Here is a 179,383-nt window from a genome sequence, read left to right on the forward strand (position 1 = left end):
TCAGCTTTATCATAGTATACTGGTCGGCGGTAAAACTCTCAAATTCATCGAGAAAAACAGTTTTACCCCTGAAATAATCATTCAGATTTGCAACAGCAGCCGCTTCCTTTATATTATCCAGTTCGTCTTTGAAGCCGTATTCCTCCATAAGGCGCTGATATTCCAGAAAGATAGCAGCAACGTCTCTTGTTTTATCCATAAGGCGCTTATCCAGAAGCTGAGAGCGCTCCAGAAGATCCTGAGGACCGATACCCATACGCTTCATATCTCTTATGAGCGTTATGATCTCCTCGGCAAAGCCGCTCTGTGTACTCTGCCTGCGGAAGCTGCCAAGTGACTCAGGGCGTGCCAAGGCTGCTTCAACAGCCTGATACACCAGTATCATCTTCGCCATTTCATCGGCATATCCGCCTTTTCTGCCGGGGTCTCCATAAAGCTGAAAAAGCTGTCTTGCAAGCCCCGTAAAGCTGAGCGAGAACAGCTCGTTGAAGTTCTCAGCTCCGAGAAAGAAGTACAGCTTCTTATCAAAATCCTGCGAAAACTGCTCGGGAACAAGGATACAGAGCCTGTCAGCCTCCTGACATCTGTCCTTTATACGCCCGAACATACAGGTAGTCTTTCCGCTTCCTGCGGGACCTGTTATAAATTCGACCATAATATCTCCTGTAATATAAAATATGCATACCGCATAATGCGCGGTATGCATATATGTGTTATTGATCAGAAACCATTCTTATGTGCGCTCTTCATTATACCTGGGAAATCGAGATAAGCATAATTGCAGTTTACATAGCCCTTTATGCCGTCGATCTGTCCCTCATTTGTGAACTGCCACATATTGAAGTGCTTGTTGAAAGCAGGCTTTGATACGCCGTAATGAGCTACCCATACATCATACTTTGAATATACGGAAGCATCCACCCTTGTATTGAGGAAGTTTGCATAGCTCTTTACTCCCACATAATAGCCTTTTTTCTCAAGAGTTGAGCAGAAAGCATTGATGATATCTGTTATCTGCTGATTGCTGAGTGCTGCTATGGAAGAATCCTCCACTGCATAATAAACAGGGTATTCAAACTTGTGATCCTTTATAACCTCATAGCAGGCTTCTGCCTCAAGAACAGCGTCCTCGGGAGATGAAGCGTAGCTGTACCAGTAAACTCCGCAGTCGATCCCTGCCTTTTCGGCGCCTTCCATATTCGCTTCAAAGTACTTATCGGTCTGAGTTGCAAGATCACCGTAGCCTGCACGTACTACAGCGTAGTCAACACCTGAAGCCTTGACCTTGTCCCAGTCGATCTTGCCCTGCCATACGGAAACGTCTATTCCCTTTGCTACACCCTTATCAATATTTACAGGATAGATCTGAGCGCTTGAATCTGTCTCCGTACCGTCAGGTACGTATGTATCGGGAGATATAAGGTAAGGATAATTTATGTAGCAGTGATCAAGGTCAACATCTGTCGAAATGCCGTTTACCCTGCCTGTAGCGTGATACTGCCACATTCCGTAGCTATAGGAATAACCCGGTGCAGGAACATCCCAGTGAGCTACCCAGACTGCATATTTATCTAGCACCTCCTGGTAGATCTTGGTATTGAGCAGACTTGCAAAGGTATATACTCCTGCATAATAGCCCTTTGACTCGATGGTGGAACAGAAGGATTCTATTATTTCAGAAACTCTTGCAGTCGAGAAGTTCTTATGCTTTGGTTCCTCAATATCAAAGTAAACAGGATAATTGATGTCATAATCCTTTATTACCTCATAACAGGACTCTGCTTCATATCTTGCGGTCTCAATATCATCTGCATAGCTGTACCAGTAGATACCGATGTCCATTCCTACCTTAGTAGCTTCTTCGATATTGTACTTGAACCAGGTATCCACCTGATTAGGGTACTTATTTGCATTTCCGTAGCCTGCTCTGATGATAGCGTAGTCGATTCCGCTGTCCTTTACAGCCTGCCAGTCGATCTTACCCTGTGCATAGGAAACGTCTATTCCCTCTGCCTTCTTGTATATCATGCTCTTATCGCCTGAATGGAGCTTTACATACTTCTGATGTGCATCGTAAATATCAAAAACATTGAATGGATTACTCAGCGACGGAACAGAAACATTCTCAGACTGTGTTGCAGGCTCTACCATCGGACTTGCCCCCGCTCTGAGAATCTGTTCGGGAGAAGTCTCCTGATCTTCCTCTTTACTTTCCGATGAATATGTGCTATCATTATATATATTGGAGTCGGCTGCCGATGCAGACATCACAACCCCTGAGCTTATGACACCACAGGTGATCAATAAGGAAAGTAAAGTTTTGCAGATCTTCATAGCTTATCGAACTCCTTTTCATTAAGGTTGAAAAAAGAAAAAACACAAACGCCATTCTTTTAGTCAATTATACCATACTATTAATCATATTTCAACCTTTTTCTCACAAAAAAGTCAATTTATTATGAAATTTTGTAGATATTGAAGAATTTTACGAAATGTTTTTGTAACTTATGGATACAATTTTGTAATAATTAAGGAGCTTACATGAAAGAGTTTATAATTAATGAGAATGACAGCGGTCAGAGAGTGGACAAATTCATATCAAAGGCTCTTCCTGAGCTTCCCAAAAGTATGATGTACCGCCTCATAAGAAAAAAGGACATAAAAATAAACGGCAAACGCTGCGATATTTCGGACCGTGTCAACACAGGCGACAGGATCACAGTCTATGTAAAGGACGAAGTCTCTGCCGAAAAAAAGCACGATATGAGCTTTCTCAGCTGTACCGCAGACATAGATGTTGTCTATGAGGACGATAATATCATCATAGTCAGCAAGCCGGTCGGACTTGACTCCCATTCCAACGGAAGTCCTATGACAGACACCCTTATCGACAGGATAAAGCATTATCTTCATAATAAGAAGGAATACCAGCCCGATAGCGAGAGTTCCTTTGCCCCTGCCCTTTGCAGCAGGCTCGACAGAAACACCTGCGGTCTTGTCACCGCGGCAAAGACTGCCGCCGCGCTCCGTGATATAAACGAAGCTATAAGGAGCGGCAGGCTTCATAAGATCTATCACTGTGTCACAGTATCTCCTCCGCCGAAAAAAGAGGATATAATCACCGCCTATCATCAGAAAGACGAGTCAAGAAACCTCGTAAAGATCTCCGACTCGCCTGTTGAAGGCTATAAACCTATCAAAACAGGATACCGTGTCATCGCTTCCAACGGCAAGCTGTCTCTGGTAGAGATAACTCTGTATACAGGCAGAACTCATCAGATAAGAGCCCACATGGCACACATAGGCGCTCCGGTTCTCGGAGACGGCAAATACGGCAATATCGCAGCAAACAAGCGATACGGCATATTCCGCCAGGCGCTCTGTGCGTATGAACTTCGGTTCGACCTGCCTGAGAAGTCGGCGTTCAGCTACCTCAACAAACTGAAGATAACAGACAATACTCCTGAATTTGAAAAAAGGTTCTTCAGTTAGGCTGACCGACTCTGTGACGGAGGTTCTCCTCCTTGAGTTCGCGTCCCTCTGCGATAAGTGATTTCATTCTGTCAGCGTCCCCGTTTTTAAGAGCTTCGCTGTATTTCTGAAGATTTTCGATAAGTGTATCCAGCTCATATTGCAGGTTCTGCCTGTTCTGCATGAACAGATCCGTCCACATTTTCTCATTCATTGTAGCTATACGGGTCATATCCTGGAAGCTGCCTCCGCTGAATCCGCATTCAAGCCCCAACTCGGGGCTTTTTACATATGCACTGGACACTATATGCGCAAGCTGAGAGGTATAAGCTATCATCTTGTCATGGTTTTCGGGACTGGTCACAACGATCTTGCCCGCACCTATTTCCTTTGCAAGTCCGCTGAGCATGTCCACATCAGACTGTGCGCTGTCCTCAAAAGGAGCGACTATAAAGTTGGCTTTCACAAACAAGTCGGCGGTGCTGTTATAATAGCCGCCGAATTCCTTTCCCGCCATGGGGTGTATACCGAGATACCTGAGACCGTTAGCCTCTGCGATATCCTTCATACGCTGTGAGAAATCGCCTTTGATACCGCAAACATCGGTAATAACGGTGTTTTTATTGATCTTTGAAGCGTTTTCAGCAAAAAAGCGCTCAGTTCCCTCGGGGAAAAGTGAAATTACTATAAGATCATAGCCCTCATAGTTTCCGTCAAACACTTCATCAAGAGCGACATCCCTGAGAGCTGCATTTTCAATATCATGATTTATATCGCAGCCTGCCACAGTGTGATATGTGTATTTTTTCAGTGCCTTACAAAGTGACCCGCCTATAAGTCCGAGTCCGACAACAAGAATTTTCATTGAGATCAAACCTCCAGTTTCTTTTATCATTTAAAGTATAACGCTTTAAAAGCAAAAAGTCAATAGAAGACATACTTTTTCTACTAAATAATTATATCAATCTGTGACCTTACGGCATAAAATGGAATGAGAGCTTTCTCATATCCAACGAAAGGAATGATAATATGCCAAAGGTCTTTTTAAGTTCCTCCACTCAGGAGTGGAATCAGTATGCTACTGACGGCAATGAGGAGCTTTATATGAATCTCCTCGCAGATCGGATAGAACCATATCTTCGCTCCTGCGGTATAAGCTTTGTAAGAAATGATCCCATAAGGAATGTTACAGGTGCAATAGCAGACTCGAATGCAGGAAGCTATGATGTTCATCTTGCACTGCACTCAAACGCTGCGCCGGAATCTCTTGCAGGCAGGCTCAGAGGGATAGATATATACTACGCCCCCAAAAGTGACCAGAGCCGCCGACTTGCTGATATTATAGCAAATAATCTTAAAGCCGTGTACCCTCTGCCCGATAAGGTCAGAGCTGTCCCCACCTACTCTCTCGGAGAGGTGCTGCGCACAAAAGCTGTTGCAGTTCTCTGTGAGCTGGGTTATCATGACAACTACGCAGACGAGGCATGGCTGAAAAATAATCTTGAGAATATCGCTCGAAATATCGTGGACTCCCTCTGTGATTACTTCGGTATACCATTCGTCCAGGCAGGAGCGGTTCGCTGGGGCACTGTCACCACCGATGGAAGCGGACTGAATATACGGGATTATCCGGGGCTCTCGGGAAATATTATCGGCTCTGCTCCCGACGGAGCCACCGTTATGATAAACGGCGAGACAAACGGCTGGTACGTTATCAGCTATAACGGCATAAACGGATATGCCAGCAGCAGATATATCACATTATAAAAAAATACCGTACAGTTTTACTGTACGGTATTTCTGTTATTTTTCATCTTCGCTCTGCTGCTGTCTGCGTCTGCGGCGGTCCTTGTCGTTGACCTTGGGTACAGCGTATATAGGCTTCATAGGCTTAGCCTTGCTCTTGAAAACTATATAGGAATAAATACATACCATGATGTAGATCGCACAAAGCAGAAAGGACACCATAAGTGCTTTGTTGAACCAGCGTGACTTGGTGAACATCTTCGCAACATACATATTATATTTAGAAGCGGAACGCTCAACATTGCTTACCGCAACAAGCTCAACTGTACCCAGCTCTTCACCGGAATACTCAAGAGTGACCTTTCCGAGGGGCTCGCCCTTGGCTACAGGCGCCTGGAGAGTGTTCTTATACCATTCAACCTTATCTCGGCTGATAGTCGAAACGTCCACCTCATTATACCAGAGGAGAGTAAATTCTTCTTTTGGGATAGCCAGAACATAGTCATTCCCCTCTGCAAGCTCAACAGGAAGCTCGCCGACCTCGGCAGTATCAGCAAGTATGACCTGATAGGAGAAATTATCAAATGCCCAGTCGAACATTGCTATTGCATCTGTTATATGGTAAAAGGTATTGTCTCCGTCAGCATTATTCAGCGGTGACTTCATAAGAACTACCAGATACTTATTGCCGTCACGGCTCGCCATGGTCACTATGCTTCTCCCTGCACGCTCAAGATTAGAGGTCTTGATACCCTTGGCACCGCTGTAAGCGTAATCTCCCTGACTGTCCATCATAACATTGGAATTTGTCCATATCCATTTGTCCATTTCTGGGTGATTCTTGGGATTGGGAACCGTGGGGGTATATGTGAAAGCGGTCGCGATACTCTCAAAATAGGGCACTCCCAGAGCATAGACCGAAAGCTTCATCATATCATTTGCAGTTGTATACTGATCGGGATCATACATACCTGTGGCATTGGTAAAATGAGTGTCCTCCAACCCCAGTTCCGCAGCCTTCTCGTTCATCATTTCTACGAACTTTGCTGTGTTTTCTCCACCGATCTTGTATGCGATGGTCTCAGCTGCCTCCACTGATGAAGTCAACATCATGGCGTGAAGCAGATCTGTATAAGTGAGGACGTCTCCATCCTCTATCTCGGCAAATCTAAGATCATCGGGAAATTCAATATTGTAAAGATACTCATATACCGATTCGTCAACTGTGACCTCCTGCGAAAGATCTGTACAGTTCTCTATACAGACAACGGCGGTCATAATGTTCACCAGAGGTCCGGGCATTTGCTTGGTATCGGCATTTTTCTGGTGTATTACGGTGTTGGAGTCCAGGTTTATCATCACCGCAGACTCGCTCTTTATGGTCATTGAAAGTGGAAAGCTTACCGCCTCTGACCTCATACTGCATACAAACGGAAGTGCTATTACTGTTGCTGCAAGAGCAGATAATAACTTCTTCATACATTCTCCTCTATTTCACGCGGTCACCCGCTGTAATGTGCTTTTAACAAGCCTAATCTATATTATAGCAGATATTTTTCCGTTTTAAAAGGGGTTTCTGAAATTTTTTTTAAAATTCAGAAAAATTTTCTTACCCCCTTTACCTTTTCAGGAAAATATGCTACAATATAAATACAAAACGAAACGGCACAGAAAAATATAAGCCGTATAAAATTGAACAAAAGAACGGAGGTTTTTAATGTGATCTACGTTACAGGAGACACTCACGGAGATATTACTCGCTTTAAAAGCCCTGAGATCAGAAAACTCGGTCGGGGAGATACCCTCATTATCGCGGGAGATTTCGGCTTTTTCTGGGATAACTCCAAGCAGGAACGTGCGGCGCTGAAGAAGCTTGCGGACAAAAATTATACTATTGCCTTTCTTGATGGCTGTCACGAAAACTTCGACATACTTGAAAAATACCGTCCCCAGGAGTGGAATGGCGGTAAAGCGCGGGTCATCATGCCAAATGTAGTCCATCTCATGCGCGGGCAGGTCTACACTATCGAAAAGAAGAAGATCTTTACATTCGGCGGCGGTCATAGTCAGGACATTGAATTCAGACGGGATAATGACTGGTGGCCTCAGGAACAGCCTACACAGGCGGAAATAACCGAGGGCATTGCTCACCTCAGAGAAAACCATTACAATGTGGACTATATTATTACTCATGAGCCCCCTGCTTCACTGAAGGAATGCCTTGGAGTTGACGTTCTCGAAAGGCTGGAAATGCACGCGTTCTTTGAAGACGTCATCAAGGCCTGCAAATACGATAAATGGTTCTTCGGCAAATGTCACATCGACAAGCACATACCTATAAAGTTTTACGCAGTATTCAACAGCGTGATACCACTTAAATGAAACATAATATGAGCAGATCCCGCATAGTATTTACTATCAATTCAGAAGAGGTAGATACTATGAAAAAATTCAAACTGACGGATCTGCTCATTTTTATTGTGACCGCAGAGCTTGTTGGAGCGCTCTCTGCTCTGTTTTCGGGAGATTATTCCTCCTTCTACACCGACATAAAGCCTCCGCCGCTGCTTCCGCCTGCATGGGTATTCCCTGTTGTATGGGCTGTACTGTACGCACTTATGGGAATTTCCGCCTACATGATATGGCAGACCGATGACAGAAAAACGGGACGATCAGCTGCTCTCAAACTCTATTACATACAGCTTGCGGTAAATTTTTCCTGGAGTATTCTGTTCTTCCGTTTCAGGCTCCTGGGAATTGCTGCCGCAGTTGCAATAATATTACTGCTTCTTGTGGGAGTGATGATATTAGCGTTCAGAAACGTTAAAAAGACAGCTGCACGGCTCAATATCCCCTATTTTATATGGCTTATATTCGCTTCATACCTGGCGGCTGCGGTATATATCCTTAATTAGAGGATAATTATGTAAAATTAATATCCAGATATTTTGCATTGATTTAACGAATAACCTCTGGTATAATAAAATCATCCCAAGAGGGACAATCTCAGTACAGGAGGTATACATTATGTGCTGCAACAACATCTGGAAGATACTCTGCGAAATGTTCGGTATCTGCTGCAAGTAAAAAGAAAAGACTGCACGGCGATAATGTCGTGCAGTCTTTTTATATACCGAAAAAGCGCTCGGTATTCTCTTTAAGAGCCGCAATCAGCTCAGCCTCGTCTACGCCCATATTCCGCGCCAGCTCGGCTGCTACATATTTTATGTTCTGCGGCACATTTGTCCTGTCAAGCCCCTTGATGTTCCTGGGGGTCAGGTATGGAGCATCGGTCTCAGCCATTATCCTGTCAAGAGGGATATACCTGACTGCCTCACGAAGCGCTCCTCCGCGGCGTTCATCACATATCCAGCCTGTAACTCCGATATAGAAGCCCATATCAATGTACTTTTTCAGAGTGTCTTTATCTCCCGTAAAACAGTGAACTACAGCTCTGCTGCATATATCGCTGTGTTTTTTGAAACGTGCAATGAAATCATCAGTCGCTTCACGTTCATGGAGAAAAAGCGGTTTTCCCAGCTCTTCCGCGATCTTTATATGATGCTCAAAGCAGCGTATCTGATTCTCTCTGGTGGAAAACATCCTGTCATAGTCCAGTCCGCACTCGCCTACTGCAACTATCTTATCATTGTCCGAAACTATTTCTCGTATCCGCTGAAAATCTTCAGCTTTTGCACTGTCGGCGCTGTGAGGATGTATCCCGCAGGTCCCATAGCAGTCATGGGACTTCACAAAAATGTTTACACTCTCGCTGCTTTTCATATCAGAGCCTGTGAGAATACAGTCAACTCCCTCAGATGCAGCGTCATCAATTATCTTTTCGGGATCTCTGAACTGCTTGCAGAACAGATTCAGCCCGATGTCGTAATACTTTATCATACTAACCTCTTATAATGTAGCCTTTACAGCTTCTGTCAGCTTTTCGGCTGCTGCCTTTACATCCTCAGCACCGAATACAGCCGAAACTACTGCAATTCCGCTGTGTCCGCAGCCTTTGATCGCAGCAGCGTTTTCGGCATTTATTCCGCCGATGGCAACAGCAGGTATGCTGACCGAGCTGCATATCTCCTTCAGGAGCTCAGGCGTTATTCTTATAGCATTCTTCTTTGTTGGAGATGGGAAAACAGCTCCTACACCAAGATAATCTGCTCCCGAGCGCTCTGCAAGACAAGCCTGTTCTACCGTTTTGGCAGTAGATCCGATAATGAAGTCCCTGCCTGCAATACGGCGTATCTCCTCTACGGGAGCATCCTCGATACCGACATGAACGCCGTCTGCCCCGCATTTCAGAGCTGCTTCGTAATCATCATTGACAATAAACGGAACATTATATCTGTGGCATATATCAATAAGCTTCTTTGCCTCACTTATAAGCCCATCTTCATCAATGTTCTTCTCGCGGAGCTGAACGCAGGTTGCACCGCCGAGGATAGCCTGCTCTACTGCCTCCTCCAGACTTATACCGCGAAGACAGTTCCTGTCCGTAACGGCATAAAGGAGCAGATCTTTCCTTTCTATTTTCATTTGTATCACTTCTTTTCAAATTCTTTTATAAATCCAACAGGGTCACTGCACTTCATAAATCCGCTCATTACGCAGGCACCTGCTGCCCCTGCCTGTCTGACAAGCTCTATGTTATCGGGAGATATGCCCCCTATCGCATAGACAGGAATGTTCACACTGCTGCATACATCGCGAAGGAAATCAATACCACGGGGAGGAAGTCCCTTTTTGCAGTCAGTGACAAAAACATGACCTGCGGTGATATGATCCGCACCCAGGCTCTGAGCTTCCTCTGCGTCTGAGACAGAATGGCAGGAAGCGCCTATCAGTTCAAACTGCGCCTTTTCTTCTCTGCTCATCTCCCGAAGAATATGGAGCGGAAGATGTATAGCTTTCCAGCCCAGTTCTATGGCAGTTCTGTAATAATAATGCAGTATAAGCCTTGTTTTCGTACCTTGGAATATTGCGACAGCCTTCTTTGCAAGCTCCCGATACTCCTCCTCGCTCAGGTCCTTTTCGCGGAGGATAACATATTTCGGCTCAGCCTCTGCTATTTTACGTAGCTGCTCCGGAAAATCCCCTCTGCAAAGCAAACGTGAGGTCACGCAAATAATATCAGACATAGAGATAATCATTCAGCACAGGCTGAAGTCCTTCCTCAGACATATCCTTGTACATCTTATCAAAGCTGCGTCCGTCATTTATCTCGAACTGCTCATCGCCCTCGGCAGCTTCGCTCTCCTTGCCTGTGTACTTGCTCTCATGGTCGCCTATTCCCGTGGAAACACCTGCCGATACCTTAGTTGCAGCGATCTTTACGATACCGTTTCTGAAGCTCTCGCTCTCTCTTGAAGATACGGTTATTCCGCAGAACGGCAGGAATATCCTGTATGCGCAGAGTATCTGACAGAGCTGCTTTTCATGGACATCAAGAGGATTTATCTCGTCATTATTGATTATAGGACGAAGTCTCGGGCATGAAAGTGATATCTCAGCCTGAGGATATTTCCTCTGTAAATAGTAAACATGAAGCGCACTTGCCAGGGCATCCTTTCTGAAATCGGAAAGTCCCAGGAGTGCCGAACAGGCAATACCTCTCATTCCGCCCATAAGTGCACGTTCCTGAGCTTCAAATCTGTAAGGCCAAACACGCTTGTGTCCCATAAGATGCAGCTGCTCGTATCTGTCACTATCATAGGTTTCCTGAAATACGGTAACATAATCAGCTCCGCATTCGTGAAGGTATTTGTATTCATCGGTATTAAGCGGATAGACCTCTATTCCGACCATTCGGAAATACTTTCGTGCCAGCTTGCAGGCTTCGCCGATATACTCAACGCTGCTCTGTGCACGGCTCTCTCCTGTGAGGATAAGAATCTCCTCCATGCCGCTGTCGGCAATGACCTTCATCTCATGCTCTATCTGCTCCATATTGAGTTTCATTCGCTTTATATCATTATAACAGTTGAAGCCGCAATAAACGCAGTAGTTCTCGCAGTAGTTGGCGATATACAGAGGAGTGAACAGATATACGGTATTGCCGAAATGCTTCTGAGTCTCAAGCTTTGCACGCTGAGCCATTTTTTCAAGAAAAGGCTCTGCCGCAGGAGAAAGCAGCGCCTTGAAATCCTCAACAGTGCAGGTCTCATGGTTGAGAGCTGCGTTCACATCGCGGGCAGTGTACTGAGAGTAATCATAGTTCTTCATCTCAGTCATTACCTTGTCCATAATATCGGACTTTATGCGCTCCATGCCCTCCATGTACTCCATATGGTTTGTACGTGAAGCAGGATCGGTCTCAAGCATATGCTTCTTTTTAAGAGCAGCCTCGGAAAGCTTATCCGAGTCTACAAAATAGTGATTTTCCATTAAATTACCTTCTTTTATAATTCCAGTACAGCGATTATCTCATCGCCGTCTTTTTCCCCATTCGGCACAAAACCGAATGAGTTGTAAAGCTTTTCAGCTGCATGATTGCCAGGCTCATAAGAAAGCCAGCACCTCTCAGACTTTCCGCAGGGATATGTCCTTATGAAGTCAAGTGCCAGTTTCATTGCGGCTTTTCCGTATCCCCTGCCCTGATAGCGGCGGTCTATCATAAGGCGCCATATGTTGTAGCTTCCCACTGCAATTTCAGGGTAGTCCTCCCAGTATTCATCCACATCAAAGCCTATCATCAGAAATCCCACAGGTGTATCATCATCATAGATACCGAATGGAAAGGCATTACCGCCTCCCGTCATTGCACCATAGGCATCAACGATACTCATTTTATTGTCTGAGACAAATTTTCTCTGGCTATCATCGACTTTAAGCTCGATGATATCGTAGATATTGCCGCCGTTTACTTTTTCAAGATGTACCATCAGTCACGAAGGAAGCCTGTCAGTGTATCGGAGGGAGAAGCTCCTCTTGTGAGTACACGTCCCAGTCCGGAAAGATATGCCTTTCTGCCTGCTTCGATAGCCTGCTTGAAAGCCTCTGCCATAACAGGAAGGTCTCCCGCAGTGGCAAGTGCAGTATTTGACATAACAGCAGCAGCGCCCATTTCCATAGCCTCGCAAGCCTGTGAAGGTCTGCCTATTCCTGCGTCAACGATTATGGGCAGGTCTATCTCGTCAATGAGGATCTGTATGAAGTCCTTGGTAGCAAGTCCCTTGTTTGAGCCGATAGGCGAAGCAAGAGGCATTACCGAAGCTGCACCTGCGTTAACCAGATCACGGGCTGTATTCAGATCGGGATACATATATGGCATTACAATAAATCCCTCTTTCGCCAGTATCTCCGTAGCGCGTACTGTCTCCTGATTGTCGGGAAGAAGATACTTGGTATCGCGCATGATCTCTATCTTTACAAAATCTCCGCAGCCAAGCTCACGGGCAAGTCTTGCTATACGAACAGCCTCATCGGCATTTCTTGCTCCCGAAGTATTGGGAAGAAGTGTTACTCCCTCGGGAATATAGTCAAGGATATTCTCGTGCTCCTTGGAATTGGTACGGCGTACAGCAAGTGTGATTATCTCTGCACCAGCGTACTTTACAGCCGCTTCAATAAGGCTGAGGGAATACTTTCCCGAGCCGAGTATAAAACGTGAGGAGAACTCATGTCCTCCTATAATAAGCTTATCGTCCTTCATTAATGGTCTCTCCTTATATATCAAATTCGCCTGCAATTATCCTTATGACTGCATGAGCCTGATGACCTGCACAGATAAGGACCCGTGATGAAACGAGTCCCATTCCGTTCTCAACATCGCTTACACCGTCACCGCACAGATAAAAGCGCTTTGTTATCCTTTTTGTGGTTATAATATTTGATGGAGCTATCCCTGCCATACCTGAGCCTGATACAAGATACTTCTCGGGCAGATTCTCCAGCACGCAGTTAACCAGCATAGCCTTCTGATCGGCCCTGTCAAATGCCTCAACGATAATATCAGCATCTTTCAGCAGAACAGGAATGTTCTCCTCTGTGAGTTTAACATTATAGGAAGTGATACTGCAATAAGGCGCTATACGCTCAAGAGTATCCCTCATCGCGTCAGACTTTGGCTTGCCAAGCTGGTCGGGAAAGTACTGCTGGCGGTTCAGATTTGAGATGTCAACGCTGTCAAAATCAATGATATTAAGCTTCCCTACACCTGCTCTTGCGAGGGCTATAGCAATATTAGAGCCAAGTCCGCCAAGTCCGCATACCGCCACTGAAGCGATGTCCAGCTTCTTCTGCAGCTCAGCCCCATGTCTTTCCTCCAGCGCTCTGTACATTTCCTCTTTTGAAGGTATTGGCATATCAGCCGCCTCCCACAAAACGAACGACCTCTACATGGTCGCCGTCCTTGAGAATAGTTTCGTCATATTTTGCCTTTGGAACTATTTCTTCGTTTATCTCTACAGCAACTCTCTGACCGCTTATTTCCATATCAGAAAGCATTTCCGTTACAGTTTTTCCGTCTTTTTCAAGCAGTTCACCATTTATCTTTACCATTACGGCACCTCCTTAAAAAATTCAGGGAACCGCCTGCGCAGTTCCCTGAATGTGCATAACAATATCAGACTCCCTACGCTGGCATTAACCAAATCAGGTCGAAGGGTCGAAGGTAACACCTTCCTCTCAGCCTGTCCCGCAAGCTCCCCTGTAAACATTATTATATCACATATTTTTCCCTAAATCAAGTACCGAAGCAAAATTACTTCGTATATTATGGCAAATGAGCCATTAAAGGTGCAAAACAATGGATAATACTCCGTTTTCGACAGAAGCAGAGATAGTTCCGCCCATCTGTTCGACAAGAGTTCTTGCAATCGAAAGTCCCAGACCCGTTGAATTTCGTGCAGCTTCAACGGTATAGAACCTGTCAAAGAGCTTTTCGACCTGTACGGAAGTAAGCTGAGAAGCGCGATTTGAAAATATGGCAGTCCCATCGGCTGAAAGGCTGACAGAAAGGTCGCCGTCACTGTACTTGACTGCATTATTTATAAGATTGGAGAACACCCTGGCAAGGGCGGAGCGGTCAAGAAATCTAATGACCTTCCGGTCGGTTATATCGATCTCAGGTACTAATCCCTTTTCACTGAGTACAGGGTAATACCCGGCTATGCTCTCCTCAAGGACATCATTCACTGAGACCTGCTCCGGCTTTCCCTCAGGTTCAGATGTCATTATGACCGAGTATCGGAAAAGCTCCTCTGTTAGCTGCTTCATTGACTCCGTCCTGCCGCTGATTATCTCAAGGTAGCGTTCTGCCTCGGGAGACTTGTCCTCGCTTTTCAGCATATCAAGGTAACCACAAATAGCTGTAAGCGGTGTTCTGAGGTCATGGGAGATGTTGGTGACGGCGTTTTTCAGCTCCATATCCCCCTGTACAAAGCGGTGGTGCTCTTCACGGAGCAGCTTCAGTTCATCATTCAGCTCGGACACAAGCTTTCTCACCTGTTTATCCCTGCTTGAAACTGTAATAAGGTTATTTGTATCTGTTTTAAGGCAGTCCGACAAAGCCTCTGCGATCTCCTTTGCGGATCTGCGCAGAAGCCATAGCTTTACTGACAGGAATACTGACAAAACTGCCAGCAGAATTACCGGGACTACCATAGACAAACTCCTTTAACGAATACTCTTTTTTCTGAACATAATACGGCCTGCTGCTGTAAACAAAAGCATGAGTGCAACGCAGGCTGCTGCCCTGTAAGCGCCTATCTCTGACACTTCATCAGGAAAGCCTATGGCTGAGAACCACTGTCCCATGGGAAATGAGCTTGCAGCATATATAGATACTCTCTCAGCTGTGCCGCCAATATTCACGCCAATTGCAAGCATAATTGGTGCCGCTGACGAAAACAGGTGAAAGATAAGGATCTGTACTGCTATACAAACAGCTGTTTTGCTTATAAGCATACTGAAAAAGGTCACAAATGCAGCGTGTGCCATACTAAACAGAAATGTTTTTGCCGCTAAAGAAAGGAGCTCCGAAAGCTCAGCTCCAGTTATATGTACGGCAATAGCTGCCCCTGCAAGCCATGAAGCAGTCATAAGTACCTCGACAACAGCAACTGCTGTACAGGAAGCAAAAAATACCTGTGTTCTTGTATAGCCGCTGATGAACTTGTTCCTTATGGTCCTGTCAGAGTATTCGCGGCCAAGGAAAAGGGGCACGAATACCGATGTAAAGGCGATTATCCCCAATGAAAGTGCCTTTATCATAAGCATTGACTGCTCAGGTGAGCTTTCCGTGCCTGCTCCTGCGAGAGTTATGATAAAAGCGGCAGCAAGTCCGACGTATATTAGTTTATTTCTGAAAAGTCGCCATAAATAGGAATTTATAAGCTTAGTCAATCTGTTTACCTCATTTCAAATCTTTTTTTCTGAATATAGTTATACCTGCGGCTGTAACCAGCATGAATGTGACTGCATCCAAAAGGCAGAGACCTGTAAGATAAATATTGAGTTTTTTCTGCGGTATCTCGGAAGTATCTTTATAATCCGCAAGATAGTCATCAATATCATAGGTATGTAACACCTGATTTGCGGGCAGGATATAATTTAAGGCTTTATATACCTTTCTCTCGGTATTGCCCAGTATCTTACTGTGCTCATAGTATTCCCCTCTCTCACGCAGAGTACGGCTTTGTGAATCATTATCAAGCTTATCCTGGATAAGTGCAGATGAAACAAGCATGATGATTATAAATACTATCGACCATACTACTGAGCTTGCCCTCGATGGAATAAGCATAGAGAACAGAACAAACAGTGCATTGCTCACTATTATCAGTACAGCGATAAGGATTATCCTTCTCATAGTCACCCATCCGTCCATACCATGTATACCGAATTTCAGAAAAGGCAGACTTATGATCGCTAAATTTACAATGAACATAATAAGTCCCGTTACAGAGCATACTATGAGTTCTGTCAGGTAGACAGAAGCTCTCGGATGTCCCGAGATGATCTTGTTGCGTATAGTTCCATCGGAGTGTTCGCGGCTGATAAAAAGACTGTCTAAAACAGCAGCGGCAAAAATGTATACAAGTATGTAAAAGTACAGAGCAGCTTCAAAGACATATCCGTATATCTGCCCTGACTGCCTAAACTCTGCAGGCATATTTGCATCATCATAAATGCTATATACACAGAAAATAACTGACAGCACCATAAATATCCAGAACAGCTTTGACCTGAACATACGGCTGAATTCGGCTTTTAACAGGTTTTTCATACTTTCACCTCACTTCAGGTCAAGTCTGCGGAATGTAACAGCGCCTATAAGTGTTGTTACCAGCGTTATTGCGATGTTGTATATCACCATGAACTCCCAGTGATAAGGAAGGCTCCGTTCATCTGAAAACCTTAACGCCTGGCTCTGAAGCAGGCTGTCATAAAAGAATTCCTTTACTGCAAGCTCTGCACCGAAAAGGTCATCGCTGCCAACTCCGTAAACATAGCTGTATTTATCGAGAACAGCATACTTTTCGGCTGAAATGATCTCCGGACCTGCGTCCAGAAGCTCCATGCTGTGTTCCTCAAGTTCATTGATAATGGCAACGCAGGCGATAAAAAACACGATCGCCGCGATCATACACACCGTTACGGCAATTGTTCTGCTGCGGACTATCATTGTTATCATCAGCATAAATGCCGTGACAGCAATGGTTCCCAGTGCGCCGATAAGCTGGAGCTGCATCATTACAGAGAATGAATGATGAAGAGCTCCGAACAGAATATATGAAAAAGCATACGCGATAAAAAAGTAAAGATACTGGATGATTATCAGCGCCGCAGAGCAAACTGCAAGATCACAGATATATATTCCTGCTTTGGTGTTGCCTGCAATAAGCTTGTTCCTGATAGTCTCCTCTTCAAACTCGCTTCCTGCGTAAAATGCAACAAAAACCGCGGCTGTCAGCCCCATTGAGATAAGTCCGATATAGAGAGTTTTATCGGTAAAGATGTTACTAAAGTCTTCACTTTTAGTAGTAGCATACGTTAAGACATTGAAGCTTGAAGCCAGCACTACATTAAAAAGAACTACAAGCCAGAAAAGCTTTCCCGTAAAGCAGCGTGCAAACTCAGCTCTCAGAAGCTTGATCATTTCTGCCACCTCCAACAAGAGAGATAAAGAAGCCCTCAAGACTCTCGTCATGCTCGTTCATGGATATGACCTCACAGTTCTCCCCGGAAAGTGCATCGGAAAGCTTTGAGAAATTGAGCTTTGCAAAAATATCCGCTGAGGTCTCGGACAGGATCTTGTATTCAACGCCCATATTGTCCAGAACTCTTGCCATTGCCGCTGTGTCAGTCACCTCCATTCTGATACACTTGCGGCAGCTGTTGTCAAGCTCCTCTGCACTCATTTCATTTACCATTCTGCCGTGATCCACAAAGCCGTAATAGGTCGCCAGCTTTGACAGCTCGTCAAGGATATGGCTGGAGATCATGACAGTTATCTCCTTCTCGCGGTTGAGCCTGAGTATAAGCTCTCTTATCTCCACGATACCCTGAGGGTCAAGTCCGTTTATGGGCTCATCAAGTATGAGGAGATCGGGCTCTCCCACCAGTGCTACGGCTATGCCCAGACGCTGTTTCATGCCAAGTGAGAAGTTCTTTGCCTTCTTTTTGCCTGTATTTGCAAGTCCCACCAGCTTGAGAAGCTCATCGACACAGCTGTAATCGGGAAGTCCCAGCATCCTGCACTGATACTTCAGATTCTGCTGTGCGCTCATATCAAGATATATGGAGGGAGTTTCTACAACTGCCCCCATTCTTCTCCGTGACTTATTTATCCCACTGTTACCGTTCTTTACTCCGTATATCTCGTAATCACCCGAGGAAGGCTCCTGAAGTCCGCAGAGAATACGGAAGAATGTGGTCTTTCCAGCTCCGTTTCTTCCTACAAGTCCGTATATTGAGCCCTTGGGAACATTGAGGCTCAGTCCGTCAAGTGCCTTGAAGCTTTTGTAATTCTTTTTCAGATCATTTGTCTTTATAACGTATTCCATAAAATGTACCTCCTTGACTTTATGATACTATCCTATACCACAAAAGTAAAGAAAGCGGTAAAGAAAAGAGTAAAGATATAGTAAAGATCATGCCATTTTGAAGCCTATGCCCCATACAGCCTCTATGTAGTCCGTACCGTCGGCGGAGCGAAGCTTCTTTCGCAGGTTGCTGATATGCTGTTTCAGTGAGGTCTCCGTGCAGTCGGGAGTATCTGTGCTTATCCTGTCAAGCATGACCGACTTGGTTATGACCTGATCGGGATTGAGCATGAGAAGCTTCAGTATAGCGTATTCAGTCCTTGTAAGTCTTACTTCATCGCCGTTTACAGTTACATTATGGGTATCTGTGTTCAGCTTCAGCTCCTTGTATGTAAGCTCGGAGCGCGATGTTGTAAGCTGTCTGCTGCGGAGCTGTACCCTGATACGCGCCTTTAGCTCCTTCATGTCAAAAGGCTTTGTTATGTAATCTGCTGCCCCTCCGAGGAGGAGCTCCACCTTATTGTCAATATCTATCTTTGCGCTCACGATAATAACGGGAATCCCCTCTATCTTAGGCAGAAGCTCCTCTCCGCTGAGTCCTGGGAGCATAAGATCAAGAAGTATCAGGTCAGGCTTCTGCGAGGATAAAAGCATAAGCGCCTCAGTCCCGGAATAAGCCCTTGTAACTCTGTAGCCATCACGGGACAGAGCTTCCTCAAGCATATTTCCTATATGTATATCGTCGTCAATTACCATTATATTTTCGTTCATCGTATTATCTCCAGTCAGAATAAAGTAAGCTGCTCATATTTTTCGGGAAGCTCGTTCAGATAGCCGAAGCAGGCGTTAATATCATGTATAATGCCGTATTTGTTGCAGAATTCATTGAATACAGCCATAAGCCGACTATGATTCGGGCTGACTATCTCATAAGCATTGCCGAACTCTATACGGTATCTTTGCGACAAGCCTTCAAAATGCCTGTCAAGGGCAGAGTAAAAATACTCCCTGTTGCCGTCCCTGAGAGTGAGTCCTATGCCGAAGCAGACTATCCCCTTCACTCCCGCTTCGGCACAGTAGCCGAGAAGTCCTCTAAGGTTCTCCTCGCTATCATTTATATAAGGCAGAAACGGACTAAGCCAGACTACTGTGGGAACTCCGAGGCGCTTCATCTCCATAAGCACCTCAGCCCTTCTGCCTGTGGGACATACATTTGGCTCAATTATCCTGCAAAGCTCATCATCAAAGGTAGTCATTGTCATCTGCACTACTGCCTTCTGCTGCTGATTTATGGAGGCTATAAGTTCTGCGTCCCTGAGTATCAGATCGGACTTTGTGAGGACAGCAGCGCCGAACTGATACTGCTCAATAAGCTCAAGGCAGCGGCGTGTAAGCTTCAGTTCCGCCTCGGCAGGCATATAGGGATCGCTCATTGAGCCAGTACCTATCATGCACCTTTTCCGCTTTGAGCGGAGAGCCTTCTCAAGAAGCTGCGGCGCATTCTGCTTTACCTCTATGTCCTCAAAGGCGTGGGACATATTATAGCAAAGGCTTCGGCTGTCACAGTATATACAGCCGTGAGAGCAGCCCCTGTATATATTCATTCCGTTCTTTGAGGACAGTATCCCCTTTGCTTCAACAAAATGCATAGCTTCTCCTTTCCTAAAAACAAGTTATAAGAATTATACCACATTATTACGGAAATAGCAATGACTGCGGAGGAAAAGCGGCGGTCTGCTTATCTTTGCCGCTTATACTATAAAAGTCCAAAGCCTGCAACAGCTTTATCTTCACAAAAGCAAAAGACCTCCGCCGAATGATCGGCAGAGGTCTGCTGCTGAAATGAAATGCACTATATTATTTTTCAGGAAGTGAAGGTATTATATTCAGAAGGTAATTCTGTATGGCAAGGGCATCGTTTACGGTCATGCCGTCTCCTGAGCCTGAGCAATCTGCGTTCTCCCTGCCTTTGGCAGTGAGGTGTCCCTTTTCAGTACCGTTTACACCGAATTTATCAGGATTTGATATAGCCTGCATTATAAGTATAGCGTCAGCAAGCTCTACCTTTCCGTCACAGTTCACATCGCCATATGCGGGAGTGTTGCTCTGTTCTGACGAAACGGGCGCAGCTATCCAGCTCTGACCGCTTCCGCCAACGGTCTGCTCAAAAACATTTCCGTCGCTGCCGGATGCGGTCACGCAGGACTTATCCCCAGAGATCTTAGCTGTTAATCTGTATGAACCATCCCCGTTGTCCACAAATCTGAACTGCTGGTTTTCACCGTTTTTCAGCGTATAAAGCTCGATATTTGTACCGTCCTCTGTCTTTTTGGCGTGAACGTCAAGGGCAAATGCGTCTCCTTCGTCAAGCTGCGATACGAGGTAGAAATAACCGTTTCCTGCTGAAACTGTCTTGAACTGATTATCCTTTCCTGTATTTGCTGACTGTATCACATTGGCATTGTTTACAGCCGCACCGCCTTCAACTCCAAGGTAAAGACCGCTTGCCGCATTGCGGAATGTGTAGATCTGTCCGTCAATTATCCCGGAAGCAGGCTCACCGGTCATGATCGGCGCAGACGAGGTTGTAGTCACGGGCTGTGTTGTAGTCACAGCTTGTGTAGTCTCGGGCACTGTCACAATTGGCTCATCGGGAATGTTTGTCTTTACAGGTACATTGTTGAGCTTGATATCCGGTCTCTGCGGCAGTGGTGCGTCGCTTCCGAGATAGTAGCTCACATGTGGAGGCTGGTTATAGGAGGACTGCTGGCAGCAGTTCTGTGCACGATACTGCATATCGTGCATCAGAGTAGTCAGTAGTACCTTTGTAGTATCTGTGGTGCACCAGATACGGAGCTTGCTGTTGTCGTCAGTCCTCATGATAAGCTCCTCACGCCAGTCGCCGAAAAGGTCTGCTGTCATGCAGGGCACAGACTTTGAGCTGTTATTTGAGCCGCAGCCGTTTGCTGTAAATATACGGTCTATCTTATTTGCACCTGTCATCTTCGAGATCTTATTCCCGTCCAGTATCTCGCGTTCAAGATCGCCGTCCCAGTAGATAAAGAAGTTCTGCGCAGGCTTTGTGCCGCCTATTTTCTTTCCTGTTGAGTCATAGACGTTGCCGTCGGCAGCTCCCCAGAACTCCGCACCCTTGCTGCCTGCCCAGATATTGTCGGCAGCACAGCGTCCTGTGTCCTTGGTAAAGTTTATATGAAATATTCTCTTGCCTGTCTTTGCGTCATAGCAGGTCTCACCGTAGGGCTTGTCCTCATGGCACTGCCATACCTCAATCCCCTCACGGTCGGGTATAAGATCACCGACGTGCATTGCGTCACCGTGAAGGTCTCCCGATGTCCAGAGAAGCTTTCCGTTGTCGTCGATACAGCTTGCACCCGTGAATACCTCCTGCTTGCCGTCGTTGTCGCAGTCTGCAACCATTACGTTATGGTTGCCGCAGCCCCAGCCCGCAGCGGATCTGTTGTTTCCTGTATCGAATACCCATCTTTTCACCAGTTTCTTGTCCCTTACATCTATTGCGGACCAGGTCAGTCTGGTATAATAGCCTCTGCCGTAAATAGCGGAGGGGTGGACTCCGTCAAGATAAGCGATACCGCTGTTCATACGGTCAACGCGGTTGCCGTAATTGTCGCCCCAGTCGCTGACCTTGCCTCTTGGAACGGGGAAATCTATGGTATCAAGGGCAGCGCCTGTCTGACCGTCAAACAGCGTCATATACTCGGGACCGCTGAGTATATATCCCTTTGCATTGCGGTAGTCCTTGCTGCCGTCACCTATGACCTTCCCTCTGCCGTCTGTTGTGCCGTCAGCTGTCTTTGTGATAAGCTCTGCCTTTCCGTCGCAGTCAAAGTCCGCAACGCACATCTGTGTGTAGTGCTGACCCGCTCTGATATTCTTTCCCAGGTTTATACGCCACAGCTTTTTGCCCTCAAGAGTGTAGCAGTCAATAAGTACATCGTCGGTCTTGCCCTCCTGAGAATTGTCCTTGGCGTTTGAAGGATCCCATTTGAGAAAGATCTCATACTGTCCGTCTCCGTCGACATCTCCCACAACGCAGTCATTGGGCGAATACTGGCTTCCCGGGCGATCAAGCTTTATGTCGAAATAGTTATTTCCCGAAGTGAAACTGCACTTCTCAGACGAGGTCACCTTTCCTCCCTCAACGCAGTCCACACGGTACTTTGAGCCTGTACCTCCGCCGTTGTCCTGATAGCTTGTGGGATCGCCCTTCTTGCTGGTATAGATGAGCTTGTCATCGCGGTAAAGTCTGAACTCCGCATCATCTGCGTCATCGGCATTCCAGCGCCAGCTGACGAACATTCCGTTCCCGCTTTTTACGGCGTATATGCCTCTGTCAAGATACTCCATGACAGCCTTGCCGTTTCCGCCTGCGCCGTATGCCGCGTCCGCTGTCATCGGCACGCCGAATGAACTGACCGCCGAAGCAGCCATCGTCAGAGCTGCCGCAGCAGCCGTCAGTCTTTTTGAGTGTTCCATAATAGTATTCCTCCTTGTTTGTCTTAATATTCCCCTGTATCACTTCCGTTTTCGATAACAATATAATAACATCAGCCGTACAAAATAACAATGGACATTTTCAGCATAAAATTGTGTTTTTCTATCAATTTTATTTGACAACCCAAAAACTTTAACGTATAATTATAATAAGATAACTACTGCGGAAAGGAGGAACGGTATGCGTGTTTACATGATAGGCTGGCACTGGACGCACCCTGCCGATTTCAGGATAGACCGTCCAAACGGTGTCCACGGTATGCAGCTGATACTTGTGCAGTCCAAAGCCTGTATCTGTATGGGGGAAACTGAGTATTTTACGGAGGCAAATACTGCTTTCCTGACCTCAAGCTGCTTTCCCCACTCACTCCGAGCCGCTGGCGAGGAATATGCAGACGACTGGATAAGGTTTGAGCTGGAAGAAGGCGATAACGACTTTCTGGACAGTCTCGGAATGGAGTTCAATACCCCTATCAAGCTTCCCTCTGACACGGTCTCGGAGCTCATAAGGATATGCAGAGACATCTATGAATCGGACAACACCGAAAAAGACGCTGTAATACGCTGTCTCATGACTGCGATAATGCTTCAGCTTAAAAGCGCATATTCTCCCACACACAGAAACGTACAGACCCACTATGACAGCGAGCTGGACTCTATACGACAGCAGATTTACGACACTCCCGCTTTTGACTGGACTATACCTGTTATTGCGGAGAAGCTCAATTTGTCCGTCGCTCATTTCCAGAGACTGTACAAGCAGCGCTACGGAGTTTCATGCACAAAGGATATACTCACCAGCCGTATGGAGCTGGCAAAGCAGCTGTTAAGCAAAAACGATCTTACCGCTGTTGAGGTCTCGGAAAAATGCGGCTATACCGATTATTCGCATTTTTCAAGAGTCTTTCAGAAGTACGCCTGTGTTTCTCCTGCTAAATTCAGAAAAGACCACCTGAAAAAATAAAAAGCCGCACTTAGCCGTGATGCTTATATAGCAGGTTATTCGCAACTATTGAGGTAAGCTCTTTTCAAAAGGGCTTCCCTTGATATTACGGATAAAAATGCTATATGAGCAGTACGGATAAATGTGCGGCTTTGATTATTCTGCTTCTTCTGAAAGCTTGTAAAGGTCAAGAACTATATCCTTATCCCTGCAATGTATCGTCAGAGTAGAACCCTCTCTGATATTTACTAACGGAGCGCTCCAGACCATGCCGTCATTTTAGTGTCAGAGCTTTCCAGCTGTTCATCAGGAGGTACAATGCTTATATCAAGCCTTTCAAGCTGCTCCTCTTCAGAGGCGGAGGGATGGTATTTCCGACACTTCAGCTCCTTCAGCCACAGAAATTTAGCTATCTGACACAACCATGTATATACTGAGCAGTCGCCCTTGAAGCGGCTGAGAGACTTGATCGCCTGGCAGAAGGTCTCCTGTGTAAGCTCCTGAGCTGTATCAGGCTCACGGCAGATACTAAGAAGATAGGCGTAGACCTTCCTACCATATTGGGTGTAGTATTCTTCAATATCCCTGTTCAAAGCTCTCCCTCCTTCCCTTATATTCAGAAGCTTCTGTATGTTAGTACACTGAGAATACAAAATGTTACAAAAAAAGCTTCCCTTTTAGGGAAGCTTTCTTGAAGTGCGGATAACAGGAGTTGAACCTGCATGAACTTGCGTTCACATGGACCTGAACCATGCGCGTCTGCCAATTCCGCCATATCCGCATATATGCCTGATAAATTTTACACGGCTCAGACCAACCGAGGCGGACTGTATAACCAGTTGTTCCGCAGTACCTAAATATTTTACCACATTATGAGTTGTTTGTCAAGTGCTTTTTTGAAAAAAATCATATTTTTTCTTCAATATTTTTCTTATCCCGATTTGTGCACACTTTTTGTGATATTTTGTTGACCGGCAGCGTTATATATATAGTTCCTGACATACAAAAATTAAAATGCCGGGAAACAAGGAGGAAACAAAATGAAAAATAAAGCAGTATTACTTATGGCAGCGATGACACTTATCACAGGTTGCAGCTCTAAGACAGTCCCACAGAGCTCCCCCGTGACCGGCGAAATGCCATCAGCAAAAGAAAGATCCACATCAGCCGAAGTTTCAACACGGGATAAATCGAAGGAAATAGTGCTTACCATGGCTTGTATGACCGAGCCATGGGACAATATGAAGCAGTGGATCAACGAGTTCAACGCTGAGGATAATGGAGTCCGTATCGAGATAAAGTCCTTCGGCAGCATCAACGATGACGACGGAATACCTCACGGATTTACCGATGAAGAGCTTACTCAGATAGACTTTCAGGTCACTCAGGAACTTCTTAACTCTGATGATATTGACCTTGTGGGACCATTTTCTTTCGGAAACGGTGCAAAGTTTGAGATATTCAAGCGCAAAGGCGGTTTTGTTGACCTTTACAAACTCATGGAGAACGATCCCGAGGTCAATACCGATACTCTGAATAAACATATTCTTGAGCTATGTGAGAGTGATGGCAAGCTTTATTCCATACCAACTCATTACTGGGCAAAAACACTTATGGGAAAGTCTGAATATGTCGGGACAAAGCAAAACTGGACAATAGATGAATTCACAGACCGCTGGGAGGCGATGCCCGAAGGCTCTACTGTAAACGGATCCGTCAACGCGGAGAATATCTACTATGATGTACTTCGTGCAAATACGCCCTCTTTTGTCGATTACGCTGAATGCCAGGTACACTTTGATGATCCCGATTTCCGCAAGATGCTTGAATTCTGCAATACATTCCCAAGCAACAGCGGTCAGAAGGGTGAATATAATTATAACGGAGAGTCAATGGTCCACGTTGAATATGTAAACAGCTATCAGGCGGGACTGATAAGCGATATGGACTACAACACCTTTGAGAACAGCTCTGCCCGTCTCCGTGACGGAAGATATACACTGGTCGGTTTCCCCTCATCTGACGGAAGCGGTGCCTTTCTCTGCGGTACGGGAGATATAGCTATACGCTCCAATATTTCCGAGGAGAAGCAGCAGGCGGCATGGGAGTTTATCCGCGGATTCTATACCGAGGAGTTCCAGACAGATAACTACGCCTTTTGCGAAGAATTTCCAAACCCGGAAAGCGGTGAAACGATAGTGCAGTACACCTTTGAGGAGGGTTTTCCCATAAACAATGCAGCCCGCAGAAATATAGCTAAGAATTTCATTGACGAAAAGTACAAAAGTAACGTCACTGATATTACCGTTCAGGGCAATGAGGTCACACAGCTCAATGAACTAAAGCTTGAGCAGGCGGACTGCGACTTCATAGATGATTACATAGACTCCATAGACCGCTGGGAGTACTCCGAAACAGACAGTTCTCTCTTCTGGATAGTCGAGGAGGAGGTATTGAACTATCTCAGCGGTGGTCAGGATATTGACTCCACTATCAGCATGATACAGGACCGTGCCTCAATATGGCTCAGCGAGCAGGCATAACAGCATAAACATCGGCACAGAAATAACCGTTACTCTCATATATAGTAGTTTTTAACATAAAAAAAATAAGGGAAGCTCTTTTGAAGAAGTGCTTCCCTTTGATCTTTTTCTGAAGGCTCTGTTTTAGTTTTTCTTCCCGCAGTTGTGTCTCCCCTCGGTACGTGGGCTTTTCATTATGCTTTAACTTCGCAGCTATGGATAACCTTTGCAGGACAGGCTGCCATGCAGGCTCCGCAGTTGGTACACTTGCTATAGTCGATCGAAGCGTGAAAATTGTTTACCATTATAGCTTCGTTAGGACATTTCTTCTCGCATATCTTACAGCCGATACAACCGTTCTTACATACAAGCTTTGTCGCCTTGCCATTATCGCCCGACGAACAAAGAACGTCGATATGCTTTGAAACAGGCTTGATACTGATGAGCTGATTGGGACAGACTGCCGCGCACTGTCCGCAGGCTCCGCAGAGTGCAGGTATGACCTTTGCCACTCCGTTTACTACCTTGATAGCGTCGTGCTCACACTCATTGACACAGTCGCCAAGACCGATACAGCCGTATTTGCACATTCCGTTTCCGCCGTAAAAGCGCTTGACAGCCTTACAGGACTGGACTCCGTCAAACAGGAAAGCCTGTGAGGTAGCATTGCAGTCTCCGCTGCAATGTACTACGGCGGTCATGGGAACTACCTCCGCCGCTGCTGTACCAAGTATAGCTGCGATCTTGCCTGCCGCATCAGCTCCTCCGGGACGGCACAGATTTGTGGCTGCGCCCTTCTGGACAATTGCAGCAGCATAATCGGCACAGCCTGCAAATCCACAGGCTCCGCAGTTTGCCTGAGGCAGAGCCTCGCCTATCTTTTCAATTCTTTCGTCCACCTCAACATGGAAGACCTTTGCGGCTACTGTAAGGAGAACTCCTGCCAGTATTCCACAGCCTCCGAGAATGAGTGCAGGGATAAGATATGTAGTCATTTCCCCACCTCCTCAGTTAAAAAGTCCCGAGAAGCCCATAAAGCTTACGGAAACTATTGAAGCAGCGATAAGTGTTGCAGGAACTCCCTTGAAGGTCTCGGGAATATCTGCATATTCAAGCTTTTTGCGTACTCCCGAGAATATAACGAGAGCGATCATGAAGCCGAGTCCGCCGCCAAGCGCATTGACAATGGACTGTCCGAAGCTGAGTCCGTTGTCGATATTCAGCACTGTAACGCCGAGTACAGCACAGTTCGTGGTTATCAGCGGCAGATACACGCCCAGAGAGCTGTACAGTGAGGGAACGCATTTTTTCAGGAAGTTCTCCACCAGCTGAACGAACAGGGCTATTACAAGGATAAATACTACCGTGTCGAAATATTCAAGTCCGTTGGGCACAAGTATACCGTGATGGATAGGATATGTAACAACTGTTGCACATATCATTACAAAGGTAACTGCTATACCCATTCCCGTTGCGCTGTCAAGCTTCTTGGAAACACCCAGGAAAGGACAGATACCCATGAATTTTGAAAGTACGAAGTTATCTGTCAGCATTGCGGACAGAAGTATGACCATTATCGCTTTCACTGACAGTCACCTCCCTTTCCGCAGGCTTCCGCATTGGGACAGCCCTCACAGCTGATCTCCTTTGGAGGTTTCTTCTTTGAAAGCTTATTTACTGCTGCGATTATCATGCCGAGAGTGAAAAATCCTCCCGCAGGCATTATGAACAGCAGCATAGGATCATCGTGAAGTACAGGGATAGTCATCCCCATCCACTGACCTGCACCTATTATCTCTCTTATCGAGCCCATAAGGAACAGCGCTATGGTGAAGCCTATGCCCATACCTATTGCATCAAAGGCCGAGGCTATTACACCGTTCTTGCTGGCGAACATCTCTGCTCTTCCGAAGATGATGCAGTTTACGGTGATAAGCGTCAGGTATATGCCAAGGCTGTCATAGAGTGCTGGCACGAAGCCCTCCAGCAGAAAGCCGATCAGCGTTACGAAGCTGGCTATGATAACGATGAATGCGGGGATACGCACTTTGTCGGGAATGACCTTTCTAAGTGCGGAAATAACTATATTTGAGCCAAGAAGGACGAAAGTAGTCGCCAGTCCCATGCCTATACCGTTCATTGCCTGAGTGGTAACGGCAAGTGTTGGACACATACCCAGCAGCATTACGAGCGTGGGGTTTTCCTTGATTATGCCCTTTGTAAGCTCCTTGACAAGTGAATTCTTATTTTCAGCCACCGAGTATCGCCTCCTTGTTTTCATTATACGCATTGAGAGCAGTATCGACTGCGTGCTTCATTCCCTTTGATGAGAATGTGGCTCCGCTTATTGCATCAAATGACTCTGAGGGAGCTGTAAGTCCGTAGAACTGCTTTCGGAAATCAGCTTCGTCTCTTACCTTTGAGCCGAGACCCGGAGTCTCACCGAGAGAAACGAACTCTATACCCGAAACAGCCCCCTGCTCATCGATACCCACAAGGATATTTATACCCTCCTTGGAGTATCCGTCCGCACAGACCTGTATAACGGTCTTTTTGTCTGAAGTAACCGCAATAGACTCTACCTCGTCATATTTGCACTTTGTATTTACTATACGATATTCAGTCTTGCCGAATAATGCCTCGGCACTGGTGTAGAACTTCTGTGCTTTCTGATCTGCAATGCGGTCTTTTGTGAGCTCATAGGCAAATACAAGAAGCAGTGATGCGATAACACATATCACTGTGAGTACAAGAGTAGGCTTTACCTTATCCTTCATTTTTCTCAGCCTCCTTTGCACCAAGTACCTTTGTCCTTGTGAGCTGCTCGATATATGGTGTGAGAACGTTCATAAGGAGTATTGAGAATGAAACTCCCTCGGGATATGAGCCGAAGTGTCTTATAACAAAGGTTATGATACCGCAGCCGAGACCGAACACGATCTTTCCCTTTGTGGTTATGGGAGTTGTGGCGTAGTCAGTAGCCATGAAGAAAGCTCCCAGGAACACGCCGCCTGCCAGTATCTGATAAAGAGGATCCTCTCCTGCTATCCAGCTGAGGAGGAATAAGCTTCCGATAAATGAAACAGGTGCAGCAAGTGAGATTATCTTTCTTGCAGCGAGGTAAAGTCCGCCGATGAGAAGCGCAAGAGCCGATACCTCACCGAGACAGCCTCCTGTCTTTCCGAGGAACAGGTCCAGATAATCCGGTACGCTCTGCCCTATCTCGCTGAGCTTATCCGGGGTCATTCCCTTCAGTACGAGAGGAGTTGCCGCTGATACAGCATCCACCTTCTCACCGAGAGGCAGCACCCAATGGGTCATTGCCGCAGGGAAGCTGACCATGAGTACTATTCGGGCGGTTATGGCAGGATTTGCAAAGTTCTGTCCCAATCCTCCGAACAGCTGTTTTACGATAACGATAGCCACAAACGAGCCGATGACCGCCATCCAGTACGGAAGTGTCACGGGCAGGTTCATAGCAAGGATAAGTCCTGTTACAACTGCTGAAAGGTCTGTGATAGTGTTGTCGCGCTTCATCATGAGCCTGCATATATACTCAAAGAATATGCAGCTTCCGATACAGACCGCAGTCAGCGGAATAACACGAAGACCGAAGAAATATATCGCCGCTCCCCATGCAGGAAGAAGTGCAATTATTACATTCAGCATAATTGTTGAAGTTTTAACATAGTTTTCGTCGTGTGGTGACGGCGAAACGATAAGCTTGTTCATTGTCTCTCCGCCTCCTTACTTTCTTGGTATGAGCATCTTTGCAAGCTGATTGGTCTCTGCCAGCTTCCTATTGGCAGGACAGACATATGTACAGCTTCCGCAGTTCATACAGAGCAGCACCTTCAGCTGCTTGAGCTCCTCAACATTGCGTGTCTTATAGGCTCTGTCGATGTCAGCGGGCATCAGTCCCAGCGGACAGACCCTAACACATCGTCCGCAGCGTATGCAGTTAGAGGTTTTTCGCTCGTCATAGTGGTTTATTGCAAGTAAAGCGTTGGAGGTCTTTACAACAGGCATATCTATATCGGGAACGCACATTCCCATCATGGGGCCGCCTGCGATGAGCTTCTTTATGGAGTCAATATCAGCCTTGCAGAATTCAAGGAGCTCTCTGAAAGAAGTACCGATGACTGCTTGTATATTCTTCGGCTCACCAACAGCGTTTCCGTCAATGGTAAGTCTTCGGGTAACCAGCGGCATTCCCGTCTGCATATAGCGGTAAAGGAATGCAATGGTTGACACGTTGATAACGATGACTCCCGAATCGGCTGGAAGTGCCCCCTCGTTGACTATCCTTCCTGTTGAGTTATAGATGATGACCTTCTCCGCTCCCTGTGGATATGATGAGGGCAGAGTGATAATATCTATAGTGTCATCATTTTCAGCCATTGCCGTAAAGTTCTTGATAGCCTCAGGCTTATTGGCTTCAATTGCAAGCTTTGCGCACTTAATGCCAAGCTGAGCCTTCACCATGTTGATACCGTTAATGATGTCCTCGGGATTTTCCATCATCTCGCGGTAATCAGCTGTTATGTACGGCTCACACTCGGCTGCGTTGATTATAAGTGTATCTATTTCTGTCTTGGGATTGAGCTTTATATGTGTGGGGAAACCTGCACCGCCCAGACCGCAGGCACCGCTCTCACGGACCGCCTTGATAAAGCTCTCCTTGTCAGTGACAACAGGAGGTTTTACTTCGTCGGAAATAGTCTGCTGACCGTCGGTCTCTATCTCCACCATCTTACAGACTACACCCATAGCGTTGCGGTAGTCGGTTATAGCTGTTACCTTTCCGGATACTCCCGAATGAACAGGAGCACTGAAAGCTGCGTCCGTGTCCCCTATTTTCTGTCCGACTTTTACTTCGTCTCCTACTTTGACCATAGGCTGACATGGTGCGCCCATAGTCATTGACATTGGAATCCTTACCTTTGCAGGCACAGGAAACACAACAGTAGAGCTGTTTTCCGTATTCTTACGGTGTTTCAGCTTGATACCGTTCAGTTTTTTCATAAGATTCTCCTCAATATGGATTAGGGTCAGACCACGGATATAAGCGCTATCCATAGTCTACAGGCAAAAAGCCCATACAATTAATATTATATAATATTCCGCAAAAATATTCAAGAGGTTTTTACAAAAAATATACCGTATTGATAAATAAATATGTTACCAACAAATAAAAGGCACCCGAAGGTGCCTTTCAGTTATTATTTATTTCTGCGCTTTAAGGATACAGCGAATACCGCTGCGGAAACTCCGAGAAGAGCGATGACGCCTGTAGCATTGCGGTCACCTGTTTTCGGGGAATCTGTCTTTGTTGTAGTCCTGGCAGCTGTAGTAGTCGCCTTTGCTGTTGTAGTTGTTGTATTAGTTGAAGTCGCAGATGTTGTTGTTGTGGTCGTAGTCGTAGTAGTTGTTGTGGTAGTGGTAGTTGTGGTTGTCGTCGTCGTAGTTGTTGTGGTTGTCGTCGTCGTAGTTGTTGTCGTTGTCGTCGTCGTAGTTGTTGTTGTTGTCGTTGTCGTCGTCGTAGTAGTTGTTGTCGTCGTAGTAGTTGTTGTGGTTGTCGTTGTCGTAGTTGTTGTGGTCGTCGTAGTAGTTGTTGTGGTTGTCGTTGTCGTAGTTGTTGTGGTCGTCGTAGTGGTCGTTGTGGTCGTAGTGGTGGTTGTAGTAGTGGTTGTTGTGGTGGTGGTAGATGTTGTTGTCGTTGTAGTAGTTGTGGTTGTGGTCGTAGAAGTAGTAGATGTCGTGGTAGTTGTAGTAGTTGTTGTCGACGTAGTGGTTGTAGTTGTTGTCGTTGTAGTAGTCGACGTGGTTGTGGTTGTTGTTGTCGTCGTAGTAGGTGTTGTCGTTGTAGTTGTGGTCTCGGTAACCTCTGTGCTGCTCAGCATCTTAGGATTGAACGCCGAGTAACCAAACTGTATTCCGCCGTCGAAGGACTTGGCTATGGTCGCGCCTGCTACGTGTCCGCCCTCGTCGCCGCTTCCGTCCGCGTCGGGAGCCAGTGTTGAGCCCTGTATTGAACCGGTATACTTGAACTTAGTAGCGTCCTTCAGATTATAGAGCACAGGCATATTCTCGCCTGAATCGCGGAGAAATTCGCCCTTGTCATTATAAAGTCTCAGGTTCGTCAGAGGAAGCTGTACATCGTCTCCGGGGACATTGATAACCAGATATGAACCCTCGGGGATATAAACGTCCAGCTGGATATAGCCTTCATTGAACGTCTTTGCCTGCTTCTCGTCAAGATTTACGATATTCAGGTTTTCATCGTTACCTGTTATCGTCCAGCCCTTATCGTAATACTGGGCAACTCCCAGATTAGCATTGGGCTCAAGTTCCGAGAGATATTTACTTCTTTCGCGGAGCAGTTCAAACTCTTTGTCAAAGTCAATAAGCTGTCCCACATAAATCTCGCATTGACCTTCGTCAGCAAAATGCCTGATCTCGTCGCTGATGGTCCCCTCTGAACCAACAACGAAATTCTTTTCGTCAGGCTGGAAATTCTTAAGAGTATCGCCGCCGACCACTATCTGGGCAGCCTTGGTTCCCTCCTCAAGCTTTGCGCCGACTGAATAGGAAACAGGATCTCCAAGGTTTGCATTTCCGCCTGCCGCAAGTCTTCCCTCGCAGTCTGATCCGTGTGCCGCAAAGTCATCATGCAGGAAAACCGAGAATTGCGATGCCGCGCCGAGGAAATACTCATTCTCGTTGTCGATACCCAGGAGCTGAGCCCTGTTATCGTCGGTCACTGCCTGAATGCCGCTTTTATCAGGCTTGCTCCTATGTGTAACTATAGGTACTGCTCCCACAATACACAGTGAAGTAAACACACTTAGAAAACGCCTGAATCTGATCTTATCCATGCCAATTCCCCCTAAATATTTTATTTTTATAATTTTATCACAAATTCATATAAATTTCAATTTGCGATTTAAACAAAATTGACATTTATTATTAAAGTTATATTCACAATCATGTCATAAAAAAGGCGTCCCCCGTCATACGAGGAACGCTTGTAAACTAAAAAAAGCACCTGCGATCGCAAGTGCTTCTGGAGGCGCCACCCAGATTTGAACTGGGGATCAGGGTGTTGCAGACCCACGCCTTACCACTTGGCTATAGCGCCGTCTTTGGAGCGGATTACGAGGCTCGAACTCGCTACCTCCACCTTGGCAAGGTGGCGCTCTACCAGATGAGCTAAATCCGCATAATGGCGACCCCGAACAGATTCGAACTGTCGACCTCCTGCGTGACAGGCAGGCGTTCTAACCAACTGAACTACGAGGCCAAAGAATTGGTGGGGACTACAGGGCTCGAACCTGTGACCCTCTGCTTGTAAGGCAGATGCTCTCCCAGCTGAGCTAAACCCCCACTTTTTCTTCCGTTCATCGGTTATCAGTTCCGACGACTTTAATATTATACCACGGTATTTCTGATTTGTCAACCCTTTTTTTTAAAAAAACTTCAAAAAAATTTCTAAGCTGCGATATACGGCTATATACCGCAGCTTTTTTCATCAGATAATATAGAACCAGCTCTCCTCCGGATCAAGATCAGCCTTCTTGACCCGCTCTACAGGAGAATCAAAATTATATCTCAGCTCCTGATTTTTGATGCTGACCTTTGCACCTGCGGGTACAGAACGGGTTATAAATGCGTTACCGCCGATAACGGCGTCCTTGCCCACAACAGTTTCACCGCCGAGGATAGAAGCTCCCGAATAGATAGTTACGTTATCCTCAATGGTAGGATGGCGCTTCTTGTTCCTGAGAGACTGACCTCCCCTTGTGGAGAGCGCTCCAAGTGTAACGCCCTGATATACCTTGACATTGTCCCCTATCTCAGTGGTCTCGCCTATAACAATGCCTGTACCGTGGTCGATAAAAAAGTACCTGCCGATAGTAGCGCCGGGGTGAATGTCGATTCCGGTCTTGCTGTGAGCGTGCTCAGTCATGACACGTGGGATAAGCGGAACTCCCAGCAGGAAAAGCTCATGAGCGAGACGGTTTACCAGTATCGCATAGAGTCCAGGATAGGAGTAGATTATCTCGTCCTTATTATAAGCGGCAGGGTCGCCGTCATAGGCTGCCTGAACATCGGTCTCGATAAGCTCCCTTATCTTAGGCAGCTTATTCAGGAACTCAAATGTTATCCTCTCGGCATTGTCGGTTATCTCCTCGTCCCCAAGCATAACGTACTTATCATCATACCTAAGCACAATGGAGATCTGCTTGATAAGCTTGAAGATAACGTCCTCAAGTATCATGGAGACATTGTTCCTGACTGTATAGACCCTGTAGCTCTTGTTGCGGAAATATCCCGGGAAGATTATGCGTCTCAGAGACTCTATAATATTTACGATGACATCATTTTCAGGATGATCGTAGGCTTTTACCTCATCTATAGTCCTGTTGCCCTCATAGTCGGCAAGAATACTTTTGGTAAGGTCGTTTATATCATTTTCAAGCTTATGCATTGTCAATCACCTCTTATATAATTATGCAGTTTTTTCGCAATTATCACTTTACTATTATACCGCATTTTTCATATATAGTCAATATGTATTATATGATTGTTGTCTTTACCCCCAATGCCGACTTCTTGACATTCCCGTCTTTTCGCTGTATATTATATATAAGTAAAGGAGTGTTTCCTATGAACAGCAGTATCGACAGCTCTCTGACGGGAGAGTTCAGCAAAAGTATATGGTCAAAGTTCCGCAAAGGTATCGAAGAATACCGCCTTATTGAAAACGGAGACAAGATAGCAGTCTGTATATCGGGCGGCAAGGATTCAATGCTCATGGCAAAGTGCATACAACGGCTGCAAAAATACGGCAATATCGATTTTGAAAGCGAATACATAGTCATGGATCCGGGATATGCTCCCGAAAACCGCGAAAAGATACTTGCCAACGCGGAGATTCTTGGGCTTCCCGTTAAGCTTATGGAGACACGGATATTCGAGTCCACCGCAAAGGCTGAAAAGCACCCCTGCTTCTTATGCGCAAGGCTTCGCAGAGGCTGGCTCTATAAAACAGCTCAGGAGCTGGGCTGTAACAAAATAGCCCTCGGTCACCACTTTGACGACGTTATCGAGACTATCCTCATGGGTATGCTTTACGGGTCACAGGTCCAGACCATGATGCCGAAGCTGCACAGCGAAAACTATGAGGGTATTCAACTTATACGCCCTCTTTACCTTGTCCGCGAGAACGATATTATCCGCTGGAGCGCGTACAACGGACTAAGCTTCATACAGTGCGCCTGCCGCATAACCAGAAGCGAAGGCAGCTCCAAACGCGCTGAGATAAAACAGCTTCTCTGTCAGCTCCGTGAGACCAATCCTTCCGTTGACATGAATATTTTCAGAAGCGTGGAAAATGTAAATCTCCAGACCCTTATCTCCTATCACCTGGGCAGTGAGTACCACCATTTCCTTGATGACTTCGACAAGGGGCTGAGTATAAAGGGCACCAATAATTTTTCATAACTTCCACAGACTCACCTTCGGGTGAGTCTTTTTTGTTGTCGAAAAGCATAATCGGAGCACCGATTCTTTGGATATAATGCGGAATTATGGCGTCCGACAGCAAAATTTGTTGAACCTTCTCCCCGTTTGTGTTATAATATTTTTATATCTTGTCCCATGTATCATATGGGAATTAAATGGTGATTCTTTGATGCTGAAAAAACTCCGCGGCAGTATTCTGCTGCTGATCACTGCCGTCATCTGGGGCACAGCCTTTGTGGCTCAGAGCGAAGGCATGAATTATGTTGATCCCTTCACATACAATGCTGTCCGCACTCTTATCGGCGGATTTGTTCTTATACCTGTCATAGCACTTTTTCGCTGTACGCCGCTGCGGAAATATGATGACAAGCAGAAAAAGGCTCCTCTGAAAACTACAATAACAGGCGGTATCTGCTGCGGTATACTGCTATTCGTCGCCAGTTCCTTCCAGCAATCGGGAATAAAGCTGACTACCGCAGGCAAGGCAGGCTTTATAACCGCTCTATACGTGGTAATAGTTCCGCTTTTGGGCATTTTCTTCGGAAGAAAAACGACTCCCAAGACCTGGTTATGCGCCGCTATTGCCATTCTGGGCTTCTATCTCCTGTGCATAAGGGACGGCATAAGCATCTCAAAGGGAGACCTTCTGGTTCTGGTCTGTGCTCTGTTCTATGCTATGCACATCATGGTGATAGACAGGTTCAACGATGAAAACGCCGACAGTATGCTGATGTCCTGTATACAATTCTTTACAGCAGGGCTGCTGATGGCTGTTTGTATGTTTATCTTTGAGAAACCCACACTCAGCGGTATTTTTGCCGCAAAAACCACTATCCTCTACACGGGCATAATGTCATGCGGAGTCGCTTATACTCTCCAGATGATCGGTCAGAGGTATACTCCCCCGTCAACGGCTACCCTTATAATGAGCCTTGAATCCGTATTTGCCGCCCTTTCAGGCTGGCTCATACTCTCGGAAAAGCTCAGTACAAAAGAGTTCATTGGCTGTGCGCTGGTGTTTGCTGCGGTCATTTTCGCACAGCTCAATATAAAGACAAAATCAAAACAAACAAATGGAGAAGATGCGTATGAAAAAGAAGTATCTTAGCAAAATCATCTTTGCCCTTATCGTTGCAGCCTTCATTATCTGCTGCATGATCCAGGCGCCTGTGTCAGAGGCTGTCGGCTCACTGTGGTCGCTGCTGCCGCCTATCGTGGCTATCGGTCTGGCACTTATCACCAAAGAGGTATACTCCTCACTGTTCATCGGTATACTCACAGGCGGAGTCCTCTATTCCGCTGCAACCTCAGGCGGCTTCCCGGGAATGTTCAGGACTGTTGTCCAGGACGGTCTCATCGCAAACGTGGCTGACTCCTATAACGTGGGGATCCTTGTGTTCCTGGTAGTTCTGGGAATTATCGTTGTTCTCATGAACAAAGCAGGCGGAAGCCGCGCCTACGGCGAATGGGCTGCCGCACATATCAAGACCCGTGCAGGAGCAAGTCTGGCAACATTCCTGCTGGGCGTACTCATATTCGTGGACGACTACTTTAACTGTCTAACAGTAGGCTCTGTTATGCGCCCTGTAACGGACAAGCACAATATCTCGCGTTCAAAGCTCGCCTACCTGATCGACGCAACAGCCGCTCCTGTCTGTATCATAGCTCCCATATCCTCATGGGCAGCTGCTGTCAGCGGTACTGTGGACGGAGTAAACGGTATTCAGCTTTTTATCAGGACTATCCCCTACAATCTCTACGCTATACTCACCCTTATTATGGTAGTTTTCATAGCGCTGAGCGATACAGACTACGGTCCTATGAGAGTTCATGAGAACAATGCCAGGAACGGCGATCTGTTCACCACACGCAGCACAGTTTATGCCGAAGACGCAAAGCCCTCACACTCCAAGGGCAAGGTCATCGACCTTCTGCTTCCCGTTATTATCCTCATAGTTCTCTGCGTTATCGGAATGATATACACTGGAGGATTTTTCAGCGGAGCAAGCTTCATTGACTCATTCGCCGACTGCGATGCTTCATTCGGTCTGTCCGTAGGCTCTCTGGGAGCGCTCATTATCATAATACTGTACTATCTCTGCCGCAGAGTGCTCACCTTTAACGAGTGTATGGACTCTATCCCCGCCGGTTTCAAGCAGATGGTACCCGCTATACTTATCCTAACCTTCGCATGGACACTGAAGACCATGACAAGTCTCCTGGAGGCAGGTCCCTTTGTTTCGGGAATTGTAGAGAGCGCAACAGCTGTAAAGCTTCTGCTTCCTGTGCTTCTTTTCGCAGTAGCGATCGGACTTTCCTTCGCAACAGGTACCTCATGGGGAACCTTCGGTATTCTTATCCCTATCGTAACCAGTGTATTCAGCAAGCAGCTTGCCGATGTCGGCTCATCGGGAGAGATACCTTCAATGGTAATAATCTGTATATCCGCCTGTCTGGCAGGAGCAGTATGCGGAGACCACTGTTCGCCTATCTCAGATACGACAATCATGGCTTCAACAGGGGCACAGTGCGATCATGTAAACCATGTATCAACGCAGCTCCCCTACGCATTCACTGTTGCAGGTGTATGTGCAATCGGCTATCTTATCGCCGGTATCGTCCAGCATTTCTTCGAGATGTCTAACGCATTCCTCAACGTTATCGTAACAGGTCTGTCGATAGTGATCATGCTGGGCATACTTCTTGTAATAAAGAAAGCAGGCTCCCAGGAGCCCGCGGCAGTTCCTGCAAAAGCAGCCGCCAAGACTGTTAAAAAGGCTGAACCTGTAAAGAACAACACCGCAAAGCCTCACGGCTCCTCAAACAAGAAGAAAACAGGCAATAATAAGAAAAAGAAGAAAAGATAACAAAAGAGCCGCCCTGATGGGCGGCTTTCTTATTATACATTGTAGATTATCTCGGAATAGCAAGGGATAGGCCACTTTGCGGAAGGCATATTCAGCTCTATCTCATCAGCTATGCTTCTCATTATATCCATTTCAGCCAGAACTACATCGTGGAAGAACTCAGCCTGCTTCTGGATACCCTCAACAGCGTTTGCCTCGTTCACGCGCTGCTCAAGTCTCTCGATGGAATCATAGAAGCGGTCAGCAAGATCATTGAGCTTCTTGGCGATCTTCTCGTCAGTGTTGCAGGTAAAGCCGATCTGCTTCTTTGTTGCAATAGCATCACAGAGTGACTTAACGTGTTCCATTGTAGCGGGAAGAAGCTGTTTTCTTGCCATTTCGACCATTGTACGTGCTTCGATGCGGACTGTCTTGGAGTACTTCTCAAGATGGATCTCTTTTCTCGCTGTTACCTCGTTGAGGTTGTAGATCTCAAACTTGCGGAAGATACGAACATTCTTCTCGTCAGTGTAATGAGGCATACAGTCAACTGTGGAGGCATAGTTGGGAAGTCCTCTTCTCTCGGCTTCCTTTACCCACTCGGGTGAATAGCCGTCGCCGTTGAAGATTATCCTTCTGTGCTCCTTTATAACGCTCTTGAGGAGCTTTCTTACCTCGGCGTCAAAGTTGTCCTTGCCCTTGAAGGGTTCCAGTATCTCGGTGAACTGGCTCAGCTCCTCACAGACGATAGTGTTGAGAAGCACGTTGGGACAAGCGATATTATCGGAAGAACCGACCATTCTGAACTCAAAGCGGTTACCTGTGAAGGCAAAGGGTGATGTTCTGTTTCTGTCAGTGGAGTCTTTGGGGAATGAAGGAAGTGCGTCAACACCTATCTTGAAGGCTCTTGCCTCTGTCTTGTATACGGAATCGTCCTCGATAGCCTGTAATACAGCCTCAAGTTCTTCGCCCAGGAACATGGAAACGATAGCAGGAGGTGCCTCGTCAGCGCCGAGTCGGTGGTCGTTGCCTGCGGAAGCCGCAGAAAGTCTCATAAGATCGGCATACTCGTCAACGCCCTTGATAAGTGCGCAGAGTATGGTAAGGAACTGGAGATTGTCCATAGGTGTATCGCCGGGGTCAAGAAGGTTCTGACCGTCATTTGTGGACATGGACCAGTTATTATGCTTTCCTGAGCCGTTTACGCCCTCGAAGGGCTTCTCGTGGAGGAGACAAACAAGTCCGTGCTTGAGAGCCACCTTCTCCATGACCTCCATAGCCAGCTCATTCTGGTCTGTACCCAGATTTGAAGTAGTGAATATGGGAGCCATTTCGTGCTGTGCGGGAGCCACCTCGTTATGCTTGGTCTTTGAATATATGCCCAGCTTCCAGAGCTCCTCGTCAAGGTCTGCCATATAAGCAGCTATCCTCGGACGGAGATTTGCGAAGTACTGGTCGTCAAGATCCTGTCCCTTGGGAGGCTTCGCACCGAAAAGTGTTCTGCCCGTGAGGATAATATCCTCGCGCTGATCGTACATTTTCTTGTCGATAAGGAAATATTCCTGCTCGGCACCGACTGTGGAAGTAACTCTTGTAACTCTGTCGTTTCCGAAAAGCTTCAGGAAACGGACAGCAGTCTTGCTCAGTGCCTGCATTGAGCGGAGGAGAGGAGTTTTCTTGTCGAGAACTTCTCCTGTATATGAAACGAAAACTGTGGGGATATAGAGACTGCCTTCCTTTACGAAGCAGTATGAGGTAGGATCCCATGCAGTATATCCTCTTGCAGTGCTGGTCCTTCTGAGACCGCCTGACGGGAAGGAAGATGCGTCAGGCTCGCCCTTTACAAGAGCCTTGCCCGAAAACTCCATGATAGCCATGCCGTTGGGGGCGGGATTGATGAAGCAGTCATGCTTCTCGGCTGTAGAGCCTGTCATAGGCTGGAACCAGTGTGTGTAATGGGTAGCGCCTCGCTCTATCGCCCATTCCTTGATAGTATTGGCAACAACATCGGCTGTAGCCATATCAGCAAGAGGCTCGTTGTTCTGCATAGTCCTCTTGAGGGCTTTATAGACGTTTTTGGGGAGACGAGTCTTCATGACCTCCTCATTGAACACGTTACAGGCAAATATCTCGGGAATATTAACTGACATATACTTTCCTCCTCAGAGCATTCTCACTCTATATACAATACTCCATTATATTTAGAAATTATACCACTATTGCGTGGATTTGTCAATATCAGCAGCCCGTATGCTGCATACTTTTTATTGTTAGTACAAAATAAATATACCTCTTACACAAAAACGGTATATTTTGACAATATAAGGCTCTATTATGGCAAAAAATTACTGCCGTTCCTGTTAAGAACGGCAGTATATCCTGATCCCCTGAAAGGAATTCTATCGGACGAATTATGCGGACTCGACCTCTGTCTCCATGGTTTCCTTCTTCAGCTCCTTGCTGTTGAACTTCTCTGGAGTTGTAAAGGTCGGGACCATTTTATGAAGCGCATCCACAGCGATCTTCTCGTTGTTTCTGAGAGCGGCATTCCTCAGAAGATCAAGGCGGAAGGCAAAGGTAGCCTCGTCTATCTCTATCTGCTTGCCGATGAATATGAGCTTGTTGGAAGTCTTCTGGAGTCCCTCCTCGTTCATAAGGAGCTCCTCCTTTATCTTCTCGCCGGGACGAAGTCCTGTAAATCTTATCTCAACATCCTTGTAGGGCTCCTTGCCGTACATACGGATAAGGTTTTCAGCGAGAGTGACTATCTTTACAGGCTTGCCCATATCAAGAACGAATATCTCTCCGCCCTTTGCGATAGCAGCAGCCTCCATAACAAGGTTCACAGCCTCAGGTATGGTCATGAAGTACCTGATTATATCGGGATGTGTAACGGTAACAGGTCTTCCCTGCTCGATCTGCTTCTTGAACAGCGGGATAACAGAACCATTTGAACCGAGAACATTGCCGAATCTGGTGGTAACAAACTCTGTTCTGCCCTCATGCTGCTGAGCGAGGTACTGGACTATCATCTCGCAGCAGCGCTTTGAAGCTCCCATGACATTGGTGGGATTTACAGCCTTATCAGTTGAGATCATAACGAACTTTCCTACGTCATGATACTGTGCAAGAGTAGCTACATTGAAGGTGCCTATGATGTTGTTCTTTATGGCTTCCATAGGCGATACCTCCATCAGGGGAACGTGCTTATGAGCAGCGGCATGGAAGACAACATCAGGCTTGTAGGTGTCAAATATCTGATTCATACGGAAATAGTCCCTTACGGAAGCGATCAGGGTCACAAGCTTGAGCTCATCGCCGTACTCCATTTTCAACTCCTGCTCGATCTCGTAAGCATTATTCTCGTAAATATCAACTATGATTATCCTCTCGGGATCATACTTTGCGATCTGGCGGACAAGCTCCGAACCGATACTTCCGCCGCCGCCTGTGACCATGCAGACCTTGCCGCTGATAAAGTTCCTTATATCAGCATTATCGAAGGTAATGGGCTCGCGTCCGAGAAGATCCTCCACCCTGATATCGCGTATCTGGTGGATAATGGTCTTGTTCTTATCGTCAAAAACAAGATTGCCTATAAAAGGCACCACCTTTACGGGCACCTTGGTGTCCGAACAGATGTCAAGAATACGCTTTCTCTCGTCATCAAGACATGAGGGGATCGCAAAGAGTATCTGCTCTATCCTGCGCTCACGCACAAATCTGTGTATTTCGTTGGTAGTGCCGACTATCTCCACGCCGTCTATATCGGTGCCGACCTTATCCCTGTTGTCGTCGATTATACACACAGGATCGAATATAGTCACCTGCTTGTCCTCGGAATAGGGAGAATTCTGCGCATTATGTATCTCCTTGAGGATAGTCCTGCAAGCCTGTCCGCCGCCGATGATCATTGTACGCTTGCCGTTTACAGCCTTGGGCTTCACAAGGGTTATGAAAGCGCTCTTGAACAGGTATCTGAAAAGGCACACTCCCACAGTTATAACAGCGAGATGAACAAATGAGTAAAGAGGATAGAAGGTATTATCTATTATGTAAACTATAGACGCCGAAACGACTATACCTACTACCGCTCCGTAAATACAGGTGAGATAATCCCTGCTGTTGAAGTAACGCCACATCCTGCTGTAGGCGCCGGTGATAAGCAATCCGCCTGTGCAGCATATGGCACTGACTGCACCGGAAATAATAAGCCTGGATTCATCAATATCCTTACCCCAGAAAGAAAGAATGAAATTGGCGATCAATGCTGCAATACATACGATAAATACATCAGCGACTGCAAGAACGACCTTACGACATTTGAAGCTTCTGAACAAATCTTTCATAACGTATTCCCTCCAATTGGTCACAGTAAAAGCAGTGACCATTCACTGTACAAGATCATATTTGATTATATAAATAACACAAAATGTTTAATACAGTAAACCAATCTTTTTATAAATATATAAATCCCCATCTACGCTTATATAGTTTTATTATACTTTTTGTTGCATGAAAAAGCAATACAAAAAAAGAAATCCATAAAAATCATTGTCGAATTTCGTCATAATAGCCAAAGAAAGCTTAATTAATCAGTTTCAGTCTAACATTTTTGTCTTTTCACATTTTTATCACAAGTAAAAAGCCATGTATTATATACTATTCGTATATACAATAAAAATATATTTGCATATCTTTTATGTGCTGTCAGTTTTAAGGTTCATATGAACCTAACGATCTCTTCAACGCTCTTGTATTCACTGTGCATAGGAAGCGGCTTTGCCTCCTTTGAAGGATAGCCCATAGGCATTATCAGCACTGAACGCTCATTTTCCGGCAGTCCCAGTTCCTTCTCCAGCCTTGTATTGCTGAAATAATTCACCCAGCAGGTGCCTATTCCAAGCTCCCAGGCTTGCAGCATAACGTGAGATGCTGCAATACTCACGTCCTGTTCGCCCGTGTGGACGCCCTCTTCAAGGGGATTTTTCCAGTCCTCGGTCTTATCATAGGTAAAGACGAGCACTGTTTTCGCACCGAATATACATCTGCTGATCTCTCCCAGCTTTTTAAGCTTTTCCTCACTTTGTACTACATATATCCTCTGTGGCTGATAATTGCAGCCCGTAGGCGCAAGAACTGCCGCTCTCAGCAATATCTTCATATGTTCATCAGTTACGGGTCTGTCCTCAAAGTTCCTGACAGAGTATCTCTCTGCCGATAGTCTGATAAAGTCCATAAAAATCATCTCCTTGTGTCATATTATATCATCTGCGACTGTTTTTTTCAATATGAACAGCAATGGAACTTTATGGCAGACCAAATCAGTGACATTTGTCATTCAGAAAATGACGAATAACACCTTACCAAAATGCTGCGGAAATGTTATTATATAGTCACAGTAAACCACATCAAGCTAAAGAAAGGATGATGGATATGTTGAAAATATATATTATTATCGCTCTGTTTATAATAATCCCCTTTGCTCTGCCGTTTATCATAATCGCTATCGTCAGAGGAACAGGCAGGAATTCTTCATCGGGAGCTGCTGCTCCCCCTATGAGTCCTGTGAATATCCCGCCTATGTACACCAGACCCTATCCTCAGCTAAGAGCGCAGGCATCGCCTCTGCCTCAGCCTGCTCCGAAGTATGCTCCTCAGGTCCCCAGAAAGAAACACGATATGACAGTGTCAAATGTTCTGTTCCTTATCGGTACTTTATTCGTTGTCCTCTCTGGTCTTGCCTTCGGTGTTGCACAGTGGGTGCATACCTCACATTCGGGCAGAGTCGCCATTATCGCTGCGGCTGCCGCAGTAACATTTATCCTTAGCGCTGTAATCAAAAAGTTTCTCAATCTCTCAGGAACTGCGGTATCATTCTATATTCTCGGAACCGGCTTTATGTCTACGGCTCTTCTTACAGCAGGCTATTACAGCCTCATGGGCGGCTGGTTCAGCTTCCACGGCGGCGGCACCTTCGCTCTTCTGGCAGTTTCTACCGCTATGGCTGCTGCAATGATGTTCCTCGGCAATGGACTGTTCAGAAAGCTCCCGCTCTTCTACACTGCTCTTTCATGCACCGCTCTAACGATGCTCTTTATCGCCTTCCAGGCAGGAAGCACCATTGAAGGCACTGCACTTGTTCTTATTATTCTTCAGGCTCTGGTAACTGCTGTTATTTACGGCTCCAATAGTTCACGCAGCAGCAAATACGCTCTTCCATGCAGGCTCGTCGGCACAATCGCAGCTATTATCTACGGAGCTATCCCTTCAATGTATACGCTCTCAACTATCGCATATCCCACAGCACAGGGATACTTCATTTTTGCAGTTATTATCGCTCAGCTCATATTCTATGGCTTTTATAAGAAAATCGACGGACTTATCTACGGTGAATCGGCTGTAAGCCTCCTGCTGGCACTTATGATCGCACTGGATGTTTACAATGAATACGGCAGAAGATACTGCTGTCTCTGCTTCTTCGGCGCTGCATTTCTCCTCTATATCATACACCGTTTTGTCCCTAAATTCAGGCACATCTTCACAGAGAGCTTCACATTCGGCGCTGCCGTGACAGGTTCTGTTATTTGTCTGGCAAACGTTACGGAGTACGGATACATTCCCGAAATGCTTATTGCGATGCTTATGTCTGCTGTGATCGGAGCTTATGTTTTCAGCAAGAACAAGGGAATAAGCACAGCCGCAGGTATCACTGCTGTATTTCTCCCCTTGCTGATCTGCGGATCAGCTGCACGCATTGTCATCTCTGAAACAGGTCTGTCATCCATCTCAGCCAACACAATATGCTGGTGCTTCCTCGCTTTTATATTCACTTCTTCGGCTTTCATTTTAAAGGAAGTTACCGGAAAGGACGCCAAGGGGATCGAAGCTGCACGCTACACCGACCTTATTGCAGCAGGTGTGATACTTATCGCTGCTTCGGGCACCAACAGTCTCTATATTTTACCTGCCGCAGTTTGTCTTATCCACTTTGCTGTATCCAACAGGATGCGCTGTAACTTCACAGCACTTATGCCCGCATTAGCTCTTATTATCATCGCATATAAGGCTGTTTCGGAATATTCATCGGACGAGATAATAAAGCTTATCGTATTATCAGCCGTATTCCTTACTTATATGGGACTCTCAAGGCTCGTATATCCAAATGGAATACTCGTTAGCTCGGAAGAAAAAACTGCCGTTGATCCTCTGCTCTCCACAGGCTGGCTGGCTATCTTAATGATGAACGTTCCCTGCAGAAACTCCGCATTCTGTATGCTTATGGCTATGGCAATATATTCAGCCTGCTTCATCAAGAAGAAAACTCCGGATCACGTTTCATCTATTCTGCTTTCTGTCACAACTGCACTTACCGCTGCCGCACTTATCACACGCCCCTTCCTTATCCCTGATTCGGCTGAGATCTCAAGCAAGATAACCATCGCCATAGTTGCACTCACAGGTCTTGCCTGCCGCTTTATCTGGCACAAGTACACAGACGCCGCAAAGTATTCATCAAACGGCATATTCATCTTCTCATTTGCAGCTCTCCTCTTAGATGCTGTACACTTTGACAATGGTGCCAATACTATTTTTGTAATGGCTGTAATGATATTTGTACTCATTATATCCATCATGTCCAGATCAAAGACCTGGTTCATCACTTCATCAGCTTGTCTGCTGACGATAACCGTATATGCTACAAGAGAATACCTCATGGCTCTCAACTGGTGGATATACCTCTTCATTGCAGGCATGATACTCATCGGTCTTGCCGCAGTCAACGAATACTGCAAGAAAAACAATGAAACCCTTCGTTCGTCCGTCGCAAAGAGATTCAGCGGCTGGACCTGGTGATCCCTGTAACGCTCCGCAGCCTGCGGAGCGTTTTTTCTCAGCGCACCTCAAAGTATCACAAACGGGAACTTTAACTCCGCGCACTTGCTATTATCATATATTTATGTTATAATTCTTTTAAGGAGGTGTTATATGGCAAACACTATTGTTCCGGCTATACTTCTCTCACTCGGACTCTGCGGCATGATAGGTTCACTGACATGGGTCATCAGACGCGGAAATAAAAATACTCTCACAAGGCTTTTCATAAGCTGTCAGGTATCGATAGTCCTGTGGCTCATATCCGAACTTCTCATACTTTTTTCATACACCCGAATGCAGTACTGGATAAGCTACTCTATAGGCAATATGGGTATAAGCTGCTTCGGTCCTCTGTGGTTCATGCTCTCTGCGGAATACTCCGATGCAGGACCAAGAGTGAAGAAAACGCTCCGTCTTCTCCCACTTATTACTATAGCAGCAATTATCCTGACATTCACTAATCCATGGCACCATCTGTACTATTCTGTCTTTGAAGCAGGTCACGTTGAATACGGTCCGATGTTCTACGTTTTCCAGGTCATATATTATATATGTATAATCGCAGGTATAACTGTTATCTGCCTTAAACACACCAAACGCTCTGACCAGATCACCAAGCAGTCAATACTGCTGATACTGTCGGCAGCTATCCCCCTGGGTATCAATACACTTTCACTTGCAGGAATTTTCAAGTCAAAGGCTACTCTTACTCCCCTGTTCTTCGGTCTCTCAAGCCTGCTCATAATTATAGCTCTCGGAAGATACGGGCTTCTCAATATCAATAATATCGCTATCCGCGACACTATCAATAACATCAACAATGGTGTAATGATATTCGATATAAACAACAATGTCTCCTATAAAAACAAATATGCAGATTCGATCCCCTTCCTTTCGGGGGTGACTGATACTCAGCAGTTCATAAACACGCTCTCGGCTGCTTCAGGACAGACGGTGCCGGAGGATTTTTCCTCAGTTGAGATCAGAGTCGGTGACCAGTTCTACAACCTGAGACAGTCCTACTGCGAAAACCAGAGAGGCAACAGAGTCGCAAGCATCATCACAGTCAGTAATGTTACAGAGTACCATGATCTGGCTTCCGCGGAAAAGAAGCTCAGCCTCGAACAGGAGCGCAACCGCATAGCTCAGGAAATGCACGACTCGGCAGGACATACCTTCACAATGATAAGCTCGCTGGCAAAAATGCTCAGGTTTGAAGCCGAAAAGGACTCCCCTGATGTCGCCTCCATGCTCGGCAATATAACCGAGATAGACGGTCTTTCACGAAGCGGCGTAACCCAGCTCCGCTGTACCATAAACAATCTCAGGGATGACGAATTCATGACATCGGTCACCAAGGCTGTCCAGACCGTAATAACCGCTGTCCGCGGCGTAGAAACGGAGCTCTGCATACAGGGCGACGAGGACGAAAGATACAGCTTCTGTATCAGGGAAATGTACGACAACTGCCGCGAGACTGTCACCAACGCTCTGAGATACTCAGAGGCGAGCCGTATAGATATTATCCTCAAATTTCTCGATGACCGCCTTGAGATGTATATTCTCGACAACGGAAAGGGCTGTAAGAAAATATCCGAGCACAACGGTCTCCGCGGCATAAGAGAACGCACAGAGGCTCTCGGCGGCACCGTCAGATTTTCCTCGGTAAAGGGAGAAGGCTTCAATACAATGATAAAAATTCCGATAAAAGAGGTGCAGAAATGATCAATATTATACTTGCCGATGACGTTCAGATACTCCGCGCAGGTCTGAAGGCTGTGCTTGCAGGCGACAGCGAGCTGAATGTTGTGGGAGAGGCTTCAAACGGAAAGGAAGCCTATGAGATGAGCATAAGACTAAAGCCCGATGTGGTCCTCATGGATATGCGTATGCCCGACTATGACGGGGGCTACGGCACAAGAAAGATAAAGGACACCCTCCCCGATGTAAAGGTGCTGGTGCTCACTACTTTTGATGACAAGGAGACCGTTGACAAAGCAATTGCCAGCGGCGCTGACGGCTATATCCTCAAGGAAATGGACAACGATAAGATAATCAACTCCATAAAGGCTGTGGCAGGCGGTATAAACGTATTCTGCGACAACATCTTCCGCTCCATAAAAAAAGATGTTTATGTTCAGCAGGATGCTAAAAACTTTGACCTCACCGACCGTGAGATAGACTTTTTAAGGCTCATATGCGACGGTGCCGACAATAAGGAGATAGCTTCCAAGCTTTTCCTTGCCGAAGGTACCGTAAGGAACGGAATCTCACGCCTTCTGGAAAAACTTGGACTTAAAGACCGTACTCAGCTTGCAGTCTTCGCCATAAAGAACAACATAATTTAAACAAAAAACGGAGCTTTCAGGGCTCCGTTTTTTTATGTGACAGTGTTGCATTTCATCGCTAAAGGTGGTATAATACACATTGGTCCAACTAATTAAAAAGGAGTGCTTTATGAGTAAATTCAGAAAACAGCATATGTCAATAGACTGGCATGAGATAGTTGACAGCGAAAGCATGGAGCCTGCTATAAACGCCTCTCTCAAGGAAAAGGCGACTCTTGTGGGCAGAATAGGACTGATGATGCTATCTGTGGGCACCGCCGCCTGGCGTGTAAGAGCTTCTATGAACAAGCTTGCCCGAGCATTGGATATAACCTGCAATGCGGACATAGGTCTGCTGTCAATAGAATATACCTGTATCGGCAACGGTGAGACCTACACCAACGCCATTTCACTGAACAATACGGGCGTCAACACCGACAAGCTGAACGAGCTTGAAAACTTCGCCGACGGTTTCGCTGAGCGCGCAGGTAAATACTCCGTTCAGCAATTCCACATGATACTGGATAAATTCCAGGATATGAAGGGCAACTACAAGGCATGGAACCTGGGACTGGCTTCTGCTCTCGCCTGCTGCGCCTTCACCTTCCTTCTCGGCGGTGGTATCGTTGAGATGATATGTGCCTTCTTCGGTGCAGGCATCGGAAACTTCGTACGCAAGAAAATGCTTGAAAAACAGATAACCCTCTTTGCCAATGTGGCTGTGGGAGTTGCCTCTGCCTGCTGTACTTATGTGCTGTTCATCAAGCTGGCAGAGCTGATGCTGAATGTCTCCGATATACATCAGGCAGGATATATCTGCTCGATGCTGTTCGTTATTCCGGGATTTCCGCTCATTACAGGCGGTATGGACCTGGCAAAGCTGGATCTCCGCTCCGGAATAGAACGAGTCACCTATGCCCTGCTCATAATCCTTGTGGCTACGCTGACGGGCTGGGTAACTGCACTGATATTCAACTTTCACCCACAGGACTTTGAATCCTATCAGCTTGATCCCCTGCTCCGCTTCGCAATAACGATGATAACCAGCTTCTGCGGTGTTTACGGCTTCTCACTTATGTTCAACAGCACCCGTAAAATGGCAGCAACAGCAGGTCTTATCGGTATGATAGCCAATACGCTCCGCCTTGAGCTTATCGACATGGCAGAGATACACGTTGGTCTTGCCGCTTTCATAGGTGCCCTTACAGCAGGTCTCCTTGCTTCAGCTATACACCACTGGATAGGCTACCCGAGAATAACACTGACAGTTCCTTCTATCGTTATTATGGTGCCGGGAATGTTCATGTACAAGGGAATTTACTATATCGCTCTCAATGATATTGCAACAGGCGGACTCTGGCTCACAAAGGCAGTCCTTATCGTTGCCGCCCTTCCTCTGGGACTTATATTCGCAAGGATAATCACTGACAAGAACTTCCGCAAAAGCAGCTGATATGGAGGGTAACTCATGAAAAGACAGCTTGTCCTTTTGTCAGTCGCTGTGATGTGCGTTTTGTCAGGCTGTAACAAGGTGACCTTCACCGAGAATACCGCAGCTGTGACTACAGAGGCTGTGACCGTACCGACCACCGAAGCCGAAACGACAACAGCAGTACCAACAACAGCCGCTCCGACCGATGCAACCGAGACCGTAACGGATTATGCTGCATATGATACCTCTCTCCTCAGCTCTCCCGAGGATATTGGTCTTCACGATACCGACGGAGATGGTGTGAATTACATTTTCAGCTACGGCGGAGAGGAATTCTGTGCCCTGTGCGAGCCTGAAAACTGGCATATTACCGACTCCTGCAAGATAGTCGATGAAGATGACATACTCATGATATGTCAGGCGCTTATCGCTGTTCACCCTATACACAGCGCAGATATGCAGAGCTACAGGACTGCCGAGGATATGGCATTTGAGTGGCATCAGCATAACCTCGCTTACAGCTTGCTCCCTGACGGCTCTGAATGGAAAAGCAATGCCAGAGATGTTGACCTTGATTCTAAGGACGAGGGCAAGGGATTGCTTGACTTCCTCATGGACAGACTGGACAGCAATGAACAAACCGAATAACATGAAAAAGCCGCAGTTTTATCTGCGGCTTTTGTTTATATCAAAGGTTTTCGTTTTTAAGTGCATCTATGGGGTTATCCTTCTTTATTTTGCTCATGGAGAACATCATAGTGGAGAACACCACAAGGAATACGCTGAGTACTGCAACTGCAACTGCTACCCACGGAACAAAGAAGGATGTGTCTATACCTTCATTGATAGAGAGATAGATGAGATAGGTCACGCCCACTGATACGGGAAGTCCGTACAGAAGTGCCTTTGTTCCGTAAAGCAGGCACTCGTAGTTCAGCATTCTTCTCATGCCCTTTGCTGTCATTCCCACGGATTTCAGCATTGCGAACTCTCTGCGGCGGAGATTGATATTGGTGGTTATGGTATTGAATACATTTGCTGCGGCGATAAGTGAAATAAGTACGATAAATCCGTATGCGAATACTTTGATGATGACTATCATGCTGCGCTCTGACTCAATGCTCTCTGCGTAGTTCCAGAACTCTCCGTCGGGAATTCCGTTTTCCTTGAGTGTAGTTTTCAGTGCCTCATAGCCTGCCTTGGTATCGTCGGCATTTATAGCATATTCATACGAGTACATATCATTAGTATAATCTCCGAGGATCTCTTTTCTGAGACTGTATGGGTATATCACGGACACTCCATATGAGCTTACAAAATAAGGACGCTTATCCGTTACCTTTCCTATATGCATTGTAATATCTTCAAGGCACTCATCATATGGGACGTACTTTTTGTCAAGCTCATCCTCAATGTTTACATATATTGCGCTGTCTATATAATCACCACTATAATAATATCCTTCTATTTTCTTGTTTTTCAGGAGCGTTATGTCGAAATCATCTTTATTGAATACCTTTGTCCGCTCCATCCTTCCGCTCTTTTCATTAAAGAGAAGAGTATTGTCAACAAGTATTCCGAGGGGATGATCTTTATTCATGAACTCGCTTTCAGATAATCCTTCGCTTTTAAGAAGCTGTCTGAAAGTATCATCATCAACATAATAAAAATGCTGATCAATTAATCTGAATCCGTCATGATCAATTTGTTCATTTGTCTCGTCATACATACCACCATTTTTTTTGGTATAATCCTCTTGTATATTACTTTCATCAGTATACACTCTGAAGCCATAATCACTTAAATAGAAAGCTGAGTCGGTAATATGCTCGGTATTTTTAATACAGTGGAGTATCTCAAGAGGATCATCAGATGCGTCCTCAACGCCATCGGGCTCATATACATTAAGAATATAGTCCATTCCGAAAGAATTATTTGCGTCCTTTATTGCATCTACAAGATATGCCGTGAAGGAGTATGCCGAAATAAAGAGCACTATGCTCAGGAAAAGACTGATAATGGTCGCACGGTACTTCTTCTTGCTTCTCTTGAAATACTTGTGTGCAAGCACACCGGATACGCCAAAAAGCTTCTGGATTATCTTGGGAGTCTTTATGTGCTTCTTCTGCTTTATGTCCTTGCTCTGGCGGATAGCTTCTACTGCTGTTATCCTTGTGGCTCTGATAGATGGAATCCATGCAGAGATCATTATGGTCACAAATGCGATAACACAGGCTGCTGCGATAGCTATGGGCGATATACAGATACGCATTGGCTCGGGATAATGGTCTCCCACAAATGCAGAGAACCTGCTTCCGATTGCAAGGAAGGTCACCCACATACCCACTATTCCAAGAATTATACCCAGAGGGATACCGATAGCACCAAGGGAGATCGCTTCAAAGCGTACCATCTTACGGAGCTGCTTCTTGGTGGCTCCTATGGAGGAGAGAAGTCCGAACTGCCTCGTCCTGTCGGCTACTGAGATAGCAAACGCATTGTATATCAGCATTATGGAGCCGAACATGATGAGCCCGATAACTACGGCAGCAAGTCCGTATATCATGCTGTAGAAAGTCTTGTACCTTGATACACCGCTGAACATGAGAAGGTCGGAATGAGTCCTGCCCTCAAGATGATTTTCCTTCATGAAGTCATAGATATCCTTCATGTTGTTCATGCGGTAGTATACTGTGAACATAGTATCATCGGTGTACTCATCGGGAACTGTCAGTGCGGTATAGCCTGCACAGTATATGTCCTCAAAATCAGGGCGCTCATAAAAACCGACAACCGTATATTCTCTGGTCTCTCTTACATCGAGTTTTTCTACCGAGATCGCGTCGCCGTCCTCATCATCAAATCCCTGAAAAGGATTTTCCTGTGTAAGGATAATATTGCTTACAGCCTCATCGGGAATGTCTATATATTCGGGAATATCCGCAATTCCCTTGACTTTCTCGGGAGCAGGCTTTCTGTCGCCTATTTCGAGAGTGAGCTTGTCGCCCTCATGGAGCTCCACTTCACCGTTTGCGCTGAGATGTTCGGGAAGAAGTATCTCGCTGCTGTTCTCGGGCATACGTCCCGAGATCATGTGTATGGGGATTATTCCCGTCTCGTCTTCCTCATAACCCGAGATGTAGAGATAGGGCTTGTAGCTGTTAGTGCTGTCGATCTCAGCGTAACCGATATAGCTCAGGACTCCTGTGTCCTTGACCTTGTCGGAGCCTTCTATTATGTCGTATGTAGCCTTGTCTGTATACTGTTCAAGTCCGTGCCACTTTCCTTCGGTGTATTCGTAATACCCGATAGCAAAGTTCCTTGCAGAGGCAAAAGATGTAGTAACAGCACATATAAGCGCCGTGGAAAGCATGATACCTATTATAGTTACGATAGTACGCGCTTTGTTCTTCTTCAGAGACTGGAGCGTTACCTTGTTGAAGATCTTCATTTGCGGATCACCTCGTCGCGTGTTATCCTGCCGTCCTCTATGGCAAGGATACGGTCAGCCTGAAGGGCGATGTTCTCGTCATGGGTGATGATGATAAGTGTCTGGTTATACTTCTTGTTTGATGTCTTCAGCAGGTCTACGATCTCCTTGCTGTTCTTGCTGTCAAGATTTCCTGTAGGCTCGTCTGCGAGGACTACCGCAGGAGCGTTCATCAGCGCTCTGCCTATGGAAACTCTCTGCTGCTGACCGCCCGAGAGCTGATTGGGAAGATGGTCTTCGCGGCCCTTGAGCTTTAATATGTCAAGAAGCTCGTTCAGCCTCTCCTCATTTACCTTCTGACCGTCCATGAGTACAGGAAGGGTGATGTTTTCGGTGACATTGAGCACCGGGATAAGGTTGTAGAACTGATAGATGAGTCCCACCTGTCTGCGGCGGAAGATAGCAAGCTGTTCATCGTTCTGGGCATAGACGTCGCTGCCGTCCATGAACACCTTTCCGGAGGTGGGCTTGTCAACTCCTCCGAGGATATGGAGCAGTGTGGACTTTCCCGAACCCGAAGGACCGATTATCGCAACAAATTCTCCTTTATTCACTGAAAAGCTAACATTGTCAAGAGCGCGGACCTGGTTTTCACCGCTGCCGTATGTCTTGCAAAGATTTTCGACTCTTAATATTTCCATGAGTGTAACTTCCTTTCTGAGTTTATGTGTATATCTTACCACGTCAATATGACACAGCGGTGACTTAAAAATAACAAATCTGTCACCAAAGAAAAAGGCAGGTAATACCTGCCTTATACTGTACTTTCATAAATCCTTATAGTGAACATGGCACCGCCGCCGGGAGCATTTTCCGCTTTTATGGTACCATTCTGCTCTGTAACTATCATTCTCGCAAGTGCCAGACCAATTCCGAATCCGCCCTTGTCGCCCGAGGCTCTGCCCTTATAGAACCTCTCAAAGATGTGAGGCAGGTCATCGTCTGAGATACCGCTGCCGCTGTCGGTTATTATTATCTCGGAATAAAGGGGATTACAGTTTCCGCTTACGGTTATAGTGCCGCCGTCGGGAGTGTGCTCCATGCAGTTCTTGACTATATTACCGATAGCCTCACAGGTCCAGGAAATGTCACAGTCAAGCTCACCTTCGGCTGTAACGCCGAGCTCCTGACCGCGAAGCTCAATAGGTACACGTACAGGCATACACGCCTTGTCAAGAAGCTCCTGCATGGTCACCTTTTCCTTGTGGAATTTTATAGTGCCAGCATCAAGCTTTGACATTTTCAGCAGTGCGGTTATGAGCCAGTCTATACGCGAGAGAAGCCCGTAGAGCTTGTGAATGGTCTGCTCTCGCTTCTCCTCAGACATCTCCGGATCTGAGATCATGGATACAAGTATATTTATAGAGGTGAGCGGAGTCCTTATCTGGTGGGAGATGTCGGCAAGAAGGTCGGCAAGATAGACCTTGTCCTGCATGAGTCCCGACTGCTGCTCGCGGAGACGGATAGTCATCTTGTAGACCTCGCTCTGGAGCACTCCGATATCACCCTCGGAATAATTCTCGATACTGATGTTTTCCTCGCCGTGGAGTATCCTGTCTATATCGGTTGAAAGCTTTGTTATCCTCCTGTAGCGCAGAAAGGCTGAAACGAGATAGACGGCTATGAATGCACTGCCAAACAAGATCACGGGTATTAACAGCTTCCTGTCATAGAACAATGCGGCGATAAGTGCGGCTGCTGTTATGGCAGCCATTACGGCTGCGGTTCGCTTTATCTCGGTATTTCGCAAAAACTTCATATCAGTCCACCCTGTAGCCCAGACCTCTTACGGTCTTTATTATAGCAGGATCCGAGGGATCGTTCTCGATCTTCTCACGCAGACGCTTTATGTAAACCGTGAGGGTGTTATCGTTGACGAATTCACCTGCGATGTCCCAGATAGACTCAAGAAGCTTGGTCCTGGTCATTACTGCTCCCCTGTTGTTGATGAATACAAGGAGAAGCCTGTATTCCAGCGCCGACAGGAAAAGATCCTTGCCGTTCTTGCTGGCAGTTCCCTTTACAGTATCTACAAGTACGTCGCCAAGCTGAGTTACCGAACCTGTGCTGCCCGTAAGTCTCAGCACATTCTTGATACGAGACACCAGCTCACGGGGACGGAATGGCTTGGCGATATAGTCATCGGCTCCCAGATCAAAGCCCGTAACTGTGCTGAATTCATCGCCCGAAGCTGTGAGGAATATGACCGGCAGGCAGGTGTTTGCCTTTATGGCTGAGCAGACTGCAAAGCCGTTTCCCTCTGCCAGTGACACATCAAGGAGCACAAGGTCGAAGGTGTCGTTTTCCACCATTTCAAGAGCTTTTGTCTGTCCGTTGGCATTTTTTACGATAAAGCCCTCGCCTGTGAGAAATTCGGTGAGATTGGCTATTATTTCCTTATCATCTTCTACAAGCAGTATTCTGTTCATTTTGTTTCAGCTCCCTTGTTTTTATATTCTCTATAATACCACAAACTTACAGAAATTGCAACTGCCGCGAAAAAAAGCAGCTCCTGCGAGCTGCTTTTCTCTAATTGATGCTAACGAAAAATTTTACATCTGCCTTTGCTCCGGAAGTTGTGACCTCTTCCTCTGACGCAGACTCAGTTTCAGCCTGGTCAGCAGGCGAAACATAGATCACAGAGCCGTCTTCATCCTCGGGCATTGCTATATCTGTTCCGCATGAACAGAGCATGGATACCGAGGTGATCAGTGTTAATACAGACAGGATTTTCCTCATATCATTACCCCCATATTTCATATCGCTATCATAATAATCCACAATCCTTAAAGCAATCTTAAATTAGTCTTAAAGTTCAGACTTTTTCTTTATTTTTCAGAACGGGTGCAAAATTCACTGTCACTATGCCCAGAGCTACAAGTCCGAGAGCTGCTATAACATGGAGCGGTCCCGCAGCACTTCTCTCGGAAAGCAGCAGAAATGACAGTATAACGCCGAAAACAGGATTCATAAAGCCGAATACCGAGATCATGGACACGGGATTGTGCTTCAGCAGTGTTCCCCAAATGGAGAAGGCTGCAGCAGAAACTATGGCAAGATATACAAGCATTGCCATGCCGCGGAAGTTTATCTCGCCGATACGTCCGCCAAGAGCAAGTCCCAGAGCAGTCATGAAGGAGCCGCCTATGATGAACTGCCAGCCGCTTAGCATAACAGGATCCTCCTCGGAGGAAAAGCGCTTTATCAGAGCTGCTGAAAAAGCGTAAGACAGAGCCGACAAAAACACGAAGCCCTCACCTGTAAAGCTGAATCCGCCGCCGATACCGCTGAGATTTATGAGAACTACTCCCGAAAATCCGACAATACAGCCCAGCACCTTTCTGAAGGTCAGCTTCTCTGTACGGAATATCAGCGATGCCACAAGTATGGACAGAAACACATTTGAAGCTGTGATAACAGAGCTCTTCATGCCTGTGCTGCGGGCAAGTCCGATATAGAAGAAGGTGTATTGCAGTATAGTCTGAAAAAGTGACAGCAATGCCGCCTTCGGCAGTGACTTTCTTGTGGGGAAAAGAAGCTTTCGGGCTGTTATGCTTCCTATTACTATGGCAAGGACTCCCGCCAGTGTGAAACGCAGACCTGCATAGAGTATCTGGGAAGCCGTATCGTCAGAACCGATGGCGGAATAGCCGTACCCAAGCTTTATACAGGGAAAAGCGCTTCCCCACAGCAGACAGCACAGCATTGTAAGCGGAATCACTGCCGCTTTTTTAGTAAGTACAGAGCCCTCTTTCATATATTCTCCTCGTTTTCAAGTATTCCCAGTGATGCAGCCTCACGGGCAAGGCTGCGGCAGCCATCGTTCATGGTACCGAATCGCTTTACAGTGCAGACCGCTCTGCCGCATTTCTTCATGAGCTCAGATGCTTCTGCAAGTTTTTCCTCTGATATGGCTTCAAAAGCTTTCTCTGTCACTACCTCCGCCCCGAGAGCTGCTGCAACGGGATACTCAATGTCATTTTCGTGTATGACACCCACAGCGAAAGGGACTCCTCTGCGTCTGAGACGCCGGTACAGAGCGATACCGCTTCCGCCGCCGCCTATTATGAATATCTCCGGCTCACCGATAACAGGTGCAAGCTCGGGAGAGCCGTAAGCCTCGCAGAAGCTGCCCTCGGGAACGCCATAGAGCTTCCCGATATAGCCGCCGGAGAATATCTCCTCGGGGGTGCCTGTCCTGTCGGGAGCCGAGTCCCTGATGCAGAGTATCCTGTCGGAAACACGCTGCGCAAGCTCCAGCTCATGGAGGGAGAGTATCACGGCTATATTCTGCTCGGAAGCCAGTCTTTTCAGCAGGTCCATAAGCTCCAGCTTCGCCCTTATATCCAGGAATGTGGTGGGCTCGTCAAGAATGAGCACATCGGGTCTGCGGCAGATAGCCCCTGCCAGAAGCACCCTCTGGCGCTGACCGTCGCTTATCCTGTCAAAATCACGGTCCGCAAGCTCGGAGACTCCAACAAGCTCCATAGCCTGTGTGACAAGCTGGCGGTCTTCAGAGGAAAGCAGTCCGAGTCTGCCTGTATATGGATAGCGTCCCATTTCAACCACATCTATGCACCGCATATATTCGGTCTTTACCCTGCCCGTAAGAAGAACCGAGACCTTCCTTGCAAGCTGATTGCCGCTGAGTTCGCTGAGTTTTTTTCCGTCGATGTAAACTGTTCCCCCAAGGGGATCAAGCTGGCGGCAGAGAGTTTTCAGCACCGTGGACTTTCCCGCGCCGTTTGGTCCTATGAGGGTGAGTATCTCTCCACGCCGTGCTTCAATAGTGAGTCCGCCCACTATCACCTTTTTCCCGTAGCCTGCGGAAAGCTCTTCCGTGCGGAGTATCATGTCAGCCATTAACTCTCCCCCTCTCTCTGTGAAGCAGCATATACACCACAACAGGTGCGCCGAAAACTGCGGTAACAGTGCTGATACTCAGCTCTGTGGGAGCGAAAAGTGTCCTTGTTATAAGGTCGCAGAACAGACAGAACACCGAACCTCCCAGGAAACAGGCAGGCAGTATACGCACGGGCTTCGCTGTACCGAATATGCTTTTTATAACGTGGGGAACTGCTACTCCAACAAAGGAGACAGGTCCCGCAAAGGCGGTAACACAGGCAGAAAGAATACTTGAAAGCAGTATCAGTGCGGCGCGGAAAGCCTTTACCCTTACACCAGAATTCACTGCATAGCTCTCGCCCAGCTGATAGGCGTTCATTGGCTTTGACAGAAGAAATGACGCAATACAGGCAGGAAATACCACTGCTGCCGCTGTGAGGGCTTCTCCCCTGCCTATGCCCGAAAAGCTTCCCATAGACCAGTTGTGAAGGTTCACGATGTTGGAGTCGTCGGAGAAATTCACCACCAGCTCTGTGATTGAGGAGCAGATATAGCCTATCATGACTCCGCAGACGATGAGCACCGACATACGCTTTACCCTCCCCGAGATCATGAGGACTATGCCCATGGACAGCATAGCTCCCACAAAGGCGGCACCTATCATTCCGAAGGAGCTGACTGCAAAGCCCTGTGACAGGGACAGTACCATCAGCAGCGCCACCGTGAGCTTTGCTCCGGAGGATATTCCCAGTATATAGGGACCTGCAATAGGATTTGCGAAGAAGTTCTGGAGCAGAAATCCCGATACCGCCAGCGCTCCGCCAAGAATAGCCGCAGCCGCGGTTCGGGGCAGTCTCAGCTGAGTGATGATGTTATAGGCTATCTTGTCTGACTCAGGATCCGCAAGGGTGCTTCTCAGCCTTGAAAGAGTTATATCTGCACTTCCTGCGCATATATTCACCACAGCAAGGACTATGAGCAGCACAGCCAGCACTGTATATCCTGCTGCAAGGCGGAACCTCTGAGTCTTCATTTTCATCACTCCAATCTGTACATAAAATTCATTTTATCCTCGGCTTCACCTGTAAAAATAAGGTGAAACTCCGAAATTACATCAGCCGCTCCCGTGGTCTGCTGGAACATATTCTTCTCAGTACACCAGACATCGCCGTTCTTGACAGCCGTAAAATCGCTGAGCAGCGGATATTTTTCTGTCAGTTCGGATATGCTGTCCACATTGCCTGCAATATCAGAATTGTATATGAGCACATCTGCGTCCCAGGCTTTTTCGTAGAAGGTCTCGGGCTGTATGGTAATGGTGGAAAGGGCTTTGTCATCGGTATCAAGGTCGCTGTTGGAGAAGATATACTCTCCCCCCGCCATTCTCATCATCTCGGGAACATAGTCGGCAGGCTTGCGGACTACCACACCTCCCGATGAATTGATGTAGAAGAATGCGGCAGTTTTTCCGTTTTTCTCCTCTGCAAGTATATCACCAAGGAGAGCCGTCTTTTCATCAAAGAGCCGCTCTGCCTGCTCCTCACAGCCGAAAAGTATGCCGTAGAGCTTTATCCATTCCATTCTGCCGAGAGGGTCCTTCTCATAGCTGGAACGCTCCACAAGAACAGGTATGCCCAGGGCTTCTATCTGCTCCCTGACCTCGGGGCTGTGGTATATCATGGTGGACTCGATGGCAAGTCCGCAGCCCTCCTCCAGGAGAGCCTCATAATCGGGAGCGCTGTATTTGCCGATATAGCTTATATCCTCCCTGTCCATAGCGTCTTTGACGGAGGTGAGACACCAGTCCTCATATTTTGTAGAGGTCATAGAGACCTTGTCCAGAGCACCTGCTCCGTCGATAAGGTCCATAGCTGAAGAAGCCGCATTGTACACGCATTCAAGTGGCTGCTGTATGACTGCCGCGTCTGCATATCCCGACGGAGCTGTCTCTCCCTCGGGCACTACTATATATCTGTCATCTCCGATAGTTACGATAGTGCAGCCGTTTTCCACATACTCGGCTGTGAACTGCTTTGCGTACTCAAGATTAAGACTGTTTTCCGTGACTTCCGTGGTTGTTGCCACATTGACCTTTGCAGAACAGCCTGCAAAGAAAATGCAGGCTGCTGCCGATAAAAAGATACGTCTCAGCATTACTTTATAGAATCGGGATCAAAGATCAGTGTGTAGCTTATCTCGTGGGGAGTGCTCATGGCAGTGGTATCAGCGGATACCGCCATTCTGCCGCTCAGTGAAGCCACAGGAATGTCAAACACAGAGAACTCCTCTGTGCTTGTGGGGAGTATCTTTTCACCGTCCACTACCATATAATCGTATTTGTTGCTGCTCCAGATGATCTCAGCATAAGCCTGTCCGCTCTCAACAGTGAGCTTTGCAGGAGACTGCACGGAAGCCTTGCCCGAGCCGCCCTCAAGGGACACATCTATGGTGTATTCGCCGTCGGAAAGTTTAAGAGATTCGGGAGTTACGTCCTCAGCTCCCGCAATTACGCCCTTGGGCAGTGAATCTGCACGGAACACCAGCTTTCTGTCATACCACTGCTCTTTCTTTTTGCTGAATGCAGCGCAGTCGATCTCCTTGTCGAGAGCCTCCACGGGAACAGTAAATGCAACTACGTCCCCTTCCTCCTCGGCAGGGATAAATTCGGTCTCCTCAGCCTTTTCCGCATCTTCACCTGTTCCGAGGAAAAGGTATCCATAGCCGTTTCCACTCATGGTGAGCCTTGCGGTCATGGCTCCGTCGGCAACTTTGAGCTTGCAGGCGGTTATCTTGAACATGGTCGAGCTTGAGTCAACATCAATGTCATACTCGCCCTCGTTAACGCTGTCGGCATAGACTGCTTCCATGCCTTCATAGCCTACCTCCTGCTGTGGAGCTGTTACCTGCTCGGTAGTTGATCCGGCTGTAGTCTCGGCAGCAGCAGTTTCGGCTGCCGTTGTTTCTGCGGCAGTGGTCTCCTGAACCGCTGATGAGGAAGAGTAGCCCTTATCCGAGCATGAACTGAGAGAAACTGCGGATATGAGCAGTGCCGCAACAAAAATATAAGTCTTTTTCATATTATCACCTTTACAGAAGCAGCCGACACTCGGTCGGCTGCGGATCATTATCACTTTATAGAATCGATTGCTGCCTGTGCGTGGTCAACATAAATGCTGCGGATGTCCTCGTTCTCGCCGAGACCTCTCAGCACACACTCTACCTCATAGCCCTCTGCTTCAAATACAGACTTCCATGAGTCCTCCTCGTCACCTGCCATATCGTTGTTTGCGTGGTCGCCTGCAACTACCATGAGGGGCTCAAGAATGACCTTCTTATAGTTGCCTTCCTTCACCTTTGCAAGCACATCATCAAGTGAAGGAGTTGCTTCAACTGTGCCTACATAATAATTTGCGTAGCCGTCAGCTGTGAGAAGCTCCTGCATTTTAGTGTATACGCCGTTGGACTCAGCTTCTGTACCGTGTCCCATAAAGCAGATAGCGGTCTCGCCGTCGTCATATTCCTTGGTCCAGTCAGTGATAGCCTTCTCTACTCTTGCGAAGTCCTCATCTGTTGTGAGAAGAGGCTCGCCGATAACTACCTTATCAAAGGCGTCGGAATACTCGGCTACCTTAGCGGAAAGTTCATCGTACTCAAGACCGTTCATCAGATGTGTGGGCTGTACAACAAGGTTCTTTACCTCATTGTCAACAGCTCTCTGAAGAGCTGCGTCAAGGTCGTCGATGAGGATGCCGTCACGTCTGTTTACGTGGTCGATGATGATATTTGCTGTAAATCCGCGGCGAACTGAATAATCGGGGAATGCCTTCTCCAATGCGTCCTCGATAGCACCGATGGTAAGACGTCTGCTGTCATTGAAGCTTGTACCGAAGCTTACAACGAGAAGCTCATTATCGCCGATCTCGTCCTGATTGCGGACATTATCCAGTGAAGCGTCTCCTGTGTCGTAGTTCTCCTCGTCGTCCATTTCATCTTCCTCCGCTTCTGTAGTTACTTCCTCAGTAGCTTCCTCAGCCGTGGTCTCAGCCGCAGTTGCAGCCTCAGTTGCGGATTCGGACTTGCTGTCCTTTTTTTCGCTGCTGCACGAAGCGAAGCAGGCTGCTGTCAGTGTGATTGCAGAAATAGCTGCGATAAATTTTTTCATATTTTTCCTCCTGTTTTTTCAGGAGACAAAGGTCGTGCGCAAAAATGCCCTCCGCAGAGCAGAAGGCATGACAAAAAGGCTCTTTTCCGAGCTATGGTACGATCAATGCCTCGTGATCCGAGCTTTCAGCTCTGTACCGACAAACGGCAGGTCTCCTGACTTCCGCACAATAACACAGTTCTCCGCCTTCCCGCTTTACGCAGTGGCTGCACCCTCAGGCACATGGATAATGCTGTGCGGTCACAGTGACGAGATCGTGCAGGTCTTTCACCTGCTTCCCTTTTACCTTCCTGCACCGCTCACGCGATAGGAAGCACCGTTCACCTTAAATATTAAATATTCATGAATACCAGTACATTATATCACAGTTGCGTTCACTTTCCAATAGTTTCCCGAAAAATCGGAACTTTTGACAAAATCACTTCATTTTTGGCGGACAATTGTATGTATCTGACGTATTCAGCTATGCACACTATATGTAACGGTTTGCACACTTTTGTCCACGCTGTGCAAGTTGACTTTATGCACAAAAAACCTTATAATAAAATCAACAAATATATCTAAGGAGGAATGGATATGAAGCTTAAAAAGCTGTTTGCTGCTGCTCTCTCGGGGCTTGTTATGCTCTCATCTCAGGCAATGCTCCCCTCATCAGCTGCAAATAACCGCGTATCGGTACACGATCCTTCCATTATAAAGGATAACGGAACATACTACGTCTTCGGCTCTCACATTGAGGCTGCCAGATCAACGGATCTCATGAACTGGAGGCGCTTTTCCAACGGCTATGCCACAAGCAATAATGTGGAATTCGGCAACCTGTCCCAGAACCTGAAAAAGGCTTTCGCCTGGGCGGGCGAAGACCTTGAGGACTGCGAGGGCGGCTTCGCAGTATGGGCTCCCGATGTGGTCTGGGACGCTGACTATGTGAACAGCGACGGCTCAAAGGGCGCATACCTTATGTACTTCTGTACATCTTCCACCTATATGCGCTCGGTTATCGCCTATGCTGCCTCAAAGAATATCGAGGGTCCCTATACATTTGTGGATACGCTCATTTACTCGGGCTTTACCAATAATGACGCCTATGTTAAGAGCTCTACCAAGAACGTGAACAAGAAATACACCTCCACAAATATCGACGAGCTCATCGCCGCAGGAAAGGTAAGCTTCAACAACAGCTGGTTCAGGAACAATGACTTCAACAACCAGCTCTTCCCCAATGCCATTGACCCAACTATCTACTTTGATACCGATGGTAAGATGTATATGTGCTACGGTTCATGGTCGGGCGGTATCTTCACCCTGGAGATAGATCCCGCTACAGGTCAGTGCATTCACCCGAAAACAGGACAGACCTCCGACGGGCGCATGGTGGACAGCTATTTCGGCACCAAGATCTCAGGCGGCTACGGCAAGTCAGGCGAGGGTCCCTTTATTGAGTACAACGCCGACACAGGCTACTATTACCTGTGGGTAACATACGGCGGTCTTACCTCAAACGGCGGCTATAATATGCGCGTGTTCCGCTCAACTTCTCCTCTGGGTCCCTTCACCGATCCCGCAGGACGTCAGGCTGTACTGCCCACCAATCCGAACCTTGACGCTACTGGTCTCAAGGTAATGGGCAATTACAAATTCAGCTCACTCGACAAGGCTTATATGGCCTGCGGACATAATTCCGTTCTCCGTGATGATGACGGCAAGTGGTATCTTTTCTATCACGCAAGATTTGATGACGGCAATGAGTTCCACGAGGTCCGCGTACACTCAATGTATTTCAACGAAAAGGGCTGGCCGGTTGTTGCTCCCTTTGAGTATGCAAGGGACGAGATGTCACCAACAGGCTATAATACCGATGACATCGTCGGTGATTACGAGTTCATAGACCACGGCACAGCCACCGACGGAAAGATAATAAACTACAGCAATATAAAGCTCAATGCTGACGGAAGTATCAGCGGTGCGGCTACAGGAAAATGGTCTCAGGCGAAAGACACCTCCGCCGCTGAACTGACCATAGGCGGACAGGTCTACAACGGCTATTTCCTTGCTGCCAAGGACGAAAACGGCAAGAAGGTAATGTCCTTCACCGCAGTGGGTACCAATAACCACACTGTCTGGGGCGCTCAGACAAAGCAGTTCACAGGCACGTTACGCTCCGCAAATGCTGACTTTACCGACAGCGAGTCTCAGCTCATATACAAAGCCGAAACTGTTTCTGGTACAGGTGCGGAGACATATCTCAGCGGCACTTCACTTCTCAGCGGTACTTCATATTATATAGTGAACCAGAACAGCGGTATGGCTATCGACCTGCCCAACGGCAAGCTTGATGAAGGTACCAATATCCAGCAGTGGGAACGCAACGGAAGCTGGGCTCAGCAGTGGAGACTTATCTCCGTTGACAAGGACTATTGCAGGATAGTATCTGTGGGCGATGAGTCCATGTGTATCGCTGTAGCAGAGAACTCCGCCGCAGACGGCGTCAATATCGAGCTCCAGAAATACAGCTGCAAGCCCAATCAGCTGTTCAGGCTTGTAAAGAGCGGCATGGACTACGGCATAGTCTCCAAGTGCTCCGAGGACAAGGGCGGTCTGGACGTATACGAATGGTCAAAGGAGAACGGCGGCAACATCAACCAGTGGAACTACTGGGAAGGCGGCTGCCAGCTGTGGAGCCTTATACCCGTTCACCCCGCAGTTACTGACGGGAACTATACCCTCAGAAATGTCAGCAGCGGTCTGTATATGTTCAATATGAAGGGAAAAATAGTTCAGTTCAGCGCTCAGGGTATCAGTGTTCAGCCTGATATGTTCGGCAATATGCCTTTTACTCTTAACGATGAGATCTGGACCTTCACAAGGCTCAGCGACGGTACATACTCGATCAAGGATCAGCGCGGCAGAGCTCTTACCTCAAACGAGGGGCAGTATTATGAGCTGAAAGAGTTCGCAGGCGATGACTCCCAGAAGTTCAGAGTGATCTGCAACAGCGACGGAAGCTACTCCCTCACTCAGGATAATACCTGTGCGGATCTTCCCTATCCTACCGACCAGTCGGAAACAGAGTTCTGTGTGAACCTGTTCACGGGAAGTGACAGCCAGAAATTCATTCTTGAGCCCATTATCCCCGAAGAAAATGCTCGCGTAGTCGGCGACATAAACGGCGACGGACAGCTCAACGTGACCGATCTGGTGATACTGCAAAGATACCTGCTGAAAATAGATACTGTCATCGACAATGATGCTGCTGATCTTAACAGCGACGGAATCATCGACATATTTGACAATGTAAGACTGAGAAAGCTTATCATAAACAAGTGACCTCTTGGGCGCAGCCGGCTGTAATGCTTACCGACTGCGCCCAATTTTTGCCGATATACCAATTTGTAACCGCTTTTAACTTGACATTCTCTGTGAAAGTGTGTACAATATATATGTGTGCAGGCTTTTTATCCTGCTAAAGAGAAAAATTACGGAGGTTATTATGGATCCTAATCAGAAAAGACCACAGGGCAGACGTAAAAACGTCACATCCGGCGGCAGCGGAGCACATAGACGCGGCGAAGGCCTCGGAACAGGTCCCGTAGGTTCCGGCAGCTATTCAGGCGGTCAGACCGGCGGTGGCGGCGGTGCAAAGAGAGCTGCTGCAGGCGGCGGCGGTCTCGTAACACTGCTCATTATCGGCTTCTTCCTTTTCAAAATGTTCAGCGGAGGCGGCGGCGGCGGAGATCTTCTCGGCTCCCTCACAGGCGGAAGCGGCGGAGTTGATATAGGCTCTGTTCCATCAGGCTTCGGTTTCAGCACCGAGGATACTGCTTCGGGAAGCCTTACCAGCGATAACGCTGTTGACACAAGCGTTGCAACCGGCTCACGCGAAAAAAGAACAGTGATCAAGGGCAATAACCAGGACGTAGTAACCATTATGGTGTATATGTGCGGTACTGACCTTGAGTCCAAGTACGGCATGGCTTCCTCCGATATGGAGGAAATGAAAGCTGCTTCCTACGGCGATAACGTCAACGTCATCGTCTTCACAGGCGGCTGCTCCAAGTGGAAGGTCAGCGGTATCAGCAATAAGGTCAACCAGATCTACCAGATCAAGAACGGTCAGATCGGCAGGCTTGTTGAGGACGCAGGCAGCAAGGCTATGACAGACCCCAACAACCTTGCTTCATTCATTCAGTTCTGCGCTAAGAACTTCCCTGCTAACAGAAACGAGCTCATTCTCTGGGATCACGGCGGCGGATCCGTTACAGGCTACGGCTACGACGAAAAGAATAAGAGCAGCGGTTCTATGAGCCTGGCAGGTATCAAGCAGGCTCTCAAGAGCGGCGGCGTACAGTTCGATTTCATCGGCTTTGACGCCTGCCTCATGGCTACTGCCGAAACAGCACTCATGCTCGATGACTACGCTGACTACCTCATAGCTTCCGAGGAAACAGAGCCCGGTATCGGCTGGTACTACACAAGATGGCTCTCAGAACTGGGCAAGAACACTTCAATGCCCACTCTCGACATCGGCAAGAACATCGTTGACGATTTCGTTTCCGAGTGCGCCAAGAAGTGCAGAGGTCAGAAGACAACACTTTCAGTTATCGACCTTGCCGAGTTCTCAAATACAGTTCCTGCGAAGCTTTCGTCCTTTGCTAAGTCTGTAAGTACAAAGATCTCAAACGATGAGTACAAGGACATCTCAAATGCAAGATACGCTACCCGCGAATTCGCAGAGAGCTCACGCATCGACCAGGTCGACCTGGTAAATCTTGCAGAGAACGTTGGCACCACTGAGGGTAAGGCTCTTGCAGATGCCCTCAGAAATGCAGTAAAGTATAACCTCACTTCTTCAAATATGACAAACGCTTACGGCGTTTCTATCTACTTCCCCTATCAGCGTACATCCTACGTTGACAGCGCCTGCAATACATACGACAAGATCGGTATGGACTCTGAGTACTCCAAGTGTATCAAGCAGTTCGCTAAGCTTGAAACAGGCGGACAGATCGCAGCAGGCGGCACAGGCTCGGCTCTCGGTTCACTCTTCGGAATGGGCGGTTCTTCAAGTTCATCGGGCAGCTCTGACATGATCGGTTCTCTCCTTTCAAGCTTCCTCGGCGGCGGCGGCGGAAGGAGCATCGAGGGTCTTGACAGCTCCAACACCGCATTCATGGACGATACTGACGTCGAAGATACAGCAGAGTACCTCTCTACACACTACTTCGATGCTACAAACCTTGTCTGGGAGCAGAAGGACGGAAAGTACACCATGAAGCTGGAAGATGCTCAGTGGGAAATGGTACACAAGCTTGACCTCAATATGTTCTATGATGACGGCTCAGGCTATATAGACCTGGGTCTGGACAACCTCTTCACCTTCGATGATGATGGTGCTCTTGTAGCAGATACCGAGAAGAACTGGCTCTCAATCAACGGCAACGTTGTAGCTTACTATCATACAGATACAACTTACAACGGAACAGAGCAGATCATCAGAGGCTATGTTCCCGCTCTCCTCAACGGCGAAAGAGTCAACCTCATTATCGTCTTTGACGATCAGCACCCCGACGGATACATCGCAGGTGCTTCCTCAGACTATGTAAACGGCGAGACAGACGCTGTTGCAAAGAATCTGACAGAACTGACAGTCGGTGATACTCTCGACTTCATCTGCGACTACTATTCATACGATATGGAATATCAGGACAGCTACTTCATCGGCGATCAGGTAACTGTTTCAAATAACATGACCATCAGCAACACCGATGTAGGAAGCGGCGCCTGCCACATTCTCTATCGCTTCTCTGATATTTACAATCAGGACTACTGGTCAGAACCTATCGTTGTTGACTGAACACAAGGAGCAGCCTTCGGGCTGCTCCTTTAATATTGTCAAAATATAAAAATAAATACATGAAATTTATTTACACTTGACATTACTCCCCGTTTGTAGTATAATATTAATGCTGTCGAGGTGTGGCTCAGTTTGGTAGAGTACTACGTTCGGGACGTAGGGGCCGCAGGTTCAAATCCTGTCACCTCGACCATTTGCCGCTGTGGTGGAATTGGCAGACACAAGGGACTTAAAATCCCTCGGAGTAAAATCCGTACCGGTTCGACCCCGGTCAGCGGCACTGAAAAAAGGACTGTATGTGAATACAGTCCTTTTTGCTTTATCTGAATTTACGCAGTAAAAAAGCTCCCCAAAACGAGGAGCTTTTGATCTTACTTTATGCGCTGTGGTCTTGTCTTGGGAACAGATACCTCGTCTCCGAGAACTATTCTTGTGACAAGGACCAGATCATTGATCTTTGTTGCACCGCTGCAGTCGATGTCTGCCTCAACGATAGTGTCCTTGCCGTCAATAGCCTTGATAAGCTCCTTACGTGCAACAACAATGTCGAATGAGTCAACTGTAAGGTCATTGTTAAGATCACCGGGGATATAGATATCTTCCTCTTCAGCAGGAGCCTCGACGCCTTCAAGCGACTCGAAACCTGCGGAGACAGCTATATCAACACCGTCTATCTTGACAATATTCTTCGTTACCTGAGCAGAACCGCTTGAACCGTTTCTGCCCTCTACAATGAACTCTGCTCTCTCAGGATCAGCGATATCAAGTCCGTACTTTACAAATGCCGAAAGATGCTTTGTAACAGGAATAGTACCTTCCATAGTGCCGTCTTCGGAAAGCTTGTTGTCCTTGCGGACACTCCAGTACTCCTCAAAGAAGCCGTTAAATGGCCTTTTATAAAGATCATAAACGCCATCATCTATGCTTACTGTACCAAGGAGCTCGTATTCTTCACCTATCTCAAAGTTCTTCCAGCCGTCAACAACATAGTACTCAACAGTACCTGCATTGAGCCAACCGTATGCGCCTGCTATAACAGTGCCGTCTGATTCGATATCAGCCTTATAATCTACAGTCAGATCTTCACCCGCATACTCTCTTACGATAGATCTTGTATTATTTTCGTCAAGATAAGCAAGTCCTCTCATAAACGAAACGCGATAACAATCATTCCATTCACAGTTGAAGGTACCGCCGTCAAGTACATCCATCTTCATTGTACCGCCATCGCCAATAATCTCATCATTGTAGAGAGAGTAATAGTATCCGCCGCGTTCGTCGCCTGCAGTTTCGGTAAATGTAACCTGGTCAAGATTTTCCGGAACATAGGGTTCTTCATTGGGATCGGGCGTCTCAGTCTCGGGATCATGAACTATATAATAAATATCGTTCATCAGAATGTTTGCCTTACCCTTTGACTGGAAAACATCAACGCACAGCATTACTTCATAAAGATCACCTAATGGCATTCCTGCCTCTTCCCAGGCTTCAAAATGATCACTTACAGCTATTGTGCTTGAGAATGTGCTGTAATCCTCAGAGAGTTTCTCTCTGCGCACGCTCCAGTACTGGGTAGGTCCGAAGACCGATGTAGCCATTGAACAGAGAGCTGTTGGCTCCTGTATCTTATAGATGTCATATACAGCACCCTGAGATTCGATCGACGATACAGGCTCTTTATCCTGACAGGGCTTGTAATCGCCCCAGTCATCTACGATGTGATACTCAACAGATGCATCTGCTGTCCATCCATAGGCACCGATGTTATAGTTACCGTCACACTCTACATTTGCACGGTAAGACATATAAATATCAGAATCCGGGATGTAGTAGCTGCCAGCTCTATCGCATCTATGTCCTGTCATAAACAGGGCACCGTCCTTGACATCCCAATCGCACTTGAATGCTCCACGACTTCCTATGCTGAATTTGGTCACATCATCCTCATAGCCTTTCCAGGTCTCATAATCGTAGAGTCCTAAGCCGCCCACAACATTTGTCTTATCAGTGTTGATCTCCGTAAAAGGAGACAGCACATATCCGGCATTATCTTCTGCATGAGCAGACGCGATAATGCCTCCTGACATACACATGGAGGCTGACATAGCAATGGATACGATTCTTTTGAATAGCTTCTTCATTATAATTCCTCCTATCATGTTATTCAAAGCCTATTCGGCTTTATACACAAATTATATCACCGTATAAGGAATAATTCAAGTAAAATATTGTGCGTTTTCATCGTTTGCTATCTTTTTCTAACCAAAAATTGCTATTATATTGTCCCAGAGCTATTTTTGGTCAATAATTGCTAATTTTTACAATAGCTATAGTTTTTTGTTATATCTGCTTAACTAAATATATATCGGTTTTTCACTGATTTTTCAGAAATCCTCTTGACAATACTATTTTAATATAGTATAATTAGTCTCGGTTAACAACTTTATTCATTTAAAGCTTTACAGGTTTATAATTCAAAACTGTAAATCAAAAAGAAAGGTCTTGATATCAATGGGCTCACAAGCCGCAACATTCGTCATTCTCGGAATCTATGTCGCCATAATGGTCGGAATAGGACTCTATATGTCCCGCAGGACCAAGTCCACAGAGGACTTCATGCTGGGCGGCAGAAGCGTAGGTTCATGGCTCACCGCCTTCTCCTACGGAACAACTTACTTCTCAGCTGTTGTCTTTATCGGATATGCTGGACAGTTCGGCTGGATGTACGGTGCATCAGCTACCTGGGTGGGTATCGGCAACGCCATTATCGGAAGCCTTATCCCATTCTTTCTCATAGGCAAGCGCACCCGTCTTATGACCAATCACCTGGGCGCTAAGACAATGCCCGAATACTTCGAGCACAGATTCGATTCCACCAAGCTCAAGACAGCTTCCGCCCTCATCGTTTTCATCTTCCTTATCCCCTATACCGCTTCCGTTTATAACGGTCTCTCAAGACTTTTTGGCATGGTATTCGATCTTGGCGAAAACGGCGGTACATATATCATAATCGCTATGGCTGTCCTCTCGGCTATCTACGTTACACTGGGCGGCTACAAGGCTACTGCTCTCAATGACTTCTTCCAGGGCATCATCATGCTCATCGGTATCGGTACAGTAGTTGCACTTACAGTCCAGAAGAAGGACGGTCTCTCAGCTGCACTTGATGCACTTAACAGTATTTCCGACAGCAAGACCGAAACAGGCACTCTCGGTTCTCTCTTCGGACCCGATCCCATAAACCTCCTTGGCGTTGTTCTCCTTACCTCTCTCGGTACATGGGGACTTCCTCAGATGGTACAGAAGTTCTACGCTATCAAGGACGAGCAGGCTATCAAGAAGGGCGCTGTCATCTCCACATTCTTCGCTATCGTTGTAGCAGGAGGCTCATACTTCATGGGCGGATTTGTACGTCTCTACTGCACACTTGACGGCACTGACGGTTCGGGAAGAACTTTCATCGACACTGTAAACGGCAAGCCCGTATACGATACAATGGTGCCAGCTCTTATCCATCAGGCACTTCCTAACCTGCTCATAGGTCTGGTAGTTGTTCTGGTCCTCTCGGCTTCACTTTCTACCCTTTCTTCACTGGTGCTCACATCAAGCTCAACTCTTACAAATGACCTTATCAAGCCCCGTGTTAAGAACTTCGACGATAAGAAGCAGGTAACATTCATGCGTGTATTCATCGCCGTATTCCTTGTTATCTCCGTTATCATCGCCTGCAACAAGAATGCTTCTATCTCAACACTCATGTCCTATTCATGGGGAGCTCTCTCAGGCGCCTTCCTCGGTCCCTTCCTCTTTGGTCTCTTCATGAAGAAGGCTTCCAAGGCAGCCTGCTGGACAAGCTTCATTACCGGTGTCGGCATAAGCGTTGCACATATGCTTCTCTTCAGCCTTAACATTGAGGCTTTCAGCGGTATCAGACAGGCTGTTATCGACCTTAACTGCCCCCTCAACCTTCTCTCGCCTATCAATGCAGGAGCTTTCGCAATGATCGTTTCACTCATTATAGTGCCTATCGTGAGCAGCTTCACAAAGGCTCCCGAGAAGAAGATCGTTGACAATGCTTTCAGCAGTCTTTTAGCAAAATAAAAGCAAAACGGGAACGTATAAGCGTTCCCGTTTCCCATGTAAAAAAGCAGCTGTAAAACAGCTGCTTTTTTTATTCTCATTCGCCCTTGATGAACTGATTGAGTGTCTTGTCGTGGTGGCCTGTACCTGTGTATGCATAGAATGCAAGCACGTTGCTGGCGTCAACCGAGTCATACTTTCTGTTGCCGTCAACGTCGGCAGCAGCCTCCTGCGCAGGAGAAAGTCCTGTAGGCTTGCTTGTTGAATGATTTGCATAAGCCAGAAGGATCTGTGAAGCGTCAAAAGCGTTTATCTGTCCGTCGTTGTTGATGTCGCCCAGGAGTCTGTCGGAAGAATTCAGACGGAGTCCCTCGCTGTATTCAGCAGGATTTACCTCGATGATCTTTGAAGGATCATTAACATATCTGGGAATAACGCTTGAGAAATAAGCGCCCTGACTGTAGAAATTGATGTCATAGCTGCCTGCGGGAGCATTCTCCTTGAATACTGCATTGAAGCAGGCAAGAGGATAGGCATCGGAAGTATCACCTGTCAGCTGGAGAGGCTTTCTAGCGTCTGTCTCTGTGTAATTCACAGATACCATGTTGAGGTCCTCAAATGTTCTTATAAGGTTGACAAGATCAGCATCTGAATTTGCACCTGAGATCTTATAGGGGATATTTCCTGCCTTGGCAAAACCGCCTGTAGCGTCCTTGAGCTGGAGATCCTTGTTCTCACAGTTCCACTTTGCGAATATCTGACCTGCGATCTTCTCATCGTCCTTGATATAAGCAGATACAGGGATAGTAGCATTTACACCTGATATGCTGTTGTTGATGTAAACAGTACCGTACTTGAGTATCTCAACGCCTGTGCCTGCCTCAGCCTTGAAGTAGAATGAAGGCTTATAGTCATCAGCAGCATTGGCTGCAAGAGCAGATGTCATACCTGCAGCAAGTACAAGTGATGAAATAACAGAAATTAATTTTTTCATGATTGGTTACTCCTTTCAAAGCAGCTCTGCCATGCGAAGAACTATCTCCGCAACACGCTTGGCTGCAATCTTTTCAAATTCGTCAAATGACATTGCTCCCTCATCATCTGCATTATCGGAAATGCAGCGAACGCTCACATAAGGAAGCTCATTGAGATAGCAGCAGTGTCCTACTGCCGCACTCTCCATATCAACGGCATAGGGATCAAATCTCTCCTGGATAGAATTCTTCACCTCATTGCTGGAGATGAACGCTTCTCCCGAAACGATCCTGCCTCTGAAGGAATTCACGCCGAACTCGGCGCACACCTTTTCTGCTGTATCCATAAGCACTGCATCTGCCTTGAATATTGCGCAGTAGGGAGGGTAATCCTTGAGGAAATGGAGGTCCAGATCGTGAGGGAGCACCTCAGTGGAGATAACTATATCGCAGACCTTGACTGCACTGTTCATACCGCCTGCAATACCTGTGTTGATGACACAATCGGGGTGGAAATTATCTATCATGACCTGTGTACAAAGTGCTGCGTTCACCTTTGCGATACCACAGCAGGCATTGACAACAGTCTTGCCGTTTCTTTCGTTAATATAGAAATCGAAGCCCGAGATCCTCTTTATCTCAGCTTTGCCGAGTATTTCTCTTATATCAGCAAGTTCTGACGGCATTGCTCCGATTATAGCTATAGTCTTCATTGTTATCACTCCTGAACAAAAATTATATATTTATTATAACACACAATTATGAAAAAAGCAACACTAACGGGATAATAAATCTGTTTTGAAGCTATTCTGCGAAAAATATATTACATCTCACTCAGAAGTTCACATAAAAAAGACCGCTCCGATGATAATACAAACGGTGCGGTCTATCTTTTGCGTTTGAACCTCGGCAAGAGTCTTTTCTTGTAAAGCCTGTACATGACGTCAAGGTCGAGGTCATATACAAGGAAGATAAAGTTGCTTATACCAAGCATTATGTATGCCCCGTATCTGCCGAAGTCGCTGAATTCATCAAGCATCTCATCAAGTCCGAATATATATACTGTAACGTAAAAATAACCGATTATGCAGATATTGAACAGTATCAGCTTTACCGCCAGTCTTATGAGCCTCAGCGGTATCTTCTGTATATAGAACCTGACTATGGGATAATGCCCGAAGAACATTATGAATATCAGTGCGGCTTCCTTATCGAAGGTTATGATAAGAGAAAGCAGGCTTACTGCAAGATAGGTCAGGAATGCCCATGGGATATTGACCTCAACAGCTATTATCATAAGCAGTATGCCTGCTATTCCGGGAAGCAGCAGATAAAGCGCAGGGATAACTCCCGCCAGGAACATCGTCACAAGACAAAGTGCGGAAACTATTCCTCCCAGCGCTACTCTGTAGCTTATGTCTCTCATTATTTAAGTGCCTTGTCCTTTCCGTCGGCAGTTTTCTTTGCCTGCTGTATATTGTATACGATAGCAGAGAGAAGCTTATGGGGCAGGAAACGCGAGCCCCAAGTGCTGAGCTTCACTGTGAGTCCGGGGATCGCGAAGAACTTTCCCGTAACCGCCTTGTGGATAGCACACTCTGCGGCGTAATCAGCGGTTATGGGCTTCATTGAAAAGCTTACTCCCGCACGGTTATTGAAGTTGGTGGAAACGGGTCCGGGACAGAGAACTGTTATGGTAACATTTGACCTGTCTCTGCGGAGCTCCTCATATATAGCCAGTGAAAGACGGAGAACATAGTTCTTGGAGGCGTAGTACGTTGCCATAAGAGGCCCCGACATAAATCCTGCGGCAGAAGCCACGTTGAGTATAGTTCCGTGATCCTGCTTCTTGAAGTCGCGGAGGAAAAGCTTGGTCAGTATATGAAGTGCGGTGATATTGACGTTTATCATGTTGAGCTCGTCCTCAAGGTCTGTTTCATCAAACTTGCCGAAGATTCCGTAGCCTGCGTTGTTAACGAGCATATCAACTTCCTTGTCCTTGCAGAAGTTATATACCCTGAAGACCTCCTCACGCTTTGACAAATCGGCTGAGATTATCTCCGTGCCCTTACCCAGAGTTTTCTGCATTTCTCTGAGAGCTTCCTCGTTTCTTCCTGTGAGTATGAGCTCCCAGCCTCGTTTTGCAAGCTTTCTCGCAATGCTCTGTCCTATTCCCGATGTTGCTCCTGTAACTAATGCCTTCATTCATATCATTCCTTTCACTCTATTATTTTTGACAGCATTTTCCTGTCTCCGAGAGAGTCTATGCCGAACAGGAAAAGGGTCTGTTCATATTCATTCGGGTCAACATAAGCGGACATACCGCCGCTCATGACCGAGGGATCCAAAACTGTTATCTCGCTGTAATGCTGAAGCAGGAAGGGTACGAAGCAGTCTGCAAAGCTGTCCTTGATAACAAGGAGCTTTTTGTCCGTATTGGCAGAGGTGGTTATCCTCATTACGGGTACGGGCTCGCCCAGGTACATTGAGTACATATCCCCTGTTTCAAGCCTGCTTTTATCGAAGATCTTTCCCTCTGCATTGATGCCGTCCCTGCGGACAACTATACAGGAGGTCACCTCAGCGCCTTCGCGGTATTCAAAAACGTCCATAATATCAGCTCTCGGAGCCTTTGACATTGTCCTGTTATAGAGGTCGCCGCGGAAGTTATCGGTAACGTGCTCGATAGAGAATTTATCATAGGCAGTGGGGATTATTCCAAGCTTCTGTATCACTGTCTTGTATACACAGTATGCCCCATAGCTGGTCCATTTAGTATCGCTGCGGTAATAAATGTAGTTATCCTTCAGCATTTTCAGTATATTGTATGCGTCTATCTTTCTTATATCGCCGTCCAGCGCCTCATAGAGCTCACTGATCTGCTGGCTCTCGGAAGGACCTGTGATATGGCTTGGTAGCACATCTCCGTATACTCCCGCAGATGTAGGTATAGCCGCAAAATACACCATGCCGTCATAGTTTTCGGCAAAGTTCTCAAATATATCAGCTGAGGCAACAGGCTCAGCATCGCTGCTCTGCTCGGCGTTTATAAGCCTTTCCTCACTTACATAGACTCCGTTGACTATGCTCTCGGAAAGCTCCTTCTGAATGAGAGTGCTTCCCACGAGCCAGCTGCTCCTGCCTGCGAAGTGGTCTGTCATGCAGCGGTCAAGCTTTTCAGCCGTGCGTCCGTCATAGAACTCCCCTGCTTTTATTGTGGGAGCAGCTGCCAGCGGACGGTTCTCATCCACCGAATAGTCCTTCTTTTTGCCGAAGAAGGTACAAACGGAAAAAATTGCAATAAACACAATGGTGAGAAGTGCGGTTATCTTACTTATGATCCTGTTCATAGCTCCACCTTCCTTACAGCTTCATCAGAAGCATATCCGAGCTTCCGCTGTATGACATAAGAGCAGTACAAACAATGAGTACCGCCAGTATAAGAACAGGTGAGACCGCCATTATCGCAGTCCTTACCCTGTTCCTTTCCGAACGTGTCATGAGATTTCTGAACAGATCCGTGGAAGCGTACATGGTCACGAGCAGAAGCACTATATATGACTTGAAAAGGTAAAATCCCTGGGTATCTGCTATAGCTCCGTTACCGCCCACCATGGCAAAAAGGTAGCTCACCGAATATCCCGCGCTATCCGACGACAGGAAAACTCCTGCTATAATGACCGTCAGAAATGTATAGATGATCCCTGTAGGGTTCATTATCTTTTTTCTCAGGAACCTGCTCTCGATAATTACAGCCGTACCGATGATAACGCCCCAGATGATACCGTTAAGGTCAACGGTATACCAGAAGCCGAAGAGTCCCCAGCCTAAGACGAATACTGCCTCACGCATCCATCTTTTTCTGCATACGCTGTAAATCGGCTTGGTTATATAGCGCCTGAGCCACTGTGTGACCTGGGACTGCCAGCGGGCTGCAAAGTATCTGAGCCTTATGCTGAGCAGCGGATAGTTGAAGCTCTGGGGGAATTTCAGTCCATAGAGGTATGCAATTCCCGTACCCATATCCGCAAATCCCGAGAGCACAAAGTAAAGGCAGAGTATATATGCCGCTGCTCCCAGCCAGGCAGTAAGTGCTGATATTTCCTTTACGGATGTGCTGAAGGCAGCTGTGTAAAGCATATAAAGGTTGTCCGCAGCTATGACCTTTTTGGCAAGTCCCTTCACGAATACTGTCATTCCCACACCCATGCCAGAAAGGGTCTCCCTTCGGTTGTTCAGTATATTGGTGAATACCCTGTACCTTAGGAGAGGTCCCATGATAAGCCTTGGGAAAAACATGATATACAGCGCAAAACGCACCATGTTCCTGTCAGCCTTTATCCTGCCCTTGTAGACGTCTATGAGAGTACCTATAGCTCCCAGGGCAAAAAAGGAAATTCCCACGGGATAAAAGCTCCCGGGCGCCCTTATCATTCTGTGGAGCCAGGTGAAATACTCTGTTCTGAAGGCGAATACGGCAATGAGGTCTATGATTATACCTGCCGCAAGAGGAACTGCCGCAACCTTTTCGTTTCTGCGCGAAAGACTTATCAGGTGCATGAAGATGTAGTTGACAGCCGCAAAAGCTACAACAAATATGAAAAAATACAGGCTTATAAGGCAGCAGAACGCCCCGCTTAGGAAAAGCAGCGCCATCTCACGAAGCTTCTTAGGCGTGATATAGTACAGCAGTAATGAAACGGGCAGGAAACCGTATATGAACAGCAGACTGCTATATACCATTGCTCTCCTCCTTTATCTCCTCTGTGATACGTGCAAGGCCCGCACTGTCCATCATGGTGGAAAGCACCTCTATGAGAGCCCCTGCGGAAAGCTGTCTCGGCAGACCGAGGTGGACCTGTAGTTTTTCCCGCAGCTCACGGCTGTTCTCGCCGCCGCTGAGTCCCAGCTCATAGAGAGTGAGCTTGGTTATATCCGAACGCTTTCCGCCCTCTGAAGCCGTTATGCCCGACTTCTCAAGAGCTTCCAGAAGCACCTTCGTATCCATGCCCTCAACGCCAAGCTTCCCCTCCGCAGAGGGCTTTACCTTGCGCCTTTCCTTGCCGAAAATATCGGGGATATAAACATTGGTTATCCTTCCGTCGCCGATAGCGCCCTTGATATAGCCGCGTATCTTTCTTCCTGCGGCGTCGGAGTCGGTGAGTATGATTATACCCGTTTTCTTTGCGTAATATCGGATAAGCTCAAGCTTCTCCGTATCCTTGAAAATGCCGAAACCGTTGGTGATTATGATAACTGCGTCAACTATGGAGGAAAGCTTGATCTTGTCGTACTTTCCCTCCACGATTATGGCTTCATCTATCTTTATCATGTTCTCCTCCGCTAATTCTTCGTCATGAGCATTTTTGTTACGGTCTGTTCAAGCACAACCTTCTCGTCACAGCTGCCCGAATTCAGCATTATATTGGTGTCGCGCAGTATCACTATGCACTGCCGCAGCCTTCTTATGCTCATTCTTGAGCTGTCACGAAAGGCGTTCTTTACCTTGAACTCCCAGATATAGCCGAAATCCGCCTTGACATCAGCTATCTGTCTGCCCTTCTTCCTTGCACAGGCAGCGCGGTACATATCTATGAAGGAACCGGTTATGTTGGCGAGAACCGCACCGCGATTATCCCTGTCCTGCATAAGCTCGTCCAGAGCATCAAAGGCAGCCCGCTTGTTGAAGGCTGCCACGGCGTCTGCAAGCCTGAAAAAAGTGGCGTCGCTCTGCCTGTGTACCAGGTTATGCAGAACATCAGAGGTTATCTCGTTCTTTCCTGCGTAGGCGCAGAGCTTGTCTATCTCATTGCGGATAGTGAGGGTGTCGGACTGACACATCTCCGCAAGCTCACGGGCATTGTCAAGAGAGATAAGACTGCCCCTTGCGGAGACGCTGGCAGCTATATCCTTTGCAAGCTCGTTTTCCGTCTTTATGGGGCACTCCACCGACTCGCCCACCTTGGCAGCGAGATCGGAAAGTTTCTTGTTCCTGTCCTTGATAACCGATCTACCCGTTTTGAAATCGTTCTTAACAGGCACCTCAAAGCCTGTGACATTAAAGATGACAACGGTCTGGGGCGGTATATCCTTCAGGGCGTCCATGACCTTCTTGTTTATATCATCAGCTTTGAGACCTACCATGACTTCACGGGGCTTCTCACAGTTGTAATCATTTACAAGAATGCAGTTGTAGTCCGACATCATCGGCATCATCTGTATCATGTCATAGAACTCTGATATGTCGAAATACCGTCCCTCAAGCCTGTTGAGTGCGAAGTCCTCGTTATCCCCCACAGCAGCCTTTATTATCTGCCTGGTCAGCTTTTCCACCTCTGGAACGTTCTTGCCAAAGATATAATACAGATTTTTCAGCTCGCCCTTTTTAAGCTGGGCCTTGATGGTCTTTGGGTCTGTCTGTGGCATTACAGCCTCCTTATATCAAAGCTTCCGTTGTCAGAAAGCCATATCTCGAAATTGTTGCCTTTGTCCGTATATATAACGTTGTCGGGAGCGGTCTCCGCGGCGGCTTTACCGTATACCACAGTAATTCCGCTGCTTTCGGCGCCGTCCTTTCCTGACTTTTCTATGACTACTTCCCCGTCTCTGCCGCTTATTGTAAGAGTACCCTCTGCAAGAGATATGGTGCAGCTGCGGCTCTCTATTGAAAAGCCGTCCTCGCCCATATACTGAAGCTCGGAATAGGGCTCACGGGGTGCACTCTCACCTTCGGCGAGCCAGTTCCCTGTATCAGTGAACTCAAATGCGCCAAGATATGAAGCGTAAGCGGACTCTGCCCTGTTGGAGAGAAGGATCGTATCAACTCTTTCTATTCCGCTGCGTGTAAGATATTTCCGAACATACTCAGCTGAGCGATAGTGTCCGCTCAGGTCGGCAACGGTAACAGCTCCCCTGTCATTTATCACGACCGCGGCATTGTTGCCTCTGCCAAGCACTGCAACTATAAGACGGTCATTGTGCTCCATGCGAATGAGACCTGCGGTCACGAACATGAAGACTGCCGCTGCGGAAACTGCTGCAACAGTGAAGCGCCTGCTTCTGAAAACGGCAAAGGCAAACACTACCATAACTGCGCATATAATGAGCCCGTACATGACATAGGAGCTGCCTGCGGAAAAGTGAGTTATCCTCAGCCTTGCAGCTGCATCTGAAATTCGCAGTACCGCGTCATTGATGAGCTTCGCTATGAACAGTATATCAACCACTCCGCCTGTGAGAGCGTAGAGAAGTCCGATAATCATGGAAAATGAACACAGCGGCACCAGCAGCACATTTGTCAGCGGCGAGATAAGAGAGGTCTCGTCAAAATACAAAAGTGACAGTGGAAACACGCAGACGGTAGTACACAGCATGGTGACAAAGCTGACTGCCGCCCTCTGAGGGAAGGTGTCACGGGGCATTTCCTTGGTCATACAGGGTGCGGCAACGCCGATTCCGAAGGTACCTGCCAGTGACATAAGAAATCCTTCATCATATATAGCATAGGGAGACACAAGGCATATCAGCAGAGCGGCTCCTGCAAGTGAATTGAAGGTGTCGTTCTGACGTCTGAAAAGCCGCGCTCCGTAGAGGAAGTTCATCATCACTGCCGCTCTTATGGCTGAAACGGGATAGTTAGCCATAGCAGTCAGAAACAGCAGGAGCACCTCCATTACTGCAAAGGAGATGTACTTATTCACGCGGCAGCGCTTCAGTATGAGCATGAGCACAAGAACTGCCACGGAGACATGAAGTCCCGAAACCGCAAGTACATGACCTATTCCACAGCGATACACGGCAGTCTTAACGTTATAGTCCATGCCGCGCTTCTCGCCGAAGACCATCCCTGCCAGCAGGTCGCCGCTGTCACCGCCGAGAGCCACGCCAAAATCAAATATGATCTGCTCACGGTAGCTGCTTATAAGACGTCTGAGCTTTCGGCTTCGGAACGCCTCAGCTGTAACGTCCTTTGCATTTACAGCCGTGAGGAATACGCCATCAGACCTGTAATAGCTCTCGCTGTCGAAAAGATAGTCCTTTGAGGGCTTTGCGAACTGACAGCTGCCTATTGTGATCATATCACCGCGGTCAGCCTCAAGCTCTCCGCCGTAGAAGCTTATCTTAGCAGCAATATCGCCGTTTATCCTGCCTTCAAGGATATAAGAGGAGTTGTTTCCGCTGTATCGGTATACCTCGGTGACCTCTCCGCGGAAGCTGCCTTCCCTGCCGTCCATTTCTGCGGCGGGTCTGTAGCGGACTTCGGTGTAAATACCGAACACCGAGACCGCAGACACAAAGAATACAGCAAGCATGACATAGTCTCCTGCTTTGAAGCCGTATTTTCTGCCGATCAAAAGAGCTGCTGCCAGAATCAGTGAAAGTATTACGAGAAACGGGATATTTGAAAAAAACGAAGCGAAAAACAATCCCGCCATATACGCTGCCGCAGCTCCAATCATTTTTCGCTTCATAATTCTATTCCTTATTTAAAGAAGAGCGGTAATTTCTCGAGGAAAGCAATATCCTTCCTGTCCGCTGCGTCACCCTCTGCAAGAACAGCGGATCTGCCTGAGATCTCGCCGCCCGCAGCTGCTGTGAGCTTTTCAAGAGCTATGAGAGACTCGCCTGTACTGATAACGTCATCTACCAGGAGCACCTTCTTGCCCTTCAGCATTGCAACCTTTTCCTGCGAGAGGTAAAGTGTCTGCTCTGCTGCTGTGGTGATAGACTTTACAGTTACCGCAATTGGATCTGTCATATAGAGCTTTACGGACTTTCTTGCCACAACATAGGGCTTTCCGCTCTGTCTTGACATCTCATATGCAAGTGGTATTCCCTTTGACTCAGCTGTGAGGATAACGTCAAAATATGGAGACTTGTCCAGGAGCTGTTCTGCGGCTGCAACTGTCAGCTCTACATCTGAGAACATAACGAAAGCCGCAATATCTATCTTGTCATTGAGAGGACAGAGAGGGAGCTCCCTCTCAAGTCCTGCAATAGTCATTTTATATGAACCTGCCATAATAATGCTCCTTATTCAGTTTTGCCGAGGGACTCGGGTCCCCAGCCCATTTTTACGCCGCCGAGAAGGTGAAAGTGCAGGTGCTTCACTGTCTGACCTGCGTCATCACCGCAGTTGTTGATTATGCGGTAGCTCTCATAGCCCTGCTCCCTGGCGATCTTTCCTGCTGCCTCAAATACCTTGGCAACTACAGAGGAGTTCTCCTCAGTGATGTCGTTGGCACTTGTTATATGAACCTTGGGGATTATGAGTATGTGCATGGGGGCGATAGGGGCAATGTCCTTGAAGGCATACACGAATTCGTCCTCATATACCTTTGTGCTTGGTATCTCGCCGTCAATTATCTTACAGAATAAACAGTCCATATTGATCCTCCTCTGTTTTATGGGTCAGTTATCTGACCTTTATTACTTCATTGTATCGGCAACAACGTCTGCAAACTTAGCCATTGCCTCGTCGATCTTGCTTATGTCGCCTGCACCTGCCATAGCGCCGTCGGGCTTTCCGCCGCCCTTGCCGCCTGTTACGGCAGCTATCTCACGGACGATCTTGCCGGCGTTAGCGCCCTTTGCAACAGCGTCCTTGGTGCATACGCAGTAGAATGTACCCTTTTCGCCCATAGTACCGGCAAAGAGTGCGATGATAGCATCATTCTTGTCCTTGACGCTGTCGCCCAGCTTTCTGAGTGCATCGGGTGCAGAGCCGTCCATTCTTGCGGAAACTATCTTCACTCCGCCGACTTCCTTGGCGTTATCGAAGAGAGCAGCTGTCTTGGAATTAGCTATCTGCTGTGTAAGGCTTTCAAGCTTCTTGTCCTTCTCCTTGGACTCAGCTGCCATTGCTGCACACTTCTCGGGAAGCTCATTTACGTTTGCAAGCTTCAGAGCCTTTGCAGACTTGGCGATAGTGCTCTTGAACTCGTTGAGGAGAGCGATAACGTTAAGACCTGTTACAGCCTCGATACGTCTTACGCCTGCTGCAACGGAGCTCTCGGAAACTATCTTGAAGAGTCCGATCTGTGATGTATTGGATACATGAGTACCGCCGCAGAACTCGATGGAGTTATGTGCGGTAACGACTCTTACTGTGTTGCCGTACTTCTCACCGAAGAGAGCCATAGCTCCGAGCTTTCTTGCCTCCTCGATGGGCATTTCCTCCATGGTTACGGGGAATGCGGACATGATCTCGGCATTTACGATGTCCTCCACCTTTGCTATCTCCTCATCGGTCATAGCACTGAAGTGGTTGAAGTCGAAACGGCAAGCCTTCTCGTTGACAAGCTGTCCTGCCTGGTGAACGTGGTCGCCCAGGACCTGTCTGAGTGCGTGCTGGAGAAGATGTGCTGTGGTATGGTTGCGCATGATAGCCATTCTGCGGTCCTTTTCGATCTGAGCAGTAACTTTGTCGCCCTTGGAAAGGCTGCCCTGCTCGATAGTAGCGATGTGGAGGAAGTGTCCCTCGGACTTGATGGTATCGTCAACAGCAGCGATATTTGCGCCATTAAGAAGCATACCTGTATCGCCTACCTGTCCGCCGCTCTCAGCATAGAAAGGAGTAACATCGAGAACGATAACTACATTGTCGCCCTCAACAGCGGTCTCCACCTCAACGCCGTCCCTGTAGATAGCGAGTATCTCAGCACTGTCGGCTTCAAAGTCTGTATAGCCTGTGAATATAGTTGCGGGAGCGTCTACCTTTATGCTGTTGTCAGCCCATGATGAGCCTGCCTTTGCAGCGTGGTCAGCCTTGGCTCTTGCTCTCTGCTCTTTAGCCAGCTCTGTGAAGCGGTCACGGTCAACAGTGTAGCCCTTCTCCTCGCAGATCTCCTCTGTAAGGTCGATGGGGAATCCGTATGTGTCGGAGAGCTTGAAAGCATCGTCACCTGAGAGGACCTTGCCGCCCTCAGCTGCAAGCTTGTCAGTGAACTGGTTGAGGAGCTCTGTACCCTTGTCGATAGTCTTGGCGAAGGCTTCTTCCTCAACGCCGATGATCTTCTTTATGTAGTCACGCTTCTCAGCAAGCTCGGGATAAGCGTTTTCGTTCTCGTTTATAACAGTGTCGCATACATCGCAGAGGAAAGGCTTTGTGATACCCAGGAGCCTTCCGTGACGTGCTGCTCTTCTCAGGAGACGGCGGAGAACATAGCCTCTTCCCTCGTTAGAAGGAAGGATACCGTCGCCTACCATGAATGTAGTGCTTCTGATATGATCGGTGATAACACGGAGAGAAACGTCAGTCTTGGCGTCTTTCTTGTATTCAACGCCTGCTATCTTTGAGATGTGCTTCATTATGTTCTGGACAGTGTCAACCTCGAAGATATTGTCAACGCCCTGCATTACACAGGCAAGTCTCTCAAGACCCATACCTGTATCGATGTTCTTGTTCTTCATCTCAGCATAGTGACCTTCACCGTCGCTGTCGAACTGGCTGAAAACAAGGTTCCAGATCTCGATTACTCTGTCGCAGTCGCTTGCCTGCTCAAAGTTCTCAAAAGGACCGTAAGCCTCGCCTCGGTCGAAATGGATCTCTGAACATGGACCACAGGGACCTGAACCGTGCTCCCAGAAGTTGTCCTTCTTGCCGAGACGGATTATCCTGTCGTGAGGGATACCGATGTGGTTCTCCCAGATCTGCTCAGCCTCGTCATCGCTCTCGAAAATGGTTATCCAGAGTTTCTCAGCAGGGATCTCAAGAGTCTTTGTAAGGAACTCCCACGCCCACTCGATAGCCTCTGTCTTGAAATAGTCACCGAATGAGAAGTTACCAAGCATCTCGAAGTATGTACCGTGACGAGCTGTCTTGCCCACACTTTCGATGTCGGGAGTTCTGATACACTTCTGGCAGGTAGTCACTCTTTTATTGGGAGGAGTAGCCTGTCCCAGGAAGAACTTCTTCAGAGGAGCCATACCCGAATTGATAAGAAGCAGGCTCTTGTCGCCATGAGGAACCAGGGAAGCGCTTGCCATTCTGGTATGGTTCTTGCTTTCAAAGAACGAAAGATACTTTTCACGTAGATCGTTAAGACCTGTCCACTGCATAAATATATCTCCTTTAATAAAAATATAAAACTTAGCAATACAAAAAAAGCCCCGCCGCCAAATGGGACGAAGGCTCTCGTGGTACCACCCAAATTTGAAGGAGCACAGCCCCTTCCTCATTATCCTTAACGCAGAAATACGCCCTGATTTCTCAGAGTAGCTCAGGGGCAGCACCCGTCCTGCGGATAAAGGCTCACACCTGCCGCCTTCTCTCTGTACTCCGCTTACAGACAGTCAATCCCGTCATTGCAATACACATATATTATAACGCTGTTTTTCGAAAATGTCAACTATTTCACAAAAAAATTACTGGATTATTTCTCATTTTCAAGGTCCGCCATCTTCTCGGCTATCCTCCTGAACACAGGTGCGGCAGCGTCATTGCCGTAGCCGCCGTTCTCAATGAGTACCGTAACTGCGTATTTCGGCTTCCTTGCGGGGAAAAATCCTGTTATCCAGGCGTGGCAGAGCTCATCACCTTTCTCGTCGTATCTGCCTGTCTGTGCAGTTGAGGTCTTGGCGCCCACGCTTATCTTCCTGGTCCTCGCCTTTGAATTGTCGTTCTCACGGACCGCAAGTATCATCATCTTCCTGAGGGCTTCGGCGTCCTCGCTGCTCATGACCTCTGATAGCTGAGGAGACTTTTCTCCGCTTACCGCGCTCCCGTCCGCAGTCAGTCCTTTTATTAGCCTCAGCACAGGCATTCGTCCGCCGTTTGCTATTGCGCAGGTAAGCTGAGTTATCTGGAGCGGTGTTGCAGTCAGTCTTCCCTGTCCGAAGGCAAAATTTGCCAGCTCCGCAGGTACGGAAAGCTCATCACAGGTTGGCAGCACTCCTCCGGAGCCCGTAATGCCTGCACAGAGGTAATTTTCCCTGCCGAAGCCAAGATATGTCGCCTTCCGCCTGTACTTTTCAATATCCAGGCACTGCGCCAGGTCTATGAAGTAGGTATTGCATGAGTTGGTCATAGCCTCCGACATATCCTGCAAGCCGTGACCGTCCAGCTTGTGGCAGTTGAACTGTCTGCCGCCGATGTCTATACTGCCGACGCAGCTGTACATATTTCCGCCCAGTCCCTGCTCAAGGGCAGCCGCAGCTGTGACAAGCTTGAAAACGGAGCCCACGCTGTAGGAGTACAGCGCACGGTCTATGAGGGGACACCTGCTGTCCCTGAGTGCCTGCTCCATATTCTCGGGGTCATATCCGGGGAAGCTTGCCATTGCCAGTATATCCCCTGTTTTTATATCAGCACATACTATTGCGCCCGTATCTATATTCCTGCCGCATTCCTCGCATATCCGCTGTATATCTTTGTCAAGAGTGAGGACAACCCCGCTTTTATAGGACTCTGAGCGAAAGACCTTCTTCCCGTCGCCTATGAGGATATTCCCGAAGCCGTCGGTACTGTAGGTGACACTGTTCTGTGGAAGGTCTCCGCGAAGCAGTGAATCATAGGCGTATTCTATGCCGTCAGCTCCGGAGCCGTCGGAAAGATAGCCCACGATATGCCGCGCCGTCTGGTTTTCGGAATACCTGACAGGGACGCTGAATACAGTCAGCCCATCCTCCTCAAGAGCTTTGTCGGTGCAGGGAAACACAAAGGGCTGTCCCTTGTCGAAATCATCAAAGAAGCTTTCCTTGTCAAGAGCATAGGCAGCGGTCTTCTCCCTGTCCAGAGCTGAGGGAACTGCCACCGCCTCCTTTTGCTGCTCAGCGTTGACTATGGGACGCATTTTCCTGTCGTAAATAGTCCCCTGGCAGCTTCCTGCCTCTATAGTGACCGAGTGATCTGTGTAGCTCGCAGGCATAGCTGCCCCCTCATAGGAAATACGGTAGAAATTGCAGGCAAGGACTGCAAAGACGATAAAAAACGCAGCTGTCAGCAGTATAACACCGTGTTCTCCTCTTTTTCTTACCATTTTATCACCTCATGGTAAGTTTTGGCGGCTGCCACCGGTTTATTCAGCTCAGATAAAAAATGCCCCGGGGCGTTTCAGAAGCGCTTCGGGGCATCGTATTACCGACTGATCATTCATGTGTCGGGACTTTTTTATTCAAGTATCACCGTAAAGGGACCATCATTGAGGAGCTCAACCTTCATATCAGCGCCGAAGGAGCCTGTTTCAACGTGCTTGCCCTTGCTGCGGAGATACTCCACGAAATACTCGTACAATGCGTTTGCCTTTTCGGGCTTGGCTGCCTGTATGAAATTGGGACGGTTTCCCTTGCGGCAGTCCGCATACAGCGTAAACTGGGGAACTACAAGCACCTCTCCCCCTACGCTGTCAAGGTCAAGATTTATCTTGTCGTTCTCGTCGGAAAATATGCGCAGTCCCGAGATCTTGTCGGCAAGTCTGCGGCAGTCCTCCTCGGTGTCCTCATGACCGACTCCGAAGAGCAGGAGAAATCCCGTACCGATCTTTCCGATGACCTCGCCGTCAACTCTAACGGAAGCAGAAGTCACCCTTTGTAAAACTATCCTCATCTGTGCCTACTTTCTGACTATTTCCATATCGAAGGGCTTCAGCTTCAGCTTGTCCTTCTCTGTGTCGTCTAAAATGCTGAACATTGCCTTGGGCAGTGTTATATCCGCCTCTTGCTCCGAGTTATTGAAGAAGAAGATATAATCGTCAAGACCGTTGGTCCTTGTAGTGACCTCCACTCCTTTAGGAAGGTCCTTGAGACGGGGGATGCCTGTCTGCTTCATGATATTTCCTGCGAATTTCTCATAGAAGTCCATGTGGCAGACTGTTCCGATATAATATGCAACACCGCTGCAATAGCGGTTCATGGTAACGGCAGGCTTCCCGCTGTAGAAGCTGTCTCTGTACTCGGCGTAGGCACGGGCTGTACCCAGCTCAAGAATATCGCACCACTGTCTGCACTTGTAGGAATTGCCCGCAAAGTCAACAATGGTCTGTTCCTCCTTGCCTATGGGGTCATACTCACTGACCTCGGCGCCGATCATCTCACGGTATACAGTAGGAAGGGGCTCCATTATGCAGTTGTTGCAGGGGTCCTTGACGCCGCTCCTTGCTGTCATGATAACAGTGCCGCCCTTGATGACATAGCGGTAGATGTTCTCCGCAGAATTCTTGTCATAGACGTACATTGAGGGTGCAACCACTGCCTTGTACTTTGAAAGGTCTGAATCGGGAGGAACTATATCCACGTTCACACCATATTTAGAGAAGGCAGCGTGGAAGTATCTCAGCTGCTCAAAGTAACTGAAGCCTTCGGTCTGGGGCTGTATTCTGAATGCAGCAGCATTATCGTGAGAATACAGTATAGCCACGTCGGAAACCAGCTCCGTGGTCTCTATTACGCTGAGCTTCGGAGCTATTCGGCAAAGCTCTGCAAACTCGTTGAATCTGCGCCCGGGAACATTGCTGTGGTCGATAAGACCATGCCAGTACATCTCGGCGCCCTTGTTGGCTGTACGCCAGCGGAAGTGCATGACGGTATCGGCTCCGTGAGCCATTGCCTGGAGGGCATAGCCCTTTATCTGCCCCGGACGGGGCGTGGGTCCCATCGGCATCCAGCTTCCCGTAGGTCCGCTGAGCTGCTCCATGACCCAGAAATTCTTCTGCTTTACGCCTCTCATCATATCAAGATAGAAGGCGTGGGAGCTGCTCATTCCCTCGTCATCGGTAAGTCTCACAGGCGGATAATTGTCATATGAGACAAAGTCAAGATTGCTGAAAAGTTTATAGAAATCGGGAGTATTCTCACTGAAAAGAGTGTTTGTGGTCACCTTTGCCCTGGGATTTTCGCGCTTTATTATCATCGCCATATCGTTGGCGAACTTAGCTGTCATGTCTGCCGAAAATCTGCTGTACTCAAGACAGAGTGCAGGGTTCTGCCATGCCTTAGGGTAGGCATTGGGCGGCTGTATCTGCGATATATCACTGTATTCGCCGCTCCAGACTATATTTCCGAAGGCAGCGTTTATATTGTTGAGGTCATCGTACTTGTCTATGAGCCAGTCACGGAAGAGTCCGCGGCACTCCTCACAGGTACAGGGATAGGACTCCAGCTCGTTGTCTATCTGCCAGGCAGCGATAGCGGGATTGTTGGCATATCTCTTTGCAAGCTGCTCTGTGATACGCTTTGCGTAGTAAAGGAACATTGGCGCGTTAAGGCACCTGTGGGCTCTTATGCCTGTCTGGAGCCTGCTGCCGTCCGCACCTACCTGAACTATATCAGGATAGGTCTCGTACATCCACAGCGGCGGACAGCTTGTGGGAGTACACAGCACTATGCCCATGGCATGGCGTGAGAAGTTGCTTATAGCCTCGTCCAGCCACGTAAAATCAAACTCTCCGTCCTTCGGCTCAAGCCTCGACCAGGCAAACTCTCCAATCCTTACCAGCCTGACACCTGTTCTTGCCATAAGGTCCGCATCAGCCTTCCATAATTCTCTGTCCCATTGTTCGGGATAGTAATCAACGCCTATTTTCATTATATCCCTCCGCTTTTCAGATGTTATATTCAAGCAGTCCGCAGTTGTCCATGAACCAGTTTGAGAACTGCTCATTTGTCATGTCGTTGAAGTAGGTCTCTATAACACGGCAGACTCCGCCGTGTGTGACCATAAGCACAGTCTTATCGCTGTAGTTCGCAATAATATCATCAAGAGCCGAATAGACCCTGTGAGTTAGCTGAAGGAGAGATTCTCCGCTCTTTCCCATTCTCACTCCAAAATTGACCTTATTTTCCGCAAAGCCCTCGGTGAAGCGGCTCTTGCCTTCATAGGAGCCGTAGTCCCACTCGCGGAACCTTTCCTCCGTGACTATTTCAAGTCCGCAGCGCTCCGCCGCTGCACGGGCAGTTTTCTGCGCCCTTTTCATGGGAGAGGCTATGATGATGTCGATAGTTCCCAGCTCAGCTATACGCTCCGCAAGAGCCTCAGCCTGCTGCTCGCCTGTACTGTCAAGGTCAATATCCGTTGTCCCCAGGATGATCTCCTGTTTGTTATATGAGGTCTGTCCGTGTCTTGTGGAATATATCTTCAATATGCTGCCTCCATTAAAGCCCGCAGGCCTTTTTTATCTCTGCACGGGCGTTGTCCAGCATGAGATCGCTGGGGTCCTCACCGCCCATTATCCTTGCTATCTCGGCAACTCTGCCGTCCATATCCAGCTGCATAACGTGAGTCTCAGTGCGGTCGCCCACTATCTGCTTCTCGATGAGCAGATGGTTGTCTGCCATGACCGCTATCTGAGAAAGGTGGGTAACGCAGATGACCTGACGGACACGTCCTATCTCACGGAGCTTTATGCCTATCTTCTGGGCAGCCTTTCCGCTTACACCCGTGTCTATCTCGTCGAATATCATGGTGGGGATAGCGTCCTTGTCAGCGATAACGCTTTTGAGAGCAAGCATTATTCGCGAAAGCTCACCGCCCGAGGCTATCCTGGAGATGGGTCTGGGCTCCTCACCCTTGTTGGCAGAGATGAGAAACTCCACCGTATCCATGCCGTTGACCGTGAGCTTGCCCTTCTCATGCTTTACGGCAATGATAACTCCTGCCATATTGAGGAATTCGAGCTCCTCGGTAACTCTCTTTGTAAAACACTCCGCAACGGTCTCGCGGTAGTCATAGAGTGCCTTTGCCTGCTCCGTCACCTTATGGAGCAGAGCATCACGCTTCTCCGCCAGCTCCTTTATCTCGCTGCCCGAGCCCTCAAGCTGCATTATCTCTCGGCAGGCATCGTCATAGAGCTTTATGAGCCCCTCGCAGTCAGCGGCGTACTTGCGCTTCATCTTGTTTATGTTGTTGAGCCTTGTGCCCAGATATTCAAGGCGCTGACCATCCAACTCCACCTTGTCCGCAAAGGCTTCCAGCTCGGAGGCTATGTCTGCCAGCTCTATCTCAGCGGCAGAGAGCCTTTCGTAAAGGGCTGAAAGCTGTGTGCTGTTATCGGTAAATGCGGCAATTTCTGTCTCTGCCGAGACTATCATATCATTGGCAGTCTCGTCCCCTGTTATAAGGCTGACTGCATTCTTTATAGCTATAAGAGTTTTCTCGGAATTCTTTGCCGTCTCATACTCCTTCTCCAGCTCATCGTCCTCGCCCTCGCGAAGTTCAAGCTCGCCTATATCGTCTATTATCTCGTTGAGAGTACGGCTGCGCTCCAGACGGGACTGCTCCTGCTTTTTCAGCTCGCCGAGTCTGCGGGCAGTCTGCTGAAGCTCGCGGAAGGTCACTCTGTACTCCTTGAGGAGAGTATCGTCGCCGCCGAAATCGTCCAGTATCTGAAGATGCCTGTCACTGTCAAGAAGTATCTGGTTGTCATGCTGTCCGTGGATATTGATGAGCATAGCGCCTATCTCTTTCAGCAGTGCCGCTGAGGCTGTCCTGTGATTGATACGGGAAACGCTTCCTCCGTCTGCGCTTATCTCGCGGGTAACAGTTATCTCGCCTTCATCATGAGCGACGCCAAGCTCGTCAAGCTTAGCACAGACCTCATCGGAAAGCTCGGTAAAAAGCGCGGTTATAACTGCCTTGTCGCAGCCTGTACGGACGATGTCCTTGGTGCAGCGCTGTCCCAGAACAGCGTTGATACCGTTTATGAGTATGGACTTACCTGCACCTGTCTCACCGGTGAAAATATTGAGACGTCTGTCCAGCGGTATCACGGCTTCCTTTATTACCGCCAGATTCTGTATATAGATTTCCTTTAACATTCTGAGAGCTTACCTCCTCGGAAAAAGCTCGCTGCGGAACTTCTTTGAGAGCTTTTTCGCGTCTGCCTCGCTGCGCACGAGAATAAAGATAGTGTCATCGCCTGCGATAGTCCCCACTATGCCCTGATGCTCCACGGAGTCAATGGCGGCACAGGTTCCCTGAGCCATGCCTGCACGGCATTTGAGGACAATGGTATTCATGGCGTAGTCCACCGAGATGACAGCTTCCTCAAACAGAGACTTCTCCGCAGCCGCTGCGGCAGGCAGCGAATAGCGGTAGACTCCGTTCTCGTCCCTCTGCTTGACCAGTGAGAGCTGCTGTATATCCCTTGAAAGGGTAGCCTGAGTGGTCTTTATGCCGCGCTCCGCAAGCAGCTCGATGAGAAGCTCCTGAGTGACAACAGGCTGTTCGGTTATTATTTCGAGAATTGCTTCGTGTCTGCGATTTTTCATAATAAAAGCTGCTCCTTATTTGATGGGCTTACACATTTTCTTGCAGAGAGACTCATGGAAGGAATTTCCGATGAGGTTCACAAAATTGATGTTGTTCTTTCCGCGGCAGATGTCTATTGACTCACCTATGCCGATACTTGCGAAATGCTCACCGTCAACGCTTATGACCATGGAGTCGTCACGGGTGGTGGTATCCCTCATTCTCAGCTTTCGCGATGGACTGAACATGGTGGCTCTCGAGAACAGCGAATGAGGACATATAAGTGTCATTTCTATGCACTCAAGGTCGGGCTCGATAACGGGACCGCCTGCCGAAAGAGCATAGGCTGTAGAGCCCGAAGGAGTGCTGAAAAGCACACCGTCTGCACGGTAGCGTCCAATGAGGTATTCATCTGCGTAGACCTCAAAATCGCATATATGGAAGCTTCCCGACCTTGCAGACACTTCGTTGAGAACAGTTGCAGTAATATCGCCCTGCTCGCTGTGATAGACCACATCGAGGGTCATGCGCTGAGAGATCTCATACTCTCCTGTAGTGAGAAGGCTCAGCTTGTCCAGCTGGTCTGCTTCAAGTCCTGCCATAAAGCCGAGAGTTCCCGTATTTATGCCAAGAAGCTTTGTATCCGTTCCGATAAGGAGCTTTGCACAGCGCAGGATAGTTCCGTCGCCGCCGATAGCCAGCACTATGTCCGCAGTCTTTGCAGACTCGGTTATATCTTCAAATATGATATGGGGCTTATCGGAGAAGTCCTTTCTGAATATCTCGCTTACCGAGACATCTATCCCGCAGTCCGCAAGCACATCACAAGCCTCACGGGCACAGGTGAGGGCATTTGGTTTCTGAAAATTAGGGTACAATGCTGCCTTCATAACCGCACTCCTTAAAGTTTACTGAAGGAGCTGTCTGTCAGCTCCCTGAAATCATGTATCACAGGCTCACCCGCGCTCCTGCGCAGCTTCACTAGATACTCTATATTTCCGCTTCCTCCCCTGACGGGAGAGAAGGTGTATTTTTCAGTTATAAAACCTATTGACGATGCAAAGCTGTCTATCTCAGAGAGCACGCGGATATGGACCTTCCTGTCCTTAACGATGCCCCGCTTTCCTATGTCGCTCCTGCCTGCCTCGAACTGAGGCTTTATCAGCACCGCAGCCACAGCACCCTCTTTCAGGAGCTCATAGACCTTGGGCAGTATCTTTGTAAGGGAGATGAAGGATACATCAACGGAGATGAAGTCCGCCTGTCCACCTATGTCATCGGCAGTGACCTCTCTTATGTCAGTGCCTTCCATGTTCACAACGCGGCTATCCTCCGCAAGGGACTGCGCCAGCTGACCGTGTCCAACGTCCACAGCGAAGACCTTTTCCGCTCCCTGACGGAGCATAAAGTCGGTAAAACCGCCTGTTGAAGCGCCTATATCGAGACAGATCTTTCCTTTAAGGTCAAGTCCGAATTCCTCGTATGCCTTTTCAAGCTTGAGGGCGCCCCGTCCCACATAGGTGTCGGTCTCGGAGGTCTCTATCCTGTCCTCCGGTGAGACCTCATCCGAGGGCTTTTTAGCGGCTTTGTCGTTGACAGTGACACTACCCGAGCGTATCATTTCCTTAGCCCGTTCACGGCTCCTTGCAAGTCCCCGTGACACAAGCTCACTGTCAAGCCTTGCCATTGTTTTTGCTCCTGTTTCTGATATAATCCGCCATCTTGACGTCAGTAAGTCCCAGCTTTTCAAGACATGACCTTACGGACGCCTGCTTTACGAAGCCATGGGCGGTAATTCTGCTGTAGTCTCCGCAGTAGCCCAGTTCAGAGAGTATATCTCCCACCTTTTCGGAAATACTTCCTTCGCCCTCTGACTCCTCAAAGAAGATAATGCGCTTATATCCGCTTATTTCGTCTCCCAGATCATCGTCCAGGGGGAATATCCTTGTGAGCTTGAGTATATCGCATTTGATGCCCTCAGCCTTCAGCGCCTGCTGAGCCTTGTACGCTTCGTTGTAAAGCCTTCCGTAGGTTATTATGAGAATATCGCTGTCTTCCTCGCGTATGAAAAGGTGCTCCGTTGTCAGGTGGAATTCGCTGAAATCCACCTTCTCAGCACCTCGTGGGTACCTTACGGCAGTAAGTCCCTTTTCGTCATATATAGCCTTTTTCATACACATCTTCATCTCGGAGTAGCATGATGGCGAGAATACAACAGTGTTGGGGATAGAGGTCAGCATGGGCACATCAAGAAGTCCCTGATGGGTCTCGCCGTCCTCGCCCACTATGCCCGCACGGTCAACTCCGAGAACAACATGGAGCTTTCCGATAGCAACGTCATGCACCAGCTGGTCGTAGGCTCTCTGGAGGAATGTGGAATATACCGCAAATACCGGGATCATTCCCATGGAAGCCAGTCCGCCCGCAAAGGTAACGGCGTGCTGCTCGGCAATTCCTACATCGAAGAACCTGTCGGGGTACTTGAAGTGGAAAAACTGAAGTCCCGTTCCGTACTTCATAGCCGCTGTGATAGCGCAGAGCCTGTCGTCCTTTTCAGCCAGTCTCACCAGCTCCTTGCCGAAGACGGTGGAATAGCTGTCAGCGGGAGCTACCTCGGGATTTCCCGTAGCTATGTCGAATTTCGAGATACCGTGATACTCTCCGGGATTCTGCTCCGCAGGTATATAGCCCTTGCCCTTGACCGTCTTGACATGAATGAACACAGGCTGATGATAGGACTTTGCCATGTGGATGACTTCCTCAAGCTCTGAGAGACTGTGACCGTTTACGGGTCCCAGATATATGAAGCCCATGTCCTCGAACATGGTGCTCTGTTCAAGAATGTTGGATTTTACCGAGTCTTTCACGTTCTTGATACCTTTGGCAACGCTGGTTCCCACAAGGGGTATCCTCTCCAGACCGCGCTCCACAGCCCTCTTGGTGTGGAGGTATTTCTCGGTGTTGCGCAGTGAGGTCAGGTATTTGGACACTGAACCCACGCTCTTGGAAATGGACATATTATTGTCATTGAGAATGACAATAAGGTTTCTCTGTTTGTCACGTCCGCAGTTGTTCATAGCTTCGTAGAACATTCCGCCTGACATAGCACCGTCACCTATTACAGCCACCGCATAGTTGTCCTTGCCCTGGAGCTTCATAGCCTCGGCAATACCGCAGGCTACAGACACAGAGGTACTGCTGTGACCGCTGATGAACGTGTCATGCTCCGACTCCTCGGGCTTGGGAAATCCCGAAATGCCGCCCTCCTGACGAAGCGTGGAAAATCGGTCCAGACGTCCCGTAAGTATCTTATGGGTATACGCCTGATGTCCCACGTCCCAGACTATTTTGTCCTCGGGGGAGTTAAAGTTGCGGTGTATAGCCATTGTAAGCTCCACAGCGCCGAGATTGGACGCAAGATGGCCGCCTGTCTTGGAAACAGTGGAGATAAGCACATTTCGTATCTCCTTGCACAGTGCCGAGCACTGGTTCAGCGTCAGCTTTTTAAGGTCCTGCGGCAGCTCCAGCTCCTCAAGAGTCACCTTATCATTGTTATTTATATTATCCTTCATTTTATACGAAATGCGGAGAATGCTCCGCAGCTCCTTTGCTTTAATTCTTTCTTCTAAGAAGCATTTCCGTCAGCTGTGTGAGAAATGCGTCATTGCCGAATTTTTCAAGGCAGCCGAGAGCTTCGTCTGTAACTGCGTTTGCTATTTCCTGCGCCTTTTCAACTCCGTAAAGAGCAACGAAGGTGGTCTTGTTCTCCTCCTCGTCGCTGCCTACGGGCTTACCCAGCTCCTCAGTGGTGCTGGTAACGTCGAGTATATCGTCTACTATCTGGAAGGCAAGTCCAAGCTTAAAGCCGTATTCGGCAGCAGCGGAAATGGTCTCCTCATCCGCACCTGCGCATATACAGCCCATCATACAGGAAACAGCAATGAGCTGACCTGTCTTGTGCCTGTACATATTGCGCAGATTTGCCTCGTCAACGTCGCTGCGATCCTCGTTCTCCATATCGATTACCTGGCCGCCTATCATGCCTGCTCTGCCAACAGCCTTTGCCAGACATGAGATCATCTTCACCTTCTTGTCGCTGGTGAGGTGGTCGTCATCTGCGATAATCTCGAAGGGCTGAACAGAAAGAGCATCGCCCGCAAGAATAGCCATAGCCTCGCCGAAAGCCTTGTGACATGAGGGCTTTCCGCGGCGGAAGTCATCATCGTCCATTGCAGGGAGATCGTCATGTATAAGCGAGAATGTGTGTATCATCTCGATAGCCGCAGCAGGTGCGCAGGCGTTCCTGTAGTCACCGCCAAGAGCATTGCAGAAGGCGTAGACCAGCACGGGACGGATACGCTTACCGCCTGCCTCCAGAGAGTAGTTCATGGCGTCGATGAGATTTTTCTGAGCCGCCATTTCCTCCGAATGAAGGTTATAATTCTTCAGGTTCTCCTCTGTGAACCTGATATACTCATTGAGTTTTTCCTTAATATCTGTCATATTCAATCCTCCGACGGAGCTTCTCCGCCGTCCTCCGTAATTTTTATCTGTGCGCTGTCAAGCTGCTTTCTGCACTCTGCCGAGAGCCTGACGCCCTCGCCGTAGAGCTCCACAGCTTTCTCCAGCGGGATATCGCCTTTTTCAAGCTCTGAGACTATCTGTCCCAGTCTTGTCATATTGTCCTCAAAAGTAACTTTCTTTGCCATTTTATCACCATTTATCAGTAATTTCAGCCTCTGCGCCGCCGCTTCCGAAGGTTATCCTGACCTTGTCGCCCTTACTTATGCTTTCGGAGCTGCTGAGCAGCTTGTCTTCCTTGTAGACCAGAGAATAGCCTCTTGACAGCACCTTCAGCGGACTGAGGCTGTCAAGCTTTGCTGCCGTTTCACCAAGCTGTCTCTCAAGCCTGTCCATGTACCGCAGAAACGCAGCGTCACGGCGCTTGTCCAGAGAGGAAAGTCTTTCTCCCGTCAGCTTCAGTCTGTTATCGGGAGACTGTGCCGCAAGACGGGCATTCAGTGCGATGAACCTGTCCGTGCTCCTGTCCAGTACCGCCAGGGCAGCCTTCTCATATCGTCGTTCCAGTATGCCTATCTTCTCATATAGAACAGATATATCGGGAGCTGCCAGCTCTGCCGCTGCTGACGGCGTGGGAGCCCTCAGATCTGCCGCAAGATCGGCGATGGTAAAATCTGTCTCATGTCCAACAGCCGAGATAACAGGCACCTTGCAGTTATATATAGCATAAGCCACCTTCTCGGTGTTGAAGGCGCTGAGGTCCTCGCTGGAGCCTCCGCCTCGTCCGACTATGATAACATCGCAGCCTGCGGCTTCCGCGCGGAGTATTCCCCTGCACACTGACTCGGGAGCCCCCTCGCCCTGAACAAGGGCATTCACGGCGTAGACCTCGCCTATGGGGTATCTCCTGGAAAGCACGTTTATGATGTCCCTCACCGCAGCACCGCTGAGGGAGGTGACCGCGCCTATCTTTTTGGGCATTGAAGGGATGGGACGCTTATGGGCAGTGTCGAATATTCCTTCCTTTTGCAGCTTTCGTTTCAGCTGCTCCAGAGCGGCTCCCTGAGCGCCTGCGCCCTCCGGGATAATATCGTTCACATAGAGCTGATAAGCTCCGTCACGCTCATAGACTCCTATACTTCCCGAAACTATAACAGCCATACCGTCCTCGGGAGCAAATTTAAGGCGTGACGCAGCACTTGCGAACATCACCGCCTTTATGGCGCTCTCGCTGTCCTTCAAAGTGAAGTACACATGACCGCTGCGGAAATGCTTCACATAGTTGGAGATCTCTCCGCGGACCATGATGCCCTGAATGTTCCTGTCATTTTTCAGTATAGAGCCTATGTATCTGTTTATCTGTGTAACTGTGATTACAGGCATCACTTTTCTCCTGTACTTTTAAGATATCCGTATATCGCCACACCTGCCGCATTGTCGCAGGAAAACTGCGGCTCCGCAAAGCCGGCTGAGGGGTATCGGGAAATTATCTTGTCGCGGATAATAACATCCGACATTACTCCTCCCGCAAAAACAAGAGGCAGCTCACCGTGCTTTTCCACGGCGTAAGCTGTCATGACGATAATGGTCTCTGCAATAAAATCAAGGCAGTATCTCGCTGTATTCTCGGGAGTCTCCCCGTTTTTCAGCATACTGCCGCACTTATTCTCAACTCCCGAAAGACAGCAGCTGCCGTCCTTCAGGACAGGTTTAACTTTATAGCGCTTGTCGGCACCTGCCGCCAGCTTTTCCAGCTCAGCGCCGCAGGGAAAACGCAGTCCAAGCATGACGCCCGTGCGGTCAACAGCCTGTCCGGCTTTCAGGTCAAGAGATGTACCGATCTCCGTTATGGAGAGGACATTCTCCCCATCGGGCTCACACAGCAGACAATCGGTAGTTCCGCCGCTGACATGAAAGGCGATGAAGGGCTCCTTCACAAGCTCAAGCCTGTCTGCGGAATAGAGTGCTGCAAGGATATGACCTATCTGGTGGGAGGTAGTGAACAGCTTTGCTCCCGTGACCGCCGCATAAGAGCGCGCAAAGCCCTCTCCGCAGAGAAAGCAGGGCATATATGATCCTTCCACATTGCGCGGTCTTGCAGACGCCGTCACAGTCATGGGAGTACCAAGACTGTTGTCACCGAAAAGCTTCTCGATCATATCGGGAAGCTGCTTTGTGTGATGGAATACCGCGTCGCTCTGTCTCAGACCCAACTCTCCCTCCTTGACGGGAAGGAGCTTCTTTGCTTGATATATCCTGTTTTCCTCGCTGACATAAACTGCCGCCGAGGTAGTATAATTGCTGGTATCTATACCGAGAAACTCAGGCATCGGGAGTCTCTTCCTTTCGGGTGTCTCTCGAAAATGCACCGAGAACTCCGTTGATGAAGGCAGTATCCTCCTGATATGTATACATCATGGAAAGCTTGATAGCCTCGCTGATAGCAGCATTCATAGGTGTATTGTCATCGTAGAGGGACTCATACATGGCAATGCGGAGTATAGCAAGATTTAGCTTTGAGATACGGGAAATACTTCTGGACTTGCTGTACTTTGCAATTATGCTGTCCAGCTCCTCGGCATGAGTGAGAGTTCCCTCAACGATCTTCTTTACCTCGTCATTGACGGTTATCTCCTCGATCTCCTCGGCGATCTCGTAGAGCTCATTTATATCATCGTCACGCAGAAGCTGTTCAAAAACCAGCTTGAATGCGCTGTCTCTTATTTCACGTCTTGTCATTTACATTCTCCTTTATTGTACGGTACATGAAAACCATACCGTCTATTCCTTCAAATCCGTTTTTCAGATAAAACCTTTCGCTTGGGTAACCTCTTGTAGTCATCAGAGCCATAGCCACAACGCCCTCACGGCGCATTTCATCAGCCGCATATTCCATGACAGCTGTTCCCGTGCCTTGTCTCTGTACTGAGGGCGACACACAGAACTCGTCTATGACGTACTCATCACCGTGGAGGTATGTGAGCCTCCTGCCGCAGAGTATCGCCTGTATCACACCGTCTTCTTCGGACACATAACCCACTGACCGGGGAGCTGACATGAGCTGAGAGATCCTTTCGGCTGCAAGCTCGGCAGTCCATTCCTCTTTCCATGGCTCCTTGGCGAAGGCAGAGCGGAAGACCTCAGCTGCTCCGCCAAGGTCATCAGGTCTGTATCTGCGGATCATTCAAAAACTACTCCGCTTACTGTAACGTTTACTCTTGCAACGGGGACGCCTGTCATATTCTGCACATTCTCCTTGACTACTGTCTGGACCTCCTGTGCGACATTACATGCCTTTTCGCCGCTCTTTATGACTATCTTCATGTCTATTGCCGCAACGTCGCCCATCATGCTGATCTTTATGGGACCGTTCTTTCTGAGCTTGCTCATCTTGCCCACTTCTCCGCCAAGACCTGCAACGCCCTTGACGTCCTGTGCTGCAAGCTTTGCAATTGCGATAAGCACATCCTCTGATATTTTAAGTCTGCTTGATACCTCAGGCTTCATCTCTTCAACTTCCATAATGGACCTCCGTTGGCACATATTTGGGTGTATTTTTTAATCAATACTGTGCTTACACCCTTACTATTATATTATACCAAATATTTTCGCTCAGTTCAACTATTTTACCTCAAAAATTCTGATATTTTCTGCGGGAACTTCCGTTTCCCCGAGAATTATCTCTTTTATAGCGGCTGCCTGAGACTTTTCCAGCCCCTCAGTCTTGACTACGATCTTGGCATTTTCCCCGTCAAGATAGGCGATACAGTCCTGAAAGCCCTGTGCTTTTACCAGAGATTCGATAGTTCCCTCGCTTTCGATGAGCTTGGAGACCTGAACCGCGTCCAGGGCATTAACTACCATTTCGTCCTCGGTGACGTCTCCGCCGCCTATCATGGTCTGTAGAGTCTGCACAGCTTCGTCCCGGTCCCTGAGCTTGTCGATACGTGCCTGTGCGAAGTAGTCCCCTGACACGGGCTCAGCCTCAGCGTTCACAAACTCGGTCTCGCCGTAGCGGACCTTCTCTGTCTCCTCCGAAAATACCGCGGAGCCGCCATCGTCGGGAAGCTTCGGTGAAGCGGTATAGTTTATGTAGACCGCCACCGCCAGCATGAGTGTGAGACAGGTCATGATTATCTGCTTTTTTCCGATGATAAGTGATGGTTTTTTCATAAGTTTTCTCCTTTTATCTTAGTTTTGCAACATAAATTTTTGCCGTAGAGATACCCAGTGCCGCAGAAGCAGCTTTGTACATCTTTTCCCTTACTTCTGCGCTGTCTCCTCCGTCGCAGACTATTACCGCTCCCGTAACATCCGGCTTTTCGATAGTCTCAACAAGGGGCGACTTCTCGCTTCCGCTGCCTGTCATAACGTATTTTTCCTCCTCCTCAGTCTTTCCCTCCGAACGGCTCCTGCGCCCCTCGGAAGCATAAACGTAACGCTCGCAGCTGCCGAAGGTAAGGTATACCCTGACATCACCTGCACCGTCTATGCTGCTGAGCAGCTCTCCGAGACGATTTTCCGTATCGCTTCGCAGCTCATCGGTATCGCCGAGACTCATGACACTCTCCTGTTTTTTCGCCTCAGCAGGCTTATTATCAGGCAGCAGCGATGAGATCATTATCAGCAGCAGTCCCGCAACTCCACAGACAGTCATGAATACAGCCCACTTCCTCTGCTTCAGAAGCTCCCTTGCTTTTTCAACTATCTCCATTCACGACCTCCGTTTCCTGCCCGAGACTGCTGCGTATTATTTCTGCGGCAGCTTCATTATCCGCAGAGCTGATAATGACTCTACTAATAATTATGCTGCCGTCCTCAAGAATATTAACCTCAGTCTCGATTTTTTCTGTCTCTATCCCTGCGGCGGACAGCTGTCCTCTGAGCACCTCCGAGATATTCTCCCCTGTATGCCTAACGAGCTCCGCATCACGTACCTGTTCCGCTTCGCTGTAATCCGTGCCGCTTCCCGACGGAATATCGGGAATTTCAAGGCTTACGGCACCCTCGGATATGACCGCGATCACCGAAGCTGCAAGTACCAGCTTAATGATGAGCTCTGCCTGAGCCTTGAGCTTTGTGCCCCCTGCTATCATGCGAAGTACGCAGATAAGTGCTGAAACCGCGCAGACTCCGCCTGCTGCTGATACTAAGTTCTCCATCTTAACCTCCTGCGGTCTGTAGTAATATGGCAGTTGACAGAATAAACATCACTCCGAAGCACACCAGTATGCACTGTGCTATTGCAAGACCATCGTCAAGCGCTTTAAGCAGCTTTGCCATGCTGTCTGCCGAGAAAAGCTCCGCCGCAGCTCCTCCCGTCCACAGTACGGCTCTGAAAACCATAAGCCGCAGCACAGGTGGCAGGAATATGAGCAGCAATGCCCCACAGCCTGCCGTACCAACGGTGCTGCGGATCATGTCAAAGCTTCCGCGAACTGTAGAATAGGCGTCGGACACTGCTCCCCCCACAACAGGGACCATGCCCGAAATAATGAAGCGTGTAGTTTTAGTGGAAGCACCGTCCGCCTTACCTGCAAGAGTACACTTCATTGTAAGAAACCCTGTAAAAAGAGTCATGGCGACTGTAACGCCCCAGGTTATCAGCTTCTTTGTCAGACGAACTATGCTGCCCAGGCTTTCACCGCCGAAAACGCTCCCCGTAACAGCAAGCATGACCGAGGAAGTGACTACCGGCATGAGTATCCCCGCTGAAAACTGGACAAAGAGCTCCGAAGCACCGAGGACTGCAATATCGTATATGCCCGCAGAGGTCACGCCCCCCATCGCAGCGGTTATTCCCGCAAAAACAGGTATAAAAACCGCAATGAAGCTCCCTCCCGTCTCAACGGCAGTGACAGTGTTTCCAAGTACGTCGAACAAAGGCGGAGCAATTACAGTCACGGCAGTGAGTACACTGACTGTGCCGAATATGTCGGCGGAATTCTCGAAAATACCGCTGCCTGCGCTTTTCAGGACTGCTGTAATGACGATCACAAAAATAAGCGTGCCAAGCAGTTTCGTAACATCGCCGACTTCAAAGCCGATCCTGTCAATGACCATGTCCTTGATCTCTTTGAAGTCAGCCCCGCTGAGCTCTCCGGTGTCAGATCCGATGTCATAATCGGCAAGTATATCATCGAGCTGAGAATAATAACTGTCGGCAGCGGAGTCGTCCTCCTCTCCGAAAGCGGTCATCGGAACTGCAAGCAGCGTAAGCAATATAGTTGTAAAAAGTATTCTGAAAAATCTGTACATGATCCACCTACATAAGCCTGTCCAAGAGAGAAAGAAAATCTCCCAGTACAGGCAGACTTATAGACACAAGAGCTGCTCTCCCCCATAGCTCGGCAGCAGCACCCATAGCTCCCTCACCGCTGTCACGACACAGCTGCGCCGAAATATGTGTAATACAGCAGATCGCCGCAGCCTTGAAAATGATATTTATGTAGTCCTCTGATATGCCTGCGGAGAGCATTTTAGTCCGAAGCTCCGCAAACGGAGACTCAAGCAAAACAACAGCACCTATCATCACCGAAGCCGAGACTGCTATGGAAACAGCAAGGGAATGCTCAGAGCAATATTGTTTCAAAACCAATGCTATCAAAGCTCCGCATATACAGAAAACTCCCACCGAAAAACAGCTGTCTACCATAGTCCGAAAACCGATTTGACCCTTTCAAAAAGGTCGCCTATCTCGTCTATTATGACAACAAGCACCACTATAAGCCCCGCAAGGGTGGTCATCATAGCCTGTTCCTCACGTTCTGCACGCTTGAGCACAAGATTGAGCACCGCCACAATTATTCCTGTCCCTGCTATCTTAAAAATCAGATCAATGTCCATTTTTCTACCTCAAATCAGAATTATTCCTACAGATACTCCTGCCATTACGCCCAGACTTCGGTAAAGCTTTCCTTTACGGAGATACTCCTCCCGTCTTTGCTCACGGAGCTCCTCCATTCGGACAAGCAGTGAAGCTATTCCGCTGAGCTGTCCTTCCGCGTCAGTAGTTCCCAGTATAAGTCCAAGCTCTGTAAGGACAGCTTTCTCCTCCGCAGGTATACTTCGGTCACGGATGAGTGCATTTCGCCAGCAGTTCCTCACATCACAGTCCGCAGAATACTCCTCGGGAAGCTCAAAAAGGAAACCGAGCTCAGACAGGCCTTCGCTTTTCAATGCCTTTATAATATTGAAAATATCCCTGCGGGAGCTCCTTATCATAGCAGCGCAAATCCTGAGAAGCCGTTCTGCATCGGTACATATCCTGACCCTATTTTTCAGCTTTTCCGAATAATATGCGCCGCAGAAAGCTCCGCTAAGTATGAGCATTGCAGCTGCCAGCAAGTGTAAAAGCATTTCACAGCCTCACGATCCTGTCTGTAATACCGGGAGCAGAAGCTCCTTTAAGAAAGACCAGACAATGAAAAAATCCGCTTTCGATCATTGATCTCAGCTCTGCACGTTTCAGAAGCTCCTTCTCGTTCTCTCCATGAGCAGTCACTATGAACCTGACACCGCAGCTGAGTCCGGATATAACTGCATCTGCGTCAGCCTGTGATGCGATCTCATCACAGAATATCACATCGGGAGACAGTGTACGAACCGCACACACTATTCCGCAGCTCCTGCTGCAATTGCTAATAATGTCGGTCATAGCTCCCACATCATTCTGTGCCCCGCCATCAGCAAAGCATGAGATCTCGTTTCGCTCATCTATAAGTGCAGTCTTGCGTATATTACCGTTCAGGCGGCAGAGCTCACGCAGCAAAGTGGTCTTGCCCGAGTTAACTCCGCCGCAGATAATAACGTTCCTGTCGTAGGTCTCTGAGAAAAGCTGTTCTGCACAGCCAAAAAGCTGTCTGGACAATCGGAAGTTCAAGGAGCAGAAATCGGTAAGAACAGAAGGCTCAGTGGCGGAATAACTCCCCGAAACACCGACTCTGACACCACGACCTATAACAAAATATCCCTCGGAAAGCTGCCTTGTACAGCTGTGCAGAGAGTAACGGCAAAGCTTGTCTATACATTCGGTGATGTCAGTTTTATCAGCAATGACCGAATTACTGCCAAAGGCAGCTGAGAGACCTCCGCCGGTGCTGAGAAACATTATCCTGTCAGGAAAAACATAAAATACCGGACCGTTTACGCGCAGTCTGATCTCCATAAGGTCGTCAGAACATCGTTCCTTTACGCCAAGTACCAGTGAACGCAGTTTCTGAGGGAGATGGTCCGCTATAACATCATAGCTTGTACTTTCTTTCATTTTCATCAGCTCCTTACACTAAATACTATGCACCTGCAATTCCCGATAGAACAAAAAAGGACGCCTAAAGCGTCCATAAAAAAACAGCACACCGAAGTGTGCTGTAATTTTTTTTGATCATTCCTTTACGCCGCCCAGAGCAACACCAGCGATGATGAATCTCGAAAGGAGTACGTAAGCGATAATGATAGGAATAATAGAAAGTGCAATTGCAAGATAGATAGCACCGTAATCATTGAACTTATCAGATGACTGGAGAGCGGAAACCATCATAGGGAGGGTCTTCTTCTTCAGATCAACACTGATGAGGATCATGTTAGGTGTATAGAAGTTGTTCCAGCTTGCGATGAAGGCGAAGATAGCCTGAACTGCTATAGCGGGCTTCATCATAGGAATTGCAATAGATAAGAAAGTCCTGAATTCTCCACAACCATCGATTCTCGCTGCTTCAACGATGTCCAGCGGGAATGAAGACTTCATGTATGACCTCATGAAGTAAACGACTGCGGGAGCCGCGATGGAAGGGATGATAAGAGGCCAGTATGTATTTGTAAGCTTAAGGTCTGACATAAAGCTTACGAAACCGGCTGAAGTAACCTGCATAGGTACCATCATTACAAGGAGGATAACCGAGTAAGCTACTTCCTTGAGCTTGAAGTCGTAAACGTGGATACCGTAAGCAGTAAGTGCTGAGAAGAAAACTGTGAGGAAAGTTGAGCAGCAAGTGATGAACAAGCTGTTCTTGTAACCTGCGAGGGCATTATAACAGAGCTTGAATCCGGGCTCGTTAAATACCTTGTGCCAGTTGTTCTTCAGATTAGTTCCGGGGATAAAGCTGAGTCCGTTTGCTATATCAGTATGTGTTCTTGTTGCATTGATAACAAGGATATAGATAGGGAGCAAACATATAATGGTAAGAATAACAAACCATATAAAAAGGATTGTTGACTTCAGTCTGATCTTGAAGTGGTAATTATCCTTTGCTTTTCCGTAAACAGATTTCATTTCATTACTCATAAGGTGATACCTCCAAACTGCTTACTTTCAAGCTTAGCCTGCTTAGCGATCTTCTTGCGCTGCTTCTTCTTAGCGATCTCATCCTTATCACGAGTCATGTAGAATGCGATAAGACCGAGTGCAAGAGTTATGAAGAACAGCAGAACTGATACAGCACCTGCATAACCCATCTTATTCTCATTAGCCTGAGCATGGAAGTACTGGAAGATCATTACAGCCACAGTCTTGAGATGATCCTTAACAGTACCTGTCTTAGTGTACAGGAAAGGAATATCGAACATCTGGAGACCACCGATCATGGAAGTGATAAGTGTATATGCCATGATAGGAGTAAGAAGGGGCAGAGTGATCTTTCTGAACACCTGTCCTGAGCTTGCACCGTCGATGCTTGCAGCCTCGAACAGTGAGGGGTTGATACCCTGGATACCAGACATAAGCATGATCATTGTATTACCAAACCACATCCATGTCTGAATGAACATGATAACGATTCGTGACTGCCATACACCCTCAATGAAAGGTACCGTATGATATAGAAGCGAAGCCGAATCACGTTTAACTATTCCCATCTTGTATAAGAGGAAATTGATAGCGCCCGGGTTAGTTTCGGACTGACCCATGAGCTGAAGGAAAAGTACAGCTACTGAAGCAGCTGTGATGATGTTTGGAAGGTACATAACAACCTTAAAGAAGCCCTTGCCCGGGATCTTTAACTGTGCTTCTGTAAACCATACAGCAAGAGAAAGTGAAAGAGCAAGCTGAGGAATAAAGTTACCTACCCAGAGGATAACTGTATTCTTCAGACATCTGAAGAAGCTCTCATGGATAACTCTTACTCTACGACCTTCACCGCCAAAAAGGACATCTTTATAGTTCTGGAGTCCTACCCAGTCTTCAACGGTCTTACCGTTGCCGTGGAAACTTACTATAAAGGTGTTGATCAGCGGCCATAACTGGAAAAAGAAATAAACAAGAAAAAATGGCAATATAAAAATATAGCCATACTTAGCGTAGCTGATAGACTTTATACGTCTCTGCGCGCCTGATGCCATAACACACACCCTCTCGGAATAATAGTACAGATAAATATACACCTACGGGATACATAAGTACCCCGTAGGCATATCTTCATTTGTTTCGTTTAATAATCAGAATAGATTAGTCAACGTCGAGATCGGGTACAGACTCAGCAACCTTATCCTTGAATGCTTCAACTGTAGCATCCCAGTCAGCGCCGCCTTCGAGGTAGTTCTCCTTAACAGCGTCAGCAAAGTTGCCCTTGATTGTAGCATCGTAAGGAGTGATAAGGCCCTTGAAGTCGATGTTCTTAGCATTCTCAGCGAGCTCTGCAAAGTAGTTCTGCTTGTCCTTGAAGTTGCCGGAGATCTTCTCGTTGAATACTGTGTCGCCAGCGATAAGGTCATCCATAACCTTTGAGTTGTTTACATACTCAGGCTTCTTTGTAGCGTACTCAGACATTGCAGCCTCGTCAGATGTAGCTGAGAGGATGAAGTCACGAGCCTCTTCGCCGTTATCAGTCTTGGGGTTAACAACGATCCAAGTACCGCCCCAGTAGAAAGGAGTCGGGCCCTGGCATACTGCCCACTTACCATACTGCTCGCCGCCTTCGCCGCCTGCAGCATCGAGGAAGAATCCACCGAAGCCCCATGTTGATACGAAGTAGCCCATGCAGTTACCGGATACACCAGCAGCTGTCCACTCATCTGTCCACTGGCTGTTCTTTGTGATACCGCCGCAGTCCCAGAGTTCCTTAGCTGTGTCAGCGAAGTTCTTGCAGAAGTCATCAACAACGAGCTTGTTGTCAACAACCCAAGGCTGTGTACGTCCGCAAGCGAATGCCTGCCAGAGACCGCCGAGTGTATCAGCAAGTGCAACACCGCCGCTTGTCTTATCAGAAATTGTCTTAGCAGCTGTTACGAAATCTTCCCAAGTACCGATCTGCTCCTGCATCTCTGCGGGGCTCTTAGCACCGAGATATTCCTCAGCGAGGTCAGCTCTGTAAGCGAAGCCGCCTGCTGCAGCCTGCCATGAGATACCCTTACGAACGCCGTTGGAATCCTTACCGATTTCGTCTGTGTAGCTGTAGATGTTAGCGAAGTCAGAATCGCCAAGACCGAGCTTGCTGAGAGGAAGTGTCTTCTCGTCATCGTTGATGTACTTGAGTGCCCAGTCAGCCTCGCAGAAGTAAACGTCGAGGTCGCTGCCGTCATTGAAGAGCTGGTCATAGTTCTCGGAAGCCTGGCCGCCGCCTACACCGAAGTCAATGAACTTGATGCCATCAACCTTGTTGTCAGCGAGGTCTGCAACTACTGCATCGTAGTCAAGGCCCTTCCACTGAGCGATGAGGTAAGGAACGTCATCGTGGTTCCAAGCTGCAACTGTGAATGTGTCGCCGCCTACGCCAACTGAGGGATCCATTGTGCCGCCATTCTCAGGCTCTGCTGTTGTTTCCTCTGCAGCTGTTGTATCTTCCTGAGGAGCAGCAGCTGTTGTTGCTTCTTCCTTGGGAGTTGACTCCTTCTTGTCATCACCACAGCTTGCGAATGCTGTAGCTGCCATTGCGAGTGTAGCTACTAAAGCTAAAGTTCTCTTAAGTGTGTTCATGAGATTTTTCCTCCTTAAATATGTATATTATACATCTTCGTGTATAATATTTGTGAATTAATGATTTTTGCGGGCAACATCGCGGCTTTTCTCTGTCCGATGATTGTGCTCACCGCTGACGTCCTGCAACCGAATGTCTTCCCTGCTTCTGTTCTTTGAAGCTATATCTTGGCTTTGTGCCATTAGCTTTCTTTTATCTGCGGCAATGTTTTTTTACTTCCGCTGACTTTCCTTTCAAAGCGGCGCTCCATCGCGAATGTACTCCGCGCTGTACGTCATAAGAGCCCTGAGAGTTCCGTAAGCTTCCGCAGCACATTCTGTAATCCATCAACCTCGGAACGTGATATCCTCCGTATCAGGTCGATACAGCACTGTGCAACAATTGCTTTTGCATTTACAAATATACCGTATTTTGCGGTCAAAGTCAATGCTTTGTATCGTTCTTTAATCATTTTTGGGCGTAATGTACATTTTAAACACTGATTTTTTGGCAATAATAACACAAATACAAGTGATTAAAAATATAAAGTTACAAAACGGTAAAAGACATTTTGACGTTTATTACACAAATACCGCTGCTTTCTTTTATACCTATTGCCCAACGAGTACAAAATTCCGAACCGCTTCTGTGCAATTTTTTGTGAGGTTCTTCAAGTTCTCATTTCCCAGTATTCATCTGAAACAGAATTCTCTGCATAGACTGCAAGTATCATCGAAGCGTCCAGTGCATTGGTCTTGCCGTCATCGTTCATATCGCCTATATAGGCAAAATAATCATTGAGAACGCCGTTTTCGCCAACAGATATTTCCGCATAGTGGGCAAGAACGGTCGAAGCATCCAGTGCATCTATCCACATGTCAGCATTCACATCGCCCTTTTTACATGGTATAAACTCAACGCCCACAGAAGCGAAGCTGTTATCGGTAGCCGCATATCTTATTATGTAGACACTCTTCTGATAAAATTCATCAACAGGAAGATAATCCGACGAATAGTACGCCTCTACGTTTGCGTAGGGATCCGAACAGTAGCGCTTTTTCAGAAGATCTCTGAAGGTCCATGAATCATATCCGAAATCCGCGCCTACTCCTTCCATGAGACCTGAGGGCATATAATCCTTGAATCCTCCTTCATACTTCTCCGGGTCCTTTATTTTGAAGATGCCGTCCTCTGCTTCGTAGATCTCTTTCAGATCGGGCGGAGTCGTAGGTGCCTCGGGGATCTTATAGGTCACGCTCTCGCTCTCCATATACTCGGAGTCTGCTGCAGTTTTCAGAGTAATAGTCTCGCCGGGAATAATCTGGATATAGTATTGCGGCACATCTGAGCTGAAGAATTCGTCACCGGAGATTATTCTGGCTGAATTTGCCATATAGTTATCCTTGGAGCCGTCGCCGGTGGCGATCAGTATCCTGTCCGCCAGTTTCTTGCTCAGAGGCCCCAGTATCTCATTCCTGTAGTCTATCTTGAGCTCGGGGATAACAGGTCTCTCATTTATATAGAGCTTCATTTCCCTGCCGTCTTCTATAAGGGTAAGCTCCTGCCCCACGTACTCGGTTATAGAGTCGCCCACGAAAAGCTGTTTTCCGTCGGGGGCTATGATCTGATCCACATAGCAGTGATCTATTATCTCCTTCTCCATATCCAAGCCTATCATGACTCTGTTCACATGGACGGTGATGACCTCATCTGGAAGCCCTGCACCTGTAAGAGTAAGCTCAATATCGTTGTTGCCGTAGTCTACGGGGATATGCCTCAGCCATTCAAAACCGCCGTGATACTCGCCGTTATAATTTACAGCGTAATCAGTTCCGCAGTAAAGGGATATTTCCTCGGCTGAAACAGGCAGCTCTACGCTGTATTCCGTATCAGATACCCTGTTGAGATACCTCATCTTGGTATCTATCCTGTTTTCATCAGCCTTATATCCTATCCAGTTCATTACGGGTCTGTGGGGCTTGAATTCGCGGAATGAGATGTTATTGAGATACATCTCCTCCACGGTATCACCGTAAACGGAAGACATATCCTGATAAGCCGCCACCCTCATATCCTTTGTGACTGCAAAGGGCTCTGTGTAGGGCTTATACTCCTCATTATCGTTCTCGCGGTAATATATGGTACCGCCCTCAACACCTGAATAAAGGCTGATCTTTTCATCTGCATTGACCATTCCTGCGGGATGAGAGAACTTCACCCTGGCAATCGAATCACCGTACACCTTTAATGTAGCATTTCCAAAGATACACTTAACATCGCCCTTGGCAAAAAGCCTTGTGAAATAGCCTTCGTCTCTTGCGGCGTCCTCAAGCAGCTCAGTATCATCCTCCTCCAGTCCGTCATAGAACTGATAGATGAAGGAATCCAGCAGTGCCTGCTTTTGCTCATCAGTATAGACTTGTGTCATTTTCTCATCTGTGACATCAGTCCAGTTCTCTCCGTCAGAGCTGATATAGCTCTGATTCCAGAACGTATTCCTGAATATCTGTTCATACTTGCAAGCTGTTATGTCCGTCTTCTTGCCTTCGCTGTCCTCAACATAGAAGCTGCTCTCGATAGGTATTACGAAGGGTGAATCAGGGCAGTACATCTTCACCACAACTCCGAATGTACCGTCATATCCGAGTATAACAGGCTCATCAAGATCAATAGTGACAAAGCCCGTCATATCGCTGACCCCCGATGTTACCTTCGAGGGAGTACCCGACGATGGAACTACGGGATCGGTAAGATCGGTGTATATGGTTATCTCATACTCTGTACCCGCATTGTAAAAATAGGTGCCTATCGCACTTATCTCCGAATAAGGGTTGCCGACATATATATCCGCCATGTAGGAGGGCTCGTTCACCTCCGGTGAATCATTAGCCGACATCGCAATCGGGGCGAAGCTGTCATACTGATATATGGTCTCATACTCGTCAGCGTCGTCCAGTTCAAACACCGCGAAATCAGATACGGAGCGGTCATAATAGGACAGCCAGAAATATCCGTTATCGCCTTCATCTGTACCCCAGCTGTTCTTACAGAGCCACGCTCCGTCTCCTAAAGGTCTGTTCTTGAACTTATCGGCGGAAAAGCTGTCGTCCCAGCCGACTATGGTAACGGCGTGATTGATAAATCTTGGTTTCCTGGTGGTGTAGGAGCTGTTGTATGTCCCCGACCAGTTCTGTGTCTTGCTTGACATATAGGAAGCACTGACTGATCTGCCATTGTAGACGAAGTCCTTGATGGTGTTGTTTATCTCTTCAAAATTTTCCCTGTCGTGGTCATAGTCAAAGCAGTAGGCATTTCTCAGATGATAGTCAGACTGACGCCGCATATAATCAACCATATTTCCATCATTAAAGAAATCAACGTTGGCATAAGGCAGCCTGCTCTCGCTGACAGGTCCTATCCACTGTGACCAGAGATTTTCGACCATTTCCGTAGTTCCGCCCTCGTTCAGGGTCTCATGGAGATTCTTTCCGAAGAGCTGGATCTCGTCATCGCCGTAGTAGTTGTAAAAAGCCGTATGAAGCTCCGAGAGGTCGATATGGGGCTCATAGGCAATAAGGCTCGACTGAGCGCTCTCGACAGCAGCATGGACCCAGCAGGTGCCAAGCTCGTCCTGATCCTTCACCTCGCTGATGCCGAACACCTTCCTCATATCAAATGCGGAAGGATAGCTCGTCTCACTGCCTGCCCTGACATTTTTGCTTATGGGCGTATACGGAGCCGTAATGCTCATGGTCATGTCTCCGCCTACGCTTGGCCTGAGCACAGGCATCGCAAGGCAGCAAGTCTGCGATGAGACAGCTGCTCCTTGTTTGCTTTCAAATAAATCGATCAAAGAAGTTTCGGCATAGACCGCTGATGGTACTGCTGCTGTCGAAATAATCACAGCAGTCAGCGCAGCTATCATTCTGCCTGTTTTTTTTCTCATATCCCTGCCCCTTTCTGTCATATATGACTATTATAGCACACTCCCCTGAATAAAGCAAGAAAAGAGACAAAATTGTTCCGTTTTGTAATATTTACGTCGAAAAATACAAAACCGCAGCGCTTCGGCATAGGGCGAAGTCTGCTGCGGTTCATACTATTTATATATTATGCTGTAACGATACTGTCAGCCTTGTGGAGCTTCAGCTTCTCAACAGCCTGCTCTCTCATCTTGTACTTGAGTATCTTTCCTGCGGCATTCATGGGGAAGCCGTCAACGAAATCAACGTATCTGGGGCACTTGTGCTTTGCCATTCTTGCAAGGCAGAAGTCCTTGATCTCCTGCTCTGTAGCAGTCTCGCCGTCCTGGAGCACGATACACGCCATGATCTCCTCGCCGTAGTCCTCATCGGGAACGCCGATGACCTGAACGTCCTTTATCTTGGGATATGTGTAGAGGAAGTCCTCGATCTCCTTGGGGTAGATATTCTCGCCGCCGCGGATTATCATATCCTTGATACGGCCTGTGATCTTGAAATAGCCGTCCTCTGAGCGGCGTCTTGCCAGGTCACCCGTGTGGAGCCAGCCCTCTGAGTCGATGGCAGCTGCCGTAGCCTCGGGCATCTTGTAGTAGCCCTTCATTATATTGTATCCTCTTGCAACGAACTCGCCGTCAACATCATCGGGGAGCACCTCGTTGGTCTCGGGATCAACGATACGGCACTCAACGCCGAAGATAGGTCCACCGACAGTATTTACACGCTGCTCGATGGAGTCTGTGGTCTTGCTCATGGTGGTAGCGGGAGAAGCCTCGGTCTGACCGTAGGTGATACAGATCTCGCTCATGTGCATCTTCTCGATAACTTCCTCCATGGTCTTGATAGGACAGGGTGAGCCTGCCATGATACCTGTTCTCATGTGTGAGAAGTCGGTCTTGTCGAAGTCCTCATGTCCAAGCATAGCGATGAACATAGTAGGAACGCCGTGGAAGCAGGTTATCTTCTCCTTGTTGATACAAGCCAGTCCCTTTCTGGGAGAAAATCTTGTGATAGGCGACATTGTGGTACCGTGTGTAACGGAAGCTGTCATTGCCAGAACCATGCCGAAGCAGTGGAACATAGGCACCTGTATCATCATGCGGTCTGCTGTGGACAGATCCATGCAGTCGCCGATAGCCTTACCGTTGTTTACTACATTATAATGTGTAAGCATTACGCCCTTGGGGAAGCCTGTGGTTCCGGAGGTGTACTGCATATTTGCAACATCATGGATGTCGATGGTCTTTCTTACGCGCTCTACCTCGCTGTAGGGAACGTTCTTTGAGAGAGCAACTGCCTCCTCCCAGGTATAGCAGCCGTTGTTCTTTGAGTCAACGGTTATAACGTTCTTGAGGTAAGGAAGTCTTGCGGAATTGAGCTTACCGGGCTCGCAGGTGTCAAGCTCGGGGCAGAGCTCCTTGATGATGTCAACGTAGTTGATATTCTTGATACCGTCGATCATAACAAGGGTCATGGTATCGGACTGTCTCAGCAGATACTCAGCCTCATGGATACGGTACTCTGTATTCATTGTTACGAGAACAGCGCCTATCTTGGTAGTAGCCCAGAAGGTAATGTACCACTGGGGAACATTTGTAGCCCAGATAGCAACGTGATCGCCCTTCTTTACGCCCATTGCAAGAAGTGAACGTGCGAAGTTGTCAACGTCGTCGCGGAACTCGGGATATGTTCTTGTATAGTCCAGCTCAGTATAGCGGAATGCGTACTGGTTCGGGAACTGCTCACAGATACGGTCCAGTATATCAGGGAATGTATAGTTGAGTATCCTCTCCTTGGGCCAGGGATACTGACCGTCCCCTCTCATATTGGTCTGGAGGGGGTGCTTGTGGGACTTCTTGTAGGGAGCCATATACTCGGCAAACTGAGGTATAACGATACCTGCGTCGCTGAGGTCTCTTGCCCAGCGCTTTACCCACTCAAGAGAGATATAGCCGTTGTAGTTGATAGTATCCAGAGCCTCTATCATCTGCTTTACGGGAATGTCACCTGTACCCATGATCCGGTACTCAACGGTGCCGTCCTCGCGCATGACACTGTCCTTTACCTGAATGTACTTGATGTACTCGCCAAGGTTTGCGACAGTGGTCTCGGGAGACTCGTTGTTATAGCGGTAGGGGTGGTGCATATCCCAGAGGGCAGCCACCTTTCTGCTCTTTACGCTGTCCAGTATCTTAGCCAGTCGTGCTGTATCGGAGTATACACCGTTGGTCTCGACCAGGAGAGTTACATTGTATTCCTCAGCAATGGGAACAAGCTTCTTCAGCGTCTCAACGATATATTCATCGTCAACATCGCCTCCGGGTGCAGGCTCAAGATCACCGAGTATTCTTATGTAAGAAGCACCAAGCTTCTGAGCCAGCTGAGCATAAGCCTTGATCTCATCCTCAGCCTCCTGATACTTATCCTTGAACTTCAGGCAGGCACCCGAAGAAAGACAAGGGATCTCAAGTCCGAGAGAGCGGAGCTTTGCGACTGTATTGGGTAGCTGAGACTCTGTAAAGGGCTGTGCCTTAACGGAAAAGATCTCATTGCCCAGACCTCTTATCTCTATTCCGTCAAATCTGAAGTCCTTAGCCATAGAGTAGATATCAGTCCACGACCATTCAGGACAAGCGAGTGTTGAAAAACCGATCTTCAAAATAACCATTCCTTTACATATAACTTATACTATATTAATATAGTGTGAGCCGATACTTTCAGCCCATTATGTCTCAACTTCAAGCTCACAGGCAGTGTACGCCCTTTTGTCAAAACCTGATGATATCATATAAGCCTCTGCCTGCTTCCTGGAATTGAACCTTCTTGCAAAGACCTTATTGAACACAAAAACCCGCGGCGACACGGCAAACATTCCGTCACCGAGTCTCTTGATGATCCATTTCACGCCAAAAGCTCCTAACCGAAAAGCTTATAGTAAACGATACCGAACCACTCCCTCACACCATAGGTGGGGAGCAGATACCAGGAGGTCTTGCCCGAGATATTGTTCGCTTCTATACCGTTTGACTCAGCGATCAGCTCTGCGCGGTACTGGTGGAAATTATCCGTTACAAGGGTCATCCTCTCTGGGAGCCCGTTCTCGCTGATAACAGCCTTTGAAAAGCGAAGATTTTCCTCGGTATTCACGGATCTGTCCTCCATGAATATCCTGTCCGGAGATATACCCTTTGACACAAGATAATCCCTCATGCACTGAGCCTCACTGACGGATTCATCGCTTCCCTGTCCGCCCGAAACGACGGCACAGACACTTTCATGCTCCGAAAGATAGCCGTAAGCAGCATCAAGTCTCTTCTTCAGCATAAGGCTGGGAGCACCGTTCTTCACCTTGCAGCCAAGGACTACAACTGTAGTATTTTCGTCCTTCGGAGGATCATTTGCCTCCCGAATCATGAAGACACTTATCACCACAGCCAGAACTATGCTGATTGCTGCTATAAGTCCCGCAAGGGAAAGAACTACCTTTCCCAGCGGCTTATCCCAACATCTTCCGACAGCTCCCGTAAATCTTCCCCAGAAAAGGAATATCAGCATCATAACAGATGAGACCGCCATTCCGACGCCGTTTCCCAGGTTGATTATCCCCGTGAGGACAGGTGCCGCAAAAAGCAGGAACAGTCCCAGAAAAAGAATGAACGGGATGATCTTTATGTCCATTTCTACCTCTTATTTCATGCTTGCAGCCAGCTTGAGGATCCTGTCGAGATTTTCCTTTGTGGTAGTCTCGCTGCCAAGATGTGTGGGCACCTTGTTGTAGAGCCCGTGGAAATCAGAGCCGCCTGTCTCGATGAGGCCGTACTTCTGTGCGATGGCTGAAAGCTCCTTTCGGCAGCTCTCATCAGCGGAGAAATGTCCAACCTCAACGCCGTCGATCTTTCCTTTCTTGGCAAGCTCCTCAAGAAGCTCAATATTATCATACTGCGCGGGGTGAGCCATGACAGCAACGCCCTTTGCGGTATGTATCAGGTCGATAACAAAATTTACGTCAGGGTATTCACGCTCAACATAGCATGAGCCGTTTTCGGGATTGAACAGCTCGCGGTCAAGGTCGCCGTAGAACTCCAGCGCATAGCCGTAGTCTATGAGGGCGCGCATGATATGCTGCTTGAAAATGCTCTTGGAAGCCGTTGTGCGTTTCAGTATGCTCTCCTGTGTGATGGGGAACTTCTCCATGACCTTTTCGATCATTTCTCTGGAGCATTCCTTTCTTATCTCACAGGATTTCATGCAAAGCCCCTCAAGTCTGTTGGGCTTTGACGGAGCGTAGCAAAGTATGTGGACCTTGCTGTTTCTTTCCTTATCCCACGCTGAAAGCTCTACGCCGTGGAGTATCTTTACTCCTGCGCGGTCGCCCAGAACGTCAGCTCTTGAAAACGATGCCATGGTATCGTGGTCTGTAATGGAGAGCCAGTCGATATTCATGCGCTTCGCCTGAGCAATAACGTCTTCGATGCCCAGTGAACCGTCAGAAAGCGTGGTGTGACAGTGCAGATCGCAAATCATAAAGAACCTTCTTTCGCCGCAGGCCTTGTATCTGCGGCAGAATTTTTATAATTGTATTGATATAGCGCTTTTTTGGGAACATGATCATACATATTACTGAAGCAGTAATAATAACGCTAATAATTATATCACAAATTCTTTACAATTTCAAGCTTTTTACACTAATTTTCATTTTTCTATCATTATATTATTATAATGTAGAGAACAACTCCATGGATTTTTCGCGTTTTTTTTACTGAAGCTTCGCATAAAGCTCACTCTTGCGGAAGCCTGTCTCCTTTGCCACAGCCTTGCAGGCTTCTGTGGGCTTTTCACCCATATCTATGAGCTTCATGACCTGCTCCATAGCCTGCTCTATGGTGATACCGTCCTCTGCGTTCTCAGAAGCACCATCAAGTACGAGAACGAATTCGCCCTTGGGTTCGTTGAGGTTATAATACTCAACAGCCTCAGCCAGAGTCAGCCTTATGACCTCCTCATGTATCTTGGTGAGCTCCCGGCATAGCGCTATCCTGCGGTCACCGCCGAAGAACCCGCAAAGGTCCGCAAGAGTGGTCTTCAGCTTATGGGGAGCTTCATAGAACACCATTACCGCAGTCTCGCCGCGGAGCTTTTCAAGACGCTCTGCCCTCTCCTTCTTCGATACGGGCAGGAAGCCCTCGAATGTGAACCTTCGTGTGCTCAGTCCCGATACCGCAACCGCCGAAACTACGGCGCTGGGACCGGGGACCACCTTTATGTCTATGCCCTGCTCGGCGCAGAGCTTAACCAGAACCTCTCCCGGGTCGGAGATACAGGGCATACCAGCATCGGTGACAATTCCGCAGCTCTCCCCTGCAAGAAGTCTGTCGATTATGCGCTGTGCATCGGCTTTGGAGCTGTGCTCGTGAAAGCTTATGAGCTGCTTCTTTATGTCGAAGCGGTTCAGCAGCTTCAGCGTAACACGGGTATCCTCCGCGCAGATGAAGTCCACAGCCGCCAGCGTATCAAGCTGACGAAGGGTTATATCCTCAAGGTTTCCGATAGGAGTACCTATAACGTAAAATGTTCCGCTCATGCCTGCTCCTTTCCTGTGTCGTATATTTTCTGAAGCTCCTCGGAGAAGCCGTTTTCGCTGCGTATGTACAGCTGAGGCTCCACCTTCATGAAAGGCTTTGAGCCCTTTTTGCCTTCGATGAGGAACAGCCAGGGAGCTTCCTCAGCGTTTTTCGATACGAAGCGGAGTCTCTTAGGCTCGATGTCATGGCTCTTCATGGCAAATATAACATCGCTCAGGCGCTCGGGACGGTTGCATACGCAGAGCCTTCCGCCGAATTTCAGCAGTTTCTGTGCAGCCGCACAGACGTCATCAATGGTGCATAATATCTCGTGACGGGCTATTTTCTGGGCAGTGATAACGCTCTGGAAGCCTGCGTTGTTCACCTTGTAGGGGGGATTGCAGGTCACAAGGTCAAGCTGTCCCAGGGGCGCGCCCTCCCACAGCTCTTTCAGGTCTGCACAGACAGGAACTATCCCCGCAGTCTCGCTCTTTTCAAGCCCCAGACGGAGCTGCTCTATAGCGCCCTCCTGTATGTCCACAGCGTAGGTAATCTGCGGCGGCAGTTTCTTCTGCATTATCAGTGGTATTATACCGCAGCCCGTCCCCAGATCGCAGACCTTGTCCTTGGCACGGTACTGTGAGAAGTCAGCCAGCAGAAAGGCGTCGGTGCCGAAGCGGTGATCGCTGCTGGCGCAGACGTATATTTTATCGGTTAGCTTTTCGTATTTGTATTCCATAATGTTCCTTTTATTCGGTAAATAATTACCTTTTCATTTTTACAATATATTCTGTAGTTCCCTCTTCAAGCTTCTTAATGTCTGTAAGATGAAAACCGTGCGCTTCATAAAAGCGTATAGCATCAATGTTCTTCTCAATTGTCCAGAGAAAACTTACCGGATAATTCTCTTTGGCATATTCTATCAGATCTGAGCCGACGCCCTGCCCCTGGAAGAAATGATCCACATATAATTCGATGATCTCTTCTTTCTCAATGCGGATAAGCCCTTTTATTATTCCGTCATCATACAGGAACATATTGTTAAGAAAGCCGTTTTCAAGGTACTTTTCAGCGACAGATAACACTTGCAGGTTGCAAAATGAATACACGTCATCATTAAAAATAGAGCGGTATTTCATTCGTTTTGCAAAAACAAGTATCTCCGCAATTCTCGAAACATCTTCTTCTGTCGCTCTTCTGATGATATTTGCCTTTTCAGTCTTGATTTTTTCCGGCTCATAGTTGTTATGCCGTATCATATCAAGTGCTTCCGCCATATCAATGCAGTGGGCATATCTGTTCTTCCAGATAAACTCGTTATAGTAGCGATAGGTATGCTCCGCGGTCATGTATTCATTGTCGGTGGTGGAATTGCAGTATTCGGGAACTATCATCTCAAAGCCGTGCTCGAAGCCGCATTTCACCGTTGCGTCTATGCAATATTCGGTCTGCAAGCCAGTGACTATGAGCCTTTTGGCGCCCTTTGAGCGAAGATATTCCGTAAGTCCCGTATCGCGGAAGGGACTGTTCACAGTCTTGTCAAAGACCTTCTCCCCTGCTTCGGGGGCAAAGTCCTCATGTATATCATAGCCCTCATTCCCCTTTGACAGGAGCTGTCCCTCGCCGTCATCGTGGCGGATAAAGACTACCTCCGTGCCCCATCTTCTCGCCTCGGCTATGAGACTGCGCAGGTTATCCGTGAACCTGTCAAAAAAACAGAGTCTGTCGTTGGTGATAAGCTTCTGCACATCGACCACAAGCAAAACAGTTCCGCTCATTTTATGGTACCTCCTCCCACGACGATATCACCGTCGTAGAGTACTACCGCCTGACCGCCGGTAACGGCTCTCTGGGGCTCGTCGAACTCCACCATGTACTCACCGTTCCCGAGATATGACACCACCGCAGGCTGCTCCTTCTGACTGTAACGTGTCTTTGCGGTCACCCGCATGGGAGCCTCCAGCTTTTCAACGGAGATAAGGTTGAAGTCATCGGCGATAAGGCTCTTTGTGTAAAGGTCGGACTCAAGTCCGAGAGTAACTGTATTGGCAGCTGTATCCTTCTTCACCACATAGGCAGGGTGTCCCAGAGCTATGCCCAGTCCCTTGCGCTGACCTATGGTATAGTTTATGATGCCCTTGTGTTCTCCGAGGACCTTTCCCTTCATATCCACAAAGCTTCCGCCGGGCGTGTCGCAGCCTGTAAACCTGCGTATAAAGCCTGCGTAGTCACCGTCGGGAACGAAGCATATATCCTGACTGTCGGGCTTTTGGGAGTTTACAAGTCCCGCAGCCTCGGCAAGCTCCCTGACCTGAGACTTTTCCAGCTCACCAAGGGGGAAAAGAGTGTGGGAGAGCTGCTCCTGAGTGAGGGCATACAGCACATAGGTCTGGTCCTTGCTGCGGTCCTTGGGACGTTTCAGCAGCCAGCGTCCGCGCTCCTCGTCATACTCATTCACGGCATAGTGCCCCGTAGCTATAAAGTCATATCCCAGTTCGAGGGCTCTCCTGAGCATTTTGTCAAACTTCACATGACGGTTGCACTCTATACAGGGATTGGGAGTCCTGCCGCTTATATAGCTGTCCGCGAACTGCTGCATGACGTGCTCGCGGAAATTGTCCTTGAAGTTGAAAACGAGGTGCTCGAAACCAAGCCTGTAGGCAACGCTCCTTGCGTCCTCAACGTCCGAAAGGGCACAGCAGGTCTTGCCCTCCTTCTGTGCCTCGGATATATCCTCATCGGAAAAGAGCTTCAGCGTTACGCCCATGACTTCATAACCTCTGTCACGGAGCAGCATTGCCGCTACGGAGCTGTCCACTCCTCCGCTCATTCCTACCATTACTTTTTTCATCTGTATGCTCCTTTGAAAACAGCACGGGCGAACATCGTTCGCCCTAAATTATTTGTATTATCCCATCCAGAGACTTCACATAGAAGTCGGAAAGCTCTCTTATCCTGCCGCTGTCAGCCGCTGCAACGGGGTCGTATACTCCGCAGACCGTAAAGCCTGCTGATTTTGCAGTCTCTATGCAGTGGAGCGAGTCCTCGATAACAAGGGTCTCATCAGGCTGTGTGCCAAGGCGCTGAGCTCCTCCGAGGAAAATATCGGGGAAGTTCTTGCCTGCGGGGTACTCCCTGTCAGTCAGCAGAAAACGGAACCTGTCGTAGACTCCGCAGCGTTTCAGCGCCGCCTCTGCCAGCCCCTTATAGGTAGCTGTGGCTATGCCATAGGGCACGTTCCTGCTGTCGAGGAAGTCCAGCACCTCCTCGGCGTGGGGCTTCAGGGGTATCTGCTCCTCATAGCGCTGACGAACCATATCCTCGATGCGCTTGATGACATATTCCTTTGTGCAGTGAAGTCCGAAGCGGTCGATGAAATACTGTGAAGATTCGTCCACAGTCATCTTCTTCACCACGTCCGACACCTCGGGAGGCGGGTCTGTTATACCGTTCTCTATTAAAAATTCGCGGTCAATGCTGCTCCACACGGTCATGGAGTCAAGCAGTGTACCGTCAAGGTCAAAAATCACGCCTTTTATCAAATTATCCCTGCTCCTCTTCGCCTTCATCATGTTGTTCCTCAGCAGGAGCAGGCTCTTCCACAGCCTCATTCTCCTCCTGAGCCCGGGCTGCTTCTTCCTCTGCTCTGCGCTTTTCCTCTTCCTCGGCTTTTCTGCGTTCTTCCTCTTCAGCCTTCTTGCGCTCCTCTTCCTCAGCTCTGCGGCGAGCCTCTTCCTCCTCAGCCTTCTTGCGTTCAGCCTTGTTTCGGCTCAGTATGGGAGACTGTGGCTTGTCGGCAGGAGCCTTGTAATCGCCCTGTGTCTTGGAATCACCGCAGATGACCACAGCCTGTCTGCCCATCACCTCGCAGGTCTGTTCAAATTTCGGAAGGTCATACTTTATATTGCCCACCAGCGGGTCTGCTACGTGGACAACGTTCTCGTCCAGATCATAGCCGTATATCGCCACACAGTGCTGGAAGTCATTGAACCACATCTCCTCGCCGTCGTTGGTGACCCAGCGAAGGTTTGGGGTGGTTATTATCTGGTTGATAGTGCTCCACATCACAACAGGTCTTCCCTGGCTCACCTGGTAGTAGACCTCCTTCATGGAGCTTCCTGTGATGTCCACGGCATAGCAGGGAGAGTTTACCGACTCAAAGTAATCATCGGCGGTCTGCACTATAACGGGAGCAAAGCAGCCGAAGCCCTCATCGGACTTAGGGTCACCGATATAGGCGGTCTTCATGGTGGTTATGCCGTTATTGTCCATGGGCATGAACTCATCGGAAAGCGCCACCTTGTCTATGTCAAAACCGAGATACTGAAGCACCTCGCAAAGCGCAGTCACCTCGCAGCCCGTAGGCAGCTCAGGCTTCTGCAGCACGGTCTTGAAATCGGGTATCGCATATTTTCTCGGTATCTCATATCCCTCGGGCATTTTTATGTCAAGAGTGAACTGTTCTGTTACAGGCTCGGTAGAAGGCTCTGTCGCCTCTGTGACCTTTACAGTCGAAGCTCCCGCTGCCGAAGCATTGGGCTCAGCCACCTCAGAGTCCATAAGGGTCACCATTTTTCCGCATGATGTCAATGTTATCATCGCTGCAGCCGCTGCGGCTGTCTTACGAAGAAAGTGTGCTATCATTCACATTACTCCATATCTATCATTATTTTCGCCCTATAATCCTTCTGTGCAGATGTCACAGTGTCAAGTGCCAGTCCATAGATGTCTGAAGCTCTGATCTCAAGCTCCGCAAAGCGCTCAGCTATATCCCCCAGCTGTGAGAGCTTTGCTATTGAGGAGCCGAAGGGTATCCGCGCAGAGCCCTTCGCTCTCGCAAGTACCTCTCTGCCCCGCTCATTGAAGGCGAGTATCCTTCCGTATGGCGGGAGCTGCTCCATATCAGCCTTTGTTATGCCTATAAGCAGTGCAAGCATAATGCGTCTTATCCTTGCCATGGTGTATCTTTTTGTCTTTACGGTGAACAGCAGCTCGTCCAGTGAGCCTGCCATTCTTGCGCCGTATATCCTGTGCTCAAGTCCCTGTCCAACGTCGCATATCTGCCCTATCTCCTCAACAGAACAGGTGCGCAGCTTGTAGAGAATGACCCTTTCCAGTCTGCTGAGGGACGCGGTCTCGCCGTTTTTCACAGCGTTCTTTATCGCCGCTGCCCAGTCCTCGGTGGTGAAGGCGTCTATGCTCTCGCCGTTTTCTATCATCTCCCGGAGCATTGATGCGCTGGCAAAGCCGTCAGCGGCTTCCGTTCCGTCGTGAGCTGCCTTTTCACGCATCACCGTGAAGGGCTCCATGGCAGAGCCGCTTCTTTTCAGTGCCCTGAGATATTCCACCGCAAGGGTGTTGTTTGGCTCTGCTATGACAGCAGCCGCCTCGGGATCGTAGCCGTTTACCACGGAATTGAGCGCTCTCGGGTATGTATAGCCCTTTTCCATAATGCTTTTTATCTCATCGGCGTGAGTGAGTGCCGCAAGGTCAACAGTCTCCATGGCATTCCTGAGCTTTTCCGTGTCTCCGCATTCGCTGCCGAAGGAGAGCTCGTCCACAGCGCCCAGGCTGTCCAGGAGATGAACTGCTCCCGAAGCGAAATTCTCCGCAGAGGCAAGGCTGTACTGCACGGGCAGCTCGATGACAAGGTCCGCACCGGAGCGAACTGCCAGCCGCGCTCTTTCAAGCTTGTCCATTATTGCGGTGTCGCCGCGCTGGACGAAGTTTCCGCTCATGACCGCAACTATATGCGTAGCACCGTTCTCACGGGTCTTCCTTATATGGTAAAGATGCCCGTTATGAAAGGGATTGTACTCACAGATAATACCGCTGACTTTCATTTTACTACCTCTTTTCTCTTATTTCAATGATTTTCTGTAAATTTTTCTCAACTTTACATATTATTTGATGTTTTCAGGGCGGTTTTCGGCGTTTTGCAACAGTAAATCCGTGGTTTTCCGCTCATCCGACCCATAAAATTGCCATCGTCCGCTGTAAATTTAAAAAAAGGACTTGCAATTTTTCAAAAATAGTATATAATAATATATGCAAAATAATTTTTGAAAGGAAATTACATATATGATCATCTTAGTTGTAAATGCAGGAAGCTCCTCACTGAAGTATCAGCTCATCGACATGAGCGATGAGAGCGTTATCGCTAAGGGCAACTGCGACCGTATCGGTATCGACGGCCATATCAATCACAAGACTGCTGACGGCAGAGTTCTCGACCAGGACTGCTCATTCCCCACACATACAGAGGCTTTCATGAAGCTCGTTGAGTGCCTTACATCAGGCGATGCAAAGGTTATCGACAGCATGGACGCTATCTCTGCTGTAGGTCACAGAATAGTACAGGGCGCTGACGTATTCGACAAGTCAGTTCTCGTTACAGACGAGGTAATCGACAAGATCGACGAGCTCCGCGAGCTTGCTCCCGTACACAACCACGCACACGCACTGGCTCTGAGAGCCTGCAAGAGCGTTATCCCCGCAAACGTACCTCAGGTAGTTGTTTTCGATACAGCCTTCCACCAGACAATGCCCCCCAAGGCATTCATGTTCGGTCTTCCCTATGATGATTATGAGAAGCTCCACGTAAGAAAGTACGGCTTCCACGGCACATCACACCGTTTCGTATCCGCTGCTCTCGCAGAGGCTATGGGCAAGGACATCAAGGATCTCAAGATCGTTTCATGCCACCTCGGAAACGGTTCATCCATCACAGCTGTTGACGCCGGCAAGTCTGTAGATACTTCAATGGGCTTCACTCCTCTTGACGGTGTTGTAATGGGTACAAGAACAGGTTCCGTAGATCCCTCTGCTGTAACCTTCGTTGCCGATAAGCACGGCTTCACACCTTCACAGATGAGCGAATATATGAACAAGAAGTCAGGCTTCCTCGGAGTATCAGGCGTAGGCTCCGACAACCGTGACATTCAGGAAGCTGCAAACAACGGAAACAAAAAGGCTCAGCTGGTTTCAGATATGCTGGCTTACGAGATCAAGAAGTACATCGGCTCCTATGCAGCTGCCATGAACGGTCTCGACGCTGTCCTCTTCACAGGCGGTATCGGCGAGAACTCATGGGAAGTAAGAGAGCAGGTTTGTGAGGATATGGATTACTTCGGAATCAAGATCGACAAGGAGCTGAACCGCTCTATCAGAGGCAAGCTCACAAAGATCTCAACACCTGATTCAAAGATCGAGGTTTGGATCGTTCCCACAAATGAGGAGCTCCTCATCGCAAGAGATACTCTCGCTCTTATTTCCAAGTAATTATAGCATATATAACGGAATAAAGCAACTCTTTTGCAGCGAAATAAATAAACACAGCCCCGAAGCGTCAAACGCTTCGGGGCTTTATTTTTTTACTGAGCGCCGAGTATTATCTTCGTTCTGGATACGTCGACCTGCTTTTCGTCCATGATGGTCTCCCCAATGGAGTCAGCCTTTATCACGCCGCCCGAAGGGTTCATGATACTGTCGATTCTGCCTCTTATATCCGCATTTACTGTGGAATACTCAAAGGCGAGAGTGGTGTTGGGAAGCTTGCAGTTCCTCAGCACAAGGTTCTCCGTATAGCACATTCCCTGGAGGCTCTCCACAGTGCAGTTCACAAGGGTGATGTTGCGGGAATTCCAGCAGAAATACTTTCCTGTGATGACAGAATCGTATATGATGACGTTTTCGCTGTTCCAGAAAGCATCTCTGCCTGTGATAACGGAATTCTTAACAGTCACGTTCCTTACACCGTCAAAGGAGTAGCCGCCCGTGAGATTCAGACCGTTGACCTCCATACCGTCGCAGTCCATGGCAAAATAATCACCGTTTGCAGTAATGTTGTTCAGACGGATATTCGCGCACTTCCACAGTGTCTCGGGTCCGTCGGGAAAGCTTACATTGTTAAGACTTATGTAACTTGAATGGCGGAAGCACTTAGGTGCCTCAATAACAGTATCGTCTACCTTTATCTCGGAAACATACCATATTCCTGCACGTCCGTGGACGTCTATCCTGCAGTTCTTCATCCTGATGTTTTCACTGTACCATATGGGGTACTTCCACCCGAATGTACAGTCGGAAAGGTCGATAAATCTGCTGTGTTTGAGCGGCGACTCTCCGTCATCGAAAAGCGAACCGCAAATTCTGAGTTCGTTGCACTGAAACAGAGCCCTTTCCCCCGTAAAGTGCTCGTTGTGTATTTCCTTCATAATCTCACTCCTCATAGTAGAATATCTATTATTATAACATAAAAGCACTATAATAGCAAGGGACGCGGAGAAAAAGTTCCCGTGCGACGTATTATAACGCGAAAAAGGGGGCGCAGGCTCTGCGCTTATAACATACAATAACCAAAATAGCAAGAAACGCGGAGAAAAAGTTGCCCTGAGACAAAACACCGGGCAAAAAGCAGCAGCTACTTCCTGCTGTGCAACACTTTACATTTACTCACCGTATGTGTATAATGAAGACATATATATGTATCTTCCGACAAGGGGGGGTGGGATTATGAACGAGAATGACATAAAGAGAATGATGAAAGAGTCGCCCGAGGAGGGCTTCAGGGCACTGTTTGACGAATACTGGAGCTATGCCTATACTATAGTTTACAGTATTCTCCGCGGAATAGGGAGCCGAAACGATGTTGAGGACTGCACCGCGGAGGTGCTAAGCGATGTTATGATGAAGTATGATGTGCTCCGTGACACCTCGCTGAAAGCATATATCGGCACCTCGGCAAAGCGGCGCGCCATTGACTTCCGCCGCTCCATGGACCTGCATACCTCGCGGAATATCCCGCTCGAAGCCGAAACAGAATACACTCTCGCCTCGGGAGACGATATTGAGGCGGACGCAGAGAGCTCCGATATATCGGCTATACTCCTCCGCAAGATAGAGGAGCTGGGCGAGCCCGACTCCTCCATAATCATACAGAAGTACTTCTATGACAGAAGCTCAGCCGAGACCGCGCGTATCCTCGGCATGAACCCCATAACGGTAAGAAGCAGGCTCCGAAGGGCACTGAAAAAGCTGAAAACCATTCTTACCGATATGGACATCACTCTTTGAAGACAGGAGGGATATTATGAAAAGGAATATAAGCGATATACTGCACAATGCAGACGATAAGACCGTCCGCCGCATTGCTGAGAGCTACACTGCCGCAGACAAAAAGACCTCCCAGCGTATCTACCGCAAGGCGCTGAGCCGTATGGGTATGGCTGACGATGAGGAGGTAATGGGCATCGATGTGGTGCGACGCTCCCCTGTCCTGCACAGGGTATTTCTTGCAGCAGCCTGCATTATGGTGATATGCGGCGCAGTATTGGGCATTATGAAGATGAAGGCTCCCGACCGCAAGCCTGTTGATGACACTCCCGTTATCATGGTGACAGCCACATCAGTGGTCTCTGACAACATCGAAGACAGCACCGCCGATACTACACATACCGTCGCTGTGGTAACTGATGAAGCTGCCGCCGAAACTACCGATAACTCAGATCATCAGCCTGTTACAAGCGGCAAAACCGCTGTGAGCACGGACAATAGCGAAAATGCTGTCCCTGAGACTACCCGCCCTGCCGCAGGTACAACAGCACGAAGAAGCACCGACAGAGCAGCCTCAAAAACTACTGCCAAGACCGCAGCGAAAACGACTGACAAAACAGGCACAAAAACTACGACTACGGCGGCTGCAACCACAACTCAGGTAAAACCTATGTCAAAAAATCTCACACTGAAGGACGTTATTGAGCTCTCAAAGAAAAAAGACGCTCTCACATGGTCCGATTTTACCGGATATATCTATCAGGATATAGGCTCAGGTCTTTATATCTGGGAGTTCAGGATCAATGAGGGCAGCGGATATACCCTCTGGGTTGGCGGAGTGCCGCCTGAGAAACCGCTATATATCAAGCTTTTCCGCGGTATCAATAAAAAGGAGTATCCTGCCATGGAAGGCATAGATACCAAGAACGGCATAGATATAAGATATGACGATGTTCAGAGCTTTATAAATGAGACTCAGCCCGAGAGAGAATACGAGGGTATCATTTACCTTGAAGATGTCCTGAAGCTTGCTAAAAAGGGCTCGGCTCTGAGAATAGGCGACTTCCGTGAGTTCAGCAACTACTACAATTATTTCGATCCCACACTGAACATGAAGTTTATCGTCATCGACAGAAGCAACTGGTATCTGACTGTAAAAAAGTCCGCAAGCTCCGATGCACTTGCCGTCTGCACACTGTCAGACCAAACAGGCGGACACAGCATAGATATGACAAGGAATTCCTATGAAGATGTTCTCGAAGCTGTAAACGAATGGACTTTCAAAGAGGCTATCCTCAGCGCTCCCGTTGCAGGCTCGCTGACTATGGACGATGTGATACGTCTTCACAATGAAAAAGGACAGCAGCTGAGTGCCGAGGACTTTGCTCCTTATACCTATGAAGATTACTCTTTTAACGGCGACCTTATCATAAAGTTCAGGGTAACAGACGGCGAAAACTGGAAGCTTCCGAAAAACGAAGAAGTATATCTTACGCTGCTGCTTGGCTACGGCAGACCACTGATATCGGCTACTCTCCATAATGCCGATCTCTCAAAGTGCACCGATATGGTCAATCCCCTGCCTTACAGCGGCGACGGAACCGCTACGCAGTTTGATCTGGAAAAGACACTTAACTCAAAAAAACCATGGTTCTGTGAATAATAAAAAGCTCCGCGAAGACAAATACCCATATATAAGTTTTGCCCCTAAGCGTTTCAAAGCGCTTAGGGGCATTGAATTTTATACGGCTGCTAAGATAAATCGGAATTTATCGGAGCTTTTGCTTATATTGCTTCCCGTTCCTGATATTCCCTGCGGAATTCGGTGGGAGTCATGCCCAGTCCGTTCTTGAACTGTCTGTTGAAGTAGGAGGCATTGGGATAGCCAACCAGCTCCGCCACCTTGTTTATGGAATACTCCGACTTTTTCAGGAGCTCAGTCGCCTTGTCCAGACGGCTGGTGATTATATCCTTGGATATACTTATACCGAAGGTCTCGGTGTAGAGATGCTGGAGCCTTGAACGGCTCAGGGATACGTCCGCTGCCATTTCGTCTACGGTCCAGGTCTTTGATGGCCAGCGGTAAATGCTCTCGCGGAGCCACATGAGCTTCTCTATGTAAAGTCCCTCATGTACCGCGCTTATCTTTTTCATGCTGAGAACGCTCTCGTTGACTTTGCTGAGAAGCAGGCGGAAATACAGATCCACAGACTCAAGCCTGTTCTTGTTGGCTGAGTAATACTCCAGACACATACTGCGCAGAAGCGATGTTATGCCTGTGAGCTCGGCTGCGGGTATTACCCTGTTGAGCGGTATTTTCATGTCAGTTATACGCTTTATATCCTCATCATCGGGAGTAAAGAAAACGCTGTCCTCGCTGAAATCGTCCGCATCGCAGCGATAGCTGAAGGGCTGCTCGGGAGTCAGCAGGATAAAGGAGTTATCGGGCGATGGTATCTCCCTGCCGCCGATAGTGAAAACTGCCCTTGCCTTCAGTGCAAGGAACACCCATACTCCTGCGCCCAAAGGACGCTCCACCACAAAATTTCTGGCTCTTTCATGATCGAGGGTTATGCTTTCTATCCTCATAAACCATTCCCCTTTTTAACTGTTTTTGCTTGGCGATAAACAGTTTACCGCCAAATAAATTCTAACATATGAGGGGAAACGGTGTCAAACCTGCAATGGTACTATCATGTCATTTAGAACAATATTATGACATATTTCTTCGCAGAATGGTTCTTTGGTACAGTATATACAGCATGATATTATCAGTATACCGAAGCATATTGACAAAGGAACGGCTTTGTTGTATAATCATAAATTGATAACGTTATTTTGAAAGAAAGATGATAATGAAGAAGATAGTATCCATACAGGACATCTCATGCTTCGGAAAGTGCTCCCTGACCGTTGCTCTGCCGATCATTTCGGCAATGGGCATAGAGACCGCAGTCATTCCCACGGCTGTACTTTCCACACATACGGGCGAAGGCTTCAGCGGCTACACCTTCCGCGACCTTACCAGCGACATTCCCGCCATCGCCTCACACTGGAAGACTATGGACCTGCGCTTTGATGCGCTGTATACAGGCTACCTGGGCTCTATGGAACAGGTGGACATAGTCTCCGACTTTTTTGATGATTTCGGAACTGATGACAATTATATAATAGTAGACCCCGTTCTCGGAGACGCCGGAAAGCTCTATGCAGGCTTTACCGACGAGTTCGTTGAGAAGATGAAGAAGCTCTGTGCAAGGGCTGACTTCATTATCCCCAACATGACCGAGACCGCCTTCCTCCTGGGTATCCCATACACCGAGGACTACGATGAGAACTATGTCAGGGAGGCTCTCCGAAGACTCGCCGGACTGGGCTGCAAAACTCCTGTGATAACGGGTGTCCACTACGATGACAAGCTCCAGGGAGCAGCTGCCTATGACAGCGAGAACGACAGGTTCTATTTCTCCTTCGGGAAAAACGTGAATTCACGTTTTCACGGCACGGGCGACATTTTCTCCAGCGTTTTCTCAGGCGCCTGCGCGCTGGGAATGGACGTACAGCAATGCCTTGATATATCTGTTAAGTTCACTCTTGACTGTATCGAAGCCACTATCCCCCACATGGAGGAAACATGGTACGGAAGCTGCTTCGAGCTCTGCCTGGGCAAGCTCATCGGCTATGTAAAGGAGCAGAAATGACAGATATTATCAGAAAGACCGCTGTCTTTATAAGAGCTAATGCGGAATCAGCTCGGGGACAGAGAGCTGCCGCCGCTCTTGCGGATATGATAGACGGAAAGATCACGGCAGATGAAGGGCTTGCCGCCCTTTCGGAATGTCTTGGCTGTGAGCTGCAAATAAAGAGCACTGTTCCCAACGAAGCGACTGCTTTCGTTGTATTCTCCGCAAGAGAGATCCGAAGCGCCTTCGACAATGGAGATGCAGCGCTTGCCTCTGATATTGCCGATATACTACAGGCTCTGCCCGAAAACCGGTATCTCAGCGACAAAAAAGCTGTTTCAGCTTTCAATAAGACCTATATCCGCAAATTCAATAAAAAGCATATCCCTCAGTTACCTGAGATAGTTTAAGGAGCAGTTCGGACTGCTCCTTTTTTATGCCATGATTTTCCTGTGATTACCCGAGCTGACACGGGCAATAATATCCTCGTAATACCTTACGGAGGGATAGTAATGGCATATAACAAAGTAGTCATCGCAGGGATAAACACTTCCGAGCTGACTGTTCTCAGGGAGGAGGAGAAAATGGCGCTCCTCAGAGAGATACGGGCAACGGGCAGCAGGTCCGCAAGAGACAAGCTCATCAAGGGAAATCTTCGCCTTGTACTCAGCGTGATACAGCGCTTTACGGGACGGGGCGAGGATATTGACGACCTGTTCCAGATAGGAGTGATAGGTCTTATGAAGGCTATCGACAACTTCGACCTTACTAAGGAGGTCCGCTTCTCCACATACTGCGTTCCCATGATAAGCGGTGAGCTGAGAAGGTATCTGCGGGACAGCAACCATGTGAAGGTGAGCCGCTCTCTCCGCGACCTTGCCTACAAGGCTCTACAGGCAAAGGAAAGGCTCACCGCAAGTCTCCAGCGGGAGCCCAATATGGATGAGATAGCCGCAGAAATAGGCGAAAAACGCGCAGATGTGGTCATCGCCCTTGAGAGCATAAGCGATCCGGTTTCACTTTATGAGCCTGTGTACTCCGACTCCGAGGACAACCTCTACATCATGGATCAGATAAGTGACATGAACGACGTTGACAGCCGTATGGATGAGCTCACTATCCGCGACGCCATACGGGGGCTTGGAAAGCGCGAGCAGAATATCCTCTATCTCCGTTTCTTCCGCGGCAAGACACAGATGGAGGTCGCCGGAGAGATAGGCATATCCCAGGCACAGGTCTCCAGACTTGAGAAAAGCGCTATAGACCGCATAAAAAACAGCATATGAATTATGGTCTCCTCTGAGGTCATTTTTGTGAGATTTTGCTATTTTTGTATTGATTTTACTTCTATAATGGTGTATAATTACATTATATCATTATATCAGGGATCTGAGAGTATGAAAAAGATTATTTTTAAAGCCGCAGCAATCTGCTGCGCACTTTCACTCTCTGCCTGCGCAAGCAAAAAAGCTGTTTCTGTAACACCCCCCGATGGGAGCCTTGATAAGTGCGAGCTGCGCTTTTCGTGGTGGGGCGGTGACGACAGACACGAAGCAACTCTGAAAGCCATTGATCTGTGGAGCAAAAAACACCCCGACATCACCATTACTCCCGAGTACGGAGGCTGGGACGGCTGGACCGAAAAGGTAACGGCACAGATGAAAGGCGGCACAGAGCCCGATATTATGCAGATAAACTACGACTGGCTCATAACTATGTCCCCTGACGGGAAGGGATTCTATGACCTTGACTCGCTGAGCGGTACTCTCGATCTTTCGGGATTTGACGAGGAAACTCTGTCCTTCGGACGGGCAGACGGAAAACTCAACGCCGTTACGGTATCCCTCAGCGGTCGTGGGCTGTTCTATAATTCAGAGGCTTACAGCACCATCGGTGCGGCTTATCCACAGACATGGTCGGATCTCATTGCTCTGGGAGAAAGCTTCGGAAACCAAGACGCCTACCCTCTGGATCTGGATATACAGTCGGGCGGCACCGCATGGTATCTTGCGGTCGTGTACATACAGCAGAAAACAGGCAGACAGTTCATCACCCTTGACGGTGAGCTGGGCTTTACAAAGGAGGACATCCGTGATGCCCTTGACTTCTACAAGCTCCTTGAGGATAACCATGTCATCAGGACAGTAAAAACACGCACAGACGAGGACGGAAATGCCGCGCTGTATCAGTCCTCCGAGTTCATCGGCGGAAAGGTGGCAGGTGTTCTGGAATGGGGCAGCGCCGTGGGCAAGTACGAATCAGTGCTTCCCAAGGGAGTCCTTGAGACAGGTCCTCTCCTCGCCGACGAAAACGGGAACAACAGCGGCTGGATGATAAAGCCGTCGCTGCTTTATGCAATTTCGGGGCACACAAAGCACCCCGACGAGGCTGCCGCATTTATGGACTTCCTCCTCAATGACGAGGAATGTGCCGCGATACTTGGTACTACCCGAGGCATACCCGCTTCACGGAAGGCATCATCTGCTCTTGAGAAAAGCGGCGCTCTTACGGGGCTTTCCAAGGAGAGTCAGGATATTCTCAATGAAACAGACACCATAACCATCAGCCCCTATATGGAGCTGTCACGCATGAAGTCCTTCTACAATACCGCCATTGAATCGGTCTCATACGGCACCGCCGACACGGAGACCGCCGCAGAGCAGATGTACCGCTCTGTTACCGAATATCTGGAGAAGATAAAAAAATGAAGACCCGAACCTACCGCAATCCCGTGGGCGTAAGCAGATACACGGGACTGCTCCTTATCTCGCCCTTCATCATAGGTGCGCTGCTGCTGATAATCTACCCTTTCATATCCTCTTTCATTACAGGACTTACGGACGGCAGCAGCTTCGTGGGCTTTGAAAACTACAGGCATATCCTGTCCGACGAAAACATACGGAGCTCCGCCGCTGTGACACTGAAATATGCAGCCATACTTGTGCCGCTGAAGCTGATAGTCTCGCTGGCTGTGGCTCTGCTCCTCAATATGGAGCTGAAGGGCATCGGCATATTCCGCACCGTATTCTACATACCATCAATACTGGGAGCAAATCTGGCTGTCATCATTATGTGGCAGTACCTTTTCACCTCAGAAGGACTGGTAAATCTGCTCCTTGAGGCTGTGGGACTTTCTCCCGTGAGCTGGTACGGTGATACTGATGCTGCTCTTTTTATAATAGTGCTGCTGAGGCTGTGGGAATTCGGTTCTACTATGATAATATTTCTCGCGGCGCTGAGGGATATTCCCCGTGAGCTCTACGAAGCCGCAAGGGTGGACGGCTGCGGACGGACAAGGGCTTTCTTCTCAATAACACTGCCCCAGATACGGAACGTCATATTCATAAATCTGGTGCTCCAGACCATAGCCGCCATGCAGGAATTCAATGCTCCCTACATGATAACAGGCGGCGGTCCCCTGGGCAGCACCCGCACCATCGGAATGTACATATACGAGGAGATGTTTACCTTCGGCGACGAGGGCACGGCTAATGCTATTTCCTGGCTGCTGTTCGTGCTTATCGCCCTTATCGTGCTCATAATGTACAGGACAACGGGCAGACTGAGGAGGGAGGACAGATGAAAAAGCTCCTTCTTTACCTGCTCCTCACAGCAGCCGCTGTAGTAATGCTCTATCCCCTGCTCTGGCTGCTGGGAGCTTCATTCAAGTCCAATGAGGAGATATTCACCTCAGCCTGGTTCATGCCGGAAAGACTTGATCTCTCGGTTTACGGCAAGGCGTGGAAGACTGTGACCCCTTACAAAATGGGGCATTACTTCCTGAACACCTTCATGATAATAGTGCCGAAGACCGCCTTTGCAGTGCTCTCATCGGTACTGGTGGCATACGGCTTTGCAAGGTTCGACTTTCCGCTGAAAAAGCTGTTCTACGGACTGCTTATATGCGGTATGTTCATGCCTGCGATAGTTACCGTCATGCCCATGTACTCCCTGTGGAGCAAGCTGGGACTTCTTGACACCTATATCCCCCTTACCCTGCCTGCACTTTTCGCAGGTGAGGGAATGTTCGTATTCATACTCATACAGTTTTTCAAGGGAATACCAAAGGAATTCGACGAGGCTGCAAGGATCGACGGCTGCGGCACGCTGAAAACGCTGTTTTTCGTGCTTGTGCCCTGTATAAAGCCTGCTGTCATCTCCATAGCGGTATTCACCTTCCTCTGGACCATGAACGATTTTCTCGGTCCGCTAATAATGATACAGTCAGTGGAAAAGTATCCTCTGTCACTGGCACTGAGGCTCTCGGTGGACAGCACCGGACAGGGCTATGAACAGCGCAGCGTCATTGCCATGTCGGTCATAGGACTTATCCCCTCTGTGGCTGTATTCGCACTCGCACAGAAAAAATTTGTCAGCGGTATAACCGCAGGAGGACTGACAGGATGACAAAAGCAGAAAACATCATTTCCAAATATATCGACGCATTTATACTGCCCTCACCGCCGCTCAGTCCGCTGTGGAACCAGGAGAGCATACTCTATAACAAGCCGCCCAAATGGAACTATATCGACAACTGCATGATAACAGCGCTGCTGATGCTGTATGACATTAACGGAGATAAAAGGCTCCTTGACTACTCTGTGAAATTCATGGACGCCTACGTAACCGAGGACGGAACTATCCCCACCATGAACTTTGCCGACTATAACCTGGACAACATCAACGGCGGCAAGAACCTTTTCAGGCTGTGGGAGCTAACAGGTGAGGAACGCTACCGTCTCGGCTTTGAAAAGCTGTGGTACGAGCAGATAGTCCGCCACCCCCGCCTTTCCTGCGGAAGCTTCTGGCACAAGGCCATATATCAGGATCAGATCTGGCTGGACGGTGCCTATATGGTGCTGCCATTCATGGCGGAGTATGCCAAGCTACACAATATGCGCGGCGTCGCCGAGGACGTACAGCGCCAGTTCACGGATATGTGCAAGATAATGCGGGACCCCGTTACGGGGCTTTATCACCACGGCTACGACGACACCAACTCCATGTGCTGGGCAGATAAGATAACGGGGCTTTCTCCCGAATTCTGGCTTCGTTCCAACGGCTGGGTATGCGCCGCACTGGCGGATACCTGCGGGATAATGACAGACAGCTCCTCTCTCAGGAACCAGCTCAGCACACTTCTCCATGATATAAGTGCCTTCATCACCGATGAGGGCATGCTGCTCCAGCTCCCTGCACGGAAGGAACTGGAAGGAAACTATCCCGAGACCAGCGGCACTCTCCTCTTCGCCTACGCCGCCATGAAGGCCGCAAGGCTGGGAATATGCGGCGAGGATATATTCAACGCAGGCAAGACCGCCTTCAGCGCCGTCACAGAAAAGTTTATCGACAACAGCGGTGATGTTCCCGTGCTGAAAAACATCTGCCTTATGGGAGGCCTCGGCGGTGACGCAGGACGGGACGGCTCCGCGGAGTACTACCTCAGCGAAAAGGTGGTGGAAAATGACGGCAAAGGCATAGCCCCCTATATCATGGCTTATACAGAGCTTAAAAGAGTACAGTAATTATACTTTAAGGCTAAAAATTTTGTCGCTTTTTTGACAATCATACTTGAAAAGTTCACACTTTCGTGATATAATACGAATTGTAGGGATTACTACAAATAATTGCGAAAGGGGGAAATCACCTTGAGTGTACTGTTTTGGGCTATCGCAGTTGTCGCTTTCGTGATCGCAGAGGTCGTTACGGTACAGCTCGTTTCGATCTGGTTCGCAGCCGGAGCCTTTGTAACTCTGCTGCTGAGCTACTTCTATGAGCTTTCCGCGCTTCAGCAGCTTGGTATATTCATTATAGCATCATCTGTTTTCCTGCTTCTGAGCATACCGCTCATCAAAAAACGCAGGAAGAAGGCAGCTGTTGCAACGAATGCCGAGCTTGACATCGGCAAACACGCCACGGTCATCGAGGAGATAAATGCAGACAAAGGCACAGGCCGCGTCACTCTCAATGGGGTAAACTGGAGTGCCGTTCCTGAGGACGAAAATGCGATAATTCCCGAAGGAACTGTCGTCATCGTCACCAAGGTCATGGGCGCGAAGCTTCGCGTAAGACCTGAGTAAAATTAAACTATCCATAAAATCAATCGGAGGTAATCAAAAATGGATGCATTCGGAATCATAGTATTATTGGTAATCGTTGTTCTTTTATTCGTTATCATCAGATCCTTCAGGATCGTACCGCAGGCTCATGTGTTCGTTATCGAGCGTCTGGGCTCATTCCACGCTGAGTGGGAGACAGGACTCCACGTTCTCGTTCCCTTCATCGACAGGATCGCAGGCAAGGTATCACTGAAGGAAAAAGTTGTAGACTTCAAGCCTCAGCCCGTTATCACTAAAGATAACGTTACAATGCAGATAGATACAGTCGTATTCTATCAGGTAACTGACGCTAAGCAGTATATCTACGGCGTTGAGAGACCTCTCGCCGCTATCGAGAACCTTTCAGCCACAACTCTCCGTAACATCATCGGTGAGATGGAACTGGACGCTACTCTCACTTCAAGAGACGTTATCAACTCAAAGATCACAGCTATCCTGGACCAGGCTACTGACCGCTGGGGTATCAAGGTAAACCGCGTTGAGCTCAAGAATATCCTGCCTCCTCGTGAGATCCAGGACGCTATGGAAAAGCAGATGAAGGCTGAGCGTGAGCGCCGTGAGAAGATCCTCCAGGCAGAGGGTGACAAGAAGTCACAGATCCTGGTTGCAGAAGGTGAAAAGGAATCTCAGATCCTCCGCGCACAGGCTAAGAAAGAATCTCAGATCCTTGAGGCAGAGGCTGAAAAGCAGGCAATGGTGCTCAGAGCCGACGCCGTAAGAGAGCAGAAGATACTTGAGGCTACCGGTGAAGCAAGAGCTATCGAAATGGTTCAGGAAGCACTGGCAGATAGTATCGTAAAGCTGAATAACGCTAATCCTAACGAGAGAGTTATACAGCTCAAGTCACTTGAGTCCTTCGCAAAGGCTGCTGACGGCAAGGCTACAAAGATCATCATCCCCAGTGAGATCCAGGGACTTGCAGGTCTTGCAACAGGTCTCAAGGCTATCGTTTCAAACGATAATACAAACACACAGTAAACCGTATCCCCTCACCCTTCGGTGAGGGGATCTTTTAGCTAAAACCAAACCGCCTTACAAAATTACCGCAGAGATCTGCGGCTTTTTTGTGCCTTGATACGATTTTTGAAAAATACTGCCGATTTTTGAAAATCCCGCTCTTTTTCTCTTGCATTTCAGCAGCATTTGTTGTATAATATTCAGTGCGGACTTATGCAATTTTTCCGCCCAAAAGAGATATAGATAAATGTTTGATTTTTAACTGTTCCGCCAGCCTTTACGCGGGAAAAAGAAAGATACAGAACAAAAGCAACAAGGCGGTAGAACAATGGTTTTTTCAAGACTTTTCTTCATATATATATTTCTCCCTTTATGCCTGCTGTGCTATGCTGCGGCAAGAGGGACAAAACAAAAAAACACGGTGTTGATAATTTTCTCGCTTATCTTTTATGCATGGGGCGAGCCCGTTTATATTTTCCTGATGCTGCTCACCGCAGTCGTGAACTACACGGCAGGTCTCATTATCGGAAAATATCAGGGCAAGGGGGGCGATACGGCTGCAACTGCTGCGGCTGTTGTCTATGACCTTCTTATGCTTGGTGTATTCAAGTACAGCGGCTTTATTACGGAAAATATCAACGCCCTTTTTTCATGCTCGATACCCGTTCCGGATATACGGCTGCCTATCGGTATCAGCTTCTACACCTTCCAGACCATTTCCTATATCATCGACTGCCACTGGGAAAAGGTGAAGCCCCAGAAGAGCTTCAAGAACTTCCTGCTTTACCTGACACTGTTCCCACAGCTTGTGGCAGGTCCTATAGTAAGATACAGCACTATCGAAAAGGAGATCGAAAGCCGCACAGTGGAGCTCCGGGACATTTCCTACGGCTTCAACCGTATCGCTCTTGGTCTGGCAAAGAAGGTCCTGCTGGCTGACCAGCTCAATCTCATTTCCGAGAACTTCCTCGGCAACATCGGCAGCAGTACCGCCTTCGGAGCCTGGTACGGAGTTATAGCTTACGGTATGCGTATCTACTTCGACTTCTCGGGCTATTCGGACATAGCCATCGGTCTGGGAAGGATCTTCGGCTTCCACTTTGACGAAAACTTCGACCACCCCTTCATCTGCAAGGACATCACCGAATTCTGGCAGCGCTGGCACATATCTCTCAGCACATTCTTCCGTGACTATGTGCTGTATATCCCAATTTTCGGCAAGCGCAGAAAGTACGGCGGACTCTTCCTCGTATGGCTCTGCACAGGCATATGGCACGGCGCAAGCTGGAACTTCATTCTCTGGGGACTTTACTACGGCGTCTTCGTATTCATCGAAATGAAGATAGGCAAAAAGAAGATGAAGAAGATTCCTGTGGTCATCAGACATATCTACAGCAAATTCGTAATATTCATCGGCTTCGGCATTTTCTACTTCGAGGACATAAGCAAGCTGGGCACATTCTTCAAAACAGCCTTCGGCTTCGGCAAAAACGGATTTATTGCCATGCAGGACAAGATCTCTCTCATCAACAATATGTACCTGCTCATAATTGCGGTGATATGCTGCTTCCCTATTATAAACATCATAAAGACTGTATCGGACAAGCGTTTCACTTCAAAGGCTGTCATTTCCTCGGCAGCTGCGGTGGCAGCAGCACTTCTTCTGGTGATAACAAGCATAATGCTTGTTGACTCCACCACCCACCCATTCCTGTATTACAGATTTTAAAGAGGCACATAAATGAACGAAGATAACAAGACCGCTTCTCAGGACGAAAAGAAAAACAAGTCCGCAGGGGCAAATGATAAGGCTGAGCGTCCCGAGCCCGTAATATCCATTGAGGCTTCAGACCGTGAAAAAACAGCCATAGATATTCCCATAAAGGCTAAAAAGCTGAAAAAGCAGCGCAGAAAAACTACTCTCAACTCAATAGCTCTTGCAAATATCATACTCATGGGAGCTATTTTTGCAGGGGGCTTCGTGTACGTTGCTCTGCTTCCCCACGAGACCAAAGCAGACGACGAGAACCGTATGCTGACAAAATTCCCGAAGTTCTCCGTAAAGAACTACGTCAGCGGCGAATATACCGCAGGTATCGCGGATTATTTCGATGATACAGTACATGACCGCGCTCATATAAAGCAGTTCATCGCCGATAATATCACTCCCCTCAAGGGACGCAAATACGGCGACGGTGAGGACGGCGCAGAGCTCTACGGCAGCGGCTTTGAGAAGAAGCCCGTGGTCACGGTGACAACTGCCCCTCCCGTTACAACAGCGGCTCAGGATGTCTCCGCTCCTGCGGCTGAGACTACGGCTGCCCCCGAGACAACCGCTCCTCCCGAGGAGGAGCCTGCACAGGGCGAGCTTACCAACAATATCCTCATCGTCAACAAGAGAGGTATCACCCTCTACGGAGGCGCATGGGGCACCGAGCAGGAGTACGCTTCCTTTGTCAACGAGTACAAGGAAGCTCTCGGCGGCATGAACGTATACTCAATGGTGCTTCCCACATCAAGCTCCTTCTATCTTCCCGAGGAATACAGCAATCTAGCATACAGCGAGAAGGACGACTTCGACAAGATCGAGGCTTCACTGAAGGGAGTTATCCCCGTTGACGCTTACAATATCCTCAATGCCCACAAGGACGAGGCTATATACTCCCGTACCGACCACCACTGGCAGCCTCTCGGCGCTTACTATGCCGCAGAGCAGTTCGCCCTCATGGCAGGTGTCCCCTTTGCGGACCTTTCCGAGTACGAGACCGTTACCCTCCCGGGATATGTGGGTACCCTATATATGTACACCCAGAGCGCTACACTGCTCAACAATCCCGAGGACTTCGTATACTATAAGCCAAAAACGCCCGTTACTGTCACACAGTACGACACACATTTCCAAAATCCTGTGGCAGCTAACCTCCTCCTTGACCCGGCTCCTATGCCCAATTCTGGCTATTATATGGTCTTCGGCTCCGATGAGAGGATAGTCCACGTAAATACAGAGTGCAAGAACGGCAGAAACCTTGTCATATTCAAGGACAGCTACGGCAATGCCCTGCTGCCCATGCTGACAAGCTCCTTCGAGAACATATATCTCTGTGATATACGTTATTTCGACCTTAACGCCATCGACTTCATCGACAGCGTGGAGGCTACGGACGTACTTTTTGCCATGTGCTCATTCTCTGCTGTTGGTGCAAACCGCAGCTGCATACACAACAATCTGAAAAAATAAGGAGATAAAATGAGAGAACTGAACTTTCCGTTTGACGGCAAGGACATAATACGCAGAAGGCTTGCTCTGAAAAAGGCTCTGCTTTCCGACGGAACTGTCCGCGTCAAGAAAAAGGTCGCTGTGCTGGGGGGCTCAACGACTAACCACATCGTATCCGCACTGGAGCTTTTTCTTCTGAATTTCGGCATTGAACCCGAATTCTACCAGTCGGAGTACAACAAGTTCTATGAGGACGCAGTTTTCGGTAACCCCGAGCTGGACAGCTTTGACCCTGACATAATCTATATCCATACAACTTCGAGAAATCTTACGCTCATGCCCGAAAGTCCCGCTGAAAAGCCCGAAAGAGTGCAGCAGCGCCTTGAGGAGCAGTTCGGCATATTCAGACAGGTCTGGGAAAGCCTTACAGAACGCTATTCCTGCCCCATTATACAGAACAACTTCGAGCTTCCCCTGTTCAGAAGGACAGGCAGCTATGACGGCTGGAGCGTGACAGGTCACGGAGCCTTCATCGACCGCATGAACGTCATGTTCTCGGACTATGCGAGAAACGCTCACGGACTCTATATCCACGATATAAACTACCTTTCCGCTGTTTGCGGACTCTCCCGCTGGCACGACGCAGAAGCGTGGTATCTCTACAAGTATGCCATGAGCACAGCTGTTATCCCCGACCTTGCATACAGCCTTGCCTGCATAATCAAGTCCATTTACGGCAAGAACCACAAGGTGATCGACCTTGACCTTGATAACACCCTCTGGGGCGGCGTCATAGGCGACGACGGTCAGGAGGGTATCGAGATAGGTCCCGAGACTGCTGTGGGACAGGCTTATGAGGAGTTCCAGAGCTTCATAAAGGGCTATAAGAACTACGGAGTGCTTCTTGCAGTATGCTCCAAGAACGAGAAGGAGAACGCCATACTGGGACTTCAGCACCCCAGCAGTATCCTCTCCCCCTCCGACTTTGTCTCCATAAAGGCAAACTGGGAGCCCAAGGACAGGAACATCGCCGAGTCCGCTGAGGATCTCAGTCTCGGACTGGACAGCTTCGTATTCGTTGACGACAATCCCGCCGAGTGCGCTATCGTTGAGGGACAGCTGCCCATGGTACAGACCGTGAACCTGAGCAACGTCCATGAGGCGATGTACAAGCTCACAAGAGGCGGCTATTTCGAGGTCACTTCTGTCTCCGAGGACGATATGCACCGCTCTGAGATGTACAAGGCAAACGCTCAGAGAGCGGCACAGCGTAAGGAATTCGAGAGCTATGAGGACTATCTCCTCAGCCTCGATATGAACGCAGTTATCTGCGATTTCAAGCCCGTTTATATCCAGCGAATAACTCAGCTCACCAACAAGAGCAATCAGTTCAACCTGACTACAAGGCGTTACACTGAGAACGAGATACACGAGGTCAGCATCAGTCCCGACCATATCTGTCTCTGCGGAAGGCTTCTGGACAAATTCGGCGACAACGGTATAGTCTCCGTAGTAATAGGCAAATGCCGCGGCAAGGAGCTTGATATAGAGCTCTGGCTCATGAGCTGCCGCGTACTGAAAAGAGATATGGAGTTTGCCATGCTGGACGAGCTTGTACGACTTGCCAAGGAAAGAGGCATTGACCGCCTCAACGGCTATTACTATAAGACGCTGAAGAACAACCTGGTCTCCGAGCTTTACGGCACCTTCGGATTTACGCGGGACAGTCTGGCGGAAAACGGTGATTCAGTCTGGCACATGGATATCGGAAACTACGAAAACAGGAACAAAGTAATAAAAATCCATGATAAGGAGAACAGCAATGAATAATAACGAGATAACAACAAGACTTAATGAGGTATTCCGCGACGTTTTCGGTGACCCCTCCATTTCCGTTACCCCATCGACCACCTCCGATGACATCGAGGACTGGGACAGCATAGAGCATATCAACCTCATTGCCGCAGTGGAGGACGAATTCGGTATGCGCTTCAAAATGCGTGAGGTCTCGGGAATGAAAAACGTTGGTGAGATGATGAACATCATCGCTGAAAGAGGCAAATAATGTCAAAGAAAGCTAAAAAAAGGCTTATTATCGCCATTGTACTGCTGATACTGGTGCTGCTGTCTGCATGGGGCTTTACTATGCGGACAGTAAGCTACGATGTTAAAAGCCCCAAGCTTCAGAAGGGCATGAGGATAGTCTTTATATCCGACCTGCACAACTGCTTCTACGGCGGTACAGACCAGTCGGGGCTCATAGATGAAGTACATGACGCAAAGCCTGATATAGTCATCTTCGGCGGTGACGTGGTAGACGCCTGGGGCGGCACAAAGCACGCACTTACCCTCATGAAGGCGCTTTCTGCCGAGTACCCCTGCTTCTATTCTCCCGGAAACCACGAGGAAATGCGCAAGGATACCGAGGAGTTCTACGACAGCGTAAGGGAGATATGTCCCCTGCTTCTGGGAGAATACTCCGAGATCGAGATAAATGGCGAAAAGGTAAGGATATACGGCGCAGAGGATTCTGTTGCCTGGGGCAAACACAAAACCCAGCTGGAAGAGTGCTTCGATACTCTCGACGGCAGCTGCTACAATATCCTCATCGCCCATCAGCCCGAACAGATAGACGCCTACCTGGGCGAGGGGCTCAATAACACCGAGAACTTCGACCTTATCCTCTCCGGTCATGCCCACGGCGGTCAGTGGAGGATACCTAAGCTGCTGGATCAGGGACTCTACGCCCCCGACCAGGGCATTTTTCCCGATTATACTCAGGGAATGTACGAATATGACGGCACAGTACATATAATAAGCGTAGGTCTTGCCAGACCTCTGAGAATGATATTCATTCCAAGAATCTTCAACCGTCCCGAGCTGTCGGTGATAGATATAAACAGATGAGCAGCCGCCCCTTTCCGCGGTAATTTGCAGAAAATAAAAAAAGCTCTTGTAATTTCAGCTCAATAATGGTATAATGAAAATGATCTTTTCTTTTGGGAAGAGGTCTATACAGAACAAAAGGAGATGGGCATTTCGAGCCCGCTGTAAGGTATGGAAAAAGATAAAAAAACTACAGAGATGTCCGAAAATATCATATGCGGACGTAATCCCGTCATCGAGGCGCTGAAATCAGGTGCGAGCCTCGATACTATCTACATAGACGGAAACGGCGGAAGTCTCGGACTTATCCGCAAAATGGCAAAGGAACAGGGCGTCGTAGTCAAGGACGCCGACGATAAAAAACTCTCACGCCTTTCCGGCGGCGCTTCCCACCAGGGTGTTGTCGCTGAGGGCGCCTGCGGAGAGTATGTGACTGTTGAGGATATTCTTGCAGTCTCACAGAAAAAGGGCACAAAGCCTTTCATCATCATATGCGATGAAATTGAAGACCCACATAATCTCGGCGCTATCATACGTACTGCCGAGACATCGGGCGCTGACGGAATCATTATCCCCAAGCGCAGGAGCGCTTCTCTCAACGCTACCGTCTTCAAGACCTCGGCAGGAGCGGCAAGCTACGTCCCCGTAGCAAGAGTGCCAAATCTTGCCGCCTGTATCGACACCCTCAAGGAAAACGGTGTGTGGATATACGGCACAGACGCCTCGGGCTCAGACTACTCCGAAACTGACTTCACAGGCGGAGTTGGTCTTGTAATAGGCTCTGAGGGCTTCGGAATAAGCAAGCTTATCGCTAAAAAATGCGACTTCATGATAAAGCTTCCCATGCTGGGAAGGATAAATTCACTAAATGCTTCCGTTGCGGCAGGCATCTTCATGTATGAGGTGCTCCGCCAGCGCAGGGGAAGCAAATAAGGAGATAATTATGTCGGAACAGAAACCATCGCTGGAGGCTATTCTTGACGAGTACTCTCCCGATAACCAGGAACCAAAGACTAAAGTGGGCAGAGTCGATGCCCAGAAAATACTGAACTCTACTGTTGAAGCTCCCGACATCGTTGAGAAAGCCAAATCGAGACCTCCCGTGTCTCATGAAAAGTCCGCTCTTTTCGATAACGCTCTCAGAAGCGATACACCTGCGGACGATGTAAAGCCTGCCGACCTCTCAAGGCACAAGATAGCCGTGGTCAGCTCGGACGCCATGAGCGAGATACGCACCAATCCCCAGAGAAAGGTGATCCCCTCAGGCACTATTACTCCCGTTCAGATGACTCCGGATGAAGCTCCGAAAATAAGGAGAATGAGCGATTCCACCAGAGCCAAGGAGGTACAGAGCGCAAAGAAGAGAAGCAAGAAAAGGCGCGGCAAGGACAACGATTATACCTATGCAAGGGAGACTCCCGAGGGAGAGTATATGTATACTCCTCCCGAGTTCAAAAAGAAAAAACGAAGCAGGATACAGATAATCCAGGCTGCGGAAAGCCCCGAGGGCAAAAAGCAGATAACGGATATAGTCCCCTCGCCTGCGGCAGTTGAAGCTGCAAAGCCTGTTGAGCCCGCTCCAAGAGCTGAGCTCACCAGCATAAATCTCAGCGAAAAGGCTGATATAAACGCAGGTCAGCTTGATGTACACATCACTCAGGAGGCTGACGAGTTCATGTCCCTCCACTCAAAGTCAAAGCGCACCAAGCGCATCGTTGACTTCAATTACTACGGCGATGTAGAGGACGTGGGCAGGGATATATATGAACTGAAGAGCACCATCTCCGTGAGGGTGTTCATACTGGCAATGACAGCTTTTCTTAGCCTGTTCATTACAGTGACCAATCAGTTTGAGCTTCCTATACTTGATTTTCTCAGTATGTCACACATAAAGACATACCTGACCATACATCTTGTACTTGGTATCATTTCGCTGCTATCATCAATGGCAGTCATTACCAAGGGCGTGAAAAAGCTTCTCAGCTTCAAGGCGGACAGCGATTCCATGACCGCAGTCACTGCGCTTTCATGTCTTATCGCTATTATCCCCGCTTACATGCGCCCTGACCTGGTAAGCTCTGAGAATATCCATATCTATATGCCTGTGGGTATACTGGCTCTGCTGATAAATTCCATAGGAAAGCTGCTCATCATCAGACGAGCCGCAAGAAACTTCAAGTTCGTGTCAAAGAACTTCGACAGGCACGGCGTTACCTATGTTACCGACGAGGACAGAGCCGAACGCATTACCCGCGGAACTCTCGGCGACTTCCCTATCCTCGCTTCCATGAGGAAAACGGACTTCCTCACAGACTTCCTGAGATACACATACTCCTCGGATATGACCGATGACTTCTGCCGCAAGGCTTCGCCCCTGTGTCTCATAGTTTCAATAATAGTCTCTCTTTTCCTCACATTCTTCTGCAAGGGCACATTCACTACCATGGAGTCTGCCGCTTTCGGTTTCTCCATTTTCAGTATGCTGATATGCGCTACTTCATGTATAGCAATGCCCTTTGTAGTAAATATCCCCCTTGAGAACGTGTCCAAAAGCGCTATCAAGAACAAGGGCATAATGCTGGGCTATCAGAGCGTTGACGACTTCTACGACACCAACTCCATACTCATCGACGCAGGCACTCTCTTCCCCGAGGGAACTGTCAGACTGGACGGTATCAAGGTCTTCTCAAATACAAAGCTGGACGAGGCTCTGCTGGAGGCTGCAAGTCTTACAGCTACCGCAGGAAGCATAATGTCACAGCTCTTTACAGACGTTATTGCAGGCAGGAACGGCGCCCTCTATCCCATTGAGAACTACTCCTATGAGGAGGGAATGGGAATGTGCGGCTGGATAAACAATAAGCGTGTGCTCTTCGGAAACCGCGAGCTCATGACCAGCCACAATATCGAAGGCGTTCCCACAAAGACTCAGGAGGCTGAGTTCGTGGACGGCAGAAAGGACGCACTCTATCTTTCCATTTCAGGAAATCTGGCTGCGCTCTTTGTAGTCGATATAGTTGCCGACCGCTACGTAAAGCGCTGGGCAAAGAAGCTGAGCAAACAGAAGATATGTATGTTCATCAAGAGCATAGACCCCTGCATAACACTGAAAAAGCTCAATACCCTCTTCGGTATACCCGAGGAAATGGCAAGGATACTTCCCAAGAAGCTCCATGAGGACTTCTATGAGGAGACCAAAAAAGCAGTCCGTCTAAGTGCTTCAATGGCTACAACGGGAAAATTCACTTCCCTTGCCGAGCTTCTCATCGGCACAAAGATAGTCCATTCTTCAGCGATAATCGGACTTATCCTGCAATCCGCTTCAATACTCCTGGGATTTGTGCTGTGTATGCTGCTGATACTCTCAAAGGCATTCCAGACCAATTTCCTGTATATGTCGGCAACTGCCGTCACGGTATACAACTTGGCGTGGGCAGCACTGACATACATCGCGGTGAGCATAAAAAAACCATAACAAAACGAAGAACCTGTGTCGGAAGCAATGCCTGATACAGGTTCTTAAAGCATAGGAACAGAAAGGAAAGACCATGTCAAACAGATATAATGGCAGAGATCATGACGACATACAAAATACAGACAATGAGGATACAGTGCTGCTTCCCAACGATTTAGAGGACTACGGCGCTCCAAAGTCGGACCTTCCTCCCCTGAGAAAGGTAAACCGCCGTCCGGCTGCCGGCTCTCAGCAGCCCACGGCTCAGCCTAAGTCTCCTCAGTATCAACAGAGTACAGGTGCTCCGCCTCAATTCCCGAAGACGGAGCAGCCGCCTCAGTTCCCTCATACCACGCCGCCGCCTCCACAGCAGCAGTTCGACTACAGCGACCGCCGCTACTATGACTATGAAAGGCAGTCTCCTCAGGGCTACGGTACAAACACCACAGGCGGAGGCGGATATGCTCCCCCGCCGCCCCCGGCAGCTCCTGCTGCACCAGGACCTCAGCCCTCAGGCGGCAAGAAACCACCAGCTCCCCATCATGAGGAGGAACCTCCAAAGAAAAAGAAGAAAAAACGCAGGCACAAGAGCCTTTTGGGAAAGATAATCCGCAGGATAGTACACATAATCCTCATACTTTTCCTGCTGCTCTTCGGAATATACTCATGTACCTCAGTGTGCCTGATTAAGCAGGTAAACAAGGTTCCCGAGGGTCACCGCAACCACTATGCAGACTCAGTTGGCAAGGGATATGTTAAGAATATCCTCGTCATAGGCACCGACGGCAGAACTGCCGACGACCGCGGACGTTCCGACTCTATGATACTGGTCTCGCTGAACAGAAAGACCAACGAGATCATCATGACTTCATTCATGCGCGACAGCTATGTGGAGATCCCCGATAACGGCTGGAACAAACTGAACGCTGCCTACGCATTCGGCGGTCCCGAGCTGCTCATGGACACTATCGAGTACAACTTCGATGTCCGCATAGATGACTATGTTTCCGTGGACTTTGTCTCCTTCGTATCACTGGTCGACGCAGTTGGCGGCATAGACCTTCAGGTCTCCGACGCAGAGGCAGAGGAGATAAACGTTATCCTCATATCCGAGGTAAACGAGCTGGTAGGCGATGACAGGAACTCCGACCTGCTCAGCGGCGGAGGAAGGCTTCACCTTAACGGAAAGCAGGCACTCTCCTACTCACGTATAAGAAAGGTGGGCAACAGCGACTTTGAACGCACCGAGCGCCAGCGCCGCGTAATGTCCCTCATTTTTGCAAAGATGAAGAGCTTCCGCCCCTCAATGTTCAAGAACCTGGCTTCCGATGTTATACCCGATGTTGCCACTAATATGTCAGGACTGAATATGTATCTGCTCTCTCTGAGAATGCCGCTGTGTGCACGTTACACCATAAAGCAGATCCAGATACCTGCCGACGGCACATTCCACGGAGAGGACGTTGACGTTGGAAACGTGCTCTGGATAGACGACCTCGACGCTAACCGCAATGTGATCGAGGATGAGGTCTTTGCGCAGTCCAAATAAATCATGGCGCCGAAGCCATTAAGTCAGATACCCATACATAAAATGCCCCTGAGTGCTGTAAAACACTCAGGGGCATTTTATTTGCTATTTGCGGATACTATCCTAATGGCAAAGCCGCTTCCTGATGGCTAAAGGCTAATGGCTTATTATATGTCAAGCGGGTAAAGTATCTCGTCCACAACGCTTCTGCCGTCTATAATACGCCATACTAAAGCTATGATAATTACACCTGTGATCATTCCCACTATACTCGTAATAAGCTGACTTCCGCTGAAAGACGACAACCAGCTTATGCAATTCAGTGCGTAATGGAGACCTATCGCCAACAACAGCCAGCGCTTTTTGAAGTTGGGCTCATACATTTTTTTGAATATGAGCAGCGAAAGTGCGATATGAAATCCGAAGTTGGTCATTATCTCCAATGAGCCCGCTATACCGGTTATAATTCCCTTATCCGCAAGCCTTTGAAGCTCCCGGAGGGTCTCCTCTGCTTTTTCGGGAGTCTTGCCGCTGATAAACGAGTTAATGCCGTCACTGTTGAGCCTGCTGCCGATACCGATGAGCTTAAATGTACCGACACCTCTCATCCAGCACTCCATGCCTGCGTGACCTATACCATAACAGACTGCGGCACCCGGTGACTTTATGTTGAAAAGCGGATACTTCATGGCAAGCCACCGTGCCGTCTCCTCGAATATACAGACAAGCTCCACAGCTGCCGCCTGCTTTACTGAAAACGGAGCTGAGAAAAAAGCTATCCACACCGTCAGGTCGCAGAGCTTTACGGCTATGAAGTACATAACCGCACCTGCTATAACAGGCAGCAGCCTTGCGGCTCCGAAGGCTTTCATGATGAAATAGGCGATGACAGGCAGGACCATATATATGACAGCCGTAAGCCAGTACCCGAACATTGTCCCTCCCGAAAAAAATATATCTTCTGCATCAGTCATCGACATCACTCCCCCAGTATAAGTATAATCCAATTATACAATGAACAGCAGTACCTGTCAACAAAAAAGCCATAGTACGCGTACTATGGCTTTGTATCATTTATTCTTATTCAGCAAGAAGCTTCTCGGCAGCTGCAATCTTTACGCAGATAACGAAGAGCTCCATAGCCTTTGCCAGATCCTCTATAGTGGGATATGTAGGAGCAAGACGGATATTCTTGTCCTCGGGATCCACACCATAAGGGAAGGTAGCTCCTGCGCCTGTAAGTGTAACTCCTGCCTCTGCGCAGAGCTTTACTATCCTCTTTGCGCAGCCATTGGGAGCATTGAATGAGATGAAGTAGCCGCCCTCGGGAGTGGTCCACTCGCCGATACCGAGAGGAGCGATCTCCTTTTCGAGAACGTCGCATACAAGTCTGAACTTGGGAGCGATGATAGCCATGTGCTTCTTCATGTGCTCAAGCATATTCTCGAAGGTGCCGAAGAACTTCACATGACGGAGCTGATTCATCTTGTCATAGCTGATGATGCTGATACCCAGGTATTTCTTCAGGTCCTCAACGTTCTCCTTGCTTGCGCCCATAACAGCAACGCCTGCACCGGGGAATGTGATCTTTGAAGTTGAACCGAATATGTAAACGATATTCTCGTTGCCGACCTTCTTTGCCTCATCGAGGATATTGAGTATGTACTTGGGCTTATCTGTAAGGTGGTGGATGCAGTAAGCGTTATCCCAGAAGATACGGAAGTCCTTTGCAGCAGGCTTGAGAGCGGCAAAGCGCTTTACTGTCTCGTCGCTGTATGAGATACCGTCGGGATTAGAATACTGAGGAACGCACCAGATTCCCTTTACAGCCTCGTCCTTTACCAGCTCCTCTACCATGTCCATATCGGGACCTGTGGGAGTCATGGGGATATTTATCATCTCAACGCCGAAGAATTCGGTTACCTTGAAGTGTCTGTCATATCCGGGAACGGGACAGAGGAACTTGATCTTTCCGCACTGTGACCAGGGCTTGTTTCCGAGAACGCCCTTGTTGAAGGCACACTGTACAGCGAAGAACATAGCGTTAAGGCTTGAGTTACCGAAGATGATGACCTGATCCTGAGGAACGCCTATCATATCGGAAAAGAGCTTCTTAGCCTCAGGGATACCGTCAAGAACACCATAGTTGCGGACATCTGTGCCGCACTCGCTCATAAAGTTCCCGTCATCAAAGGATCTGAGCATATCAACGCTCAGCTGAAGCTGCTCTGTGCAGGGATTTCCTCTTGACATATTGAGGCAGAGCCCCTGACCCTTGAAGTCATTGTAGAGCTTTTCGTTCTCGCTCTTGAACGAGAGAAGCTGTTCCTTAGTCATCTGTGATAAATTCATTATCGGTAATCTCACCTTTCAAATATTATAAGTGCAGTAAACCGCACAAAATCTCCACATAACAGTATATCACAGCATAGTAGTATTTTCAAGAGACAATATAACAAATTATAATAAAGGAAAAACGGTTTTTTTGTGGTTTTCGGCACTATTCGGCTATATATAGCGGTATTCCTGTTTGGAATGGCGTTTTGAAGTTTTATGCCAATGTGAATATTACATGAAAAGCAGAAATAATCATTGACTTTTATGGATATTTTGTATATAATAGAAGTATACAGAAATAATTTCAGGGGATGGGAATTAATTGCTTCAATTAGGAGGTATCTGTATGAAAAAATTAATCTCATCGACGATCTCATTCATCACATCAGCCGCACTTCTTATGTGCGCAGGGTTCGGAGCAGCCGCCGCTGAAGGCGTATCTGAAAATACCTATACAGCCTCTGGCGAGGAGGAGCTGTTTCTGGGCGAGCTTGACACAAATTCACTCACGCTGCCTGAGTATCCTGCTGTTGAGTCCAATTACAAAAGCGGCTCATACAACTACAAGGATCAGATCGACACTAACAATCTGGCGGTCTATAACGCCTTCGCAGAGCTTGACGGTCCAACAGTTTCTCCCATTACCATCAGGCTTCCCGAAACAGTTTCGGTAAAGCTTTCGGCACTGCCCAATTCCACACGCTTCACCGATGAGGACAACGAGGCGTATCAGCTGGCTGTATTCAGCGCCTGCAAGCCGGGTATCGACGCAGCTCTCTTTGACAGACCGGAGCTGTACTGGATCGAGCCTTCGGGTATCAACATCGCCCTCGGCAAAGATACCACCAGCTCTTCAAACTTCTGGACGGGAGAATACACACTGAAGATACGCAGCCTCATTATAACTCCCGCTTACCTCAAGGGCTTTGAATCTCTTGACGAGGCGAAGGAGTACGGGGACAAGCTGACCGAAGGACTGGACAAGATCCCTGTTACAGGTGATACCCGTTATGAACAGCTGAAAAAGATACATGATTACATAGCACTGTTCACCTACTATGACACAGGCGCAAGATTCAGCAGCTCCTCTCTCGGTGCTGTAGTTGAACCGGGCGTTGTCTGCGAGGGCTATTCCGAAGCCTTCAAGCTCATGTGCGACAGGCTCAATATCCCGTGTATCTGCGTTTTCGGCAACCTCAATGAAGAGGGCAATACAGGTCATATGTGGAATTATGTAAAGATGGAGGACGATAACTGGTACGCTGTTGACGTTACCTGGGATGACACCGACGGAAAGGGCGGCCGCGAGGTGAAGTATGATTACTTCCTCAAGGGCTCTGACAGCTTCTTCACCAACCATACTCCCGAAAATGACTACAACATCACACACTTCACCTATCCCGACATCTCGGAGAGCAACTATGTGCTTACCGCTCCCATAGGCCCGGGAACAACGACAACAACTACTACAACTACTACCACCACTACATCAACAACATCAAAGCCTACAACTACCACGACCACAACTACTACTTCAACAACATCAAAGCCTACAACAACTACCACTACATCGACCACTTCCAAGTCTACAACTACTACCACTACTTCTACAACAACAACTTCCACCACCTCAAAGACTACCACAAGCTCCACAACAACAAAGAAGACTACCACCACTTCGCCCACATCTTCCACTACTTCGTTAACCACGACTACCACAACAACAGCTCCGCCTAAGCCTCTCAGAGGAGACCTTAACAATGATGGCGCGGTAAATGTAGCTGACCTTGTGTACTATCATCTTTACCTTAACGGAAAGGTGAAACTGACCCGATCCTGCGACCTTAACGGCGACAGTACGGAAGACGTTTTCGACCTGATCTCACTGAGAAAGATCCTTATAGAACCTATGTCGGATTGATCCGAGAACCAAAGGCTCCGAGCCCTTCGGAGCCTTTTCAATGCACACATATTTTGACAAAGACTCCCCTTCGTGTTATAATGGTATAGTTACAGTTAGATATTTCTAACTATATTTTACCACGAAAGAAGTCTGTCAATGAAAAAGATCCTCGATACATTCCTCAGAGCATTCGCAACAGGTATTGCTATCGCCATAGGCGGCACAGCTTACCTCTCCTGTGACAACAGATACCTCGGAGCCTTCCTGTTCGGTACGGGACTCTTCGTTATCCTCAGCTTCGGCTTCGATCTGTTCACGGGCAAGGTTGGATACGCTGTTGAAAACAAACCGTCTTACATATTCAGCCTTACAGTCATATGGCTGGGCAACTTCACAGGCACTGCGCTTTCTGCATTCCTGGTACTGAACACCCGTATCTGCTGCATCTCGGAAAAGGCAGCAGCCATGTGCGATACGAAGCTCAGCGACGCTCCTCTGAGCATATTCATACTGGCGATATTCTGCGGGCTGCTCATGTTCATCGCCGCCGACGGCTACAAGACAATAAGCAACAGTGTCGGTAAAATACTTGCGGTATTTCTTCCCGTTGCGGTCTTTATCCTCAGCGGATTTGAGCACTGCGTCGCCAATATGTTCTACTTCACCCTTGCAGAAGCATGGAGCGGCAAGGCTCTGCTGTGGCTGCTGATAATGACTCTCGGAAACTCTGTGGGAGGTATCCTCATACCCATACTAAGAAAGGGCTTCATAAAAAATGAAGCATGATACACTATGGATAATACGTCAAAAGCAAGTCCTGCCGCCTTTTTCATAAGGCTCATAAAGCGCTGGGCACTGATGTTTGTTGTTATATTCGGACTGATAACAGGAGTGGACGCCGTGACCGCCCTTGCAGGCAGCAAGACCTCGGGCTCGGTGCCGTTTCGTCTTGTTTTCGCTGCAATTGCATCTGTTATCGTGAATATCATCATCGCACTTTTTATCGCTCCCCGCCTAAACGGGAAGTACAGGACCTTCCGAAGTCTTGTGCTGCGTATCGCAGATGAGGGATATTCAGAGCCGCTCATAAAAGAGATGGAGGAGCAGCTCAGTGTCTGTCTCGAAGACAAGGAGAATAACAAACTCTTTATCTCACAGTACGCTATGTTCCTAGGAGAAGCCTATCTCTCCCTTCACCGCTATGATGATGCCGAGGAGAAGCTGAAGCTCACCGACATGGAGTACATGGAAAAAGCTGCCGAAAACCGTGCGGACACAAATGCTCAACAGAACATGATAATGTACCACGTTCTGCTGATACAGCTCAGTTCTGCGAGAAAGGACATCGAAAACACGGAATACTGGCTCAGGCACGGCGAGAAATACTTCTCGCGTATGCGCGGGAAGAATGAATGGGTCGACTATTTTATAGATACTGCCTACTTTGAGTCCCTTATGGTACATGAACAGTACGAAAACGCATTGAAGCTGCTGAAAAAGTACGACGATGTGAAGTCCATAGCCTTCGGAATCGCCCTCGACAAGGCAAGATGCCTGAAGCGCATGGGCGATATGAACGAATCGGAGCGGTACTTCAACACCGCCTATGAGCTGGCAGCAAATGACTGGCGCAGGAAGACCGTGGAGCTTGAAAGAGACTCCGATGAAGATATATAACCATACATAAGTTTTGCCCCGAAGCGTTTTACAGCGCTTCGGGGCATTTTCGTTTGCTATTATAAATCAAAATTTAGCTCCGCTAAATTTTGATTTAAGTTTAGAGTTGAGAGTTTAGAGTTGAAAGTTGTGGAGTCGCCTGCGGCGACAATATTTAAATATTGTGAGCGAAGCGAACACATTAACTCTCAACTCTCAACTTTCAACTATCAACTTAGCGCATACGCGCTAAATTTTGATTTATGTTATTAACATGACAGCATGGCACTTATATTCCGTCCTTTTTTATATCCGATCTTTCCGATTTCAGGCGCAGTATCCTGTCGAGACTCTCGTCAAGGCGCTCCTCGGTGATACGCCCCTCACCGACAGCAGCCTCAACTCCCCTGACTGCCTCGCCAAGGTCACGTGGCATGAGCAGCATATCTCCTCCCGCCTCTATTACCTTGACCGCAAGCTCGCCGCTGCCGTACACATCGGCAACTGCCCCCATGGAAAGGGAATCCGTTATGACTACCCCCTCAAAACCAAGCCTGCCCCGAAGCTCATCTGTTATCATGGTATGGGAGAGTGTGGCGGGCAGTCCGTCAACGCCATTCATGGTGATATGCCCAACCATTACCATGTCCGCTCCCGAGGCTATACCGCTCTCAAAGGCGAGATACTCCCCCTGTGTGAGCTCGGCGATGGTCTTGTCGGTGTAGACCGCTCCGTAATGGGAATCACCTGCGGTGTCGCCGTGTCCCGGAAAATGCTTGAGAGTACAGTAAACACCGCCGCTGTGAAAGCCCTCTACCGCTGAAGCTACCAGCTCCGCGGACTGATGAAAATCATCACTGTATGCGCGGCTTCCTATGACCGTATTGTAGGGATTGGACCATGTGTCCGCAACGGGAGCAAAGTCAAGGTCAAAGCCAAGTCCCGCAATGTCGGAGCCTATGGTCTCGGCATTGGCAAAGGCAATATCCTTTCCGCCTTCCTTGTAGTAGTACATAGAAGAAAACCAGTTGGTGCCTGCCTTTTCCGCACACCTTGCAACAGTGCCGCCCTCCTCGTCCACGGAGTAAAAAAGCGGCACCATTCCCTGCTCCGCGGCGTAGTGCTTCGTATTTGCGATCATCTGTGAGATAGCCTCCGCGGAGTCTATATTCTTTGCAAAATAGACCAGTCCGCCCACAGGATAGTCCTTCAGGGCAGCCTTTGTCATCTCCCCTGCCACGGAATAATTTTCACCGTTTGTAAGACTTTCGGGAGTTACCACAAAAAGCTGACAGACCTTTTCATGGAGAGACATCTCCCCTATACGCACCGTTACATCATCGGGAGGTTCGGTAGTGGGTTCCGCAGTTGTTACAGGAACAGTCTCTGTCGCTGTCTCCGCAGCTGAGGTGGTGTCCCGTTCTGGGGCAGCTGCGCTGAGCTTTCCTACTGCCTGAGAGCCCTTTTTCAGTTTTATCACAAGAACTGCGCAGCAGATGGCAGCTGCGGCAATAAGTACCGCAGAAGCGGTCCTTTTCACGTTGAGCTTTCGGTTATCGGACATCTTATCCCTCCTAAATCAGCGGATGCCGCCTGAAATCACGGCTGGTCTCGAATGAATCGTACTCTGCCTTTGATATTTCCGCACACTCCTCCACAAGCCTGTCCGTTTCCGCAGAAGTCTTGCATATCACGGGGAATTTCGCCACCTCTCCCGACTGGAAGTTGAGAGTGGGGTTCAGCTGACCGAAGATGTAGGCAAAGACTTTTGAATTGAGCAGTCCGCAGATGAAGTTTTTTCGCTCCCCCAGTTCAAATATGCAGCAGCCCCCGTTATCGAAGATGTACCCCCTGCCGAACTGCCTTATGCTGAACTTGCCGCTTGTGAGAGTGGACCAGGTCAGTCCCTCCCGCATGAAATACTGATAATTGGCGATGACAGCCGTAGGTATCGCCCTTATTGCCGCCCCATCGTCATACCAGTCGATCACGAATTCATTGAATCCGTACCACTTTCGGAAGCCGCCTCCCTTATTGTAGGGAAACCAGCGCTTTTCCAGGGTCTCCTCCCTGTCAATGGCACTGCGGTCGGTATTTATCCTGTTGAAGTCCACCTCGTACCAATAGCGCAGAAATCTGTTGTTATCCGAGGTCGAATTGCCCTTTCTGGGAGCGGAAATGCTTCCGAGAGAGGGATATTTTTCATATAGCTCCCTGACCCTGCTGCTGACCCAGTACGCAGCAGGACATTCGGGAAGCCTGCCGAAATCCGCAGCCGCTGTCTCATAAACATAGCCGCAGTTTCTGTTACCTACTGCCTCAAGAAACCGTTCACGCTGCACCTCAAGTCCGCCCTTGAAGTTGCTGAGACGGAAGTAAACGCCTTTTGCATCGGTATGAGTGTTCCGCAGAGTAAAGCCGCAGACAGGCACCGTAGCCTCGCCGAATGCGGAATACTCCAGCTGCACAAGAGTCTCGGGAGTTTTCTCCGTAAACATCATTCTTCTCAGCTTTTCGTAGCTCTTGATGAACATCCACACATAGGGCGTGAGGAAGCCTGTGTAGCCGTCCTCCTCCGCAAGCTGACAGCAGCGTACTATGAATGCCGCGAAAAGGTCCGCGGAGAAGCCGCTGTACTCCTTTTTAAGGAAAGCGAGAAGCTCCCTGTTCATTCGGGCGCTTGACAGATAGGGCGGATTTGTGACAACACAGCTGTATTTCCGCGAAATCACCTCACGGACTTCCTTCGCCTTTCCGCGGAGCTTACTGCCTTGGGGGTCAGGTCTTATGAGACTGCCGAAAACACCGCTGCCGCGGAGTTGCTCCGACACCTCCGGCTCGCTCATATCATAGATACGGGGCGAAATACCGCCGGAGAGAAGCTCCCTGTCCTGCTCCGCAGCCTTGATGATAAGGGCGAAACGGGCTATCCTGCAAACGCGGCTGTCTATATCAAGTCCATAAAGATTACGGGCGAGGATAGTTCGCGCCGCAGTGCTGGCGTCATAGCCAAGAGAGCGGTAAAGCTCCATAAACATATCAAAGGCACACACAAGGATATTGCCGCTTCCCACGCAGGGGTCAAGGAAAGTTATGTCCTCGTGAGAGCGCCTGCGGACCGTAATATCACGCTCCACGTAATAGCTCAGGGCTGAGGTGTCAAATCCGCAGCTTCCCGCAAATACCCGTCCCAGAGTATTCTCCGTAAGATAGCGGACTATCCAGTCGGGAGTGAATATCTGTGTTGCAGCAGGCAGACACTCCGCCGACACCTTTGAGTTCTTCTTCATGCCCTGCGAGACACTGTCACGCTCGCCGCTGATGAAGTACTGATAGAGCTGTCCCACTATCTGTACACCGCTTCTCCACACCTCTGAGGGAAGTTCACTGAGAACGGCAGCCGCCTGTGCGGAAGCTTCCCTTACTCTCTCCTCATTTCTGCCGAAGGACGGAAAAATATGAGGAAGAAGCCCACTGAGACTGAACAGGTCAGCCTGTGAGATAAAGCTGTTTTCAGCCATATACAGCCCTGCCGCACTGCGGAAGAACGCCTCGAAGCGCAGGCTCTCCGCCTGACTGCCCAGGAACATATCCAGCCTCTCGCGGACAGCAAGTGCTGTTTTTTTCAGCAACGACCTTCTCATGGACTCCCTCCTTTTTGTTATTTCAGATAATATTATATCATTAATGATTAAAAAAAGCAAGAGAGCATGACTGTCAGGGGGCGATTATAATGATATAACAATAAAATATGACACACTGTAATTTACTGGCGGTTTATGACTCTATGTTGAAATCTCACATATTTTACCGCTTCTATTGACAGTTTATCGTCAATATGTTATAATAAATTGAAAAATGTTTCATTTTTTTCACCAGGGGGCGTTAATATGAGAGCAATACTGAATGGACTCGGATTTGAAAAACAGAGCAAATATGTCCGCGACTATTTCTACACTACGAATATGCGCGCAAGTATATATATGTCCATTGTTGTCATCGTTCTTGAGGTATGGATGATAATCCGCATGACGGTAAATATCTTCCGCGACAACCTCCAGAGCAACATGATACACTACATAGAAAAATACTATATAAACTACTTCATTCTCACATTTACGGGAGTGATAATGCTTTTCTTTGCGGTCCGTTTCATGAGGGGGAAAAAGGACAAAAGATACCTGTGCACGGTGGTTAAATGGATATTCACGCTGGTCTGCATATATTTCGGCATAAAAATATCACTGAATGACTATTCCAAGGGCGAGCAGATTCTCACCTTCCTTACAATGGAGCTCTTCTCGCTGTGCCTGCTGACCTGGAAGCCCTATATAGCCTTTGTCCTCGCCTCAGTCTCCTATGTATACTTCTACTACAGAATGAATGAGATGGTGGCTGTAAATACAGGTGAATTCGGCGCTACTGTCGCCACACAGATAAACTTCTTCATCATGTGGATCTCGACTATGATGGTCTGCATAGCCAACTACAACAACACCCGCGTTCAGGCGCTGAAGGATGAGAACCTTGAAAAGGTAAACACCCACCTCTCCAAAATATCCGTTGAGGACGAGCTTACGGGTATACATAATATGGTCTATTTCAGGAACGAGGCAGAAAAGGTGCTGACCTATGTCACTACCGACAAAGAGAACGCCATCTTCCTTTTCTTCGATATAGAAAACTTCAAGTCCTACAACGAGAAATATGGCTTCCACGAGGGAAATGAGCTCCTCATAAAGGTGGCTCACATGATAGACGATTCCTTCAAAGGCTCACTTGTGTCACGTTTTTCCGATGACCATTTCGTAGTCCTCACACGTATAGACGGAGCCAAGAACATCATCGGCCAACTTTCGGGCGAGATAAAAAGGCTACAGCGTGAGGTGCACCTTGAGCTGAAATGCGGTGCCTACAAGCCCGTGGGAGACGAGGCTGACGTCAGCCTTGCCTGTGACCGCGCAAGATTTGCCTGCAACAGCATAAAGAAGCACTATGACAGGACCCTGCGTATTTACGACAAGTCGCTGGAGGATAAGTTCCAGCTAAAGCACTACATCGTCAACAACATCGACAATGCCATTGCCAACGGCTACATCAAGGTCTACTACCAGCCCGTGGTCTCCACCCAAAACGGCTGTATCTGCGGCCTTGAGGCTCTGGCAAGGTGGGAGGACCCCAACTACGGTCTCCTTTCCCCGGGCGCATTTATCGAGATACTGGAGGAGTACCGCCAGATATACAAGCTGGACAAATACATCATCGAAGCCGTATGCAAGGACTACCGCGACGCTTCCGACAACAAGAAGCCCTTCGCTCCCGTATCCCTCAATTTCTCGCGCCTTGACTTTGAGCTGTGCGATATAGTCGGGTACCTCTGCGAGACCGTGGAGAAATACGGCGTTCCAAAGAATTACATCGACATCGAGATAACCGAGAGCGCCCTCACCGATCAGCAGGACTTCCTCCCCAGCGCCATTAAGAGCCTGCGCAGCTTCGGCTACAAGGTATGGCTGGACGACTTCGGAAGCGGCTACTCGTCGCTGAATGTACTCAAGGACTACCAGTTCGACGTTCTGAAGATAGACATGAAGTTCCTTTCGGGCTTCAAGGACAACGAAAAGACCCGTCCTATCCTTGAGAACATCGTAAGTCTAACAAAGCAGCTCCATATGCTGTCTCTGACCGAGGGCGTTGAGACTGCCGAGCAGTTCGCCTTCCTTGGGACCATAGGCTGTGACCGCGCACAGGGTTATCTTTTCAGCAAGCCCGTTCCAATCGAAAAGCTCAGGGAGCGTATCACAGCAGGCGAGCTGAAGATCTCTCCCGAATATATCAACTGAACAGCATGGCGCTTTCACGCGGTGGAAGCGCCTGTTCTTTAACAGAAAGGAAAACACTATGAAAAAACTCATCTCATCAATGCTTACCGCTTCACTTCTCCTCTCTGCAATGCCTGTGATACCGTCTGCGGCTGCTGAGAACGAAATGGCGGACAGCGGCATAAACTACACCGAGTCCGTAGAGACTATACAGAACCCGGGCGCAGGCTACACCAATACGGTATGGGCAGTATGCAAGCCGGGCAGTACCCCTGTTTACAGTCCCACGGGAAGTCTCGTTCTCTTTTTTATCGACATCGGAGCCTTCTCCTCGGGAATGAACGGCACCACCGACGCGGACGGCAATTATACCGAGGGCAAGGACTACGACCTGGACGAGACCTTCTTCAATTCATGGCGCCGGACCTTTGACAATTGCCGCAAGAACGGCTGTATGATAGCTGTGCGCTTCCGCTATGACGCCAACGGCAAGGATGATCCCGAGCCCGCCGACTTCAATCAGGTACTCGCCCACATAAAGCAGATAAAGGAGAGCAGGATACTCTCTGACAATGCGGACATTCTCGCCTATGTGGAAAGCGGCTTCGTTGGAAAATGGGGCGAACAGCACGGCGGCAAGTACACCAGCGTTGACTACAAGGTAAAGCTGCTGCAAGCCATGCTCAATGCGGTTCCCAAGCCTGTGCCCGTAACTGTGAGAACTCCCGATACCTTTGCTCAACTGATGGGGCTGAAACGCTCCGACCTGGCAGATGAACAATACTACAAAAAGTATGACTTCTCCGGCAGAGATGAAGTTGTTGATCCTTTTCCCTGTATACTCGACCTGGACCGCGTGGGACTTTACGATGACGGCTATATGGGCAGCGACAGTGATCTGGGTACCTACGCAGACCGCGAAAAAGAGACCGAATGGCTCAGCCGCGTCACTCACCACACCTACTTCGGCGGCGAATTCTCGGGAAATATCGACTATGCCAAGCAGTTCGACACCTACCTCCCCGAAAACGCGATCCCCGAAATGTACAAGACCCGTCTCAGCTACATAAACAGCAATATCTTCCAGCTTTACAAGGACTACACCTTCGGCAGTGAGTATGACGTGGAGGGCATTGATAATTCCGCATACTACGGTCAGACCGTCTTTCAGTTCATACGCGACCATCTGGGCTACCGCTTTGTAGTAAGGAAGGCTGAGAATACTGCAAAAGCCCTTCAGGGCGGCGACCTGAGAATGAACTTCTCCCTGGAAAACACTGGCTTCGGCGAGGTGGTCTTCCCCACGACGCAGTCCGTTATCCTTGAAAAGGACGGCGTGATATACAGTACCAACGTCAGATTCAAAAATGACACGGAATGGGATACTGAGAGGCATATCGACAACGATATTTCCATAAAGCTTCCCGACAATATAGCAACAGGCGATTGGAACATCTACCTGAGAATAACTCCACAGGTCCAAACCGGTACCAACTTTTACTGCACTCCCCCTCTGTATCCTAAATACGGTATCAGATTTGCCAACAAGGGCGTGTGGGATCCTCAGCTTGGCGCTAACCGCATGGGTACCGTAAAGATCGAAAAGTCTGACAAGCACGGCACTGATAACGATATGTACCAGAAGAACATTATACTGGGAATTCAGAGCGGTGTTGCTCCTGGTACCCTTGACGGTGTGACCATAGCCGACGGCACCATGTCAAATCCCCGCGAGTGGAAGGAAGATAACATTATAAAGTCCGCCGAGGGACAGTCCATGTCTCTGAAAGCTGATGATAACGCTATATACGTTATGGGAAAGATGTCCGACGCAGCCGCTGCACCTGTGTACAATCTTGAGGTCTACAGCGGCGGTGAGCGCTACTGGCTCTACTACGCCGATAACGGATTTATCTACTTCAATCATGACTCCTATGCAGGCTGCCAGTGCAAGTGGAAGGACGGAATGGTAGAGTTCAGGGTGCCCTTTGAGGTCATGGGACTAAAGCCGGGCACTCCTGTCGACTCGGTACGCCTGTTCCTCCAGGACAGTGCCAACGACTGGAAGCTGCTGGGAGATATGACCGCAAAAAACGTGGAGATCCCCGCAGCTATAACTACATACACAGCGTACCACGATCTGCGGATAAAGGACTCCGACAGCCTGTTCCTCTATGTGATGACAGGCAGAAGCGACCTCAGCTTCCGTTGGTATCATGACGGTGAGCCCATTGAAGGCGCCACCGCTCAGAAATATATCAGGGACGCTCCCGACAGCACAAGTGTGGGCAAATACTCCGTTAAGGTGACAACTCCCGAGGGTATAAGCTCCATGATGGATATAGCCAACCTCCTTGAGGTAGTTTCTGCCTCCCCGCAGTCATCGGAGCTCCGCGGCGATACAAACTGCGACGGGATAGTAGAGCTGGCAGACGCTATACTCATAATGCAGGCGATCTCCAATCCCGATAAATACGGCGACAACGGCTCCGACCCACACCACCTCAAGGCTCAGGGACGTATAAACGGTGATGTTGCAGGCAGCAAAGACGGTCTTACCGTCAATGACGCTCTGGAAATACAGAAGAAGCTACTTGGACTTATAGAAGATTTTGAAGACTGAATTCATGGTGCAGCGTCTGCTGCACCATGTTTTTATATACCATAGGTGCAGTTTATATGTGTATATTCATATATATAGCAATTTTTATACTCAATTCACAAGAATTATATTAAAATTATGTTGCATTTTCGTGCTGGAAGTGCTATAATGTTCTTGGGTAACTAAGTTCGTTTACAGGGATATTAAAAATGGAGGAATTTTTATGATCAGAAAAATTATATTCACATCTCTCTCTGCCGTTATGGCTGCTTCTCTTCTCGGGAGCTATTCGGCGGCAGACACAAGGGCTGCACAGCCTATGCGCGACATGACGACCATGGAGATAGTCAATGACATGGGAATAGGTATCAATCTTGGAAATACCTTTGAATCCTCGGGTGACTGGATAGAACAGTGGGGCGACGGCACACCTAATGCCTACGAAACTGCATGGGGAAGCCCCACTGTTACCGAGGACCTCATCAAGGGATACGCCGCAGAGGGCTTTGACTCACTGCGTATCCCCGTTGCATGGTCCAATATGATGTCAAAGGACGGAAGCTTTGCTATCTCAGATAAATACATGGCGAGGGTAAAACAGGTCACAGACTGGGCGCTGGACGCCGACCTCTACGTTATCGTGAACCTGCACTGGGACGGTGGCTGGCTTGAAAAGCTCCCCACCGATCACGACAATGTCATGAAGAAGTACAATGCTATCTGGACTCAGGTAAGCGATGAGTTCAAGGACTACGGCGACAAGCTTATTTTCGAGTCTCAGAACGAGGAGCTTGGCTGGAACGATGTGTGGAACCAGTGGAGCGGCAGCACCAACGGCAAGGCTGAAAGCTTCGGCTATGTGAACGAGGTGAACCAGAGCTTCGTTGACATCGTCAGAAAGTCGGGCGGCAATAACGCTAAGCGTCATCTGCTCATATCAGGCTACAACACCTCCATCGACCTGACCTGCGATCCCCTGTTCAAAATGCCCACTGATCCCGCAGGACGCTGCGCAGTATCGGTGCACTACTATACTCCCTCCACATTCACTATCCTCACCGAGGACGCCGACTGGGGCAAATCAGCCTATACCTGGGGCAGCGACGCGGAGCTTGCAGAGCTGAAGCAGCAGATGGACCTTGTCAAGACCACCTTTGTGGACAAGGGTATACCCGTTATCATCGGCGAGTACGGCGCTACCAAGGACAACAAGGACCCCGAGTCTGTCCGCCGCTATCTCACATCGGTATGTGAAGCAGCTCTTTCAAGGGGCGGTATCTGTCCTGTAATGTGGGACGTTACCGACCTCCACTATGACAGAAAGACCTATAAAATGAAAGACAATGAGCTCCATAGTAATCTTCTTGCACTGAAAGAAAAATACGTCACAAAGACGCCCGTTACTACTACGGAGCCTGCTCCGTCAAAGCTCATGGGTGACGCCAACAAGGACGGAGCTGTGAATGTTTCCGATCTTGTAACGGTACAGCAGTTCCTCCTTGGCAACGGTGACCTTGCCGACTGGGAGGCAGCCGACCTATGTCAGGACACTGAAATAAACATCTATGACATAATCCTCCTGAGAAAACTGCTTATAACACAATAAAAAACGGACCTGCTCCACACTGATGTGAAGCAGGTCTTTTTTTATCCCACTACGATATTTACCGTGACGTTTTTATTCTGTGGAGCAAGCTCCGCCTCATCGCTGAGGTTTATAACGGGATCACCGTTTCCGTCAAATGCCACACGCTTTATGCGGGTATGTCTGCACGGATCGTAAAGGGGATCCTTGTTGTAGGTACCGCACTTCTGATCCGAGTGAGATGAGGGACGAGCGTGGTAAACTATGAGCAGATTTCCTTTCTCGTCCTTTACGAAGCAGTTGTGTCCCGGACCCGACTGACCGCTGAGGTCAGCGGTCTGGAGCACAGGATAGCTCAGCTTCTTCCAGCTGTTTATATTCATAAGGTCGGCGTTTATATCCGCTTCCATTCTTCCCACGCAGTACTCTGAGCCCGTACCCGAAGCCGAGAAGAACACATAGACCTTATTATCGGTCTTGAGAACTGCTGCCCCCTCGTTAACGCGGTTATTCACCAGCTCCCAGTTGTACTCGGGCTTGGTGAGCATAATGGGCTTGGAAATGAGCTTCCAGGGCTCTGAGGGATCTATCTCCGCCATAAACAGGGAGGAGTCGCCCTTTATCTCCGCCCAGATAACATAGTGCTTGCCGTTGTTTTCAAAATAGGTCATATCCAGTGAGAAGCCTCTGAATGACTCAGTGTCTCCTGAAGAAGCCTGCATCTGACCGCACTCCGTCCAGTTTCCGTTATATGGGTCACCGTCGCACTTGAGCACATAGGGACGTATCGCCCAGATGTTGTCGCTGGCACCTGCCGCAAAGAACATATACCAGGCTCCGCCTATCTTGTGCATTTCGGGAGCCCAGATATGCTTGGAGAGTATACCGCTTGAATGAGCCTTCCAGATAGTCTTTTCCTCTGCAGAGGCAAGTCCGCCAACGGTATTGCTGCGTCTGAGGATAATGCGGTCATAGCCCTTATCCACGCTGCCATAGGCAGGATAAGAGGCTGTGAAGTAGTAATAGCCGTCCTCGCCGTCAACGATATAGGGGTCGGCTCTTTCGTTTATAAAGGGATTTGCGTAAAGCTCCGAGCTGGACTTCACCTTTGCCTGAGCCTGATAAACTCCCGGCTGAGAGGTGTCCACCATATATGAAAGCCCTGCCCAGTCAAAGCTCATATCACAGGTGCCGCCGTCGGAGTACTCCGCTGTGAGGAGCCTTGGCACTTCGGACATATTCTCTCCCAGCCCCACATTTACATTCAATGATCTGAATCCTGTGTTCAGCGTAGTGAGACCTGCGGAGGGATAGGCGTTTATCAGTGCCGTATACTGGTCCGCATTTATCGGTATAACATAGCCGTGACGGGGAGTGAAATTGAAGCTGTAATTGCCCTTGCTGACGGTGGTGAAATTGGTAAGGTCGGTGGTCTCCTGCATAACGTAATAGCCGTCGCCGTATGCGTCGGACATCATGAGCCACTTGTCCTGACCTATGAGCTTGTAGATGTTGGGCCCCTCAACGCCAAGACTGCCCTCTGAGACCTGTTTTATCTCGGTATAGGGACCGCTGGCGTGATCGGCAGTTGCAAGGTAAATGCGCTTGTTGGTCTCGTTTTTGTAGTACATATAGTACTTTCCGCCCACATTGATTATATCAGAGTCAATGGCGTCATTGCCGTTCTTAGGCGCAAAGAGGAGCTGAGGCTCGGTGTCCAGCTTCTTCATATCCTTGCTGTAGGCGTAGTACATTATCGTCCTGCTGTCGCGGTTCGGGACTCTTGCCGCAAAGTATATCATATAGGACTCCTTCTCGGGATCGTATATCGCCTGGGGAGCCCATGCACGGTCAGCGCCTTGCATAAGGGGATATTTGTTCGCTATCTCAATGCTGGTCTCGTCGAACCAGTGTACCAGATCGGTAGACTTTGCGCTGAGCAGATTCCTGTTGCTGTTCCAGCCCAGTGAGGACTTCATATCCGTAGCCAGCAGATAGTAGAGCCCGTCCTCGCCTTTGAAAATGTAGGGATCACGGAGACACTCGGTACCAACACTGGACTGCCATACAGCCCTTCCGCCGTTGAGGGCTTTGAAGTTGTAGCCGTCGGTGCTCACCGCATATGAGAGTCTCTCCTGCTCGGGAGCATTTCCGAGGAAGTAGGCAAAAAGATAAGCAACATCGGGCTTTTCCGTAGAGATAGTGCTGTAGGTCTGTATGTCCGCAGCATTGCCAAGCATGAACTGACTGAGCAGCACCAGATCGGCAGCATTGACACTGCCGCTGCCGTCCATATCGGCTATGGCAGCCATAGTATCGTCAAAGCCTGCTATGACGCCCTTCTGCATGATAGTCCTGTCGAAGATGTCAACGGAGCCATCAAAGTTAAGATCGCCGCGGATAAAGCTGTAGTCGCCGCCAACGGGACGGATATAGAACTTCTGTCCCTCGCCTGCCCAGTAGTCCCACTGGTCGATATTGGCGCCGTTGTCGTGGCTGATGTCGTATACGTCAAGGGCAGCATTTCCCGAGCACTCGCCAGTGATATAGTAGGCGTCATCGGTCCTGTGGAGGATAAAGTGCTGAGCAGCTGTGTCCTTGTATTCCGAGAGATAAATGTTGTTTCCGTTGGTGGAGTCCCCGTTTTCTACGGTCAGGGCAAGACTTCTGTCATTACCCGAGAGTATGCAGCATTTTCCGTTCCCTGCACTCTCGATATGCCAGACCTGAGAATTGTCCCCCAGCTTTTCCCACTGGTGGACGTTTCCGTCGCTTGCAGCCGTTATGTACTTGCCGCTGAGACGCACCATGATCGTATAGTCTCCGCCGCTTATGACCTCGCCGAAGCTGTCAGCGTAGTCGGCGGACACCACCGCAAAGGACTGTACAGGCGGACAGGCTGCGGCGACCAGTGCCGCCGTGTTTGCCGCTGCAAGCACTTTTTTTAGTCTGTTCATCTTCAAAACCTCTTTTCACGAAAAAATATTTATACTTCAGTCAGTAAATCTTAGCAGATAGCCATCAGGATCCTGCACCAGAAACTCTTTCTGAACGATGTCCTCATTACCGCTTCTGTAGCGGCTGACCTTTAACTCTCTGAAGGGGCGTATCCCCGAATCTGAAAGCCGTTTATATACAGCCTCCACATCAGATACGGTCATTTCAAAATTAATTCCGCGTCCGAAAGGATATTCAAGCTCCCCCACTTTCCAGTGACCGTTTTCCTGCTCGAACATCATCTGTATACCCTCGTATGAAAGGAAAATAAATCTATCCTCGGGTCTTTCATATTCTACTCTGAATTGCAGCACTCCCACATAGAAATCCCTGGTCCGCTCAATGTCAGCAACTGTCAGTTCAGGTATCATTGCATTAAACTTCAATAAGTCACCCCACAATTATCAATTATACTCTAAGAACATTTTATCTTATTTTCTCCGAAAAATCAATAGTTTTTTGTGCTTTTTCATATCATTTGGCAGAAAAAAGCTCCGACGTAAAGTCGGAGCTTTTAAAATATGTTTTACTTGATGAGACCCATGCCCCAGATGGTGAACTGTCCGCTTCCTGTGATGGAGACATCGAGCTCGCCTGTGGTATCCTGATAGTAGCCAAGCTCTGCGTCAGGACCGCCCCATGTGTACTGCTTGCTGCCGTTGACCTTTGTGGTCTTGCCGTTTACAGTAACATTGATGCTGCCCATACCTGAGCTGTTAGCCTTGAATACGATGATAAGGCCCTTGCCCTGTGCCTTGAAGGTCATAGGACTTCCGCCGTTGAGGGTGTATGAGTAGTTCAGTGAAGGACTGCTGTTATAGCCCATTCCCGATGTCCATGAACCTGCGTTGAAGCCGGTCATGTTCTTGGGATTGATGTTTACGCAGTCAGCGTACTCGAAGCCGTAAACTGCCTTAGAGGGCAGAGTATATGAGCTTGAACGGTTCTCGGTCTTCATAGCCTGACGGAAGAAGTATCCGAGACAGTCAGCGATGAGCTGTCCGCCCTTCTGATGAGGATGATACTCGTCAGTGTAGTAATCGCTTGCCTTGAGGAATCCGCTGTTGAATGCCTTTGTAAGAGCGTCGTCCATACTGATAACAGGAATGTCGAAGTTCTTACCGATGGGGTACATCTGGTTCTGGCTGGAGAAGCCGCCCTGTGCCCTTGTGATAAGTACGATAACAGCAGGCTCGTTGGGAAGGTCAAGGAACTTCTTGATACAGCTCTCGAAGCACTTCTTGTACATGATGTCCTCGTGGTCGTTTACTGAGAATTCCAGGAAGATGATGTCGGGATTCTGAGCAACTATCTCCTGCTCGCTTCTTACGAGACCTACAACAGATGAGGTACCCGAAAGACCTGCGTTGACTTCCTTGAAGCTGCCCTTTGCGAAGGTATTCTTTACATAGTTGGAGAAAGGTGTTGTGTAGTTCTTGCCCTCGGTGATAGAGCCGCCCAGGTAAGCTATTGTAAGAGGATCGCCGTTTTCAGCGCCTGCAAGCTTCTTGTCAAGTCTGTAGGTGTTGCCCATGTGCTTGATTGAGCTCTTGTAGAAGTCGATATACTGTGAGGAGGCTGTCTCCTGATATGTATCCCACTTTGAGTCGTATTGAGGCTCGGGAGGGATAACTATCTCGGGCTCGGGCCACTGTGTGATCTTGCCGAGAATGAACTTCTGAATGTTTACAAGGTCTGCCACCTCGAACTTGCCGTTCTGGTCAACGTCGGCAGCCTTGAGAGTTGAGCCTGTGAGGTTTCCTGCGATGATGCCCTTTCTTGCAGCGATCATATCGAGAGAATCAACTGATCCGTCGAAGTTCACATCGCCCAGTATGACCTGCTTTGGAGGCTCTGCACCCTTGATGACTGTACCTGCGGGAGCTCCCACAGCCTCGTCAACAAAGAAGCTGATATAATCGGAATCGTTTTCGTCAGTCTCTACGTAGAGCTTGAGGTCTGTTGCGCCTGCGGGAATGGTGTAATTTGTATTCGCAAGCTGCATCCACTCTCCCTTTACAGCCTTTCCTGCGGCTATCTGAGCATACTTTGTCTCGGTGCCGTCGGAGTACTGGAGAGAGAGCTGGAAGCCCTGCTCGGCAGGACCGCTGTCATACCTTACGTTTGCAGCAAAGCTGAATTCATTGCCGGATGAGAATGTTCTTGAGCTGAGAGACTTTGAAGCACCGTTCCATGTAGCTGTTCTGCCGGAAACATTGATGGCGCCTGTACCGTCCATGCCCTTGCCGGCAGCCACCTCAATTGTTTCGCTTGCTCTGCCGGTCCAGCTGTTTGTGGAGCTGTCAAAGGTATCGTGGAAGTAGTATCCGTCATCGTCGAGGACCTGTGAGGGATCCTGTCCGCCGCCCTCGCCTGAGAGAACGAATGTAGTAACGCTCTCTGAAGGAAGTGTAGCCGAGAAGCTTGTTCCGCTTGCTGAGAGCTCATTCTTCTTAAGGTTTCCTGAAGCAGATGTTGTATAGCTGTCAACATATGAGAGAGTCTCTCCGCTTGCCATCTGGAATTCCTGATTTACATTGCTCTTATTCTTGTTGATAGCAACAATAGCGATAGTTCCGTCTGTATTCTTGTATGCAGAAACGAGAACGTTGCTGTTGGGCTGCTCTGTAGCGCCGATACGAACTGCGCCGGGGCGTACCCACTTTGAATACTGAGCCATGCAGTAACCGCGCTTACTGATCTGACCGTTCTCCTTCATAGGACCGTATGATCTTCTGATGTACCACCATACATAGGCGTTCATATTGCCGACAACGAGTCCGTTGTGGATATTCTCGGAGACCTGTAATGCCTTAGGATACTCGTCTGCGTCGGAGTTTGAATCAGGTACATAGACCTCAGTCATCCAGATGTCCTTTCCGCAGTTTTCAAGTGCGGGGAAGTCCATATCATTGCGGCTGGTGCCGTAGAAATGAGTACCGAAAAGGTCAGTATTTGCAAAAGCCTGCTGGTTTCCGAGAATACCGTTATAGATGTCCTTTCTGTACTGGAAGCTCTCAGGTGACATGAGCTTGGCATTTGTGCCAGCTGTTACCTGCTTACCGTAGTTGGCGATGAAGCTTACAAGGTCGCTTGTGCTCCATGCAGTCCAGTCCTTAGCGTAGTCGGGCTCATTCTGTACCGATACGGAATAGAGGTCGATGCCCTCCCCCTCCATGTACTTGATATAGCTGTTGAGATGTTTTGCATAGTCGCCGTACTGGTTCTTGTTGAGTACATATCGGCTGCTTGAGCCTGCACTTCTCATGCTTGCGGGAGGATACCACGGAGATGCGAATACCGTAGCTCCCAGAGCCTGAGCGCGCTTAGCGGTGGGAACAGCGTTTTTCCATGCGTTTGAATCATCGCTGATGTAGATACGCAGGATAGTGAGACCCATTTCGTCCTCACCGTTTCCGAATGCCTTCTGCACCTGTGCATCGGTCATATCGCCCTGTGAGATCCACTCGGGAAGATTGATGCCTCCGAAGCCTCTGATTGTCTGGTGTATGTCGGTGGTATCGATAACCGCTGCACCTGCTGCTGAAGCTTCAAGAGATGAATTTCCGGAAAATACTGCTGTGCTTGTGAACAGCAATGCCGCAGCAGTTACAGCAGACAGCATTTTTCCGAAGATCGTTGTTGATTTCATTTACATCACTCCTTTATAAAATCAAATTTCTCCATTATTATTATACCGTGCATAAAATAATAAAACAACCTACTTTTTACATATCGGGTGGACAATCCGAAGATACGCAAAAAATCGGCACTTCGCACATCTTGGAGCTGCAAGATTTGTGCGAAACTAACAATGGAGAAATTAAATTAACGCATCGGTATAATTTAATCAATATGCACACAAATGCACATTAAAACTTGAATTAATTATAACTTATTTCCAATAAAAAGTCAAGAAAGATTCCTGCCGCAATAATAGCACTTTTGTGCTGAAAAAGCCCGCGAAAGTCCCCTGAAACAGGCGATTCCGCGAGCTTTTCAACACAATATCAATAATTGCGCACTTTTGACCAAAAATTGCTTAATTATATTTTCTGTATCGGTGATACGTGCTTTCCGCTATACTGATAACATTATTATTACATATCCGCTTAAAGCACGATAGTATCACTTATCAGAACCGACTGCAAGCTCTACCGCATGGTATGCTCCGTCATAGATCCCCGCCTTCCTTGCAGTGATGATATGCTTGCACATCTTCTCGATAATGTCGCCGCCCTTCTGTATCATGTCTATCATTGCGATGGTCTCGGCAGGAGTGGAGCACTCATAGGTGCCGTCGCCTATCTCCGCAGCACGGATAGCTCCCCACGCCTCATGACCGCCTACACGCTTTATCATCAGCTTGGGTATGGGATAGAACGCCAGCTCACTGGGCTTGGTTATGAGTATGTCGCTGCACCTCATGAGCAGGTTTGTGGAGTAAACCGCCGCAAAAATATCCGAGTGGCAGAATACGTGGATACCGCTGACTTCCCTTTCATACACCTCTGAACAGAAACGCTGGGTCTCCTTGAAGTCGTCGAAATGCTCATGAAGGACCGGCTTCATCTGCGGTATCTCGGCGAGAAGATCGCGCCACACCGCAGCATGATCCCCCACATTTATAAACAGAGCTGCCCTTCCTGCCTTTATTTCGGGCAGGAGCTTGCGGATAACTGCCGCAAATATCTCCTTCTGTGCTCCTGCACCGCCTACGGACATGAGCCAGCGCTTGGTCTTGCCGCCTGCCGCCCTGTATACGCGCTTTATGCAGTCTCTTTCGATGTTAGACACCAGCTCGTGGTCGATGTAATGTCCTGTGTAGACAATAGCCTCCTTCGGCATCGGCTTCAGCTGGCGCTTCTTGTCCATACCTCTCAGGGCACGGTAGCCCAGATATGAGGACGGAGTCTGCACCGTATGGATAGCTCCCTCAGAGAGGTGAAGTCCCATAGGCCAGTTATCGGGAATGGCGTTCACCACATGGGTGAGTCCTGCGTGTACTGCCGCCTGTGAGGGCCACACATGAGTTGCAACAAATGGTATATCCTTCGGTAGATCGCGGAATACGGGCGTCATCAGCTCTGCGGTCTTCTGGTCTGAGCTGTTGTAGGTCAGCTTTCTGAACCCCTCGCTGTTGAGAGGCTCCCAGACAAGCTTGTTGAAAAGCCCGAACCTCTGGGACAGCCGTGAGCCCAGTGAATATAACTCATTCTGCTCTGCGATGATCTTTCCGCAGGCTGCATCCTTAAAGGAATGCAGGTCGAACCAGTAGGGCTCATAGCCCATTGAGTGCGCCGCAGAGGCTATCGCCATGGATATGCGGTAGTGCCCGAAGCCCATGCGTATATTTCCGATCACGAGACTTTTCCCGTCAAATCTGCACTCGCTGCTGTCCGACAGCACAAGCTGCTGTACTCCGAGAGTCTTTCCGATAGCGGGTGCAGGCTTTGGAGCGAGATGATAGACAGCGTCCGTGTCATCTCCGTACTTGCGGATAAACTTAGCCTTGTTCTTCACTGCCTTCTTATAGGCACGCTCAGAGATCTCGTTTTCAAAAATAAATTTGGATCTGTCCATAAAATCGCCTCCAGACTCTTGACAAAGTTCGTGAAATATGTTAAAATTATTCAAAAGATTGATAGATTGTCTATCATTTGATATATAGTCTATCACAAAAAAGGAGGTTTGTCAAGTGGAAAATGAAATTTCTCACGATAGCTTAAAAAATAAGCGGTATGAGAAGGCGGTTGAGGTTAGTGCCCAGCTCTTTCTCAAAAACGGTATCGACTCAGTAAAAATGACCGACATCGCTGACGAGTGCGGTATCGGCGTTGCTACTCTCTATCGCTGGTTCGGAACAAAAAACGGCATCACCATCGAAGCAATGACCTATATGTGGAATGAACTCAATAAGATGTTCAGCGGCATATTCGAGTCCGAGGTCTTCCTTTCACAGTCGGGCATAAAGCAGCTCAACGACCTGATGAGAATGTTCATCGTCCTCTACGAAGCTCACCCTGGCTTCATGCGGCTCCTGTCCGAATTTGACCTCCTTCTCATTTCAGAGGATATACCCAAGAAGGATCTCAAGGAATACGAGCGGTCTATCATCAATTTCTACCCCGTATTCGAGAACTCATACATGATGGGTATCGCCGACGGAACTGTCCGCGAGATCCCCGATATAAGGATGTTCTACCTTTCATTCGCACATACGCTCATGGAACTCAGCAAGAAGCTCATTCAGGGAGAGCTCCTCCCCAATGACGACTTCTCCCACGCTGAGGAGGAATTAAGCATGATAATCGAGGCTGCCGTTTTCTTTCTCAGAAAGGAATGAGGTGTCTTTATGTCGACGAAAAAGACTGCGACAAACAAGGTTTTATGGATATTCGCCATCGGTCAGCTGGGCTGGTCCCTGCTCTCGGGCATTATCGCCAACTGGCTGGTGTTCTTCTATCAGCCCAGCCAGGAAGAGCTTGACAAGGGTCAGCTCCTGTTCATACCTAAGGGAACTTTCATCGGTCTCACCGCCATCGGTATCATAACTGCCTTCGGGCGTATCTTCGACGCAGTTACTGACCCATATATCGCGGGAAAATCCGACTCGCTGAAGCATAAGCTGGGCAGACGCATACCATTTATGCGCTTTGCGGCTGTGCCCTTCGGTATAGTAACTGTCCTCATGTTCGTCTCTCCATTCGGCGAAAAGAGTATGGGAAATGCAGTATTTCTCTTTGTCTTTGCAATGATGTTCTACTTCTGCATGACCTGCTACTGCACCCCCTATAACGCTCTTATCCCCGAGCTGGGAAGCACTCAGAACACAAGGATAAATCTGTCCACATTCATTTCCGTCACCTATTTCTTCGGAACGGCTATCGCCTATCTGGTGCCGAATATTGCAGGATTTTTCCTTGAAAGTCTCGGCTATGCCGCAAGCTTCAGAGTGACTATCGCTATACTGGCGGCAGTTGCAGTCATCTGTATGCTGGTGCCTGCGTTCCTCATTGACGAAAACGAATACGCGGACACTACTCCCAGCAAGAGCACGGCGTTCAAGTCTCTCCTTGCGACCTTCAGGAACAAGGACTTCCGCATTTTTGTCTGCTCGGATATACTCTACTGGATAGGTCTCACCCTTTTCCAGACAGGTCTGTCCTTCTATATCACTGTACTTCTGGGACTGGGCTCTGGCATGACATTCCCCCTGTTCGCAATAATGACAGTGGTATCCCTTGCCTTCTATCCCCTAGTCAATATTTTCTCGAAGAAAATGGGAAAGAAAAAACTCATAGCCTTTGCATTCCTTTTCTTCTCATTTGCATTTCTCGTTACAGCCGCCGCAGGTCTCATCGGTATACCTGCTATGGTATACGGCGTTATCATCGCTGTTCTGGCAGCTGTACCCATGGCGATACTGGGTATTCTTCCACAGGCTGTTGTGGCTGACATCTCTGAGGCGGACAAGCTGGACACAGGCGAGAGCCGTCAGGGTATGTTCTACGCTGCACGAACTTTTGCATTCAAGCTTGGACAGTCCCTTGCAATGCTCATGTTCACAAGTATCGCCCTTATTAACAGTGACGCCGATAAAGGCAGCAGCGGCTACGGTCTCGGCTACAGACTTACTGCTATACTGGCTGCGGTCCTCTGTCTGATGGGCGGACTGGTATTCCTGCGCTATAATGAAAAGAAAGTCATAACCCGTATCGAGGAGGGCAGTAAAAATGCTTAAATTCAAATCCCTGCAATTTCTTTACAAAGATGGCGACGACGACTTCATGGCTATCACCTCAAGCTCCCTCAGGAATGACCGAATGGAGCTGAGTATATCAACAGAAGGCGATGTTTTCTCTGTCACCGTCAGCTCCAACAAGGAAATAACCATAATGAAGATACTGGCGCTCTTTGAGTACGATTTCTCCGATGATGACAGGATATTCCTCAACGGCTATCAGTCCTGGACCGACTCCGTTGAGCACAGTGTAAGTGATAAGATGCACGGTATCAGCCATATTCCTTCGGCTATCCGCAACAAGTACGCCTTCTCACAGTACGGCGACTACAATTTCAGCTCCTACGGGGACGATATGCACGGCTGGTCCTATGGCTATATCCGAAATGACGGTAGATACTGCTTTTTTGGCTCTCTTGCCGAGCAAAGTGGCTTTACACAGTTCATCACAGAGACTGACAAGGGCTTTATCTGCGCCCAGAAGGACTGCGAGGGACTGACTATAAACGGCGAATGGCAGGCGCTCAGGCTCTATATCACCGAGGGAAGTGAGAAGGAGGTATTTGACGGCTACTTCTCCGCCCTTGACATAAAGCCCCGCACAGATAAGCCAATTTTCGGCTATACAAGCTGGTATGACCACTATCAGGACATAGACGAGGAGACTATAAGGAACGACCTGATCGGTCTTAATGCCCTTACCCTTAAAGCCGATGTTTTCCAGATAGATGACGGCTGGCAGACCGCAGTCGGTGACTGGCTATCAGTGGACAAGAACAAGTTCCCGAAGCTGATGAAAAAGACCGCCGATGATATAAGAGCAGCCGGGCTTACTCCCGGAATATGGCTTGCACCCTTCGTCTGTGAGGAGGACTCTGAGCTGTTCAGGAACAACAAGGAATGGCTCCTCCTTGACAGCGATAACGGCTATGTCAAGGGCGGCTCAAACTGGAGCGGATTCTATGCACTTGATATTTATAACCCTGAGGTGCGGGAGTACATCAGGTTCGTGATTAACACCATCGTCAATGAATGGGGCTACAAGCTGCTGAAGCTGGACTTCCTCTATGCTGCCTGCATTATCCCCCGTCCCGATAAGACCAGAGGACAGATAATGTCTGAAGCTATGGATTTTCTCCGAGAATGTGCAGGTGACGCACTTATTCTCGCCTGCGGGGTTCCGCTGGCTTCTGCCTTCGGAAAGGCGGACTACTGCCGTATAGGCTGCGATGTAAGTCTTGACTGGAACGATAAGCCTCACATGAGGCTCATGCACCGCGAGAGAATAAGCACAAGGAACTCCATACTGAACACGGTTTTCCGCAGACAACTCAACGGGCGCGCTTTCCTCAGCGATCCGGATGTATTTCTTCTCCGCCCCTGCAATAATTCACTTTCGGACGAGCAAAAAAACTGCCTTGCAGAGGTGAATTCAATGATGGGCAGCGTACTCTTTACCTCGGATAATTTCTATGACTACACCGAGAAAGAGATAAAAGAGCTTTCAAAGATAATGAAGATAAGAGATGCCAAGATCGTATCAGCTGAGCTTGACGACGATTTTCTCACACTCCGCTTCATCGTCAGCGGAAAGAAATATATCAAAAGATATCCCATGTAAAAAGAAAAGCTGATCTCTCTAAAGGCGGTGCTTATATAGAAGTTTACGCGTAATTATGGGGGAAAAACCTTTCTGAGGAAAGGTTCTTTCCCCCATACCCCCTTTTCCAAAGACTTTTGGCTGGTTTTTATCAGGACAGGGCGCCTTAAATATAATAAAAAGGCATATATTATCAAGCGCCCTGTCCTGATAAAAACGAAACAGAGTCCTCGGAAAAAGAATAAAGGGAAGCACTTCTCTCAAAGAGCTTCCCTCAATATCACCCGTAAACCTTCTGTACGAGCGTCGCCTTTATGGGGATCAGCTTTTTTAAGCATATATATGTCGATTTTTGTTGATTTTTGTCGGTTTATATGCTATCATAAGTACAGAGGTGATATTTTGAAGGATAATAAATCATTTGGAAAATATCTGCTCTATTTCATTTGTTCAGCGTCAGTAGTAGGTGCAGCCACCTTCTACTTTCATGCCAGTGATACAAAGAAAAACACAACTACTGTTATAATAGAACCCTACACTGATGAAACTATTACGGCTTCTACTGAAACATTCGAGCAAACCGTTACACAAAAAACAACCAAAGCACATAAGACTACAACTACCAAAACTGCTGCAACAAGACCCGCGGAGACTACTTCCGAGTTTGTTTTTATAGATATAAACTCCGCAGGAGCAGAGGATTTTTCTAAACTGAAAGGTATCGGCACCGTCCTTGCCGATGAGATCATAAGCTACCGAGAAAACAACGGAAGTTTCCGAAATATCGAGGAGATAATGAACGTCAATGGTATCGGTGAAGCTATATTTGCCGATATTCGGGAGCATATCTATGTAATTGAACCAATTTATGACGTCGAAGACGATAACTTCAATGAGGAGCCCGCTGAAAACGAAGCAGAGATCCCGGCTACAGAGTATATCATTACTCTGGAGGAAGCTGCGCCAATTGACATCAACTGTGCAGATATTGAAACATTAATGCTTCTGCCTCATATTGACGAAGACACTGCTCAGAGGATCATAGACTTCCGTGAGCAGAATGGCGGTTTCAAGAATACCTATGAGCTTCTTCTGATCGAAGGTATAAGCAGAAATGAAGCCAATGAAATACTTGAATTTGTCACGATCGGATAGACTCGGGACTGTTATTCATATGTCTGATTGCAACGATCATAATAACAAAATAAAGCCTCACTGCAATTGCAGTGAGGCTTTTCAGTGGGCCATTAGGGACTCGAACCCCAGACCGTCCGGTTATGAGCCGGATGCTCTAACCAACTGAGCTAATGGCCCTTATAACATTAATCGGAAGCTCTGTAAGCTTCCGATAACGTATATAATGTCGGCACTGATTTAGTTTCCCGGGCCGTCACCAGCCAAGTATCGTCAACGTGAATGAGCTTAACTTCCGTGTTCGGAATGGGAACGGGTGTGACCTCATTGCCATAAGCACCGACTA

At 48.3% G+C, this 179,383-nt stretch carries 152 protein-coding genes, 8 tRNA genes, 1 rRNA gene, 1 pseudogene, 2 riboswitches and 1 other annotated feature (1 of these 165 cut by a window edge); of the genes and pseudogenes, 49 read left to right on the forward strand and 113 right to left on the reverse strand.

The genetic code is table 11. The features are described 5' to 3' along the window. Both T488_RS0109630 and T488_RS0109635 read right to left on the reverse strand, forming a co-directional pair. A protein-coding gene (locus T488_RS0109630) for a PD-(D/E)XK nuclease family protein (RefSeq protein WP_028520609.1) crosses the window boundary here: on the reverse strand, window positions 1-655 show its beginning. It extends 2,681 nt beyond the left edge of the window; 655 of the gene's 3,336 nt are visible here — the first part of the coding sequence; the start codon lies at window positions 653-655; its stop codon lies off the left edge, out of view. Window positions 656-720: 65 nt separating this feature from the next. After that, window positions 721-2,268 carry a glycoside hydrolase family 25 protein gene (locus tag T488_RS0109635; RefSeq protein ID WP_037297671.1) on the reverse strand — a complete coding sequence of 516 codons (1,548 nt, stop codon included), beginning with the start codon at window positions 2,266-2,268 and terminating at the stop codon, window positions 721-723. A gap of 273 nt (window positions 2,269-2,541) precedes the next feature. On the opposite strand from T488_RS0109635, the gene T488_RS0109640 reads away from it, so the two are divergent. Beyond that, window positions 2,542-3,492 (forward strand): RluA family pseudouridine synthase, encoded by a 951-nt coding sequence (locus T488_RS0109640; protein WP_028520611.1) that lies wholly within the window; start codon window positions 2,542-2,544, stop codon window positions 3,490-3,492. Here the strand turns inward: T488_RS0109640 and T488_RS0109645 are convergent. Beyond that, window positions 3,485-4,336: a prephenate dehydrogenase gene (locus T488_RS0109645; protein WP_028520612.1), complete on the reverse strand. Its 852-nt coding sequence runs from the start codon at window positions 4,334-4,336 to the stop codon at window positions 3,485-3,487. The two genes, T488_RS0109640 and T488_RS0109645, sit on opposite strands and share 8 nt — an antisense overlap. Before the next feature lie 164 nt (window positions 4,337-4,500). Between T488_RS0109645 and T488_RS0109650 the strand changes: the two genes are divergently transcribed. Then, entirely contained in the window at window positions 4,501-5,238 is a 738-nt protein-coding gene (locus T488_RS0109650) for an N-acetylmuramoyl-L-alanine amidase (protein WP_028520613.1), read from the forward strand. Window positions 5,239-5,274: 36 nt separating this feature from the next. Here T488_RS0109650 and T488_RS0109655 read toward each other — a convergent pair whose 3' ends face one another. Further along, window positions 5,275-6,696 carry a D-alanyl-D-alanine carboxypeptidase family protein gene (locus T488_RS0109655; protein WP_028520614.1) on the reverse strand — a complete coding sequence of 474 codons (1,422 nt, stop codon included), beginning with the start codon at window positions 6,694-6,696 and terminating at the stop codon, window positions 5,275-5,277. Window positions 6,697-6,936: 240 nt separating this feature from the next. On the opposite strand from T488_RS0109655, the gene T488_RS0109660 reads away from it, so the two are divergent. Together T488_RS0109660 and T488_RS0109665 are read left to right on the forward strand one after the other, a co-directional pair. Beyond that, on the forward strand, window positions 6,937-7,599 hold the full coding sequence (locus T488_RS0109660) for a metallophosphoesterase family protein (RefSeq protein WP_028520615.1): 663 nt from the start codon (window positions 6,937-6,939) through the stop codon (window positions 7,597-7,599). Between the two features lie 59 nt (window positions 7,600-7,658). Further along, window positions 7,659-8,132 carry a TspO/MBR family protein gene (locus T488_RS0109665; protein WP_028520616.1) on the forward strand — a complete coding sequence of 158 codons (474 nt, stop codon included), beginning with the start codon at window positions 7,659-7,661 and terminating at the stop codon, window positions 8,130-8,132. Window positions 8,133-8,343: 211 nt separating this feature from the next. Here T488_RS0109665 and T488_RS0109670 read toward each other — a convergent pair whose 3' ends face one another. The 16 genes from T488_RS0109670 to T488_RS17560 all read right to left on the reverse strand — a co-directional run bounded on the left by T488_RS0109670 (window position 8,344) and on the right by T488_RS17560 (window position 22,682). After that, window positions 8,344-9,117 carry a TatD family hydrolase gene (locus tag T488_RS0109670; RefSeq protein ID WP_028520617.1) on the reverse strand — a complete coding sequence of 258 codons (774 nt, stop codon included), beginning with the start codon at window positions 9,115-9,117 and terminating at the stop codon, window positions 8,344-8,346. Window positions 9,118-9,126: 9 nt separating this feature from the next. Continuing rightward, window positions 9,127-9,762 (reverse strand): thiamine phosphate synthase, encoded by a 636-nt coding sequence (gene thiE, locus T488_RS0109675; protein ID WP_028520618.1) that lies wholly within the window; start codon window positions 9,760-9,762, stop codon window positions 9,127-9,129. 5 nt (window positions 9,763-9,767) lie between these two features. Beyond that, complete coding sequence (locus tag T488_RS0109680; RefSeq protein WP_028520619.1) at window positions 9,768-10,364, reverse strand: thiamine phosphate synthase; 597 nt, start codon at window positions 10,362-10,364, stop codon at window positions 9,768-9,770. Continuing rightward, entirely contained in the window at window positions 10,357-11,610 is a 1,254-nt protein-coding gene (thiH, locus tag T488_RS0109685) for a 2-iminoacetate synthase ThiH (RefSeq protein ID WP_028520620.1), read from the reverse strand. Before thiH ends, T488_RS0109680 begins: the two co-directional genes overlap by 8 nt. Window positions 11,611-11,624: 14 nt before the next feature. Beyond that, window positions 11,625-12,107, reverse strand: coding sequence for a GNAT family N-acetyltransferase (locus tag T488_RS0109690; protein WP_028520621.1), 483 nt, complete (start codon window positions 12,105-12,107; stop codon window positions 11,625-11,627). Next, complete coding sequence (locus tag T488_RS0109695) at window positions 12,107-12,877, reverse strand: thiazole synthase (RefSeq protein WP_028520622.1); 771 nt, start codon at window positions 12,875-12,877, stop codon at window positions 12,107-12,109. Before T488_RS0109695 ends, T488_RS0109690 begins: the two co-directional genes overlap by 1 nt. A 13-nt stretch (window positions 12,878-12,890) precedes the next feature. After that, window positions 12,891-13,529 (reverse strand): sulfur carrier protein ThiS adenylyltransferase ThiF, encoded by a 639-nt coding sequence (gene thiF / locus T488_RS0109700; RefSeq protein WP_028520623.1) that lies wholly within the window; start codon window positions 13,527-13,529, stop codon window positions 12,891-12,893. A 1-nt stretch (window position 13,530) separates the two neighbouring features. Beyond that, window positions 13,531-13,725, reverse strand: a complete 195-nt coding sequence (gene thiS / locus T488_RS0109705) for a sulfur carrier protein ThiS (protein WP_028520624.1) — start codon at window positions 13,723-13,725, stop codon at window positions 13,531-13,533. A gap of 53 nt (window positions 13,726-13,778) precedes the next feature. Next, window positions 13,779-13,885, reverse strand: a riboswitch (TPP riboswitch). A 71-nt stretch (window positions 13,886-13,956) separates the two neighbouring features. After that, window positions 13,957-14,829: a sensor histidine kinase gene (locus T488_RS0109710; protein WP_028520625.1), complete on the reverse strand. Its 873-nt coding sequence runs from the start codon at window positions 14,827-14,829 to the stop codon at window positions 13,957-13,959. 12 nt (window positions 14,830-14,841) lie between these two features. Next, window positions 14,842-15,570 carry an ABC transporter permease gene (locus tag T488_RS18780; protein WP_051536412.1) on the reverse strand — a complete coding sequence of 243 codons (729 nt, stop codon included), beginning with the start codon at window positions 15,568-15,570 and terminating at the stop codon, window positions 14,842-14,844. Between the two features lie 10 nt (window positions 15,571-15,580). Continuing rightward, entirely contained in the window at window positions 15,581-16,453 is an 873-nt protein-coding gene (locus T488_RS0109720; protein ID WP_028520626.1) for an ABC transporter permease subunit, read from the reverse strand. Between the two features lie 9 nt (window positions 16,454-16,462). Beyond that, window positions 16,463-17,326 (reverse strand): ABC transporter permease, encoded by an 864-nt coding sequence (locus T488_RS0109725; RefSeq protein ID WP_028520627.1) that lies wholly within the window; start codon window positions 17,324-17,326, stop codon window positions 16,463-16,465. Beyond that, entirely contained in the window at window positions 17,304-18,233 is a 930-nt protein-coding gene (locus T488_RS0109730) for an ABC transporter ATP-binding protein (protein ID WP_028520628.1), read from the reverse strand. Before T488_RS0109730 ends, T488_RS0109725 begins: the two co-directional genes overlap by 23 nt. Before the next feature lie 87 nt (window positions 18,234-18,320). After that, window positions 18,321-18,983 carry a response regulator transcription factor gene (locus T488_RS0109735; protein WP_028520629.1) on the reverse strand — a complete coding sequence of 221 codons (663 nt, stop codon included), beginning with the start codon at window positions 18,981-18,983 and terminating at the stop codon, window positions 18,321-18,323. Between the two features lie 14 nt (window positions 18,984-18,997). Beyond that, complete coding sequence (locus T488_RS0109740; RefSeq protein ID WP_028520630.1) at window positions 18,998-19,861, reverse strand: SPL family radical SAM protein; 864 nt, start codon at window positions 19,859-19,861, stop codon at window positions 18,998-19,000. 208 nt (window positions 19,862-20,069) lie between these two features. Beyond that, window positions 20,070-22,682 (reverse strand): RICIN domain-containing protein, encoded by a 2,613-nt coding sequence (locus tag T488_RS17560; protein WP_431767947.1) that lies wholly within the window; start codon window positions 22,680-22,682, stop codon window positions 20,070-20,072. Between the two features lie 244 nt (window positions 22,683-22,926). Here T488_RS17560 and T488_RS0109750 point away from each other — a divergent pair, with 244 nt between their 5' ends. Continuing rightward, window positions 22,927-23,709, forward strand: a complete 783-nt coding sequence (locus tag T488_RS0109750; RefSeq protein ID WP_028520631.1) for an AraC family transcriptional regulator — start codon at window positions 22,927-22,929, stop codon at window positions 23,707-23,709. 227 nt (window positions 23,710-23,936) lie between these two features. Here the strand turns inward: T488_RS0109750 and T488_RS17565 are convergent, their stop codons facing one another. Then, a complete protein-coding gene (locus T488_RS17565) occupies window positions 23,937-24,281 on the reverse strand; it encodes an RNA polymerase sigma factor (RefSeq protein ID WP_082320484.1) in 345 nt (114 codons plus the stop codon). 104 nt (window positions 24,282-24,385) lie between these two features. After that, a tRNA-Leu gene (locus T488_RS0109760) sits at window positions 24,386-24,469 on the reverse strand. Between the two features lie 259 nt (window positions 24,470-24,728). Here T488_RS0109760 and T488_RS0109765 point away from each other — a divergent pair. Then, window positions 24,729-26,231, forward strand: a complete 1,503-nt coding sequence (locus T488_RS0109765) for an ABC transporter substrate-binding protein (protein ID WP_028520632.1) — start codon at window positions 24,729-24,731, stop codon at window positions 26,229-26,231. A 173-nt stretch (window positions 26,232-26,404) separates the two neighbouring features. On the opposite strand, the gene T488_RS0109770 is transcribed toward T488_RS0109765, so the two are convergent. The 12 genes from T488_RS0109770 to epsC all read right to left on the reverse strand — a co-directional run bounded on the left by T488_RS0109770 (window position 26,405) and on the right by epsC (window position 34,701). Then, a complete protein-coding gene (locus T488_RS0109770; protein WP_028520633.1) occupies window positions 26,405-27,205 on the reverse strand; it encodes an RnfABCDGE type electron transport complex subunit B in 801 nt (266 codons plus the stop codon). 12 nt (window positions 27,206-27,217) lie between these two features. After that, the gene (locus tag T488_RS0109775) at window positions 27,218-27,796 is read right to left on the reverse strand and encodes an electron transport complex protein RnfA (protein ID WP_028520634.1); all 579 of its coding nucleotides are present in this window, start codon (window positions 27,794-27,796) and stop codon (window positions 27,218-27,220) included. Next, the gene (gene rsxE / locus T488_RS0109780; protein WP_028520635.1) at window positions 27,793-28,467 is read right to left on the reverse strand and encodes an electron transport complex subunit RsxE; all 675 of its coding nucleotides are present in this window, start codon (window positions 28,465-28,467) and stop codon (window positions 27,793-27,795) included. The genes T488_RS0109775 and rsxE overlap by 4 nt, the downstream gene beginning before the upstream one ends. Then, window positions 28,460-28,987, reverse strand: a complete 528-nt coding sequence (locus T488_RS0109785; protein WP_028520636.1) for an FMN-binding protein — start codon at window positions 28,985-28,987, stop codon at window positions 28,460-28,462. The genes rsxE and T488_RS0109785 overlap by 8 nt, the downstream gene beginning before the upstream one ends. Next, complete coding sequence (locus T488_RS0109790) at window positions 28,977-29,942, reverse strand: RnfABCDGE type electron transport complex subunit D (protein WP_028520637.1); 966 nt, start codon at window positions 29,940-29,942, stop codon at window positions 28,977-28,979. The genes T488_RS0109785 and T488_RS0109790 overlap by 11 nt, the downstream gene beginning before the upstream one ends. Before the next feature lie 15 nt (window positions 29,943-29,957). Next, window positions 29,958-31,235 (reverse strand): electron transport complex subunit RsxC, encoded by a 1,278-nt coding sequence (gene rsxC, locus T488_RS0109795; protein WP_028520638.1) that lies wholly within the window; start codon window positions 31,233-31,235, stop codon window positions 29,958-29,960. Between the two features lie 197 nt (window positions 31,236-31,432). Further along, the gene (locus tag T488_RS0109800; RefSeq protein ID WP_028520639.1) at window positions 31,433-33,088 is read right to left on the reverse strand and encodes a choice-of-anchor A family protein; all 1,656 of its coding nucleotides are present in this window, start codon (window positions 33,086-33,088) and stop codon (window positions 31,433-31,435) included. A gap of 189 nt (window positions 33,089-33,277) precedes the next feature. Further along, window positions 33,278-33,351: transfer RNA gene (locus T488_RS0109805), tRNA-Cys, on the reverse strand. Between the two features lie 5 nt (window positions 33,352-33,356). Beyond that, a tRNA-Gly gene (locus tag T488_RS0109810) sits at window positions 33,357-33,432 on the reverse strand. A gap of 4 nt (window positions 33,433-33,436) precedes the next feature. Continuing rightward, window positions 33,437-33,513: transfer RNA gene (locus tag T488_RS0109815), tRNA-Asp, on the reverse strand. Window positions 33,514-33,520: 7 nt separating this feature from the next. Beyond that, window positions 33,521-33,596: transfer RNA gene (locus T488_RS0109820), tRNA-Val, on the reverse strand. Window positions 33,597-33,741: 145 nt separating this feature from the next. After that, window positions 33,742-34,701, reverse strand: coding sequence for a serine O-acetyltransferase EpsC (gene epsC / locus T488_RS0109830; protein ID WP_028520640.1), 960 nt, complete (start codon window positions 34,699-34,701; stop codon window positions 33,742-33,744). Window positions 34,702-34,880: 179 nt separating this feature from the next. On the opposite strand from epsC, the gene T488_RS0109835 reads away from it, so the two are divergent. The 3 genes from T488_RS0109835 (at window position 34,881) to T488_RS17575 (ending at window position 38,605) form a co-directional block, all read left to right on the forward strand. Further along, window positions 34,881-35,717 (forward strand): tRNA lysidine(34) synthetase, encoded by an 837-nt coding sequence (locus T488_RS0109835; RefSeq protein WP_037297678.1) that lies wholly within the window; start codon window positions 34,881-34,883, stop codon window positions 35,715-35,717. A 190-nt stretch (window positions 35,718-35,907) separates the two neighbouring features. Continuing rightward, a complete protein-coding gene (locus T488_RS17570; RefSeq protein WP_037297680.1) occupies window positions 35,908-36,846 on the forward strand; it encodes a DMT family transporter in 939 nt (312 codons plus the stop codon). After that, complete coding sequence (locus T488_RS17575) at window positions 36,827-38,605, forward strand: Na+/H+ antiporter NhaC family protein (protein ID WP_431767946.1); 1,779 nt, start codon at window positions 36,827-36,829, stop codon at window positions 38,603-38,605. Before T488_RS17570 ends, T488_RS17575 begins: the two co-directional genes overlap by 20 nt. A gap of 32 nt (window positions 38,606-38,637) precedes the next feature. Here the strand turns inward: T488_RS17575 and T488_RS0109850 are convergent, their stop codons facing one another. The 3 genes from T488_RS0109850 to T488_RS0109860 all read right to left on the reverse strand — a co-directional run bounded on the left by T488_RS0109850 (window position 38,638) and on the right by T488_RS0109860 (window position 43,823). Then, window positions 38,638-40,734, reverse strand: coding sequence for a glutamine synthetase III (locus tag T488_RS0109850; RefSeq protein ID WP_028520642.1), 2,097 nt, complete (start codon window positions 40,732-40,734; stop codon window positions 38,638-38,640). Between the two features lie 261 nt (window positions 40,735-40,995). Beyond that, complete coding sequence (locus T488_RS0109855; protein WP_037297683.1) at window positions 40,996-42,933, reverse strand: polysaccharide biosynthesis protein; 1,938 nt, start codon at window positions 42,931-42,933, stop codon at window positions 40,996-40,998. Window positions 42,934-43,307: 374 nt separating this feature from the next. Then, complete coding sequence (locus T488_RS0109860) at window positions 43,308-43,823, reverse strand: nitroreductase family protein (protein ID WP_028520644.1); 516 nt, start codon at window positions 43,821-43,823, stop codon at window positions 43,308-43,310. A gap of 197 nt (window positions 43,824-44,020) precedes the next feature. Here T488_RS0109860 and T488_RS0109865 point away from each other — a divergent pair, with 197 nt between their 5' ends. The 5 genes from T488_RS0109865 (at window position 44,021) to T488_RS0109885 (ending at window position 50,869) form a co-directional block, all read left to right on the forward strand. Next, window positions 44,021-46,441 (forward strand): hypothetical protein, encoded by a 2,421-nt coding sequence (locus T488_RS0109865; protein WP_028520645.1) that lies wholly within the window; start codon window positions 44,021-44,023, stop codon window positions 46,439-46,441. Between the two features lie 132 nt (window positions 46,442-46,573). After that, the gene (locus T488_RS0109870; RefSeq protein ID WP_028520646.1) at window positions 46,574-48,187 is read left to right on the forward strand and encodes a sensor histidine kinase; all 1,614 of its coding nucleotides are present in this window, start codon (window positions 46,574-46,576) and stop codon (window positions 48,185-48,187) included. Continuing rightward, window positions 48,184-48,810, forward strand: coding sequence for a response regulator (locus tag T488_RS0109875; RefSeq protein ID WP_028520647.1), 627 nt, complete (start codon window positions 48,184-48,186; stop codon window positions 48,808-48,810). Before T488_RS0109870 ends, T488_RS0109875 begins: the two co-directional genes overlap by 4 nt. A 109-nt stretch (window positions 48,811-48,919) precedes the next feature. Then, window positions 48,920-50,242: a threonine/serine ThrE exporter family protein gene (locus tag T488_RS0109880; protein ID WP_037297687.1), complete on the forward strand. Its 1,323-nt coding sequence runs from the start codon at window positions 48,920-48,922 to the stop codon at window positions 50,240-50,242. Window positions 50,243-50,257: 15 nt separating this feature from the next. After that, window positions 50,258-50,869: a hypothetical protein gene (locus T488_RS0109885; protein ID WP_028520649.1), complete on the forward strand. Its 612-nt coding sequence runs from the start codon at window positions 50,258-50,260 to the stop codon at window positions 50,867-50,869. Between the two features lie 40 nt (window positions 50,870-50,909). Here T488_RS0109885 and T488_RS0109890 read toward each other — a convergent pair whose 3' ends face one another. From T488_RS0109890 to T488_RS0109940, 11 genes are all read right to left on the reverse strand, one after another. Continuing rightward, window positions 50,910-53,672 carry an ABC transporter permease gene (locus T488_RS0109890; RefSeq protein WP_028520650.1) on the reverse strand — a complete coding sequence of 921 codons (2,763 nt, stop codon included), beginning with the start codon at window positions 53,670-53,672 and terminating at the stop codon, window positions 50,910-50,912. Further along, on the reverse strand, window positions 53,669-54,352 hold the full coding sequence (locus T488_RS0109895) for an ABC transporter ATP-binding protein (protein ID WP_028520651.1): 684 nt from the start codon (window positions 54,350-54,352) through the stop codon (window positions 53,669-53,671). Before T488_RS0109895 ends, T488_RS0109890 begins: the two co-directional genes overlap by 4 nt. 113 nt (window positions 54,353-54,465) lie before the next feature. After that, window positions 54,466-55,470, reverse strand: a complete 1,005-nt coding sequence (locus T488_RS0109900) for a sensor histidine kinase (protein ID WP_028520652.1) — start codon at window positions 55,468-55,470, stop codon at window positions 54,466-54,468. 1 nt (window position 55,471) lies between these two features. Then, window positions 55,472-56,140: a response regulator transcription factor gene (locus T488_RS0109905; RefSeq protein WP_028520653.1), complete on the reverse strand. Its 669-nt coding sequence runs from the start codon at window positions 56,138-56,140 to the stop codon at window positions 55,472-55,474. 100 nt (window positions 56,141-56,240) lie between these two features. Then, window positions 56,241-56,450 (reverse strand): hypothetical protein, encoded by a 210-nt coding sequence (locus T488_RS0109910; RefSeq protein ID WP_028520654.1) that lies wholly within the window; start codon window positions 56,448-56,450, stop codon window positions 56,241-56,243. Window positions 56,451-56,526: 76 nt separating this feature from the next. Continuing rightward, the gene (locus tag T488_RS0109915) at window positions 56,527-57,468 is read right to left on the reverse strand and encodes a DMT family transporter (RefSeq protein WP_028520655.1); all 942 of its coding nucleotides are present in this window, start codon (window positions 57,466-57,468) and stop codon (window positions 56,527-56,529) included. Continuing rightward, complete coding sequence (locus tag T488_RS0109920) at window positions 57,465-58,574, reverse strand: ABC transporter ATP-binding protein (RefSeq protein WP_028520656.1); 1,110 nt, start codon at window positions 58,572-58,574, stop codon at window positions 57,465-57,467. The genes T488_RS0109915 and T488_RS0109920 overlap by 4 nt, the downstream gene beginning before the upstream one ends. After that, window positions 58,567-59,589, reverse strand: coding sequence for a FecCD family ABC transporter permease (locus T488_RS0109925; protein ID WP_028520657.1), 1,023 nt, complete (start codon window positions 59,587-59,589; stop codon window positions 58,567-58,569). The genes T488_RS0109920 and T488_RS0109925 overlap by 8 nt, the downstream gene beginning before the upstream one ends. Before the next feature lie 5 nt (window positions 59,590-59,594). After that, a complete protein-coding gene (locus T488_RS0109930; protein ID WP_028520658.1) occupies window positions 59,595-60,710 on the reverse strand; it encodes an ABC transporter substrate-binding protein in 1,116 nt (371 codons plus the stop codon). After that, entirely contained in the window at window positions 60,710-61,633 is a 924-nt protein-coding gene (locus tag T488_RS0109935; protein ID WP_028520659.1) for a hypothetical protein, read from the reverse strand. Before T488_RS0109935 ends, T488_RS0109930 begins: the two co-directional genes overlap by 1 nt. 50 nt (window positions 61,634-61,683) lie before the next feature. Continuing rightward, the gene (locus T488_RS0109940) at window positions 61,684-62,718 is read right to left on the reverse strand and encodes a sirohydrochlorin cobaltochelatase (protein WP_028520660.1); all 1,035 of its coding nucleotides are present in this window, start codon (window positions 62,716-62,718) and stop codon (window positions 61,684-61,686) included. 128 nt (window positions 62,719-62,846) lie between these two features. Next, window positions 62,847-63,054, reverse strand: a riboswitch (cobalamin riboswitch). A gap of 240 nt (window positions 63,055-63,294) precedes the next feature. Between T488_RS0109940 and T488_RS17585 the strand changes: the two genes are divergently transcribed. The 4 genes from T488_RS17585 to T488_RS0109965 all read left to right on the forward strand — a co-directional run bounded on the left by T488_RS17585 (window position 63,295) and on the right by T488_RS0109965 (window position 68,852). Next, window positions 63,295-66,045, forward strand: a complete 2,751-nt coding sequence (locus T488_RS17585) for an RICIN domain-containing protein (RefSeq protein WP_037297696.1) — start codon at window positions 63,295-63,297, stop codon at window positions 66,043-66,045. Window positions 66,046-66,208: 163 nt separating this feature from the next. Beyond that, window positions 66,209-68,572, forward strand: a complete 2,364-nt coding sequence (locus T488_RS0109955; RefSeq protein ID WP_028520662.1) for a clostripain-related cysteine peptidase — start codon at window positions 66,209-66,211, stop codon at window positions 68,570-68,572. A gap of 116 nt (window positions 68,573-68,688) precedes the next feature. Next, window positions 68,689-68,765, forward strand: a tRNA-Pro gene (locus tag T488_RS0109960). 3 nt (window positions 68,766-68,768) lie between these two features. Beyond that, window positions 68,769-68,852: transfer RNA gene (locus T488_RS0109965), tRNA-Leu, on the forward strand. A 91-nt stretch (window positions 68,853-68,943) separates the two neighbouring features. On the opposite strand, the gene T488_RS0109970 is transcribed toward T488_RS0109965, so the two are convergent. Then, window positions 68,944-70,713, reverse strand: coding sequence for a glycoside hydrolase family 11 protein (locus tag T488_RS0109970; RefSeq protein WP_028520663.1), 1,770 nt, complete (start codon window positions 70,711-70,713; stop codon window positions 68,944-68,946). A gap of 370 nt (window positions 70,714-71,083) precedes the next feature. On the opposite strand from T488_RS0109970, the gene T488_RS0109975 reads away from it, so the two are divergent. Next, window positions 71,084-72,673 (forward strand): sodium:solute symporter family protein, encoded by a 1,590-nt coding sequence (locus T488_RS0109975; protein ID WP_028520664.1) that lies wholly within the window; start codon window positions 71,084-71,086, stop codon window positions 72,671-72,673. A gap of 76 nt (window positions 72,674-72,749) precedes the next feature. Here T488_RS0109975 and T488_RS0109980 read toward each other — a convergent pair whose 3' ends face one another. The 52 genes and pseudogenes from T488_RS0109980 to T488_RS0110230 all read right to left on the reverse strand — a co-directional run bounded on the left by T488_RS0109980 (window position 72,750) and on the right by T488_RS0110230 (window position 124,602). Further along, entirely contained in the window at window positions 72,750-73,646 is an 897-nt protein-coding gene (locus tag T488_RS0109980) for a dockerin type I domain-containing protein (RefSeq protein ID WP_028520665.1), read from the reverse strand. 15 nt (window positions 73,647-73,661) lie between these two features. Then, a complete protein-coding gene (locus T488_RS0109985; protein WP_028520666.1) occupies window positions 73,662-74,339 on the reverse strand; it encodes a 5'-methylthioadenosine/adenosylhomocysteine nucleosidase in 678 nt (225 codons plus the stop codon). 173 nt (window positions 74,340-74,512) lie between these two features. Continuing rightward, window positions 74,513-75,052, reverse strand: a complete 540-nt coding sequence (locus T488_RS0109990; RefSeq protein WP_028520667.1) for a hypothetical protein — start codon at window positions 75,050-75,052, stop codon at window positions 74,513-74,515. Continuing rightward, entirely contained in the window at window positions 75,052-75,831 is a 780-nt protein-coding gene (locus T488_RS0109995) for an SDR family NAD(P)-dependent oxidoreductase (RefSeq protein ID WP_028520668.1), read from the reverse strand. Before T488_RS0109995 ends, T488_RS0109990 begins: the two co-directional genes overlap by 1 nt. 14 nt (window positions 75,832-75,845) lie before the next feature. Further along, a complete protein-coding gene (locus T488_RS0110000; protein WP_028520669.1) occupies window positions 75,846-76,976 on the reverse strand; it encodes a DHHW family protein in 1,131 nt (376 codons plus the stop codon). Between the two features lie 13 nt (window positions 76,977-76,989). After that, window positions 76,990-78,369 carry a hypothetical protein gene (locus tag T488_RS0110005; protein ID WP_028520670.1) on the reverse strand — a complete coding sequence of 460 codons (1,380 nt, stop codon included), beginning with the start codon at window positions 78,367-78,369 and terminating at the stop codon, window positions 76,990-76,992. Next, on the reverse strand, window positions 78,359-78,958 hold the full coding sequence (locus T488_RS0110010; protein ID WP_028520671.1) for a toprim domain-containing protein: 600 nt from the start codon (window positions 78,956-78,958) through the stop codon (window positions 78,359-78,361). Before T488_RS0110010 ends, T488_RS0110005 begins: the two co-directional genes overlap by 11 nt. Before the next feature lie 11 nt (window positions 78,959-78,969). Then, a complete protein-coding gene (gene holA, locus T488_RS0110015; RefSeq protein ID WP_028520672.1) occupies window positions 78,970-80,052 on the reverse strand; it encodes a DNA polymerase III subunit delta in 1,083 nt (360 codons plus the stop codon). Continuing rightward, window positions 80,052-82,097, reverse strand: a complete 2,046-nt coding sequence (locus T488_RS0110020; RefSeq protein ID WP_028520673.1) for a ComEC/Rec2 family competence protein — start codon at window positions 82,095-82,097, stop codon at window positions 80,052-80,054. Before T488_RS0110020 ends, holA begins: the two co-directional genes overlap by 1 nt. 11 nt (window positions 82,098-82,108) lie before the next feature. After that, window positions 82,109-82,648: a phosphoribosyltransferase family protein gene (locus T488_RS0110025; protein ID WP_028520674.1), complete on the reverse strand. Its 540-nt coding sequence runs from the start codon at window positions 82,646-82,648 to the stop codon at window positions 82,109-82,111. 11 nt (window positions 82,649-82,659) lie between these two features. Next, window positions 82,660-83,013: a histidine triad nucleotide-binding protein gene (locus T488_RS0110030; RefSeq protein WP_028520675.1), complete on the reverse strand. Its 354-nt coding sequence runs from the start codon at window positions 83,011-83,013 to the stop codon at window positions 82,660-82,662. A gap of 42 nt (window positions 83,014-83,055) precedes the next feature. After that, window positions 83,056-85,686, reverse strand: coding sequence for an alanine--tRNA ligase (gene alaS, locus T488_RS0110035; RefSeq protein ID WP_028520676.1), 2,631 nt, complete (start codon window positions 85,684-85,686; stop codon window positions 83,056-83,058). Between the two features lie 59 nt (window positions 85,687-85,745). After that, window positions 85,746-85,942, reverse strand: a binding site (T-box leader). 58 nt (window positions 85,943-86,000) lie between these two features. Beyond that, window positions 86,001-87,605 carry a peptidoglycan D,D-transpeptidase FtsI family protein gene (locus T488_RS0110040; protein ID WP_028520677.1) on the reverse strand — a complete coding sequence of 535 codons (1,605 nt, stop codon included), beginning with the start codon at window positions 87,603-87,605 and terminating at the stop codon, window positions 86,001-86,003. 131 nt (window positions 87,606-87,736) lie between these two features. Beyond that, window positions 87,737-88,171, reverse strand: a complete 435-nt coding sequence (gene dtd, locus T488_RS0110045) for a D-aminoacyl-tRNA deacylase (protein WP_028520678.1) — start codon at window positions 88,169-88,171, stop codon at window positions 87,737-87,739. Between the two features lie 6 nt (window positions 88,172-88,177). After that, entirely contained in the window at window positions 88,178-90,148 is a 1,971-nt protein-coding gene (locus T488_RS0110050) for a beta-galactosidase (protein WP_028520679.1), read from the reverse strand. Window positions 90,149-90,164: 16 nt separating this feature from the next. Then, window positions 90,165-90,701, reverse strand: a complete 537-nt coding sequence (locus T488_RS0110055; protein WP_028520680.1) for a histidine phosphatase family protein — start codon at window positions 90,699-90,701, stop codon at window positions 90,165-90,167. 13 nt (window positions 90,702-90,714) lie between these two features. After that, complete coding sequence (gene recN, locus T488_RS0110060) at window positions 90,715-92,376, reverse strand: DNA repair protein RecN (RefSeq protein WP_028520681.1); 1,662 nt, start codon at window positions 92,374-92,376, stop codon at window positions 90,715-90,717. Window positions 92,377-92,385: 9 nt separating this feature from the next. Continuing rightward, complete coding sequence (gene argR, locus T488_RS0110065) at window positions 92,386-92,829, reverse strand: arginine repressor (RefSeq protein WP_028520682.1); 444 nt, start codon at window positions 92,827-92,829, stop codon at window positions 92,386-92,388. 15 nt (window positions 92,830-92,844) lie between these two features. Then, entirely contained in the window at window positions 92,845-93,699 is an 855-nt protein-coding gene (locus T488_RS0110070; RefSeq protein ID WP_028520683.1) for an NAD(+)/NADH kinase, read from the reverse strand. An 11-nt stretch (window positions 93,700-93,710) separates the two neighbouring features. Continuing rightward, complete coding sequence (locus tag T488_RS0110075) at window positions 93,711-94,496, reverse strand: TlyA family RNA methyltransferase (protein ID WP_028520684.1); 786 nt, start codon at window positions 94,494-94,496, stop codon at window positions 93,711-93,713. Further along, window positions 94,483-96,381 carry a 1-deoxy-D-xylulose-5-phosphate synthase gene (gene dxs / locus T488_RS0110080; RefSeq protein ID WP_028520685.1) on the reverse strand — a complete coding sequence of 633 codons (1,899 nt, stop codon included), beginning with the start codon at window positions 96,379-96,381 and terminating at the stop codon, window positions 94,483-94,485. The genes T488_RS0110075 and dxs overlap by 14 nt, the downstream gene beginning before the upstream one ends. A 40-nt stretch (window positions 96,382-96,421) precedes the next feature. Continuing rightward, on the reverse strand, window positions 96,422-97,312 hold the full coding sequence (locus tag T488_RS0110085; RefSeq protein WP_028520686.1) for a polyprenyl synthetase family protein: 891 nt from the start codon (window positions 97,310-97,312) through the stop codon (window positions 96,422-96,424). A gap of 2 nt (window positions 97,313-97,314) precedes the next feature. Further along, window positions 97,315-97,518 (reverse strand): exodeoxyribonuclease VII small subunit, encoded by a 204-nt coding sequence (gene xseB, locus T488_RS0110090; protein ID WP_028520687.1) that lies wholly within the window; start codon window positions 97,516-97,518, stop codon window positions 97,315-97,317. 4 nt (window positions 97,519-97,522) lie between these two features. Next, window positions 97,523-98,713 (reverse strand): exodeoxyribonuclease VII large subunit, encoded by a 1,191-nt coding sequence (gene xseA, locus T488_RS0110095; protein ID WP_028520688.1) that lies wholly within the window; start codon window positions 98,711-98,713, stop codon window positions 97,523-97,525. Next, window positions 98,713-99,660, reverse strand: a complete 948-nt coding sequence (locus T488_RS0110100) for a peptidase M22 (protein ID WP_028520689.1) — start codon at window positions 99,658-99,660, stop codon at window positions 98,713-98,715. Before T488_RS0110100 ends, xseA begins: the two co-directional genes overlap by 1 nt. Continuing rightward, complete coding sequence (gene nusB, locus T488_RS0110105; protein ID WP_028520690.1) at window positions 99,653-100,069, reverse strand: transcription antitermination factor NusB; 417 nt, start codon at window positions 100,067-100,069, stop codon at window positions 99,653-99,655. Before nusB ends, T488_RS0110100 begins: the two co-directional genes overlap by 8 nt. Continuing rightward, window positions 100,056-100,514, reverse strand: a complete 459-nt coding sequence (locus T488_RS17590; protein ID WP_051536413.1) for a GNAT family N-acetyltransferase — start codon at window positions 100,512-100,514, stop codon at window positions 100,056-100,058. Before T488_RS17590 ends, nusB begins: the two co-directional genes overlap by 14 nt. Continuing rightward, window positions 100,511-100,852: an Asp23/Gls24 family envelope stress response protein gene (locus T488_RS0110115; RefSeq protein WP_028520691.1), complete on the reverse strand. Its 342-nt coding sequence runs from the start codon at window positions 100,850-100,852 to the stop codon at window positions 100,511-100,513. The genes T488_RS17590 and T488_RS0110115 overlap by 4 nt, the downstream gene beginning before the upstream one ends. A gap of 99 nt (window positions 100,853-100,951) precedes the next feature. Beyond that, window positions 100,952-101,503: a SpoIIIAH-like family protein gene (locus T488_RS0110120; RefSeq protein ID WP_028520692.1), complete on the reverse strand. Its 552-nt coding sequence runs from the start codon at window positions 101,501-101,503 to the stop codon at window positions 100,952-100,954. Between the two features lie 13 nt (window positions 101,504-101,516). Then, a complete protein-coding gene (locus tag T488_RS0110125) occupies window positions 101,517-102,044 on the reverse strand; it encodes a hypothetical protein (protein WP_028520693.1) in 528 nt (175 codons plus the stop codon). Next, complete coding sequence (locus T488_RS0110130; protein ID WP_028520694.1) at window positions 102,031-102,492, reverse strand: hypothetical protein; 462 nt, start codon at window positions 102,490-102,492, stop codon at window positions 102,031-102,033. Before T488_RS0110130 ends, T488_RS0110125 begins: the two co-directional genes overlap by 14 nt. Before the next feature lies 1 nt (window position 102,493). After that, window positions 102,494-103,588, reverse strand: a complete 1,095-nt coding sequence (locus T488_RS0110135) for a stage III sporulation protein AE (RefSeq protein ID WP_028520695.1) — start codon at window positions 103,586-103,588, stop codon at window positions 102,494-102,496. A 7-nt stretch (window positions 103,589-103,595) separates the two neighbouring features. Further along, window positions 103,596-103,922 carry a stage III sporulation AC/AD family protein gene (locus tag T488_RS19305; protein WP_242838324.1) on the reverse strand — a complete coding sequence of 109 codons (327 nt, stop codon included), beginning with the start codon at window positions 103,920-103,922 and terminating at the stop codon, window positions 103,596-103,598. Between the two features lie 56 nt (window positions 103,923-103,978). Further along, window positions 103,979-104,176, reverse strand: coding sequence for a stage III sporulation protein AC (gene spoIIIAC / locus T488_RS0110145; protein WP_028520697.1), 198 nt, complete (start codon window positions 104,174-104,176; stop codon window positions 103,979-103,981). A 9-nt stretch (window positions 104,177-104,185) separates the two neighbouring features. Continuing rightward, window positions 104,186-104,689 (reverse strand): stage III sporulation protein AB, encoded by a 504-nt coding sequence (locus tag T488_RS18785; protein WP_028520698.1) that lies wholly within the window; start codon window positions 104,687-104,689, stop codon window positions 104,186-104,188. Window position 104,690: 1 nt separating this feature from the next. Continuing rightward, window positions 104,691-105,596, reverse strand: a complete 906-nt coding sequence (locus tag T488_RS0110155) for a hypothetical protein (protein ID WP_028520699.1) — start codon at window positions 105,594-105,596, stop codon at window positions 104,691-104,693. A 117-nt stretch (window positions 105,597-105,713) separates the two neighbouring features. Next, on the reverse strand, window positions 105,714-106,613 hold the full coding sequence (locus tag T488_RS0110160) for a carbohydrate ABC transporter permease (RefSeq protein WP_028520700.1): 900 nt from the start codon (window positions 106,611-106,613) through the stop codon (window positions 105,714-105,716). Then, entirely contained in the window at window positions 106,610-107,665 is a 1,056-nt protein-coding gene (locus T488_RS0110165; RefSeq protein WP_028520701.1) for a carbohydrate ABC transporter permease, read from the reverse strand. Before T488_RS0110165 ends, T488_RS0110160 begins: the two co-directional genes overlap by 4 nt. A 106-nt stretch (window positions 107,666-107,771) precedes the next feature. Continuing rightward, entirely contained in the window at window positions 107,772-109,238 is a 1,467-nt protein-coding gene (locus tag T488_RS0110170) for an ABC transporter substrate-binding protein (protein ID WP_028520702.1), read from the reverse strand. Between the two features lie 650 nt (window positions 109,239-109,888). Then, window positions 109,889-113,164 carry a lectin like domain-containing protein gene (locus T488_RS0110175; protein ID WP_196243299.1) on the reverse strand — a complete coding sequence of 1,092 codons (3,276 nt, stop codon included), beginning with the start codon at window positions 113,162-113,164 and terminating at the stop codon, window positions 109,889-109,891. Window positions 113,165-113,328: 164 nt separating this feature from the next. Further along, entirely contained in the window at window positions 113,329-115,857 is a 2,529-nt protein-coding gene (locus T488_RS0110180; RefSeq protein WP_028520704.1) for an AMP-binding protein, read from the reverse strand. Window positions 115,858-115,923: 66 nt separating this feature from the next. Beyond that, entirely contained in the window at window positions 115,924-116,103 is a 180-nt protein-coding gene (locus tag T488_RS0110185; RefSeq protein ID WP_028520705.1) for a hypothetical protein, read from the reverse strand. An 11-nt stretch (window positions 116,104-116,114) separates the two neighbouring features. Beyond that, window positions 116,115-116,876, reverse strand: a complete 762-nt coding sequence (locus T488_RS0110190; protein ID WP_028520706.1) for a YdcF family protein — start codon at window positions 116,874-116,876, stop codon at window positions 116,115-116,117. Between the two features lie 9 nt (window positions 116,877-116,885). Beyond that, window positions 116,886-117,722, reverse strand: a complete 837-nt coding sequence (locus T488_RS0110195) for a PHP domain-containing protein (RefSeq protein WP_028520707.1) — start codon at window positions 117,720-117,722, stop codon at window positions 116,886-116,888. Window positions 117,723-117,954: 232 nt separating this feature from the next. Further along, complete coding sequence (gene rsmI / locus T488_RS0110200; protein WP_028520708.1) at window positions 117,955-118,779, reverse strand: 16S rRNA (cytidine(1402)-2'-O)-methyltransferase; 825 nt, start codon at window positions 118,777-118,779, stop codon at window positions 117,955-117,957. Then, window positions 118,776-119,498: a tRNA1(Val) (adenine(37)-N6)-methyltransferase gene (locus T488_RS0110205; protein WP_028520709.1), complete on the reverse strand. Its 723-nt coding sequence runs from the start codon at window positions 119,496-119,498 to the stop codon at window positions 118,776-118,778. Before T488_RS0110205 ends, rsmI begins: the two co-directional genes overlap by 4 nt. Before the next feature lie 25 nt (window positions 119,499-119,523). Beyond that, window positions 119,524-120,036 (reverse strand): GNAT family N-acetyltransferase, encoded by a 513-nt coding sequence (locus tag T488_RS20115; protein WP_347496314.1) that lies wholly within the window; start codon window positions 120,034-120,036, stop codon window positions 119,524-119,526. After that, window positions 120,010-120,537 (reverse strand): annotated as a pseudogene (locus T488_RS17600) (cysteine hydrolase family protein); the annotation flags it as partial. The gene T488_RS20115 and the pseudogene T488_RS17600, both read right to left, overlap by 27 nt. After that, a complete protein-coding gene (gene mnmA, locus T488_RS0110215; RefSeq protein ID WP_207640297.1) occupies window positions 120,534-121,616 on the reverse strand; it encodes a tRNA 2-thiouridine(34) synthase MnmA in 1,083 nt (360 codons plus the stop codon). The pseudogene T488_RS17600 and the gene mnmA, both read right to left, overlap by 4 nt. A gap of 37 nt (window positions 121,617-121,653) precedes the next feature. Further along, window positions 121,654-122,370, reverse strand: coding sequence for an HAD family hydrolase (locus tag T488_RS0110220; RefSeq protein ID WP_242838325.1), 717 nt, complete (start codon window positions 122,368-122,370; stop codon window positions 121,654-121,656). After that, complete coding sequence (locus tag T488_RS18790) at window positions 122,303-123,403, reverse strand: C39 family peptidase (protein WP_051536414.1); 1,101 nt, start codon at window positions 123,401-123,403, stop codon at window positions 122,303-122,305. Before T488_RS18790 ends, T488_RS0110220 begins: the two co-directional genes overlap by 68 nt. A gap of 5 nt (window positions 123,404-123,408) precedes the next feature. Continuing rightward, entirely contained in the window at window positions 123,409-124,602 is a 1,194-nt protein-coding gene (locus T488_RS0110230; RefSeq protein WP_028520712.1) for a tRNA(Met) cytidine acetate ligase, read from the reverse strand. Between the two features lie 238 nt (window positions 124,603-124,840). Here T488_RS0110230 and T488_RS0110235 point away from each other — a divergent pair, with 238 nt between their 5' ends. Further along, entirely contained in the window at window positions 124,841-126,040 is a 1,200-nt protein-coding gene (locus tag T488_RS0110235; protein WP_028520713.1) for an acetate/propionate family kinase, read from the forward strand. Window positions 126,041-126,132: 92 nt separating this feature from the next. Here T488_RS0110235 and T488_RS0110240 read toward each other — a convergent pair whose 3' ends face one another. Further along, the gene (locus tag T488_RS0110240; RefSeq protein WP_028520714.1) at window positions 126,133-126,975 is read right to left on the reverse strand and encodes a DUF3737 family protein; all 843 of its coding nucleotides are present in this window, start codon (window positions 126,973-126,975) and stop codon (window positions 126,133-126,135) included. 298 nt (window positions 126,976-127,273) lie between these two features. Between T488_RS0110240 and T488_RS0110245 the strand changes: the two genes are divergently transcribed. Beyond that, window positions 127,274-127,834, forward strand: coding sequence for an RNA polymerase sigma factor (locus T488_RS0110245; protein WP_028520715.1), 561 nt, complete (start codon window positions 127,274-127,276; stop codon window positions 127,832-127,834). A 16-nt stretch (window positions 127,835-127,850) separates the two neighbouring features. Further along, window positions 127,851-129,476: a hypothetical protein gene (locus T488_RS0110250; protein ID WP_028520716.1), complete on the forward strand. Its 1,626-nt coding sequence runs from the start codon at window positions 127,851-127,853 to the stop codon at window positions 129,474-129,476. Between the two features lie 122 nt (window positions 129,477-129,598). Here the strand turns inward: T488_RS0110250 and T488_RS0110255 are convergent, their stop codons facing one another. Beyond that, complete coding sequence (locus T488_RS0110255) at window positions 129,599-130,402, reverse strand: helix-turn-helix domain-containing protein (protein WP_028520717.1); 804 nt, start codon at window positions 130,400-130,402, stop codon at window positions 129,599-129,601. 266 nt (window positions 130,403-130,668) lie between these two features. Between T488_RS0110255 and T488_RS0110260 the strand changes: the two genes are divergently transcribed. The 17 genes from T488_RS0110260 to T488_RS18800 all read left to right on the forward strand — a co-directional run bounded on the left by T488_RS0110260 (window position 130,669) and on the right by T488_RS18800 (window position 149,678). Then, window positions 130,669-131,514 (forward strand): pyridoxamine kinase, encoded by an 846-nt coding sequence (locus tag T488_RS0110260; protein WP_028520718.1) that lies wholly within the window; start codon window positions 130,669-130,671, stop codon window positions 131,512-131,514. Continuing rightward, a complete protein-coding gene (locus tag T488_RS0110265; RefSeq protein WP_028520719.1) occupies window positions 131,511-131,906 on the forward strand; it encodes a hypothetical protein in 396 nt (131 codons plus the stop codon). The genes T488_RS0110260 and T488_RS0110265 overlap by 4 nt, the downstream gene beginning before the upstream one ends. A gap of 102 nt (window positions 131,907-132,008) precedes the next feature. Beyond that, window positions 132,009-132,782: an RNA polymerase sporulation sigma factor SigG gene (sigG, locus tag T488_RS0110270; RefSeq protein WP_028520720.1), complete on the forward strand. Its 774-nt coding sequence runs from the start codon at window positions 132,009-132,011 to the stop codon at window positions 132,780-132,782. A 111-nt stretch (window positions 132,783-132,893) separates the two neighbouring features. Beyond that, window positions 132,894-134,204, forward strand: coding sequence for an extracellular solute-binding protein (locus T488_RS0110275; RefSeq protein ID WP_028520721.1), 1,311 nt, complete (start codon window positions 132,894-132,896; stop codon window positions 134,202-134,204). Further along, window positions 134,201-135,079 (forward strand): carbohydrate ABC transporter permease, encoded by an 879-nt coding sequence (locus T488_RS0110280; protein WP_028520722.1) that lies wholly within the window; start codon window positions 134,201-134,203, stop codon window positions 135,077-135,079. Before T488_RS0110275 ends, T488_RS0110280 begins: the two co-directional genes overlap by 4 nt. Continuing rightward, a complete protein-coding gene (locus T488_RS0110285; RefSeq protein ID WP_028520723.1) occupies window positions 135,076-135,903 on the forward strand; it encodes a carbohydrate ABC transporter permease in 828 nt (275 codons plus the stop codon). Before T488_RS0110280 ends, T488_RS0110285 begins: the two co-directional genes overlap by 4 nt. Continuing rightward, window positions 135,900-137,021, forward strand: coding sequence for a glycoside hydrolase family 88/105 protein (locus tag T488_RS0110290; protein ID WP_028520724.1), 1,122 nt, complete (start codon window positions 135,900-135,902; stop codon window positions 137,019-137,021). The genes T488_RS0110285 and T488_RS0110290 overlap by 4 nt, the downstream gene beginning before the upstream one ends. A gap of 123 nt (window positions 137,022-137,144) precedes the next feature. Next, window positions 137,145-137,576, forward strand: a complete 432-nt coding sequence (locus T488_RS0110295; RefSeq protein ID WP_051536415.1) for an NfeD family protein — start codon at window positions 137,145-137,147, stop codon at window positions 137,574-137,576. A 39-nt stretch (window positions 137,577-137,615) separates the two neighbouring features. Next, window positions 137,616-138,593, forward strand: a complete 978-nt coding sequence (locus T488_RS0110300; protein WP_028520726.1) for an SPFH domain-containing protein — start codon at window positions 137,616-137,618, stop codon at window positions 138,591-138,593. A gap of 400 nt (window positions 138,594-138,993) precedes the next feature. Beyond that, window positions 138,994-140,301 (forward strand): MBOAT family O-acyltransferase, encoded by a 1,308-nt coding sequence (locus tag T488_RS0110305; RefSeq protein ID WP_278245081.1) that lies wholly within the window; start codon window positions 138,994-138,996, stop codon window positions 140,299-140,301. Between the two features lie 12 nt (window positions 140,302-140,313). After that, the gene (locus tag T488_RS18795; protein ID WP_051536416.1) at window positions 140,314-141,810 is read left to right on the forward strand and encodes a DHHW family protein; all 1,497 of its coding nucleotides are present in this window, start codon (window positions 140,314-140,316) and stop codon (window positions 141,808-141,810) included. 9 nt (window positions 141,811-141,819) lie between these two features. Then, a complete protein-coding gene (locus T488_RS0110315) occupies window positions 141,820-143,619 on the forward strand; it encodes an HAD-IIIC family phosphatase (protein ID WP_028520728.1) in 1,800 nt (599 codons plus the stop codon). Next, window positions 143,612-143,854 carry an acyl carrier protein gene (locus tag T488_RS0110320; protein ID WP_028520729.1) on the forward strand — a complete coding sequence of 81 codons (243 nt, stop codon included), beginning with the start codon at window positions 143,612-143,614 and terminating at the stop codon, window positions 143,852-143,854. The genes T488_RS0110315 and T488_RS0110320 overlap by 8 nt, the downstream gene beginning before the upstream one ends. Further along, window positions 143,854-144,696, forward strand: a complete 843-nt coding sequence (locus T488_RS0110325; protein ID WP_028520730.1) for a metallophosphoesterase — start codon at window positions 143,854-143,856, stop codon at window positions 144,694-144,696. The genes T488_RS0110320 and T488_RS0110325 overlap by 1 nt, the downstream gene beginning before the upstream one ends. Window positions 144,697-144,846: 150 nt before the next feature. Further along, a complete protein-coding gene (gene rlmB / locus T488_RS0110330; protein ID WP_028520731.1) occupies window positions 144,847-145,608 on the forward strand; it encodes a 23S rRNA (guanosine(2251)-2'-O)-methyltransferase RlmB in 762 nt (253 codons plus the stop codon). Between the two features lie 10 nt (window positions 145,609-145,618). Beyond that, window positions 145,619-148,150 (forward strand): hypothetical protein, encoded by a 2,532-nt coding sequence (locus T488_RS0110335; RefSeq protein WP_028520732.1) that lies wholly within the window; start codon window positions 145,619-145,621, stop codon window positions 148,148-148,150. Between the two features lie 73 nt (window positions 148,151-148,223). After that, the gene (locus T488_RS18800; RefSeq protein WP_051536417.1) at window positions 148,224-149,678 is read left to right on the forward strand and encodes an LCP family protein; all 1,455 of its coding nucleotides are present in this window, start codon (window positions 148,224-148,226) and stop codon (window positions 149,676-149,678) included. A gap of 146 nt (window positions 149,679-149,824) precedes the next feature. Here the strand turns inward: T488_RS18800 and T488_RS0110345 are convergent, their stop codons facing one another. Then, window positions 149,825-150,592, reverse strand: a complete 768-nt coding sequence (locus T488_RS0110345) for a YhfC family glutamic-type intramembrane protease (protein WP_196243300.1) — start codon at window positions 150,590-150,592, stop codon at window positions 149,825-149,827. Window positions 150,593-150,737: 145 nt separating this feature from the next. Continuing rightward, window positions 150,738-152,009, reverse strand: a complete 1,272-nt coding sequence (locus tag T488_RS0110350; protein WP_037297716.1) for an aminotransferase class I/II-fold pyridoxal phosphate-dependent enzyme — start codon at window positions 152,007-152,009, stop codon at window positions 150,738-150,740. A 331-nt stretch (window positions 152,010-152,340) separates the two neighbouring features. Here T488_RS0110350 and T488_RS0110355 point away from each other — a divergent pair, with 331 nt between their 5' ends. The 3 genes from T488_RS0110355 to T488_RS0110365 all read left to right on the forward strand — a co-directional run bounded on the left by T488_RS0110355 (window position 152,341) and on the right by T488_RS0110365 (window position 155,574). Beyond that, window positions 152,341-153,915 (forward strand): transglutaminase domain-containing protein, encoded by a 1,575-nt coding sequence (locus T488_RS0110355; RefSeq protein WP_028520735.1) that lies wholly within the window; start codon window positions 152,341-152,343, stop codon window positions 153,913-153,915. 138 nt (window positions 153,916-154,053) lie between these two features. Then, window positions 154,054-154,683 (forward strand): formate/nitrite transporter family protein, encoded by a 630-nt coding sequence (locus T488_RS0110360; RefSeq protein WP_028520736.1) that lies wholly within the window; start codon window positions 154,054-154,056, stop codon window positions 154,681-154,683. A 6-nt stretch (window positions 154,684-154,689) separates the two neighbouring features. Continuing rightward, window positions 154,690-155,574: a YrdB family protein gene (locus T488_RS0110365; protein ID WP_028520737.1), complete on the forward strand. Its 885-nt coding sequence runs from the start codon at window positions 154,690-154,692 to the stop codon at window positions 155,572-155,574. Between the two features lie 268 nt (window positions 155,575-155,842). Here the strand turns inward: T488_RS0110365 and T488_RS17620 are convergent, their stop codons facing one another. Next, window positions 155,843-157,117 (reverse strand): glycoside hydrolase family 3 protein, encoded by a 1,275-nt coding sequence (locus tag T488_RS17620; protein ID WP_051536418.1) that lies wholly within the window; start codon window positions 157,115-157,117, stop codon window positions 155,843-155,845. Between the two features lie 10 nt (window positions 157,118-157,127). Next, complete coding sequence (locus tag T488_RS0110375) at window positions 157,128-159,197, reverse strand: Eco57I restriction-modification methylase domain-containing protein (RefSeq protein ID WP_028520738.1); 2,070 nt, start codon at window positions 159,195-159,197, stop codon at window positions 157,128-157,130. A gap of 246 nt (window positions 159,198-159,443) precedes the next feature. On the opposite strand from T488_RS0110375, the gene T488_RS0110380 reads away from it, so the two are divergent. From T488_RS0110380 to T488_RS0110390, 3 genes are all read left to right on the forward strand, one after another. Continuing rightward, window positions 159,444-161,396 (forward strand): bifunctional diguanylate cyclase/phosphodiesterase, encoded by a 1,953-nt coding sequence (locus T488_RS0110380; RefSeq protein ID WP_028520739.1) that lies wholly within the window; start codon window positions 159,444-159,446, stop codon window positions 161,394-161,396. Window positions 161,397-161,454: 58 nt separating this feature from the next. Next, window positions 161,455-163,998: a DUF4832 domain-containing protein gene (locus tag T488_RS0110385; protein WP_028520740.1), complete on the forward strand. Its 2,544-nt coding sequence runs from the start codon at window positions 161,455-161,457 to the stop codon at window positions 163,996-163,998. Between the two features lie 202 nt (window positions 163,999-164,200). Continuing rightward, entirely contained in the window at window positions 164,201-165,583 is a 1,383-nt protein-coding gene (locus T488_RS0110390; protein WP_037297720.1) for a cellulase family glycosylhydrolase, read from the forward strand. Window positions 165,584-165,624: 41 nt separating this feature from the next. Here T488_RS0110390 and T488_RS18805 read toward each other — a convergent pair whose 3' ends face one another. From T488_RS18805 to T488_RS0110410, 4 genes are all read right to left on the reverse strand, one after another. Next, window positions 165,625-168,519 (reverse strand): family 43 glycosylhydrolase, encoded by a 2,895-nt coding sequence (locus T488_RS18805; protein WP_028520742.1) that lies wholly within the window; start codon window positions 168,517-168,519, stop codon window positions 165,625-165,627. A 36-nt stretch (window positions 168,520-168,555) separates the two neighbouring features. Further along, complete coding sequence (locus T488_RS0110400; RefSeq protein WP_347496311.1) at window positions 168,556-168,930, reverse strand: bleomycin resistance protein; 375 nt, start codon at window positions 168,928-168,930, stop codon at window positions 168,556-168,558. Between the two features lie 155 nt (window positions 168,931-169,085). Beyond that, window positions 169,086-172,211, reverse strand: coding sequence for a carbohydrate binding domain-containing protein (locus T488_RS0110405; RefSeq protein WP_028520744.1), 3,126 nt, complete (start codon window positions 172,209-172,211; stop codon window positions 169,086-169,088). A gap of 476 nt (window positions 172,212-172,687) precedes the next feature. Beyond that, window positions 172,688-174,142 carry a DUF6937 domain-containing protein gene (locus T488_RS0110410; RefSeq protein WP_028520745.1) on the reverse strand — a complete coding sequence of 485 codons (1,455 nt, stop codon included), beginning with the start codon at window positions 174,140-174,142 and terminating at the stop codon, window positions 172,688-172,690. Between the two features lie 115 nt (window positions 174,143-174,257). On the opposite strand from T488_RS0110410, the gene T488_RS0110415 reads away from it, so the two are divergent. The 4 genes from T488_RS0110415 to T488_RS18810 all read left to right on the forward strand — a co-directional run bounded on the left by T488_RS0110415 (window position 174,258) and on the right by T488_RS18810 (window position 179,058). After that, complete coding sequence (locus tag T488_RS0110415; protein ID WP_028520746.1) at window positions 174,258-174,905, forward strand: TetR/AcrR family transcriptional regulator; 648 nt, start codon at window positions 174,258-174,260, stop codon at window positions 174,903-174,905. A 9-nt stretch (window positions 174,906-174,914) separates the two neighbouring features. Beyond that, window positions 174,915-176,303: an MFS transporter gene (locus tag T488_RS0110420; protein ID WP_028520747.1), complete on the forward strand. Its 1,389-nt coding sequence runs from the start codon at window positions 174,915-174,917 to the stop codon at window positions 176,301-176,303. Then, window positions 176,296-177,924 carry a glycoside hydrolase family 36 protein gene (locus T488_RS0110425; protein ID WP_028520748.1) on the forward strand — a complete coding sequence of 543 codons (1,629 nt, stop codon included), beginning with the start codon at window positions 176,296-176,298 and terminating at the stop codon, window positions 177,922-177,924. The genes T488_RS0110420 and T488_RS0110425 overlap by 8 nt, the downstream gene beginning before the upstream one ends. 381 nt (window positions 177,925-178,305) lie before the next feature. Beyond that, window positions 178,306-179,058 (forward strand): ComEA family DNA-binding protein, encoded by a 753-nt coding sequence (locus T488_RS18810; RefSeq protein ID WP_028520749.1) that lies wholly within the window; start codon window positions 178,306-178,308, stop codon window positions 179,056-179,058. A gap of 85 nt (window positions 179,059-179,143) precedes the next feature. Here the strand turns inward: T488_RS18810 and T488_RS0110435 are convergent. Beyond that, window positions 179,144-179,217 (reverse strand) — tRNA-Ile (locus tag T488_RS0110435). A 47-nt stretch (window positions 179,218-179,264) separates the two neighbouring features. Continuing rightward, a 5S ribosomal RNA gene (gene rrf, locus T488_RS0110440) occupies window positions 179,265-179,381 on the reverse strand. Window positions 179,382-179,383 lie beyond the last annotated feature (2 nt).

The organism is Ruminococcus flavefaciens ND2009, from assembly GCF_000621785.1.
In the GTDB taxonomy this organism is placed as follows: Bacteria; Bacillota; Clostridia; order Oscillospirales; family Ruminococcaceae; genus Ruminococcus; species Ruminococcus flavefaciens_C.

Excerpts from the sequence above, each read along its gene's own strand:
- T488_RS0109720 (WP_028520626.1), bottom strand. The coding sequence starts at position 16,453 with ATGAAAAACCTGTTAAAAGCCGAATTCAGCCGTATGTTCAGGTCAAAG.
- nusB (WP_028520690.1), bottom strand. The coding sequence starts at position 100,069 with ATGACAAGACGTGAAATAAGAGACAGCGCATTCAAGCTGGTTTTTGAA.
- argR (WP_028520682.1), bottom strand. The coding sequence starts at position 92,829 with ATGAAAAATCGCAGACACGAAGCAATTCTCGAAATAATAACCGAACAG.
- T488_RS0110360 (WP_028520736.1), top strand. The coding sequence starts at position 154,054 with ATGAAAAAGATCCTCGATACATTCCTCAGAGCATTCGCAACAGGTATT.
- T488_RS0109930 (WP_028520658.1), bottom strand. The coding sequence starts at position 60,710 with ATGCTGAGACGTATCTTTTTATCGGCAGCAGCCTGCATTTTCTTTGCA.
- T488_RS0110070 (WP_028520683.1), bottom strand. The coding sequence starts at position 93,699 with ATGAAGGCAGCATTGTACCCTAATTTTCAGAAACCAAATGCCCTCACC.
- T488_RS0110120 (WP_028520692.1), bottom strand. The coding sequence starts at position 101,503 with ATGAAAAAACCATCACTTATCATCGGAAAAAAGCAGATAATCATGACC.
- T488_RS0110160 (WP_028520700.1), bottom strand. The coding sequence starts at position 106,613 with ATGAGTAATGAAATGAAATCTGTTTACGGAAAAGCAAAGGATAATTAC.
- thiS (WP_028520624.1), bottom strand. The coding sequence starts at position 13,725 with ATGGTAAAGATAAATGGTGAACTGCTTGAAAAAGACGGAAAAACTGTA.
- T488_RS0110345 (WP_196243300.1), bottom strand. The coding sequence starts at position 150,592 with ATGTTCGGGTACTGGCTTACGGCTGTCATATATATGGTCCTGCCTGTC.
- T488_RS0109940 (WP_028520660.1), bottom strand. The coding sequence starts at position 62,718 with ATGAAAAAATTTATCGCAGCTATTTCTGCAATCACACTGACAGCAGCC.
- T488_RS0109765 (WP_028520632.1), top strand. The coding sequence starts at position 24,729 with ATGAAAAATAAAGCAGTATTACTTATGGCAGCGATGACACTTATCACA.
- T488_RS0110085 (WP_028520686.1), bottom strand. The coding sequence starts at position 97,312 with ATGACAGATATTAAGGAAAAACTCAATGAGTATATCAGGTTCACAGAG.
- T488_RS0109710 (WP_028520625.1), bottom strand. The coding sequence starts at position 14,829 with ATGGTAGTCCCGGTAATTCTGCTGGCAGTTTTGTCAGTATTCCTGTCA.
- T488_RS0110390 (WP_037297720.1), top strand. The coding sequence starts at position 164,201 with ATGATCAGAAAAATTATATTCACATCTCTCTCTGCCGTTATGGCTGCT.
- epsC (WP_028520640.1), bottom strand. The coding sequence starts at position 34,701 with ATGCATAAGCTTGAAAATGATATAAACGACCTTACCAAAAGTATTCTT.
- T488_RS0109865 (WP_028520645.1), top strand. The coding sequence starts at position 44,021 with ATGTTGAAAATATATATTATTATCGCTCTGTTTATAATAATCCCCTTT.
- xseA (WP_028520688.1), bottom strand. The coding sequence starts at position 98,713 with ATGCCTGTAATCACAGTTACACAGATAAACAGATACATAGGCTCTATA.
- spoIIIAC (WP_028520697.1), bottom strand. The coding sequence starts at position 104,176 with ATGGACATTGATCTGATTTTTAAGATAGCAGGGACAGGAATAATTGTG.
- T488_RS0110335 (WP_028520732.1), top strand. The coding sequence starts at position 145,619 with ATGTCGGAACAGAAACCATCGCTGGAGGCTATTCTTGACGAGTACTCT.
- T488_RS0110135 (WP_028520695.1), bottom strand. The coding sequence starts at position 103,588 with ATGTACAGATTTTTCAGAATACTTTTTACAACTATATTGCTTACGCTG.
- T488_RS0110115 (WP_028520691.1), bottom strand. The coding sequence starts at position 100,852 with ATGGAAGTTGAAGAGATGAAGCCTGAGGTATCAAGCAGACTTAAAATA.
- T488_RS17560 (WP_431767947.1), bottom strand. The coding sequence starts at position 22,682 with ATGGCTGCTTCGGCGGTCAGTTCATTCGGCGTGCCGATGACAGCGGAC.
- T488_RS0110165 (WP_028520701.1), bottom strand. The coding sequence starts at position 107,665 with ATGGCATCAGGCGCGCAGAGACGTATAAAGTCTATCAGCTACGCTAAG.
- T488_RS0109725 (WP_028520627.1), bottom strand. The coding sequence starts at position 17,326 with ATGATCAAGCTTCTGAGAGCTGAGTTTGCACGCTGCTTTACGGGAAAG.
- T488_RS0110020 (WP_028520673.1), bottom strand. The coding sequence starts at position 82,097 with ATGAAGCGAAAAATGATTGGAGCTGCGGCAGCGTATATGGCGGGATTG.
- T488_RS17590 (WP_051536413.1), bottom strand. The coding sequence starts at position 100,514 with ATGATCCGCAGATACAGACCTGATGACCTTGGCGGAGCAGCTGAGGTC.
- T488_RS0109935 (WP_028520659.1), bottom strand. The coding sequence starts at position 61,633 with ATGAAAAAGACTTATATTTTTGTTGCGGCACTGCTCATATCCGCAGTT.
- alaS (WP_028520676.1), bottom strand. The coding sequence starts at position 85,686 with ATGCAGTGGACAGGTCTTAACGATCTACGTGAAAAGTATCTTTCGTTC.
- T488_RS0110315 (WP_028520728.1), top strand. The coding sequence starts at position 141,820 with ATGAGAGAACTGAACTTTCCGTTTGACGGCAAGGACATAATACGCAGA.
- thiF (WP_028520623.1), bottom strand. The coding sequence starts at position 13,529 with ATGCCAATACCTTCAAAAGAGGAAATGTACAGAGCGCTGGAGGAAAGA.
- T488_RS0109920 (WP_028520656.1), bottom strand. The coding sequence starts at position 58,574 with ATGGCTGACATGATACTCCGCACGGAAGAGCTTTCCGCAGGCTACGGG.
- recN (WP_028520681.1), bottom strand. The coding sequence starts at position 92,376 with ATGTTAAAGGAAATCTATATACAGAATCTGGCGGTAATAAAGGAAGCC.
- T488_RS0110040 (WP_028520677.1), bottom strand. The coding sequence starts at position 87,605 with ATGGTAAGAAAAAGAGGAGAACACGGTGTTATACTGCTGACAGCTGCG.
- T488_RS0110410 (WP_028520745.1), bottom strand. The coding sequence starts at position 174,142 with ATGGACAGATCCAAATTTATTTTTGAAAACGAGATCTCTGAGCGTGCC.
- T488_RS0109730 (WP_028520628.1), bottom strand. The coding sequence starts at position 18,233 with ATGGAATACGTTATAAAGACAAATGATCTGAAAAAGAATTACAAAAGC.
- T488_RS0110000 (WP_028520669.1), bottom strand. The coding sequence starts at position 76,976 with ATGAACAGGATCATAAGTAAGATAACCGCACTTCTCACCATTGTGTTT.
- rsmI (WP_028520708.1), bottom strand. The coding sequence starts at position 118,779 with ATGAGCGGAACATTTTACGTTATAGGTACTCCTATCGGAAACCTTGAG.
- T488_RS0109640 (WP_028520611.1), top strand. The coding sequence starts at position 2,542 with ATGAAAGAGTTTATAATTAATGAGAATGACAGCGGTCAGAGAGTGGAC.
- T488_RS0110400 (WP_347496311.1), bottom strand. The coding sequence starts at position 168,930 with ATGATACCTGAACTGACAGTTGCTGACATTGAGCGGACCAGGGATTTC.
- T488_RS0109835 (WP_037297678.1), top strand. The coding sequence starts at position 34,881 with ATGAACAGCAGTATCGACAGCTCTCTGACGGGAGAGTTCAGCAAAAGT.
- T488_RS0110050 (WP_028520679.1), bottom strand. The coding sequence starts at position 90,148 with ATGAAAATAGGCGTTGATTACTATCCCGAACAATGGGACAGAGAATTA.
- T488_RS0109690 (WP_028520621.1), bottom strand. The coding sequence starts at position 12,107 with ATGGTACATCTTGAAAAAGTAAACGGCGGCAATATCTACGATATCATC.
- T488_RS0109925 (WP_028520657.1), bottom strand. The coding sequence starts at position 59,589 with ATGAAGACTCAGAGGTTCCGCCTTGCAGCAGGATATACAGTGCTGGCT.
- T488_RS0109895 (WP_028520651.1), bottom strand. The coding sequence starts at position 54,352 with ATGGAAATATTAAGAGTCGAAAATCTTTGCAAGACATACGGCAGCGGT.
- T488_RS0110010 (WP_028520671.1), bottom strand. The coding sequence starts at position 78,958 with ATGATAAAGATAGATGAAGCCATAATCGTGGAGGGAAAGTACGACAAG.
- T488_RS0110245 (WP_028520715.1), top strand. The coding sequence starts at position 127,274 with ATGAACGAGAATGACATAAAGAGAATGATGAAAGAGTCGCCCGAGGAG.
- T488_RS0110385 (WP_028520740.1), top strand. The coding sequence starts at position 161,455 with ATGAAAAAACTCATCTCATCAATGCTTACCGCTTCACTTCTCCTCTCT.
- T488_RS0110240 (WP_028520714.1), bottom strand. The coding sequence starts at position 126,975 with ATGAAGGAAATACACAACGAGCACTTTACGGGGGAAAGGGCTCTGTTT.
- T488_RS18805 (WP_028520742.1), bottom strand. The coding sequence starts at position 168,519 with ATGAACAGACTAAAAAAAGTGCTTGCAGCGGCAAACACGGCGGCACTG.
- T488_RS0109915 (WP_028520655.1), bottom strand. The coding sequence starts at position 57,468 with ATGAAAGAGGGCTCTGTACTTACTAAAAAAGCGGCAGTGATTCCGCTT.
- T488_RS0110205 (WP_028520709.1), bottom strand. The coding sequence starts at position 119,498 with ATGGAATACAAATACGAAAAGCTAACCGATAAAATATACGTCTGCGCC.
- T488_RS0109850 (WP_028520642.1), bottom strand. The coding sequence starts at position 40,734 with ATGTCAGTTAATATTCCCGAGATATTTGCCTGTAACGTGTTCAATGAG.
- T488_RS0110380 (WP_028520739.1), top strand. The coding sequence starts at position 159,444 with ATGAGAGCAATACTGAATGGACTCGGATTTGAAAAACAGAGCAAATAT.
- T488_RS0110230 (WP_028520712.1), bottom strand. The coding sequence starts at position 124,602 with ATGAAAGTCAGCGGTATTATCTGTGAGTACAATCCCTTTCATAACGGG.
- T488_RS0109880 (WP_037297687.1), top strand. The coding sequence starts at position 48,920 with ATGAGTAAATTCAGAAAACAGCATATGTCAATAGACTGGCATGAGATA.
- T488_RS0109750 (WP_028520631.1), top strand. The coding sequence starts at position 22,927 with ATGCGTGTTTACATGATAGGCTGGCACTGGACGCACCCTGCCGATTTC.
- T488_RS0109910 (WP_028520654.1), bottom strand. The coding sequence starts at position 56,450 with ATGAGGAAAATCCTGTCTGTATTAACACTGATCACCTCGGTATCCATG.
- T488_RS0109645 (WP_028520612.1), bottom strand. The coding sequence starts at position 4,336 with ATGAAAATTCTTGTTGTCGGACTCGGACTTATAGGCGGGTCACTTTGT.
- T488_RS0110425 (WP_028520748.1), top strand. The coding sequence starts at position 176,296 with ATGCTTAAATTCAAATCCCTGCAATTTCTTTACAAAGATGGCGACGAC.
- T488_RS17620 (WP_051536418.1), bottom strand. The coding sequence starts at position 157,117 with ATGTCCGATAACCGAAAGCTCAACGTGAAAAGGACCGCTTCTGCGGTA.
- T488_RS0110325 (WP_028520730.1), top strand. The coding sequence starts at position 143,854 with ATGTCAAAGAAAGCTAAAAAAAGGCTTATTATCGCCATTGTACTGCTG.
- T488_RS17575 (WP_431767946.1), top strand. The coding sequence starts at position 36,827 with ATGAAAAAGAAGTATCTTAGCAAAATCATCTTTGCCCTTATCGTTGCA.
- rlmB (WP_028520731.1), top strand. The coding sequence starts at position 144,847 with ATGGAAAAAGATAAAAAAACTACAGAGATGTCCGAAAATATCATATGC.
- T488_RS0109635 (WP_037297671.1), bottom strand. The coding sequence starts at position 2,268 with ATGTCTGCATCGGCAGCCGACTCCAATATATATAATGATAGCACATAT.
- T488_RS18800 (WP_051536417.1), top strand. The coding sequence starts at position 148,224 with ATGTCAAACAGATATAATGGCAGAGATCATGACGACATACAAAATACA.
- T488_RS0110130 (WP_028520694.1), bottom strand. The coding sequence starts at position 102,492 with ATGGAGAACTTAGTATCAGCAGCAGGCGGAGTCTGCGCGGTTTCAGCA.
- T488_RS0109740 (WP_028520630.1), bottom strand. The coding sequence starts at position 19,861 with ATGCATTTTGTTGAAGCAAAGGGGATACTGTCCTCAAAGAACGGAATG.
- T488_RS0110320 (WP_028520729.1), top strand. The coding sequence starts at position 143,612 with ATGAATAATAACGAGATAACAACAAGACTTAATGAGGTATTCCGCGAC.
- T488_RS0109670 (WP_028520617.1), bottom strand. The coding sequence starts at position 9,117 with ATGATAAAGTATTACGACATCGGGCTGAATCTGTTCTGCAAGCAGTTC.
- T488_RS20115 (WP_347496314.1), bottom strand. The coding sequence starts at position 120,036 with ATGGCGGAAGCACTTGATATGATACGGCATAACAACTATGAGCCGGAA.
- T488_RS17570 (WP_037297680.1), top strand. The coding sequence starts at position 35,908 with ATGCTGAAAAAACTCCGCGGCAGTATTCTGCTGCTGATCACTGCCGTC.
- T488_RS0110280 (WP_028520722.1), top strand. The coding sequence starts at position 134,201 with ATGAAGACCCGAACCTACCGCAATCCCGTGGGCGTAAGCAGATACACG.
- T488_RS0109885 (WP_028520649.1), top strand. The coding sequence starts at position 50,258 with ATGAAAAGACAGCTTGTCCTTTTGTCAGTCGCTGTGATGTGCGTTTTG.
- T488_RS0110170 (WP_028520702.1), bottom strand. The coding sequence starts at position 109,238 with ATGAACACACTTAAGAGAACTTTAGCTTTAGTAGCTACACTCGCAATG.
- T488_RS0110075 (WP_028520684.1), bottom strand. The coding sequence starts at position 94,496 with ATGGCAAGGCTTGACAGTGAGCTTGTGTCACGGGGACTTGCAAGGAGC.
- T488_RS18795 (WP_051536416.1), top strand. The coding sequence starts at position 140,314 with ATGAACGAAGATAACAAGACCGCTTCTCAGGACGAAAAGAAAAACAAG.
- T488_RS0109970 (WP_028520663.1), bottom strand. The coding sequence starts at position 70,713 with ATGAAGAAGCTATTCAAAAGAATCGTATCCATTGCTATGTCAGCCTCC.
- T488_RS0109870 (WP_028520646.1), top strand. The coding sequence starts at position 46,574 with ATGGCAAACACTATTGTTCCGGCTATACTTCTCTCACTCGGACTCTGC.
- T488_RS0109890 (WP_028520650.1), bottom strand. The coding sequence starts at position 53,672 with ATGAAGATCTTCAACAAGGTAACGCTCCAGTCTCTGAAGAAGAACAAA.
- T488_RS0110220 (WP_242838325.1), bottom strand. The coding sequence starts at position 122,370 with ATGAGGCTGTGGAAGAGCCTGCTCCTGCTGAGGAACAACATGATGAAG.
- T488_RS0110175 (WP_196243299.1), bottom strand. The coding sequence starts at position 113,164 with ATGAGAAAAAAAACAGGCAGAATGATAGCTGCGCTGACTGCTGTGATT.
- T488_RS0110350 (WP_037297716.1), bottom strand. The coding sequence starts at position 152,009 with ATGAATTTATCACAGATGACTAAGGAACAGCTTCTCTCGTTCAAGAGC.
- T488_RS0110030 (WP_028520675.1), bottom strand. The coding sequence starts at position 83,013 with ATGGACTGTTTATTCTGTAAGATAATTGACGGCGAGATACCAAGCACA.
- T488_RS0110195 (WP_028520707.1), bottom strand. The coding sequence starts at position 117,722 with ATGATTTGCGATCTGCACTGTCACACCACGCTTTCTGACGGTTCACTG.
- dtd (WP_028520678.1), bottom strand. The coding sequence starts at position 88,171 with ATGAGGATAGTTTTACAAAGGGTGACTTCTGCTTCCGTTAGAGTTGAC.
- thiH (WP_028520620.1), bottom strand. The coding sequence starts at position 11,610 with ATGGAAAATCACTATTTTGTAGACTCGGATAAGCTTTCCGAGGCTGCT.
- sigG (WP_028520720.1), top strand. The coding sequence starts at position 132,009 with ATGGCATATAACAAAGTAGTCATCGCAGGGATAAACACTTCCGAGCTG.
- T488_RS0110255 (WP_028520717.1), bottom strand. The coding sequence starts at position 130,402 with ATGAGGATAGAAAGCATAACCCTCGATCATGAAAGAGCCAGAAATTTT.
- T488_RS0110405 (WP_028520744.1), bottom strand. The coding sequence starts at position 172,211 with ATGAAATCAACAACGATCTTCGGAAAAATGCTGTCTGCTGTAACTGCT.
- T488_RS0110025 (WP_028520674.1), bottom strand. The coding sequence starts at position 82,648 with ATGGCAGGTTCATATAAAATGACTATTGCAGGACTTGAGAGGGAGCTC.
- T488_RS0110260 (WP_028520718.1), top strand. The coding sequence starts at position 130,669 with ATGAAGAAGATAGTATCCATACAGGACATCTCATGCTTCGGAAAGTGC.
- T488_RS0109695 (WP_028520622.1), bottom strand. The coding sequence starts at position 12,877 with ATGAAGGACGATAAGCTTATTATAGGAGGACATGAGTTCTCCTCACGT.
- T488_RS0110355 (WP_028520735.1), top strand. The coding sequence starts at position 152,341 with ATGAAAAAATTAATCTCATCGACGATCTCATTCATCACATCAGCCGCA.
- T488_RS0109855 (WP_037297683.1), bottom strand. The coding sequence starts at position 42,933 with ATGAAAGATTTGTTCAGAAGCTTCAAATGTCGTAAGGTCGTTCTTGCA.
- dxs (WP_028520685.1), bottom strand. The coding sequence starts at position 96,381 with ATGAAGGATAATATAAATAACAATGATAAGGTGACTCTTGAGGAGCTG.
- T488_RS0109975 (WP_028520664.1), top strand. The coding sequence starts at position 71,084 with ATGGGCTCACAAGCCGCAACATTCGTCATTCTCGGAATCTATGTCGCC.
- T488_RS0109735 (WP_028520629.1), bottom strand. The coding sequence starts at position 18,983 with ATGAACGAAAATATAATGGTAATTGACGACGATATACATATAGGAAAT.
- T488_RS0109955 (WP_028520662.1), top strand. The coding sequence starts at position 66,209 with ATGGATCCTAATCAGAAAAGACCACAGGGCAGACGTAAAAACGTCACA.
- T488_RS0109875 (WP_028520647.1), top strand. The coding sequence starts at position 48,184 with ATGATCAATATTATACTTGCCGATGACGTTCAGATACTCCGCGCAGGT.
- T488_RS0110100 (WP_028520689.1), bottom strand. The coding sequence starts at position 99,660 with ATGCCTGAGTTTCTCGGTATAGATACCAGCAATTATACTACCTCGGCG.
- T488_RS0110155 (WP_028520699.1), bottom strand. The coding sequence starts at position 105,596 with ATGAAAGAAAGTACAAGCTATGATGTTATAGCGGACCATCTCCCTCAG.
- thiE (WP_028520618.1), bottom strand. The coding sequence starts at position 9,762 with ATGAAAATAGAAAGGAAAGATCTGCTCCTTTATGCCGTTACGGACAGG.
- T488_RS0109905 (WP_028520653.1), bottom strand. The coding sequence starts at position 56,140 with ATGAACAGAATACTGCTTGTAGAAGATGATAAGGAAATAATAGCCAAT.
- T488_RS0110375 (WP_028520738.1), bottom strand. The coding sequence starts at position 159,197 with ATGAGAAGGTCGTTGCTGAAAAAAACAGCACTTGCTGTCCGCGAGAGG.
- T488_RS0109650 (WP_028520613.1), top strand. The coding sequence starts at position 4,501 with ATGCCAAAGGTCTTTTTAAGTTCCTCCACTCAGGAGTGGAATCAGTAT.
- T488_RS0109980 (WP_028520665.1), bottom strand. The coding sequence starts at position 73,646 with ATGAAAAAATTAATTTCTGTTATTTCATCACTTGTACTTGCTGCAGGT.
- T488_RS0110190 (WP_028520706.1), bottom strand. The coding sequence starts at position 116,876 with ATGGACATAAAGATCATCCCGTTCATTCTTTTTCTGGGACTGTTCCTG.
- T488_RS0110250 (WP_028520716.1), top strand. The coding sequence starts at position 127,851 with ATGAAAAGGAATATAAGCGATATACTGCACAATGCAGACGATAAGACC.
- T488_RS0109995 (WP_028520668.1), bottom strand. The coding sequence starts at position 75,831 with ATGAAGGCATTAGTTACAGGAGCAACATCGGGAATAGGACAGAGCATT.
- T488_RS0109990 (WP_028520667.1), bottom strand. The coding sequence starts at position 75,052 with ATGAGAGACATAAGCTACAGAGTAGCGCTGGGAGGAATAGTTTCCGCA.
- T488_RS0109985 (WP_028520666.1), bottom strand. The coding sequence starts at position 74,339 with ATGAAGACTATAGCTATAATCGGAGCAATGCCGTCAGAACTTGCTGAT.
- T488_RS0109860 (WP_028520644.1), bottom strand. The coding sequence starts at position 43,823 with ATGGACTTTATCAGACTATCGGCAGAGAGATACTCTGTCAGGAACTTT.
- T488_RS0110275 (WP_028520721.1), top strand. The coding sequence starts at position 132,894 with ATGAAAAAGATTATTTTTAAAGCCGCAGCAATCTGCTGCGCACTTTCA.
- T488_RS18790 (WP_051536414.1), bottom strand. The coding sequence starts at position 123,403 with ATGATAGCACACTTTCTTCGTAAGACAGCCGCAGCGGCTGCAGCGATG.
- T488_RS0109655 (WP_028520614.1), bottom strand. The coding sequence starts at position 6,696 with ATGAAGAAGTTATTATCTGCTCTTGCAGCAACAGTAATAGCACTTCCG.
- T488_RS0109790 (WP_028520637.1), bottom strand. The coding sequence starts at position 29,942 with ATGAACAAGCTTATCGTTTCGCCGTCACCACACGACGAAAACTATGTT.
- T488_RS17585 (WP_037297696.1), top strand. The coding sequence starts at position 63,295 with ATGAAGCTTAAAAAGCTGTTTGCTGCTGCTCTCTCGGGGCTTGTTATG.
- T488_RS0110300 (WP_028520726.1), top strand. The coding sequence starts at position 137,616 with ATGGATGCATTCGGAATCATAGTATTATTGGTAATCGTTGTTCTTTTA.
- T488_RS18785 (WP_028520698.1), bottom strand. The coding sequence starts at position 104,689 with ATGCTTTTACACTTGCTGGCAGCTGCAATGCTCATACTTAGCGGAGCT.
- T488_RS0110235 (WP_028520713.1), top strand. The coding sequence starts at position 124,841 with ATGATCATCTTAGTTGTAAATGCAGGAAGCTCCTCACTGAAGTATCAG.
- T488_RS0110125 (WP_028520693.1), bottom strand. The coding sequence starts at position 102,044 with ATGGAGATAGTTGAAAAAGCAAGGGAGCTTCTGAAGCAGAGGAAGTGG.
- T488_RS0109770 (WP_028520633.1), bottom strand. The coding sequence starts at position 27,205 with ATGACTACATATCTTATCCCTGCACTCATTCTCGGAGGCTGTGGAATA.
- T488_RS0109785 (WP_028520636.1), bottom strand. The coding sequence starts at position 28,987 with ATGAAGGATAAGGTAAAGCCTACTCTTGTACTCACAGTGATATGTGTT.
- T488_RS0110420 (WP_028520747.1), top strand. The coding sequence starts at position 174,915 with ATGTCGACGAAAAAGACTGCGACAAACAAGGTTTTATGGATATTCGCC.
- T488_RS0110285 (WP_028520723.1), top strand. The coding sequence starts at position 135,076 with ATGAAAAAGCTCCTTCTTTACCTGCTCCTCACAGCAGCCGCTGTAGTA.
- T488_RS0109680 (WP_028520619.1), bottom strand. The coding sequence starts at position 10,364 with ATGTCTGATATTATTTGCGTGACCTCACGTTTGCTTTGCAGAGGGGAT.
- T488_RS0109665 (WP_028520616.1), top strand. The coding sequence starts at position 7,659 with ATGAAAAAATTCAAACTGACGGATCTGCTCATTTTTATTGTGACCGCA.
- rsxC (WP_028520638.1), bottom strand. The coding sequence starts at position 31,235 with ATGAAAAAACTGAACGGTATCAAGCTGAAACACCGTAAGAATACGGAA.
- T488_RS0110290 (WP_028520724.1), top strand. The coding sequence starts at position 135,900 with ATGACAAAAGCAGAAAACATCATTTCCAAATATATCGACGCATTTATA.
- T488_RS0110005 (WP_028520670.1), bottom strand. The coding sequence starts at position 78,369 with ATGGTATATAGCAGTCTGCTGTTCATATACGGTTTCCTGCCCGTTTCA.
- T488_RS0110365 (WP_028520737.1), top strand. The coding sequence starts at position 154,690 with ATGGATAATACGTCAAAAGCAAGTCCTGCCGCCTTTTTCATAAGGCTC.
- holA (WP_028520672.1), bottom strand. The coding sequence starts at position 80,052 with ATGCCACAGACAGACCCAAAGACCATCAAGGCCCAGCTTAAAAAGGGC.
- xseB (WP_028520687.1), bottom strand. The coding sequence starts at position 97,518 with ATGGCAAAGAAAGTTACTTTTGAGGACAATATGACAAGACTGGGACAG.
- T488_RS0110265 (WP_028520719.1), top strand. The coding sequence starts at position 131,511 with ATGACAGATATTATCAGAAAGACCGCTGTCTTTATAAGAGCTAATGCG.
- T488_RS0109900 (WP_028520652.1), bottom strand. The coding sequence starts at position 55,470 with ATGAAGTTTTTGCGAAATACCGAGATAAAGCGAACCGCAGCCGTAATG.
- T488_RS0109800 (WP_028520639.1), bottom strand. The coding sequence starts at position 33,088 with ATGGATAAGATCAGATTCAGGCGTTTTCTAAGTGTGTTTACTTCACTG.